Source organism: Myroides odoratimimus, assembly GCF_001485415.1.
GTDB classification, from domain to species: Bacteria; Bacteroidota; Bacteroidia; order Flavobacteriales; family Flavobacteriaceae; genus Flavobacterium; species Flavobacterium odoratimimum.
In genome coordinates, this window is record NZ_BCMQ01000004.1 from 57,672 (window position 1) to 288,357 (window position 230,686).

Annotated in this window: 209 protein-coding genes, 5 tRNA genes and 1 riboswitch (2 of these 215 only partly in view); of the genes, 132 read left to right on the plus strand and 82 right to left on the minus strand. The window is 33.0% G+C overall.

Annotated elements, in window-relative coordinates:
- The 5 genes in view from MODO_RS04985 to MODO_RS05005 are tightly spaced (at most 20 nt apart) and all read left to right on the plus strand, a layout consistent with a single transcriptional unit that may run on beyond the window.
- Positions 1 to 1,039, plus strand: partial view of a SusC/RagA family TonB-linked outer membrane protein gene (locus MODO_RS04985; protein ID WP_059050824.1) — the 3' portion only. The gene continues 2,378 nt to the left of window position 1, outside the view; the window shows 1,039 of its 3,417 coding nt (coding positions 2,379-3,417); the start codon falls outside the window, past its left edge; the stop codon is at positions 1,037 to 1,039.
- 10 nt (positions 1,040 to 1,049) lie between these two features.
- Complete coding sequence (locus tag MODO_RS04990; RefSeq protein WP_059050826.1) at positions 1,050 to 2,726, plus strand: RagB/SusD family nutrient uptake outer membrane protein; 1,677 nt, start codon at positions 1,050 to 1,052, stop codon at positions 2,724 to 2,726.
- Positions 2,727 to 2,746: 20 nt separating this feature from the next.
- A complete protein-coding gene (locus MODO_RS04995) occupies positions 2,747 to 3,985 on the plus strand; it encodes a YdcF family protein (RefSeq protein WP_059050828.1) in 1,239 nt (412 codons plus the stop codon).
- 1 nt (position 3,986) lies between these two features.
- Positions 3,987 to 6,017 (plus strand): glycoside hydrolase domain-containing protein, encoded by a 2,031-nt coding sequence (locus tag MODO_RS05000; protein ID WP_059050829.1) that lies wholly within the window; start codon positions 3,987 to 3,989, stop codon positions 6,015 to 6,017.
- A complete protein-coding gene (locus MODO_RS05005) occupies positions 6,010 to 7,233 on the plus strand; it encodes a Ca2+-dependent phosphoinositide-specific phospholipase C (RefSeq protein ID WP_059050831.1) in 1,224 nt (407 codons plus the stop codon). The genes MODO_RS05000 and MODO_RS05005 overlap by 8 nt, the downstream gene beginning before the upstream one ends.
- A gap of 69 nt (positions 7,234 to 7,302) precedes the next feature.
- Here the strand turns inward: MODO_RS05005 and MODO_RS05010 are convergent, their stop codons facing one another.
- Together MODO_RS05010 and MODO_RS05015 are read right to left on the minus strand one after the other, a co-directional pair.
- On the minus strand, positions 7,303 to 8,484 hold the full coding sequence (locus MODO_RS05010) for a multidrug effflux MFS transporter (RefSeq protein WP_059050834.1): 1,182 nt from the start codon (positions 8,482 to 8,484) through the stop codon (positions 7,303 to 7,305).
- 66 nt (positions 8,485 to 8,550) lie between these two features.
- The gene (locus MODO_RS05015; protein ID WP_059050836.1) at positions 8,551 to 9,390 is read right to left on the minus strand and encodes an AraC family transcriptional regulator; all 840 of its coding nucleotides are present in this window, start codon (positions 9,388 to 9,390) and stop codon (positions 8,551 to 8,553) included.
- Between the two features lie 236 nt (positions 9,391 to 9,626).
- Here MODO_RS05015 and MODO_RS05020 point away from each other — a divergent pair, with 236 nt between their 5' ends.
- Both MODO_RS05020 and MODO_RS05025 read left to right on the plus strand, forming a co-directional pair.
- Complete coding sequence (locus MODO_RS05020) at positions 9,627 to 10,454, plus strand: HipA family kinase (RefSeq protein ID WP_039329733.1); 828 nt, start codon at positions 9,627 to 9,629, stop codon at positions 10,452 to 10,454.
- Positions 10,451 to 11,323 carry a hypothetical protein gene (locus MODO_RS05025; protein WP_059050838.1) on the plus strand — a complete coding sequence of 291 codons (873 nt, stop codon included), beginning with the start codon at positions 10,451 to 10,453 and terminating at the stop codon, positions 11,321 to 11,323. The genes MODO_RS05020 and MODO_RS05025 overlap by 4 nt, the downstream gene beginning before the upstream one ends.
- Before the next feature lie 121 nt (positions 11,324 to 11,444).
- Here the strand turns inward: MODO_RS05025 and MODO_RS05030 are convergent, their stop codons facing one another.
- From MODO_RS05030 to MODO_RS05065, 8 genes are all read right to left on the minus strand, one after another.
- The gene (locus MODO_RS05030; RefSeq protein ID WP_059050839.1) at positions 11,445 to 12,179 is read right to left on the minus strand and encodes an acyl-[acyl-carrier-protein] thioesterase; all 735 of its coding nucleotides are present in this window, start codon (positions 12,177 to 12,179) and stop codon (positions 11,445 to 11,447) included.
- A 444-nt stretch (positions 12,180 to 12,623) separates the two neighbouring features.
- Complete coding sequence (miaA, locus tag MODO_RS05035) at positions 12,624 to 13,544, minus strand: tRNA (adenosine(37)-N6)-dimethylallyltransferase MiaA (protein ID WP_059050842.1); 921 nt, start codon at positions 13,542 to 13,544, stop codon at positions 12,624 to 12,626.
- A complete protein-coding gene (locus tag MODO_RS05040) occupies positions 13,528 to 14,379 on the minus strand; it encodes an ion transporter (RefSeq protein ID WP_006259977.1) in 852 nt (283 codons plus the stop codon). The genes miaA and MODO_RS05040 overlap by 17 nt, the downstream gene beginning before the upstream one ends.
- Before the next feature lie 11 nt (positions 14,380 to 14,390).
- Positions 14,391 to 15,740: an exonuclease domain-containing protein gene (locus MODO_RS05045; protein WP_059050843.1), complete on the minus strand. Its 1,350-nt coding sequence runs from the start codon at positions 15,738 to 15,740 to the stop codon at positions 14,391 to 14,393.
- A gap of 17 nt (positions 15,741 to 15,757) precedes the next feature.
- Positions 15,758 to 16,429: a YggS family pyridoxal phosphate-dependent enzyme gene (locus MODO_RS05050; RefSeq protein WP_059050845.1), complete on the minus strand. Its 672-nt coding sequence runs from the start codon at positions 16,427 to 16,429 to the stop codon at positions 15,758 to 15,760.
- Positions 16,430 to 16,444: 15 nt separating this feature from the next.
- Positions 16,445 to 17,662 carry a DUF1015 domain-containing protein gene (locus MODO_RS05055; protein WP_006259980.1) on the minus strand — a complete coding sequence of 406 codons (1,218 nt, stop codon included), beginning with the start codon at positions 17,660 to 17,662 and terminating at the stop codon, positions 16,445 to 16,447.
- Positions 17,663 to 17,754: 92 nt separating this feature from the next.
- Positions 17,755 to 18,642, minus strand: a complete 888-nt coding sequence (locus tag MODO_RS05060) for a 3-hydroxyacyl-CoA dehydrogenase family protein (RefSeq protein WP_006259981.1) — start codon at positions 18,640 to 18,642, stop codon at positions 17,755 to 17,757.
- Between the two features lie 30 nt (positions 18,643 to 18,672).
- The gene (locus MODO_RS05065) at positions 18,673 to 19,641 is read right to left on the minus strand and encodes a Gfo/Idh/MocA family protein (protein WP_006259982.1); all 969 of its coding nucleotides are present in this window, start codon (positions 19,639 to 19,641) and stop codon (positions 18,673 to 18,675) included.
- Between the two features lie 150 nt (positions 19,642 to 19,791).
- Here MODO_RS05065 and MODO_RS05070 point away from each other — a divergent pair, with 150 nt between their 5' ends.
- Positions 19,792 to 20,433: a protein-L-isoaspartate(D-aspartate) O-methyltransferase gene (locus tag MODO_RS05070; RefSeq protein ID WP_025124812.1), complete on the plus strand. Its 642-nt coding sequence runs from the start codon at positions 19,792 to 19,794 to the stop codon at positions 20,431 to 20,433.
- Positions 20,434 to 20,537: 104 nt separating this feature from the next.
- A complete protein-coding gene (locus tag MODO_RS05075) occupies positions 20,538 to 20,837 on the plus strand; it encodes a hypothetical protein (protein WP_006259984.1) in 300 nt (99 codons plus the stop codon).
- A 790-nt stretch (positions 20,838 to 21,627) separates the two neighbouring features.
- Here the strand turns inward: MODO_RS05075 and smpB are convergent.
- Together smpB and MODO_RS05085 are read right to left on the minus strand one after the other, a co-directional pair.
- Positions 21,628 to 22,080, minus strand: coding sequence for an SsrA-binding protein SmpB (gene smpB / locus MODO_RS05080; protein ID WP_006259985.1), 453 nt, complete (start codon positions 22,078 to 22,080; stop codon positions 21,628 to 21,630).
- A gap of 100 nt (positions 22,081 to 22,180) precedes the next feature.
- The gene (locus MODO_RS05085; protein ID WP_006259986.1) at positions 22,181 to 22,774 is read right to left on the minus strand and encodes a porin family protein; all 594 of its coding nucleotides are present in this window, start codon (positions 22,772 to 22,774) and stop codon (positions 22,181 to 22,183) included.
- A 439-nt stretch (positions 22,775 to 23,213) separates the two neighbouring features.
- On the opposite strand from MODO_RS05085, the gene MODO_RS05090 reads away from it, so the two are divergent.
- A complete protein-coding gene (locus MODO_RS05090) occupies positions 23,214 to 24,068 on the plus strand; it encodes a GNAT family N-acetyltransferase (RefSeq protein ID WP_006261391.1) in 855 nt (284 codons plus the stop codon).
- A gap of 109 nt (positions 24,069 to 24,177) precedes the next feature.
- Here MODO_RS05090 and MODO_RS05095 read toward each other — a convergent pair whose 3' ends face one another.
- Entirely contained in the window at positions 24,178 to 24,810 is a 633-nt protein-coding gene (locus MODO_RS05095) for a porin family protein (protein WP_006261390.1), read from the minus strand.
- A 177-nt stretch (positions 24,811 to 24,987) separates the two neighbouring features.
- Between MODO_RS05095 and MODO_RS05100 the strand changes: the two genes are divergently transcribed.
- The 6 genes from MODO_RS05100 to MODO_RS05125 all read left to right on the plus strand — a co-directional run bounded on the left by MODO_RS05100 (position 24,988) and on the right by MODO_RS05125 (position 30,230).
- Positions 24,988 to 26,772, plus strand: coding sequence for an ABC transporter ATP-binding protein (locus MODO_RS05100; protein WP_059050848.1), 1,785 nt, complete (start codon positions 24,988 to 24,990; stop codon positions 26,770 to 26,772).
- 407 nt (positions 26,773 to 27,179) lie between these two features.
- Positions 27,180 to 27,401, plus strand: a complete 222-nt coding sequence (locus MODO_RS05105) for a DUF2798 domain-containing protein (protein WP_006259990.1) — start codon at positions 27,180 to 27,182, stop codon at positions 27,399 to 27,401.
- A gap of 3 nt (positions 27,402 to 27,404) precedes the next feature.
- Positions 27,405 to 28,061 (plus strand): 3,4-dihydroxy-2-butanone-4-phosphate synthase, encoded by a 657-nt coding sequence (gene ribB / locus MODO_RS05110; protein ID WP_006263747.1) that lies wholly within the window; start codon positions 27,405 to 27,407, stop codon positions 28,059 to 28,061.
- A gap of 6 nt (positions 28,062 to 28,067) precedes the next feature.
- Positions 28,068 to 28,631 (plus strand): Crp/Fnr family transcriptional regulator, encoded by a 564-nt coding sequence (locus MODO_RS05115; RefSeq protein WP_025126173.1) that lies wholly within the window; start codon positions 28,068 to 28,070, stop codon positions 28,629 to 28,631.
- A gap of 283 nt (positions 28,632 to 28,914) precedes the next feature.
- Positions 28,915 to 29,535, plus strand: a complete 621-nt coding sequence (locus tag MODO_RS05120) for a DUF4240 domain-containing protein (RefSeq protein ID WP_006261387.1) — start codon at positions 28,915 to 28,917, stop codon at positions 29,533 to 29,535.
- A gap of 95 nt (positions 29,536 to 29,630) precedes the next feature.
- Positions 29,631 to 30,230: a hypothetical protein gene (locus MODO_RS05125; RefSeq protein ID WP_006259994.1), complete on the plus strand. Its 600-nt coding sequence runs from the start codon at positions 29,631 to 29,633 to the stop codon at positions 30,228 to 30,230.
- Between the two features lie 148 nt (positions 30,231 to 30,378).
- Here MODO_RS05125 and MODO_RS05130 read toward each other — a convergent pair whose 3' ends face one another.
- A complete protein-coding gene (locus MODO_RS05130; RefSeq protein WP_006259995.1) occupies positions 30,379 to 30,627 on the minus strand; it encodes a hypothetical protein in 249 nt (82 codons plus the stop codon).
- A 205-nt stretch (positions 30,628 to 30,832) separates the two neighbouring features.
- Between MODO_RS05130 and MODO_RS05135 the strand changes: the two genes are divergently transcribed.
- A complete protein-coding gene (locus MODO_RS05135) occupies positions 30,833 to 31,321 on the plus strand; it encodes an RNA polymerase sigma factor (RefSeq protein WP_006259996.1) in 489 nt (162 codons plus the stop codon).
- Positions 31,311 to 31,919, plus strand: a complete 609-nt coding sequence (locus MODO_RS05140; protein ID WP_006259997.1) for a hypothetical protein — start codon at positions 31,311 to 31,313, stop codon at positions 31,917 to 31,919. The genes MODO_RS05135 and MODO_RS05140 overlap by 11 nt, the downstream gene beginning before the upstream one ends.
- Positions 31,920 to 31,984: 65 nt before the next feature.
- Here the strand turns inward: MODO_RS05140 and MODO_RS05145 are convergent, their stop codons facing one another.
- Entirely contained in the window at positions 31,985 to 32,482 is a 498-nt protein-coding gene (locus MODO_RS05145) for a hypothetical protein (RefSeq protein WP_006259998.1), read from the minus strand.
- A gap of 359 nt (positions 32,483 to 32,841) precedes the next feature.
- On the opposite strand from MODO_RS05145, the gene MODO_RS05150 reads away from it, so the two are divergent.
- Positions 32,842 to 33,804 carry an NAD(P)H-dependent flavin oxidoreductase gene (locus tag MODO_RS05150; protein WP_059050850.1) on the plus strand — a complete coding sequence of 321 codons (963 nt, stop codon included), beginning with the start codon at positions 32,842 to 32,844 and terminating at the stop codon, positions 33,802 to 33,804.
- Positions 33,805 to 33,898: 94 nt separating this feature from the next.
- On the opposite strand, the gene MODO_RS05155 is transcribed toward MODO_RS05150, so the two are convergent.
- A complete protein-coding gene (locus MODO_RS05155) occupies positions 33,899 to 36,049 on the minus strand; it encodes a TonB-dependent receptor (protein ID WP_006265479.1) in 2,151 nt (716 codons plus the stop codon).
- Between the two features lie 338 nt (positions 36,050 to 36,387).
- A riboswitch (SAM-I-IV-variant riboswitch) is annotated at positions 36,388 to 36,488 on the plus strand.
- Positions 36,489 to 36,549: 61 nt separating this feature from the next.
- On the opposite strand from MODO_RS05155, the gene MODO_RS05160 reads away from it, so the two are divergent.
- The 5 genes from MODO_RS05160 (at position 36,550) to MODO_RS05180 (ending at position 41,247) form a co-directional block, all read left to right on the plus strand.
- Positions 36,550 to 37,851, plus strand: a complete 1,302-nt coding sequence (locus tag MODO_RS05160) for a Na+/H+ antiporter NhaC family protein (protein ID WP_006265478.1) — start codon at positions 36,550 to 36,552, stop codon at positions 37,849 to 37,851.
- Between the two features lie 68 nt (positions 37,852 to 37,919).
- The gene (fabG, locus tag MODO_RS05165) at positions 37,920 to 38,666 is read left to right on the plus strand and encodes a 3-oxoacyl-[acyl-carrier-protein] reductase (RefSeq protein ID WP_059050853.1); all 747 of its coding nucleotides are present in this window, start codon (positions 37,920 to 37,922) and stop codon (positions 38,664 to 38,666) included.
- A gap of 535 nt (positions 38,667 to 39,201) precedes the next feature.
- On the plus strand, positions 39,202 to 39,906 hold the full coding sequence (locus MODO_RS05170) for a hypothetical protein (RefSeq protein WP_006265477.1): 705 nt from the start codon (positions 39,202 to 39,204) through the stop codon (positions 39,904 to 39,906).
- Between the two features lie 106 nt (positions 39,907 to 40,012).
- Positions 40,013 to 40,681, plus strand: a complete 669-nt coding sequence (locus tag MODO_RS05175) for a hypothetical protein (RefSeq protein WP_006261377.1) — start codon at positions 40,013 to 40,015, stop codon at positions 40,679 to 40,681.
- 29 nt (positions 40,682 to 40,710) lie between these two features.
- Positions 40,711 to 41,247, plus strand: coding sequence for a GRAM domain-containing protein (locus MODO_RS05180; RefSeq protein ID WP_006261376.1), 537 nt, complete (start codon positions 40,711 to 40,713; stop codon positions 41,245 to 41,247).
- Between the two features lie 6 nt (positions 41,248 to 41,253).
- Here the strand turns inward: MODO_RS05180 and MODO_RS05185 are convergent, their stop codons facing one another.
- Positions 41,254 to 41,526 carry a hypothetical protein gene (locus MODO_RS05185; RefSeq protein WP_006261374.1) on the minus strand — a complete coding sequence of 91 codons (273 nt, stop codon included), beginning with the start codon at positions 41,524 to 41,526 and terminating at the stop codon, positions 41,254 to 41,256.
- 221 nt (positions 41,527 to 41,747) lie between these two features.
- Here MODO_RS05185 and MODO_RS05190 point away from each other — a divergent pair, with 221 nt between their 5' ends.
- From MODO_RS05190 to MODO_RS05200, 3 genes are read left to right on the plus strand one after another with little or no spacing between them, the layout of a single operon-like run.
- Entirely contained in the window at positions 41,748 to 42,233 is a 486-nt protein-coding gene (locus tag MODO_RS05190; protein ID WP_006260008.1) for a 3'-5' exonuclease, read from the plus strand.
- Positions 42,234 to 42,245: 12 nt separating this feature from the next.
- Positions 42,246 to 43,037, plus strand: a complete 792-nt coding sequence (locus MODO_RS05195; protein ID WP_006261373.1) for a class I SAM-dependent methyltransferase — start codon at positions 42,246 to 42,248, stop codon at positions 43,035 to 43,037.
- A 1-nt stretch (position 43,038) separates the two neighbouring features.
- On the plus strand, positions 43,039 to 43,584 hold the full coding sequence (locus MODO_RS05200; RefSeq protein ID WP_059050855.1) for a putative glycolipid-binding domain-containing protein: 546 nt from the start codon (positions 43,039 to 43,041) through the stop codon (positions 43,582 to 43,584).
- 56 nt (positions 43,585 to 43,640) lie between these two features.
- Here the strand turns inward: MODO_RS05200 and MODO_RS05205 are convergent, their stop codons facing one another.
- Together MODO_RS05205 and MODO_RS05210 are read right to left on the minus strand one after the other, a co-directional pair.
- Positions 43,641 to 44,513: a DUF6048 family protein gene (locus tag MODO_RS05205; protein WP_006261371.1), complete on the minus strand. Its 873-nt coding sequence runs from the start codon at positions 44,511 to 44,513 to the stop codon at positions 43,641 to 43,643.
- Positions 44,467 to 44,985 carry a DUF6452 family protein gene (locus tag MODO_RS05210; RefSeq protein WP_006261370.1) on the minus strand — a complete coding sequence of 173 codons (519 nt, stop codon included), beginning with the start codon at positions 44,983 to 44,985 and terminating at the stop codon, positions 44,467 to 44,469. Before MODO_RS05210 ends, MODO_RS05205 begins: the two co-directional genes overlap by 47 nt.
- Before the next feature lie 253 nt (positions 44,986 to 45,238).
- Here MODO_RS05210 and MODO_RS05215 point away from each other — a divergent pair, with 253 nt between their 5' ends.
- From MODO_RS05215 to MODO_RS05230, 4 genes are read left to right on the plus strand one after another with little or no spacing between them, the layout of a single operon-like run.
- Complete coding sequence (locus tag MODO_RS05215) at positions 45,239 to 46,771, plus strand: L-lactate permease (protein WP_016649298.1); 1,533 nt, start codon at positions 45,239 to 45,241, stop codon at positions 46,769 to 46,771.
- 19 nt (positions 46,772 to 46,790) lie between these two features.
- Positions 46,791 to 47,531, plus strand: a complete 741-nt coding sequence (locus MODO_RS05220; protein WP_006261368.1) for a (Fe-S)-binding protein — start codon at positions 46,791 to 46,793, stop codon at positions 47,529 to 47,531.
- Between the two features lie 2 nt (positions 47,532 to 47,533).
- Positions 47,534 to 48,907: a lactate utilization protein B gene (locus tag MODO_RS05225; RefSeq protein ID WP_006265471.1), complete on the plus strand. Its 1,374-nt coding sequence runs from the start codon at positions 47,534 to 47,536 to the stop codon at positions 48,905 to 48,907.
- A gap of 7 nt (positions 48,908 to 48,914) precedes the next feature.
- Complete coding sequence (locus MODO_RS05230) at positions 48,915 to 49,493, plus strand: LutC/YkgG family protein (protein WP_006261366.1); 579 nt, start codon at positions 48,915 to 48,917, stop codon at positions 49,491 to 49,493.
- 290 nt (positions 49,494 to 49,783) lie between these two features.
- Here the strand turns inward: MODO_RS05230 and MODO_RS05235 are convergent, their stop codons facing one another.
- Positions 49,784 to 50,113, minus strand: a complete 330-nt coding sequence (locus MODO_RS05235; protein ID WP_006265470.1) for a DUF2185 domain-containing protein — start codon at positions 50,111 to 50,113, stop codon at positions 49,784 to 49,786.
- Between the two features lie 65 nt (positions 50,114 to 50,178).
- A complete protein-coding gene (rlmD, locus tag MODO_RS05240; RefSeq protein WP_006260021.1) occupies positions 50,179 to 51,591 on the minus strand; it encodes a 23S rRNA (uracil(1939)-C(5))-methyltransferase RlmD in 1,413 nt (470 codons plus the stop codon).
- A 303-nt stretch (positions 51,592 to 51,894) separates the two neighbouring features.
- On the opposite strand from rlmD, the gene MODO_RS05245 reads away from it, so the two are divergent.
- Positions 51,895 to 53,016 carry a retropepsin-like aspartic protease gene (locus tag MODO_RS05245; RefSeq protein WP_006261364.1) on the plus strand — a complete coding sequence of 374 codons (1,122 nt, stop codon included), beginning with the start codon at positions 51,895 to 51,897 and terminating at the stop codon, positions 53,014 to 53,016.
- Positions 53,017 to 53,328: 312 nt separating this feature from the next.
- Here MODO_RS05245 and MODO_RS05250 read toward each other — a convergent pair.
- From MODO_RS05250 to MODO_RS05275, 6 genes are all read right to left on the minus strand, one after another.
- Positions 53,329 to 53,409: transfer RNA gene (locus MODO_RS05250), tRNA-Tyr, on the minus strand.
- Positions 53,410 to 53,453: 44 nt separating this feature from the next.
- A tRNA-Tyr gene (locus MODO_RS05255) sits at positions 53,454 to 53,534 on the minus strand.
- 51 nt (positions 53,535 to 53,585) lie between these two features.
- A tRNA-Tyr gene (locus MODO_RS05260) sits at positions 53,586 to 53,666 on the minus strand.
- Positions 53,667 to 53,715: 49 nt separating this feature from the next.
- Positions 53,716 to 53,799 (minus strand) — tRNA-Tyr (locus MODO_RS05265).
- 150 nt (positions 53,800 to 53,949) lie between these two features.
- Positions 53,950 to 54,768: a 3-deoxy-8-phosphooctulonate synthase gene (kdsA, locus tag MODO_RS05270; RefSeq protein WP_006261362.1), complete on the minus strand. Its 819-nt coding sequence runs from the start codon at positions 54,766 to 54,768 to the stop codon at positions 53,950 to 53,952.
- Positions 54,769 to 54,777: 9 nt separating this feature from the next.
- On the minus strand, positions 54,778 to 55,332 hold the full coding sequence (locus MODO_RS05275) for a DUF4199 domain-containing protein (RefSeq protein ID WP_006261361.1): 555 nt from the start codon (positions 55,330 to 55,332) through the stop codon (positions 54,778 to 54,780).
- Between the two features lie 170 nt (positions 55,333 to 55,502).
- On the opposite strand from MODO_RS05275, the gene MODO_RS05280 reads away from it, so the two are divergent.
- The 3 genes from MODO_RS05280 to MODO_RS05290 are packed head-to-tail and all read left to right on the plus strand — an operon-like array spanning position 55,503 to position 59,038.
- Positions 55,503 to 55,991 carry a SixA phosphatase family protein gene (locus MODO_RS05280; protein ID WP_006261360.1) on the plus strand — a complete coding sequence of 163 codons (489 nt, stop codon included), beginning with the start codon at positions 55,503 to 55,505 and terminating at the stop codon, positions 55,989 to 55,991.
- Complete coding sequence (ppk1, locus tag MODO_RS05285) at positions 55,991 to 58,102, plus strand: polyphosphate kinase 1 (protein WP_006261359.1); 2,112 nt, start codon at positions 55,991 to 55,993, stop codon at positions 58,100 to 58,102. Before MODO_RS05280 ends, ppk1 begins: the two co-directional genes overlap by 1 nt.
- A 15-nt stretch (positions 58,103 to 58,117) precedes the next feature.
- A complete protein-coding gene (locus tag MODO_RS05290) occupies positions 58,118 to 59,038 on the plus strand; it encodes a Ppx/GppA phosphatase family protein (protein ID WP_006261358.1) in 921 nt (306 codons plus the stop codon).
- Here the strand turns inward: MODO_RS05290 and MODO_RS05295 are convergent.
- Positions 59,035 to 59,793: a TIGR02757 family protein gene (locus tag MODO_RS05295; RefSeq protein ID WP_059050948.1), complete on the minus strand. Its 759-nt coding sequence runs from the start codon at positions 59,791 to 59,793 to the stop codon at positions 59,035 to 59,037. The genes MODO_RS05290 and MODO_RS05295 overlap by 4 nt on opposite strands.
- A complete protein-coding gene (locus tag MODO_RS05300; RefSeq protein WP_006260029.1) occupies positions 59,786 to 60,466 on the minus strand; it encodes an ABC transporter ATP-binding protein in 681 nt (226 codons plus the stop codon). Before MODO_RS05300 ends, MODO_RS05295 begins: the two co-directional genes overlap by 8 nt.
- Positions 60,467 to 60,652: 186 nt before the next feature.
- Between MODO_RS05300 and msrA the strand changes: the two genes are divergently transcribed.
- The 3 genes from msrA to MODO_RS05315 all read left to right on the plus strand — a co-directional run bounded on the left by msrA (position 60,653) and on the right by MODO_RS05315 (position 62,017).
- Positions 60,653 to 61,198 carry a peptide-methionine (S)-S-oxide reductase MsrA gene (msrA, locus tag MODO_RS05305; protein ID WP_006261356.1) on the plus strand — a complete coding sequence of 182 codons (546 nt, stop codon included), beginning with the start codon at positions 60,653 to 60,655 and terminating at the stop codon, positions 61,196 to 61,198.
- Between the two features lie 5 nt (positions 61,199 to 61,203).
- Positions 61,204 to 61,482: a hypothetical protein gene (locus tag MODO_RS05310; RefSeq protein WP_006261355.1), complete on the plus strand. Its 279-nt coding sequence runs from the start codon at positions 61,204 to 61,206 to the stop codon at positions 61,480 to 61,482.
- A 109-nt stretch (positions 61,483 to 61,591) separates the two neighbouring features.
- Positions 61,592 to 62,017 carry a hypothetical protein gene (locus MODO_RS05315; RefSeq protein WP_006261354.1) on the plus strand — a complete coding sequence of 142 codons (426 nt, stop codon included), beginning with the start codon at positions 61,592 to 61,594 and terminating at the stop codon, positions 62,015 to 62,017.
- Between the two features lie 44 nt (positions 62,018 to 62,061).
- Here the strand turns inward: MODO_RS05315 and MODO_RS05320 are convergent, their stop codons facing one another.
- The 3 genes from MODO_RS05320 to MODO_RS05330 form a co-directional block, all read right to left on the minus strand.
- Positions 62,062 to 62,598: a DMP19 family protein gene (locus MODO_RS05320; protein ID WP_006261353.1), complete on the minus strand. Its 537-nt coding sequence runs from the start codon at positions 62,596 to 62,598 to the stop codon at positions 62,062 to 62,064.
- A 68-nt stretch (positions 62,599 to 62,666) separates the two neighbouring features.
- Positions 62,667 to 63,731 carry a nucleoid-associated protein gene (locus tag MODO_RS05325; protein WP_006261352.1) on the minus strand — a complete coding sequence of 355 codons (1,065 nt, stop codon included), beginning with the start codon at positions 63,729 to 63,731 and terminating at the stop codon, positions 62,667 to 62,669.
- Between the two features lie 69 nt (positions 63,732 to 63,800).
- Positions 63,801 to 64,349, minus strand: a complete 549-nt coding sequence (locus tag MODO_RS05330) for an IS1096 element passenger TnpR family protein (RefSeq protein WP_006261351.1) — start codon at positions 64,347 to 64,349, stop codon at positions 63,801 to 63,803.
- A 234-nt stretch (positions 64,350 to 64,583) separates the two neighbouring features.
- Between MODO_RS05330 and MODO_RS19440 the strand changes: the two genes are divergently transcribed.
- The 7 genes from MODO_RS19440 to MODO_RS05360 all read left to right on the plus strand — a co-directional run bounded on the left by MODO_RS19440 (position 64,584) and on the right by MODO_RS05360 (position 71,381).
- Entirely contained in the window at positions 64,584 to 64,742 is a 159-nt protein-coding gene (locus MODO_RS19440) for a hypothetical protein (protein ID WP_006260037.1), read from the plus strand.
- Complete coding sequence (locus MODO_RS05335; RefSeq protein WP_006261350.1) at positions 64,726 to 66,081, plus strand: 2TM domain-containing protein; 1,356 nt, start codon at positions 64,726 to 64,728, stop codon at positions 66,079 to 66,081. The genes MODO_RS19440 and MODO_RS05335 overlap by 17 nt, the downstream gene beginning before the upstream one ends.
- 6 nt (positions 66,082 to 66,087) lie before the next feature.
- Positions 66,088 to 66,450 carry a hypothetical protein gene (locus MODO_RS05340; RefSeq protein WP_006261349.1) on the plus strand — a complete coding sequence of 121 codons (363 nt, stop codon included), beginning with the start codon at positions 66,088 to 66,090 and terminating at the stop codon, positions 66,448 to 66,450.
- Positions 66,443 to 67,204: a LytR/AlgR family response regulator transcription factor gene (locus tag MODO_RS05345; RefSeq protein ID WP_006261348.1), complete on the plus strand. Its 762-nt coding sequence runs from the start codon at positions 66,443 to 66,445 to the stop codon at positions 67,202 to 67,204. The genes MODO_RS05340 and MODO_RS05345 overlap by 8 nt, the downstream gene beginning before the upstream one ends.
- Positions 67,205 to 67,304: 100 nt before the next feature.
- Positions 67,305 to 68,471 carry a TlpA disulfide reductase family protein gene (locus MODO_RS05350; RefSeq protein WP_006261346.1) on the plus strand — a complete coding sequence of 389 codons (1,167 nt, stop codon included), beginning with the start codon at positions 67,305 to 67,307 and terminating at the stop codon, positions 68,469 to 68,471.
- 429 nt (positions 68,472 to 68,900) lie between these two features.
- Positions 68,901 to 70,034 carry a TlpA family protein disulfide reductase gene (locus MODO_RS05355; protein ID WP_016649300.1) on the plus strand — a complete coding sequence of 378 codons (1,134 nt, stop codon included), beginning with the start codon at positions 68,901 to 68,903 and terminating at the stop codon, positions 70,032 to 70,034.
- A gap of 189 nt (positions 70,035 to 70,223) precedes the next feature.
- Complete coding sequence (locus MODO_RS05360; RefSeq protein ID WP_039329672.1) at positions 70,224 to 71,381, plus strand: TlpA disulfide reductase family protein; 1,158 nt, start codon at positions 70,224 to 70,226, stop codon at positions 71,379 to 71,381.
- A 170-nt stretch (positions 71,382 to 71,551) separates the two neighbouring features.
- Here MODO_RS05360 and MODO_RS18985 read toward each other — a convergent pair whose 3' ends face one another.
- From MODO_RS18985 to MODO_RS05390, 6 genes are all read right to left on the minus strand, one after another.
- Complete coding sequence (locus MODO_RS18985; protein ID WP_059050857.1) at positions 71,552 to 71,857, minus strand: hypothetical protein; 306 nt, start codon at positions 71,855 to 71,857, stop codon at positions 71,552 to 71,554.
- Positions 71,858 to 71,860: 3 nt separating this feature from the next.
- Positions 71,861 to 72,457 carry an IS4 family transposase gene (locus MODO_RS18990; protein WP_081316886.1) on the minus strand — a complete coding sequence of 199 codons (597 nt, stop codon included), beginning with the start codon at positions 72,455 to 72,457 and terminating at the stop codon, positions 71,861 to 71,863.
- Positions 72,454 to 72,951, minus strand: coding sequence for a transposase DNA-binding-containing protein (locus MODO_RS18995; RefSeq protein WP_059050862.1), 498 nt, complete (start codon positions 72,949 to 72,951; stop codon positions 72,454 to 72,456). Before MODO_RS18995 ends, MODO_RS18990 begins: the two co-directional genes overlap by 4 nt.
- Before the next feature lie 314 nt (positions 72,952 to 73,265).
- Positions 73,266 to 73,988, minus strand: a complete 723-nt coding sequence (locus tag MODO_RS05380) for an LOG family protein (protein WP_006260044.1) — start codon at positions 73,986 to 73,988, stop codon at positions 73,266 to 73,268.
- Between the two features lie 4 nt (positions 73,989 to 73,992).
- On the minus strand, positions 73,993 to 76,827 hold the full coding sequence (gene uvrA, locus MODO_RS05385) for an excinuclease ABC subunit UvrA (protein ID WP_059050864.1): 2,835 nt from the start codon (positions 76,825 to 76,827) through the stop codon (positions 73,993 to 73,995).
- A 232-nt stretch (positions 76,828 to 77,059) separates the two neighbouring features.
- On the minus strand, positions 77,060 to 77,470 hold the full coding sequence (locus tag MODO_RS05390; RefSeq protein WP_006261341.1) for a four helix bundle protein: 411 nt from the start codon (positions 77,468 to 77,470) through the stop codon (positions 77,060 to 77,062).
- Between the two features lie 421 nt (positions 77,471 to 77,891).
- On the opposite strand from MODO_RS05390, the gene MODO_RS05395 reads away from it, so the two are divergent.
- The 12 genes from MODO_RS05395 (at position 77,892) to MODO_RS05450 (ending at position 90,123) form a co-directional block, all read left to right on the plus strand.
- Positions 77,892 to 78,860, plus strand: a complete 969-nt coding sequence (locus MODO_RS05395) for a quinone oxidoreductase family protein (RefSeq protein ID WP_006265460.1) — start codon at positions 77,892 to 77,894, stop codon at positions 78,858 to 78,860.
- Between the two features lie 471 nt (positions 78,861 to 79,331).
- A complete protein-coding gene (locus tag MODO_RS05400; protein WP_006263702.1) occupies positions 79,332 to 80,186 on the plus strand; it encodes an energy transducer TonB in 855 nt (284 codons plus the stop codon).
- A gap of 83 nt (positions 80,187 to 80,269) precedes the next feature.
- Entirely contained in the window at positions 80,270 to 81,736 is a 1,467-nt protein-coding gene (locus MODO_RS05405; protein ID WP_059050866.1) for a TlpA family protein disulfide reductase, read from the plus strand.
- A 353-nt stretch (positions 81,737 to 82,089) separates the two neighbouring features.
- Complete coding sequence (locus MODO_RS05410; RefSeq protein ID WP_006261336.1) at positions 82,090 to 82,875, plus strand: phage tail-like protein; 786 nt, start codon at positions 82,090 to 82,092, stop codon at positions 82,873 to 82,875.
- An 18-nt stretch (positions 82,876 to 82,893) separates the two neighbouring features.
- On the plus strand, positions 82,894 to 83,688 hold the full coding sequence (locus tag MODO_RS05415; RefSeq protein WP_006261335.1) for a phage tail-like protein: 795 nt from the start codon (positions 82,894 to 82,896) through the stop codon (positions 83,686 to 83,688).
- Between the two features lie 4 nt (positions 83,689 to 83,692).
- Positions 83,693 to 84,541: a phage tail-like protein gene (locus MODO_RS05420; RefSeq protein ID WP_006261334.1), complete on the plus strand. Its 849-nt coding sequence runs from the start codon at positions 83,693 to 83,695 to the stop codon at positions 84,539 to 84,541.
- A 220-nt stretch (positions 84,542 to 84,761) separates the two neighbouring features.
- Positions 84,762 to 85,070, plus strand: coding sequence for a hypothetical protein (locus MODO_RS05425; protein WP_059050868.1), 309 nt, complete (start codon positions 84,762 to 84,764; stop codon positions 85,068 to 85,070).
- Between the two features lie 104 nt (positions 85,071 to 85,174).
- The gene (locus MODO_RS05430; RefSeq protein WP_006261332.1) at positions 85,175 to 86,239 is read left to right on the plus strand and encodes an ankyrin repeat domain-containing protein; all 1,065 of its coding nucleotides are present in this window, start codon (positions 85,175 to 85,177) and stop codon (positions 86,237 to 86,239) included.
- Positions 86,240 to 86,257: 18 nt separating this feature from the next.
- Positions 86,258 to 87,046, plus strand: coding sequence for a GLPGLI family protein (locus tag MODO_RS05435; protein ID WP_006261331.1), 789 nt, complete (start codon positions 86,258 to 86,260; stop codon positions 87,044 to 87,046).
- An 89-nt stretch (positions 87,047 to 87,135) separates the two neighbouring features.
- Positions 87,136 to 88,473: an NCS2 family permease gene (locus MODO_RS05440; protein WP_006261330.1), complete on the plus strand. Its 1,338-nt coding sequence runs from the start codon at positions 87,136 to 87,138 to the stop codon at positions 88,471 to 88,473.
- Between the two features lie 241 nt (positions 88,474 to 88,714).
- Positions 88,715 to 89,671: a ketopantoate reductase family protein gene (locus MODO_RS05445; RefSeq protein WP_006260053.1), complete on the plus strand. Its 957-nt coding sequence runs from the start codon at positions 88,715 to 88,717 to the stop codon at positions 89,669 to 89,671.
- Between the two features lie 50 nt (positions 89,672 to 89,721).
- Positions 89,722 to 90,123, plus strand: a complete 402-nt coding sequence (locus MODO_RS05450) for a hypothetical protein (RefSeq protein WP_006260054.1) — start codon at positions 89,722 to 89,724, stop codon at positions 90,121 to 90,123.
- A 98-nt stretch (positions 90,124 to 90,221) separates the two neighbouring features.
- On the opposite strand, the gene MODO_RS05455 is transcribed toward MODO_RS05450, so the two are convergent.
- Positions 90,222 to 91,718, minus strand: coding sequence for an amino acid permease (locus MODO_RS05455; RefSeq protein ID WP_059050870.1), 1,497 nt, complete (start codon positions 91,716 to 91,718; stop codon positions 90,222 to 90,224).
- A gap of 196 nt (positions 91,719 to 91,914) precedes the next feature.
- Complete coding sequence (locus MODO_RS05460) at positions 91,915 to 92,484, minus strand: Crp/Fnr family transcriptional regulator (RefSeq protein ID WP_006260056.1); 570 nt, start codon at positions 92,482 to 92,484, stop codon at positions 91,915 to 91,917.
- Positions 92,485 to 92,898: 414 nt separating this feature from the next.
- Here MODO_RS05460 and pyrG point away from each other — a divergent pair, with 414 nt between their 5' ends.
- The 3 genes from pyrG to proC all read left to right on the plus strand — a co-directional run bounded on the left by pyrG (position 92,899) and on the right by proC (position 97,341).
- Entirely contained in the window at positions 92,899 to 94,512 is a 1,614-nt protein-coding gene (pyrG, locus tag MODO_RS05465; RefSeq protein ID WP_006260057.1) for a CTP synthase, read from the plus strand.
- Positions 94,513 to 94,574: 62 nt separating this feature from the next.
- Positions 94,575 to 96,482: a membrane protein insertase YidC gene (gene yidC, locus MODO_RS05470; protein ID WP_006265449.1), complete on the plus strand. Its 1,908-nt coding sequence runs from the start codon at positions 94,575 to 94,577 to the stop codon at positions 96,480 to 96,482.
- Positions 96,483 to 96,531: 49 nt separating this feature from the next.
- Positions 96,532 to 97,341 carry a pyrroline-5-carboxylate reductase gene (proC, locus tag MODO_RS05475; RefSeq protein WP_016649312.1) on the plus strand — a complete coding sequence of 270 codons (810 nt, stop codon included), beginning with the start codon at positions 96,532 to 96,534 and terminating at the stop codon, positions 97,339 to 97,341.
- Positions 97,342 to 97,468: 127 nt separating this feature from the next.
- Here the strand turns inward: proC and MODO_RS05480 are convergent, their stop codons facing one another.
- The gene (locus tag MODO_RS05480) at positions 97,469 to 98,221 is read right to left on the minus strand and encodes an SIMPL domain-containing protein (protein ID WP_016649313.1); all 753 of its coding nucleotides are present in this window, start codon (positions 98,219 to 98,221) and stop codon (positions 97,469 to 97,471) included.
- A gap of 329 nt (positions 98,222 to 98,550) precedes the next feature.
- Between MODO_RS05480 and mnmA the strand changes: the two genes are divergently transcribed.
- From mnmA to acs, 3 genes are all read left to right on the plus strand, one after another.
- Positions 98,551 to 99,762: a tRNA 2-thiouridine(34) synthase MnmA gene (mnmA, locus tag MODO_RS05485; protein ID WP_036474025.1), complete on the plus strand. Its 1,212-nt coding sequence runs from the start codon at positions 98,551 to 98,553 to the stop codon at positions 99,760 to 99,762.
- 14 nt (positions 99,763 to 99,776) lie between these two features.
- Complete coding sequence (locus MODO_RS05490) at positions 99,777 to 100,718, plus strand: NAD(P)H-dependent flavin oxidoreductase (protein ID WP_016649315.1); 942 nt, start codon at positions 99,777 to 99,779, stop codon at positions 100,716 to 100,718.
- Positions 100,719 to 100,853: 135 nt separating this feature from the next.
- Positions 100,854 to 102,764, plus strand: a complete 1,911-nt coding sequence (acs, locus tag MODO_RS05495) for an acetate--CoA ligase (RefSeq protein WP_006261323.1) — start codon at positions 100,854 to 100,856, stop codon at positions 102,762 to 102,764.
- 109 nt (positions 102,765 to 102,873) lie between these two features.
- Here acs and MODO_RS05500 read toward each other — a convergent pair whose 3' ends face one another.
- Positions 102,874 to 103,071, minus strand: coding sequence for a hypothetical protein (locus MODO_RS05500; protein ID WP_006263693.1), 198 nt, complete (start codon positions 103,069 to 103,071; stop codon positions 102,874 to 102,876).
- 13 nt (positions 103,072 to 103,084) lie between these two features.
- Positions 103,085 to 104,446: an oxygen-independent coproporphyrinogen III oxidase gene (hemN, locus tag MODO_RS05505; RefSeq protein WP_059050872.1), complete on the minus strand. Its 1,362-nt coding sequence runs from the start codon at positions 104,444 to 104,446 to the stop codon at positions 103,085 to 103,087.
- Positions 104,447 to 104,538: 92 nt separating this feature from the next.
- On the opposite strand from hemN, the gene MODO_RS05510 reads away from it, so the two are divergent.
- From MODO_RS05510 to MODO_RS05525, 4 genes are all read left to right on the plus strand, one after another.
- Positions 104,539 to 104,922, plus strand: a complete 384-nt coding sequence (locus MODO_RS05510; protein WP_059050873.1) for a rhodanese-like domain-containing protein — start codon at positions 104,539 to 104,541, stop codon at positions 104,920 to 104,922.
- 191 nt (positions 104,923 to 105,113) lie between these two features.
- Positions 105,114 to 105,380 carry a DUF4834 family protein gene (locus MODO_RS05515; protein WP_006260067.1) on the plus strand — a complete coding sequence of 89 codons (267 nt, stop codon included), beginning with the start codon at positions 105,114 to 105,116 and terminating at the stop codon, positions 105,378 to 105,380.
- A gap of 133 nt (positions 105,381 to 105,513) precedes the next feature.
- On the plus strand, positions 105,514 to 107,955 hold the full coding sequence (locus tag MODO_RS05520; protein WP_059050875.1) for a YfhO family protein: 2,442 nt from the start codon (positions 105,514 to 105,516) through the stop codon (positions 107,953 to 107,955).
- Between the two features lie 136 nt (positions 107,956 to 108,091).
- Positions 108,092 to 109,387 carry a glycosyltransferase family 4 protein gene (locus tag MODO_RS05525; protein ID WP_006265440.1) on the plus strand — a complete coding sequence of 432 codons (1,296 nt, stop codon included), beginning with the start codon at positions 108,092 to 108,094 and terminating at the stop codon, positions 109,385 to 109,387.
- Between the two features lie 210 nt (positions 109,388 to 109,597).
- On the opposite strand, the gene uvrA (MODO_RS05530) is transcribed toward MODO_RS05525, so the two are convergent.
- Positions 109,598 to 112,411, minus strand: a complete 2,814-nt coding sequence (gene uvrA, locus MODO_RS05530) for an excinuclease ABC subunit UvrA (protein WP_006265438.1) — start codon at positions 112,409 to 112,411, stop codon at positions 109,598 to 109,600.
- Positions 112,412 to 113,138: 727 nt separating this feature from the next.
- Here uvrA (MODO_RS05530) and MODO_RS05535 point away from each other — a divergent pair.
- Positions 113,139 to 113,726, plus strand: coding sequence for a sigma-70 family RNA polymerase sigma factor (locus tag MODO_RS05535; protein ID WP_006260071.1), 588 nt, complete (start codon positions 113,139 to 113,141; stop codon positions 113,724 to 113,726).
- A 295-nt stretch (positions 113,727 to 114,021) separates the two neighbouring features.
- Here the strand turns inward: MODO_RS05535 and MODO_RS05540 are convergent, their stop codons facing one another.
- Positions 114,022 to 114,693: an endonuclease III domain-containing protein gene (locus tag MODO_RS05540; RefSeq protein ID WP_006260072.1), complete on the minus strand. Its 672-nt coding sequence runs from the start codon at positions 114,691 to 114,693 to the stop codon at positions 114,022 to 114,024.
- A 265-nt stretch (positions 114,694 to 114,958) separates the two neighbouring features.
- Here MODO_RS05540 and MODO_RS05545 point away from each other — a divergent pair, with 265 nt between their 5' ends.
- The 3 genes from MODO_RS05545 (at position 114,959) to MODO_RS05555 (ending at position 119,511) form a co-directional block, all read left to right on the plus strand.
- On the plus strand, positions 114,959 to 116,359 hold the full coding sequence (locus MODO_RS05545; RefSeq protein WP_059050877.1) for a serine hydrolase: 1,401 nt from the start codon (positions 114,959 to 114,961) through the stop codon (positions 116,357 to 116,359).
- A 214-nt stretch (positions 116,360 to 116,573) separates the two neighbouring features.
- Positions 116,574 to 116,658, plus strand: a tRNA-Ser gene (locus tag MODO_RS05550).
- A gap of 198 nt (positions 116,659 to 116,856) precedes the next feature.
- Positions 116,857 to 119,511: a DUF4062 domain-containing protein gene (locus MODO_RS05555; RefSeq protein WP_059050880.1), complete on the plus strand. Its 2,655-nt coding sequence runs from the start codon at positions 116,857 to 116,859 to the stop codon at positions 119,509 to 119,511.
- A 541-nt stretch (positions 119,512 to 120,052) separates the two neighbouring features.
- Here the strand turns inward: MODO_RS05555 and MODO_RS05565 are convergent.
- Both MODO_RS05565 and MODO_RS05570 read right to left on the minus strand, forming a co-directional pair.
- On the minus strand, positions 120,053 to 120,523 hold the full coding sequence (locus MODO_RS05565; protein WP_059050884.1) for a JAB domain-containing protein: 471 nt from the start codon (positions 120,521 to 120,523) through the stop codon (positions 120,053 to 120,055).
- Between the two features lie 185 nt (positions 120,524 to 120,708).
- Positions 120,709 to 122,379, minus strand: coding sequence for a hypothetical protein (locus MODO_RS05570; RefSeq protein ID WP_059050887.1), 1,671 nt, complete (start codon positions 122,377 to 122,379; stop codon positions 120,709 to 120,711).
- 143 nt (positions 122,380 to 122,522) lie between these two features.
- Between MODO_RS05570 and MODO_RS05575 the strand changes: the two genes are divergently transcribed.
- From MODO_RS05575 to MODO_RS05585, 3 genes are all read left to right on the plus strand, one after another.
- Positions 122,523 to 123,182 (plus strand): hypothetical protein, encoded by a 660-nt coding sequence (locus MODO_RS05575; RefSeq protein WP_059050889.1) that lies wholly within the window; start codon positions 122,523 to 122,525, stop codon positions 123,180 to 123,182.
- Positions 123,183 to 123,263: 81 nt separating this feature from the next.
- Positions 123,264 to 123,791, plus strand: coding sequence for a hypothetical protein (locus tag MODO_RS05580; RefSeq protein WP_059050891.1), 528 nt, complete (start codon positions 123,264 to 123,266; stop codon positions 123,789 to 123,791).
- A 2-nt stretch (positions 123,792 to 123,793) separates the two neighbouring features.
- Complete coding sequence (locus tag MODO_RS05585; RefSeq protein WP_059050894.1) at positions 123,794 to 124,336, plus strand: hypothetical protein; 543 nt, start codon at positions 123,794 to 123,796, stop codon at positions 124,334 to 124,336.
- Between the two features lie 80 nt (positions 124,337 to 124,416).
- On the opposite strand, the gene MODO_RS05590 is transcribed toward MODO_RS05585, so the two are convergent.
- The 12 genes from MODO_RS05590 to MODO_RS05645 form a co-directional block, all read right to left on the minus strand.
- Positions 124,417 to 124,824, minus strand: a complete 408-nt coding sequence (locus tag MODO_RS05590; RefSeq protein ID WP_059050895.1) for a helix-turn-helix domain-containing protein — start codon at positions 124,822 to 124,824, stop codon at positions 124,417 to 124,419.
- A 108-nt stretch (positions 124,825 to 124,932) separates the two neighbouring features.
- Positions 124,933 to 125,283, minus strand: a complete 351-nt coding sequence (locus MODO_RS05595) for a hypothetical protein (RefSeq protein WP_059050897.1) — start codon at positions 125,281 to 125,283, stop codon at positions 124,933 to 124,935.
- Positions 125,284 to 125,285: 2 nt separating this feature from the next.
- Positions 125,286 to 126,200, minus strand: a complete 915-nt coding sequence (locus tag MODO_RS05600; protein WP_059050899.1) for a relaxase/mobilization nuclease domain-containing protein — start codon at positions 126,198 to 126,200, stop codon at positions 125,286 to 125,288.
- A gap of 1 nt (position 126,201) precedes the next feature.
- The gene (locus MODO_RS05605) at positions 126,202 to 126,501 is read right to left on the minus strand and encodes a plasmid mobilization protein (protein WP_059050901.1); all 300 of its coding nucleotides are present in this window, start codon (positions 126,499 to 126,501) and stop codon (positions 126,202 to 126,204) included.
- 142 nt (positions 126,502 to 126,643) lie between these two features.
- Complete coding sequence (locus MODO_RS05610; protein WP_059050903.1) at positions 126,644 to 126,943, minus strand: DUF3853 family protein; 300 nt, start codon at positions 126,941 to 126,943, stop codon at positions 126,644 to 126,646.
- A gap of 341 nt (positions 126,944 to 127,284) precedes the next feature.
- Positions 127,285 to 129,939, minus strand: a complete 2,655-nt coding sequence (locus MODO_RS05615) for a restriction endonuclease (RefSeq protein WP_059050906.1) — start codon at positions 129,937 to 129,939, stop codon at positions 127,285 to 127,287.
- A complete protein-coding gene (locus MODO_RS05620; RefSeq protein ID WP_059050908.1) occupies positions 129,936 to 130,622 on the minus strand; it encodes a hypothetical protein in 687 nt (228 codons plus the stop codon). Before MODO_RS05620 ends, MODO_RS05615 begins: the two co-directional genes overlap by 4 nt.
- Positions 130,619 to 133,696, minus strand: coding sequence for an Eco57I restriction-modification methylase domain-containing protein (locus tag MODO_RS05625; RefSeq protein ID WP_069190338.1), 3,078 nt, complete (start codon positions 133,694 to 133,696; stop codon positions 130,619 to 130,621). The genes MODO_RS05620 and MODO_RS05625 overlap by 4 nt, the downstream gene beginning before the upstream one ends.
- A gap of 10 nt (positions 133,697 to 133,706) precedes the next feature.
- Positions 133,707 to 135,656 (minus strand): site-specific DNA-methyltransferase, encoded by a 1,950-nt coding sequence (locus tag MODO_RS05630; protein WP_059050912.1) that lies wholly within the window; start codon positions 135,654 to 135,656, stop codon positions 133,707 to 133,709.
- Between the two features lie 3 nt (positions 135,657 to 135,659).
- Entirely contained in the window at positions 135,660 to 135,857 is a 198-nt protein-coding gene (locus MODO_RS05635; protein ID WP_059050950.1) for a helix-turn-helix domain-containing protein, read from the minus strand.
- A 308-nt stretch (positions 135,858 to 136,165) separates the two neighbouring features.
- Positions 136,166 to 137,053: a hypothetical protein gene (locus MODO_RS05640; protein ID WP_059050914.1), complete on the minus strand. Its 888-nt coding sequence runs from the start codon at positions 137,051 to 137,053 to the stop codon at positions 136,166 to 136,168.
- Entirely contained in the window at positions 137,050 to 138,321 is a 1,272-nt protein-coding gene (locus MODO_RS05645; protein WP_059050916.1) for a site-specific integrase, read from the minus strand. The genes MODO_RS05640 and MODO_RS05645 overlap by 4 nt, the downstream gene beginning before the upstream one ends.
- A 252-nt stretch (positions 138,322 to 138,573) precedes the next feature.
- On the opposite strand from MODO_RS05645, the gene MODO_RS19180 reads away from it, so the two are divergent.
- A complete protein-coding gene (locus MODO_RS19180; RefSeq protein ID WP_144964297.1) occupies positions 138,574 to 138,801 on the plus strand; it encodes a hypothetical protein in 228 nt (75 codons plus the stop codon).
- A gap of 34 nt (positions 138,802 to 138,835) precedes the next feature.
- Positions 138,836 to 139,528, plus strand: coding sequence for a CPBP family intramembrane glutamic endopeptidase (locus MODO_RS05650; protein ID WP_016649322.1), 693 nt, complete (start codon positions 138,836 to 138,838; stop codon positions 139,526 to 139,528).
- A 384-nt stretch (positions 139,529 to 139,912) separates the two neighbouring features.
- On the opposite strand, the gene MODO_RS05655 is transcribed toward MODO_RS05650, so the two are convergent.
- On the minus strand, positions 139,913 to 140,710 hold the full coding sequence (locus MODO_RS05655) for an aminoglycoside adenylyltransferase family protein (protein ID WP_059050918.1): 798 nt from the start codon (positions 140,708 to 140,710) through the stop codon (positions 139,913 to 139,915).
- A gap of 755 nt (positions 140,711 to 141,465) precedes the next feature.
- On the opposite strand from MODO_RS05655, the gene MODO_RS05660 reads away from it, so the two are divergent.
- The 5 genes from MODO_RS05660 to MODO_RS05680 all read left to right on the plus strand — a co-directional run bounded on the left by MODO_RS05660 (position 141,466) and on the right by MODO_RS05680 (position 149,429).
- The gene (locus MODO_RS05660) at positions 141,466 to 145,203 is read left to right on the plus strand and encodes an nSTAND3 domain-containing NTPase (RefSeq protein WP_059050920.1); all 3,738 of its coding nucleotides are present in this window, start codon (positions 141,466 to 141,468) and stop codon (positions 145,201 to 145,203) included.
- Positions 145,204 to 145,608: 405 nt separating this feature from the next.
- The gene (locus tag MODO_RS05665; protein ID WP_059050922.1) at positions 145,609 to 147,744 is read left to right on the plus strand and encodes a cbb3-type cytochrome c oxidase subunit I; all 2,136 of its coding nucleotides are present in this window, start codon (positions 145,609 to 145,611) and stop codon (positions 147,742 to 147,744) included.
- Positions 147,745 to 147,749: 5 nt separating this feature from the next.
- On the plus strand, positions 147,750 to 148,763 hold the full coding sequence (locus tag MODO_RS05670; RefSeq protein WP_059050924.1) for a cbb3-type cytochrome c oxidase subunit II: 1,014 nt from the start codon (positions 147,750 to 147,752) through the stop codon (positions 148,761 to 148,763).
- Positions 148,763 to 149,050 carry a hypothetical protein gene (locus MODO_RS05675; protein WP_039329634.1) on the plus strand — a complete coding sequence of 96 codons (288 nt, stop codon included), beginning with the start codon at positions 148,763 to 148,765 and terminating at the stop codon, positions 149,048 to 149,050. The genes MODO_RS05670 and MODO_RS05675 overlap by 1 nt, the downstream gene beginning before the upstream one ends.
- Positions 149,034 to 149,429: a hypothetical protein gene (locus tag MODO_RS05680; RefSeq protein ID WP_006260115.1), complete on the plus strand. Its 396-nt coding sequence runs from the start codon at positions 149,034 to 149,036 to the stop codon at positions 149,427 to 149,429. Before MODO_RS05675 ends, MODO_RS05680 begins: the two co-directional genes overlap by 17 nt.
- Before the next feature lie 265 nt (positions 149,430 to 149,694).
- Here MODO_RS05680 and pdxR read toward each other — a convergent pair whose 3' ends face one another.
- A complete protein-coding gene (pdxR, locus tag MODO_RS05685) occupies positions 149,695 to 151,131 on the minus strand; it encodes a MocR-like pyridoxine biosynthesis transcription factor PdxR (RefSeq protein WP_039329632.1) in 1,437 nt (478 codons plus the stop codon).
- 114 nt (positions 151,132 to 151,245) lie between these two features.
- Positions 151,246 to 152,199 carry an alpha/beta fold hydrolase gene (locus MODO_RS05690; RefSeq protein ID WP_039329630.1) on the minus strand — a complete coding sequence of 318 codons (954 nt, stop codon included), beginning with the start codon at positions 152,197 to 152,199 and terminating at the stop codon, positions 151,246 to 151,248.
- A gap of 272 nt (positions 152,200 to 152,471) precedes the next feature.
- On the opposite strand from MODO_RS05690, the gene glyA reads away from it, so the two are divergent.
- On the plus strand, positions 152,472 to 153,749 hold the full coding sequence (gene glyA / locus MODO_RS05695; protein WP_039329629.1) for a serine hydroxymethyltransferase: 1,278 nt from the start codon (positions 152,472 to 152,474) through the stop codon (positions 153,747 to 153,749).
- 151 nt (positions 153,750 to 153,900) lie between these two features.
- Here the strand turns inward: glyA and MODO_RS05700 are convergent, their stop codons facing one another.
- Positions 153,901 to 155,355, minus strand: coding sequence for an aminotransferase-like domain-containing protein (locus tag MODO_RS05700; RefSeq protein WP_200888296.1), 1,455 nt, complete (start codon positions 155,353 to 155,355; stop codon positions 153,901 to 153,903).
- A 181-nt stretch (positions 155,356 to 155,536) separates the two neighbouring features.
- On the minus strand, positions 155,537 to 156,052 hold the full coding sequence (locus MODO_RS05705; protein WP_039329627.1) for a dihydrofolate reductase family protein: 516 nt from the start codon (positions 156,050 to 156,052) through the stop codon (positions 155,537 to 155,539).
- An 86-nt stretch (positions 156,053 to 156,138) separates the two neighbouring features.
- Here MODO_RS05705 and MODO_RS05710 point away from each other — a divergent pair, with 86 nt between their 5' ends.
- From MODO_RS05710 to MODO_RS05720, 3 genes are all read left to right on the plus strand, one after another.
- Positions 156,139 to 156,489 (plus strand): winged helix-turn-helix transcriptional regulator, encoded by a 351-nt coding sequence (locus MODO_RS05710; protein WP_006260122.1) that lies wholly within the window; start codon positions 156,139 to 156,141, stop codon positions 156,487 to 156,489.
- Between the two features lie 106 nt (positions 156,490 to 156,595).
- Entirely contained in the window at positions 156,596 to 157,471 is an 876-nt protein-coding gene (locus tag MODO_RS05715) for a helix-turn-helix domain-containing protein (RefSeq protein WP_039329625.1), read from the plus strand.
- A gap of 80 nt (positions 157,472 to 157,551) precedes the next feature.
- Positions 157,552 to 158,760, plus strand: coding sequence for a TCR/Tet family MFS transporter (locus MODO_RS05720; RefSeq protein ID WP_039329623.1), 1,209 nt, complete (start codon positions 157,552 to 157,554; stop codon positions 158,758 to 158,760).
- 43 nt (positions 158,761 to 158,803) lie between these two features.
- Here MODO_RS05720 and MODO_RS05725 read toward each other — a convergent pair whose 3' ends face one another.
- Entirely contained in the window at positions 158,804 to 159,520 is a 717-nt protein-coding gene (locus MODO_RS05725; protein ID WP_039329621.1) for a hypothetical protein, read from the minus strand.
- 354 nt (positions 159,521 to 159,874) lie between these two features.
- Between MODO_RS05725 and MODO_RS05730 the strand changes: the two genes are divergently transcribed.
- The gene (locus MODO_RS05730) at positions 159,875 to 162,361 is read left to right on the plus strand and encodes a TonB-dependent receptor (RefSeq protein WP_006263672.1); all 2,487 of its coding nucleotides are present in this window, start codon (positions 159,875 to 159,877) and stop codon (positions 162,359 to 162,361) included.
- A gap of 181 nt (positions 162,362 to 162,542) precedes the next feature.
- Here the strand turns inward: MODO_RS05730 and MODO_RS05735 are convergent, their stop codons facing one another.
- On the minus strand, positions 162,543 to 163,559 hold the full coding sequence (locus tag MODO_RS05735) for a PTS sugar transporter subunit IIC (RefSeq protein WP_039329617.1): 1,017 nt from the start codon (positions 163,557 to 163,559) through the stop codon (positions 162,543 to 162,545).
- Between the two features lie 123 nt (positions 163,560 to 163,682).
- Between MODO_RS05735 and MODO_RS05740 the strand changes: the two genes are divergently transcribed.
- Complete coding sequence (locus tag MODO_RS05740) at positions 163,683 to 165,038, plus strand: hypothetical protein (protein ID WP_039329615.1); 1,356 nt, start codon at positions 163,683 to 163,685, stop codon at positions 165,036 to 165,038.
- Entirely contained in the window at positions 165,035 to 166,834 is a 1,800-nt protein-coding gene (locus MODO_RS05745) for a WG repeat-containing protein (protein ID WP_039329613.1), read from the plus strand. The genes MODO_RS05740 and MODO_RS05745 overlap by 4 nt, the downstream gene beginning before the upstream one ends.
- 88 nt (positions 166,835 to 166,922) lie before the next feature.
- Here the strand turns inward: MODO_RS05745 and MODO_RS05750 are convergent, their stop codons facing one another.
- On the minus strand, positions 166,923 to 167,450 hold the full coding sequence (locus MODO_RS05750) for a hypothetical protein (RefSeq protein WP_039329611.1): 528 nt from the start codon (positions 167,448 to 167,450) through the stop codon (positions 166,923 to 166,925).
- Between the two features lie 451 nt (positions 167,451 to 167,901).
- Between MODO_RS05750 and MODO_RS05755 the strand changes: the two genes are divergently transcribed.
- The 6 genes from MODO_RS05755 to MODO_RS05780 all read left to right on the plus strand — a co-directional run bounded on the left by MODO_RS05755 (position 167,902) and on the right by MODO_RS05780 (position 173,995).
- Complete coding sequence (locus tag MODO_RS05755) at positions 167,902 to 168,264, plus strand: hypothetical protein (protein ID WP_225581577.1); 363 nt, start codon at positions 167,902 to 167,904, stop codon at positions 168,262 to 168,264.
- Positions 168,265 to 168,690: 426 nt separating this feature from the next.
- Complete coding sequence (locus MODO_RS05760; protein ID WP_006265377.1) at positions 168,691 to 169,587, plus strand: hypothetical protein; 897 nt, start codon at positions 168,691 to 168,693, stop codon at positions 169,585 to 169,587.
- A gap of 5 nt (positions 169,588 to 169,592) precedes the next feature.
- Positions 169,593 to 171,581, plus strand: coding sequence for a TonB-dependent receptor domain-containing protein (locus tag MODO_RS05765; RefSeq protein WP_006261307.1), 1,989 nt, complete (start codon positions 169,593 to 169,595; stop codon positions 171,579 to 171,581).
- Between the two features lie 25 nt (positions 171,582 to 171,606).
- Complete coding sequence (locus MODO_RS05770) at positions 171,607 to 172,473, plus strand: MbnP family protein (RefSeq protein ID WP_006260139.1); 867 nt, start codon at positions 171,607 to 171,609, stop codon at positions 172,471 to 172,473.
- A gap of 79 nt (positions 172,474 to 172,552) precedes the next feature.
- Complete coding sequence (locus tag MODO_RS05775) at positions 172,553 to 173,575, plus strand: cytochrome-c peroxidase (RefSeq protein ID WP_006263663.1); 1,023 nt, start codon at positions 172,553 to 172,555, stop codon at positions 173,573 to 173,575.
- A 171-nt stretch (positions 173,576 to 173,746) separates the two neighbouring features.
- Positions 173,747 to 173,995: a hypothetical protein gene (locus MODO_RS05780; RefSeq protein WP_006263662.1), complete on the plus strand. Its 249-nt coding sequence runs from the start codon at positions 173,747 to 173,749 to the stop codon at positions 173,993 to 173,995.
- A gap of 10 nt (positions 173,996 to 174,005) precedes the next feature.
- Here the strand turns inward: MODO_RS05780 and MODO_RS05785 are convergent, their stop codons facing one another.
- Positions 174,006 to 174,374 carry a winged helix-turn-helix transcriptional regulator gene (locus MODO_RS05785; RefSeq protein ID WP_006260142.1) on the minus strand — a complete coding sequence of 123 codons (369 nt, stop codon included), beginning with the start codon at positions 174,372 to 174,374 and terminating at the stop codon, positions 174,006 to 174,008.
- A 102-nt stretch (positions 174,375 to 174,476) separates the two neighbouring features.
- On the opposite strand from MODO_RS05785, the gene MODO_RS05790 reads away from it, so the two are divergent.
- The 5 genes from MODO_RS05790 to MODO_RS05805 all read left to right on the plus strand — a co-directional run bounded on the left by MODO_RS05790 (position 174,477) and on the right by MODO_RS05805 (position 177,969).
- Positions 174,477 to 175,007, plus strand: coding sequence for an NAD(P)H-dependent oxidoreductase (locus MODO_RS05790; RefSeq protein ID WP_006265376.1), 531 nt, complete (start codon positions 174,477 to 174,479; stop codon positions 175,005 to 175,007).
- An 18-nt stretch (positions 175,008 to 175,025) separates the two neighbouring features.
- A complete protein-coding gene (locus MODO_RS05795) occupies positions 175,026 to 175,814 on the plus strand; it encodes a PhzF family phenazine biosynthesis protein (RefSeq protein WP_006261303.1) in 789 nt (262 codons plus the stop codon).
- Between the two features lie 217 nt (positions 175,815 to 176,031).
- A complete protein-coding gene (locus tag MODO_RS05800; protein WP_006260145.1) occupies positions 176,032 to 176,850 on the plus strand; it encodes a GLPGLI family protein in 819 nt (272 codons plus the stop codon).
- 88 nt (positions 176,851 to 176,938) lie between these two features.
- Positions 176,939 to 177,076, plus strand: coding sequence for a hypothetical protein (locus MODO_RS19445; protein WP_006263660.1), 138 nt, complete (start codon positions 176,939 to 176,941; stop codon positions 177,074 to 177,076).
- Between the two features lie 128 nt (positions 177,077 to 177,204).
- Entirely contained in the window at positions 177,205 to 177,969 is a 765-nt protein-coding gene (locus MODO_RS05805) for a hypothetical protein (RefSeq protein ID WP_039329608.1), read from the plus strand.
- 176 nt (positions 177,970 to 178,145) lie between these two features.
- Here the strand turns inward: MODO_RS05805 and MODO_RS05810 are convergent, their stop codons facing one another.
- A complete protein-coding gene (locus tag MODO_RS05810; RefSeq protein ID WP_006265374.1) occupies positions 178,146 to 179,144 on the minus strand; it encodes an OmpA family protein in 999 nt (332 codons plus the stop codon).
- 215 nt (positions 179,145 to 179,359) lie between these two features.
- Here MODO_RS05810 and MODO_RS05815 point away from each other — a divergent pair, with 215 nt between their 5' ends.
- Positions 179,360 to 179,914, plus strand: coding sequence for a lipocalin family protein (locus MODO_RS05815; RefSeq protein ID WP_039329606.1), 555 nt, complete (start codon positions 179,360 to 179,362; stop codon positions 179,912 to 179,914).
- A 180-nt stretch (positions 179,915 to 180,094) separates the two neighbouring features.
- Positions 180,095 to 180,784 (plus strand): hypothetical protein, encoded by a 690-nt coding sequence (locus tag MODO_RS05820; protein WP_039329604.1) that lies wholly within the window; start codon positions 180,095 to 180,097, stop codon positions 180,782 to 180,784.
- Here the strand turns inward: MODO_RS05820 and MODO_RS05825 are convergent.
- Positions 180,774 to 181,457: a CPBP family intramembrane glutamic endopeptidase gene (locus MODO_RS05825; RefSeq protein ID WP_039329602.1), complete on the minus strand. Its 684-nt coding sequence runs from the start codon at positions 181,455 to 181,457 to the stop codon at positions 180,774 to 180,776. The two genes, MODO_RS05820 and MODO_RS05825, sit on opposite strands and share 11 nt — an antisense overlap.
- A 234-nt stretch (positions 181,458 to 181,691) precedes the next feature.
- On the opposite strand from MODO_RS05825, the gene MODO_RS05830 reads away from it, so the two are divergent.
- Together MODO_RS05830 and MODO_RS05835 are read left to right on the plus strand one after the other, a co-directional pair.
- The gene (locus MODO_RS05830) at positions 181,692 to 182,312 is read left to right on the plus strand and encodes a hypothetical protein (RefSeq protein WP_039329600.1); all 621 of its coding nucleotides are present in this window, start codon (positions 181,692 to 181,694) and stop codon (positions 182,310 to 182,312) included.
- Positions 182,313 to 182,332: 20 nt separating this feature from the next.
- Positions 182,333 to 182,938, plus strand: coding sequence for a tetratricopeptide repeat protein (locus MODO_RS05835; RefSeq protein ID WP_039329599.1), 606 nt, complete (start codon positions 182,333 to 182,335; stop codon positions 182,936 to 182,938).
- A gap of 3 nt (positions 182,939 to 182,941) precedes the next feature.
- On the opposite strand, the gene MODO_RS05840 is transcribed toward MODO_RS05835, so the two are convergent.
- Positions 182,942 to 183,490: a GNAT family N-acetyltransferase gene (locus MODO_RS05840; protein WP_006260155.1), complete on the minus strand. Its 549-nt coding sequence runs from the start codon at positions 183,488 to 183,490 to the stop codon at positions 182,942 to 182,944.
- Between the two features lie 85 nt (positions 183,491 to 183,575).
- Between MODO_RS05840 and MODO_RS05845 the strand changes: the two genes are divergently transcribed.
- Entirely contained in the window at positions 183,576 to 183,827 is a 252-nt protein-coding gene (locus MODO_RS05845; protein WP_073144796.1) for an NAD(P)-dependent oxidoreductase, read from the plus strand.
- Between the two features lie 102 nt (positions 183,828 to 183,929).
- Here MODO_RS05845 and pstB read toward each other — a convergent pair whose 3' ends face one another.
- From pstB to MODO_RS05865, 4 genes are read right to left on the minus strand one after another with little or no spacing between them, the layout of a single operon-like run.
- The gene (gene pstB, locus MODO_RS05850) at positions 183,930 to 184,676 is read right to left on the minus strand and encodes a phosphate ABC transporter ATP-binding protein PstB (protein WP_006260157.1); all 747 of its coding nucleotides are present in this window, start codon (positions 184,674 to 184,676) and stop codon (positions 183,930 to 183,932) included.
- The gene (gene pstA / locus MODO_RS05855) at positions 184,666 to 185,523 is read right to left on the minus strand and encodes a phosphate ABC transporter permease PstA (RefSeq protein WP_006265368.1); all 858 of its coding nucleotides are present in this window, start codon (positions 185,521 to 185,523) and stop codon (positions 184,666 to 184,668) included. Before pstA ends, pstB begins: the two co-directional genes overlap by 11 nt.
- Positions 185,513 to 186,403 carry a phosphate ABC transporter permease subunit PstC gene (pstC, locus tag MODO_RS05860; RefSeq protein ID WP_006260159.1) on the minus strand — a complete coding sequence of 297 codons (891 nt, stop codon included), beginning with the start codon at positions 186,401 to 186,403 and terminating at the stop codon, positions 185,513 to 185,515. The genes pstA and pstC overlap by 11 nt, the downstream gene beginning before the upstream one ends.
- 1 nt (position 186,404) lies before the next feature.
- Positions 186,405 to 187,247: a substrate-binding domain-containing protein gene (locus MODO_RS05865; protein ID WP_006260160.1), complete on the minus strand. Its 843-nt coding sequence runs from the start codon at positions 187,245 to 187,247 to the stop codon at positions 186,405 to 186,407.
- A 706-nt stretch (positions 187,248 to 187,953) separates the two neighbouring features.
- Here MODO_RS05865 and MODO_RS05870 point away from each other — a divergent pair.
- Genes MODO_RS05870 through MODO_RS05885 form a run of 4 tightly spaced genes read left to right on the plus strand, consistent with a single transcriptional unit; the run spans position 187,954 to position 194,536 of the window.
- Positions 187,954 to 191,211: a SusC/RagA family TonB-linked outer membrane protein gene (locus MODO_RS05870; protein WP_006260161.1), complete on the plus strand. Its 3,258-nt coding sequence runs from the start codon at positions 187,954 to 187,956 to the stop codon at positions 191,209 to 191,211.
- Between the two features lie 9 nt (positions 191,212 to 191,220).
- Positions 191,221 to 192,957 (plus strand): RagB/SusD family nutrient uptake outer membrane protein, encoded by a 1,737-nt coding sequence (locus MODO_RS05875; protein ID WP_006260162.1) that lies wholly within the window; start codon positions 191,221 to 191,223, stop codon positions 192,955 to 192,957.
- On the plus strand, positions 192,951 to 193,832 hold the full coding sequence (locus MODO_RS05880) for an endonuclease/exonuclease/phosphatase family protein (protein WP_006260163.1): 882 nt from the start codon (positions 192,951 to 192,953) through the stop codon (positions 193,830 to 193,832). Before MODO_RS05875 ends, MODO_RS05880 begins: the two co-directional genes overlap by 7 nt.
- Positions 193,787 to 194,536 (plus strand): endonuclease/exonuclease/phosphatase family protein, encoded by a 750-nt coding sequence (locus tag MODO_RS05885; RefSeq protein ID WP_006260164.1) that lies wholly within the window; start codon positions 193,787 to 193,789, stop codon positions 194,534 to 194,536. Before MODO_RS05880 ends, MODO_RS05885 begins: the two co-directional genes overlap by 46 nt.
- 320 nt (positions 194,537 to 194,856) lie before the next feature.
- Here the strand turns inward: MODO_RS05885 and MODO_RS05890 are convergent, their stop codons facing one another.
- The 3 genes from MODO_RS05890 to MODO_RS05900 all read right to left on the minus strand — a co-directional run bounded on the left by MODO_RS05890 (position 194,857) and on the right by MODO_RS05900 (position 198,063).
- Complete coding sequence (locus MODO_RS05890) at positions 194,857 to 196,044, minus strand: calcium:cation antiporter (protein ID WP_006260165.1); 1,188 nt, start codon at positions 196,042 to 196,044, stop codon at positions 194,857 to 194,859.
- Positions 196,045 to 196,720: 676 nt separating this feature from the next.
- Positions 196,721 to 197,686 carry an LLM class oxidoreductase gene (locus tag MODO_RS05895; RefSeq protein WP_006260166.1) on the minus strand — a complete coding sequence of 322 codons (966 nt, stop codon included), beginning with the start codon at positions 197,684 to 197,686 and terminating at the stop codon, positions 196,721 to 196,723.
- Positions 197,687 to 197,763: 77 nt separating this feature from the next.
- Complete coding sequence (locus MODO_RS05900) at positions 197,764 to 198,063, minus strand: ArsR/SmtB family transcription factor (RefSeq protein WP_006260167.1); 300 nt, start codon at positions 198,061 to 198,063, stop codon at positions 197,764 to 197,766.
- Positions 198,064 to 198,197: 134 nt separating this feature from the next.
- On the opposite strand from MODO_RS05900, the gene MODO_RS05905 reads away from it, so the two are divergent.
- The 4 genes from MODO_RS05905 (at position 198,198) to MODO_RS05920 (ending at position 205,790) form a co-directional block, all read left to right on the plus strand.
- Positions 198,198 to 199,871, plus strand: coding sequence for a tetratricopeptide repeat protein (locus tag MODO_RS05905; protein WP_006260168.1), 1,674 nt, complete (start codon positions 198,198 to 198,200; stop codon positions 199,869 to 199,871).
- 316 nt (positions 199,872 to 200,187) lie between these two features.
- Positions 200,188 to 204,627, plus strand: a complete 4,440-nt coding sequence (locus tag MODO_RS05910; protein ID WP_115283924.1) for an MBG domain-containing protein — start codon at positions 200,188 to 200,190, stop codon at positions 204,625 to 204,627.
- 11 nt (positions 204,628 to 204,638) lie between these two features.
- Positions 204,639 to 205,475: a porin family protein gene (locus MODO_RS05915; RefSeq protein WP_230486190.1), complete on the plus strand. Its 837-nt coding sequence runs from the start codon at positions 204,639 to 204,641 to the stop codon at positions 205,473 to 205,475.
- Positions 205,476 to 205,535: 60 nt separating this feature from the next.
- Positions 205,536 to 205,790 (plus strand): hypothetical protein, encoded by a 255-nt coding sequence (locus MODO_RS05920; protein WP_006260392.1) that lies wholly within the window; start codon positions 205,536 to 205,538, stop codon positions 205,788 to 205,790.
- Between the two features lie 87 nt (positions 205,791 to 205,877).
- Here MODO_RS05920 and MODO_RS05925 read toward each other — a convergent pair whose 3' ends face one another.
- On the minus strand, positions 205,878 to 206,123 hold the full coding sequence (locus MODO_RS05925; protein ID WP_006260391.1) for a VF530 family protein: 246 nt from the start codon (positions 206,121 to 206,123) through the stop codon (positions 205,878 to 205,880).
- Between the two features lie 66 nt (positions 206,124 to 206,189).
- The gene (locus MODO_RS05930) at positions 206,190 to 206,519 is read right to left on the minus strand and encodes a winged helix-turn-helix transcriptional regulator (RefSeq protein ID WP_006260390.1); all 330 of its coding nucleotides are present in this window, start codon (positions 206,517 to 206,519) and stop codon (positions 206,190 to 206,192) included.
- A 114-nt stretch (positions 206,520 to 206,633) separates the two neighbouring features.
- On the opposite strand from MODO_RS05930, the gene MODO_RS05935 reads away from it, so the two are divergent.
- The 14 genes from MODO_RS05935 to MODO_RS06000 all read left to right on the plus strand — a co-directional run bounded on the left by MODO_RS05935 (position 206,634) and on the right by MODO_RS06000 (position 221,221).
- Positions 206,634 to 207,323, plus strand: coding sequence for a hypothetical protein (locus tag MODO_RS05935; RefSeq protein WP_006260389.1), 690 nt, complete (start codon positions 206,634 to 206,636; stop codon positions 207,321 to 207,323).
- 556 nt (positions 207,324 to 207,879) lie between these two features.
- Positions 207,880 to 208,296: an RrF2 family transcriptional regulator gene (locus tag MODO_RS05940; protein WP_073144814.1), complete on the plus strand. Its 417-nt coding sequence runs from the start codon at positions 207,880 to 207,882 to the stop codon at positions 208,294 to 208,296.
- Positions 208,297 to 208,360: 64 nt separating this feature from the next.
- Complete coding sequence (locus MODO_RS05945; RefSeq protein WP_006260387.1) at positions 208,361 to 209,068, plus strand: phosphoadenylyl-sulfate reductase; 708 nt, start codon at positions 208,361 to 208,363, stop codon at positions 209,066 to 209,068.
- Between the two features lie 20 nt (positions 209,069 to 209,088).
- Positions 209,089 to 209,991: a sulfate adenylyltransferase subunit CysD gene (cysD, locus tag MODO_RS05950; protein WP_006260386.1), complete on the plus strand. Its 903-nt coding sequence runs from the start codon at positions 209,089 to 209,091 to the stop codon at positions 209,989 to 209,991.
- A gap of 19 nt (positions 209,992 to 210,010) precedes the next feature.
- Entirely contained in the window at positions 210,011 to 211,246 is a 1,236-nt protein-coding gene (locus MODO_RS05955; protein ID WP_006260385.1) for a sulfate adenylyltransferase subunit 1, read from the plus strand.
- 16 nt (positions 211,247 to 211,262) lie between these two features.
- The gene (locus MODO_RS05960; protein ID WP_006260384.1) at positions 211,263 to 212,045 is read left to right on the plus strand and encodes a serine O-acetyltransferase; all 783 of its coding nucleotides are present in this window, start codon (positions 211,263 to 211,265) and stop codon (positions 212,043 to 212,045) included.
- Between the two features lie 28 nt (positions 212,046 to 212,073).
- Positions 212,074 to 212,985, plus strand: coding sequence for a cysteine synthase A (gene cysK / locus MODO_RS05965; protein ID WP_006260383.1), 912 nt, complete (start codon positions 212,074 to 212,076; stop codon positions 212,983 to 212,985).
- Positions 212,986 to 212,997: 12 nt separating this feature from the next.
- Positions 212,998 to 213,810, plus strand: coding sequence for a uroporphyrinogen-III C-methyltransferase (gene cobA, locus MODO_RS05970; protein WP_006260382.1), 813 nt, complete (start codon positions 212,998 to 213,000; stop codon positions 213,808 to 213,810).
- Positions 213,800 to 215,488, plus strand: coding sequence for a diflavin oxidoreductase (locus MODO_RS05975; RefSeq protein WP_059050928.1), 1,689 nt, complete (start codon positions 213,800 to 213,802; stop codon positions 215,486 to 215,488). The genes cobA and MODO_RS05975 overlap by 11 nt, the downstream gene beginning before the upstream one ends.
- Positions 215,489 to 215,499: 11 nt before the next feature.
- Positions 215,500 to 217,143: an NADPH-dependent assimilatory sulfite reductase hemoprotein subunit gene (locus MODO_RS05980; protein WP_059050930.1), complete on the plus strand. Its 1,644-nt coding sequence runs from the start codon at positions 215,500 to 215,502 to the stop codon at positions 217,141 to 217,143.
- Positions 217,144 to 217,386: 243 nt separating this feature from the next.
- On the plus strand, positions 217,387 to 218,832 hold the full coding sequence (locus MODO_RS05985; protein WP_059050933.1) for a TSUP family transporter: 1,446 nt from the start codon (positions 217,387 to 217,389) through the stop codon (positions 218,830 to 218,832).
- A 95-nt stretch (positions 218,833 to 218,927) separates the two neighbouring features.
- On the plus strand, positions 218,928 to 219,329 hold the full coding sequence (locus MODO_RS05990) for a RidA family protein (RefSeq protein ID WP_059050934.1): 402 nt from the start codon (positions 218,928 to 218,930) through the stop codon (positions 219,327 to 219,329).
- A gap of 164 nt (positions 219,330 to 219,493) precedes the next feature.
- Positions 219,494 to 220,720, plus strand: a complete 1,227-nt coding sequence (locus MODO_RS05995) for an aspartyl protease family protein (RefSeq protein ID WP_081316888.1) — start codon at positions 219,494 to 219,496, stop codon at positions 220,718 to 220,720.
- A gap of 96 nt (positions 220,721 to 220,816) precedes the next feature.
- A complete protein-coding gene (locus MODO_RS06000; RefSeq protein ID WP_006260377.1) occupies positions 220,817 to 221,221 on the plus strand; it encodes a hypothetical protein in 405 nt (134 codons plus the stop codon).
- A gap of 121 nt (positions 221,222 to 221,342) precedes the next feature.
- On the opposite strand, the gene MODO_RS19450 is transcribed toward MODO_RS06000, so the two are convergent.
- Both MODO_RS19450 and MODO_RS06005 read right to left on the minus strand, forming a co-directional pair.
- Positions 221,343 to 221,513, minus strand: coding sequence for a hypothetical protein (locus MODO_RS19450; RefSeq protein ID WP_006260376.1), 171 nt, complete (start codon positions 221,511 to 221,513; stop codon positions 221,343 to 221,345).
- 425 nt (positions 221,514 to 221,938) lie between these two features.
- The gene (locus MODO_RS06005; protein ID WP_006260375.1) at positions 221,939 to 222,415 is read right to left on the minus strand and encodes a GNAT family N-acetyltransferase; all 477 of its coding nucleotides are present in this window, start codon (positions 222,413 to 222,415) and stop codon (positions 221,939 to 221,941) included.
- A gap of 101 nt (positions 222,416 to 222,516) precedes the next feature.
- On the opposite strand from MODO_RS06005, the gene MODO_RS06010 reads away from it, so the two are divergent.
- The 6 genes from MODO_RS06010 to MODO_RS06035 form a co-directional block, all read left to right on the plus strand.
- Positions 222,517 to 223,638: a hypothetical protein gene (locus MODO_RS06010; protein ID WP_006263631.1), complete on the plus strand. Its 1,122-nt coding sequence runs from the start codon at positions 222,517 to 222,519 to the stop codon at positions 223,636 to 223,638.
- A 73-nt stretch (positions 223,639 to 223,711) separates the two neighbouring features.
- Positions 223,712 to 224,512 carry a helix-turn-helix domain-containing protein gene (locus MODO_RS06015; protein WP_059050939.1) on the plus strand — a complete coding sequence of 267 codons (801 nt, stop codon included), beginning with the start codon at positions 223,712 to 223,714 and terminating at the stop codon, positions 224,510 to 224,512.
- A gap of 323 nt (positions 224,513 to 224,835) precedes the next feature.
- Entirely contained in the window at positions 224,836 to 225,684 is an 849-nt protein-coding gene (locus MODO_RS06020) for an aldo/keto reductase (RefSeq protein WP_006263629.1), read from the plus strand.
- A gap of 406 nt (positions 225,685 to 226,090) precedes the next feature.
- A complete protein-coding gene (locus tag MODO_RS06025) occupies positions 226,091 to 228,889 on the plus strand; it encodes a TonB-dependent receptor plug domain-containing protein (protein ID WP_006263628.1) in 2,799 nt (932 codons plus the stop codon).
- Between the two features lie 23 nt (positions 228,890 to 228,912).
- Positions 228,913 to 230,139: a DUF4876 domain-containing protein gene (locus MODO_RS06030; RefSeq protein WP_006263627.1), complete on the plus strand. Its 1,227-nt coding sequence runs from the start codon at positions 228,913 to 228,915 to the stop codon at positions 230,137 to 230,139.
- A gap of 12 nt (positions 230,140 to 230,151) precedes the next feature.
- Positions 230,152 to 230,686, plus strand: partial view of a DUF6850 family outer membrane beta-barrel protein gene (locus MODO_RS06035; protein ID WP_059050940.1) — the beginning only. 998 nt of this gene lie beyond the right edge of the window; only the first 535 of its 1,533 coding nucleotides appear in the window; the start codon lies at positions 230,152 to 230,154; its stop codon lies beyond the right edge, outside the window.

A 230,686-nucleotide genomic window follows, 5' to 3' on the forward strand; every position in this document is an offset into this window, starting at 1 on the left:
TACTACACAGAGCTCTTTAGGAGTTGATTTAGGTTTTTTTAACGATAAACTGAATGTAACAGCAGATATCTATAACAAGAAAACAAAAGATATTTTGGTCTATAAATCGCTGCCTTTGACCTATGGTGGTACTAGTGATGGACAGTGGGTAAATGATGGAGAGATGACCAATAGAGGTTTAGAATTAAATCTATCTTATCAAGATAATATTAAGGATCTTCACTATAATATTAATTTCAATTTTACAACTTATAAAAATGAATTGACAGCATTAAACTCTGTTAATTATCTAGGTATTCCTTCTTCGTCTTTACACAGTGTAAACTTTGGACAAGAAATCTCTAGATCTGCTATAGGCCAACCAATAGGCTCATTCTTTGGTTATGTTAATGATGGGATATTTAAAAGTCAACAGGAGATCGATAAGTATAAATTACAACCTAATGCAAAACCAGGTGATTTAATCTTTAGAGATGTAAATAATGATGGTGTGATAGATGACAATGATAGAACATTTATAGGTTCTCCTCACCCTGATTTTATTCTCGGCTTTAATGTAGATTTAAAATATAAGGGGTTTGATTTAAGTATGTTTTTTAATGGAAGTTTTGGCAATAAGATTTATAACTTAACAAAATATAACTCTCATTTCTTTAATCAATCAGCTTATAATAAGTCTTCTGATGTATTAGGGGCATGGACACCTGACAATCCGAATGCTTCTATACCAAGATTATCCTTAGATGATACTAATAACAATATACGCCCTTCATCTTATTATGTGGAGGATGGCTCATATTTCAAGTTAAATAATTTACAACTAGGTTACTCTTTTGGAGAAAAACTTCATAAACAACTAAAAATGAGAGTTTATCTACAAGCAACAAATGTATTTACGATTACTAACTATAGTGGATTAACTCCAGAAGTGGGACTACAAAGTTATTCTAAGAGTAATAAAAATTTAGATATAGGTATTGATCGTGGGCTTTACCCTCCTGCACGTACTTTCTCTATGGGATTAAGTATTAATTATTAAAATATAAGTAATGAAAAGATATATTTCAAATAAAACATATAAGATACTATTTGCCACAACTATTATGGCAGGAGTAATGAGTTCATGTTCTAAAGACTTTTTAGATGAAACTACTTATGGAGAAGTATCACCAGACAAGATGACAGATCCTAAGAATGTAGAAAGAGTAATTATAGGGGCTTATAAGATGCTGAATGGACAGATGGATAATGCTTCAAATGCAATGAATTCTCCAGCGTCTAATTGGAGTTTTGGAGATGTGACTTCGGATGATGCATATAAAGGAGGTGGAGGTACTGGTGATCAAGGGCAAATCCACAGGATGGAGTTATACCAGACAGATCCTACTGTAATAGATATAGAAAGAAAGTGGAGTGCATTATATGAAGGTATTAAAAGGGTAAATGACGCTCTACGATTATTAAATCAATCAGTAGCATTTGATCCAGAACTAAAGAAGCAGAGACAGGGAGAATTATTCTTTCTTAGAGGACATTACTACTTTGAATTAAAGAAGATTTACAATAGAATTCCCTATATAGATGAAACAATTGTTAACGTAGAGGATTATAATAGATCTAATGTAGAGTTTACTTCTGAGGAGTTATGGCAGAAAATAGTAACAGATTTTGATAATGCATCAAAAGTATTACCTTCTAAGCAAGCACAGATAGGAAGGCCTACTAGCATTGCTGCTAAAGCCTATTTGATGAAGACAATGATATATCAAAAGAAATGGCAAGAGGCTTATACAATCTCAGAAGAGGTGATGTCTAGTCAATATAAGCTTCTGTCTAATTTTGAAGATGTGTTTTTACCAGAAAATGACAATAGCTCAGAAGTAATATTTGCAGTACAACATTCTATTAATGATGGTGATCCTAATAACTATAATGGAAGTATAGGAGATCGTCTTACAGCTCCAGGAGGCCCTTTTTATCCTCAGTATGGTTTTCATAGACCTTCTCAAAATTTAGTTAATGCTTTTAAGACAGATGCTAACGGATTACCTGTAAAAGATAATGTAGATGTAAACAGTCAAGATTTCGTAGATCCAAGATTAGATTATACCATAGGTAGACCAGGTATAACATATAAAGATTTAGGAGTGACGTATGATGCATCTTGGGCAAGGGATGTAGCTACTTATGGAGTATATGCACCAAAGAAACGTATAGTTTCTGCTAAATCATCTTATTATGGCGCGACTTGGCCTTATGTTTCTGCGTTGAACTATTATATTATTCGTTATGCAGAAGTAATGTTATGGAAGGCAGAAGCAGCTGTAGAGTTAGGTAAATTAGAAGAAGCTCGAAGTATCGTAAATGCGATTAGAAAAAGAGCAAAAGAGTCAAAGTATGTGATGGCTTTAGATGGTAAGTCATACGCTGCTAATTATAAAATAGGCTTATATAATGATAGCTGGAGTAATGTAAATAAGGCTAGAGAGGCTGTACAATTAGAGAGTAGATTAGAGTTGGCGATGGAAGGAGAACGATTCTTTAATTTAGTGCGTTGGGGGATAGCAGATAAGGTTATTAATCAAGAGTATCTAGAAGCAGAGAAGCATAAACGTTCATTTTTGACAAATGCTCATTTTACTAAAGGAAAGAATGAATATTTTCCTATTCCACAAAGATATGTAGATGGGGCTACTTCTAAAGTCGAACAAAATCCTAATTATTAATATTAAGTAATATAAAACAAATGAAAAAAATAGTAGTAGGTTTCTTACTCGCTGTATGTACTTTTTCTTTCGGACAAAGTGGTGAGAATAAAAGTGTAACATTGTTAAGAAATAGTAATTTTTATTTTTTAGATCAGCTTTCTAAACAACCTAGTCTTGTTAAGTTGCTCAATGATAATAAGACTTTTACAGAAATAAAACATAATAGACTAGATCTAATCAACAAGTTAGTAAATAGTGAAACTTTCCCTAAGAGTGAAGAATTGGTTCATTCTTATATTTTTACAGACGATCAGATAAAAAGTATCTCTGATGAGTTAGTTGCTTTAAATAATAAAGAGAAGAAAGTAGAAACTTTCTTTGAAGAATTAAAGCAGTCTAAAAAATACATTAATTACAATGAGATGAGTCAGAAAGATTTTATCTCTAATGTAGTGAAGTTAAACTTTAGTGGATTAAATCATACCTTAAAAGTGTATGGATTAGGAGAGAAGCCATTTTATCCAAATATTGATTCAGTATCTTATGATAAGAATTCACGTTATTTTAAAAGAGCTATTTTATTTTGGGCAAAACATTTAGCAAATGAATCAGATTATTCTAAGGCTAGCTTCTTTGAACCAATGTTGGATTATGGACTGTATTTGATGTATATGAACCACAGGGATGAAGGTATTAGATATGAGCCTCTAGCGGCATTGTATAATAAGAGCGCTATAGAATATGCTAAACGCATTGATTTTAAAAAGTATGAATACAATGCATTAATCGTCCTAGGAGATGGACCAGAGAATTATAGAGATCCTTTGGGGGCGTTAGGAAAATTGAATCTAAAATTAGCAGTAGAACAGTATAGACAAGGTAAGGCGCCTTTTATTATTGTTTCAGGTGGACACGTACACCCAAATCGTACAGAGACTTGTGAAGCTATAGAAATGAAAAAAGAATTAATAGGGTTATATAATATTCCGGAAGAGGTAATTATTGTAGAACCTTATGCTAGACATACGACTACTAATCTTAGAAATGCTACTCGTTTAATGATTGAATATGGTTTTGATATTAAACAAAAAAGTATGATTGTCTCTTATGAGTTACATACAAAGTCAATAGCAGATAAGAAGTTTTTAGAACGTTTTATGCGTGAATTAGGTTATTTACCAGGGAAAATAGTTAAGCAGAAAAAAGGGGAGTTATTAGACTTTTACCCATCTGAATTACTACTACAAATAAATCCTTTAGAGCCGTTAGATCCATAAGATGAGGAAGTTTCTTATTTTATTGTTTATAGCAACTCAATGTGGTTATGGACAAAAAAATAAATTAAGTGATAAAGTGAATGTTTTTTTAGGAACTTCAGGGGATTACGGACAGTTGTCTCCTGGAGCTTCTTTTCCATTTAGTATGCTATGTATTTCTCCAGAGACATATCCTTATAATCATACAGGATACGATAATAGAGCAAAACAATTTAAAGGTGTAACTCATACTAGACTTCAGGGAGTGGGATGTAAGGGAAGTGGAGGTAATATTCTGATCAAACCAATTATAGGAAGTAATATTGGAACGGAGTTGATCAAAGAGAAAGAGGAGGGAACACCTGGTTACTATAAGGTGGAATTTACAAATAATATTAAGGCTGACTTTACTGTAGGACATAATTATGGAGCGCATCGATATTCCTTCCCTAATAAAGGGCAACTATTAGTTGATTTGTCAAGTGCTACCGGAGGTGCTTTTGTCAGTGCTGAATATGAAGTGTCTAATCAGACTATTCAGGGAAAGATCAGTTCTAAAACAACTTGTTCTGCTGGGATATATCACTTTTATTTTAATATAGATTTGGGAAATGGAGCCATCTTAAGAAAGGTGGGAGAATATCAATTTATCGTTGATTTCCCTTCTCCTAAAGTCGAATTACAGATTGGTTTTTCATCTGTTTCAGAACACTATGCAAAGAGAAGAATAGCAAAGGGGCAAAGTTTTGATTTAACAAGAACTCTAGTTACAGAGCGATGGAATGAATTATTATCTGTTGCTGAGGTTAGTGATAAGGATGATGAGAGGGTAAAGCTTTTTTATTCTTTGCTTTACAGGACTCTTCAGGCGCCTTATCTAATATCTGAGGCAGATGGGACTTATAGAACCATTAGTGGTGAGGTGAAAAAAGCTGATTTTAATGTATATCATGGTTGGGCGCTATGGGATAATTATAGAGAAGTTATTCCTATGTATTCTATATTATATCCTGAAGTGTATAAAGATGTAGTTCACTCTATTGCTAATATGTATCCATACGGTAAAAAAGACTTCTCTACACTCAATGAACCTGGCCCTACAGTGAGGACAGAGCACGCTTTAGTTGTTTTGGCTGATGCAGTGAATAAAGGATATCAGTTACCTATAGATTCCATTAAGGAGTACCTTGTTAAGGAAGCTGAGCAACTTGATTTTTCTTCTCCTGATAAGGCATTAGAATCATCTTACGATTATTGGGCACTGAGTGAAATATTTAAAAGTGTTCAAGATACTGTATCTGCAAACTATTATTTAGAAAAAGCAAAAGAGTATAAGAAATATTGGCTAAAGGACTTTAAGGATATTCAGATTCACGATGTGGATAAAATGCAAGCAAGAGGATTATATCAAGGAACTATCTGGCAATATAGATGGTTAGTACCTTATGATATAAAAGGCTTAATTAGTCTTATAGGTTCTGAAAAAGAATTTGAAGACCAATTAGATACTTTTTTTGAAGGTCATTATTATAATCACGCCAATCAGCCAGATCTTCAAGCTTCTAGTTTGTATAATGCTACTAGAAGTGCTCATAAGAGTCAGAAATTGATCCATGATTTACTACTAGGAGAGAGTATTCAGTTCTACTTTAATGATAACAGTAAAGGAATTGATCCTTATATCGGAAGGATTTATAAGAATGCGCCTCAAGCTTTTTTACGAACTATGGATGATGATTTAGGGACAATGTCAGCATGGTTTGTTTTAAGGAGTTTAGGATTCAGCGCTGCTAATGTGGGGTCGGATACTTTTTATCTCAATGCTCCTGTTTTTGAAAAGGTTATTATACGAAATAATTTGATTGTTTCTAACAAAGAAGGGAGTTCTTATATACAGGAGGTAGCGTATAATAATAAGGATTATCAGAGGAACTATATTACTTATAAAGAATTTTTGGAGGCATCAAAAATTATATTCAAAACGAGTGATGAACCTAATAAACAATGGCCGTCAGAACCATTGTGGATTTCAAATATAAAAGAAGATGAATAGAAATATAAAGTTAAGTAGTATTCTGTTAGGTATGCTATTACCTATAGTGATGTATGGACAAATAAACACAAAACAAGAAATAAAATTACCTGGTGATTTACGAATTAATCAAATTCAAGTTCTAGGGACACATAATAGCTATGCAGAACCAGTAGACCCTAATCTCCTTGATTATGTATCTAAAATTGTAGATCAGTCAAAAGGGAAGTTATTAGAGGGAATGAGTAAAGAGCAGTTAGACTTTTTTAAAGAGTATCATCCTAATGAAATTAGTTTTAAGGAGAGTTTGTTTTATGAGCACCCAAGCTTTGAGGTTCAGTTAGACAGTGGATTGAGAAGTTTGGAACTGGATGTGTATTATGATTCAACAGGCAATAGATATACAAATCCAGCAGGCTATGAATATTTAGAATCAGTAGGAGTGAATCAGCTAGCAAAGCATAACACAACAGATTTAAATAAGCCTGGATTTAAAGTTTTGCATATGGCAGATGTAGATTTTAGGTCTAAATATCCAACGTTAAAATTAGCATTACAAAGTATCAAGAAATGGTCTGATCAGCATGTAGATCACATCCCTTTATTTATCATGATTGAAGCAAAAGATTCTAATTGGCCTTTGTTTAAGAATCCAACAGAAGTATTGAAATATGATGAATATGCATTTGACCTATTAGATCAAGAGATTGTTGATATTATAGGTAGAGAGAAGTTGATTACACCTGATGATTTAAGAGGAAATTATAAAACGCTTAAAGAGGCTGTGGCTAATCATAACTGGCCACTAGTATCTCAGTCTAAAGGGAAACTGTTGTTTATGTTATTACCTTCTACAGGAGGGGTAAATCAAGGTGAGTCTGCTTATGTACACAATCGTCCAAATTTAGAAGGTAGAATAATGTTTGTACAGTCTAAACCAACGGATACTTATGGTGTGTTTTTACTCTTAGATAATGCTATTGTACGCCAAGAGGATATAAAAGAATACGTCACTAAAGGCTATCTTGTGAGAACTAGATCAGATATAGATACCTATGAAGCGAAAGTCAATGATTATACTCGTGCCAAAGCTGCTTTTTCTAGTGGTGCTCAAGTTATATCAACAGACTTCTTCTCTCAAGATTACAACCCTTATCGATCAGGATATTTTGTAGAGCTGCCAGATAATCTTAAGCAGGTTAGAATTAATCCAGTGAATTATCAAAAAGGTAATTAGTATAATTATTGTTTTAATACAAAAAGCCTTGTAACTTACAGTCACAAGGCTTTTTGTATTAAAATTATATTATTCAGCTTGTTTCTCTTTAATCAGATAACATCCTAGATATAGCAGATGACATGCAAGTAAAGAATAAGCCGTCAAGGTCATGATGTCAGCAGGGATTAAGTTAGTCACGGCTGATATGATAAAGGTAAATAATAGTTGTAAAGTACCTAGTAGAGCTGACGCAGATCCACTATTAGTAGTGAATGGTGCTAAGGCTAATTTAGTAGTTGTAGGGAATAGTACTCCTAGGGTTAGTACAATGAAGAACAACGGAATTAATAAGGCTTCAATAGGTTCTTTTAACACACACATAACTAAGAAGACTACTGTCCAAGCAATACCGAAATACACGGTGTATTTTACGACTTGTTCTACCGTCCACCAGCGAGAGAATACAGAGTTTGCTAGCCATGCACCAAGGATTAAACCGATGGCATTAAAAGCAAATATACCACTAAACATATCTGAAGACATTCCTCCATATTCCATGATAAGGTAAGGAGCATTAGCTAGGTAGATCATTAAAATACTATAGGTTAAACTTCCAATCAATGTATATTTGACAAAAACTTTATTTCGTACTATTTCTTTAAAGTCTGCCATAAGGTTAACATCTTTTTTTTCAGTGACAATGCGCGTTTCTGGCAAGAAAATGATAACAGCTAATAGACAGATGATACCTAATATCACTAAGGTAACGAAAGTAGATTGCCATACAAAGTGACTGATCAGAAAGTTACCAGCGATAGGACCTACGATAGGTGCTACTCCTGCTATGATAGCTAGTAGAGAGAATACATTCATACTCTGGTCAGCAGAGTAGTACTCGTTTACTACAGCACGAGCGATAACTACTCCTGCACATCCTGCAAAAGCTTGAAAGAATCGAGCTGCCCAGAACTGTTCTATGGTTTCTGCATAGATACAAGCTACTGATGCAAGGATAAAGATAATTAAAGAGGCAATAGTCGGAAGTTTACGACCATAGCGATCAGAGATAATTCCCCAAAATAGCTGTCCTGCAGCAAATCCTCCTAAAAAGAAAGAAAGGGATAACTGTACATTTTTTAGATCTGTATTAAAGGTCTGTGAGATTTTTAAAAAACCAGGTAAATACAGATCTATACTAAAAGGTTCGATAGCAGATAGTAATGATAAAATAATCACGACTATAAACTGAGCTTTTGTTAACTTATTCATATTGATATTTTGATGGGGCAAAAGTAAACCTGTTGATTCACTTAGACCTTGGCAAAACAAGTACTCTTATTGGACTTTTTTCACATTTTCTCTAAAAGCTAATGGAGCTAAACCTGTACTTTTTTTAAAGAAGCGATTGAAATAGTTGGCCTCACTAAAACCTAATTCGGCTGAAATCTCTTGGATATTCAAGTCAGAATATCCTATTAGTCTCTTTGCTTCTAGAAGTATTCTGTTGTGAATATGTTGATTAAGTGTGTAGTCAGTAGCCTTTACTACCAGTTCATTCATTCGCTTTACGGATAACGCTATTTTATCAGCATAGAAAGCAGTAGGGTGGTGTACAGTATAGTTTTCTTCCACCAGCTCTAATAATTTTAGTACTCTAGTATCTATAAGTGGATTGTCTTGTGAGAGCTCTTTTAAGCCTTGAATATGGGAAATATAGATATTGAGGTATTTCTCTAGTATATAAGTTCGTTTCTGTGTATCCCATTCTTGTTGGAATAAAAACATGATCGCTTTAAAGACATCTTTTTTATCTTCTGATAATTCAAACCATAAGGGAGGATTAAATCTAAACTTGTGCTCGTTAAATTCTTTGGCGAGAATGCGGTTAAAGAAATCCTTATTGACAGAAATAAAATATCCCTTTACCCCATCGGGATTAATATTGTGCATTTGCCCAGGATAGATGACCCATATCTGATCATCAGAGATAGGGTAGGACTCAAAGTCAACTTTCTGTGTTGTCTCCTTGGTTTGGGTAAACCAGTAGATCTGATAGAAGTTACATTGATAGTGGTAATCAAAGTTGAATAGATGACTATTGTCTTCTAGCATAAAGAATTCAATAGGTACATCTTGATCAAATTGTTTGGCTTTAATTACCTTGTGTGTAGACATTGTAGATTAATTAGGGGGTAAAGGTAGTTTATTTTGCCTAGTTGTAATTTAAAAGTGTTTTAAGAATGTGTTTATATTGTATAAATAGTTGATTGTAAAGAGGCATTCTTTAAAAAATATAATATATACATCTATTTTTTTTGGTAAGTATCTGTTTTATAGGTTAAATTTACATATAAGCGGTGTATTAAGTGTTATAAATAAGGCTAATAAAACGAAATAAATACTGAATGGATATGGAGGTAATTGGCGCTATACAGATTCTCGAGATATTAGAAACGAATAGTATTCCTATTAAAATATTAGGCACTGATGCTGATATCTATTATGCAAAAACTATTTTTAAGATTCATCCTCCATTAGAAGATATTATTAATGAATTGATAGGGAATCAGGTTTATAAGATTTGGGGTATAAAAGTACCAGAAATAAAGATAATAAAAATTGAGAATAGGTTACTTCAAGAATATTTGATCACCAATAATATGATATCTAAATATAGTCAGTTTGATATCGAAGAGCTGTTTGTTATAGGTTCTAAAGAGATTAATAGTCAGACAGAATTAGATTACCACAACTTAGTTCTATCTAATAAGAATGATTTTAATCAATACTTAGATCCTTATAAATTTTTGGATATAGCCTTTTGTGATGTCTGGTTAGCTAATAGAGATCGTAGAATCAATAACCCGAACCTTTTATTAGTTGAGGATCAAGGAAAAATAGACTTTGTTGCTATTGATCATACACAACTTTTTGGTAATCAAACTAACTATAAAGGGTTGAAAATTAATGTAATGGATGTCAGTCTTGTAAATATGTTAATTGCTTCAAAATTCACCAAAAAGATTTGTAATTTTGCTGAGAATGAAGTACTTTCAAAATTCAATAGTAGAATTATTGAAAAAATTAACACAACACTAGTGGTCTTGCCAGAGGTGTTAGATAGCCTTCCGTCAAAAGTAGGACTGAGTAAGGCAGGTAAGCTTAAAATAATAGAGATACTTAGTAATCAAGAACGAAATACTAGAATTTCCAACATATTAAACAAACTATTAAAATGAAATCGTATTACAGTTTAATTAGATACTTTAATAACTCCTTGTCTAGGGAGAATATTGTTATTGGACTAATAGCGGTTTCTTCAACCAATAATGTGTTTTATAAGTTTTCTGAATCAAAGATTAGTTTTATTACTAGATTCTATGACAATAAGAGTAAACTATTAAATTTCAATATAAAGAAGATTAGTGAAGTTTTGGAACTAAATGCTAAGGAAGATTTATTTATTGAAGAGAATACTAATATTTTAAAGAAGTACTTAGATCGTTTAGCAGTTTATAATAACGGAATAATTCAATTTGACAAACCAGTTGAATTAAATATGAATATAGATGCAGCTTTCTTTAGTAAATTCTATGAGAAATATATAGGTGACTTGAGGACAAGTACTAAGAGTAACAAAAAAGATGAGGTGTTTTATAATCGTATTAATAGTCACTTTAGAGAACCTCTAGAAGACATCATAGATATTGATTATAAGATTGAAAAGAAGGTAATTCCTTCCTTGTTTTTTGATTATAAATTAAATGGGATAGGAGGAAATGGATCTATTTATAGTGTAAAGTGTATTGATATTAATTCGAATAGAACAATAGATACTATTCAGAAAGATATATCTGAATTAGAAAGCTTAAACTTTAGATTAAATGATTTTTCTAAGCAATTAGTAGAATATCCTGAACAGAATAAGCATTATCTAGTTATAGATCAGTATAAAGGTATTGATGAGAAGTATCTAGAATTATATGATACATTAAGTAACCAAGAAAATGAACTATATCGATTGATTAATTCAAATCAACTAGAAGAAGTAACTGCTGATATTCTTAGAACAGGAGCATCTAAATTCTCTGAACTGATTTTGCGATAATATTATTAAGAACTAAATAATAAAACAAAGGCTAATACATCGAGATGTATTAGCCTTTGTTATTTATGATAATAAGTCTGTTCCCTGTTCCCAAGCGAAGCGACTCCCTGTTCCCTTTTAACTATTCTATTACACATTGGAAGTTGAGGTCTCCTTCATTAGATTTGATCACAAAGTGGTTGTTATTAGCAACACATTGCTCTATAGAATACTCTTGATTAAAACGAAGTTCTTTATTAAAGTGCATATCAACTACTGAGATGTCATTAGGGGCTGTTTCAGATGCTTTTAAGGCATTAATAACCCATTCTAAGTATTTGATATTAGTCACATGATTAACCATGTCTAGATCAGAGTATCTTACCTTATCTGTGATTAAATGCGTTGTCTCAGGTTTCTTCTGAAAAGTAGTGAACTCACTTTGGATACTTTTCTTGTCCTTGTGTTTAGTAAAGTGGTCGTGAGGGATAGCCATCATCTCAGGACGACGTCTTACTGTATTCATAATCACCCACATCGAGCTAGCACTTGCGACAAGCTCTCCGTTACAGTGTACCTCAAAGTTACGCACAGAACGAATACCATCTAATGTCTCTATCCAAGTAGATACCTCAATGCGGTCTTGCCACTTAGGCATTTTGTCTATTTCTACTCTAAATTTATAGACTACCCATGATTGGTTTGCTTCTTGCAAATCCCAAAAGCTTATCCCTCCTAAGACTGCATGATTAGAAGAAGCCATCTGTATCATCTTACATAAATCTACTGTTTTTAACTGAGCATTGATATCGCAATCAAAGTAATCAATATCAAAGCTCTGTGTAAATATAGATGTAAAGTTGGGTGATATAGGCATGGTTTTTTTGTTTTTTGTGCTGTTGTTTTTTTGTGAAACTGTAAATTTGTGAAACTGTGAATTTGTGAAATCGTTGTTCTCTGTTTTCAGTTCCCCGTTCTCTGTTTCCCGTTCCCCGTTCTCTGTTTCCCGTTCCCCGTTCCCTGTTTTCAGTTCCCCGTTCTCTGTTTTCAGTTCCCCGTTCTCTGTTTCCTGTTTCCAGTTCTCTATTTCCAGTTCCCCGTTCCTCGTTCTCTGTTTTCAGTTCCCTGTTCTCTGTTTTCAGTTCCCCGTTCTCTGTTTCCAGTTCCTCGTTCTCTGTTTCCTGTTTCCAGTTCTCTGTTTCCTGTTTCCAGTTCTCTATTTTCAGTTCCCCGTTCTCTGTCTCCAGTTCCCCGTTCTCTGTTTCCAGTTCCTCGTTCTCTGTTTTCAGTTCCCCGTTCCCTGTTTCCAGTTTTCTGTCTCTTATTCAGCTATAACATTCTCTATAGCCTGAGTAATCTTATCAGCATTCGTAAGGTAGTCAAACCACATAACATCAGGAGTACGTTTAAACCAAGTAATCTGACGCTTAGCAAAGCGGCGTGTATTCTTTTTGATTTCCTCAATAGCAAACTCTAATGTGAATTCGTTGTCAAAGTACGCAAATAATTCTCGATAGCCAACGGTTTGTAACGCATTGTTATCGCGATACGGATATAAATCTTGAGCTTCCTTTAGAAGGCCATTATCTAGCATGATATCCACACGTTTATTAATGCGCTCATACATCTTCTCTCTATCAGCTTCTAGACCTATCACGATAGGAGTGAAGTTGCGAGCGTGTTGTTTTATATTTAAGAAACTAGAGTAGGGTTTACCAGTACCGATACAGATCTCTAATGCTCGAGTTACTCTTTGAGGATTGTCTATCGCTACTTTTTCATAGTGAATAGGATCCAATTCCTTTAGCATATTTTGCAAATAAGGAAGGCCTTTTTCTGCTAAGTCTTGATTTAATTGTTCTCTGACACTTGGTTCTACATCAGGGAAGTCATCAAGCCCGTTGAGGATCGCATTGACAAAGAGTCCTGATCCACCTACCATAACCTGTACAGGATTATCTGTAAAGAGCTCATCTAGTTTAGCCAATGCCTCTCTTTCGAAATCTCCTACAGAGTAAGTATCGTGAATGCTGATATTCTGAATAAAGTGATGTGGAGCAGCAGCTAGTTCTTCCTTAGAAGGTACAGCTGTGCCTATTGCCATTTCCTTATAGAATTGGCGGCTATCACATGATATTATATTGGTATTAAAATGTTGTGCAAGTTTGATTCCTAAAGCTGTTTTTCCAATCGCTGTAGGCCCAATGACAACAATAAGATAATTGTTATTTTTCGTAGACATCTCCTAATTTTTGACCGCAATTATAGCAGTAATTTGCATCATCATCATAGATTGTAGTAGTACATGTAGAGCAGTTTCTTCTTCTCTTCGCATCTAATCTGTTGCGTTTAATATTAGAGAACTCTGCTGTCACGATACCTGTAGGAACGGCGATAATACCGTAACCCATAATCATGATAAAAGATGCTATCATTTGACCTAGTGGGGTCTGTGGAGCGATATCTCCATATCCCACTGTAGTAAGCGTTACGATACACCAATAGATACTTCTAGGTATACTCGTAAAGCCACTTTCTTTACTCTCGATTACATACATTAGCGCACCTAATAAGATCGACATCACAAGCACAAAGTATACGAATACAATAATTTTCGTTCTACTAGACTTAAGAGCTAGCTTTAAGTGTGACTGTTGTCCAATGTATGGAACAAGGTTTAAGATACCAAATAAACGTAGTAAACGCAGTGCTCTTACAACAGTAAGTGCTCTAGAACCAGGAATAAAGAACGATAAATACATCGGTAGGATAGAGATAAGATCTACTATTCCATAAAAACTAAAGATGTACTTAAGCGGTTTTTTATTACAAAGAATCCTAAGGATATACTCTATGGTAAAAAACACAGTGATAATCCACTCACAGACTACTAGACCTGTGTGGTGCTTCATATCATAGCTCTCTATCGATTCAAGCATCACTAGAAGTACACTCATCAGAATAACCGCTAGTAGTGCAATATCAAATAATTTACCTGCAAAAGTATTTGAACCATAAATAATGATGTAAATCTTCTGCTGTAGGATATCCCATTTGTTTTTTAATCTGCGTCTCACAAAAACTGTTTTTAGTAGTGAATTAATTTGTAACCGATCTTCTTATTTAGATAATTAAGAATGATATTTCTGTTGTTTCTATTAAACAAAATTGGCGTTAAATTGGCTGCTATTCGTTCTGGGGCGTTGATTTGGTGGTTTAAGTTATAGAAGCAATATCCGTTTAGCTTCCCTTTTTCTAAAGCGACAGCACTTTTCTCATCTACTTTACGGCCTTTGTCTAAGATTAGAACATGGTCTTTGTCTATATCATAAGGCTTAAATAGTTCAAGTATATTAGCATTGAACTCTTCTCTTGTCGAGGTAAAGTTGATAAAGAAGTTATCAGCTGTTATTTTAGTTGATTTTTTCTCATATATAAACTCTACATAAGGTAACTCTTGTTGACCTTGGAATATCTTATGTAAGAATTTTCTAGCTTCATTAGGCGATGTAAACGCCATTAGATTTCTCTTTCTACCATCTGTCTTTTCGATAGATAGGTATAAGTATTCCTCTAGATTAGTCTTTAAATAAATAGAGTAGGGGAATACACTTTTCTTACTGACCTTGTTGTACTTTGGTTTATTTGTATTGATCTCTTCAGCCTCTTTTAGAAGCGCGATGAGTTCAGTACCTGTTTTTTCGAAAGTGACAGTATAGGTTTCTTGTTGTATTTTCTTGAATATAGTCGAATTACTCGTAAAGTGCTGTAAGACTTTCTTTCTAATATTCTTACTCTTACCGATGAAGATAATATTACCTTCTTTGTCCAAGATATAATAAATACCTACAGTAGAAGGCAAAGTGTCTACGATATCCATAAACTTAGGATTAATCCCAGTCTTGATATCTGACTTAATCATAGAGGTTAAGATAGTCTTTTCTTTATCTTTTGATAGAAGTAATTCGAATAGCTTTTCTGTGGCCATAGCATCTCCATTAGCGCGATGTCTATCTGCGATAGGAATACCAAGTGATCGCACTAGTTTACCTAAGCTATAAGAAGGCATATCAGGAAGTAACTTCTGTGATAATTCTACTGTACACAGTGTATTGCGACTGTATTCATAACCTAGTCTTTTAAACTCGTTGCGCAGTACTCGATAATCAAATTCAGCATTATGAGCTACGATGACGCAGTTGTCCGTTATTTCTATGATGCGCTTAGCTATCTCGTAGAACTTCGGAGCTAGCCGTAGCATAGCATTATTGATTCCCGTAAGTTTCACTACGAAAGGTTGTATTTCCATCTCTGGATTAACTAAACTAATAAACTGATCTACGATCTGATTACCATCAAATCGATATATAGCAATTTCGGTGATTCCTTCTTCATTAAACTGCCCACCAGTTGTTTCTATATCTAAAACTGCGTACAACTTGTCTTTTTAATAAATTAATAATTACGACTACCGAAGATATTACTACCTATTCTAACCATCGTACTTCCACATTCTATCGCTAGTGGATAATCGTTACTCATCCCCATAGAGACAATGTTTAGGTCAAGGTTATCCTTCGTGCCGTATTTCTCTTTACACATTGCAAATATATTACTTAGTTGTGTAAATTCTTTCTTTACTTGCGTTTGATTATCGGTAAAAGTAGCCATACCCATAAGTCCAACTACTTTAATATTCTTAAGTCCAGCAAATTCCTCACTTGAAAGAATTTCTAGTAATTCTGCCTCATCTAAGCCGAACTTTGTATCTTCTTCTGCGATGAACATCTGTAATAAACATTCTATAACACGGTTATTTCGTTTCGCTTGTTTATTTATCTCTTCTAAGAGTCTAAAGCTATCCACTCCGTGAATCAGAGAGACAAAGGGTGCCATATACTTCACTTTATTGCGCTGTACATGTCCAATCATGTGCCACTTAATATCTTTAGGAAGAGCTTCATATTTATCAGTCATTTCCTGAATCTTATTCTCACCGAATACACGTTGTCCTGCCTCATAAGCTTCTACAATATCCTCATTGGGTTTCGTTTTAGAAACAGCAACAAGGGTAACATGAGCAGGTAATGTGTTCTTAACGTGTTTTAAATTCTCTGTAATAGACATAATTTTTATCTTTTTTTAAATTTCGTATATAAAGAGACCATTCATAAACTTAGGCTCTATATATGTGCTTTTTGGAGGCATGATAAGGTCGTTATCTGCCACTTGTTTGATCTCACTTACATTTGTAGGATAAAGCATAAATCCTACTTCGTATTCACCATCATCTACTAGTTCTTTGATTGTAACGATAGATTCATTACCAGGAACATAGTCTATACGAGCATCATTTCTCAAGTCATCTAATCCTAATATAGGATGTAGTACTTCATCGTATAGTATTTGCGCATCTAATTGTTGTAAGATGCAGTCTGTTTGTTTGATGTCTTTTAGCGTTAAGGCATAGAAGTCACCGTCTAAGTACATTCCGAATTCCATCTTCTTAGTAGGTTTCCAAAGTTGTTGTTCTTTATTGACAACGTGAAACTTCTCTTTTAGAAGGTTTAGGAACTCTTCTTTAGTATAATTGTTTAAATCGTGTATAATACGATTAAACTCATAGATTTTAATATTGTTTTCAGCGATTAAATACGTCATCACTGTATTGTTATGAGCAGGAGTTCCGTTAGAATGTTCTGCTTGTAACAGTTCTGCAGAAGCAAAACGGTGATGTCCATCTGCGATATACAGTTCTTTAATATCTGCAAATTGTTCTGTTAACCACTTGATATCGGTATCCTCATCTATCTTCCAGATCGTATGTCTTTCTCTAGTTACAGTACTAAAGTCATACAGGGGTTTCTCATGTTTCTTTGTGATAATCCACTTTTCTATATCCTCCTGATCAGGATACATCATCAGTACAGGTTCAGTATTGAACTTACTGTGATATAAGTATTCCTTAAATAATCTTACGCGAAACTCTAAGGTGTCTTCATGTTTTTTGATCACATTACTTTGGTAGTCATCTATAGAAGTTCCTGCCACTATCCCTGTAAAACTCCAACTTTTTGTGCTGATCTGATACAGATAATAAATCGGTTTATCTTCTGTAATCAGAATACCTTCTTTCTTAAAGTCGTTTAACTTCGCTGCAACCATTTTATAACGTTTATCATACGTTACTTTTGAAGGGTTTACATAAGCAGGGTTTAATACGTGCAAAAAAGAGAAGGGGTTGTAGTCTAAAAGATAAGCAATCTCAACAGCATTGTAGTCTTCGAATGATCTACAGCTTACTAAGCTTACTTTATCTCGGGTAGGGCGCAAGCCTTTAAAAGGAATTATTTTAGCCATTATAAGTATGGTTTCAAAAATATCAAAGACAACCAAAGTTTAGTTTGGTTGTCTTTTATTAGTATTTACTAGTTTACAATAACACTGGAGGGTTAAGCGAACATTTTCGCTACTTTCTCAGCTTTTTTGCTTTCGCTATAGTCGTAGAATCCTTCTCCAGATTTAACTCCTAATTTACCAGCCATTACCATATTTACTAATAGTGGACATGGAGCATATTTAGGGTTTTTAAATCCGTCATACATTACGTTAAGGATAGAAAGACATACATCTAATCCGATAAAGTCAGCTAGTTGTAATGGTCCCATAGGGTGAGCCATACCTAACTTCATCACAGTATCGATTTCTTCTACACCAGCTACACCGTTGTATAATGTTTCGATAGCTTCATTAATCATCGGCATTAAGATACGGTTCGCTACGAATCCAGGGTAGTCATTTACCTCTGTTGGAACTTTATCTAAAGCTTTAGACATATCCATGATTGCTTTAGTCACTTCATCACTCGTGTTGTATCCTCTGATGATTTCTACTAACTTCATGATAGGCACAGGGTTCATAAAGTGCATACCGATTACGCGCTCAGGGTTTTTCACCACAGAAGCGATTTTTGTAATAGAGATAGAAGAAGTATTCGATGCTAAGATTACATTCTCATCACATACTTCGCTCAGTTGTTTAAAGATATTTAGTTTTAACTCTACATTCTCAGTAGCAGCTTCTACTACTAAATCAGCATTCGCTACACCATCTTTAATATCAGTATAGGTAACGATGTTTTCGATAGTTGCTTTTTTGTCCGCTTCAGTGATGCTTCCTTTCGCGATCATACGATCTAAATTCTTAATAATCGTAGTCATTCCTCTTTCGATAGCAGCTTCTGATATATCAATTAAAAGAACTGTAAAACCTTTTTGAGCAAATGTATGTGCAATACCATTTCCCATCGTTCCAGCTCCGATAACAGCAATTTTTTTCATAATGGTTAATTTATATTTTTTGATGTTAATTTATTTTTTCTCCATTGCCTCGATGATTTGGTAAGCTAAGCGCAGTGCTTTAGTACCATCATCTAGCGTCACGATAGGCGTAGTTTTATTCACTATCGCGTCATGGAATGTCTCTAACTCGTCTAAGATAGCATTATTCGCTAATACTTCAGGATTGTCGTAATAAATTTGTTTTTTAACTCCTTCAGCATTTTGAAGGATTAGGTCAAAGTCACCTGGTACTTCAGGAGCTTCTTTCATCTTCACTACTTCACACGTCTTCTCTAAGTAATCCACAGAGATATAAGCATCGCGTTGGAAGAAGCGCGATTTACGCATATTCTTCATAGAGATACGGCTAGCAGTGATATTAGCCACACATCCGTTCTCAAACTCTACACGAGCATTAGAGATATCTGGAGATTCGCTTAGTACAGCTACGCCACTAGCGCTTACATGCTTTACAGGAGATTTAACCACACTTAAGATAGCATCTAGATCGTGGATCATTAAGTCTAATACTACAGGTACATCTGTTCCTCTAGGATTAAACTCAGCTAGGCGGTGAGTCTCGATAAACATAGGGTTTTCTATCTTTGGACGTACTGCGATAAACGCTGGGTTAAAACGCTCTACGTGACCTACTTGTCCTAGTACATTATATTTAGCAGCTAATGCGATGATTGCTTCAGCTTCTTCAATAGTCGTTGTAATCGGTTTTTCTAAGAACACATGCTTACCAGCTTCGATAGCTTGTTTAGCACAGTCAAAGTGAGAAAGGGTAGGAGTAACGATATCTACTACATCTACTGCCTGAATTAATTCCTCTATAGTGTCAAATTTTCTATAGCCAAATTCTGCTGCTACTTTTTCAGCATTCTCTTTAAAAGGATCGTAAAATCCTACTAGTTCATATTTTTCAGATTGGTTAAGCAAGCGTAGGTGAATTTTACCTAGGTGGCCTGCTCCCAATACTCCAACTTTAAGCATAAAACTATATTTTGAAAACAAAAATATAATTTATTTATCTAAACTTTCAATAAACCTGCTTAAAGTTTTGTTCAATTATATTCTCAGGGCTTATACGGATTGCTTTTGTTAGAAAATATTAGTTATTTTGTGGGAAATAATAATTTAATAGTGAAAGATTCTGCAAAACATCAAGGTCTTAGAAACCAGTTGGTTGAAGTACTTAAGCAAAAAGGGATTGTTGATACCAATGTTTTAGATGCTATCAAGAGGGTACCACGTCATTTATTCTTAGATTCAAGTTTCGAGGATTTTGCATACCAAGATAAGGCTTTTCCTATCGGAGCAGGCCAGACTATTTCGCAACCTTATACTGTAGCTTTTCAATCTCAGCTACTTCAAGTCAAAAAAGAAGATAAAATCTTAGAAATCGGTACGGGTAGTGGATATCAGACTGCTGTACTAGTAGCTATGGGAGCTAGAGTGTACAGTATCGAGAGACAAAACGAATTGTATAAGAAGACTTCAGCGTTATTGCCAAAGTTAGGGATCAGACCTAAGCTTACTACTTTTGGTGATGGGTATAAGGGATTACCTAATTATGCTCCTTTTGATTCTATTATTGTGACAGCAGGTGCTCCTTTTATCCCGCAAGCTTTATTAGGACAAATAAAAGTAGGAGGTAGGCTGATCATTCCTATTGGTGAGGAGAAACAAATCATGACAGAGTTGATCCGTATCAACGAAAAACAGTTTGAAAAATACGAACATGGAGACTTTAAGTTCGTACCCATGTTGGAGAATAAGAATTAGGAATTTAGATTGATTTTAGGATACTAACTATATCTTTTATTATGGTAGTTTAATTGTCATATTTTTTTATTATGTTTATATAACCAATTAAAACATAATAAATTATGAAGAAATTATTTTTCGTAGTAATTGCCTTTGCTACATTTTCAGGAAGTGCATTAGCCTCAGATGTTAATGCTTTGTTTACGATAAAGTCTAGTACTCATTTATCGTTAGATCAAGACCCTAATGCAGGACTTGTTTATGCTTATTTAGTTAGACTTGCGGATGGTTGGGAAGTATATGTACAAGGTTATGAATGTGCCGTAGAATTTGCTCAACAACGTGGTGGCACAATTGTAGGAGGAAAATATATGAAGGGGCATCAAGCAATGATGTGTCTTACAGGACCAGAGGAATTATAATTAAAATTAGATAAAAGCTGTTGTCTTTAGATAACAGCTTTTTTTAATAGAAATTAATTCTGGTAAATATCGTTTGTATATAACCAAGACAAAAAATACTTTCTTTTTAATAGTCTCAATTAGAGATTGTTTCACACGAGTTTTAATTGTAAAATAATGTTAATTAGGATTATTTACTTATAGTTAAGTTTTTAACATTTGTAACGTTTTTTACAGTGCTAAATGATATATAAACCCAGTGTTTGTAAGTGTTTACAACGTTTTTTGTTAGCCTTGTTCGGGGATTGTTCGGAGCTTCTTCGGAAAAATAGCGCTTTTTCCGAACAGGTTCCGAACAAATCTAGTCTAAGACCGTATGAATAGAGGGTTTAGATGAAAAAGTATGCGTTAAAATGAATGTTAAAATTTAAAATAAGAATTTTACAGATTGACTTTTTTACTGTAATAATGCTGAAGAGTACAACATTGGATATTGGTTCAATTTGCGAGTTTTAAGAAGATACTCGTAGAACCTATATGGTTGATATAGGCAAATATACATAAAAAAATCTTTACTTTGTTTTTATATAAATCATTCTAGAGACTTTATTAATGGCGTGGTATTGTGGGGATGTTTTGTCAGGATATTCTTCGTAACGTATATACGCAATCTACTAAAGTAAAGATGCAATATTTTGCATGTCACCCAAACCATATCAAGTAATCAAAAGTCAGAAGACTTTGTGGAGGATAAAAAGTAGAATGTAAACAAAAAAGCATCCTTTATAGGATGCTTCGATAAGTGTATGTCTTAATACGATTTTTTAAGTCTATCTAGGTCGCGTTTATTATCGCGATCTTTAATTGTTTCTCTCTTGTCATAGTTCTTTTTACCACGAGCTAGAGCGATATCAAGTTTGGCTCTACCTTTATCGTTTAAGAATAGTCTAAGCGGGATGATAGTCAGACCTTTATTCTGAACATCTTTTAGTAGAGATTTTAATTCTTTTTTGTTTAAAAGAAGTTTTCTCTCTGTTTTTGCTTTGTGATTAAAGTGCTTACTATATGCGTATTCTTCTATCTGACTATTGATAACGAATAATTCGTGTCCTTGAAACTCACAAAAGCTTTCAGCGATATTTGCTTTACCTAAACGTATAGACTTAATTTCAGTTCCAGTTAATACGATACCAGCAGTATACTTATCTAGTATTTCGTATTCGAACTTAGCCCTTTTGTTTAAAATGTTTATTGTCTTTTGCATGGGACAAAAATAACAAATTTTTAAAGTGTTTCTACTTTTATGATATAAAAAAAGAGCTACCTCTAGAGATAGCTCTTAAATAGTATGTTTTATAGACCTACTATAGGAAGAAGTATCCTAATGATACCATCCAAGTATTAGGTCTTGCTCCGATTTCTTTGTTTGTTTTGCTGAAGCTTCCGTCATAAGAAACGTCAACAGTGAATGTCAATACATCAACACCAACACCTAAACGGTATCCGATATTGTTTTTGTCAAAGTTTTTGAATTGTACTGCATCGTTGATTTTGCTTCCTGATAATTTGTCATCAATAGTATTCGTGTACACTCCTCCAGCAAATCCTCTAAGGCTTACCATTGGTAGTTTTAAGAATTTGTGTCCGATAACTACTGGTATTTCAAGTTGTTTAGAAGTACTAGTAGTACTTTCTCCTAAGTTGTTTTCGAACTTAGACTTTTTCTCAGCATATAATAGTTCAGCTTGGATATATGTCTTTTTGATATCAATTCTAGTCATTGCTCCAATACCAAATCCTGTAGATGCTTTACTACTGTAATCTTTTAAGTCAGTAGAAATATTTGTGAAGTTAGCACCAGCTTTAATACCAAAGTGAATTGGAGAAGGTGTTTGTGCAAATGCAGTTGCTCCAACTAACATAAGAGCACAAGTAAGTGATTGCATGATTTTTTTCATTGTCATTTTTTTTATATTGAAAGACAAAATTAAATAAAAAGTTAATTATTTAAAATGTTTTCTTTGTAGATATTGACAGATTTACATAAAGGGCAGTATTTTTATGATAAACGGTTGAGTTGTTTTTCTATAGAAATCAAATTTTCAGTTTATAGCTAATATTATGAGATTGTATTTGCAGTATATTTTTTAATTGATGACTTGATATACAGTTTTTTAAAGATTTTGGTTTTATTTAAGCGGCTAAATGAGCTAGAGTAGTTTATAAGTACCGTATAGGAGGGGGGATGTAATAAATATTTTCTTATTTAGTCTATAAGGGATTGGTTTAGAGGTTTTGAATTTGATTAATAGAGGTTTTATAGTAAATAAACTAGAATAAACGGAATTTTAAAGTCATAAATGTTACATTTGACTATCTTGTAACAATTACTATAAAATGACTATTTCATACAAAAATGCTACAGTAGCAGATTGTGAATTACTAACAGAGACTGCATTAGCTTCCAAGAGATATTGGGGATACAGAGAGGAATATATGTCGATGTGGACAGATGATCTAACAATCACAGATATTAATTTTAGAAAAGGAGAACTTATCAAATGTTTTTATGCAGATGAATATATTGGCTTTTTTGAATTAGAAAATAAAGGTCCTTATTTATGTATAGACCACTTTTGGGTATTGCCTGCACATATTAATAAAGGATATGGGCGAGTGATCATGTCTCAAATTAAAGCGATAGCTAAGTCCAGAGGATATAAGTATATAGAGGTGTATGCAGAGCCTAATGCAAATCTCTTTTATGAGAAAATGGGAGGTGTATGTGTACGTCAGGTGTTAACTAGTGTCCCTGGTCGTATGATGAAGGTGTATCACCTACCTGTTGTGGAAGAGAATTGGATAGATCTAGATACGGCAGGGCTTGTCGTAGTAGAAGAAGGTAAACTATTACTAGCGTATAGCAATAATAAGAAGGCTTGGTATCTACCTGGAGGAAAGATCGATGAAGGAGAGGGGAGTAGAACTGCTCTTATTCGAGAGATAGAAGAGGAGTTAAATCTAGTGCTAGACGTAGATAGGCTGACTTTTTTACATCATATCACTGCTCCTGCCTATGGGGAGAAGCTTAATATCATGATGCAACAAGACTGTTATAGTTATAGCCTAAATGGAGAAACTATAGAAGCTACTAATGAAATAGGAGCTGTGAAGTATTTTAGTTTAGAAGAATATAAGAAAGAAGAAGTACAAGTACCAGGGGTACTGATGGTATTCAATATTTTATCATAAGATAACTAAGACCTAAACAATGCTTAGGTCTTTTTTTGTGGTATTTATAAAAAAATAAGAGGCTCTTATTATCCGATAAGAACCTCCATAGTTATATTAGGTATCTGTATTAGAATTTATATCCTACAGATAGTTGGAATACTCCATTTTTAGAAGCCTCTCCTTCTTTGTTTACTTTAGAAAGACCTACGTTATAACGAGCGTCAAAGAATACTCCCATAGGAAGTTCATATCCAGCTCCGAAGTTTACGCCAAAATCAAAAGATTTAACACTGTCTTTAAAATCTTTATCAATGTCGTCAAACCCTGTTCCTTGTACATTTTGACCAGCAATAATTAAATCATTAATTTTATTCTTAGCCTTAACATTAAATCCAAATTGTGGTCCTACTTGTACGTTTAACCCTTTTACAAGGTAATATTTAGCCATTATAGGAATATTAATGTAACTTAATTGACTTGTTACATCAATTTTATTTTGTACTCCATTGAACGAATCACTTTCCTTTATCTTAAAACCTTGTTCTGAATAAAGTATCTCAGGCTGAATAGAGAATTTTTCATTAATAAAAATCTCTGCTACAGCTCCCACATGAAAGCTCGTACGAGAAGACGCATCAGAATTAGTAAGGTTAGAAACGTTTAAACCAGCTTTAGCTCCGATTTTTACATCTGGAGTCTGTGCATTTGCAGAAAAACCTATTGCTAGGGCTGCAATTAATGATAAAGTAATTTTTCTCATATTTTTAATGTATTGTTAAATTTAACGTAAAACTAGTGCGAATTTTTCATGAAAACAAGGGTTGTGAAGTGGTTATATGACAAAATGAGAATAGGTGATTGTGTAATAGATTGAAAACGAGCGAATTTATTGACTTAAATCAAAGCTTTTTATTTAGAACAATTCTATCTTTGCAACATGAGTTTGATAAAAATACTTAAACAGATAAAGCCTTTTGTAATGCCCTATAAAAGGTTAATCATAGGGACATTGGTATTGACAGCCGTTGGGTCCTTCGCAGTGCAGGTAAATGCACTTATTATTCGCTCCATGGTGGATACGTTAAATGATGTGGTAAGTGGAGTGAAGGATTTGGCTTGGGGGTATAAGATGCTTGTTTTTAGTACTGTTGTTCTTATTGTAAAAGAAATTTTAAATGCTTTTATACAGTTTGGACAGAAGTTTTTTGGAGAGAAACTGCGTATCTATGTTTCTAGAGATATTTCACAGTTAGTGGTTACGAAGATATTAACCTACCGAATGGCTTTCTATACCTCTGATGAGAATGATAGTGGTAAGCTACAGACTCGTATAGATCAGGGAGTAGGGAGTATTACTAGATTGATTCAGAACTTTTTTATCGATATCTTGCCTTTGTTTGCTAATGCTATAGTAGCTTTAGTGTTTATTTATACAGCTAATGTGTATGTAGGTATAGTTAGTACAGCGATGATTCCTTTATACTTCTATGTGAGTCAGCTTCAGGCTAGCAAATTAAAAGGTTTTAGAAGAAAAATGCGTAGCTATAGAGAGAATAAAAACAATGGTATTATCTCTCTGATTAATTCTATTACTGTGATTAAGTCTTTTGTGAGAGAGCCTTTAGAAGCGGAGAAGCATGAAGAGATTCAATATGATATGACAGAGAATCAGTTGCAGACTAGACGTATGAGTTTTGTCTTTGATGCTGTAAAAGGATTTATTGAGCAGTTTGGGCTTGTAGTGATTATTCTGATGACAGCTTACTTTGTTCTCAAAGGAGAGATGACCGTAGGAGCTATTATGTTTCACGTCTTATTATTTAATAATGTTACGGCTCCTATTAGACAGCTTCACCGTATCTATGATGATGTAAATGATGCGATGATATACTCAGAGACTTTCTTTGAGATCATTAATGCTGATCACGAAGTAGAAACAACAGGTACTTATGTTCCTACCGAAATTAAAGGAAAAATAGAGATTAAGGATGTTTCTTTTGATTATCCTAATGGGACAAGCGCTTTAAAAGAAGTGTCTATGACGATAGAACCTAATCAAACTACTGCTCTTGTAGGGCTGAGTGGAGCAGGTAAGAGTACAGTGATTAATTTATTAGATAAGTTCTATGCACCTACTTCTGGGCAAATACTATTAGATGGTGTAGATTTAAGAGAATACGATACTAAAGAACTTCGTAAGCACATAGGCCTTGTACTTCAGAAGAATCACATATTCCAAGGTAGTATAGCAGAGAATATACGTTATGGTAATCCTGATGCAACTATAGAGGAAGTAGAGTTGGCAGCTAAAAAGGCATACATACATGAGCAGATTACAGAGCTTCCTCAAGGATATGAGTCTGATGCTCGCCTGCTATCAGGGGGACAACAACAGCGTATCGCTATAGCGAGGTTGTTCTTAAAAGATCCTGCTATTATTTTCTTAGATGAGCCTACAGCTAGCTTAGATGCTATCGCTACGGAGCAGATCAAGAAGAGTCTTGATGCGATTAAGGAGAATAGAACAGTGATTATCGTATCGCATAGTATCTCTCAGATTATAGATGCTCATGATATCGTAGTGATGGAAAAAGGAAGAGTAGTGGAGAATGGTAAACATGAGGAGCTTTATGAAAATAAGAATACCTATTATGAGATCTTCTCTGCTATGGCAAATAGCTTGAACCTAGAGAAAATATCACAAACGCTACATCAAGATTAAAAGTAAACATTTATAAATTAGGTTGTGTAATAGAGCCATTGCGTCTGCGGTGGCTTTATTTTTAATGGTTTTTATTGACTTATGTCAATGTTTTAGGGTTGTAGACAGTTGATATTTGCTGAACCAAAAGATCAAAAATTATTAGTGTCTCTCAAGAGATAAAGTCGGAAAGGCTAATAATTATAGTTCAAAAAAGATACCGCCAACCTGATATAAGATTATACATATTATGTGATTTAGACTCTCACAAGTATAGGTTGTGTAATAAAGCCACTGCTTAGGCGGTGACTTTATTTTTTTGAGTGTGTACTAAGGTTTTTTGAGTGTGTTTATTTTTTGACTTACGTCAATGTTTTTCGAGGTGAGGAAGAAGAACTTTGTCTTGTCAATAAATAAAAAATAAAAGAATGAAAACGAAGTATTATAAGTATGTAAATACGCTATTTGTGGTTATTCCGATGACCCTTATTATGGCCTTTGTAGGGTTGATTAGAAATTATGGTTTTGGAGATGGGTGGTTCTTTATGTTTTTAAAAGCATGGAGTGTAATGTTGCCAGTGGCTTATGCCTCAGCCTTTCTAATTATTCCTCGAGCGCGCAAATATGCAGAGAGACTAATAAAAGAGTAAAATATGAATACATTAGAAAATGCCCTTAACCAATTTGGTTGGGATAGTCAAGAAAGAGTTAATCAAGCGTTGAGTTTTTTAAAGAGCGGTAAAGGTGTTCTTTTATTAGACGATCAAGATAGAGAGAATGAAGGAGATATCATCTTCTCAGCACATTTAATGTCAGAACAGGATATGGCGATGATGATTCGTTACTGTAGTGGGGTGGTGTGTTTATGTCTAACAAATGATAAAGCAGACGAACTAGAGCTGCCTTATATGGTGACAGAGAATAGTTCTAGATTTCAAACACCTTTCACGGTAACTATAGAAGCTGCAGAAGGGGTAACTACAGGATTATCTGCTGCAGACCGATTAACTACCGTAAGAGCAGCAAGTGATAAGAATGCTAAACCAGCTGATCTAGCACGTCCAGGACATATATTTCCATTAAGAGCAAAAAATGGAGGAGTATTAGAGCGTAATGGACATACTGAAGGAGCGATTGACTTAATGAAGTTAGCTGGTCTACCTCCTCAAGCAGTATTATGTGAATTAATGAATGACGATGGTACAATGGCAAGATTACCAGAGGTAGTGGAGTTTGCAAAAGAGCACAAAATGATGGTGTTAAGTATAGCAGACTTAGTATATTACCGTACTTTTGTCACAGAAAAATAATAAGTAATGAAGCAACTAATAGATTATATACAAGATAGAGTTGAATTAAATGATCAGGAGCTAGATGTAATACTTTCTTTTTTTCACTATGAGAAACTAAAAAAGGGAGAACAGCTTACATCAGCAGGGGCGAGTGCACAGAAGCTTTATTTTGTGTGTAAAGGGTGTTTGCGTATATTTTATATCAATGAGGCAGGGCAAGATGCTACGAGATTCTTTGCTTTTGAAAATCAGTTTGCTACAGCCTTAGTGAGTTTTATCAATAGTTCTACATCATCCGAATATTTACAAGCACTAGAGATAAGCGAAGTATATTCTATTACGCACGCTGATTTTTACAATTTATTAGAGTTAGTCCCGAAGTGGGAGAAGTTCTACAGACAGTATTTAGAATTCGCTTATATTAATAATACCAATAGATTACACGCTATGGTCACCATGGATGCGGCAGAGCGATATAATGAGCTACTCAAATTAAATCCCCTTATCGTACAGCGACTACCCAATAAGATAGTTGCTTCTTACTTAAATATATCTCAGGAAACGCTGAGTAGAATAAAATCTAAATAAGTCGGATTATTTATTTTAACCCAAAATAGGTGATAGACATATAAACAAAAAGTAATTATACAAAATAGGTCTGAATTAGCGATACAAGTATACTGTAGTGTGGTTTTAGAGCTAATGAAAGAGATATAAAGTAGAATTACTTTGTGGTATGTGGCTAACGAATATTTTGGCTTTAACCCTCTTGACAGTGTGTGCTGTTGAGAGGGTTTTTTATTTCATTGATTTAAGCAATATAAGATGAATAAGCTGTATCTTAGTAAGACTGACATAAGCATATAAAACAATGAATATAGATTTAAACGAACAGTTCTTTTGGGAATTAATAGAACAGTCTAATACTAGTGATAGTTGGCAGACTTATGATATAGATGAACATATAGATGAACTAACTGCTCTCTTAACAGAGTTGTCTTCAGATGAGATGATTCTTTTTGAAATGACATTGAGAAAAAAAATTAATGAATTAGATAAAGTAGAGATAGGGGAGTTAGGTATTATTTTAGAAAATAGTTTTCAAGAAGAGGATGGGATTTATAACTTTGATGATTATATCTCTACAGACGGATTTATCTACTTTAGGTGTTGGCTTATTTTACGAGGAAAAGAGTTTTTCTACGATATCATAAAGGATATTAATGCTTTTATTAGCGGCAAGTATTCTTTTGATATAGGAGATACATGGGGCGAAGGCTTATTGTATGTGAGTGATTTAGCCTATGATGCTAAGTATGGGACAGAGGATTCTAGTTTTGTAACAGATGCTGTAAATGAATTGTATCAGGATATAGAACATTATGATGTTATAGACACACAATGGACTCGACCACCTTATACAGGTACAGCGTTACAAACACACTATCCTGCATTAGTGAAAGAAATAGGAGAGCTGAGGAGAGAGGAGTAGTTTGTATAGAGATAAAATATATCATAAAACTAGAATTATAAATTCTAAAACTTATTTTTGTGTATAGAATTACAGGATAGTCTATTTTATTAATAATGAGTTACACAAAATTAACTAAAGAGATAGAGAGGCATTATAAACAACTTGGTCTCCAATATCATTATAATGCTTTAGAGATTACGCTAGAAGAAGAGCATAAAAGATTAACGAGGTATAATGAGGTGCGTGATACTATAATCGCGCAGTGGAAAGAGGCTAAGCGATATAAGGAGCTTATCTCTTGTGCTCATGGAGGCTGGTATAGTTATGAGGAGTTTAATGAACCTCTAGCATTATACTTTGTACAGCAAGAAGAACTTTTAGCGCTTAAGGTATTATGTGAGCGGGGTATTCGTTTCAGAGTGAAGGATGTATTGAGTACGCTAATAAGGGCAGAAGAAGACTTTCCTAATATTACCAAGGAGGAAATGGTCAAGTTTAATCTAGAGCTATATTTAAAGAGTCAGGTATATCATCCTGTAGGAGAAGTAGTAAAATGGCGAAGTAAAGCGCTAACCCTAATTGATCACTTGATTCGATATATAGAACAAACTAGCGAATCAGAATATTTGAGACAATTAAATATACTTAGAGATAAAGTATATTCATTAGAAGTGAAGAAATCAGATTTAAAATATTTTAAGCATAGGTTGTAAGTAATCTATGCTTTTTTATTCATTCTTTAACCCAGAATACGCGATAGACCTATTAACGAGAGTAAATTATACAAAACAGCTCTGAATTTATGAAAAAAGCATACTATAGTATGGTTTTAGAAGAAATGAAAGAGATGTAAAGTAGAATTTATTCGTAGTATTGGGCGAATGCGGAATCTGGGTTTAACTGAGCTAACATTTCGAAGGCATCTACGAATTCTGTTGAATTCTCTATGCGATCAAGTACAATGCTTTGTTGCCATTGAGGGATGTTAGATGATTCTTCTTCTGTTAGATAATCAATAAACAAGTCAACTTCTCTAAGTAAGTTCTCAGGTAAATTCTCAAGTTTATAGTTAACTCTCTTTAGCCTTTCTGATTTGTTATTATTGCCCATTTTGTCAGTTTGTATTTGGTTAACTTGTTGTTAATTAGTGTGGTACTTCAAATTTACACTTTTTTTGTTACCGTTGTATATCTGAATTAAATTTATACAATAGAAGATTTCTTTGTTAAGAACCAATTATAAAATGATTAATACTTAATCCTCTTGTAACATATTCCCATGTAACGTATCTAAACTATAAAACCAATCAAAACACATGAGTAAGTATAAAGAAACATTTGAGTCGCTCTATGAACAATATTGGCAACGAATTTATCGATTGGCTCTAGGGTATGTTAACGATACGGATTGGGCTAAAGATATAGCACAAGAGACTTTCGTTAATGTGTGGAATCAGTTGCCCAAGTTTAGAGCTGATTCAGGCTATGGTACGTGGATATACCGGATCGCTGTAAATATCTGTTTAAGGCAAATAGAACGGAGTAAAAAAGTCATGCCTGATGAAAACAAGATAAGGCAGAGCAAAAGTGTAGAGGAGGAGTACAAAGAAACCAATACTCAAAAACTCTATCAAGCCATTAGTGAACTCACAGAGATTAACAGGATTATTATTTCGCTGACTCTAGAGGGGGTGGATCAAAAACAGATTGCTGATGTGACAGGACTTACACATGCTAATGTACGTACTAGAGTACATCGTATTAAAGAAGAATTATATCAAAAACTCAATAACTATGGAAAGTAATCAAGTAAATTTAGAACAGCTTTGGGCTATTCCGAGAGTAGAACACAGCGATATTAGGGAAGTTTATCAGTCTATAGATACCTATCGTTTAAAGAAAGTAAAGATGAATTGGGCTCTAGCTATAATAGGTGTGTTTACTATAGGATGGATTATCGGGATTAATGTACTATTAAAAGGAACAGTGTTCTATGGATCTATTTGGGTGGTATTAGGAAGTGTAATTTGTGTTATAGCAATCACAATGTTTATGACGAGTTATTATCGCTTAAATGGTTTAATACCAAGCTCTATATTGACACAGACAACAAGTGATTATATTGTGTTGTTGGCAAAAGAAAAGAAACAACAATTACAATTGTCTAAAGTATGGATGAATGTATATATTTTACTTTTTATAGTTGGGATAGCTATATATTCTTATCCATTTATAGACATGGTAGATACTGCAATATCGACAGGATATTATATTGTATTAGCAGGATATTATGCTGTATTAGGGATTTGGGCTGGAGTGAATATGTATTGGAATAAAAAGATAAATTCAAAAAAGATAGTGAAGTTAGAGCAAATGATTAAAGCTCTCCAAGCTATTCAATAAGAAAAGTAAAGCCACCTCATGGGTGGCTTTGTATTTTAAATCGTTTTCAGGTGCAAAAAAAGTAATTAGAATTTGTAACGTACTGCAATACCGAAGTCTGCATAGATACCATCGCGGTAACTGTCATTTAAGTAGATTTCTGGGCGTAAGTCTAAAGCTACTTGTATTGGAAATTCAGGGAAAGTGTATTCTACCCCTACAGTACCTGTGATTAGTCCGAATGCTCCACTGTCAGAGTGTTTTCTTTTTCCTTCGTAGTAGCTAGAGTTCCATGTACCTACTGCAGCACCTACACCAGCATACCAATCAAAGTTTCCTTCAATATTCCAACCCCATTGGTAAATACCTGTAAGTTTTACAGCATCAAAGTCGTTGTTGTTTCTCCAACCAAGATCTAATTCTAAACGGTTGTTTTTAGATAAGTCTCTTTGGTAAGAGATTTCTGTACCTAAACCGTGGTTTCCTCCAAAACGCAAACCTAATGCGTTTTTTGGTCCTTTTTGTGCTTGAGCAGTAAAAGCTACCGCTACAACAAGAGCAGCTGAAAGCAATAATTTTTTCATTGTAATGTTTTGTTTTTTTGCATTTCAAAAGTAGTACAAAATGTGTGTGAATTCAAACTAAATAAGCAGGAGTGCCTTGTTATGGCATTAAATACGGCTACTCAGAAGGCTTAAATGTTTAATAAGAATAAGTTAGTTGTTTTTAAAAAAGAAATAAAAAAATGTAGACTTAACAGATTGTAGTAGAATTATGAGAGGATTAAGCCCTAATTTGTAAAATATTAAAAAAAATGTGATAAGTCTTACAATTGATATTATTCTACGGAGAGAGAGCAAAATTACTTTTCTACAATCAATTATTTGACTTATCTTACGTTAGTACTTTATAATGTCTATTATCTAACTAAATATATTATTATATGACTATACAAGAATTTAAAAATAGCCTAACATTACCGATTGTAGTATCTCCTATGTTTATCGTTTCTGGAACGAAACTAGTAATTGAATGTTGTAAAAATGGTATTGTAGGTACATTCCCTGCTTTGAATGGAAGGAGTTCAGAGGATTTTGAAAAGATGTTAGTTGAGGTAACAACAGAATTAGCAGCCTTTGAGAAAGAAACAGGTATTAAACCTGCTCCATTTGGGGTGAACTTAATCGTGAATAAGACCAACCCAAGAGTGATGCCTGATTTACAATTGTGTGTTAAGTATAAAGTGCCTTTAGTGATTACATCACTGGGAGCAGTGAAGGATCTTGTAGATGCAGTACATAGTTATGGGGGATTAGTATTCCATGATATTGTGAAGAAAAGACATGCTGAGAAAGCAGCAGAAGCGGGTGTAGATGGATTAATATGTGTTGCCGCTGGAGCTGGAGGTCATGCGGGTACTGCGAGCCCTTTTGCCTTATTAGCTGAGGTAAAGAGCTTCTTTAAAGGAGTTGTATTATTAGCAGGAAGTATAGACACAGGAAGTGATGTATTAGCAGCGCAGACTATGGGAGCTGATATGGCCTATATGGGAACTCGTTTTATAGCAACTAATGAATGTTTAGCAGTAGACGAATATAAACAGATGATCGTTGATTCAGGGATAGATGATATTATGTATACAGATGGAGTATCTGGTGTGAATGCTAACTTTTTAAAACCTAGTATAGAAAAGGCTGGAATAGATCTATCTGAGAAGAAAGAAGAGGATTTTTCTAAATTAACAGGAGAGCACGCGAAGGCATGGAAAGATATTTGGTCTGCTGGGCATGGTACAGCGGGTATTGATAGAGTACTCAGCGTTAAAGACCTTGTTAGTCAGTTAAAAGCAGAATATAAAAATGCACTGAATAAGAATGCTGATATTCAGAAGAATATTAAGTTTTAAGACCATATCATTTGATGAATATACAATAAGAACAGCTCCTTTTAGGAGCTGTTCTTATTGTACTAAGTATATAGTTGTATGGCCTTTTTAGAATTTAGTATCTAAATGATAATCCTAGTGTGTAGTATCTACCATTCCCTCTTGCATATTCTGCATCTCTAGCTACTATCATAGAAGAGGATGTATAATACGATTTGTCAAATAGGTTTTCTACTCCTAATGTTAACTGTATAGATTTGTTGTATTGATAGGTAGCATTGAAGTTAAAAAGGTCAATAGGAGATACTTTACCTTCTCCTTCATTATAAACTAATACTCCTAACTTATTAGGTTGAGGTTCGAATCTATCTCGTTTAGAGGTATGTGTATAGTATAAGTTTAACCATAAATGATCAATAGGAGTGACTGTTGTAAATAAGCTCAGTTTAGGCGCAGCAATATTTAAACCACTCATATAAGTATCATAACTACTACTGTTGTTAGATTTCATTTTTCCTTCATAACTCGAAAAACTTCCTCCTATAGTTGCCCAGCTGATAGGTTTACCATCTAGGGCGATCTCAATACCATTGATTCTTTGTGGACTTCTTACTACTTCCCAGAAACCTCCTTCACCTGCCTGAAGATCACTACCTAGTTTAGCGATAGACCAGAAATAAGCTATTCTAAAGTTCCAATTATTTGCTATCTGTGAAGTGAATCCTACTTCATAGTTATTCGTTACTACAGGATCTGTTTCTATTTTAGAGACAACATCACTTTTAGCATCTCTAAGTATACGACCTAAATCATAAATTGATAATCCTTGAGAAAATGAAACATAAGGAGTGAATTCTTCTATTACTTTGTATTGTAATGCAGCATTAAATAGTGCTTTATCATAATCTAAGTTTCCTCCCTTTATCGCTAACCACTGTTGCCCTTTTCTTAAAGGAATTGTTTTATAGTCAGGTACTTTTACGTGAATATTATCATATCTCACCCCAGCTTTAAGAGTTAGGTTTTCATAAAATACAGTACGAGTTTGTAAATATCCAGCACTGTTGTATGCTTTTAATTCAGGAACCCATAATCGCCCATCAACAAGGGGCTGGCTAGTTTTGTCAATTAAGAAATCACCTCCTATAATATAGTTTGTTCTGATATTATCAGTGAAGTTTAGTTTAGAGACAATACTTAATCTAGCCCCTATTTTCTCTGCTTTAATAGTTGCTTGCCCACCTGTTTCTTCCCATCGTGGAGATTTAGGATTGTGTTCTCTGTAGTCAAATAAAGTATATAGTTTTTGCCCAAATACCGAAGCCTCTAAATCAACATTCTCCAAGATATTTTTGCTTGAGAACTTTAGATATCCATTGTGATTGTACTTAGTACCTTCATTTTCTGCTAATGGGTTTTTAGTACCGATAACCCCTTGTTGTGGAGATACGAGATATTTTCCTCCCTTTGCGATTAGATCTGTGTCTTGTAATGCACTGTAGTAGTTATACATTGCTTCTAATCGATTGTTATCATTAAAGTCATAACCTATCTTAGCTAATAGATTTTGTGTTGTTACTTCTCCTAATCCATAGCGAGGAGAGATATAATCTCCTTCACCATCTATCGCTCGTCCAGATTTAATGATGTTGCCATTGATTAAGTAATCGATTTGTTTTAGTCTACCAGAGAACTGTTGGTTTAATTCATACCCATGTGTATTGTTGTTTTTAGTAGAAGTAGCATCAGATAAGGCTATAGAAGTGCTTCCACTAAAAGTTTTGTTTTGATTCGCTTTTTTCGTGATAAAGTTCACAATACCTCCAGCACCTCCATTGCCGTAAAGAGAAGTGGCTCCTTCGATTACCTCAATGCGTTCGATTGCATAAGGGCTTATAGTACGAAGATCTCTGTCTGTGTTGCGCAGTGGAGTACTCTGTGGTACACCATCTATTAAGACTAGTATCTGTCTACCACGGATAGTTTGACTTCTATTACTAGTAGTATTAGAGCTCAACCCTATAGAAGGCACGGCAAGACCTAGTATAACTGACATATCAGGATTTAATTGAGCATAACTTTCTATTTCTTTTTGAGTAATGACAATAACAGAACTTGAGCTATTGCGTTTTATCTCTGGTAATCTTGTAGTAGATACGATAATTTCTTCTAGCTGCTCATCGCTTTTTTTTGTTTCTTGTTCTTGCGCTAGTATTGTAGAACTGGTTAGAAGTAGAGTGAGTAGTGTAGTTTTTTTTACATTCATTTTTTTATGTATTAATTAGAATGTAAAGGTATATATATAGTATTGTTTAGAATTAATCTAAATAGTTTTTTGTAAAATATTGAATAGCTAAGAGGTTATATGTGTGATATTTGCGAATAATCTTTTTGTTTTTTTATGGATGTATTTTTTTTATCCATTTGTAGTGCAAAATATTTAATAGACTCAGTTTATATGAATCAAATATTTAATTTTTAAAGGCTGTAATTTTAAATGAATATTATTATAATTGATAAGATGATTGAGTCTGTAATAGCTGCTTTTAGAGTCGAGTATACTTATCTAATTTGCAATTCTTCAAAAAACGATTATCTTTGTCTTTTAATTATCAAGAATTCTACTTAATAAGTAGAATAGCAACCTGCAACAACAAGCAAGGTGCTGCAATCGATAAGCCAGAAATGGAAAAAATGTTGTTTACTTCCTTAGTAAGTTTTATTTCTACCAATCTGGCAAATTATTTGTAATAACATTATTATTAAATGAAAGCTATGTCAGATAACAAGTTTTACACTTTTATTCCTTTTTTTATTTTTATTGCCATCTTTTTAGGCTCAGGTATACTATTAGGTGATTTTTATAAAATACCATCTCCTATAGCAATATCTGTTGGAGTGATATCTGCATTTTTACTATTTTATAAAACACCGATGCAAGAGAAGGTTATCTCTCTTATCCATGGATGTGGAGATAGTAAGATTATCACGATGTGTATTATCTATTTATTGGCTGGTGCTTTTGCGGCAGTGACTAAAGCTATAGGAGGAGTAGATACGATGGTAAATATTGGACTTAGTGTAGTGCCAATAGAATATCTAGCTATTGGAATCTTTGTAATTGCTTGTTTTTTATCTTTAGCGATTGGTACCTCAGTTGGAACTATTGTAGCCTTAGGACCTATTGTAGTGGGGCTGGCTGAGAAGTCAGGTTCGTCTATGGGGCTATTATGTGGAACGCTATTAGGAGGGGCGATGTTTGGGGATAACCTTTCTATTATATCAGATACAACGATTACAGCTACACAAACGGTGGGATGTGAGATGAAAGATAAGTTTAGAGCTAATTTTAAATTAGCATTACCAGCCGCTTTAATTACGATAGTAGGTTTATTGTTTATGAGTGGAGGGGATACAGATGTAGCCTTAGAACTAGGTGATACAAGTAATTTCTGGGTAATTATCCCTTATATATTAATTATCGTACTAGCCTTATTAGGGGTACAAGTATTCGTAGCTTTATTTATCAGTATTTTGGTAGCGGGAATTATTGGGCTTGTTCAAGCGGATTTTGATGTATTAGGTTTTGCTAATTTGACGTATGAAGGCTTTGTTTCTATGAATGAGATATTCTTATTGTCTATGTTGACAGGAGGATTGGCGAAGATGGTAGAAGATCAGGGGGGGATTCAATGGCTGTTAAAACAAATGAAGAAGCTGATGAAATCTCCTAAAGGGGCTGAGTTCGGTATTGCAGGATTAGTGTCATCGATAGGAGTGTGTTTAGCTAATAATACAGTTTCTATCTTGGTAGCAGGTAATCTAGCTAGGGATATTGCTACAGAGTATGAATTAGAAAGACCACGCGTTGCTTCTATATTAGATATTTTCGCTTGTATTATTCAAGGCATCTTACCTTATGGAGCACAGATACTGATCTTATTAAGTTTTACTAATGGACAGATAGATTATCTAGATTTGATGAAATATTCGTATTACTTTGTTGCTCTGTTGATTATCACGCTAACTTATATGATTTTTTTGAGAAAAAGTACACAAACAGCATAAAAGGGGCGTGAGAAAATACAAATTGTTTATATTTGTCCTCGGTTCAAATACAAAAATTGGATTTACACATGAAATTATTAGAAGGTAAAATCGCTATTATCACTGGTGCTACAAGAGGAATCGGTAGAGGAGTAGCTTTAGCATATGCTCAACAAGGAGCAAGTGTTGCATTCACATATAGTTCTTCTGCTCAGGCAGCTGTAGAATTAGAGCAAGAATTAACAGCTTTAGGTGTTAAAGCAAAAGGATATCAATCAAATGCAGCTGAATATACAGCAGCAGAACAATTGATAGAAGAGATTTTAAAAGAATTCGGAAACATTGATATTTTAGTTAATAATGCTGGTATTACTAAAGATAACTTATTAATGAGAATGTCTGAAGCAGATTTTGATGCTGTAATTGAAGTGAACTTGAAGTCTGTATTTAATATGATGAAAGCTGTTCAACGCACAATGCTTAAAAACAGAAAAGGGTCTATTATCAATATGAGTTCTGTAGTAGGAGTAAAAGGAAACGCTGGACAAGCGAACTATGCTGCTTCTAAAGCTGGAGTTATCGGATTCTCTAAATCTATCGCATTAGAGTTAGGTTCTCGTAATATCCGTTGTAACGTTGTTGCTCCTGGATTTATTGAAACAGAGATGACTGGTAAACTTCCTGAAGATGTAGTAAAAGGATGGAGAGATGCTATTCCATTAAAACGTGGTGGTACTCCAGAAGATATCGCAAATACTTGTGTATTCTTAGGTTCTGATATGTCTGCTTATATCACTGGTCAAGTGATTAATGTAGATGGTGGAATGCTTACTTAAGAGTAAACACATAACCATATATAAAGGCTATCTGAGTAATCAGGTAGCCTTTTTTAGTTTGTGAAGAGTTTTATAGTAGTGTTTTAGGGGATTGCTTTTGAATGTGTCCGTTTTGAGTCCGATGTGAGTCCGTAGTGAGTCCGTTAAATGGTATAAAATAACGGACTGAATACGGATTGACGTCTCAATTACTTATTTATTATACCAAATAAATTATACGCTAAGTATTTATATGACTGCATAAAGGGAGAGTGACTGTTCGTTTTCATAAAATAACTGTCCGATAATGAACATAGGTAAGATAACTTTTTTTGTAAATGGTTGTTGTATTGGTGTTTATGGATAATAGGTTATTTGGTATGTAATTGGTGTTATTGTGTTTAGATATAATCTGATCTATATGAATTAGGCTAAACTACAAGATATTTTATATAAATGCATAGCAGGCTAAGGTAGATTGAAGTATACAAAACTATACAAAGGGTGCAGCAACATTCTAATACTTGTAACGTAACAACCAACTAAATAAAATGATATGAAAGTATTCAAGAACATTCTACTTACTCTACTTATTTTGACCAACTGTAGTCTAAGTATGGCTAATAATACAGAGCCTAAAACTAGAAAAATTGTCGGATTAGTAGTCGATAGTGAGACTTTATTACCTCTGGCTAATGTCAAGATTACAAATGAGAATAAAAAAACATTAGCAACTACAAATGACAAGGGGTATTATGAAGTCACTGTCCATTCTACTAGTAAAGAAGGATTTAAGTTTTCGTTGAATTTAAAGAAAGAAGAGTATTCTACTTTTAGGCAAAATGATAATTGGGGAGAGGACAATGAGAAAAGCCCTGTTATGTACTTTGCTTTACAAAAAAGAAAATCATCTAAAGGAGGGAGTTTTTCTGAATTATACCTTCATAAAGGTGAGGTGACTACTGCTGTTGTAGAGAATTATTTTAATGATAAAGTAAAGGCTGGAAGTATCTTAAATAATAAGATCGCAAAGTTAAGAGCCAATAACAACCAGGTGTTTTTTGAGTTAGATGGAGGGTATTATTTAGTGAATAACTATGCATGGATTAAGCTAAACAGTAAGGATGACAAGGTCTCTATTAATCAAGATAAAGTAGTCAATGCTAGTGAAGTGAATAACTATGTACGACGTAATAACGTACAGAATATGTCATCAATAGATTCGCCACAAGCTTCTTTTAGTATAAAGACATTTAAGTAATATAAACAATACATAAAGGCTATCTGTGTAATCAGGTAGCCTTTTTAGTTTCAAGACGAATTATTTTTTGTCTTTTAGGGAATACTCAGTACTTTTAAATAAAAAAATGAAGAAGGTATTAGATAAAGGAGTAGCAGTAGGAAAACAAGGCCTTAAGTCATTTAGAATCGTGTTTATATGTTTGATTCGATGGCTAGGCATGATGGCGGTAGGTGTATTTTTGTCTCTTTGGATTTTTTTCTATTCGATGAGTAAGATTTATCAGTTGAGAAAAGGAAGTGAGGCACGAGGCTTTTGGGATAACCTTACAGCCTTTTTTAGCGATATAAACTATTCTGTGATTATCATTTTTCTTCTACAAGTTGTGATGATTATTGCTTATTTCTATGTAGCTAATAAATATGCTATTCAGAAGGCAATCTCTTTATTATGGGAGAAGCAAGGAAGTGTATTTATTACCAATTACGTGGCTCAGTTGATGGAGTATCTACATCAGAAAAAGCCTACACTGTTTGGAAGCCAACCTGATAAAGAAGCGATACAGAGAGAGTTAATAGCACTTAATGAAGATAATCATGTAGCGGGTATGGTACAACGAAAAACGACAAACTACGTCCTTTCAAATGCTAAATTAGGTAATGGGCCTTCTACCTTGTTACAACAATTGACAACACTTCGTTTTAATCCTTTAGCGTTACTTCCTGGACTATGGATGTTTTATGCCTTAGTAGGGATACAAATCTTGTTTATATTGTATATTTACTATAGATATTAGATGGTTTAAATAATATAGAAATAAATGTTATGAAAATAGGAAATGATACAATAGGTATAAGTAATAGTGATAAGATAACAATACTAGTTTTTTTCTTTACAGTATATGTGTTGATTATGCTTCTTTTCGATTGGTTATTCGATGGAGCTATTAAAAGTTGGGAAAACTATCTTTTAAAAGGGTTGGTATATAGTATTGTACTTTCTGTATTGATGTATTACGCGATTAAGACCTTGACCAAAAGAGTGGAACTAAAGCTGCAAATACCATTAGCAGAAGGAGAAGAGCTAGAAGTATATGGAGTAGCTAATATGTTCTTAGGGAAAGAAGCCTTAGGGGGTAAATTAGGTATGACTGAAGATACTTTAGTATTCCATTCTCATAAGTTTAATATACAGAAGAGTACTGTCCGCATTCCTTTTGAAGATATTAAATCTATTAAACCCTGTAGAGTGATGTGGTTGCTTAACAATGGAATAGAGGTACAGACGGCTACAGACCGGTGTGTGTTTGTGGTCAATGATAGAAAAACGTGGTTAGAGGTTATTCAGAAAAAGATAAAGTAGCACGAGTTAATCTTTAAGTAAATGTGCTGTTGCTGCATGCGTAAGCTTTTCAAAATCAGCAAAACAAGAAGAGAAGTCTACTTGGTTGCCATGATGATCTCTTAGTTTAAGAGAGGTGTATAGTCCTAAGTCAAAATAATTAATCTCTTTTATAGACGCACTATGTGTGGAAATAAACTGATTAATAAATGTTTGATTCTGAGTCTTTTTGTAAATAGAAAAAATACTTAGACTAATGATACTAAATAGAATTGCATAGGTGATAAAGTGTTTATTCATCGTAGTAAGTGATTTAATAAGAGTAAGATACAATAAATATTTTGATAGAGAACGACTATATACATTATAGTCGTTTTTTTATGCCTATATGTGAACTATAATAGAATAGATTAACCCCAAAAGATTAGCTAAAAAAATTAGCAAAGTGATGTTTTTTGTAAGTAGGCTAATGGATTATCATCAAAAAAGACTACCTTAGCTATTATGATTACAATACTTCGATGAATAAATTTACAGCTATAGATTTTGAGACAGCTCAGCCTCAGCGCAATAGTATTTGCCAAGTTGGCTTAGTTGTATTTGAGAACGGAATTATAGTAGATTCCTTAAACATTCTTGTACAACCTCCTCAGAATGTTTATTGGAGTAAATTTATTGACGTACACGGTATCACACCAGAAGATACACAGTATGCGCCTACATTCGAAGAAGTTTGGCATAAGATATTACCCTTTATACAATTTCAGAATGTAGTAGCACATAATGGCTTTGGCTTTGACTTCCCAGTCTTAGAGAAGACATTAGAGTATTATAACTTGGCTGTGCCTGAATACGAGAAGCATTGTACTTATAGATTGTATAAAAAAGGATTAGCTTCTTTGGCTGAGAAGTATAATCTTGCATTAAATCACCACGATGCTCTTAGTGATGCTAAAGTATGCGGAATATTGTTTGATCAATATTTAAAGCAAGGAGGTCTAATTTAATAATAGCAAATTATGACGAAGAGTAAAGAGTATTTAGAACACAATAAGAAGTCTTGGGATAAACAGGCGTTAGCTAATCAGCAATGGTCTATGCCTGTAAGTGCAGAGACAGTAACAAAAGCTAAGGAAGGTGAATGGGAATTATATGTGTTGCCAACTCCAATAGATAAGAAGTGGTTAGGAGAGGTAAAAGGGAAGCGCGTATTATGTCTAGCATCTGCTGGAGGACAGCAAGCACCTATTTTAGCTGCTATAGGAGGTAAGGTAACTGTGTTAGATTTATCTACAGAGCAACTTAATAAGGATAAACAAGTAGCACTTAGAGATAATTTAGATTTGACAACTGTAGAAGGAGATATGACGAATCTAGAGATGTTCGCGGATAATAGTTTTGACATTATTGTTCATCCCATCTCTAATCACTATGTAAGTGATGTAACGAAGATCTGGAGAGAGTGTTATCGCGTATTAGACAAGGGAGGAAGACTAATCAGTAGTTTCTATAATCCAGTGATATTTATACACGATAGAGATCCTAAGTATGCAGCAGAAGGAGTTGTGAAGCCTATGTATAAGATTCCTTATGCAGACTTGACAGATATGACTCCAGATCAGGTAGAAGAAAAAAGAAATAAAGAGGAGGCTTTCGTCTTTGGACATAGTCTTCAAGATTTGATAGGAGGACAGCTACAAGCAGGTTTTTTAATTAAAGAATATGAAGAGGCATTTCAGCCACATCCTCGCTTTGTAGTAGATCATTATTTACCAACTTTTATAGGTACAGTAGCAATTAAACTTCAATAGTATGGAGAAAAATATAGTCTGGACAGGTGTCGATAATTTATCGATTGAAAAATGTGTCCTGATTGATAAAGGAGAAACCATTCACAGTAAAGGTGAGTTAGTAGGGAATAAGAATAATCAGGTGTATGGTGCCGATTATCAAGTAGTAGTAGATCAGAGATGGGAGACTAGATTCTTTGATATTACTTGTAAAGTGGGGCATAAGCACTATACTATACATGGGTATAAACTAAATAATCAGTGGATTATAGATGAACAAGAGCATCCAGAGTTACACGATTGTTTAGATATAGATATTTCTGTGACACCTTTTACTAATGCATTGCCTATTAATAGACTTAACTTAGCGATAGGAGAGTCTAAGGAAATAGCAGTGTTGTATATTAATCCTATAGAAGAGCGTTTTACTAGAGTAGTACAGCGTTATGAGAGACTATCTGAAACCACTTATCACTATAAAAACTTGTGGAGTGATTTCGAGTCTACGATAGAAGTAGGTGCAGATGGCTTAGTGACTAATTATCCGAAGTTATTCAATAGACTATAAAAAATACAAAGCCCCGATAGAGATCGGGGCTTTTTTATATATTGTTCAGAAGAAGATTACTTCTTTTTCTTTTTATTGTTTTCAATCATTTTTAAATCCTCAGCTTGTTCTATTGCGTTTCCTTCTAAGTCAAACTTAGTTTCTTCTTCAGTAGGGACAACAAACTTATCTTTCTTAGATTTGTATAGTGGGAATAAGTAAGAGATGGTATAATTAAATCCTACTCCTATATTACCACTGTGTTTTTTGTTATAGCCAGGAATATATAGGTTTTCAAAATCATCAGGTTGCGTCTGAGACACTAGCCCATTTAGTCTCATGGTGAATCCCATAAAGACATTGCTAAATACTCTTGTTTTAATACCTGCTACAAATTCTACCCAGTGTGCACTAAGTCCACTTTGTTTTCGATCTACTTCTATTCTTTCTTTAGGGAAATATGGATCTGTAGTATAAGATTGGTACCAATTAAGAGTTTGAGAGAAGGTCGCAAAACCATATCTAAAACCTACGTAGATCATATCTTCTCTATCTAGCCAGTTTTCGTATAGGTTATAGTTACCTCCTATGCGAATGTAGTTACCATTGGTTGTAAAGCCATAACTACTTTCGTCTCTATCCATTTTATCATGACCTATCTCTGCTGCTGCATACCAATTTTTAGTAAGACGATAATCCCCAACTACTTCAAAACCTTGATAAGTATTGTCATAGAATGAACGCGTGATTCTAAATAAATCAACCCCTACACGCAGTCCATATCTCTGTGGGTAGTAATGAGGTGATTCTTCTGCAGCATCAGTAAGTGGAGCAGGAGTCTTTAGTTCTGTAGGATTATTCTCTTGTGCAAATGAAGAGAAAGCTAATAGTAGTAAACCACAATTAATAATAAATCTTGAAGTGTGCTTGTTTGCTATCTTGAATTTCATTTGTTTCAGTTGTATAATATTTAATCCAGTTACCACTCGTTTGTTGAGATTCTCCGTTTAACATAGGAAAAGTACCATCTTGATTTAAGGAGAATGTAGATACATATCCACAGGCTTTATTAAGATACTTGGTATTGATTTTATATTTAAAAGTCAATGTATCATAAAGTGTGTCTGTCTGATTCTGAGTTCTTCTTATTGATTTAAGTATCCATTCAGATTCTTGATTATCTAAGCGAAGCGGTATTAGTAATTTGTTTGCTTTGCTTTTGATAACATCTTTTTCTCTACCCGCAACAAAAGCTTCAACTAAGTCATTCTTAGCGATTCCTTGATCCTCAAAATTGTAGAATTCAATTAGAAAGTTAGGCGTAGTAGGCTCATCCGCACCACAAATATCATCTTTCTCACAAGCGCTAAAAATAAAACTTCCTAAGCTTAGAAATACTGCTGCCAATATTAGTTTTTTCATATAGATTTTTTATCTCTGTATATAAGTTGTCAAAAATACTAAAACTAATTCAGAACTCTTTAAAAAAGTTCGAAGTGAACTTCTATACTTTTAGAGTATAAATGTTTTAGAATAAATGTGGAGAAAATGATTCTTTTTTGCTTTAAAGATTCTAAATAGTGGCGTTTGTTGTATTTTTATGACTGTAATTAACATAGTAATTGTAAATGACGCCTTATATTTAAAGTTCTAAGATAAGTAAAGATTAAGTAAAATGTTAGAAACTGTTTCAGGTTTGCAGGTAATATTAGCAGTTACCCCTGTTATATTGTTAATTGTATTATTAGGTTTTTTAAAGTTACCAGGTGAGAAAAGTGCCAGTATTACTTTAGTTGTTACAGCATTAATAGCGTTATTTGGTTTTAATCTCTCTTTGATAGATACTTCTTTATCAGTAGTATATGGGATAGTGAAAGCTATTTTTCCTATCTTGATTATTATCTTAATGGCTATTTATAGTTATAATGTACAAGTAGAGTCTCAGAAAATAGAGATTATTAAACAACAGTTCTCGGCTATTTCAACAGATAAATCTATTCAAGTATTACTATTGACTTGGGGATTTGGGGGACTGTTAGAAGGAATGGCAGGTTTTGGTACAGCAGTAGCTATTCCTGCAGCTATTTTGATTAGTTTAGGTTTTAAGCCCATGTTCTCAGCCGTTGTTAGTTTGATTGCTAATAGTGTGCCTACAGCCTTTGGAGCAGTTGGTATTCCGGTTATTGTTTTGGCTAGAGAAGTAGAGATGGTAGAGCAGATTACTACGATTAGTGCTCATGTAGTTTGGCAGTTAGCAGTATTGATGTTTTTAGTTCCTTTTTTAATTGTAACATTAGCAGATAAATCTGTAAAAGCTATCCCAAAGAACATTATTTTAAGTCTTCTGGTAGGAGGTGTTACCTTAGCTGTTCAGTATTATGCAGCGGTATATATAGGAGCAGAGACTCCTGCTATTTTAGGAAGTATTGCCTCAGTGATTACTATTATCCTATTTGGAAAAATCACGGCAAAGAAAGAAGATAAAATAGAGAAGCAGAGCTTTAGCCTTCTAAGTATCTTTCAGGCATGGAGTGTATATGGACTGATCTTATTACTCGTTTTATTGACTAGTCCTCTGTTTCCTTTTGCAACGATGATGAAATCTAATTTGGAAATATTCCAAACGAATTTTTCCTTTTCTATCGCAGGAGGTATTCGCAGTGTGGGAATATATTGGTTGACAGATACAGGCGTGTTAATTTTTATAAGCTCATTAGTAGGAGGATTGATTCAAGGAGTTTCTCTAAGTGGCTTGTTTGCTTTATTAGGTAAAACTGCAGTACAATTAAAAAAGACGGTTATTACAGTATGTTGCTTAATCGCTTTGTCTACGTTAATGGACTTCTCAGGTATGATTACAGTTCTAGGATTAGCCTTAGCGACGACTACAGGGACGTTCTATCCTTTCTTTGCTCCAGCGATAGGAGCCTTAGGAACATTCTTAACAGGTAGTGATACATCCTCTAATATTTTATTCGGGAAGTTACAAGCTACAGTTGCAGATAAGATTGGAGCAGATAAAGGTTGGTTGGCAGCAGCGAATACAACAGGTGCTACAGGAGGAAAGATTATTTCTCCACAGAGTATTGCTGTAGCTACAACAGCTTGTGGAGAACAAGGTAAAGAAGGTATTATCCTTAAAAAAGCTGTCGGTTTTGCATTGTTATATATTTTAATAGCAGGCTTGATAGTATATATTGGAAGTTAAGAATTAAATAGATAGATATATGAGAGTTGGGTTGTTTATTCCTTGCTATGTGAACGCAGTTTATCCTGAGGCGGCATTAGCAAGTTATAAAATATTGACACATTTTGGGGTAGAAGTAGATTACCCCGTAGATCAGACTTGTTGCGGTCAACCTATGGCTAACGCAGGTTTCGAGAATAAAGCTTTGCCTTTAGCGAAGCAGTTTAATAATTTATTTGAAGAGTTTGACTATATAGTTGCTCCTTCGGGTAGTTGTGTTGGGTTTGTAAAAGATACTTACCCGAGATTAATGGAGAAGGAAGGCTGTACGAGTAAAGTAAGTGGTAAGGTGTATGATATCTGTGAATTCTTACACGATATCCTGAAGATTGACAAATTGCCAGGTAAGTTTCCTCATAAAGTAAGCCTTCACAACAGTTGCCATGGATTAAGAGAATTAAAGCTAGGAGCAGCTAGTGAATTAAATATAAAACCTTATTCTAAGGTAAAAGCCTTGCTTAGTCTTGTAGAAGGTGTAGAAGTAGTAGAACCTACTCGAGTAGATGAGTGTTGTGGCTTTGGAGGGATGTTTTCTATAGAAGAACCAGCTATTTCTATCCGAATGGGGAATGATAAGGTGAGTTGTCATGTGGCTACTGGTGCAGAGTATATAACAGGACCAGATAGTTCATGTCTAATGCATATGGGAGGGATCATAGATAAGAATAAGATGCCTATCAAGATGATTCATGTTGTAGAAATTCTAGCTTCAGGTTTATAATTATGAGTAGTACAAAACATGCACAGAATGCTGACGCGTTTCAGCAGAATAAAGAGAAAGCTACTTGGCATGATAATGCACTGTGGTTTGTAAGAGAGAAAAGAGATAGAATGTCTAAGACGCTTCCTGAGTGGGAAGACCTTAGAGCAATGGGTGAGAAGATAAAACTACATAGCGTTAGTAATCTAGCGATGTACCTTGAGCAGTTTGAAGCAAATGCTATAGCTAATGGAGTGATAGTACACTGGGCTAAAGATGCAGAAGAGCACAATGCTATCATGGCAGAGATCTTAAATAAGCACAATGCAAAAAAAGTAGTAAAAAGCAAGTCTATGCTGACAGAAGAATGTGATCTTAATCATTACTTAGAGACCAAGGGTATTGATGTTGTAGAAAGTGATTTAGGAGAGCGTATCTTACAGTTAAATGGGACTGCGCCTTCACATATCGTACTTCCTGCTATCCACATGAAGAGAGAAGAAGTAGGAGATTTATTTGCCGAAAAACTAAATACAGAGAAAGGCAATAGTGATCCAACTTATCTTACTCGGGCAGCAAGAGCTTCTTTGCGCAATGATTTTCTTACTGCTGATGCAGCAATTACAGGAGTGAACTTCGGTATAGCAGCCACAGGAGAGATTGTTGTTTGTACCAATGAAGGAAATGCCGATATGGGAACTTCATTGTCTAAACTACACATTGCCTCTATGGGGTTAGAGAAACTAATACCAGATTATGAGAGTTTAAGTGTGTTTACTAGATTATTAGCCCGCTCTGCAACAGGACAACCAACTACTACGTATACTTCTCATTTTAGAAAACCAATCGAAGGAGGGGAGTTTCACATCATCTTAGTCGATAATGGAAGAAGTGAAATATTGAGCAATGAAGAACATATCAAATCTCTTAATTGTATTCGCTGTGGAGCATGTATGAATACTTGCCCTGTGTACAGACGTAGTGGAGGATATTCTTATACTTACTTTATCCCTGGGCCAATAGGAATTAACTTAGGAATGCTTAAGGATCCTGTTAAACACAGTGAGAATCTATCTGCTTGTTCTCTATGTTATTCTTGTAATAATGTATGTCCAGTGAAAATAGACTTAGCTGATCAAATCTATAAATGGCGTCAAGATTTAGATTCTTTAGGCAAGGCTAATTCATCTAAAAAACTAATATCAACAGGAATGCAATTTTTATTTACTCATCCTGCTTTGTTTAGAACGAGTTTGAAGTTTAGTTCATTGGCAAAATATGCACCGCGTTCTCTGACTTTTGGGTTAAAAGAATGGGAAGACGGGCGTAACCTACCGAATTTTGCAAAAGAGTCGTTTACAGAAATGTGGAAAAAAGGAAAAGTAAAGAAACAATAGGGGAGTTATGAGTAGTAGAGATCAAATATTAAATAATATAAGACGCAATACAAAACAGGTCTTTGACAAACCGCAAATGAATCTGTCTGCAATTGAGTTTGACGATAAATTAACTCAATTCATAGAAGTGTCTAAAGCAGTTGGAGGTGATGCTATAATCTTAAAAGAGGGTGAAGATATCAATGAAGTGATTCGCGCTCTTTATCCAGAGGCAAAAGAAATTGCTTCAGTGGTAAAAGGTATTCACTTGACAACTTTAGATCCTGATAGTGTAGAAAGCCCTAATGATTTAAATAATGTGGATTTAGCTATTGTAGAAGGAGCCTTTGGGGTATGTGAGAATGGGTGTATATGGCTTCCACAGCAACTTAAGCACAAAGCTCTATACTTCATCACACAGTATTTAGTTATTGTCTTAGATCGTTCTAAATTAGTGAATAATATGCATGAAGGATATAAACTGATTACACCTAGTGAGAAAGGTTTTGGAGTGTATATATCAGGACCTTCTAAGACTGCAGATATTGAACAAGCTTTAGTAGTAGGAGCACATGGGCCAAAAGGTCTGACTGTGATTCTAAAATAGATAAACGATAAGAGAGAGGCTAGCCTCTCTCTTATCGTTTATAAAAGGATTTTAATCCGAAATATGTATTAGCTAGCTAAACGTTACAAAGCAATTCTACTGCTTCGTTCTTTCATTTGTTCTATAATTATGTTATAGTAGCTGTATCAGTAACTCATCTTTAGCTTGTATAAACCTTTTTGTTTATACCTCTATTGTGTGTTTTGGGGTAAGTTAGTTTTCGATTAGTAGTAAATAAAAAATAACTACCTCATGGAGATAGCTATTTCTGTATACATATTGTATAGAAATTAATCTAACACTTCGAACTCATCTGTTCCTTCTACACGACCTAGTTCACTTCCTACAGGCGCGTTTAGATAAGGGATAATAGCTTTGTCATTATGAGCTACAGCATTCACACTATAGATATCTGTATTGTCAGGATTATCTAAGTATGCTTCATCTTCTGTATTGCTTAAGAATCTCCATCCACTATCAGTATCAGAGTTTGGTTCTTCTCGGTACATATAGTCTACTTTCTCGCCTTCGATCATGATTTTAGCAGACACTAGACAGAAGCCGATATCTCCTACAAGATTCTTTAAAGCTTCGGCAGGAATATTATTATCTTGGTTCATCGTTATCGTTTTATAAGATAAAAGGCAACCAAGATGATTGCCTTTTGTTGTTAGTTTATTATTTGTTATCTCAGTTCTAATAGAACTACGTTTTCTACGTGATGCGTCTGAGGGAACATATCCACAGGACGTACTTTGATCACTTTATATTTGTGATCCATAAGAGCTAAGTCACGTGCTTGTGTAGCAGAGTTACAGCTTACGTATACGATGCGTTTTGCACCTACTTTTAATAGCATTTCTACTACATCTTTATGCATTCCATCACGAGGAGGATCAGTAATGATAACGTCTGGATGTCCATGTGTCGCTATGAACTCATCGTTAAATACATTCTTCATATCTCCTACAAAGAAGTCACAGTTCGTAATATTATTGCGTTCAGCATTCAGTTTAGCATCTTCTATTGCTTCTGGTACAGCTTCAACACCGACTACTTTACCTGCCTTTTTAGAAACGAACTGAGCGATAGTACCTGTACCTGTGTATAAGTCATATACTAATTCGTTACCTGTAAGACCTGCATAGTCTCTTGTGATTTTGTATAGTTCGTATGCTTGCTCAGAATTAGTTTGGTAGAATGACTTAGCATTAATGCTAAATTTAAGTCCTTCCATTTCTTCTAAGATATAATCACGTCCTTTATAAAGCACTACATCTTGATCATAGATAGTATCATTCGCTTTACCATTGACTACATACTGTAATGATGTAATCATAGGGAAGCGCTCTGCTAAGAAGTCTAATAATAACTCGCGCTCTTCTTTGTTGTCATAGAAGAATTGAATCATCACCATTACTTCACCTGTAGAAGCAGTTCTGATCATCAATGTACGCAATAAACCTTCTTGCTCACGTGGGTTAAAGAAAGCTAAATTATGCTCATTAGCGAATCTTCTGATTTCATTTCTGATTTCATTAGAAGGATCTTGTTGTAAGTGACATTTTTTGATGTCTAAGATCTTGTCCCACATTTTAGGGATGTGGAATCCTAATGCATTTTCTTTACCCATTTCTTCTCCACTTGCTACTTCTTCTGGTGTTAACCAGCGAGCATTAGAGAAAGAGAACTCCATCTTGTTTCTGTAGAACAATGTTTCTTCAGACCCTAAGATAGGTTCGAACTCAGGTAATTCAATTTTACCTATGCGCTTTAAGTTATTAAAAACCTCCTGATTTTTATAGAATAACTGTTGTGCATAGTTCATGTTTTGCCATTTACATCCACCACAAGCTCCGAAGTGTTCACATACTGGCTCTATTCTATGTTCAGAAAATTTGTGGAATTTCACAGCTTTCCCTTCATAATACGCTTTGCGTTTTTTGAAAGTCTGCACATCTACCACATCTCCCGGAACTACGTTAGGAATAAAGATTACTTTCCCATCTGGAGCTTTAGCTACCGAAACGCCTTTTGCACCTGCATCAAGGACTTCTACGTTTTCGAATACGATTCTTTCTGTTCTTTTTCTACTCATGCCGCAAAAATAAGTTTAATTTCATTTGATAAGTATAGTTGATGCTTATTCATAATGAGTTTATATAAGATATATTGGTTGTGTAAGTGTTTGAATAAAAGGAAGATGTGTGTGTTGGCGAAATTAGGGTATTGTAGTCATTAGTTTAATTAGGTCAATAGACATCTTAAGGAATAGGAAACTTTTGTGAGTTGTATTTGTATCTAGTTAGCTTTGTTTGTTAAAAAGCATACGCATTAATCATAATTATCGAAAAGGAATTGATAAAATATCTAACTTAGGGTATTAATCAATTTATATTATATGAAAGCTTTAAAACTGATTTTATTCTTCTTTTTAGTGTCTATAGTGGGCTATGCACAGACTATTCGTTTGCCTTATGACGATGAGTCTGGTTGGATGCTCGTAGATTTAAAGGTTAATGATAAGCCGATGAAGTTCTTATTTGACACAGGGTGGGATGGATTGTCTATTAGAAGCAGTTTGCTTTCAGAATTCTATCATGGAGAACATGTAGCAGCAGTCGATGTTAATAATGTTGTACAAGCAGTTCAGACCATATATGTAGATAGTCTAAAGGTAGGAAATCATACTTTTTACCATTTGCCATTTACTGACTTTGAAAGCTTTCCGATGGTTAATGATCCTATCTTTAGTTGTTATAAAATCGATGGTATCCTAGGGAATGTTATCTATAAGGATAAAATATTAGAAATAGATCCTATTAAAAAGGAAATTGTATTACATGATTTGTCACCAGAGCTAGTGAATACTATATTGACTAATGATTTTATTCCTGTTGATGCTTATCCTACGGAGCAAAAAAGTAGAATTATGGTTCCAGTAGAAATGGGTGGTAGTGTGAAAAGACTGTTCTTATTGGATACAGGAGATAATGGATACCTAACTATGACAGCAGATAGAGGTGTGATCGCTTACTTGAGAACCTTAAAGTTTAATTCGTACATCAGTGTAGGGAGTATAGGAGCCTTCGGTATGAATGAAATAGTGAATCGTACACTGATCACGCAAGAAGCTAAGATTAAATTGGGAAAAATAGCCTTAAATAATGAAGAGGTTACATTTAATATGAATGACAATACCTATCAGATGGGAGTGGAGTTTATAAAACAGTTTCATTTGTATTATTTACCTTCTTTAAATCTAGTTTATCTTAAAAAGGTAAAGGAAAGTAATGTAGTCTCTAATTTAGAGAAGATAGGATACGGTATTGCTTATATAGATGGGCAATATATGGTGGCTGCTATTCATGAGCGTGAGAATGTAGTGCGATTAGGAGACGTAGTGCTATCGATAGATGGTATTCCTATGGAGAAGTTATGTCACTATAGAAAGTATCTTCAACAGCACAAAGGGCAACCGAAGTTAGAAGTAATGAGAGAAGGTAAGAAGATTACTTTATAGGTAATTATAGTATAAACAAAAGCGATAATAGGTTGTGTCTCTATTATCGCTTTTTTTATGCCTATAGATTAGAGAATATAGAAAGTGTAATGGGTGTCTCCTATTTAATTATGGAGTGTATAAATAAGATGCTAGAGGAATGCTAGGGGTGTTCTAGCACATTCCTTCGAGAAAACACCTTTCTAGGCTAGGAAACTCCAAGGAAAGTGCAAGTAATCTGCAAGAATCAGCAAGGTACACGATAAAGGAATAAATAGAGTAGGGAAGGTATATAAACAAAAAAAGCGACCTACTGGTCGCTTTTTTAACTAGTGGGGAGAGCAGGATTCGAACCTGCGAAGGTTTCCCAACGGATTTACAGTCCGTCCTCGTTGGCCGCTTGAGTATCTCCCCTCCTAAGAGGTAACCTAGATAATGTATTGTATAAAAAGTCTTCGTGGGGAGAGCAGGATTCGAACCTGCGAAGGTTTCCCAACGGATTTACAGTCCGTCCTCGTTGGCCGCTTGAGTATCTCCCCTCCTAAAAGGTTTGTTAGACTATATTTTTATACAATAGATAAGACTTTTTGTGGGGAGAGCAGGATTCGAACCTGCGAAGGTTTCCCAACGGATTTACAGTCCGTCCTCGTTGGCCGCTTGAGTATCTCCCCTCCTAAAAGGTTTGTTTATCTAGGTAATATTTTTTTGTTAATGAACGTTTGGTGGGGAGAGCAGGATTCGAACCTGCGAAGGTTTCCCAACGGATTTACAGTCCGTCCTCGTTGGCCGCTTGAGTATCTCCCCTAAGCTTTTGCTTATCTTGTTTGTTTAGAACGGTGCAAATATAGGGCTGTTTTCTTAATCTGCAAGACTTGCAAGGCTTTTTTTTCTTCTTTTTTTTACCGAAATTATCTAACTGATTGGTTATAAAAAAAGTAGTGTTGAAAATATTTTTTAAAATTTATTGATTGTTTGTTTAATGTCAACCAATTTCTTCATCAAATCTTCAAAGTAATCTAAGTGTAGCATGTTCGCTCCATCACTTTTTGCATTCGCTGGATCGAAGTGTGTTTCTAAGAATAGTCCATCTACACCTACAGCGATACCTGCTTTAGCAATAGTTCCGATTAGATCAGGACGTCCTCCTGTCACTCCAGACGATTGGTTTGGCTGTTGTAGCGAGTGCGTGATGTCTAATACTGTAGTAGCATACTGTTGCATTGTAGGGATTCCTCTATAATCTACAATCATATCTTGGTATCCGAACATCGTACCTCTATCTGTCACCATTACGCTTTCGTTATTACAGTCTAATACTTTCTGTACAGCGTGCTTCATACTCTCAGGACTCATAAACTGTCCTTTCTTCAGGTTTACCACCTTACCTGTATTCGCGGCAGCTACTACTAGATCTGTCTGTCTTACTAAGAAAGCTGGGATCTGTAAGATGTCTACGTACTCAGCAGCCATAGCAGCGTCAGAGTTCTCATGAATATCTGTTACAGTAGGTACGCCAAACTCTTTTCCTACTTTTTGTAAGATTTTAAGTGCTTTTTCATCACCTATACCTGTGAAGCTATCTATACGTGATCTGTTTGCTTTCTTAAAAGAACCTTTAAATACATAAGGAATCTTTAGTTTGTCAGTTACTGTTACGATATGCTCTGCGATACGCATAGCCATTTCTTCACCTTCGATAGCACAAGGCCCAGCTAATAAAAAGAAGTTATCAGCCTCAAGGTTTTTAATTAGGGGGATATTATTTAAATTCATAAAATTCGATTATTTATTATTTTTTCGTTTGTTGTTCTTCTTTTGCTTGTTATTTTTATTCTCTGTTATCACAGGCTTTGCTATGTTTTTAGACTGTATAAAGTACGAAATAATCGCGATAAATACAACTCCAAAAGACAGATTATTTGTTACACCATTTCTTAAGAAAATATCGAAAGTAGCATTCTTAGTTGCTTCTTCTAAAGACATGCTAGTCTGTGTAGCTAGTGCCTCCTGTAAGGTAGCCATAAAGTTAGGGCTAACTTGGTTAAACGTAATGTACTGTATAATCGGGAAGAAGAATGTAATCATGATACAGATTACTAGTCCAGATAAGAAAGCACGTTGCCAAGAAACAACACCGTTATAGAATTCGCGTTTCTTCTGTCTTATTCCCAACCAATAAAAGATAATCAACACAAGGTTAAAAAGTAGTTCAAAACCGACCTCATATCTAATCTTTTCTAAGTCGTGAAAACCAAGAGATTTGACAATAAACATCCAAAGTAAAGCTGCTAACGTAGCATAAGAAGCCCATTTAAATTCTATAGAGAAATTTCTCATTATTCTATTTTATAATTAAAGAATCAAAAGTAAAGTTTTTATTTTATAGCTTAAAATTTATTTTATATTGATATTTTTTATTAGATTTAGATATGTTTGTATAATTCTTGGCAAGGATTGTGACGCATAAATTTAAAAAATACAATAAACCACCCGTAAATAAAACTATTATGAAAAAACTAATCCTTATTAGACATGCAAAATCATGCTGGAACGCTATAACAGATGATTTGTCACGCCCAATATCGACCAAAGGAGTTGCTGATGCTCACTTAGTATCGCATACTTTAATGGGGCATTTACCTGCTAAAGTTATTGTATGGAGTAGCCCTGCAAAAAGAGCTAGTGAGACGGCTAAAATATTCTGTCAGAATATGGATATTAACTTAGACTATATTATTTATAATCCCGAAGTATATACTTTCGAACGGTCAGGATTAATAAAAGCGATAAAAAAATGTAAAAATGAGCATGATACCCTAATTCTTTTCGGGCATAATGAGGCAATAACAAAATTTGTTAATAAATTTGGTAGCGAAACCTATGAAAATGTACCCACATCAGGCGTTGTAATCATTAACTTTGATACCAATGACTGGGGAGAGATAGAAAAGGGGACAACTGAATTAACTATTTTCCCAAGAGACTTAAAGAAATAATGAATAATAATAACACAACAAAATACAAGTATATCGACCGCGAGAAAAGCTGGTTGTCATTTAATGAAAGAGTACTTCAAGAAGCTGGTGATGAAACAGTCCCTTTATTAGAAAGACTGAGATTCATCGGTATATTCTCAAATAATTTGGATGAGTTTTTCAGAGTTCGTTATGCCACTATACGTAGAATGACATTGACAGGGGAGAGTAATCGAAGACTGGGAAGTGGAGTTATTGTAAAAGATCTATTGGCTCAAATTACAGAGAGAGTTATTCAACTTCAAAAAGAAAGTGTACGTATCTTACATGATGTAGAGCGCAAACTAGAAGATGAAGGAATCTTTATGGTCAATGAGAAAGAGATCAGTGAGAAACAACAAGCCTTTGTCAAAGACTTTTTCTTGCATCAAGTATCTCCTGACTTAGTGACTATTATCCTAAGTGATTTGGCTGAGTTCCCTCTTCTAAGGGATACGCATGGGTACTTAGTTGTGAAGTTAGAAGTAGACGAAAAGCTGGTAGAGAAGCACTGTACTAATAAACAAAGACGTGATAATAGCTCGGTTCGCTATGCTATTATCGAGATTCCGAATATTATTAATCGATTCGTAGAAGTACCTTCTGAGGATCCAGGCAAGAAATATATCATGATGTTAGACGATATCATCAGATATAACCTAGATTCTATCTTTAATATCTTTGATCTAAAAGCAGAATCTGCTTATATGATTAAAGTAACACGTGATGCGGAGCTAGATTTCGATACAGATTTACACAAATCTTTTGTAGAGAAGATTTCCAGTGGAGTACGCGATAGAAAGCAAGGGGCTATTGTGCGTTTCGTTTACGATCAGGAGATGGATGATGAGCTGTTAGATTTCTTATTAGAGAACGTAGAGATTGAGCTTAACGATAGTATTATTCCCTCTGGAAGATATCATAATAGACGTGATTATATGGGCTTCCCGACTACAGGGAGAGTGGATCTTACCTATCCAAAACAGATACCAGTAGCTGTTAAGGGATTAAGCCTTGAGGATAGTATTATTCAGCAGATACAGAAGCGTGATTATATGATCTACACTCCTTATCAGTCTTATTCATATTTAGTTAAGTTCTTGCGTGAAGCGGCTTTAGATCCACAAGTATTGTCTATTAAGATAACTCTGTATCGACTAGCTAAAAATTCACAGATTATTAGCTCTCTTATTAATGCTGTAAAGAATGGTAAGAAGGTAATCGCTCAAGTGGAATTGCAAGCGCGTTTCGACGAAGCGAGTAATATTTATTACTCTGAATTAATGCAGGCAGAAGGAGTTCAGTTAATATTCGGAGTGAAAGGACTGAAAGTACACAGCAAAATCTGTGTAGTAGAGCGTCTGGAAAATAAAAAGGTAAAACGTTACGGATTTGTCTCAACAGGTAACTTTAATGAGAGTACAGCTAAGGTATATACAGATGTGACTGTATTTACTAGCCATAATTCGCTAATGAAGGATGTGTCTAAGGTATTTGAGTTTCTTCAAGTGAACTATCGTGTACATCGTTACAAGCATTTATTAGTATCTCCACACTATACGCGTAAAGGGTTTTATAAGTTGATAGAAAGAGAGATTAAGAATGCTAAGAATGGATTGCCTGCTTATATTCGCTTAAAGATGAATAGCTTATCAGATCTGAAGATGATCGATAAACTATATGAAGCGAGTAATGCAGGAGTTAAAATACAGTTGATCATTAGAGGAATCTGTTCGCTTATACCTGGAGTACCTGGTATGAGTGAGAATATAGAAGCGATCAGTATTGTAGACCGTTTCTTAGAGCACTCTAGAGTTTATATTTTTGGGAATAATGACAACCCTGAGGTGTTTATCTCTTCAGCGGACTTTATGACTCGAAATTTAGATGAAAGGGTAGAGGTGACTTGTCCTATCTATGATGATTTAGTAAAACAAGAGTTGATCGATACATTCGATATCGGGTGGAAAGGAAACTATAAGACGAGATATCAGACAGCAGACTTGTCTAATAAGTATAGAGGATATACGGCTGAAAATATGTTTCATGCTCAGCAAGAAATGTATAAGTATTATCAAAATAAGTTAAAGTAAAAGAAGAAATTATATATGCTAAAAATAAAGAAGTATGCTGCTATAGATATAGGTTCTAACGCCATGAGACTGTTGATTATGAATATCATCGAGGAGGAGGAGGGAAGAGAGACTATATTTAGTAAGAGTTCATTAATACGTGTGCCTATTCGATTAGGACAAGATGTTTTCACTACAGGAAAGGTATCTCCTGAGGCGGAAGACCGTATGGTGGATGCAATGAAGGCGTTCTTTTTATTAATGAAGGTAAATAAGGTAGATCGATTTATGGCATGTGCTACTAGTGCCATGCGAGAAGCTACTAATGCTACATCTATCGTGGATAGAGTGTATAAAGAATCTGGAATAAAGATCAGTATCATAGATGGTAAAAAAGAGGCTATGATTATCGCTTCTTCTGATCTAAAACATTTTATTAATAGCAGTAATAGTATTCTGTATATAGATGTGGGGGGAGGTAGTACAGAGTTTACGTTGTTCTCTAACGGAAAACAATTGAACTCTAGATCGTTTAAAAATGGTACTGTACGTCTATTAAACAATATGGTAGAACCTCAGGTATGGACAGATATAGAGCAGTGGATCAAGGAAGAGACTAAGGAGTTAAAAGACTTAATCGTCATCGGTAGTGGTGGGAATATCAATAAGATCTTTAAAATGTCTGGTAAGACGCAAGATAAGCCTCTTACTTACTTCTATCTACACAAACAATTACTACGACTAAGTAAGATGTCTTATGAGGATAGAATCTCTTTGTTAGGATTGAACCCAGATCGTGCTGACGTTATTATACCTGCTATAAACATCTATAATAACGCCATGAAATGGAGTGGTGCTAAATACATCTATGTTCCTAAAATAGGGGTGTCTGATGGTATCGTAAAAGCACTTTATTACAATAAAGTAAAACTTGATTATCAAGTCATAGAGTATTAAAACTTCTCAATTGCTCCTAGTCCAAATAGGGCAAAGTCATATTTGACAGGGTCTATAGGATCGAAACGACGCAAAGCCACATCTAGTTCAGCTAGTGCCTTTGCGTCATTTTGTTTTCGCTTTAGGATACCTAGCTTTCTAGCCATATTACCAGAGTGTACGTCTAATGGACAAGATAAATCAGCTGTACTGATTTGTTTCCATATTCCTAGATCTACTCCTTTATGATCATCCCTGACCATCCAGCGCAGGTACATATTGATTCGTTTCGCAGCAGATCCTTTGAGCGGGTCAGAGATATGCTTCTGTGTACGCGACTGATGTTCTGTCTCGAAGAATAGTTTTTTGAAGTTAGAAATTCTCTCTTGCATATTCATTTGTTGATTTGCAAAGACATTTTCTAGTCCATTGTGGTTGCTATAAATATGTTTAAGCCCTTTTATAAAAGTTGCAAAATCTACACCATTGAAAGTTCTGTGCACAAAGCTGTCTAAACTCTCTAAGTGGTCATCATGATGCTCCATCACGAAGTCATAAGGAGAATTTCCCATGAGCTCCATCATGCGATGTGCATTCTTAATAATCATCTTTCTATTTCCCCATGCAATAGTAGCACTTAAGAACCCTGCTATTTCTATATCTTCTTTTAGTGTATATAGATGAGGGATTTGTATAGGATCGTCCTGAATAAAAGTAGGGTTGTTATAAAGAATTACCTTTTCATCAAGGAACTCCTTAAGTTCTGCTTTAGTCATGTAAGTTTTGTTTTTGTTTAATTTGACCATCTACCATGGTTAATTTGCGATCAGCCATATTCGCTAGTTCTTCATTATGCGTAACAATGACGAATGTCTGTCCTAATTCATCTCTTAGTTTAAAGAATAACTTATGTAAGTTTTCTGCCGAGTGTGTGTCTAGGTTACCTGATGGCTCATCAGCAAAAATAACAAGAGGTTTATTGATTAGCGCTCTAGCTACAGCTACACGTTGCTGTTCTCCTCCTGATAGTTCAGATGGGAAGTGATGTATACGGTGAGATAGTCCTAAGTATTCTAATAAACGAATAGCTTCCTTCTCTGTCTCCTGTTTGTTTTTATTAGCAATAAAAGCTGGGATACACACATTCTCTAAAGCCGTAAACTCAGGTAGTAACTGGTGAAACTGAAAGATAAAGCCAAGGTGTAAGTTTCTAAATTTAGATATTTCTTTGTCTTTAAGACCTAGAATATCTTGACCGTTTATAGAAAGAGTGGTTTGACTTTCTATAGAGGGCTTGTCTAATGTTCCTAGTATCTGAAGTAAGGTTGTCTTACCAGCTCCAGATGCTCCTACAATAGAAACAATCTCTCCTTTTTTTATATGTAGATCTACTCCTTTTAAAACCTCAAGTTTATCGTAGTATTTATGAATATTAGTCGCTCTGATCATTTACTTAATTTTAGAAATACAAAGTAACGCTTTTTACCTATTTTAAAAACCTAAAAATGATTAAAAGACGAGTAATATATTTTTAAAATAAAAAAGTATCTTTATACAGACGATGTATATAAGTCTAATATGACTTATGACTAGCTAGATAAAACAATTAACGAATAGAAAATAGAAAGTAAGACAATGGAAAATAATAAATTAGAAACGGCAATATTCGGAGCAGGATGTTTTTGGTGTATTGAAGCTATCTATAAAAGCTTAAAAGGGGTAGAAGAGGTGCTTCCAGGATATATCGGAGGAAAAAAAGAAAACCCTACCTATGAAGAGGTGTGTACAGGAGAAACTGGCCATGCAGAGGTAGTAAAGCTAGTGTATAATCCCGCAGCGATTAATTATAACGAATTATTAGAGGTGTTCTTTACGAGTCATAATCCAACTACTTTAAATAGACAAGGAGAAGATGTAGGGACACAGTATAGAAGTGAGATATTCTACACGACAGAAGCTCAGAAAGCTGCCGCTAAAGAGTATTTAGATATCTTGAATAGTGAAAAAGTATATGATGATCCTATCGTAACTAAAATATCAGAAGCGACGAAATTCTATGTGGCAGAGGATTATCACAAGAATTATTTTGAGAAGAGTGGAGATAAGAACCCTTATTGTCAGTTAGTGGTAAAGCCTAAATTAGACAAGTTTAAAGCAAAGTACAATACGAAGCTTAAATAATATAAATGATTACGAATAATAAAATTAAATATAGACAGCTTTTTATAGGGATATTTATGGACCTTATAGGGTACTTATCCTATGCTATACCTGGAATAGGAGAGATAGCTGATCTGGTGTGGGCACCAGTGTCAGCCTACATTCTAGCTAAGATGTATCCTGGTAAAGTAGGTAAGGTAGCAGCTGTGGTTAACTTCATCGAAGAGCTGTCTCCTGGACTTGATTTTATACCCACATATACTATAACTTGGTTTTATACATATTTTGGTAAAAAACAAGAATAGTTAATTCTTTGCAGGTAATTTGTGTAAATCATTATTATTTATTAAATTTATGTAAAATAAAAAGATCAGGAGAGTTTTAGAATTTAACAATTAATTAAAAGTATTTCTTATGAGAAAAGTTTTTACACTATTATTCGCAGCGTTAGTTTTTATGTCTTGTACCAATGCAAAAAAAAGTAGAGAATTGGGGGATCAACAAGCTGGTGAGAAAGTTATAGGATGGTATTATTACAACGTTAAACAAGGGTTATACGATTCTATTCCCAACTTAGTAGATGATGACTTCTTCAATAGCGACCAAAAAGCAAAACTTGTAGAAGACTTAAAAGCTAAAAAAGAGAAGTTTGGTAAGTTAGATAGCTTTACAATGGATAAATGGGAGATGACTGATAGAGATAAAAAAGCGAAGACTAAAGATTTCTATTTTGAGTACAAAGTAAAATATGAAAATGAACCACAAACAATTACAGAGAAGATTTACCTAAGTCAAGAAGGTAATGATCTTAAGATTTCAAAGTTCGAATTCAGTAAATAATACAAAAAGAAAGCTCCTCACATTGAGGAGCTTTTTTATGCTTACTATTCTGAATCTGAATCAAGAAAGTCTGTAATAATGCTTTGCATTTCTTCTAAGCTTACAACTTTTAGATCAGGGTGTGTTTTTAGCCACGAAGAGTTAAGTGCTCTTAAATCTTCTGTAATTTCTTTAAACGAGTTGTCTTCTAGTAGAGAAGTTGTTTCTTTCTCTTTACCTAATTCTGAGTCAAAGAATTTCTTTAGCTTGATATTGCTAAATGCTTTTACTCTTCGCATTTGTTTTTCGAAGTAGTCTAAGTGTTCTTTTGCTTCCATAGCGGTAAGCCCAGCATGGATAATCTCTACTAGGTCTAGATCCCATTTACTTTTCCAAATAAAAGCAGCTAGTCCTTCTGTCTCTAATATGTTTAGATAATAATCTACACAGTAACTAGCAAAAGCATCAGGATGCAATTCGTCATCACCTACTTCGGAGTTACGTAAGTAATTTACTACAGAGATATTAGAGTTGATAATGTCTAACGGATTCTCACTGCTAAATGTGTTCTCTGATATTAAGATATAGTTGAATTCTCTCATATTATAAGGTATTAGGTATAAAAAAAAGCGATTCCAAATCAGTGTGGAATCGCCTTAATTATCTTTAATTAAGATTTTTGCTCTTTGTTAAAGTAAACTAAGTAGTAATACATTTGTTTCTCCTCGTCCCATCCTTTTTCTACGAATTTATCAGCGCTATCAGGGTTGATAAAATCAAGTTTAATCTGGATGTTAGTATCAAGGTTGATTACATTCTTCAGTTTCTTTCTAGCATCAGACACTGCATTATTTGCAATAGGGAAAGATGTAGTATCCTCTATACTGTATTTTTCTCCTTTGTCCACTTTGTAGTTTTTAAACTCAGCAGCTAAATCAGGATTGTCTATTACTTCGTTTAAGAAATTCGTTTCTTCAAATTCGTCATTTTTAGCAAAGTAATTCACAGAGCGGTTCATGAACATCACCTCTTCTTTTTTATCTTCAGCAGGAAGCACTACATCTTTAGCGAAGTCTTGACAGAACTTAAGGTATTTCTTCGTCATAAATGCTTCATCTTGGAAGATATCTACATTTAAGAAATGCTCTAACCAATAGCGTGCATCATATTTATTACTGTCAATCGTTAAGATTTTATACCCTTCTTCTTTTTTATAGTTGAAGATAATACATCCTTTATCTAATTTGTTTAAGTTGATTCCTTGTAGAAGAAGCATTTCTAGATTAGAATCTTTTTCTTGTAATTGTAAGAAATCAGTTTTAAGCTCACTCTTAAAGATACCAATCGCATCTACAACATTATTATCAATAGATAAGTTTGTTAAGTAAGTAACATAAACTTCTCCATTCTTAATATGTGGATGGTTAGATTGCTCATATAGGTGACGTGTGATTTTTTTAGCAACTTCTTGTACGTTATCTGCTGAAGGAGCATTAAAAATCTCATTGGCAAAGTTGTACATTTCGTTGAATTCTAAATCAACATCATGAGCGAATTGGTAATAACTTTCTTCTTTTTCGCGGAACGGTTTAAAGAAATACTCTTTTAATAAAGGAGCTATTTCATCGTTTAAATTATAAGGTTCTGCAGATAAGAAGATAGCTTCATTTCTACTTTTATTCCCAACTCTATGGATAGATAGAGTTTCAATGTGCGTATTAAATAAGTTGATCATAATGGCAATAATATATTAAGCAGTAGTATACCACTTAAATTATAAATTAAAAAATGAAATTAATAGTTATTAGTTCCAAGTGTCTTCGTAGCCGAAGTCTTCAAAACTATCATCTCCGTCGAACATATCGTAGTCTTCGTCATCGAAGTCATCGTCAAATTCTCCGAAAATATCTTCATTCGATACAGGGTTGGCTGTGAATGATTTGCCCGGCATACTATCTGGTAAGATACCATGAGAGAAAAGTAATTCTGGGTAGGCTGCACCAGGCTCTTCTTCTTCGATAGCTCCTAATTCAACGAAGAAAGTCCACATATTTAAAAAGTCATATACATATATGATTTTTGTGTTTTCTTCATCTAAGATAGAACTGATAGTAGTAGAGCTCATTGTTTTGTGTTCTCCAGGGGTATCTCCCATATCGAACAACGAAATTTCCTCTTCTAGTTGAGTCCATTGGTCATCACACGCATAAAAAGAAGCTGCCTCCATTCCGTCAAAACCAAAAGCATTAACGATAGCATTGTGTAAATCTTCTAATGAGTCATCTTCTAAAATAGCAATGTCTCTAAATATATCTTCCTCAGTATCAAGGATTACTCTGAACTTATAAACCATAACTTTTTTGTGGATTAGAAACGCAAATTTAAACTTATTATTCATTATTGAGGAATAAAACCCAGTCTTTTTACCTACATTTTAACGAAATAGCTACACCTAGTTGAGAGCCAGTTTTTTACTGTAAAACCAGGCTTTTTACAGTTCATCCCTTAAACTTGACAATTCGGTAGTCTTCTTTTTTTTAGTTGTAGGTTCTATTACATCTTTGCTTCAACAAAAAACACCAGAGATATGAAAATTATTATTGCCATTACCTTATTTTTGATAACATTCTTCTTATCTATGTTTGGAATAAACAGAACAGGAGATTCAAAAAGTGTTTTTCAAGAAAAACAACAGTTAATAAATGTAAAGACTAATCTTGTTTTAAAAGATGAAGCAAAAAAATAATATTGTAAAGATAGGAGCTGTATTACTGATAACATTTTTAATGTTTAGAAGGGTACTTAATCTTCATTACTTGGATATCTATTTATTTATATTCTACTTCAGTATACTTGTTTCGGCAGTACTGGGAGTTAATTATTATTTAAAGAAGAGCTATTTTGGTAGACTGAATATGTATCTAAGAGAGAATGAACGAAACATCGGATGGGCTACAGCGATTACTACGGCTATCAACTTTGTAGTAATACTCTGTGTTGCTATTCTTCTAAAGATGATTAATAGTTTCTTTGTAGAGGGAGGGCATATCGCTACTGTGTTTATGCATGGGGGCTTTAGGTCTGTTTTAAACTTCACTGTGTTTTATTCTATTCTATTAGCGATCTATTTTCATATTACTTTTTCTTCTTTAGTTAAAGACCAACAAATAGAAGAACAGAAAGTAATAACGGGTAATGTATCTGCTCAATTTGAAAGCCTTAAGAACCAGTTAGACCCTCACTTTTTGTTTAATAGCTTAAATGTATTAGGGGCATTAATAGAAGAGGATCAGGAGAAAGCAGTAGAGTTTAACCATTCCCTATCTAAGACCTACCGCTATATCTTAGATCAGAAGAATAAAGAATTAGTTCCTTTAGAAGAAGAGTTAGCCTTTGCGAAGACTTATATTGAGCTGTTACAGATGCGATTTGAAGATAGTCTAATATTTGAATTGCCTGAAAGGGTAAAACAAGAAGGTGCTAAAGTAGTTCCGTTGTCTTTACAGTTGTTATTAGAAAACGTGATTAAACACAATAAATCTTCTTCACAAAAGCCAATACATATTCTAATCAAAGAAAGTCCTGATGGGTATTTAATAATTCAAAATACATTGAATAAAAAACAGACTTTCGAAAGTAGAAAAGGAATCGGGTTAGAAAATATAGCCAGTAGATATGCGCTACTAACTTCTAAACCAGTATTTATAGAAGAATCAGAAGAATATTTTACAGTAAGAATACCAATACTAACTAAAATTATAGAACAGATGAGAATCATAGATGTACCTGAGAACGAACAAGAAATCTTAGTAGAAGCTAAGAAAAATGTAGAAAAAATAAAGAAGTTTTATGCTCATTTAACTACATTCATCATGGTCAATATTTTTTTAATGGTGATCAATATGATTACTAATCCAACTTTCCCATGGGCATTGATTCCTTTATTTGGATGGGGAATAGGCTTAGCTGCTGATGCGATGAGAACATTTAATTACAGTCTGTTTTTAGGTAGAGATTGGGAGGATAAGAAGATTAGGGAGTATATGGATAAGCATAATAATGGAGGTACACAAAAATGGAACTAACAGTATATGAAAGAGTCAACCATATCACCAGAAGCTTTAAGGAGCTATCAAAGACTTCAGAGAAAGCGTTATAACAGTTTAGTTTGTATTGGGATAGAGATTATTGTTTATATGGCAATTATTGCCTTTGTATTCTTTGCTAATTATTATCATTTTAGACGTGTACGAATACAAGTAGGGAATGATAACCCAATGAATGCATATTTACTTTTTTCTCTATTAATTCTATGCGCATTGGTCAGAGTTATTATTCTATACCTAGATAAGATACCTGTGTTATCTAAGCTGCAAGAGAGAATGGAGAAGAGAGAATTCGAAAGATTAAAAAAAACATATCAATACCAAGTAAGATTAAATCATCATGATTAGTATAGTTATTATTGAAGATGAAAAGCCTGCAGCGCGCTCGCTAGAGAGGAAGTTAGATAAGTTAGGTTATAGTTCTATGATAAACCTTTCTAGTGTCGAGGAGGCAGTACTGTGGTTTGGTTCTAATAAAGAGCCAGACCTCATCTTTTTAGATATTCAGTTGTCTGATGGTCTGTCTTTCGAGATATTCGAACAGGTAAAGATTAATAGTTCTATTATTTTTACAACGGCCTATGATGAGTATGCTTTAAGGGCATTTAAGTTGAATAGTATAGATTATTTACTTAAACCGATTGAAGAGAAAGAATTAAAACAAGCCATTGAAAAGTTTGAGAATAATCGATCTGTATTCTTTGGGTTTAATCAACAGTTAGATCTCTTTAAGCAATTTATGAATTCTAGTAATACAGTGGAGTATAAAGAGCGCTTTGTTGTAAAAGTTGGAACACAGATAAAAATAGTGATGCGCTCTGAGGTTGTCTGTTTCTATAGTGAGAATAAAGCCTCTTATGTACAGACGACAGAAGGACGTAATTATATTATCGATTACAGCCTTGAGGAATTAGAAAAGATGGTAGACCCAACAGATTTCTTTAGAATGAATAGGAAGTTTATTGTATCTATTAACAGTATTAAAGATATCTATGCCTATTCTAATTCTAGGTTAAAGCTAAATCTAATTAATCTAGAATCAGAAGAGTTAATCGTGAGTAGAGAGAAGGTAAATGATTTCAAAAAATGGATTGAGAAGTAAGAGTAACTTTTAAAAAACAAAGAAGACTAATAATAATCAAATTATAATTAGTAGATATAATATAATAATTATTACTTTAGTTTTAATTAAAAAATTAATTATGAAGAAGTTAAGTGTTTTGTTCGCGTTGGTTTTATTGATGGTCTCTTGCCAGAAGAAGAATACAATCGAAATAATAACAGAGAATCTACCAGATAACACTAAAGTAGAAGTCTATATAAGAAGCTTAGATTTTAATGAACCAGAAGTTGTAGCTACTGGAGATATAGTAGGAGGTAAGGTAGTATTAGATAATCCATTTACAGAGGGAGAATGGGCTTATCTTTCGATAAAAGAGTCAGAAGATGTGAATCATATCGTTCTTTTTATTGGTGAACCAGGTGCAATTACCATTCGATTTGATAAGAATAATCCTGATAAAAGTACTGTTGAAGGAACGGCCAATAATAAGAAAGTACAGCAGTTTATGGAAGATACGCGCCCTATATCAAAAAAATTGAATGTTTTCGTCGAAAAGAATATGGCAAGAATGCAAGAATTAGCTGATTCAACAATAAGTGATGATGGTCAAGAAGAATTAAAGAGGTTAAAAGAAGAGTACTCTGGTTTTGCAAATGAGTTCGATTCAACAATCAAGAAGTATGAAGCAGCAAATAGAGATAACGTATTTGGATTGATCATGTTTGTAGAATTGATGAATATGCAAGAGAAATCATTAGTGGAGTATAAAGCTGATTTTGACAAATATCCAGAAGCATTGAGAACATCTAAATTCGGTAAGCGAGTAGAAGCACGTATCAATGATTTAGTAGAAAATGAAGGGAAAGAGGTTATTACATTTAAAATAGGGGATAAATTACCAGAGTTTAAAGGATTTACTCCTGAGGATAAAGAATTAACGCTATCCTCTTTTTTAGAAGGGAAGAAACTAGTGCTTGTAGATGTGTGGGCTTCATGGTGTGGTCCTTGTCGTCAAGAGAACCCAAATGTTGTCAAAACGTATGAAGACTATCATAAGCTTGGTTTTGACATTATAGGATATTCTTTAGATAAGGATAAAGTAGCTTGGGTTAAGGCTATTGCAGCAGATAAGTTAACTTGGGCACAAGTTTCTAATCTACAGTTCTGGAAAGACCCGATTGTTGCAGATTATGGTATACAAGGGATTCCTGCGAATTACTTAATTGATGGTAATGGTGTTATTGTAGCAATGGATTTGAGAGGAAATGAATTAGGAGAAAAAATAAAAGAGCTGTTAGTAAAATAATTGATACAGTAAGTATATCTTAGAACTGCTATGACTTTAGGTTATAGCAGTTTTTTTTTGAAACTAGAATATGCTCTTTAACCCAAATTACGCATTAGCCAAATACTACAAAGCAATTCTACTTCATAGTTCTTTCATTAGCTCTAAAACCATACTATAGTATGCTTTAATCACTAATTCAGACCTATTTTGTTTAATTACTTTTCGTTTATATGTCTATTGCATAATTCGGGTTTTAGACACTTATTGCTAAGGTAGAAGGTGGAATAGATTTGTTGTGATTCAAGTTTTTAGCAGAATAATACAAGTTTTTAGCCAAATTTGTTAATATACTGATGCGAAAGGTTAATTGTGATTAAAAGTCAACAAAAGTATGGGGATTACTCCTTTATAATATCTATTTTTAACCTGTAAATAAAAAATATCCAAATGAAGAAGTTAAGTATATTGCTTTTTGGCGCATTGGTATTTGTATCGTGCCAAGATAAAAATGTAATTGAAATTACGACGAAGAATATTCCAGATAATGCAAAAGTAGAAATACTGTCTAAAGAGATTGGTCAAGATACGCCGTTTGCGGTAGCAGAAGGAGTTATTGTGGATGGTAAGGTGAGCCTTAAGAATCCGTTTACAGAAATAGATGAAGCTTTTCTTTCTATCCAAGAGGAGGGACAGGTAGGGCATAGCATTTTCTTTATGGGAGAACCTGGTAAAATTACCATTGAATATGACCAACATCATCCTGATCGCCCTATCATTGGTGGAACTGAGAATAATATAAAGTTACAACAGTTCTTAAATGAGATGAAGCCTTATTCTGATAAACTGACACAGTTTCTAACTGAGAATGGGGCGGTACTTAATAATGCATCTGGTGATAACGATCCCGCAGTCATAGAAAAACTGAAACAACAATATAATGTATTGACAGAAGAGACTTCTAAATTAGTAGATAAATTTGAGATAGAGAACAATAGAACTGCTTTAGGGCTATTAATGATTTCTCAAAAGATAGGCTCGAAAGAGAAGTCATTAGACGAACTAAAAGAAGAGTTTAGTAAATACCCTGCACAGTTAAAAAAGACAAAATTAGGTAAGAAGGTACAGTCGCTATTAACAGGAGCAGAAGGAGACTTAGCTATTGGAGGTAAGTTACCTGACTTTAAGGGACTGACACCAGAAGGCGAAGAATTAACCCTAACGGATTTCTTAAAAGGTAAAAAGTTAGTCTTAGTAGATCTATGGGCTTCGTGGTGTGGACCATGCCGTCAAGAGAATCCTAATCTAGTGAAAGCGTATGAAGCATATCACGATAAAGGTTTTGATATTATAGGGTATTCACTAGATAAAGAAGAAGTAGCTTGGAAAAAAGCTATTCAAGTAGATAAGTTAACTTGGACTCAGGTTTCTAATTTGATGTATTGGGATGATCCTATTGTACCGATTTATGGAATAGAGGGAATTCCTGCAAGTTACTTAATAGATGGGAATGGTACTATTCTAGCAATGAACTTGAGAGGAGAAGAACTTAGTAAGAAGATAGAAGAAATCTTAGCTAAGTAATTAGAAAATATAAAGCTATCATGAGTATGTTCATGCTAGCTTTTTTTATTACAATTATAGAACTGTATAAGGCATTTATAGGGTAAGCATAATAGTATTTAGTTAATCATTTTAAAAAGTATGTAAAAATAAGGGGGTTCGTTTAAAATAATGTCTATTTTTAAGGATTAAAATAAAAAACATATTTAAATGAAAAAATTAGGAGTTTTTCTTATCGCCGCATTAGTATTTGCATCGTGTGAGAAAAAAAGTGTTATTGAAGTGACTGCTAGTAACTTCCCTGATAATACTGAAGTAGAAATATTAGCTGTAGAGGTAGGTAAAGATGTGCCTACAGAGGTAGCTAAAGGAACTATCGTAGGTGGGAAGGTATCTATCGAACATAAGTTTACAGAGTTAGACGAAGCTTTTTTAAGTATTAAAAGTGAAGGAGAGCAAGGGTTTAATGCCTTTTTCTTAGGTGAACCAGGAACGATTACAATCAAGATTGATAAAGAAACACCAGAGAAGACTGTTGTTGGTGGAACTGAGAACAATGAGAAACTTCAGAAGTTTCAAAATGAAATCAATCCTTATGCAGAGAAGATTATGAAGTTCTCTGATGAGAATGGAATGCAAATGATGATGATGGCTCAGAGTGGTCAAACAGATTCTGAAGAGTTTAAAAAATTACAAGCTCAGTACGAAGAATTGTTAGTAGCTCCTAAAACTATTTTAGACAAATACGCTAAAGAGAATGAGGGGAATGCTTTCGGAATGTTTTTACTAAATCAAATGATTCCTGCGGGAGAAAAAACGCCAGCAGAATTTAAAGCAGAGTACGATAAATATTCTAAAGGACTAAAAGAATCTAAGATAGGTAAGAGAGTGGCTGAGCGTTTAAGTCAATTAGTAGACGAAGGTGAAGAAGCAGAAGGATTATCAGTAGGAGAAAAATTACCAGAGTTTAAAGCACTTACTCCAGAAGGAAAAGAATTAACTCTATCCTCTTTTTTACAAGGAAAGAAGCTAGTGTTGGTAGATGTTTGGGCAGCATGGTGTGGACCTTGCCGTCAAGAGAATCCTAATGTTGTAAAAGCTTATGAAGCTTATCACGCAAAAGGGTTTGATATTATCGGATACTCTATCGATAAAGAAGACGCTGCATGGAAGAAAGCGATTGCAACAGATAAATTAACTTGGACTCAAGTGTCTAACTTAAAGTTCTGGGAAGATCCTATCGTTGCAGATTATGGTATCGAAGGGATCCCTGCTAACTATCTTGTAGATGGTAACGGAACTATCCTTGCGATGAACTTAAGAGGTGAGGAGCTAAGTAAAAAAGTAGAAGAATTATTAGCTAAATAATCTTCAGTTAAAATATACAAAAAGGGCTGTTATGACAATGTCGTAACAGCCCTTTTTGTGAATTAAAAATGGCTGCCCTTCGGGGAATTACGAATTAAAAATTACGAATTAGGAATGTTTGCCTACGGCAGTAGGATAACCAGCCCGCCTTTCAGGCACCCCTCCACAGGCTACTCTTTATACACATCTCTAAGCAATTCAAAAACCTGATATTTTGCATTAAAACATTGTATTCCATCTCTAATAGTAATGTAGCCTGGAGGACCTTGACTTTTATAGCCTGACCACCCAGCTAATCGAGCAATAATCCATGATGTCCATGCAAGAGTATCTTTATCAAAAGGATTCTTTTGTTTTTCAGTTTTTCCTTCAACTGTTTTTAAAAGAATCTGTAGAAATTCTATTTGTGGATCCGTAAAAACCCGTTTTGCAGGAACAGAAATATCGCTCTTATCATAAGAAAGTTTAACCATCATGATTTACCAAGCTCCTAACAATGCGAATATTATAAGTTTTTTTAGAGCCGCTCCTGATTCTAACTGAGTACTTTCGATTTTTAAACCTTCACTTTTGATTAAGCGAAAGACTTCTTCTATATACCACCTTTGTTTATACCATTCTACGCAAAGCATAGCTATTTCATTACTTTCTACTTCATGAGTAGTTAATAAACGCCATTCAATTGGTGATTCACCTTTTGGAACAGTTTCAGAATTTTCAACAACATAAACACATGAAACAGTTAGTGATTTCGGCTGATCTGCTTTTAAATTATGAGGACATTTAATTTCTACAGAGTCATAACGCAACTCCATTTTAGCTTCCCTATTCTTGCGTTTATGATTCCCTTGTACCTTGATATTATAAATATGTTTAATCGGCAATGAACACATTTTTTCATGTAGACGCATTTCCTCTGTTTCTAAAATTCTATTTGCTGATGAACGAATCAATACATCACATCTATCATTAGGAACTGTTGCTAAAAACTCATAAATATCAGATTCTCTATCTGCTATCACTGTAATTTTTGTGCTTTCAGTTATGTTTTGTTTACTTAGTTCAGCAGACTCTATCCATCGATAAGAATCTTTAAAATCTTATAATTGCGTTCGTTTTTATCCTCCTTATCTCTTTGTCGATTCCACAATTTAATCGATGAGAAACCTAATGGAATACCACTGTGAGCATCTACAACAAGGGTTGGGTGGCAAAAAACACCTGTATCTTTATTGTTTCCAACTATTCCCCATTCAGAATCATCTGTATTAATTCGCCCTTCTTTACCTGAATAATTAATCTCTGAAGTATCTTCAATACACAGAACATGATCTGTACTAATTTGTTCAGCACATTTTTTATAAACTTGATCTTTTATATCAGTCTCGTTTGCTCGTTCGTTATTTAACATTCTATATCCTCCTATTTTTTCGCTAAAAGTACTACATGCTTTGTTAATAACTACACTACTGTTTTCAACAATACTACTAAGTAATTTATTTGCTCGTTTATCTATCCTTTTATCTTTAAATGCTCCTTTAAAAAAGGAATCTATCTCACTAATATTCATGTATAAAGATACAAAAAACAAACAAATAACAAAATTAATCAACTGGCAATCAATATATTAGTTTTATTAAATCACACTTTTCAACAACATACTCTGCTTAATAATTTATGTATAAAGAGTAGCTCCTTAGGAGGGGTGCCCGTAGGGCGGGGTGGTTCCTTCGTTTAATTACGAATTTCAAATTAGGAATTACGAATGTTTGCCTACGGCATTAGGTACGTACATCACGTCCAACCAGTTCGCGCGGATTTACATACAAAAAAAGACCGTTATATCACTATAACAGTCTTTTCTATCAGGATCTAAAACACTTTTTAGAAATTTGGTTTCAAATTGTATTTTTTGTAGAAAGCATCAATTACTTCTACAACTTCGTCAGCTGAATCGACGATCTTGATTAAGTTCATATCTTCAGGAGAGATATTGTGATATTTATCTAAAAGAACATCTTTTACCCAATCAATTAATCCACCCCAGAAAGCGCTACCTACTAATACAATAGGGAATTTAGCAATCTTTTTTGTTTGGATCAATGTGATCGCTTCGAATAATTCATCTAGCGTACCGAATCCTCCAGGCATAACTACAAACCCTTGAGAATATTTAACGAACATTACCTTACGTACGAAGAAATAATCGAACTGTAAGTTCTTATCGCTATCAATATATGGGTTGAAGTGTTGCTCGAAAGGTAGCTCTATGTTTAGACCTACAGATACTCCCTTACCTAAGTGAGCTCCTTTATTACCAGCTTCCATGATACCAGGACCACCACCAGTAATAATACCGTAACCTGCTTTACTTACTTTAAAAGCAATTTCTTCTGCTAATTTATAGTAAGGATCATCTGTCTTCGTTCTAGCAGAACCAAAGATAGACACACATGGCCCGATACGACCTATTTTCTCATACCCATTAACGAATTCAGACATGATTTTAAAGATTCCCCATGAATCATTAGTCTTAATCTCATTCCAAGATCTTTGTTTGAACTTGTCTTGGATCTTAGCCTCTTCGCTTTCAAATGCTTCTTTCATATTCTTAATTTTTTAATTCCATTTTTAAAAACTTAGCTGTATAGCTTTTCTCATTTTTACATATTTCTTCAGGTGTTCCTTTAGCAACTATCTGACCACCTTGACTACCTCCTTCATAACCTACATCGATGATATAATCTGCTGTTTTGATAACATCTAGATTGTGTTCGATAATTAAGATAGAATTCCCTTTATCCACTAATCTATTGATTACCTCCATCAGCACTCGTATATCTTCGAAGTGCAGACCTGTTGTAGGTTCGTCTAAGATATAAAACGTATTACCTGTGTCTTTCTTAGATAACTCACTCGCTAGTTTGATACGTTGAGCCTCTCCTCCAGATAGAGTAGTACTCTGTTGACCTAGGGTGATGTATCCAAGTCCTACTTCGTTTATCGTTTTAATCTTTCTATATATCTTCGGAATATTCTCAAAGAATCCTACAGCTTCTGCTACAGTCATATCTAGTATATCTGATATAGACTTTCCTTTATAGCGAATCTCTAGTGTTTCTCTATTGAATCGTTTTCCTTGACATGTTTCACATTCTACATAGACATCAGGTAAGAACCCCATCTCTATGGTACGCACTCCAGACCCCTCACACGTATCACATCGCCCTCCTTTTACATTAAAGCTAAAACGACCAGGTTTATACCCTCGTATAGCCGCTTCTGGTACTTGTGCAAATAAGTTTCTTATATCAGAGAATACATCTGTATAAGTAGCAGGGTTAGATCTAGGTGTACGTCCTATCGGACTTTGATCGATAGAAATCACCTTGTCAATATGTTCTAAACCTACTATTTTTTTATAAGGTTGTGGTTTTGCTACTGCATGGAAGAAGTGTGTGTTTAAGATCGGGTATAATGTACCGTTGATTAACGTAGATTTACCAGACCCAGATACTCCTGTCACACAAGTAAGTGCCCCTAGAGGAATCTCTATGGTCACATCCTTTAAATTATTTCCTGTTGCGCCTTCTAACTTTAATGTTTTACCATTTCCTTTTCTGCGTTTTTTAGGAACTTCTATTTTAAGCTTACCATTTAGGTAATTAGCTGTTAATGTATCTTCTTTTAATAATTGAGCAGGTGTACCTTCACTTATTATCTTTCCTCCATTCTTACCTGCTTTAGGACCGATATCGATAACGTAATCTGCGCGTTCGATCATATCCTTATCATGTTCTACTACTAAGACAGAGTTACCGATGTCTCTTAGTGACTCTAGTGACTTGATCAACCTTTCATTGTCTCGTTGATGTAATCCGATACTTGGTTCATCCAAGATATATAATACACCTACTAACTGAGAACCTATCTGAGTCGCTAATCTGATTCGCTGCGCTTCTCCACCTGATAAAGTACGAGAGCTTCTATTCAAAGATAAGTAAGTTAATCCAACATCTTGCAAGAAAGATAGACGAGTAGTGATTTCTTTTAATACTTCAGACCCAATACTCTTTTGTTTCTCTGATAATTTGTTTGGTAATTCTTTAAACCAATTGATTAGTGTCTCCACATCCATCTGTATAAGCTCACCGATATTCTGATCGCCTATTTTGAAATAGAGTGCTTCTTTTTTAAGACGAGTACCATTACATTCAGGACAGTCGATTTCATCCATAAACTCTTTCGCCCATCTTTTAATAGTCGCACTATCACTTTCTTCAAATTGGTTTTTGATGAAATTGACGATACCTTCGAAGTCTATCTTATAGTTCTTAGTGATACCCGCTACTTTAGATACTACAGCGAAACTCTCTTGTCCACCATTTAGAATAATATCCATGGCTTCTGCTGGAATCTTTTCTATAGGATCATTTAGAGAGAAATTGTATTTCTCAGCGATAATCTCTAATTGTTTGAACATCCAAGATTTCTTCTCCGTTCCTAGAGGAATAAGTCCTCCACCTTTAATAGAAATCTTAGGGTCTGGGATGATCTTGAGTTGATTTATCTCATTGATCGTACCTAATCCGTTACAGCATGGACACGCTCCCTTAGGAGAGTTAAAAGAGAAATTATTAGGTTCTGGTTTAGAATAAGAGATACCTGTGGTAGGACACATCAGGTGACGGCTAAAGAAACGAGCTGTCTCTCCTTCATGCTCTAATACCATGATGATATCATCTCCATAGTGCATGGCTACTTTGATACTTTCTGTAAGGCGTTGCTTAGTCTGTTCTGTATCGTCTATAGCTATTCTATCGATTACTGTTTCGATATCATGCGTCTTATATCTATCCACACGCATACCTGAAGTGATGTCTTTAATCTCTCCATCTATGCGCACTTTTAAGAATCCTTGTTTCGCTATTTGTTCAAATAGCTCTCTATAATGTCCCTTTCTAGCGCGTACTACAGGGGCTAGTATATTGATGCGTTTACCTTGATATTCACTGATGATCAGGTCTAGAATCTGCTCGTCAGAGTAACTCACCATTTTCTCGCCCGTATTATAACTATACGCTTCACCCGCTCTAGCGTATAGCAAACGCATAAAGTCATATATCTCAGTGATCGTACCTACAGTAGATCTTGGGCTTTTATTGGTTGTCTTCTGCTCGATAGCAATCACAGGAGACAGACCGTCTATCTTATCCACATCAGGTCTTTCTAGTCCTCCTAAGAATTGTCTAGCATAAGCAGAGAAAGTCTCTATATATCGGCGTTGGCCTTCTGCATAAATAGTATCAAAGGCTAGAGATGATTTTCCCGAACCGGATAAACCTGTGATAACCACCAGTTTTTCGCGAGGGATAGACACATCTATATTTTTAAGATTGTGAACTCTAGCTCCTAGTACTTCTATTGTTTCTTCTGTTTTAGACATATTTTTTGGCAAAGGAACAAATATACAATTTTATCTCACCAATGAGAAGGACATCTGTCATTCTGCGATAGAGATTAGCAATTTTTTATTTCGTTGTTTTGTGAGTTTGTTGTTTTGTGAGTTTGTTATTTTGTGAGTTTGCTTTCTTACCTCTTCACAAATAGCATCTTCACAAAAAAACACCTTCACACCTTCACCTCTTCACAAATAGCACCTCCACAAAATAGCACCTTCACGATTCACCAATTTTTTTGCTTAAAGCATATATCTGATTAGTAATATGTCCTATTTTCTCGCGTGTGTAGTTGTATTCCTCTATAGTTAAGAACTCAAGATCTAAACTAAGTATTAAGAAATTAATAACTTCCATAGCGGAAGAATAGGCGATATTTAAGAACCTTAACTTTTCTTTATTGCTGTTTCTTGACATTCCTTCTGCTATATTAGCTGGTATACTATAAGTTGCACGTCTTAATTGAGATACTAAACCAAATAATTCTTCTTTTGGAAATCTATTAGTAAGAATATGTATGTCCTTGCTTAAACTTCTGGCGTTCTTCCATACTTCTAAGCGTTCAAAGTAGTATATAAACATGAATGTCTTTTTTGTGTTCAATAAATGATTAATCAATAAATATTCCATGATCATGGATTGTTTATTATGAAATTGTTATTTCGTTGTTTTGTGAGTTTGTGATTTTGTGAGTTTGTGATTTTGTGAGTTTGTGATTTTGTGAGTTTGTTGTTTCGTTGTTTTGTGAGTTTGTGAGTTTGTGATTTTGTGATTTTGTGATTTTGTGATTTTGTGATTTTGTGATTTTGCGAGTTTGTTATTTTGTGAGTTTGTTGTTTTGTTATTTTGCTTTCTCACACCTCTACACAAAAACACCCTCACATCTTCACAAATAACACCTTCACACCTTCACAAATAACACCCTCACATCTTCACAAATAACACCTTCACACCTTCACAAATAACACCTTCACATCTTCACAAAAAAACACCTTCACAAAAAAAGACAAAAAAAATAAGTACTTTTAGAGCTAAATTATAACACACAACAATGAAAGCGGCAATATTATATAAATCGGGTAGCACACCCAAATGTGGAGAGATAGACTCCATACTCACTGTGGAAGAGGGGCATAGGATCATTAAGGTCAAAGCTTCTGCGGTAAAGAATCTAGATAAATCTAGAGTAAGCGGAAAACACTATGCAAGTTATAAAGAGTTCCCTACTGTAGTGGGGACAGATGGAGTAGGAGAATTAGAAGATGGGACTAGAGTTTATGGTTTTGGTATCACAGGGATGTTAGCAGAGCAAGCCATAATCGGAGATAATTATACCCCTATTCCTCATACATTAGATAATGTGACAGCTGCAGCATTACCTAATGCCGTACTAGGATCAGCTATGCCACTGCTGATTAGAGCGAAGTTAGAAGCAGGACAGACAGTCTTGTTTAATGGAGCTACGGGATTCACAGGTCAAGTAGCAGTACAGATAGCAAAACACTATGGCGCTAAACATATCATAGTCACAGGGAGAAATGAAAAACTCCTAGAAGAATTAAAATCTTATGGAGCTAGTCATACGATCAATCTAAAAGATACAGACGAAAATATAAAACAACAATTAAGTGCGATTCACAAAGAGACTCCTATCGATATTGTAATTGACTATTTATGGGGCAAACCTATTTCGCTTATCATGGAGGTATTAAAGGGAGAGTCTATGACTCACCTTGCCCATACTACTAAGATCGTTACAGCAGGTGATATGGCAGGTAAAGAAATTGCGCTATCATCAGCCATACTTAGAAGCTCGGCTATTGAGATTTTAGGTTCTGGTTTTGGAAGTCTTTCACCAGAAGAGCTCATTGTATTTAATAAAGTTATACTACCAGAGATGTTTTTATTAGCATCGAATAATAAACTGCACATCCAGACCGAAGCACATGCGATAGAAGATATCGAGCATGTATGGAATAAGCAAGTCCCTTCGGGTACTAGATTGGTGATCACTATTTGATATATAAAACCTAAAAATTTAAAGAGCTACTTTATCCGAAGTAGCTCTTTTTTTGTGTTTTCACTCGTTAGTATGATTAGTTATAACTGTATCGTTATAGTAGGACGAGACACTTTTTCTTTTGAATGAGTCCGTAGTGAGTCCGTTATGAGTCCGTAGTAAGTCCGTTAATTAGCACAAAATAACGGAGGGAGTAGGGACTTACTTCTCAAGTATAAAAGTATTGTCTGAAAGAATAGCAATACGAACTATGAACTAGGCTAGAAACAACTTCTGTTAATGTTTATTTAAGAAAAATAAATCCTTAAAATAATAAATGTGTATTATTTTCGTTTATAATTTGTATATTAGTCATATACTTTAGTTTAATATTAATTTTTTAATACAGTATGAGAGCAGCTGTAGATTGATTTAGCTGTTGGTATTCGAATAATCCAACAGCCTATTGTTTAACATTTAAAATAAATAATTATGGCAAAGAATGATTTGTTTAGAAAAGATTGGTTGGATATCGTCTTTGAGCACCGCAATAAGGCGTATGGAGCGTATAATTTGCGCAAAAACAGTTCGCGTACCACCGTTTTATCCTTAGTAGCAGGAATGTTTCTCTTTAGTGCCGTATTTATTGTTCCTACAGTGATCTCTAATTTATTTGCAAGTAATGATCCAGGTTCGGTTGTAGTGATTATTGATGAAGTTATTAAACCTACAGCAGTAGAAGAAGAAATCTTTACGCCTAAGGAGGAGCCAATCGTAGAACTCCCTGCCAACAAGGTAGAAACAGTATTAAGCAAGACTAAAGAAGTAGAGTTTCGCGAGTTCGAGGCAGCAGATGCGAATGAGGTTACTACAGTAGCCCCTACAGTAGATGAGTTTATAGATGCTAATCCAGGCGCACATAATCTAGATGCAGATCCAGATGGGGTAATTGCTATTGATGAAGCTAGAACAGATAATCCGGATGAAGTGGTGGATTCTAGTGACGCTACAGCAGGAGAAGCGCTAGAAGATACGACAGTGTATATAGGAGTATCTACTAAAGCAGAACCTTATGAGACAATGGCTAAATTTAGCAGCCGATTTGTGGGTTCATTTAGAACACCAGATTTGGATGCTAGTGTGAAGGAAGTAAAAGTTATTATGTCTTTTATAGTAGAGAAAGACGGTAGTCTAACAGATATCAAAGTGATGAGAGATCCTGGATATGGAGTAGGACAAGAGGCTATTAGAGTCTTAAAGAGAATGCCAAAATGGAAACCTGCCCTGAATAAAGGAAAGGCAGTTCGTTCTCAGTTTACGCTACCTGTTACGATTAGAGTTCAGTAAATTGTTTAGACTTTTCTATATTAAGCAGTATTCAGAGATGGATGCTGCTTTTTTTATTAAATTTAGTTTTTACTTAGTTGATTATGAAGACAAACATTGTGCAGTACTTATTTTTAGTAACCCTAGTGCTTATTGGAGGGATTATGACAGGCTGTTTAGATAAGAACAGGAATATTAAATCTTCTGTTGCAGAAGCCAAACAAATTGTGTTTGTATTTGAGCCTCAAGAGATAGACTGGAGTAGTAATCGTTTAAAGAGTAATGCAATTATATATTTTGATAAAGATAGCTTGCAAGTAAAGAACTATGCGGTAAACAACTATTTAAAAGGAGATACGATTGTGATTACTGTTAAGGATCAAGAAGTGTATTTTAACTATTACCTATCTAATGGTAAGGGTATTAAACAGAATTTATTTTATAATTTTCAACGAGGGGATACTATAGATGTCAGATATGTTGATAATCTACCTTTAGTTGATATTCGACATAGAAAAGAAAATCTTGAGGAGATAAATATTCAGCAATACTTATATAGTAAACAACCTTTAGAACAAATCTTGTTTAGAAATAGATATGGCAGGAATCGCTCTACTGAGGATGAAAAGAGATATCTAGTAGAAGAAGATAACTATTATCATGATGTATATTCAACTCTAGATTCTCTTAAACAAGTAAATCAGTTATCACAACGAATGTATGATGTACTATTTTATAGTAATTACTATTATAGAATCAATACTTATAAAGATACCTATGATTTTAATAGCATAGGTACAGAGGATTTGAGACGTGATGATTTATTAGTGTCAGGAGCTTATCGCTTTTTCTTAGAGAACTATGTACAATATTATTACGATATAAAAGTTCCTGATCCTCAGGTTCCTTTTGTAATTGATTACGAAGATGCTTTTAATAAAATAATAATAAGTACTGAGTTTAGCAAAGTGGTCAAGGAGTATCTACTTCTGTATTATTTCGAACAAATAGTAAATAATGGAATTTTAAAGAAAGAATTAGAACTTCTATATGAGAAGCTGAAGGTTAATGTAAAAAATGACAAAGCATTGTCTGTAATACAGCAGAAGTATGGTGGTAGGTTGAATAGTGTATCGGATGATAAAAGTGTTCTGCTGCTGGATTCTAATAACAATACAATTTCATTAACAGACATAGTAAAAGAGAGTAAAGGTCAAGTTATTGTAATTGATTTTTGGGCTTCGTGGTGTGGTCCTTGTCTTCAGATGATGCCCTATTCCAAAGTTTTAAAAGAGGTGTTAGAACAAGAACCAGTGGTATTTGTTTACATTTCGATTGATAGTGATAAGAGAGCTTGGGCTACTGCTTATAATAAAATAGGATTACCTATTGGTAGGCATAATGTTTTGGCTATGAACTACCCTGAGCATTCTTTCTATGAAGAATTAAATTTGACAGAAATACCACGTTATATCCTATATAATAAGGAAGGAAAATTAGTGAATTCTAAAGCTGCATATCCTAATAGTGATGTGCTTAGAGAAGAGATTTTATCTTTGGTGAAAGAGTAATACGGTTTTATTTTACTGTCTAGAGCATTATTACAGAAGTTAGAGCAATTGCCAAAATAAATCATTTCAGTGTATACAATTTTTGCTTTTTAAAAAAGTGAATGCTAGTAATAGATTAAAGGTACCTTTAACTACTTATTTTAATAGTTAATTTAGTATTTGATTAAAAAGATGTTTAGAAGCAATTATGTTTTTATAAAATCTTTTTTTTGTTAAAATATTATTGATTATCCTAATATATTGTGTTTTTTAAAATTTATTTCTCTATATGTTTATTTGACGTGTTTTGTATTTGTTTTTTTGTTAAATTTGTATTTAATATTTGTTTTTTAACATAATTACAAAGTACTGCTATGAGAATATTATTAATTACTTTTTTATTAATCAGCACATCTGTATTCAGTCAATCGAGTATAGGTGTTAAATTACCTAATCAAAATACAGATTTAACATTAGGGTCAGAGAATAAGGGGATGCTTCCTAATAGGGTGCAATTACAAGATGTATTATCTGCGGCTCCTCTAAAAAAGGAAAACATGGTTGCAGGTACATTAGTGTATAACACTACTGTAGACCCAACTAAAAACCTAGTAGAGGGATACTATTTTTGGCACTCTAGTAACGGCTGGTCTCGTTTATACATTAAGTATGTTCCTACGCGAGATATGAACTTCCTTGCGTTTAAGAAAACAACTAAGGAATATCTCTTACCAGATTACGAGATTAAGGTACCAATAGACGAGTTGAATTATGTATATAAGGCTGAAGAGAATGGTACACTTTTTTTAGATCTAAGTATATATAGTACTATGGCAGGAGGATCTGTAGTTATTGCGGGTAATACCTATTTGTTTACTAATATAGTAGATGAGACAGGGGCTGAGGTCTTTAACGGTGTTACTACAATGTCTCCTTTTGTTGCTACTGTAAATGAACCAGGCAAAATAACTGTAGGGATTTCTAACTTTTCTATCCCTGTAGTGAAAGGAAAAACATATAATATAAGTCATATAGGCGAAGAGTATTGGGCTGGGAATTTTTACAATGTTGCAAAACCTACGTTAGGCACACTTAGTATTGGAGGTAAAAAAGTATATTCATCTATGAAGGTTACTTTCTTATCAGAATTAAGTTTATAATATAAAAAGAGAATTGATATGAGATTTTATAAATATATATTGTTTTATTGTTTTATGAGTGTTTCTCTCTTTGCACAGCAGGGGATAAACACTACTTTACCTAACCCTAATGCGGAGTTAACTTTAGGCTCTACAGATAAAGGGATGTTGTTTAATCGAGTGAAACTAGTTAGTTTGAATTCGCCTAAACCGTTATCAGATACTAGTCTAGATGTAGGTGTAACGGTGTATAATACTAATGTGACAGGTGATCTTACAGAAGGGGTTTATTTTTGGTCTAGTGAAAAAAAGTGGACTAAAATTTATTCTAAAAAGACACCTACACGTCTTACTAACTTAGTAGGATACTTTAGGACAAAATCAAGTATAGAAGTTCCATATCAGCAAAGTGTGCAAATGAAGGATCTAGATTTTGAATATACTGCTTTAGAAGATGGAGTTTTGTTTTTAGAATATTTAATGGTAGCCTATGTTACTTATCAACCAGGTAATGCTACTTTACAAGGGGCTACAGATGCACTCTTCGAGACTATAATCACTGACTCTACTAAAAAAGAGATTTCTAGAGAGTATTGTGCTATTTCTCCTTATATGGTTGTGCCTGGTGATGGAAACAAAGCTGTGACTGCCGTAGGTATATATTATGTTAATGTAAAGAGAGGGGAGAAATATACGGTTAATACTTTTGCTAGTAATGTTTATGCTGGACCAAATGCTAATAAATTTAAGAATATGGTAGGTAACCTTGTTGGTCCAAATAGTAATTATCAATCGTCTTTAAAGGTTACGTTTTTGTCAGAACTTACGAATTAAAATTATGAAAAAGGAAATAGTAAAAAGGATTTGTCATGTCCTAACAGTAATGATTACATTATTCAATGTTTGTATGACTAATGCACAAGTAGGGTTGGGTAATGCTGTACTACCTATTAAAGAGGCGGATCTGACCTTAGAGTCTGACAATAAAGGATTATTAATAAATAGAGTGAAGCTAGTAAGTATGACCTCTGCTGCACCATTAGATCCTGCACATATGGAGGCTGGGATGATAGTTTATAATACAGTTGATACAGGAGATTTAAGAGAGGGGTTTCACTACTGGACAAGTGAGAATAGATGGATGCGTATGTATGTAAAAACCTCACCTAGTAGAGATATGCAATTTGTAACTTTTAAACTGACTAATAAGCAATATGATTTACAAAGTAAAACTACCACTCCTACAGTAGTGAATATGACAGAATTTGATTATGACTATGTAGCAGATAGAGATGGATTGTTATTTTTAGAGTTCGTTATTTATGGTGATATGAGTAGTAGTGAGAGAGCAGCTGCAAATATAATATGTACAACTGAAGTTACTGATAATACTGGAACTGTTGTTTTTACGGGTAATACTGTGCACTCACCATTATTAGTTACAGATTCGGGATTTAACTCTAGTGTAGGTATTTCTAATTTTAGTATAGAGGTTAAAAAAGGCAAAACATATAAGATTCGAACGAAAGCTACGGAGACGAATTATCCTGGTAAACAATATCATTATACTCTGAATAATGATGATAAATGGCTCTACTTTGAACCTAGGGTAGGAGATTTTGATTGGGCTCCGATTATGGCTCACTCTTCTATGAAGGTCACCTTTATGACTGAACCAATTTTGTAAGTATTGGTTTCTTATTAACTAATATAATTGTTTTGTATATTAATAGAGAAACGTCTAAATAAAAACTAAACCGAGTCTGTAGAGTCTCGGTTTTTTTGTGACTTTAGTCTTTAGGAGGTAAAATCTTAGATGTTTTCTTAATGAAGCCATCTTGACTTCATGTCTTATAGCTTGGTATGCTTTAATTTGTAACTGGTTGATATTTAACCATTTTTTTATTGTGTTTATTTGGGGTTTTGATAGAGGGAGAGAGCCACTAAATGTAGAAGAAGTTAGCTACGAAAAAGTTAGCTACGAAAAAGTTAGCTACGAAAAAGTAGAAGCTATAGTTGAAGAGGAAGAAGTAATTAGCGAAGATAATGTAGAAGAATTGGTATTAGAAGAAGAGGATAATGGTGATGGAAAAAGGGGATATGTTTATCGCAAACTAGTTAAAGAAAGAAGCTATTTTTTATTAGATATGTTTAGGATAAAGAGTTCTTATGGTTTATATACAATACCTTTTGATTTGAAGAAGCATTGCAGATAGTTTTGATTTTGGTGCTTAGTTTTAATAAATATTATTTATAGTTTAAATTATATTGCATTATTCTTTGTATATTCGGGTTGAAAAAAGAAAAAGAAAAGTTGTAAATGGCAAAGAAGAAGAAAACCCTACCCAAGGACTTTCAAGAATTAGTAGATGCTAAGGATATGAAAGCGTTAAAGAAAGTATTTGACACTTGTGAGATAGATGCACGCGGTGGTTATAGTAAGCATACTGCCTTGAGTTTTTATCATGTCAAGGATGAGTTTGTCCGTTGGATGGTGGAGAATGGAGCTGATCTGGAAGCTGTAGATACATATAAGCGAACAGCGCTACATGAACACGCTAGTAGACGCAATGGAAGTATAGCTGTTTTCTTAGAATTAGGAGCTAATATACATGCTGTGGATACCTATGGCACTACGCCATTACACTTTGCTGCAGGGTATGGACTTAATAAGGACGCTGTAAAGAGATTGATAGAAGTAGGAGCTAATATTCATGTTTTAGACTCTTATAAAGAAACACCTTTAAAATGCGCATTGAGACGTGCTAGTAATATTGACTTACCTGCTTTAGTAGAAATCACTAAGTTACTTTTACCATTTACAAAAGAGATTACGTTAGGATTAAAAGATGATGTTACTCGTATAGGAGAACGCTTTGAATTTCATAGAGAAAATTTTAATAAAGAGTTTGTAGTAGATAGCGATAAAGCTTTGACTGCTTTATATGAACTATTCGATGTCACGCCTGTTAAAAGACGTATTATGCACGATGGAGTATCTAAAATAGAAGTAGCAGGTACTACGTGGGAAGAACAGTTTGAGGAACTTTGGGACTACTTAATTCCTTCTAAGGGTAAAGCCAAGACTGTGCAAGGAGAAGTAGTGCGTATAGCAGGGAAGGTTCGCGATGAAATTTATAGAAATGGAGGGGGCAATTGGGATGCTGATTTTAAAAAGATGTTAGATGCTTTCTTAGTGTATGTATCTTCTTCGAATGCATTGTCTCAAAAGGAGCTAGAAGACATCACTGCGTTAGTAAAGGAAATTCGAAAAAGTGGTGATGGTGAAACGAGAGAGCTTAATTATCTATGTGAATCGGCGAATAATTGGGTACTTAAGAATAGCAATCCAATAAAATTAGGTGAAGTGAAGTATAAGAGATAATCTTTAATGATAATTGATATGAAGTATTTGTATTTATTACTGTTTTCTAGTTGTATTCTATCTGCTCAAGAGTTTAAGGAAGTAGAAGTGATGAGATATTATTATGAAAGCAAGGTCTTAACTGATAAATCTGTAGGTAAAATTAAGGATGGGACAGCTGTTGTTGATGTGCTAGAGGATCAATCTCGATTTATGGATTATGCATCTTATGAGAGAGAGAGATGGCGACTAACCAAATCAGAGAATACTTCTAAAGAAGAGATTATGCAAAAAGTAGTGTCTTATGTACCTGTTTTTAATTGGTTTGTAATGACAGATAAGGATACCAATACCTTTTATGATAAGATAGGGCGATTACATAACTACTATAAAGAAGATAGAAATGAAATCAAGTGGGATATCAAAGCAAGTAAACTAAAGTGGTATGATTATGACGTGCAAGAGGCAACTGCTACGTATGGAGGAAGGGAGTGGACAGTATGGTTTACACAAGGTATTGCAGGGCAAGTAGGTCCTTATAAGTTCAATAATTTACCAGGATTCGTAGTAAAGGCTTGGGATACCGAAGGACAGTATTCTTTTGAATTTTTAAATAGTCAAAAGATTAAAGTGATTTGGGATGTAAATGAAATAGGGACTTATACAGAATCTTCTAAAGAGAAGACAAAGAAGGCCATGAGTATCAATGCTAATAAGACCTTTTTAAGTGATTTAGAGGGAACTGGTATAACTATAGGTGAAAAAGGGCAAGAGAGTTTAAATGTAAAGAAGGCAAATTATATAAATCCTATAGAACGCGATTATTAGATATAAAGGCCGATATAATTCTTTATTTTAATTAGAATTGGTTAAATCTTCTTATTTTTGTATGCTTTAAAAAGCAACAACACAACACAATGAAGAATTTTCTTGAGCGCTACTTTCAGTTGAGTAGCAATGGTACTACTATTAAACGAGAGTTTATAGCAGGTATCATCACGTTTCTGACCATGTCTTATATCTTGGTTGTGAATCCAAATATCTTAGCAGATGCAGGGATGGATAGAGAAGCGTTATTTACCACAACTGCCTTAGCTACAATCGTAGCAACCTTATTAATGGGTTTTTATGCAAAGTTACCCATAGCGCAGGCACCAGGAATGGGACTGAATAGTTTCTTTGCTTATTCAGTAGTTTTGACCTTGGGATATACTTGGCAGTTCGCTTTAACGGCTGTATTTATAGAAGGAATTATTTTCTTGTTATTGACGTTTTTTAATGTACGAGAACTTATTGTTAGAAGTATACCGAAAGTTTTAAAAGAAGCAATACCCGCAGGTATTGGGTTATTCATTACTCTTATAGGACTGAAGAGCGCAGGTGTAGTTGTATCTGATCCTAATACCTTAGTGAGATTAGGAGATTTTGGTCAGCATACTGTATGGATGACTTTCATTGGACTTATCGTGACGAGTATTTTATTAATCCGAAATGTGAATGGAGCTATTCTATTTGGTATTTTGAGTGCTACTGTTTTTGGGTTGATATTAGGGGATGTAGCATTGCCGACTAGTATTGTCGCGTTGCCACCTTCTATAGAGCCTATCTTTGGAGAGGCGATTAAACCTATGTTTACAGCAGAGGGATGGAATCAGATACTGTCTATTGATATGGTGGTAGTGGTGTTTACATTCTTATTCGTAAATCTATTCGATACTGTAGGGACGTTAATCGGAGTTATTTCTAAGACTAATTTGGCCGATAAGAATGGTAACTTTCCGCAGATGAAAAAAGCCTTATTTACTGATGCGATGGGGACTACAGTAGGATCTATCTTAGGAACGAGTTCTGTTACTTCTTATGTAGAGAGTGCATCAGGAGTAGCTTCTGGTGGGCGTACAGGATTAACTGCAGTAAGTGTGGCTGTTATGTTTGCGTTAGCTTTATTCTTAGGGCCTATCTTTTTGATTATTCCAGCTGCTGCAACAGCTCCGGCTTTAATCATAGTGGGGTTATTCATGATTTCGTCTGTGACTAGAATCAACTTTGAGAAACTATCAGACGGATTGCCTGCATTCTTAACGATCGTTTTTATGCCTTTTACTTACAGTATTGCTGAAGGGATTGTATTCGGTATGTTGAGTTATACCATACTAAAAATAGGAGCAAAAGAGCACAAGGATATTACGCCAACTGTCTATGTATTATCGATACTTTTCTTAGTAAAGATTGTGTTGGATGTGGTGACAAAATAAGTTTTTTTGTGATGTTGTTTTTCTGTTTTTTCGTTTAAGAGAACTATCTTTTACAAGTAAATAGAATTACAGCATAACATATCTGTTTACGGTTTGCGGTGAACAGTTTACAGTATTGCCCTACGGGCATAATGTACTTAGATGACAGAATAGGCTAATAGTTGGTATGATAAACTTAACTAGATCACGATTTCACGACATCACAAAAAAACGATTTCACAAAAAAACAAAAAACAAAATAATGAAAGATAAAAAGAGAATAACAATAGTAGGACTTGGTGGTGTAGGAGGGTTTTATGGAGGATTATTAGCTCATCAATATCAAGATAGTACAGATGTAGAGATATGCTTTATCGCAAGAGGGAAGCACCTTGAAGTAATAAAGGAAAAGGGATTAACTATTTTGTCAAAAGATAGTGAAGTGGTGGGGTACCCTAGTATCGCTACTTCTCAGTGGAGTGATATTGAGCATACAGATTATATTATCCTTGCGACTAAGGGATATGATTTGTCTCAAACGATAGAGGATATGAAATCAGCAGTAGGTGAACATACTGTGATTATTCCGTTGTTAAATGGAGTAGAGGCTTATGAGCAACTGAGAGCTGTATTTGGCGCTTCTAGAGTATGGCAAGGGTGTACGTATATGGTTTCTCGTCTAAAAGAAGCAGGGGTAATTGATAATCCGAGTGGTAGACAACGCATTCTGTTTGGCCTAGATGGTCAAATATCTCAAGAGATGAAAGACTTGGAAACAATTCTAAAAACTGCTGGTGTACATGCTGAAGCGACTTCTTCTATATCTAAGGAGGTGTGGGAGAAGTATATTTTAGTCTCTTCTTCTGCTATGGCTACTGCTTATTATGATAGTAGTTTTGGTGGTGTGATGGAGCATCATCCAGAAGAAATGAGACAATTAATCACAGAGGCTTCTGCTATCGGTAAGAAGAAAGGAGTTGCTCTTGGTGAAGATGTAGTTGAGGTTATTATAGAGCGTTTAAAGGCAATTCCGTATGAGTCAACAACATCTATGCACAGTGATTTTGCTGCTTTTAAAGAGCACAATGAACTTGGTATAATGGGAGGTTATATGGTGAAGCAAGGTGTTGCACAGGGAGTGGAGACCCCAATGTATAAGAAGATGTGTAACTATCTAGTAGTGCACTCTGGAGAGAAATATGTAGGAATAGGAAACTAAATAGTAAGATAAAATAAGTACTAGAGTTAGGTTATAAATTAAGAGAGGGTATGAGAAAAATTGGGGTATTGTTAATTTTGTGTTTAGCAAGTAATATCTATGCACAAGAAAAAGGAAGAAAAGAAAGAGTATCTATAAAATTAGACGTGGAAGATGCGACAATGTTAAATAAAGAGAATGCAATTGACTTACAGGAGTATATCGAAAGTGTTTATTTGAGCTCTACAAAGTTCTTTAATCAAGGGGCATTACCATTAGTAGAAAAAGGTGAATATGCTGTTGTATTAGTAGATTCTGAAGGGAATAATGAACTAAAAAAATCTTCTGATTTTAAAGGTATAGCTGTAGATAAGATAGAGAGTTTTGAATACAAAAAGGTTCCTGGGAAAGATTTTATCAATGGAACTTTTGCTACAAGCTTCGGAATAATAAGTATTAAAATTAAGAGTTAATGCATTACTTTATAATTACTAAAAAAAGCGTGAGTTAGATAATAACTCACGCTTTTTTATTTTGATTGTTGTTTCCTGTTATTCGTTTTCAGTAAATATTATCTATCTAAATCCACTTCTTTAAGAGGAATAAGCTTTGTTTTGAATTTTAGCTTATGGTATAAGTAGAAGGCTAAGAAGAATGGAATCCCCATATAAGTGATTAGCATTCCTCTCCAGTCAAATATTCCCTCCATAATTAGTTTAGAATCTTGTCCTATGATTACTAATATACATAAGAATAAGGCAAATAATGGACCAAAAGGGAACCATTTTGCTTTATAGACTAGTTGGTCTAGACTTTTGTTTTGAGCGTGGAATGCTCTTCTAAATCTATAATGACTAATCGCTATTCCTAACCAAGCTATAAAACCTGTCAGTCCTGATGCAGCTAGAATAAAGTCTACAGCATTAGGATGTGTAGATTGTACTGTGAATATTAATAGTACTACAACTCCAGTAGCAATTAGGGCGATCATCGGTACACCGTGTTTGTTCGTTCCACCAAAAGCCTTGTGTGCCATTCCATCTTTCCCCATCGCATATAGCATACGAGTAGAGGCATAAAGGCCAGAATTACCTGCTGATAGAATAGAAGTAAGAATAACAGCATTCATCACAGCTGCTGCAAAGGCTAAATGTGCTTTTTCGAATACTAATGTGAAAGGTGATTTTGCAATCTCAGAAATATCTGCTCCTAATAGAGAAGGACTTGTATAAGGGATGATTAATCCAATAACGAATATGGCTAAGATATAGAATACTAAGATTCTCCAGAATACTTGTTTAATGGCTTTAGGTATATTCTTTTCAGGGTTTTCTGATTCACCTGCAGTAATACCGATTAACTCAGTTCCTTGAAATGAGAAACCTGCAATTAGGAATACGCCTAATACACTTAAGAATTTACCTGAGAATCCGCCTCCTAAAATAGGAGCATCACCTAACGTAAAGTTTTTGAACCCGATGTATTCACCACCTAGTATTCCGAAAATAGTCAATAATCCAATTCCTAAGAATAAAACAACAGTCACTACTTTAATAATAGCAAACCAATATTCTGATTCTCCATAAGCTTTAACAGATAACATATTTAATCCAAAGATGACTAAGAAGAAGAGCAGGCTCCAACCCCAAGTAGGTAAGAATCCTAGAGGCTCCCAATACGAAATAACCACTGCTGCAATAGAGACATCTACTGCTACTGTAATAACCCAATTAAACCAATAGTTCCAACCTAAAGCAAAACCTAGTGAAGGATCAACAAATCTAGCGGCATAAGTACTAAACGAACCTGATACGGGTAAGTAAGTAGCCATCTCTCCTAATGAGGTCATTAAGAAATACACCATAAGACCAATCATGGCATAGGCTAATAGAGCACCACCTGGACCTGCCTGATGTATGGCTTCTCCACTTGCCATAAATAAACCTGTTCCGATACATCCTCCAATTGCAATCATGGAAAGGTGTCTAGCCTTTAATCCACGAACTACTTCTTGATTTTTATTTTGATTTTCCATTGTTACTATTTGTTGCAAAAGTATAAAACACATTAGGTTAATTCTAATGAAATTGCTTATTAATTTGAATTAAAGATAATAAAATAAGCGAAATATTGTGTCTTAAATATAATTTTAAGCTAAATAAAATGTAATAATCAGAATATAATTTATGTCAAAACAAAGGCGAGCAAATATTATTCTATGAAAAAGGGATTGCTTCGAATATTATTAGATTGATAAAAAAGGGTTATTTTTTTAAGAATTCACTGCGAATTCTACTCAAACTTACTTGAGTTACTCCTAAAAATGAAGCAATATACTTCAGCGGAACTCTATTTAAGAGTGAAGCATCTCGTTCTAAAAGGTCAATATAACGTTCTTTAGCTGATTTAATTTGTCTCAGAATAGAACGTTCTTCTGTCTTTAGAAGTTCTATCTCAGCAAACTTTCTTCCCCAGTTCGCAATCTCAATATCTGTTGAGTAGAGCTGTTCTAATTGACTTATTTTAGTGAAATAGAATGTACTATCTTCTATTAAGTCAATCGTTTCATAACTAGGTTTGTTTAGAATATAATTATACATCGATAGGGCTGGATCTCCATCTTTTCCAAACCAAAAGGTCAATTCTCTATCTTCTTGAATAGCATAAGCTCTAACTAATCCATTTTTGATAAAATAGAAATAGTTTTCATGTTTTTCATATTCAGATAATAGGTAATTTTTAGGGAAAGAGATTTCTGTAAAAACAGCAGTTAATTTCTCTTTAGCAGATTTTGAAAGAGGATATATATTATCGATAATTTGTTCTATGATCATTTAGCTTGATTTATTGTTTTCTATTGTTTTTGAGTTTATCTCAAAAAAATATTTACTATATCGTTTTTTGTTGTATTACTTCCTTTTTAGGAATGCATAAGTGTTAAAATTCTTATAATACAATGGTGATGAAATAATCTGTTTTAAAATTTAACAATTGAGTCTTCTGTCATTAGAATAGGCAATGTTGTATTTATAAGCAATTAATATACAAAAGTATATACTAATGAGATATAATGCATGATTTTTTTATGCAGTTGTGAATAATCTTGTTAGAAGTATAATATTGATGATTTGGAGAGGATAAGTTAGTTGTTGATATTTTTTTAGCTAATCTAAAATTAGAAGAATAGCTCGGAATGTTGTATTTTTGCCAAGTTTTATTGTTAACAACACAGCTAATACACACACTAAATGAAACAAACTAAGTATATTTTCGTTACAGGAGGAGTTACATCTTCTTTAGGAAAAGGAATCATAGCAGCTTCTTTGGCTAAGCTATTACAAGCGCGCGGATATTCAGCCACTATCCAGAAATTTGATCCGTATATTAATGTGGATCCAGGAACACTTAACCCTTATGAACACGGGGAGTGTTTTGTAACAAATGATGGCGCAGAGACTGATCTTGATTTAGGTCACTATGAGAGATTCTTAAATGTACCTACTTCTCAAGCGAATAATGTTACTACAGGACGCGTTTATCTTTCTGTAATAGAGAAAGAGAGAAGAGGAGAGTTTTTAGGAAAGACGGTACAGGTAGTTCCTCATATCACGAATGAGATTAAAGAACGTATGCAGCTTCTAGGTAAATCAGGTGACTATGACATCGTGATTACTGAGATAGGTGGTACAGTAGGGGATATTGAGTCTTTACCTTATATTGAGTCTGTACGTCAGTTATTATGGGAGTTAGGAGATAATAACGCTATCGTAGTCCACTTGACTTTAGTACCTTATCTAGCAGCAGCAGGAGAGCTTAAAACTAAGCCAACTCAACACTCTGTGAAAACTTTAATGGAGAGCGGTATTAAGGCAGATATTTTGGTTTGTCGTACAGAGCATAACTTAAGTACTGAGATACGTCAGAAGTTAGCACAGTTCTGTAATGTAAAACCAGAAGCTGTTATTCAGTCTATCGATGCTGATACTATCTATGATGTGCCAAACTTAATGCTACAAGAAGGTTTAGATAGAGTAGCTCTTAAGAAATTAGATTTACCAGAGAAGACATCTCCAGATTTAGTGAAATGGAATGAGTTTATCCATAAACTTAAAAATCCATTGCATGTAGTAAATGTAGGGCTAGTAGGTAAATATGTAGAATTACAAGATTCTTATAAATCTATTTTAGAAGCATTAGTACACGGTGGTGCTGAAAATCAAATAAAAGTAAATATCGTTTCTATTCAATCTGATAATATCAATGCTAATAATGTAGCAGAGAAATTAAAGAACTTAGATGCTGTGTTAGTAGCACCAGGTTTTGGCTCTCGTGGTATTGAAGGAAAAATAGAGACTGTAAAATATGTAAGAGAGAACAAGATACCATTCTTAGGTATTTGTTTAGGTATGCAGATGGCTGTAATCGAATACGCAAGAAATGTATTGGGGTATGCTTCTGCTAATACTACTGAGGTGAATGAAAGTACTCAATATCCTGTAATTACTTTTATGGAAGATCAAAAGAATATTACAGATAAAGGAGGTACAATGCGTCTAGGTGGATGGGATTGTAAATTAAAAGAAGGTTCTAAAGCTTTTGAAATTTATGGAGAAAGTCTAATCAATGAGCGTCACCGTCATAGATATGAATTTAATAATCAATATTTAGAAGATTTTGAAAAAGCTGGTTTAATAGCTTCTGGATGGAATCCTGATACAGGACTAGTAGAAGTGGTAGAGTTAGATACTCATCCATTCTTCGTAGCTGTGCAGTTCCACCCTGAATATAAAAGTACAGTGGCAAAACCACATCCACTTTTTGTAAGCTTGGTTAAGGCAGCAATTGATAATAGAACAAAATAAGTTCTAAAGGTAATAAGCAAGTATTATTACAGCGAAAAATTTGATAAACTACAAATTAAGTAATGGAAGGAAAAAAATTAGATCGTAACAGTATTGTCGGCTTTGTTATTATAGCCGGGTTGCTAATTTGGATGATGTTGAATAATATCAACAAAGAAAAAGAAGCTATCGCTCAGGACAAAGAGGTAGCCAAAAAAGAGATAGTTAAAGAAGCTGAGTCTGAGAAAATTTCAAGTGCTATAAGTAATCATGTAGAGGTGGATTCTGTTCAGAATACTGCTTTACAAGCTGCTTTAGGCCCATTTGCTTATAGTGCAACATTACCATCTGCTCAAGGAGGTAAAACAGAACTTAAGAATGAATTACTGACTTTAGTTGTTGAAAATAAAGGAGGTAGTTTATCAAATGTTGTAATCAATAACAATGCTCGTTTTAATAAAAACTCTAAAGAACTAGTAGAGTTAATTAAAGATAATAACGCTGAGTTTAATTTAGAGTTATATACGAAGGACAACAAAAAGTTTAATACAAGAGACTTGTTCTTTGAACCTGAATTAACAAAAGAAGGGGAGAATCAAGTGTTATCTATGCGTTTAAAAGTATCAGCTACTGAGTTTTTAGAGTATAGATATGTATTAAAGCCAGATGACTATATGTTAGACTTTACTATTCGTACACAAGGATTAAGTAGAGTTATTAATACAGCAGAGACACCAGCATTAGACTGGAGCTTAAAAGCATATAGTAATGAGAAGAGTATTACTTATGAGAACCAATATACTCGTGTATACTATGAGTATGAAGGAGGAAAAGATAACAGTCTAAGTAATACAAGTAAAGATGACAGTACTGAAGCTAAAAATGTAAGTTTCGTTGCATTTAAACAACACTTCTTCGCTTCTGTTTTAATTACAGATAAAGCTTTTGATACAGCTAGTTTAAAATCAGCTAACTTGGTTCATGATGAGGCAGTAGATACTGTTTACACTAAACAGTTTAATGCAAAAATGCCTTTAGCTTATACAGGTGGAGAGTTAAACTATGATATGAAGTGGTTCTTCGGACCAGCTGATTATAAATTATTAAAGTCTTATGATCAAGGACTAGATAAGATTGTTCCTTTAGGATGGGGGATCTTTGGATGGTTAAACCGTTTCTTATTTATTCCAGTATTCGGAGTATTGAGTTCATTCTTACCTTATGGTATTGCTATTATTGCATTAACTGTACTTGTGAGATTATTAATTTCTCCATTGACTTATAAGTCTTATGTTTCTCAAGCAAAAATGAAAGCAATTCGTCCAGAAGTGAATGAGTTGAACGAAAAATATAAGAATGATCCAATGAAGAAGCAACAAGAGACAATGAATTTGTACTCTAAAGCAGGAGTTAACCCAATGGCAGGATGTATTCCAGCATTGTTACAGATTCCTATCTTCTATTCATTGTTCCAATTCTTCCCATCAGCATTTGATTTGAGACAAAAATCATTCTTATGGGCAGATGACTTATCATCTTATGACCAGATTTTAGAATTGCCTTTCCGTATTCCATTCTATGGTAACCACGTGAGTTTATTCCCTATTTTAGCTTCTGTTGCAATCTTTATATATATGAAGATGACTACAGGAGACCAACAAATGGCGGCACCAGCTCAAGAAGGAATGCCTGATATGAGTAAAATCATGAAGGTGATGATCTATATCTCTCCATTGATGATGTTATTCTTCTTTAATAACTACGCATCAGGATTGAGTTTGTACTACTTTATTTCTAACTTGATTACAATTGGTATTATGTATGTTATTAAAAACCATATTGTAAAAGAAGATAAGATTAAAGCTATCATTGAAGACAATAAAACGAAAGAACGTCCTAAAGGTAAGTTCCAACGTAAAATGCAAGAAATGATGCAACAAGCACAAGAGCAACAAAAATTACAAGAAGAAAGAAAGAAGAAAAATAAATAATTCTTTTATATTTAACACCTCTGATCAAATTCAGAGGTGTTTTTTTTTTATGAAGATTGCAATTATAGGAATGGGAAACATGGGGAGCACGTTTGCCAATGGGTTTATTAACTCTAGGTTTATTAACCCATCAGATGTATTGATATACACGCGTTCACAGAAGGCTACAGAAGATAGTCGTAATATTCATCAGTTGTCTTATCGCTATCAATTAGATGGTGATATAGGATCATGTGACATTGTTATCGTTGCAGTGAAACCCCAGGACTTTTCTATACTAGTTGCAGATCTAAAGAAATATGTAAATAAAGATCAGATAGTCGTTTCTGTGATGGCAGGTATCTCTATAGATCGTTTAAAAGAAGATTTAGGAATCGAAAAAATAGTTCGTTCCATGCCTAATCTGCCTACTCAGATAGGTAGAGGTATGACTGTTTTTACTGCTTCAGAAGAATTAGATCGAAAAGAGTTGTTCATTATTCAGAACTTAATTAATACCACAGGTAAGTCTGTATATGTGTCTGAAGAGAATAAAATAGATGCAGCTACTGCGGTATCAGGTAGTGGACCTGCTTATGTGTTTTATTTTATGGAAGCCATGATACAGGCAGCAATATCTTATGGCTTTGAACCGTCACAAGCAGAATTGTTAGTGAAGCAAACCATATCAGGTGCTCTTGGCCTATACGAAGCTAATTCGTTATCTACACAAGATTGGATAGCGAAAGTTTCTTCTAAGGGTGGTACTACTGAGCAAGCGATTAAGTATTTCAATGAAGAAGAAGTATTACAAAAATTAGTGGAAGGAATTCATAGAGCAAAAGCCCAATCTGAGTTACTGGGTAAGAAATTAGGGTAGGATGCTATTGAGTTAGATTATAGATAATATTTTGGTTTCTGAATAAAAAAAGCCTCTATGTTTAAATATATTTAAACATAGAGGCTTTTTTAGGTAAGGAAAAAGTAAGTTCTTTTTAGAATAGTTGTTATTCTAGAAAGAAAACAATAGTGCTTACTACTCTCGCTTTTTGAGTATAAGGTTCTTTATTTGCATTATTCATTTCTTCTTCATCAAAATAATATCTTCCAGCAATAGTGATTTGTCCTTGTGAGGCTGTTTTTATTTTGCCTAATTTTGCTTGTGAATCGTTAGCAAACTGCTCACCAGCGATGCGTGCATTCTTTGTGCTTTCAGCTATTAGTTGTGGTTTAATCGAATTTAATTCAGGGAAAGAATAAATAGAATTTATATTTGAAGTCAAATCTTTACTAATTAAATCTAACTTAATTTGTGAAGCTTTGTTTTCTGTCTCTTTTATATCAGTCATTTCAAGGTTTAGTTGCTGCGTAATAGAATATCTATCTATTTTTACTGACACTTGTCGTCCATTTTCCCGACGGAATTCGTAATATTTTTCTTTATCATTTACTTCTATATTATCGATTTTAATATTTTCTTTTTGATAACCAAGATTAGTTAGATGAGTAATAATTGCCTCTTTTTTCTGTTCTGTTTGTTTCATTATTTGTTGTAAATCATCACCAGAAATAGAAAAATCAATAATAATGGTAGCAGAGGTTGCCATCACATTCATTTCTGCTAATCCTTTTACAGTGACTATACGATCTTTATCACTAAATGTTTTTAACCCTTTGAAAATAAAAAGGCCTAATAAAGTAAAGCTCAATAATAGAGAAGAGCCTAAGACAAGTGATTTAGCTAAAGTTTTGTTTTGCATGATAATTGAATATTACTGTGTCTTTATAATAAATTTATTTTATGTGATTCAAATTACATAAAAAATACCAATAATGTAGTGTTATTAAATATGAATTAACTTAATTTTTTTACATATAATGTGTTTTTGTGTTATTTGTTTAATCTAGTGTAGAGGAAGGTACTTTAGAAAGGGATAGTATTAAGAAGAATTAGAGTATTAAATTCTAAAGCATTACCTCAGATAGTATAGTTTTTATCTATGCTAAAGTCATAATTAAAAGATAAGATAAATTCAAAAGCTTTTTGTATTGCGGCATTTCTCGTAAATTTGCCACAATATTTTTTATTATGAAGAAAAGAGTAGTAGTAGGTCTTTCGGGAGGTGTAGACTCAAGTGTCGCAGCTTATTTACTGAAAGAACAAGGGTATGAAGTTATTGGACTCTTCATGAAAAACTGGCACGATGATTCTGTGACAATTTCTAATGAATGTCCATGGCTAGAAGATAGCAACGATGCTTTAATGGTCGCTGAGAAGCTTGGGATTCCATTCCAAACAGTTGACTTAAGTGAACAATATAAAGAGAAGATTGTAGACTATATGTTTAAGGAGTATGAGAATGGTCGTACCCCTAATCCAGACGTATTGTGTAATCGCGAGATTAAGTTTGATGTATTTATGAAAATAGCATTGACTTTAGGAGCAGATTATGTCGCTACAGGGCATTATTGTCGCAAAGATGAAGAGGTCATTACCAAAGAAGATGGAACACAGGAGACAGTATATAGACTGTTGGCTGGTGTAGATCCTAATAAAGATCAGTCTTACTTCTTATGTCAGTTATCTCAAGAGCAATTAGCGAAGGCACTATTTCCAGTTGGAGAGTTGTTGAAACCACAAGTACGTGAGATAGCAGCTAAGATGAACTTAATCACAGCAGACAAAAAAGATTCTCAAGGATTGTGTTTTATTGGTAAGGTGAGATTGCCAGAATTCTTACAACAGCAGTTGAAAAGAAAAGATGGGCTTATCTACGAAATACCAAAAGATTCGTCTATCTATACGAAAGAGGAAGAGACATTCTCTACATTAGAGGATGCTTTATACAGTGAAGCTAAATCAATTGTATATACACCTGAAATGGGTAAAAAGGTAGGTGAGCACTTTGGAGCACACTTCTTTACTATTGGTCAACGCAAGGGACTAAATGTGGGAGGTACTGCTGAGCCATTGTTTATTATAGGTACTGATGTAAAGGAGAATATTATTTACACAGGTCAAGGAAGTGATCACCCAGGATTGTTTCACAAAGCATTATTTGTAAAAGAATCAGAAATTCATTGGATTAGAGAAGATTTAGCATTGCAAGAAGGAGAAACAATGTCTATATTAGCACGTATAAGATATCGCCAACCTTTGCAAAAAGCTACTTTACACAAGATGAAAGAAGGTATGTACGTTCGTTTTGACGAACCGCAATCCGCTATCACAGAAGGACAATTTGTATCTTGGCATATCGAAGACGAACTAATTGGTTCGGGTGTTATTTCGAAACTATAAACAACCAAAATACAATGAAAAATAAGTTAGTAGATCTTTTTAAAATTCAGTATCCTATCGTACAAGGAGGAATGATTTGGAACAGTGGTTATAAGTTAGCTAGTGCAGTGAGTAATGCTGGTGGATTAGGGCTTATTGGGGCTGGTTCAATGTATCCTGAGGTACTAAGAGAACATATCCAGAAGTGTAAGAAAGCAACTGACAAACCATTTGGAGTAAATGTCCCTATGTTATATCCTAATATAGAGGAGATCATGAATATCATTGTAGAAGAAGGAGTGAAAATTGTCTTTACTTCTGCAGGTAATCCTAAAACATGGACTCCATTTTTAAAACAACATGGGATAACAGTAGTGCATGTAGTTAGTTCTTCTAAATTTGCATTAAAAGCCGAAGAAGCAGGTGTTGATGCGATAGTAGCAGAAGGGTTTGAAGCTGGAGGACATAATGGAAGAGAAGAAACTACTACGCTTACTTTGATTCCTATGGTTCGTGAGAAGATCACGGTTCCTTTAATTGCGGCTGGAGGTATCGCTACAGGAAGAGGAATGCTTGCGGCTATGGTACTTGGTGCAGATGGAGTACAAATGGGAACGCGATTTATCGCTTCTAAAGAGAGTTCTGCTCATGATAACTTTAAGAATCTTCTATTAGATGTACAAGAAGGGGATACTGTTCTTACTTTAAAAGAACTTGCGCCCGTACGTTTAATTAAGAATGAGTTTTACACAGGACTTCAAGCCTTGTATGCTAAGAATCCATCAGTAGAAGAATTAAAAGAATATTTGGGTAGGGCTCGAGCTAAAAAAGGAATGTTTGAAGGAGATTTAGTAGAAGGTGAACTAGAAGTAGGGCAAATATCAGGTCTGATACATAAAATAGAACCAGTAGGAGATATTATTAAAAATATCATTGCAGAGTTTGATCAAGCAAAGAGAGATATAGCTCAGTTATAGGGTTTATTTAAATAACGAAAGTCATACAATATTTTTTAATCTTAAAAATATTGTATGACTTTTTGCTATTTATTACTAAAATCATATATTTAAGAGCTAAAAAAAATATTACATAAAAAAAATCACAACTAAAATATGAGTTATTATAAAATAGAAAATCTAGAACAATACTTTAAACACTATAAAAAATCCGTTAGAGAGCCTCGTAAGTTCTGGGGAAAGATAGCAGAGGAAAACTTCGTTTGGTATCAAGTGTGGGATAAAGTATTCGAGTTTGATATGGAGGAATCTAAATTCCAGTGGTTTGTTAATGCTAAATTGAATATCGTAAAGAACTGTATTGATCGTCATCTTGCAAAAAGAGGAGAGAAAGCAGCTATTATATTTGAACCTAATAATCCAGAAGAGCAAGCAGAAACTATTACCTATAATGACTTATACAATAGAGTGTGTAAGATGGCTAATGTGCTAAAAGAGCAAGGGGTTAAAAAAGGAGATCGAGTATGTATCTACCTCCCTATGATACCTGAGTTAGCGGTTAGTATGTTGGCATGTGCTAGATTAGGAGCGATACACAGTGTTATATTCGCTGGTTTTTCTTCATCTGCTGTGACGAAGCGTATTAATGATTCTGAATGTAAATTTGTTATAACATCCGATGGGAGCTTTAGAGGAAATAAGACTATTCCATTAAAACCAATTATCGATGAAGCATTAGACTCTTGTCCTGGCGTAGAGAAAGTACTTGTAGTGAAGAGAACAGGTGCTGAAGTCGCTTTTAAAGAAGGAAGAGATATGTGGTTAGCACCTTTATTAGAAGAAGCGTCTAATAATCATGTAGCTCAAGTAATGGATGCAGAAGATCCTTTATTTATTTTGTATACTTCTGGTTCTACAGGTGCTCCAAAAGGAATGGTGCATACTACAGCAGGGTATATGGTGCAAACGGCTTATTCTTTTAAAAACATTTTTGACTATAAAGAAGAGGATATCTTCTGGTGTACTGCTGATTGTGGTTGGATTACGGGGCATTCATATATTATTTATGGACCTCTATTAAATGGTGCGACTACAGTGATGTTTGAAGGAGTACCATCTTATCCAACGCCTAGTAGATTCTGGGATATCATTGATAAGTATAAAGTAACTCAATTCTATACAGCTCCTACAGCTATTCGTTCGTTGATGACAGAAGATTACAGTTATGTGAATTCACATGATTTGTCTAGTTTAAGAGTTATTGGTTCGGTAGGAGAGCCTATTAATGAGGAAGCTTGGCACTGGTATAATGACCATGTAGGAAAGAAGAGATGTCCTATAGTGGATACTTGGTGGCAGACAGAAACAGGAAGTATCTTAGTTTCTCCACTGCCATTTATTACACCTACTAAGCCTACTTATGCGACTTTACCATTACCTGGTATACAAGCCGTATTAATGGATGAGAAGAGAAATGAGATAGAAGATAATCAGGTAGACGGATCATTGTGTATTAAATTCCCTTGGCCTTCCATGGCTCGTACTATTTGGGGAGATCATGAGCGTTATAAAGAGACTTACTTTGGTCAGTTTCCAGGTAAATACTTTACAGGAGATGGAGCTTTAAGAGATGAAGTAGGATATTATAGAATTACAGGACGTGCAGATGATGTTGTTATTGTCTCAGGACATAATCTAGGAACTGCACCTATAGAAGATGCGATTAATGAGCATCCAGCTGTAGCAGAAAGTGCTGTAGTAGGATATAAACACGATATCAAAGGAAACGCTTTGTATGGATTTATTACCTTGAAAGTGGAAGGGGAGACTCGTGATAGAGAAAATCTTAAACGCGAGATTAACCAGTATATATCAAGTCATATTGGGCCAATCGCTAAGTTAGATAAGATTCAGTTTGTGGATAGTTTGCCTAAAACAAGATCTGGTAAAATTATGAGAAGAATACTTCGTTCTATTTCTAATGGAGAAACAAAAGAGTTCGGTGATGTATCAACACTTATTAACCCAGAGGTGATAGAAGTGATTATGAACAATAAAGTTGAGTAATCAATAGCCTATAAATAATAAAAAGTCCTTAATCGTAAGATTAAGGACTTTTTTTATACTATCGTTTACCTGAGAGTAAACAATAAACAAATGACAATTCGAATGATGGTTACAGGTTCTTTTGATCCTGTATTTTAGCTGCTTTTTTTACAGAGTAAACTAAATAAGCTATAAAAATAATAAAACCTATATAAGACAGCCAGTTGTGTTGGATAGACCATAAGTTATCCATATCTAGATTATATATTCCAGAAACTAATCCTAGTAATACCAGGAAGGTAATTATCTTCTCAATATTTTTATTCATTTTACTTATTTTATTAGATAGTCATTGAGAACAACTGCCTTTGAGGTTTATTCTTTTGTAATCTTAAATCAAAAGCCATACATACATTTCTAACAAATGCACGCCCTTTAGTTGTTATCTTAATGTTATATCCTTTAATTTCAATTAATTCATCTCTTTCTAGTTCCTTAAGTTCTTCTAATATAGGATTGAAATCAATGCTATCAATATCCATAGTTAGATCTGTATTTAAAGAACACATTAAATTTAAGATATGTTTTCTAATAATCAAATCTTCTTTGTTTAATATATGCCCTTTTGTAACAGGAATAATATGTTGATCTAATAGTTGATAATAAGTATCAATGTCTTTTTCATTTTGAGCAAAAGCATACCAGCTGTCACTGATAGAAGATACACCTAAGCCTATCATTACTTGAGTTTTAGAAGAGGTGTACCCCATAAAGTTTCTATGGATATGCCCTGTATTCATAGATTTATAAAGAGAATCTGATTTTAAAGAAAAATGATCCATTCCTATTTCAACATACCCGTTTTTAAGAAGAAGCTCTTTTCCTTTTTCATACAGTTGACGCTTCTCAGTATCCTTAGGCACATCTTCATCATTAAATCCACGTTGACCATTTCCTTTTATCCATGGCACATGTGCATAACTATAAAATGCTAAACGATCTGGAGAAAGAGACTTTGTCTTCTCAATAGTGTCGATCACATGCTCTAATTTTTGGAAAGGAAGTCCATAAATAATATCATGTGAAATAGAAGTATAACCAAGCTCCTTAGCCCATAGTGTTACTTTTGCAACATTGTGAAAGCTTTGTTCTCTATGAATTGCTTTCTGAACTTCAGGATTGTAATCTTGTACACCAAAACTCACTCTTCTAAAACCTAGATTGTATAGAGTAGATAAGTGTTCTTTAGTTGTATTATTTGGATGTCCTTCAAAACTAAATTCATATTCTTTAGCAATATTAGCTTTCGCTTTAATACCTTCAATTAGCTTAGTCAAATGTTGTGGCGAAAAGAATGTAGGAGTCCCTCCCCCTAAGTGGATTTCTTTGATAATAGGTTTTTCATCAAATAATGCACAATATAAATCCCATTCCTTAAGAAGAGCATCTATATATGGACTTTCTACTTCATGTCTTTTGGTAATTCTCTTGTGGCAGCCACAAAACGTACATAAGCTTTCGCAAAATGGCAGATGGATATAGATACTTATTCCTTCTTTTTGATTGGACTCAATGAATGATCTCTTTAAAGAATCAATCCATTTATCTGCAGAAAAAGAGGTCTCATCCCAGTAAGGAACAGTGGGATAACTAGTGTATCTAGGACCAGGTACATTATACTTTTGTATAAGAGAAACTGACATATTTATTTTATATTTGTAACAAATGTATAGTAATGTTAAATCGCATACTATGATATTTGTCATTTTTGTTAAACTATAAACTAACCTATATTATGAAAAAATATAACGCTTTTTGGCTTTCATTTATTGCTACTATTTTAATTACAGTAAGTGGTTATAGCCAAGAAAAGGCAGCTCATTTATTGAGCAATGAGAATTTTAAAAAAGCGATTGAAGCGACAGAAGTTCAGTTACTTGATGTTAGAACGGATAAAGAGTTCAGCGAAGGAACTATAGAGTATGCAAAAAATATCAATGTGCTAGAGGAGGACTTTATTGATAAAACTAAAACGCTATCTAAAGAAGAACCAGTATATATTTTCTGTAAATCAGGAAAGAGAAGTGAGAAGGCTAGAAATATTCTTTTAGAACAAGGTTTTAAAACAGTATATGAGTTAGACGGAGGATATACTAAGTGGGAAGAAGCAAAGAAATAATACAGATTCCCATATAATAGGGAGATCAATATAAGCAGATGAAGTCATTGATTTACTTGTTTATAATGAAATCAATAAAGTAGGGTTACAAATAAAATAAAGGAAGGAGTAAGGATATTTATCAATAATTTAAGAATCATCATTGCTATTATGCGGTTATAATTACTATTTTTGGTAAAAAGAAGGAAATTATGGGATTTATTAAAACACTTATTATTATTGTTCTGATATACTACGCATTTAAAATAGCGATGCGTTATTTGTTTCCTGTATTAATATACAAGGCTGCAAAAAAAGCAGAACAGAATTTTCAACAGAGACAACAACAGTACAATCCATATAACAACAATCAAGAAACAGAAACGTATACTAATACTGCAAGTCAGCATAATAAAGTACCACGTTCGACAAAAGTTGTTGGAGAGTATGTAGACTTCGAAGAAGTAGATTCGAAGTAATTCATAGATATAGTATAAAGCCCTCAAGAGCAGTGCCTCTTGAGGGCTTTTTTATATATATAATAAAACTATAGGCTTCCCTTTAAAGCCATTTGAAATTTACTTATTTTAGCATACTTAAATAGTAGTATAAATGTCATCAGAAACAACGAATACGTTTAAAAGAATTTATCCACATCTATTAGTGGTTTTAGGTTTTATAGTAGTAGCACTACTTTATTTTTCACCTGTTTTATCTAATAAGGTAATTTACCAATCCGATATTGTACAATATACTGGAATGGCAAAAGAGCAAATAGATTTTAGAGAACAAGTTAAAGAAGAGCCTTATTGGACAAATAGTGCTTTTGGAGGAATGCCAACCTATCAATTAGGAGCTAAATTTCCTCATAATTATGTGAAAGATTTAGATAGCATAATTCGTTTTTTACCTAGACCTGCAGATTATTTATTTATCTATTTTATCGGATTCTATATTCTATTGGCTTCTCTAGGAATGAAGCCTTTGAGATCATTTATAGGAGCACTAGCTTTTGGTTTTTCTACCTATCTGATTATTATTTTAGGAGTAGGGCATAATGCTAAAGCTCACGCTATTGCTTATATGCCGATGGTATTGGCAGGAGTGCTTTTAGTGTTTAGGAAGCATTATATAAAAGGGGGATTGCTAACTCTATTTGCAGCCGCTTTAGAAATTAGTGCAAACCACTTCCAGATGACCTATTATTTACTATTATTACTTATCGTAGTGGGAGTATTTTATATGGTCAAATATATAAGAGAAAAAGATTATAAAGCGATAGGTACATCAATAGCTGTATTAGTAGGAGCCGCTATTCTAAGTATAGGAGCGAATGCTACTAATCTGATGGCTACTTCAGAATATACTAAGTTTAGTACGCGTAGTAATAGTGAGCTAACGTATCAACCTGATGGTTCTGTAAAGGAATCGTCTAATGCGATGAGCTATGATTATATCACGGAGTATAGCTACGGTATTTTTGAAAGTTTAAACTTGATAGCACCTCGTTTGACAGGAGGGGCGAATAATGAGCATTTAGACATAGATTCTAATGTATATAAATTGTTTAAGTCAGTAGGCGCTAGTGATCAACAAGCAAAAGAAATGGCAAGTAGTTCACCTACTTATTGGGGAGATCAACCTATTGTTGCAGCACCAGCTTATATAGGAGCTGTTGTATTCTTTTTGTTCTTAATCGGAATTTTTGCAGAGAAGAGAAGTATTAAGTATGTTTTCATAATAGGGGCAGTCTTTTCTTTATTGTTATCATGGGGTAAGAACTTCTCTATTCTGACAGACTTCTTTATTAACTATTTCCCATTGTATAATAAGTTTAGAGCAGTGTCTTCTATTCAAGTAATACTTGAATTATGTGTACCTGCCTTAGCTATTATTGGGCTATATGCTTATAGTAAGTTAGCAAAAGAAGAGCAGTTGTCGGTTTTAAAGAAATCAGGTATCGTAGCTGGATCTATCCTAATATTGTTGTTTTTAGTAAAAGGGTCTTTAAGCTTTGCAGGCTTAAATGACGGTTATTATAGAGGAGCTTATGGTGAGATAGGACCAGGATTTATTAGTGCTTTAATAGAAGATAGAAAAGCAATGTATACGGCAGACCTTATTAGAAGTTTTGTTTTAATTGCTTTAGCTGCAGGGGCTTTGTTCTTATCAACTAAAGAAAAGATTAAGCCAGTTGTTGCAGTAATTATTATTGGTGTATTGATGGTAGGAGATTTAGTATTAGTGGATCGTAAGTATGTAAATGACTCAAACTTTGTACTAGCTTCTCAAATGTCTCAACCTTTCCAGGCGACACCGGCTGATAAGGTGATACTAAATGATACAGAGCATTTTAGAGTGTATGAGTTAAATGGAGGCTTTAATAGTGCGAGAAGTTCATTCTTCCATCATTCTTTAGGTGGATATCATGCGGCGAAACCTCGTAGAATGCAAGAGCTAGCAGATTATCAATTGAATCAACATTCTAATATGGAAGTGTTGAATATGATGAATGTGAAGTATATCATTCAGAAGGATGAAGAGGGACGTGATGTTCCATTATTAAATGATAATGCGAATGGGAATGCGTGGTTTGTATCTAGTATTCAAAAAGTGCAAGATGCAAATGAAGAAATGAAAGCATTGGATAAGTTGAAAACAAAAAATCAGGCTGTATTGAATACAACGATGTTTAAAGATGTACAGTTAAAAGATACATATGCTGTGGATTCTTTAGCTCGTATTGAGTTAAAAAGTTATGCTCCGAATAAGATAGTTTATGAGTCAACTAACAGTGCTGATGGAGTAGCAGTATTCTCTGAAATCTATTACCCACAAGGTTGGATTGCTAAAGTAGATAATACAGAGGTGCCAATCTTTGCTGTAGATTATGTATTAAGAGGAATAGAGTTATCAAAGGGGAAACACACTATCGAATTTACTTTTGAACCACAAGTAATCAAAACAGGTAGTAGAATAGCCCTAGGATCGAGTATTCTTATTTTCTTGATTACAGTAGGAGGAGCATATCTTTTAGTTAAGAAGAAGGAATAGATTTACAGTTGACGGTTTACAGTTTACGGTTTACGGTTTACAGTTTACAGTTTCACGATTTCACAGAAAAGCGGTTTCACAAAAAAACGATTTCACGGTTTCACAGAAAAACGATTTCAAAAAAACAAAATGTAGTATGAATATGCCAAAGAAAAAAGTTTTAATCATAAGTTATTATTGGCCTCCAGCAGGAGGACCAGGAGTACAACGTTGGTTAAAGTTTGTCAAATATTTACCAAGCTTTGATATTGAACCTATAGTATATATACCTGAGAATCCAAGTTATCCATTATTAGATTCTAGTAATGAGCAGGAGGTAAGCTCTGAAATAACGATTCTTAGACAGCCTATTAGTGAACCTTATAGCAAGGCTAAATTAGTAAGTGGTAAGAATACAGATACTTTAAGTGCGGGAATTATTCCAGATAAGAAGAAACAATCATTCACGGATAAACTATTGCTTTGGGTGAGAGGGAACTTTTTTATTCCTGATGCTAGAGTGAGCTGGGTGAAACCTTCTGTGGCTTATTTATCTAAGTATTTAAAGGAAAACAAGGATATAGAGACCATTATTACGACAGGGCCTCCTCATAGTATGCATTTGATAGGAATGGCTCTTAAAGAGCAATTAAACATCCAATGGATAGCTGATTTTAGAGATCCATGGACGACTATAGGGTATCATAAAGAATTAAAACTAAATCAGTCTAGTGCAGCTAAGCATTTAGAATTAGAGAAAGAAGTTCTAAATAAAGCAGATCAAATTATCGTCACTAGTAAAACAACTAAAAAGGAGTTCCAGACTAAAACGGATAAACCTATAACAGTGATTACAAACGGTTATGATATTACGAACCTTGGAAAAGTACCTCTAGATGAGAAATTTACTTTAGCACATATTGGCTCGTTTTTATCTGATAGAAATCCTAGAATTTTATGGAAAGCTATCTCAGAATTGCGAAAAGAGAACAAGGCATTTAAAGATGCTTTTCAACTAAAACTAGTAGGGAAAGTAAGTAGTGAAGTATTAGATACCATAAAAGAGTTTAGACTAGAGGATTGTGTTGTTAATCACGGTTATGTAGATAATGTAGAGGCATTGAGACAAATGCGTGCTTCACAAGTACTGTTATTAGTAGAAATAGATTCAGAAGATACTAAAGCGATTATTCCTGGTAAGTTATTTGAGTATATGGCGTCAGAACGCCCAATATTAGGGATAGGGCCTGAGGATTCTGATTTCTTCGATATTATCAAAGAAACGAATACTGGAAAAGTAGTGTTGTATTCTGAAAAAGATAAGGTGAGAGATATTCTATTAGAATACTTCGAACAATATCAACAGAATCAATTAAAAGTATTCGCTATGGGACTGCAGTATTTCAGTAGAAAAAGATTGACTGAGAAACTAGTTAAAGTAATTAAGAATTAAAAAATAGGAGTGATTAACCTTCAATATGAGGGGCTTATATCACATGATATTATAATTATGACAAAGGTAATCTTGAAACTCAAGATTACCTTTTTTATTGCACTTTGTTAGCGGAACCTGAGCTGAAACAATTAAAAAAGGCTGTATCATTATTTGATACAGCCTTTTTCTTATGAGGTATATAGTCGTAATTCGTAATTATCCAATGGATTACTTAAGTTTTTCTTTTAGGTACTTTCCTGTTAGTGAAGCTTTGTTTTTTACAATTTCTTCAGGTGTTCCAAAAGCAACTAATTGCCCTCCATTTTCTCCTCCTTCAGGCCCGATATCTATGATGTAATCAGCACATTTGATTAAATCAAGGTTGTGCTCAATCACAATAATAGAATGCCCTTTTTCAATTAAAGCTTCAAATGACTTTAGTAACTTTTGAATATCGTGGAAGTGCAATCCTGTTGTAGGCTCATCAAAAACAAATAATACCTTATCTCTAGTTGTACCAGCTAATAAGAAAGAAGCAAGCTTGATTCGCTGTGCTTCTCCACCTGATAGAGTAGAAGAAGATTGTCCTAACTGCACATAGCCTAGTCCTACATCGTGTAGAGGTTGTAGTTTTTGTGCTATCTTAGTTTGCTTATGTTGATCGAAGAACATTAAGGCATCATCTATCGTCATGGTCAGTAAGTCATCGATATTCTTCCCTTCAAAATTAACTTCCAGTATTTCTTTTTTAAAGCGCTTGCCATGACAAGTTTCACATTCTAAGTGAACGTCTGCCATAAACTGCATCTCTACTGTTACAGTTCCTTCTCCTTTACAAGTTTCACATCGACCACCATCTACGTTAAACGAGAAATGCTTAGGTTGATAACCTCTTAGCTTTGATAACTGTTGTTTAGAGTATAAATCTCTAATATCATCGTAGGCTTTGATATAGGTCACAGGGTTAGATCTAGAACTTCTTCCGATCGGATTCTGATCTACATATTCTATTGATTTAATACCACCAAATTCCCCTTTCATCTCTGTAAACTGACCAGGTTTATCACTAAGTCCTGTTAGTTTTTTCTGTAGTGCAGGGAATAATATTTTTTTGACTAAGGTACTCTTACCACTACCAGATACTCCTGTGATCACTGTTAGACAGTCTAGTGGAAATGTAACGTCTATATTTTTTAGATTGTTTTCTCTAGCGCCTACTATTTCGATAAAGTGTTTGTACCCTCTGCGTTTTTTAGGAACAGCTATTTCAAGAGCACCACTAAGGTATTTCCCTGTTAGAGAGTTTGCTTTTAAAATAGTATTGTAATCTCCTTGAGCTACCAGTTGTCCTCCATAGCTACCAGCCTCAGGACCGATGTCTATAATCTGATCAGCTGATTTCATGATGTCTTCATCGTGTTCTACCACGATAACTGTATTCCCTAGTTGTTTTAGGTTATTCAGTACATCGATTAACTTTTCTGTATCCTTAGGGTGTAATCCTATACTTGGTTCGTCTAAGATATACATTGACCCCACTAAACTACTTCCTAATGAAGTGGCTAAGTTAATACGCTGAGATTCTCCTCCAGATAGCGTAGCAGAATTTCTATTTAATGTTAGGTAGTCAAGCCCTACATTACTTAGAAAGCCAAGTCTGTTATTGATCTCGATTAATAAGCGTTGTGCTACTTTGGCTTCGTATTCATTTAGTTTTAAATCTTTAAAGAAGGTAATCAAATGCTTGATAGGTAAGTCTACCAGCTCGCTTACTGTTCTGTTACCTACTTTTACATAGCTCGCTTCTTTGCGCAGTCTTTTTCCTTTACATGTAGGACATTTTGTTTTTCCTCTATAACGAGATAAAAGGACGCGATTCTGGATTTTATAGTTTTTTTCTTCTAATTCTTTAAAGAAGTCATTTAGTCCTGTAAAGAACGAGTTTCCTTCCCATACCAATGCTTTTTGCTCTTCTGTTAGCTCAAAGTAAGGTTTGTGAATAGGGAAGTCAAATTTATAAGCATTGTTAACCAGTTGATCTCTATACCAGCTCATCGACTCTCCTCTCCAAGGGAAGACCGCATTCTCATATATAGAAAGCCCTGTATTAGGAATGACTAGTTCTTCGTCAATACCGATGATATTACCATATCCATCACAGGATGGACAAGCTCCATAAGGATTGTTAAAACTAAATAAGTGTACATTAGGTTCAAGAAAAACTTCCCCATCTAAGGCAAAGTTGTTGCTGAATTCTTTGCGTTTTTTATCTTTAAGATCCTCTATATAGCAGTATCCTTTTCCTTCGAAGAAAGCTGTTTCTACAGAGTCTCCTAGGCGGTTAAAGAAATCTTCATCATCACTGACTACGATACGGTCTACAACTAGATAAACCTGAGTGGCATCTACTTGATTAACGATATCTTCTGTATTGTCATTTATATATTGATCTAAACGCAAAGTCTCTCCATGCACTAATATTCTAGCATATCCCTGCTGAAGAAGGACATTAAGGTGCTCATAAAGCTCTCTGTCTTCTCCTAAATCAATAGGGGCTAGCAATAATAATTTGGCTCCAATAGCTAAGCTCTTAACATAGTCTAATACATCACTTACAGTATCCTTCTTTACTTCCTCTCCTGAGATAGGCGAGAAGGTCTTTCCGATACGTGCGTACAGTAATTTGATGTAATCATATACCTCAGTAGAGGTACCTACTGTAGAACGAGCATTGCTAGTGTTTACTTTTTGTTCAATCGCAATCGCAGGAGCAATTCCTTTTATGTATTCTACTTTAGGTTTGTTAATACGTCCTAAGAATTGTCTAGCATAAGAAGATAAGCTCTCTACATAACGTCTTTGTCCTTCTGCATATAAGGTGTCAAAAGCTAAACTGGACTTACCAGAACCAGACAATCCTGTTATAACAACAAGATTATTACGAGGGATGACAACGTCTAAATCTTTTAGATTGTGTAGCTGAGCGCCCTTGATGATAATATTCTTTTTTGGATCTATATTGGAGAAATCTATTTTTTTCATGTAGCCTATAAAGGTTTAATAAACAAAGATAATGCTTTCTTTAATTCCACTAAAACTCTGCAAGGTATAATCTTGTGCAAAATGCTGAATCTGCTATAATATTTCGCATTATCACCTTGTATAAAGAGTAGGATGGAAGAACGATATGAGGTTTAAATATAGAAAGAACTAGAAAGTGGATGTAATAGAAAGTCAAAAAGTGGAGTAAATAGGAGTAATTGGGGGTAGAAGGGAGTAGTTGTTTTAAAGAGAAAGCTAGTGTTGATCTAGGCTGTATCTTGATTGGACGCTGTGGTTATCCTATTTTGTTTTCGAGTTGTTCCCAAAAAGTCGCTTCTAGGGTATCTCTTGGGAACACGATACAAACGAGATTAAGAGCTGACAGGAATAAGGATGAAATACCACATGGGAGCAAAAGGGAGACCGTATTATAAAAATGTAAAGGTTCGGTACATAAATATAATTGTGTTTTCTACATCTATTCCAGCCTAATATTGTGATTATTTCATTTAGATAAATTTAAGAGATGTGAATTTTATTGTTTTCCGGCTAAATGATGAGATATGATAACGTTTGTTGATTGAGGTTCTAAAAAAAACTTTTATTTTTTATTTATTTTAACAAATATAATTTTATATATTTGTCTCGTTAAACGATAAAAATCAAAGCCTATAATACAAAATTACTTTATAAAAATCTATTTACAGTTTTAAAAAAGAAATTTGGTATGGTATATATAAATATGCCTGATGCAACCCTTGTAACATTATATATTGCAGGTGGTGAAGAGGCGTTAGAGGTTTTGATCAAAAGACACCAGTCTAAGATCTATGGTTTTATCTTTTCTAAAGTATCAGATGCTGAGTTAGCAAATGACATTTTCCAAGATACATTCATAAAAGTAATTAATACCCTTAAATCGGGTCGATATAATGAAGAAGGTAAGTTTCTACCTTGGGTTATCCGTATTGCTCATAATTTAGTAATGGATCATTACCGAAGAGAGAAGCGTGTACAGTTTCAATATGATTCTGAGGAATTGCCTATCTTTTCATTTCTAAAAGATGATTCTAATACAGTAGAAGGAGATATCATCCAACAACAGATAGAGTCAGATCTACATTTATTGTTAAAAGAATTACCAGAAGATCAACGTCAAGTGATCACGATGCGTATGTATCAAGACTTGAGCTTCAAGGAGATAGCAGAGTTGACAGATGTAAGTATTAATACTGCTCTGGGAAGAATGCGATATGCACTGCTTAATTTAAGAAAATTAATTGACGAAAAAAATATTATTTTGACAGAGATATAATATGTAAAGCGTTTTGTCGTTATTATTGTATAAACAACAAAACGCGCCACATATGAAGAAAAATTACACAACGAAAACTAGTTCATTTAGTTTACCCAAAGAAGAAACCATTAAATTCCTTTTGAGTTACTCTAAAGGATTGAGCCTAGTTAGGCTAAACGGGTTAATCAATAATCTATCGCTTTACTCGAAAGAGAATTAAAAAAAAGAGGTTAAGTCATTATACTTAACCTCTTTTTTTGCTTTTTGATACCTCTCTATACTATCTTACACTGATGTGCTAGGATAAGAAGTGTTATTTCTTTTCTTTTTTTTCTTTCTTTTTATAGTATTCATTGATAACCGTTTTTCTACCTATCACACTCGTTATAATATCTAGTTCTAGATTCCAGCCACGTGCAGGAGAGTATTGTCTTCCATACCATACGAGTTGTAAATGAAGTAGATTCCATTTGTCCTCTGGAAATAAACGTTTAGCATCTCTTTCTGTTTGTTCTACACTTTTTCCATTAGAGAAATTCCAACGATACATTAATCTATGAATATGGGTATCTACTGGAAAAGCAGGTACTCCAAATGCCTGAGACATGACAACACTAGCCGTCTTATGACCGACAGCAGGCAATTCTTCTAATGCAGCCATATCTTGAGGAACTTCTCCATTATACTTATCAATTAAGATATGTGATAGTCCATAAATACCTTTAGACTTCATAGGAGATAATCCACAAGGCCTGATGATATCTTGTATTTCTTCTACCGTCATTTTGACCATATCATACGGATTATCAGCCTTAGCAAATAGTAGAGGAGTAATCTTATTTACGCGTTCGTCTGTACACTGTGCTGATAGAAGTACAGCGATCAGTAGAGTATATGGGTCTTTATGATCTAATGGAATAGGAACTTCTGGATAAAGAGCGTCTAAGGTCTCCATAGCGAATTTTACTTTTTCACTTTTGGTCATAGTCTTTCTGTTTTTATTTAGGGCGAATATACTTAAAAAAAAGATAGGCTATTTTCTATTCAGATAGAGTTTCTTTATCTGAGAATAGGTAATTAGGGGTATTGTATTTTTTGAAGGAGGGCTGTGATTTGATGCTTTATATTGAGGTTGTTATCTTATACTTAAAAGAAGTAAGAAATTCTTTATTTTTCTTTTATTCTTGTTAAAGGGAGATATTTATCGGATAATAACTGATATATTTATCCTTGCAAAATAAAATTAAGAAATGAAGAGATTAAGTATTTCCATAGCGATGTGTTTATTGATGAGTTTTGGTTCTTTCGCTCAAGAGAAAGAGTTTAAACCCTTAATAGATACTTTTGTAAAGGATTACAACACCAATGATTACGATGATATTTACAGTCACTTCGCACCATCTTTAAAAGAAGAGTTGCCTAGTGCTAAGGCTAAGTTATTCTTTGTAGAGATGAAAGAGAAACTTGGTAATATTATGAGTATGGAGTTCTACGGCTTAGACAATAATCAATTAGCGTTGTTTAAAACTGAGTTTGAGAATAATGAAGTTGCTTTACTTAATCTAGCGATGAATGATACTGGGGAGGTAGTAGGATTTAGATTATTAGACATGCCTAAGCCTGTAGATGATTCATTCAAGAAGTTTAGTGTAGAAGAAATTATCGCAAACGAAACGGTTAACCTACCTGATAAAGGACAGTATGCTATTGCTATTATTGATGATGATAAGGTAGAATATCACGGCTTTAAGAAAGTAGGGGATGGAGTGAAAGTAGAGAACAATACAGATAGTAAGTTTTCTATGGCTAATGTAATGACGATATTTACTTCTACTGTATTAGCGGATGCTGTACTAGAGCAAGGTGTGGATATGACTACGGATATAAATAAGTATTATGATTTTAGCTTTAACAAGAATATTAAGCTTCCCTTCATTGCTTTAGCTAATCATTCTTCGTTAGTACCTATGCTACCTGAGATAAAGTCTAATGATCCAAAGGTAGAAGATGATTATTTGACTAATCTGACGAGTGCACAGCTAGAAGACTATTTGCAACATAATCTAGAGACAGATACGATAAGCCCAGATAAGAGACAGAGTTTTTCTTTCTTAGGATATGCTATACTAGGTAATACCTTGAGTAAGGTGTATAACAAGCCCTTTCATCAATTAATCGAAGAGAAAATATTCGCAAGATATGGTATGCATAACTCTACTGTATACATGCCTAAAAAGAAGCGTGAGGTAGTAAAAGGGATTAATGTCAATCTAAAGGAAGTATATCCAGTCAAAGTAGGTGCTTTATTACCATCTAGTGGGGGGATCTCTACAGCTGCAGATTTGACGAAGTTCATTCAAGCGCAATTTAATAGTGAAGATAAGGTACTACAGCTAACACAGAAGCCTACTCTTATTGTAAGTCCTAATTACTGGGTTAGTTTAGGATGGAAGATAGGGTATCCTTTTGGTTCTGGAGAGCCTCTTTACTTCACAAGAGGTATAGATGCTGGATATTCTAACTATGTGGCTTTTGACCCAGTAAGAAAGAAAGGTCTAATCGTTCTTTCTAATAGCTCTTCTGAAGGAGCTCTTAATGGATTAGATTCTTTAAGTTATAAATTAGTCGTTAAGCTTTTTGAAGATAAATAATACTAAAACTCCTTATTAGGAGTTTTTTTTGTTTTTAGAAGACAACGAATCGGTTAGGGGAGTATAAGTCTGATACTTAGTTTTTTATTCTACAGCTATGCTATGAAGTAGGAGCTTCACTGAAAAAACTTTCAATTATTTTATCTCGAAAGTTTGGAGGTTTGGATATTTGTGTTATATTTGCACTCGCAATACGGAAGTAATGCAGACCACTGGAGAAATGGCAGAGTGGTCGAATGCGGCGGTCTTGAAAACCGTTGACTGTAACAGGTCCGGGGGTTCGAATCCCTCTTTCTCCGCAATAAACGCTGACTATCAATCAGTTAAAGCATAAACACCCAATTTTACACCCAAAAATGTAAAGTTGGGTTTTTTTATATCTTTTATTTAAGTATTTTAGCTAAATATTAACTAAAGAAATTTATATAGATGTTTTTTGTATGAAACTTACATGCTTTATGAAAAACAGATATATGACTATGAATATTTAAAAAAAAATGGATGTAAAAATTTATAAAGCATTTATTGCTTCACCAAGTGATACTAATTCAGAAAGAGAAATTTGTGACAAAATTTTTGAAGAGATTAATGCAGGTCTCGGTAATATCTTCAATTTTAGGATTGAATCTTTGAAATGGGAAAAAGATGTAAGACCAACAATTAAAGATACTGATGGTCAAACTGAAATATTTAATCAAATTGGTGATGACTTTGAAATATTCATAGGTATTATGAATAAAAAATTTGGTTCACCAACACCAAGAGCTGGTTCGGGAACAGAAGAAGAATTTAACGCTGCATTTAATCGATATCAAATAAAGCAAGATATAGAAGTTATATTTTATTTCAATGATGAACCTCCCATATCTATGTCAGATTTAAATCTAACTGAATTAGGTAAAATAGCTGAATTTAAGAAAAAAATACAACCAATAGGTATTTATGGAATATATAATGGGGTTTCAGATTTTGAAGAAAAATTAAGAAAAAATCTCTCTAAGTTTTTCTCAGAACAGTATAAAAAAAAAAGTAATGAGTCTTTTAATGCAGAACAAATAATTAATAAAGAAGCCTTAAAAAAAGTCTTTAAAAAACGTTTTAATGATTCTTTAAGAGGTTTTGATGATCAACCTCAAGTTTGGATAGAACCAGTATTAAGTAGAAGTAATGCTATCTCTCAGAATCCTGATGAAAATTTTAGTCAAAGAGTTTTAATAGAAGAAATATTGTTATCTGAAAAATCTTATATTATTAATGCTCCTTCACAATTTGGACTAACTACATTAGCACATCATTTGGTTTTAGAAGCTTGGGATAACGATGAACTTTGGATTTATATTGATAATTCATCTTGTAAGCCTCATCATATTCCCAATGCTGTGAAGAATGAAGTTAGTTCACTTGAACAAAATATTGAAGATGTAAAGTGTGTTATTTTTGACTCCTTTAATTCGAAAGATAGAGTTTCTTTTAAAAAATTAAAAAGACTTATTGAAGTTCATCCTGACTACAAATTTATAGTACTTAATACTGCAGATGAAAGTTTATATTTGGTTCAAGAAGATGACGAGTTAAGTGATGATGAGAATTTAGATATTGACAAAGTATTTGAACAATTGCATTTAATTGCACTTCCACGCACACAAATAAGAAAACTTGTTTGTCAATATAATAGTGAAAAAAAAATCACAGATAATGATAAACTTTTAAATAAAGTCACAACTGATTTAGAATGTCTGAATTTACACAGAACCCCCTACAACGTAATAACACTTTTAAAAGTTTCAGAAAAATATTTTGATGATAGTCCGATTAATAGAACGAGGGTAATTGAAATGATATTATTCGTACTATTTGATTTAGGAGAAATACCAAAATATAAAACTAAACCTGATTTAAAAGACACAGAATATGTTTTAGGTAAATACTGTGAAATTATGCTAAAAAAACAACAATATAATTTCAGAAAAGATGACTTTATAAGTAATTTAAAAGTATTCTGTGAGGAAAAATTAATTGAATTAGATATTGAGGTTGTATTTGAAATCTTAACTAATAACAATATAATTGTTCCTTTCTTTGATAAATATAGATTCAAGTCATCTTTTTGGATTTATTATTTTGGTGCGAAAAGGATGCATGTTGATAAATCATTTAGGGACTATATATTTGAATCAAAGAAATACTCAGCATTTCCTGAAATTATTGAATTTTATACAGGTATCGATAGAAATAGAGATGATGCTTTAGAAATACTATTAAGAGACATCAGAGAAACTAAGACTCAAGTTGAAGAAAAACTGGGGATAAAGGGAGAGATAAATCCTTTAAATAATGCAAAGTGGAAACCTAAAGAAAATGAAATAGAAAAACTTCAAGAAGAAATTGGAGAAAATGTTTTAACATCTAAGCTTCCAGATACAATTAAAGACCAATATATAGACAAAGAATACAATCAAATAAGACCATATAACCAATCTATTCAAAAATTTTTCGAAGAATATTCTTTACATAATCTTATTCAACAAATTAGAGCTGCTTCAACGGCTTTGAGAAATAGTGATTATGCCGATTCTCAATTAAAGAAAGATTTGATAGATGAAATTTATGGTTCTTGGAATCAACTTGCGAAAGTGTTGTTTGCAATTTCTCCTATAATGGCAACAAATGGACATGCTTCATTTGAAGGAGCAGGGTTTCAGCTCTCAGGAGACTTTGGAAATACATTTGAAGAAAAATTGACTTCGATTTTACAAGTATTACCAACTAATGTAGTCGGTTATTTTCAAGATGAGTTGTATTCTCCGAAAATAGCCCCTTTGTTGTATGATTCATTTAATAAAGAGTCTAACGAATTGTTAAAGCATCAACAAGCTTTATTGTTAATATTTAAAAGACCAAATGGATGGAAATCTCATATAGAAAAATATATTACATCTATACATAAAAATTCTTATTATTTATTTGATACTGTTAATTCCTTAAGAACGAAGTATAGATATGATTTTGCTTCAAAAGAAGAACTACAAGATATAAAATATTTAATAAAATTAGGGTTAGCAAAACACGAATTTGGAGGAAGTAAACCAGGGTTGCATCAAATAATTAAAATCACAGATAGTTGTATACCGAAACGAGAGTTTGAAGAGTAATTTAATTATCAAAGCTATTACTATAAAAATTTATCGTAATAGCTTTGATTTGCTTTCGTTTTTTTAATCTATAAAAAATCTAGCAAATTTTGGATTTTCATTAAAAACTGATTTACTAACTCAATTTAATTTAGCAACTAATTTTTTATTCATTAATTGCTCATATTTCGATTTATCAATAGTATTCTTAACAGCTATATACATAGAAAACCCTGTTGTTAAAAGTAGAAAAGTGTTCAGCACTATCAAGTACAACAACCTTTTAGTACTAACTGCCTTATGAACCTTTAAAAGCTCCTCATTATTTTTTGTTATCTCTCGATGAAACTCTTCAAAGTCATTTTGGAATCGTTGTCGTTGTTCTTTTTCTATCTTTCGGAGTTCAGAAACGTTTATTGTTACTTTGATATTTATTTGGATACATCTATACCTAGACATATATTATATCAAGTTGTAGATTCATATTTATATAAGTACTTTAAAAAATTGTAAAACTGTAACAGCACATTTACAGTTTTACATCTTAAAAAACAAAGGCACCTTATAGGGTGCCTTCATCTGCAAAAGAGTAGTAACTCTCTGCTGTTATAATTAAATGATCTAAAAGAGTAATATCAAGTATCTTACTTGCTTCTTTAATCTTTCTTGTAATTTGTCTATCAGCATCACTTGGAGCTAATTTTCCTGACGGATGATTGTGTATAATCAAAAATGCTGTCGCATGCGCTTTTAAAAGAGCGGAGAAAATGATTCTTAAATCTACTATTGTACCTGTTATTCCTCCTGAGGAAACTTCTAATACTCCAAGTACTTTATTGTTGTTTGAAAGCATAAGTACTTTAAACTGTTCTAATAATTCAATCTTGTTATTATCCCAAGCTTTTAATGCTATTTGATAGGCACTGTAAGAAGATGTAATCTGAGGTCTCTGTGAAGCCTTTACTTTTGATTTGTAAATCAATTCTACTTCCGAAGCGATGAGCCATTCTGTGTTTAAAACTGTAGTTTCCATAATATTAAATTTTTTAAATTAATTATGGAGCCACAATTGGTAATGGCTTAGCGAGCGCAAGAAGCAACGCAATAAAGCGAAGACTTTAGTCAAGCATTTATGGGGGAATTTCTTGTTAGCGAACCGCAAGGCATTACCTAACTTTGTGCAATTTTTAATAAAAATAAAACTATATTAAATGTGTCTTAATCTTTAGTCTGATAACACTCTTTAGCAAATTCATAAAGCTTACTAATGAAATAATAAACTCTGTTCCACTGTTCTTCTGTGTATTTAACCGTAGGATATTTGATATTAGGATAATTTCTAAGACATGTATAATTCTCAAATAACATTTCTTTTATCTCCTTATTACAGTCAATTACAAGACCTAATTCAGGAGCATACCATTGAATTAAACGCCATAAATAACTTGTAGTGTGAACTTGTGGCATATAATCCATTTTAGCAAAGAGTATAGCCATTGAAAGTTGTTGTAAGGTATACTTATAGAAAATTACATCTGCATCGCTCTGACAGCCTTCTATTTGATAACTGAGTCTTTTCACAATAGGTTTAAGCATTGATTTGCACTCTGCCCAAAACTTTAATTTAAGTTCACTTAGTGGAAACGTTTCTAAATCTGGATTCTCAGCTATTAATGGCTTTCCAATCCAAAGTTTCTCCTTTGTGAGATTTTGTTTAAAGAAGGTATCATAAACAGGTATATGCAAATACCAATTTGATTTTTTAATCAGGATTACGGTTACATCAACTAAATCCTCAGTATGAAAAGAAACGTATTGTCTTATATTACCCTCTTCATTAATGTGCAACGTCTCAATACTTGCTAGTAATAGTAAATGTAGCTTATGAGAAGTAGAATCATCAGAGTTTAAGAGTACCTGATTGTTAGTTCGTCTTTTTATTAGATAAAATGACTCTACTTTCTTATACTTCAAAAGTATTTTTCTTGTCCGCTCTTCAAGTTCCTCTTGTATTTCTGTTATCTGTTTGGGATTATTTAAAGAGAGTAGCTTTTGCTTGTTTACCATGAGCTTATATTTAGTGAGGATTCTATGTGGTATTTCTACGTACATCGCTTCTAAAAAATCCTGAGCTATGATAAATAAATATCCAACTAATGGTTGTTTTTTAGATTCTATCTGCTCAGCAATTTTCTTTGGTTTTAACTCTTCTCTAAATAATGAAACCATATCTCTTGTATAAAAGTCAAAGTCTTGTTTAAAAACATCTTGAACAGTAGAGCAATGGTTAAATACGAAATTTAGAAAAGAAGCAGTGCTACACTGAATGCTCCCTGATAATATAGGTTGAACTCTTTCTTTAGTATCTTGTATTACTTGCTTTATACCAAGCATAGCAGATTGTTCATCTATGTGATTAGCTTTCAGCTCCTTTTTTAAAGACTTTAAAAACTTAGTGTTTCTTTTGTAATGCTTAGCAAACCATTTAGAAACAAAGCTTTCAAAATCATTTTCTTTCTGTTTAGATTGGTGCAAACTAAATAATGGTTCACTATCGTGTAAAGAACCATAAACGAGATTTTCTTTTTGGCAATTTAATGTTGAATACATTATATTCTGAAAAGAGTCAGATTGATAAAAGTCCTTGATACATAAACAGTAAATATTTACTTGGTAGTGATTAATCCCCTTAGTGATCCATTTGCTTCTACGTATATTATTTAGTTCATCAGCATCATAAAAACAAAGAGTAATAATAGGATGATTGAGCAAGTTCTTCTGCGAATAAAAAATAAACCCTACTAATTTTTTTTCGATTAACTCTTCAAGTTCGTGTCTTAGTTCGCTTGATATTTTCAAGTTTGAAAGGTTGTTAATGATTGATTTCATAATTACAGTATTTAAGGTTAACTACTGCAAGTTCTTACCTTGATTTACGGTAATCTATTCGAATAAAGGATATTATAGTTCCTAAACGAATAGTTTATCCTCTGTAAAGAGATCAAATTTATGAACCTAAAAATTATATTATTATGACTAATAAAGAGAAAATTAAAAGACTTATAATCAATCGAGAGCAAGTGGTTAATGTGCTGACTATTATAAGTGAAGATGAAATGGTTTTATTGCAAATGATAGATAATATCTTACTTGCATTAAATAATCCAATCGTAATGGAGCATTACAATAACTACCCAAAATATATTGAAGAATATGGGATTGAAAAACTTTTTAAACGAGAAGTTGAATTCGAAGATACAGGTAAGTTTGAGTTTGAAGTTGCAAATACATTAATGGCTTTACAATTACTTATATGTTGTGCTTTTGAACTAATCAAAGAGGGTAAGTTAATTGATTATAAAAAACATGAAAAAGAGGTATTGGAGAAAAATAGTTTTAGAATATATGCCATAGAAAAGATTATAAACATAATGGGCTTCGAGTATTTTATGGCTCACATTTACAATCTTGTTATTCTTGTAGTAGGCAAAGAGAATTACAAGACAATAACTGACTTGTTTTCCAGTCAAGATATATCTGTGTTAGAAAAGGAGAATGTACTTGACGATAATCCTATTATACAATATAATAAAGAAGTTATTATTTGGTTTGGGATGATACGCATATTTATTGATTTAATGACTTGTATCGTTGAATTAAATAGTGACCAAGATTATACTCAGGTTGATTAAATGCATATTTTATCCCTGATATAGAATAGTTTACCAATACAAGGGAAGGTACTTTTATATAAACCTTAAAAGACCTGAATTATGAATGCAAACCAAATTCCTTTAGAATCACATTTATGGACAAGAGAGGGGATTCTCTGTCCATATAGAATTATTAAAGAAATGTTTTCTGTCTATCGCTTAGAAGACTACAAGAATTCATTAAACGAATATTCATACTATGTATTAGAAATAAAAAAACGGTATGAGGGAACTGCTGGAGATATGGTATATAGATTTTTCATTCTCCATTCTGTATTTAGAGCATGTCATACTATTTTCAAAAATCCTAAAGAGTTTGAAAAACGGAATCTAACTATCAAGAAAACTGATAATATTGATGATTTCTACTTAGGTTCTCTCACATTAGAAGAATACTTAAATCCGTATATGACCTTCATGAATATCTTTACAATGGTTACTGTAGAAGACTTAGATTATCTATCAGCTGATTATGTACAAGATGCTTTAAAGGAAAAACAAATTTTTGAAGTGCACTACCAAATTCCTCCAATCTATTTATATAAGCTACTAGATGCTTGTTGGTTAATTTATAAAAGACTACAATAATTATGAAAACATACGATTTTACTTTAGAATCTCACTTATGGACAAAAGAAGATATCGAGTGTCCTTATGAGCTATTAGCGTGGTTAACTGATCTTGCACACATAGATTATTTTCAAGAACAGATTCGCAATTACTGTTGGTATCTACTTAGTGATAAAATGTATGATAAGGCTAAGGCATCAGAAGTTATTTTTGATTTAACCGTTTTACAATCCTTGTTTAAAGCGAGCTACCGAATCTTTTTAAACCCCAATGATTTTAAAGCCAAAAAGCTTACTGCTTTAGATGTGTCCGAAGAAGACTTACAAGAAATGAAATACATAAATGAACAAGAGTTTAAAAATCCATACTTAGTATTCAAAAGCATCTATGAGCAATTCGCATTAGATAGTATAACTAACTCTTTTTTCAATTTAGTTTTAGCTACAATGGCTAATACTGCATCCAACAAGGAATACGACAGCAATGTATCAATGCTTGTCTATCATAGATTATTAGAAGCTTGTCTGTTGATACAAATACGTGATACAGCTAATTACCGATAAATCTTTATCTAAAACGAAAAAGGTAGAATACCCTTCATAGTAGTTCTACCTTTTTTATTATATACGATATAATCTAATATCTATTTACTTTGAATAAGCTTTTCTAAACGATTCATCATTTCTTCTTTCTCTTTAAGCATACGCTCATACAAAGCAATCTTTTCTTCGTGAAGCTTCACAATTGCATCAATAGGACTATTATTGAAAATAGGATTTTGATTAACTGCAACAGAACCATTATCAAACGTATTTGAAATAATATTAATCGCCTGCTGTTCATCAAAATTTTCAATTGCTTCAACAGGTATCTTAAGTACCTTAGAAATCTGTTGTAACAGTGAATTATCAATTACTTCTTTTTGTTCTAAAACAGAGATTTTCTTTTGATTCCAATCTTCACCCAAATCAAAGGCAAGAACTTCTTGTTTGATTCCAAGCATTTCTCTAAAACGCTTTACATTTCTTCCTTGATGTATTTTATGTTCCATAATTAATAGCTTAGTTTAAGACGGCTCAAAAGAAAGCCAATGATAAAAAAAGATTGAAAGGTAAAGTTACACAAAAAACTAATATTTGAAATACTTCAATCAACAATGTTACTTCCATATTTTATACATACAAAAGCAAGTAACCAAGAAAAAGAAGATATTAAGTAATACTAGGTATAGAATCTTTTTTGAGTTGATAGACTTATTTACCTTGTAATGCTGTTCATTAATAGCTTGTAATCTAACGCAAAAATGATTCAGATAAGAATGAATTCGTTCTGTTTGTTCTTCTTCTACTTTTCTAAGCTCAGACACGTTTACTTTCACTTCAATATTCTTTATCTTTTTAGAAAGCTCCGTTTGTTGAGCGATATTTCGTTTCATTGTTTCTTGCAAGTAAACTACTTGTTGAAAGAGTAGCTCAGTGAGCTCTGTAAGTGTTGGTTGTTGCTTTGCCATAATTATCGTCTTATCGTTCGTCTTTTCTTTTTAGTGATATCAGGAGCATAGTCCTCATAGTAATTTCCGTAGGAGTTTAGAAAACTAAACATACTTACAGTATTTGTATTCCAATCCTCAAATGAAATTTGTTTGTCTTGATCTTTGAACAGAACAGTGTGAAATAAATCATCACTACGTTTGGGCGTGTTATTCTCAAACAGTTCATTTAGTTTTAGATTACGGTCAACTTCACTTGCTTTTAGATTTGTGTTAGTGGGTAAGTGAATAAACCGATACCCTTGAATATTTCCTTGTTTGTTTACACTTGGTTTCACTTCTATTTGATGCATACTCATCATATCAATATACTGTTGTAAACTTTTAGGGAGCTCCTTTAAAACAAGGTAGTGTGCTTTTTTAATCTCTTGTGCTACTTGATTTTGATTAGCTTTTACTTGTTCTTTTTTGTTTTCGTTCTCTTGTCTTATAGATATCCAACCATATTTTAAAGCTATTTCATGAGCGATGCTTTGTGCTTGAAATCCGATGTAATTATCCTTTAATGCTTTTCCTTTCTCATCAATGCGGTTAGCCAATATGTGAATGTGCTTGTGCTCTTTTTCAGTATGAACAAAAGCAATGTATTGCGCATGTTTAGGGTCTAACTTTAAACCAATTAAAAAATCATGGACAAGATTGTTTAAATCTTGATCTGTCATCTTCTTACTATCTTCAATAGTAGGTGAGATAACAACGGAGATTGTATTGTTCTTACAGCGTGAGTTTTGATTTTGCAATATCTGCATAGTTTGAAACATATCTTTCGGAGTTTCCCCCGAAAGATTGTTTCTAACAAGTTCATAGCCTTTGTTTGGATTAATCACATAATTAAAAAGAGCTGTTCCTCCAATACACGTTTTTGCTTTAGCTATCATATTACTTTAGTTTTTGAAGATGATCTCTAAGTAAGTTTGCAGTTTCAATGGTAGCTTCTTTTACACCTGTTGTATCACCAAGTTTAAACAGGTTACCAATTCTTCTAAAGTTATCAGCAAACTTGTTTAGGAGTTTGTAAATCTCAATTTCATCTTGTGTTAATTTATAGCTAAGTGCGTACCCAAGTGCAGTACTACGCAGGTACTCAGAAACGCTACAACCAATTTTATCAGCTTTGTTTTTTATAAGCAGAGATTCTGTTAGGGTAACTCTAAATTCTATCTTGTGTTCTCTTTTCATCGTCTTACCAATTTTGCGACCTTCGGGAGAAAAACGAGTGGTCTTTGTTCCGATTCAAATTTTCAATTTGTAAGGACAAAGACACATCTCGATAATTCTAACGTTAAATCATAGTGGTTAATAATTCATTTATATAAGAAGTTTACTTCTTTGAAAAGAGTTCTAATGCTAGTTCAGCATCTACAATTATCTTTCTACCATACTGCAATATTGCGTTTTTGATTTTACCTTCTTTTTTGATTTTGTTGGCAGTAGATATACTGCAACCAAATAATTCGGCTATACCTCGTATTCCATAAACGTAACGTTTACTAAGAGTGTCTTTTGATAGATTAGTAAAAGAATTAGGTGATTCATTTACAGTTATTTCTTTTAATAAGTTTAATAGCTCTTGTCCAGTCATTTGCCAAACAGGCTTCTCTTTTAATTCATTTAAATACATGTCATAAAGTTTTTTAGGTTGTACAATTGTTGTGTTCGAACATTGTAAAACTACCTATCAAACTCTGTGATAGTATGTGATATTTTATAATAAAATAAAATATAATTAATTGTAATTCAAATAATTATACTTATATATGGATTTTAATGTATGATATAAAATTTGTTCAAATTTCTTATTTAACAGGGAGGAACTATATTCTAATGAAAGTAGAACTGCTGTTAATTAATTACCTAAAATGATCTACTCTATAAACGATTATTCTTAAAAAATAAAAAATCTTAAGTTAAGGTTCTCCTTAACTTAAGATTTTTAATACTTATTACAATTGTATTAATTTATTAATTTATTAATTGTCCGACTTTATTTACTACCTTATACTCTAAATCTTCAAATTCTTCAAAATGCGCTTTTCCGCATTTAATTTTCATTTGTTCGTCTTCGCTTAGTTTTGACAAGTCAACTTGTGTTGTTCCTGTATCTTTTGTTTCCGCTACAAAATAAATTTTTTGCTCGTCTTCAAATATCAATGCCCAATCAGGATTGTAGTTCCCTATGGGGGTTGGTATTTTAAACCAATTTGGTAATTTAAAATAGAATTTTATTTGCTCACTCGTTTCACAATCTTTGGCAAATTTGCTTTCTATTCCTGAGTCTAAAGGCACGAATTCTTCATAAATAGTTTTGGATGAATCTGAAACTTTAAACGAAAAGTCATTCAAATATACTTCCAACTCTTGGGCTTCAAACAAAGTCATTTCATACTCTTTGCCACCTATCTTTTGATATTTGATTCCGTCAATCATTAAATCATATAACGTTCTCTTTATAGCTTGCGTAGCCAAGTCTAAAAAGAGTTGAGGGTTGATAATAACATCTTCAATTCTTCCTGATTGACTTAATATTGCTTCAATTGTAGAACGTGTTAATTCTGTTTTACTTTGAATATAGCCTAACACGTCAGGGATTTTCCAAGAATAACCTCCGTAAGATTCTATCTTCTCTCCAACATAATTTGTACCTACACCTTCAGTCGTCATAGTGATTCCAATTTTTGTGGAGCGAATAGAAGGTGATTTAATTTCAGGCAAATCTTTAATTGCTTTTGCAGTCAAGGTTATTAATTCGTCTGTTTTGTAATCTACTCTATAAGTAGTTTTCTTTTTCAGTTTCCCCCAAATTTCTAAGAATTTAGGGTCAGCTTCAAAACCTTTGCGGTATTTAATTGCAGTTCTTGTTTGTTTATTTTTGATTCTACCTTTAAATGATAATCCGCAATCTTCTTCTATTTCATTTTGAAGTGCTTTTGCAAAATCATCATAAGCTTCATTAGCTATAATAGTCAAACGGTTTATGTTTTGATCGTATGTTCGTTTACCATTTTGGTCAACAGCTAGACGTAAACCTCTACCAATCTCCTGACGTTTTTTAACATCTGATTTAGTTTCATTCAAGGTACAAATTTGAAATACATTTGGATTGTCCCAACCTTCACGAAGGGCAGAATGAGTGAAGATGAAACGCAAAGAGTTGCTTAATCCCAACAACTTTTCTTTGTCTTTCATTATCAAACTATAGGTGTCATCATCTGCTTTTGTTTCGCCGGAAGTGTCTTTAAAAGCCCCTTTTTTGTCTTGCGAAAAATAGCCGTTATGGGTTTCATCAACGGAGAATTTATCCAACTCTTTAAAAGCTGGTTTTGAGATATATTCTTGATAAATTTCTTCAAACCATTTTGCAAATTTTCCTTTTACAGGGTTTCCGTTAGTATCATAACTACGGTAATTTGCAACTTTGTCAATAAAGAATAATGATAAAACTTTAATACCTAATTTGTTCAGCCTTTTTTCTTTCTTTAAATGCTCTTCAATCGTTTTTCGGATTTGAAACTTCATTACTTCATCCGTTAAATCACCTTGACTATCACCTTTGTATAACAAACTTCCATTGGAAACTGAAATACATTGGTTTACGGCATCAATTTCTTCAATAATATAACCATCTGCATAAATTTCTCTTTCATTAGAAAGCTTGTATAAATCATCCCCGACTTTAACAGTAATTGTTTTCTTTCGTACACCATTTTTTTCGTTACTGTTTATGGTAATTCTTGCTGTTACTTTGGTTTTTGTAGCAGTTATGGATTCCACAAAAACAAAAGCATCATTGTATGCATTTTCTTCAACGATAGAATCAACCTCAATTTGTTTGACTAATCCTAAATCATAGGCTTTTATAGGATTTAAACTGTATGTTTTATTGTACTCATTTTTATGAGTTGCCGAATAACGAAGTGAACACAAAGCTTTTAAGTTATCTATGGCTTTAATACGCTTTTCTGTTTCCATATTTTGCGGTTCATCCACAATTACAATAGGATTTGTTGCTTGAATAAACTCAACTGGCTTCTGTCCGTTTAACTTGTCATTAGGTTTATTTATGATATTTTCATCTTTGGCAAAAGAATCAATATTGATTACCAAAATTTCAATGTTGTTGGTAGTTGTAAATCCTCTTAAAGTAGAAACTTTTGTGCTGTCATAAACCTGAAAGTTTACGGGAACATTATCATAAAGTGTTTGAAAATGTTCATGTGTAATTTCTAGATTCTTCAAAATGCCCTCACGAATAGCTATCGAAGGAACAACAATGACAAATTTTTTGAAATTGTACAATTTATTAAGCTCATAAATGGTACGCAAATAAACATAAGTTTTTCCAGTTCCTGTTTCCATTTCAATAGAAAAGTGCATACCATCTAACTTATCCGAAACCTCTATTTCATTACTTTCCTGTATACCTTGTAAATTTGAAAGAATTTGGTTTTCTGATAAAATCAGATTATTGCTGATACCATTTATCAAGTTTAAAACACCTTTCTCTTTTAGATCAAATTCCAAAATAGAATCTTCTAAGGGTTGCCCTTCAAATAAATCTGTGATTGATTTTATAGCTTCTCGCTGATAAGCTAAATTGGATTCAAAACTTAACTTCATTGAATTTCTGTTGAAAAATTAAACATTAAGTGATACAAGGTTACTTCATTTTGGGTACTGAGTTTATGCTTAGATTTATAACTATAGTCAAATTCATTACTTAGTTTAATCGATATCATTTCTTGGCTCAGCTTTGCATTTACAGTTTCTTTTCTATCATTAATTAAATCTTGAATTAATAATGAGTTTAAATTGTATATATTTTTATCAATACACATATCATCGACAACAAATCCAATCATTCCATTTGTACTAAAATATGAGGAATAATAGTCTGTTACAAATCGACAAACTCCATTTTTTACATATTCTGCATTTAGTCCAGTTGTTCCATTTAAATTTTGATTGCGCAGTCTTTTACATTCAATTATGTAATAAGCATGATCGTCTAAATAAGGATTTATTGGTAAGATACGAATATCAGCTCTACCTTTATTCTCAATAGTTTCATAGTCAAAATGGTAATTTGATAAATTAAAATTAGCTTTTTTGAATGAATTGTTTTTAAGATAATTTCTCAATATCACATTTCGAATCTCATTTTCATCATTAGGTAATGTAATATTAGATGAACAAATATTATTATAGCATACAATAATTCCTCTCAAAATATCTTCAAATTCATTTTGATAGAAGGTAATATTATGTTCATAACCAGCGGCATTTAGTTCTGTAAATATCATATCCTTGTCTTTCCTGATTTAAGAATGGCATCAGCAAATTCATTTACATCTAAATGACCAATAGCTTTGTGCCAAAGTCGCTTTTCATTCGGTTTAAAAATATAGAAATAGTCCTTTTCAAATCCTCTTATATCTTTCTGTACAAAGAGTTTATCTGTAACTTTTTCAGAACTAATCTTTGTTAGGAGCGATATCATTTCCCAATCATTATCTTGTTTATTTATCCAAACTATATCCTTTTTAAAAGAAGTAGAAGGAACAAGCTTAAAAAACATACCTACTATTTGATTAGTATGCCAAATTTCTACAACAAATTTTTTGTCTTCTTTTTCTAATTTCGATTTAAAACGATTGAGGAATAATTGAGCATAGCTTTCTAAGGCTTCATCTTTTTCCTTAATAGAAAAAAACATTTTCTCATAATTTTCATGTCTCATTATCATAGGAATGATCACTTGATTTGTATATTCAAGTAAATCGACTTCTTCATTAATTATTGAAAATGAGTCAAAAATACATTTATTTAACTCAATTTTTTTATTTCTAATTGATTTTTCTAAATCTAGATTCACTAGTACTTTTTCATTGTTGTATTGATCTAATAAAAGCTTTTCTAAAGATTCTACAGCAAGTGATATTTTTTCATCTTCTATTAATGGAATGTTGAGTTTTTCTTCATCATGTGATTCTTCTCGTTCTATCCCCGAAGAACTGAATGTCATTAGATTAAAATATGAAAAGAAAGTCGAATTTAGAATACCCGCTATTTGCTTTAATATTTTTATTGTATTTTCAGTTTCCCCTTTAATCCCTGTTAAAGAACTTTTATAGACCGAATCATGATAACAAATTGCAGAAACAGAATTCAAATAATTATTTACACCTCCTGATATTAACAAAATGGGACTTTTATAAAGCTCTTTATTTCTTATTCTATGAACAATATCAAATTCCCATTTTTTTGTATTATCTGGATTAATCCAATATTGTCTAATATCTGTTCTTGTATCTATAAATGACTTACCAACTAACTCAGAAGCATCATTTTTATCTCCGCCACCAACCATAATACCTTGTCCAATAATCAAGTCATTATTGTTTTCTATTCTCTCTTTTAACGTTACAAAATCAGTCTTTAACCTCTTAATTAAATTAAAATCAAGGTACGAACCATAAACTAATACTTTCCAAAGCCAATCAAATTCTTTCAATTTTTTTTGCTGAACTTTTTTGAAGTCTGATCGGTTAATTGTAAATATTTTGAAGAGTGAAAAAAATCTACTTGGCTTTAATGCAATATGCTCAATGATATTATCATCAGTTGCTTTATTATTTGCATAATTAAAAAACAAGACACAAGCTGGAGCAATAGCTTTATCATTAGATTTATCAAAAACTTCACGTCGAACTGGGGCTAATTCAAAAACCCTTTCTATGAAATAGTTATGTAAAAAGTATTCTCTAAAAGACTTACTTTGTAAATTATACAGAACCTTACTAGTAACGATTAATGCACATTTAGTTATTGATTTTGAAAAATCGCTACTCCTTAATAAAAATGCTTGTGCAATTTCTTTATTACCTATTTTAATTTTTGGAGTATCAAACCCAACTTCTTTCTTTTGTCTTTTTTCAATATATTCAATATACAAAGGTTTTTGTTTTTCTCCTTTACCTCTCATCCAAGGAGGGTTTCCTAAAATAAAATCAAACTCAATATTTTTTAATTCACTGTTAAATATAGCATTTATATCAAAAAAATCTGCTTCAAAGAAATTTGTATTAAAAAGAAGCGGAAACTTAAAAGTTTCTATTGCAGGAGGCTCTAAATAATCTAATAAAGTAAGGTAAATCGAAAATACAGCAACTTGAACTGCACTTAAATCCTTATCAATACCATAGATATTTTCTTTTGCTAATTTTTTTATAGCAGTTTTGAATTTTTCATCCTTAACCTTTATATCAGTATCCTCAATATACTTTTCAATAATTTTTCTAAGTGTTTCCACAAGGAAAATTCCAGATCCACAAGCCGGATCAAGCACTTTGCAATAAGAATAATTGCTAGATTCATTGGATAAAATGGCATTAATTCTAACATCTAACTTACTAGTGCTTGACAAATGTTTTTCTACAGTTTCCTTCAGAATGTAATCTACCAAAAAAAGCGGTGTATAGTATGCTCCTTCTTCTTTTTGATTATCCTTGCCTATAAACATTTCATAGACATTACTAATAAACTCAATAGGTATGATTGAAAAATCATACAGTTCAAAAAGTGACGGTTGGTTTTTAGTAATATTCTCTCCGAGTAATAATCTTTTTAATACTTGATAATCACTTGTATCAACTTGCATATACTCACTTGATGATAAAGGAAATAAATCACCATTAAATCCCTTGTCTTTATCTTCTATGTATTCAAAAAAAGCTTGGATTCTTTCAGGATTATCTAATAATTCACAAAACTCTATATTAGACCAAGTACGTGATTTACCATCAAATTTCATTTTAACTTTTCGATCAATTAAATATCGAACGAAAATGATTTTCCCTAAGAGGGAATTAACAAGTTTAGCTCTATTTTCATTACCTTCAACAAGAATCTCACGAGTAGCTTTGATATTTTGAAGCAAATGATAATCTACACGATTTTTATAGTCTAAGTTTTTTTTATACTGCTCCCAAACTCTTCCTGTTACTAATTCAAAGTAAGTAAAGTTCGTAAGGTTGTTAGTACTTCCAAGCTTTTCTAATGATTTATTCTCTTTTAAATAATTGAATCCATTGAAAATACTGACAGTTCCATTCTCTATAAAAATAGCAATTGGACATTCATTGAAATTCCAAATAGCTTCGTGAAGGTCAGACTTATTTTCCTTGTTTTCAAAAAACAATATCATAGGTTTATTATCAAATACGAAAATAGCATCTGGTTCAATTTTGCGTTCAATTAATCTTTTCACCCTATTAGGAAACGAGGTTTCAGTTTTCCATTTATTCTCTTTTGTAAGGAAAAGACCGTTTTCCTTACTTAAACCAAGCTTCGAAAATATTTCATTTAATTTTTCCATTTGCTTTTTGTTATATTGTTTTAAACTCAATTCCGGCATCTTTCATTTGAAGTACAGTATTGGTTTTCAATTGATCATTACCTTTAAAAAGTTTATCTAAGGCTATGACTTTAATCGGTTTTTCTACAATGACAGAATCAATAATTTCTTGGGTAGCTTTTTCTAATAGTAAAACCAATTCATTGTCGTTGATTTTGTGAAAATTATTCTTCTTTTCAATATAGCTATTGAGGTCTTTTCCACTTTTTAATAAAAGCTCATACACCATATTTTCAATGGTGGCAGATTCAGAAATGGGGTCAATAAACAGCTTTATTTGCTCGGCAAGAGCTTGTGTATCTTTACCTTCAATTTGTTGCCATTGTTTAAAATTGCTATCTTCTAATTGTAACACTTTGAATCCTAAATCTTGAGCTTTTGATTGTTCTATTTTGGCTTTTAGATTTTCAATTTCTGTTTTGTTTTCATTTGTTGGTAATTCACCTTGCAATTTTTTGATTTGAGTATTTAACTTGTCAATTTCAACTTTAATCTCTGTTTGGATTTTCTTCCCTACTCTACGAAGACGTTCTTTTGAAATGTCTGCTATGGTTTTATATCCTACTTTAAAGGCTTCACTTTTTTCATCGCATAATTCAGCAAGTTGAACACAAATATATTTTCTGTTGCCTCCATCTTCCTTGTTTAAATCCATAATTGCTTCTGAAAGTGGAGATGTACCACTGAAAAAATCTAAGCACAATTGATCTTTTGTTTGGGATAATTGAAGTATTCGTTTAATAAGTGAGGCAGGCTTTGGGGTTTCAAAAACTGCAATTCCATCAAATAATTTAGTTAGCTCTCTTTTGGCAGTATCATTTGTTCCCACATCTTTCGCCCACCAAATTGTTTCAGGTGTGAGCCCTTGTTGTCCTTCATTTAAAAACTTTTTTATCCGAGGAACGCCATTGCCATCATTACCAAACCATATTCTATTATCAGAAATAGCTTCATTCATCTTGGACTGAGTATATCGCCAACATGAACCAGAAGGAGGGTCAACTTCTCGACCAGATGGAGTTTTTAAAGTATAGAATTGTGATTTTGTACCATGTCCAGCTTGTGCAATTGCAGGAACAGAAGTCCAGTCGCCTCTGGGGTCGTTATCTGGATTTTTATACCTTGAAATAGCCTCATCATCCATTGGTAATAATCCTAATATTCTTTCTGCATCAATCGTACTTTTGGAATAACATATTATATAGTCGTGTCTTGTTGAAACAACCTTTCTGTTCTCCCTAGTAATTCTTTTTTCCCAAATAAACTGTGTTACAAAATTCTCTTCTCCAAAAATCTCATTCATCAATAGCCTTAAATTATGTACCTCATTATCATCAATAGAAACAAAAATCACTCCATCTTTTTTTAATAAGTTTTTAGCCAAATATAATCTTGGCATCATCATATTAAGCCAATTACTGTGGTATTGACCATTTTCTTTGCTGTTCTTTTTGAACATACCATCTTTGGTCATATAGCCTTCTTCATCTTTGTCACCCACACGCTTTTCATAGTCGGCTTTAGTTTCAGAGAATTTATCAGGATATATAAAAGAATCACTTCCAGTGTTGTATGGTGGGTCAATATAAATCATTTTCACCATACCAAAGTAACTTTTTTGTAGTACTTTCAGCACTTCTAAGTTCTCACCTTCAATAAAAATATTTTTAGTTTTATCAAAATCTACACTTTGTTCTTTGGCAGGGATTAAGGTTTTGGTTGTTGGAGTCTGTAGTATTTTAAAAGCATTACCTTTTCCTGCCCAATTCAAAACATATCGTTCATTAGAGAAATTGATATTTTCTCCAAGCGTGATCTTTAATTTTTCCCAATCGATTTTTCCTTCGGTAAATATTTCAGGTAGCACCTGTCTCAATGAGTTTATTTTTTCTTGTTCTGGTGTAAGACTTTTTCCGTCCATATTTTAGTATGCTTTACTTTCAATTAATAATGTTGCTACTTCAACGTCAAGGATTTTAGCAATTTTGTATAGGTCTTCTATACTTGGTTGTCGCCTATTTTGAGCATATGAGTTTACCATATTATAGCTCTTACCCAATTGCTCAGCCAACCATTTTTGTTTAATCCCTTTTTGTTCTAAAACATCTTTTATTCGATTCATTATTGAACTTGTTTTATCGTTTTCAAAAATATGAATAAACATTTAATATCTCACAAAATAGGGATTTAAATTATCATCTTGTTGTGTATGAAAGCATAGAATCTAACTTTCTTTACTTATTGACTTATTAGTTAATATAATACAATAGGTATTTTATAATCTTTGTATGTCTACAAGATGGAGTACTTCAAATTTAGTTCAAGTTTTAAGTAATAAGATAATAGAAGCTGTACCTTAAATATGACTTATTTATAGTGGTTTTCTACAAAATAAATAATAGAATTTAATAGATTACAATCACTTTAATTCTAATCTTCTTTCGTTTTATGTCCATAAGACTTAATCGTATTCAGATTTAAACTAAGCTCAGTACAGACAAATTCTCTCCATTGATCTTTAATTTGTTTATCAACCTTATCTGTATATGGCTTTAACTCTTTAGCAAACTTGGTCACTTGCTTGAAAGATTGCGTAAAGGGAACTTTAGGTTTTCTTCTATTTAAAATTAGATAGAAATCTTCAAAACTCAAATCATTAGTCGTAAAGCATTGCATCAAGATACACTCTTCATAAAGAAGGTTAACTTGCATACTTGTAAAAATATCATCATCTAAGTTTAGTCGTTCCTCTGGAAAGTATGTTATAATCCAACCTTTAGCTTTACTGATATGACTTTTAAACAAACTATAATAGTCAGTTAGCAGATGAATATTCTCTTTTTTAAATAGAAGCTTTTCATTTCTAATTTTCTCTAGTTCATTTTTAAAGTATTCAATATCTACTTCGTTAAGATTCTTAGGCGCTTCTAAAGGAATTTCCCTCTCTTGTACATGTCTTAAATCTTCAATAGCGAGTTTAATCTTGTCATCAAAGAGATGTGATATATAAACCTTGTAATATAGTTTATATAAGTCTAAGCTTTGTATTTGAGTATTATATTCTTCGAACAATAAATTAAGCTTATCTATAATTGAAACGATGTTATATAAAGTTTCTTTTGAGAAGTTGTTATTTCTAAGCTCAATAAGTAAAACTTCAAAATCTATTGAATCAAGATCTTTATAAACGATAGTATAAGATTCTTGCTTATAACATTGCCAAATATCATTAGTGAACTTATCTGTTTCTAGCTCATTTAAAAGCCTATCTAATGATTTAGAGTACTTGCTTAGCTTAATAGAAGTTGTATCGCTCATATCGTATCAAATTTAGTCATTGCATTAGCTTTGATTGTATCGGCTACATCAATATACGGTTTCATAGATTTATAATCAGAATGTCCTGTCCATTTCATTACTACTTGTACAGGTATTCCCAAAGATAAAGCAGTACATATAAAGGTTCTTCTTCCTACGTGAGTACTAAGATGCTCATGTTTAGGTTTTACTTCATCAATTCGTTTATTTCCCTGATAATATGTTTCTCTAATAGGTTCATCTATCCCAACTTCTTGACCAAGTGTCTTAACATAGTCGTTCATCTTTTGATTAGAGATCACAGGTAGTGCTTTATCATCTTCAAAAGGTACATCTTTATATTTATCTAAAATAGCTCGACTGTGTTTATTTAGTTCCACTCGTAGAAGATCGTTTGTTTTCTTGGTTACAAACTCAATCACATCATTGTTGATGTCTTGTTTGGTAAGATTATAAGCATCTGAATATCTAAGCCCTGTATAACAACAAAAGAGAAGGACATCACGCACCCTGTCTAAATAAGGTTTGTCAGTTAAATCTTTTGCCTTGATTTTCTCTAGTTCTTCTTGAGTCAAGAAAATGATACGCTTAGAGGTTTCCTTAAGCTTGGGTTTAAAGCTTTCAAAGTTATAAGCGATAGTATAGTTGTTACTTCTACACCATTTTAAAAACCACTTTAAAAAGCTAATCTGCTTGTCAATGGTGCTGTTTCTCATTAGCTTCTTTTCTCTAAGAAAAGTAACATAATCAAGGAGTACTTTCTCATTGATATCAGAGAACTGAAAATTACTCTTAAAGTTACCTAGATGTGAACGAACGGTGTTAAACTTAGTATAGGTAGCATCAGTCCAATCGTTGCGCTTACCACTACTTTTTACAAACTCATCAAAAGCAGTAAAGAGATTCTTTTCTGTAGCAGATATTGTTTGTTTATCTGAGTATCGTTTTACTTCATCTTTAAAGATTTCAAAAGAAGGCATCTCATTCTTTAGCTCAAACTCTTTAAAGATTCTATCAATGATTGTAGATAGTTCACTAATTGCTGTGTTGATTTCTGATGAACTTTGTTTAAGTTTGTTGGTACAACCATTACGGACTCTTTCTTTATGTTCATCCCATTTGGATGCATCAATTCGATAGCCCGTAAAGAGCTCAACTCGTCCGCCGTTATACACAACACGAGCTCTGATAGGAACATTCTCAACTACAAGAATATTGTCCTTTTTTCTTTTTTCAATAGCGAAAGTTACTTTTCTTTTTATAGTCATGATGATAGGTGTTAACACCCAAATATACACCCAATTTTTATACTATCATATACTATTCAATCACATTTTATAAAACATGCTTTATTTTAACTTATTGATTTTTAGTTAAATAACGCCTTAAAAAACTCTATGATTATATAGGTTATAATCCCTCTTTCTCCGCTGAAAAGCCCGATAACACTCGTTATCGGGCTTTTTTTATGTGCTTGTGCACCGAAAGTGCACCTTCCATAAATAGGTTACCTGATAACTTTGTGCAAGACAATACTAACACATAGATATGGATATGTATTAAATAATCCGTTACTTTATGCAGGTCCAAATGGAGAGGTTATTTCTGTTTTAATTGGTATAAGTGTTGGAGTTGTAATCAATGGAATTATGAATTCTATTAATAGATTTCCATTCTCTTATGGTGCTGAAAAGCTTTACCATGAAAGATTATATCTGAGTATAGTTATTCTGCAGAAGTGGCAGTAGGACTTATAAAATATCATTATAAAAACCTTTAAATATGAATATGAAATTTGAAACTAAGTATAACCGTATACTATTATTGATAATCTATACTATTTTGTTTTTTGTTATAGCTATTTATGGTGCAGGTTTTGTTTTTAAAGTTATAGATGTTTTTACAATTAGTATTCTTACTCTATTTATATTTAAGTATAAGGATTATAATAGCTTTTTAAAAATAAGGTGCTCTTTATTGAATTGTACTTTACTTATAGTAACGGCAATCTCTTTGGCTTTTTTAGGTAATGCTATTTATGCTAGAGGAGATGAATTTAATTATGTAATGCAACAACGTTATGAATATTCTGCATTTAGTTTGTTTGGTTTATTTGTACTAAGTCCCGTTATTGAAGAACTTTTGTATAGAAAATATTGGTTTAGATTTTTGACAGAGAAACATAAGAGAGTTGTTTCTATTATTCTCATTTCTCTTGTGTTTAGTTTAACACATATTTTTGGTGAAATACCTTTAATTATACCATTTATCTCAAGTATATTTTTATTCTGGATATATAATAAAACTCAAAACATAAGTTTATGTGTTTTATGGCACATGGTTTTTAATATTACATCATTTTATTCACCTGCTTTCTTTACAATAGATAATATAGGAAATCTGAAAATGCTTAGTTTAGTAGTTAGTTTATTATCTTTATTACTACTTTTCTTCTCTTTTAAAAGAAATGAATAATACTCCATACAGAAGTGGTTTTTAGTATATTATTATTTCTCGTAGGTATAGAAAAATTAGAAGAACTCTTTCTAAGCTGTACGCAGCACACCATTGAAATAGCTCTAAATACAACAAGCTCATTACAACTTTATAAATAGGTAAACGAAGTACAAGTTTTGAATTTAGAAGAACCCTCGCTACTTTGTAAAGCTCTTGTTACTGGCTCGCGTTCTTGTCAGTTCGTTTATTCTGTTCATTTTTTCGCAGTGTTGGGTTCTACGCTTGTCACTAGCGTGTCTGGGCTTTGCTCTAATTGAATAAAATTAAGAATAAAAGTCAATATAGTTAGCTTTAGAGGAATAGAAAAAGTTAACCTTAATTCACCATTAGATCAATCCCATGTTAATACCAGGTGTTTTGTGATTTGATTTCATTTTTTGTTTTTATTAATGTTGTCATAAAAGCACTAAACTGATGTAATAAATCTACATCTGTATCTTGAAGATTATTGCTTTCTCCTAAATAAACAGCTTTAGCATTAAGGAGTAAAGGTTTAAACTCATCAGGTGCAATAGGCAGTAAATAATCTATTGCTTTGTCTTTTGAGATTACTTCCCCAGTTTGAACAGAATAATACATTCTACAAAGTGTAAGAATCACATTTATTTCATCATCTTCTATTTCTTTTATTAAATTAGGTAATGAGGATAAAATAGCCTTATTAAATACCGTATCGGAGATAGTAGGTATTACTTCGGTGGCTTCTTTTCCATATAGAGTTAAGCTATTTAGTCTTACTTTTCTAAGTAAGATAGTAAGGTCTTCATCCTTTACAGTCTCAGGAATGTATCCTTTTGTGTATTCTTCTCTTAGCCACTCACCATACTGAAATTCCCTATATAGAGGAAATTCTAAACTACTTAGTTCTGATTGGTTTATAATGGTTACTTCTAAATATCGTTTACCTTGGTTATTGTCAATTTCTCCTGATAGTACAAGTAATTGTTCTATGAGTACTTTCTTTATTTCTAGAGATAAAGTTTGATTAACAAGGACAAAAAGATCAATATCACTTTTATGCTGTAATCCTCCCATTACATAAGAACCATAAAGGTAAATCCCTTGAAGAGTTTCCCCTAAAGTATCGATAAGAAACTCTGTGGCTTGGGTAACTTGAAGAGGTAAAGATGGGGTATTCATTTTTAGATTAAAAAATTCTTGAGATAATGTATTTACTTAACAACAGACTTGTCATTAAGTAAAAGTAAGAAAAAATGTAATAAGTCCTTTTAATCAATTGTTTATTGCATAAAAGCCATCTACAACTCCAAACTTCTACAGCACCTCATTCAGTCTATTTTCCAAAGACATTTACCAAAGTATCGGCAATTATCTTCATAAACATAAGAGAGAGTGATAAAGACAGACAAAAAGCAGCCTGTCAATATAGTGAAATGTAATGATGGAACAAGGATAGTAGTTTGATAGCATACTGTTCGCATCAAAAAGGCGCAAAATTATGCGACCAGTATGCGACCAGTATGCGATAATTATGCGACCACTGCTAATAACGTTTGATAATCAATAGATTAATTAGTTGTGTCATAGCAATAAAAGTATAGAATTTTTAGGCACTTGAAGTTACATTCGTACCATCAAAATTACTTGCTCTTGCAGAGGGTAGGAAAACTACTCCGAAGTCATTAACTTTTTTGTTGAAATAGTAGATAGACTCAAAATATTGAGGGGTTTACGGATTTCCGTAATAGGATTAAAGAAAGTTTTAATATGTTTGAATCTGAAATATCACTATAGATCTTTTCATAAAATAGATAGTTGTATTTCATGAGAAAAGATGTTAGCCGCCAAAACAACATATTTTTTTCCCAACACAAAAGCTAACTCAAAAAAACAAAAGAGATGTTTTTTACCAAAGTTCGAAATAAATAATTAATATGAGTAGACTGCAAACAATAGAAAATCGACTGAAAGAAATTAACGGAACTGTCTTTCAAGAACTTTGCGATAGTTATTTAACTATTAGAAATAATAATTACTTAGCTATTTCTAGGACAGGCAGTCAAATAGGGAAACAAAAGACAACAAAAGGAACCCCTGATACATTCTTCCAATTACCTAACGGAAATTTTTTGTACTCTGAAATAACAACTGATACAAGTACAAAAAACAAGCTTGCCAATGATATAGAAGCTTGTTTTGATCCAATCAAGACAAAAATTCCTGTTGAAAAAATTCAAGAAATCATTCTTTGTTTCAATTGGAACATAGACCAAAATCAAATAACTGAATTAAATACACTTGCTCAGGCCTATAAAGCTGATATTAAAATTCGTTATTTGATGCTACAAGAACTAGCTTTAGAACTTCACTTGAATCATAGAGATTTAGCTCATCATTATTTAGGACTACCTTTAGATACTGGTCAAATAGTTTCAATAGAAAACTTCATCAAGGAGTATGATAGAGCTTCAAAAGGTATTGCAACGCCATTAAACAACACATTTTTACATAGAGAAACAGAACTCGAAGAATTAAATAATGCAATAGATAGTCACGACTTTATAATTCTTACAGGATCGCCAGGAGTTGGAAAAACAAAGTTAGCACTTGAAGCTATAAATAATTATTTATCAAAAAACGATCCTTTTCAGGCTTACTGTGTTTCTTACAAAAGTCATACTCTACTTGACGATTTGTACCAATATTTTGACGTAGACAAGAATTATATACTTTTTGTGGATGATGCAAACAGAATTGATGCATTTGAACAAATAACAGGTTTTTTCAAAGCCAATAGAAAGGGAAAACTTAAGATAATAATTACAGTTAGGGATTATGCGTTTCAAGAAATTGGTAGAAAATGTCAAGAATTTTCAACTCAACGAATAGACTTGTATAAACTATCAGATGAACAAATTATTGACATAATAAAAGCTGAACCATTTGAAATATTAAACCCTGATTACCACAAAGAAATAGTTAGAATTTCTGATGGAAATCCAAGATTAGCTATAATGACATCATTTTTAGCTAAACAAGAACAAAATTTATATGCCCTTCATAATGTATCTGATTTATTTGAAAAGTATTTTTCAACTTTCATCAAAGATGATGGCGAGTTTGAAAACCCATTAAACATAAAATGTCTTGGACTAATTGCTTTTTTTTATACCATTCCATATAAAAATAGAGAAGTAACGGAATTAATTTTAAAAGAGTTCGATGTTTCATATAATGATTTTATTGATATAATTGATACTCTCGACAAATTAGAGTTGGTGGAAATTCAATTTGAGCACGTGAAAGTGCCAGAGCAAAATCTTGCGACTTTTTTCTTTTATAAGGCATTTATCAAAGATAATTTACTTTCATTCAGTAATCTCTTAAACAACTACTTTGAGAATTATAAACATAGATTTACAGATACTATAATTCCTGCCAATAATACTTTCGGCCCACAAAATGTAATGGACAAAATTAAACCTGACTTGGTAAATTATTGGCAACACATTAGTTCTGATAGCAATAAATCTTTTGATTTTCTCAATTCATTTTGGTTTTATTTACAAGACCAAACTTTAGAGTTTACATATCAGCAAATAGAAACATTTCCAAAAGCAGAAGAAACTATATATGATACTTTTTATAAAACAAATCAGTTCAATTATAACAAAGATGAAATCATTGAATTACTAGGGAATTTTTTTCGTCTTAATAGTAAGAATTTAAAGGATTCAATTGAATTGTTATTTGAGTATGTATCACGTAAATCAGATAAATTACCCGAATTAATACATAAAATTAGAGAATTGTTGATTTTTGATAGAGATGATGAATACACCAACTTTTATAGACAAAGAACTCTTTTTGACATTCTAATAAAAGGTGTTGAAAATAATGATGAGTTACTTTCTATATCCTTTTACGAACTTGCTAAGACTTTTCTTTCTCATGAATTTCAGCAATTTAAGGGAGGAAGAAATAATAGTTTTGTTCACTATCAATATCCCATTCCAAACAATAAGACTATTCAGGAATTCCGAACTAAAATTTGGAATACTTTAGAAAGTAGTTTTGACTCTCGACCAGGTTTGGCTTTTAGTCTTTTAAAAAATTATTCAAGAATTCATCCAGATGTTAATAAAGAGATTATGTTATTCGATATTCCATTTGTAGTTAATATAATTGATAAACATTTAATTAATGAAAATTTTGAACATTGTAAATATGTTCAAAACCAAATAAGATGGTTTAGAAGAAACGATTTAGATTTACCTGAATTTTCAAATTTAACAAACAAATTTGTTAATGGAACATATTTAGCTTTTTTGAAAATTGATTGGGGCAGATTTAGAGATAAGGAAATGTATGAATTTGAAGATTTTCGTGAATATGACCGATTAAAAGAGGCGGACATAAGAAGTTCATTCATTTTATCCTGCGAGGACGAAATCAACGATTTTTATAATACTTTCATTTTACTTAAGAATTCAACAGAAAATAATTGGAGTTATAATAATGCACTAGATTTTGTTATTGATGAAAATTGCTCAAAAGACCTAAAAATAGGCCTATTTTTGTTAAAAAAAGTAATTGAAAATGATAATCAAGTTAACTATGTTCCAAGAGTTACCTTTAGAAATCATTTGAAAGTTAAAGATTCTGTAAATCAAATTTGGGAACTTATTCAGAAATCACAATTTGAAAATAAAGAGCTTTGGGAATTATCATTTTATGATTATATAGATGATCCTTTAATTACTAATGAACTAGCCGATTCATTAATTAATACAATTTCAAAAATGAATAAACCCAATACAATTCATTTTGACAGTCTTGTTCGATTTTTAAAAGTTAGACCAAACCTATTTCAGTTAATTTTAAAATTAATTACTGAAAAGAACGAGAGGGAAGGTTCAAGATTACAAGTTTGGATGGATTTGTTCAGTAAACATTTTGAAAATCTTGGAGAAGATTTTGAATTGATTAAAAAGGCTTATATCCAACAAAATCTTATTCAACATCATTTTGATTATCAAGGACAAGGATTTTTGCAAATATTAAGAGTTGATAAAAATTTCTTAATTGAGTTTGTTGAAAGCCTATATTCTTCCACTGAAAGACATAGCCTCAGTGGCGACCATAGTAATATGAGTTATGTATGGAATATAGATAATATAGAAGATACGCTTATCCAAGTATTTGACTTAGTTATTGAGAAAGATTTATACTTTGGTATTTTGGAGCATTACTGCAATGTTTTCTTTACAAATCTTAAAGAAGAACATACATTGAGAGCAGATAATTTCATTAGACAATATGTAATCAATAATAATAACAATTACAAAAAGATGCAAATTGTTGTTGATCTAATCAGACACACAAGAAAAGAATTGTTTGAAGAAATTTTTCTATTATTCATATCATTAAATCAAGATAAAGGAACTTTTAGCAGGTTAATGTGGAGAGGAAATGGCGGAATTTATTCTGGAGATGTAATTATTGGAGACATTCAAGCTTCAGAATGGAGAAACTTATTGGAAATCACAAATAAATCAGATGTGGGAATAAAGTTGATTCCTATAAAAACCTATATAAATGAACAAATTGAATCGTGCTTAAGAAGTGGAGATAGGGAAAGACAAAGAAAGTTTTTGAGCAATAATTATTAAAATGGTATTGCAGAAAAGCTATATGTATTTCCAATTTATAACGCCTGACAAACTATTAAAAAAGTGAGCATCCTTATTTATAAAACATATGGTATAAAGAGGCTAACCCTCTTTCTCCGCTGAAAAGCCCGATAACACTCGTTATCGGGCTTTTTTTATGTGCTGGTGTACCTCTTTCTTTTAAAAAAGCTCATAAAGAATTATATCGTTTAAAGCACCAATAGAGTAGTTGTTTTTCTCCTCAATCTCTTTACTTGGTCTATGTTATTATCTCTAATCTGTACCATCTCTTTCATGAGGGAGCACAATACCTTTGGCTTTAGATAATAAATACTAAACACATGGTATGCCAACACGATTATCTATAAACTAGGTGTATGGTTTACTTACTTAATAATACTCATAATGAAAATACTGTCTTTTGCTCCGTGGTCTATTTTTATAAGTTTTTTACTTTTTATCCATCCAACAGCGATTTGGGCTAACAATATGGAGCCTTTAAAATTTAGGGTTAATAACCAAGATATCTTTATTGTTATCGTTTTGATTCTAATAGTGCTACTGGGTGCTTTTTTTAGATCATTATATTTAAAGGCATCTTATCTTGATAAGTTGTATAACTTAAACAAAGAATTAGATTCAAATTTAGTAAAGATATCTATCACAAGCCTTACAAAACGTCAAATCCGTGTTTTATTAAAAAGTACAAAGTTAAAATACCTGATCGGGTTTATTTTCTTTATTTCTGCATCAAATCTTTTTGCACAGAGTAATATCAAAACAACAGAACCATCTCTTTTAACAGAGCCAGGGATTATCATTATTTTGATTCTAATCTCAATTCCTATTCTATTAGGTGTAGTAATTATGCTTATTAAAATTTCCAATATTATTAGTGTGCAAAAAAATAAGCTAGAGGATCAGCATACAAAACAATTTAAAGAGTATTTAGAGCATTTGTCTGAAGAGGAGTCAGACTCTTTAAAAAAACGAGAGATTGCCCTAGGGTTTTCATTGTCCAATAAAGAACTCTCAGGAGAAAGTTTAATTCAAGATCAAAAGGGGTTGATTTCGTTGTCAAAGACTGAACTAGCACCCGTTGTTGCTAATAAGAAAAGAAACTCTGTCAAGGTAGATATAGACCCAGGGTTGGCTAAACTTATTTTATGGTTTTTAGGAACAGCTAGCTTTTGGTTAATTGTAGGTACCACTATTGGGGAGTATTTAGGGATTAAATTTATAGCACCAGATATAGATCATAGTAGTTGGCTTAGCTTTGGAAGACTAAGACCCGTGCATACTAATGCTGTATTCTGGGGATGGGCTTCTTTAGGGATGATTGGATTGGGGTATTATATCGTACCTAGAGTTAGTAATACAAACTTGGTCAATATTAAATGGGGATGGTATTCACTTGTTTTAATTAATGCTTCCGTTTTTATCGGGTCTATTAGTTTAATGGCTGGTGTAAACAATGGAGGAGGAGAGTATAGAGAGTATATATGGCCTATTATGTTATTGTTTGCTTTAGGGTTGTACTTTACGCTTAGATGCTATTTAAAGACTATAGCCAATAGAACGGATAAGGATATTTATATTTCTAATTGGTATATCGTTGCTGCCGTTATCTTTATTACTATAGTAGCTGTTGTTGGATATTTACCTTTTTGGCAAGATGGTCTAGGAGAGACAATCGTGCAGGGGTATTATATGCATCAAGCAGTAGGGATGTGGTTTATGCTTTTTACTCTAGGAATAGTATATTACTTTCTGCCACAACAACTTAATAAACCAATATATTCATACAGTTTAGGAATATTAGCTTTTTGGAGCCAGATATTGTTTTATACATTAATTGGAACCCATCACTTTGTTTTTAGTGCTATACCATGGTGGTTACAGACTGTTGCTATTGTAGCTAGTGTTGGAATGGTTATTCCTGTAGTAGCGGGTACAACTAATTTTTTCTTAACCTTTAAAGGAGTTTGGTATAAAATCAAGGATAGTTATACCATTCCGTTTTTTGTAATAGGTATTATGTTCTATTTTACGGGTTCTTTGCAAGGTACAGCAGAATCCTTTCGATTTACAAATCTGCTTTGGCACTTTACAGACTTTACAGTGGCTCACTCTCATCTGACGATGTATGGAATTATCACTTTTCTCTTATGGGGATCTATATATGCATTAGTACCACAAATAACGGGTAAAGAAGCGCCACAGATTACAATCGGAGCTCATTTTTGGTTAGCCTTAATAGGATTGTTGTTTTATTCAATCCCTTTAATGTACGGGGGAACATTAAGAGGCTTAATGTGGATGGAAGACTCTGCCTTTATAGAGAGTGTCAAGTTTATGATGCCTTATTGGCTATGGAGAGCTATTGGAGGAAGTCTAATGTGGTTATCTCATTTATTCTTTGTCTATAATTTTTATAAGATGATTCAAAAAGACGAATCCGGTTCTTTAGATAGGGTAGACTTAACCTTTGAGAAACTAGCTGATGATAGCGTAGATAATGACAAAATATTTAATAATTAGTAGATATGGATATATTTAGCAACCATAAAAAACTTTATGTAATAGCAACTATTTTATTTTTGATTCTAACACTATTTGTAGCTATTCTACCAGCCCTAGATAATCAGTCTAAAATACATCCTTTACCTGATGCGATCCCTCTAACACAATCAGAGAAAAGAGGAAAAGATATATTTATAGCTAATGGATGTGTAGCTTGTCATAGTCAGCAAGTTAGAAATGTAGAAATGGATAGAAAATGGGGGAGTAGACCTTCTATATCTGCAGATTATGCGAGTAATAAAAGAGTTGATTTTTGGACGAATACTGCTACGCTGATGGGAACAGAAAGAACAGGTCCTGATCTTATAGATATAGGTACACGCCAACCTAGTCTAGATTGGCATTTAGTTCATCTTTATAATCCTCGTATTGTCGTTAAAGAATCCATTATGCCTTCGTATTCTTTTCTGTTTACATCTAAAGAGTCTCCTGATAAAGAGGATGTTGTAGTCAGTGTACCAGAGACATTCTTAAGGGATAAGAAATTAAAGATTGTAGCTACTCAAGACGCTTTAGATTTAGTTGCATATCTGCAAGCTTTAAAGCAGACTCCATTGCCTGGAACGATTATGACTCCTGAGTTTTTATATCCTAAAGAACAAGATGTTACACAAGGAGTAACTACAGGGCAGACTAAAACGGCTTTGGATGGTAAAAACCTTTATATGAATAATTGTGCAGCCTGTCATCAGGCCAATGGAGAAGGACTCTCTGGTGCGTTTCCTCCTTTAAAAAACAGTGCTATTGTTACTGGAGATAACCTCCAACTATTTGTCGATATTATAATGAATGGATATGATGCTAGAGAGGAGTATGGGGTAATGCCTGCGGTAGGTACTAATGCGAATTGGACGGAGGAAGAAGTTACTGCAATAGTTAACTACGAGCGCAATAATTGGGGAAATAAAGCTCCCTTGGTAACAGTAGAAGAAGTAAAACAGATCATGGATTATATCAACCAAATAAAGGATAAATAATGAAAGTAAATTGTAAAAGGATTCTTACTATAATAGGACTATTACTTGCCAATGTAATTTATGCTTGTCCTGTTTGTGAACGCAATCAACCTAAATTACTAAAAGGAGTTGTACATGGTGTAGGACCTGATAGTAAATGGGATTACACTATTATAGTGGTGATTGCTATTCTGGTTTTAGCTACGTTAATCTTCTCTATTAAATGGTTAGTAAAACCAGGAGAAGAATCTAGAGAACACATTAAAAGAACTGTATTAAACGACCTATTAGATGGAGCAAAGAAGTAGAGTATTCATTTTTATTGATGATGAACATCAACCTATTGCAGAGCTCGAAACACCTGTAAATTTCGAACTCGATACGCATAAATTAGTGGATGGGGATCATACCTTAAAAATTGTAAGTAAAGATCATACGGGAAAAGAGGGGATTAGAATTATTCCGTTTACAGTAAAGAATGGCCCGGCTATAGATATAGAAGGAATAAAGGAAAAGGCTGTGGTAGATGGTTTATTGTCTATACGCATTAATGCTTATGGAAAAGGTGATCAAAAGACTTTTTTAGTTGTAGGTAGTGAAACTCCTCAGAGTATTCCCTTTTGGGTATGGACAACCATTATTGTAATCTTTGCTTGGGGGATGTATTATCTTGTGCGTTATTTATAAAGTGTAAGCCACAATAAGCGTCATTAGGAACTGGATCACCTATCATAGGTAGAGACAATATTAAAAGAAGGAATAAAAATGCTGAATTAGAAAAACACAATAGAGTTAGGAATGTAGCTCTTGATTTTAACCCAGATTAAGCGATAGACATATAAACGAAAAGTAATTATACAAAATAGCTCTGAATTCAAGAAAAAAGCATACTGTAGTATGGTTTTAGAAGAAATGAAAGAGATATGAAGTAGAATTGCTTTGCAGTATTTGGCTAATGCTTAATCTGGGTTAAACATTCTGCAATGATTTTTATTCCTTTTTCTAAATCTTCTTTAGTTAATCTACCGAAGCTAATTCTTAATCCGTTACTAGAGTGGTCTAGATAATACTCATTAGGGTTTACTATATCAACGCCTTTACTGGTTAATAGAGCACAGAAATTCTTAAAATCTATAGTCCTATTGAGTTTAATCCAAAAAGCAAGACCTCCTTCTGGCAAGGTGAAATGGGTGGATTGGTCTAAATAATGCTTTAATAAGCTATAGGTGTAATCTCTTTTCTCTTTGTAATGAATTGTTGCTTTTTTGATATGTTTTTTAATAATTCCTTCTTTGATTAACTCTAGTATAGCTAGCTCCATTATTCTATCACCTTGAATATCAATTATCTTTCTTAGTTTACTTACTTTCTTTATTAAAGAGGTCTTACTAGTCACTAAGTAACCTATTCTAAGAGAAGGAGCGACTACCTTACTTAAAGTTCCTATGTATATATAATTTTCTAGGTTAATATGGCTACAAAGGGGTAAAATGGGTCTTGTATTATAATGAAATTCATTATCATAGTCATCTTCAATGACAGTAAAACCGTATTGGTTAGAAAGTTCGATTATTTCTAATCTTCTTTTAAGACTAAGGGTGACTGTTGTTGGAAATTGATGATGAGGGGTTAGGTAAATTGCTTTAATTCTTTTATTCGTTTTTAGCTGTTCTATAATCTCACTAGTCACTATTCCTTGGTCATCTACATGAATAGGAATAAGATTAGCCCCAGCATGTTTAAAAGCTTCCCAAGCAGAATTGTACCCAGGGTTTTCGACTAGTATATAGTCTCCTTTAGTTAATAGGGAATGAGCGATCATAAAGATAGCCATCTGCCCTCCACGTGTAATACAAATATTTTTTTCGGCTACATTCATCCCTCTTTGATGATTGAGCATATTAGCAATATGAGTAATGAATTTAGAATCGCCTAGTTCGCTTCCATATCCCATCATTTGCCATTTAGCACTTCTATTAAAAATTTGTCTATAAGCGCGTGCCAGTTCTGCTATTGGAACTATTTTACTATCAGGATAGCCATTGTCAAAGACAATATTATTGTTCAGTAATAGGTCTGTTTCTTGTCTTTCTAATAAAGGCTCCAATGTTTTTACAGGACTATCTTGCGAAATAGTATGTGCTACAAAAATTCCTTTTCTTTCTACTGATACCAGCCATTGTTCGGTAATTAAGATAGTCAGTGCGCGTACTACGGTGTTTCTATTGACATTTAGTAGAGTAGAGAGTGTACGCGTACTAGGTAGTAAATCTCCTTTTTTTAGCCTTCCTTTCTTGATGTCATCAATGATGGCGTCAGCTATTTGTAAATACAAAGCCTTATTAGATGTATTCTCTAATCTAATTTCTAATTTCCATAATCTCTTCATCTGGATTACTTGATATAGTTAACTCTTATAAAATGCAATACTCCAAATGTAGTAAATTAAACTTTATAAAGAGTTGTAAAAACAGCTTTAAGCTAGAGAACTCTGATTATATTATTACAATTGATTTAAGTGTGTAGTAATCATATGAGCAGTTTGTTTGGGGTGAGAAATAAGTCCTCCATGACCTGCGCCTTGAATAGTCTGTAATTCTATTGAATTAACTTTCTGTTTTATTGTTTTTGCAACAGCTGTATATACTAAGATAGAATCTGATCCTGTAATAAGTGTTATTTTACCATTAAATTGATTAAGGTTTTCTGGTTTTATATTTAACCTTTCAGGATCATTAGCTTGATCAAGCCAAGTAGTGTAACTAGCTGTCATTGTATTTCTGGCTCTTTGATCAAAAACAGAATACCAACTACCTTTTCCAAAGGCTACTTTTTCAATAAAATTAAAGGTTCCCTGTTCAATGTGTCCTTGTTCAAGTAAAGTTTTACTTTTTTGCATTTCATTCTGTACCTCTGATAGAATTTGTTTGTATTCAGTTTGTCCTTTAAGCATCCCAAAAATAGGAGGTTCATATAAAACAATACTCTCAACTCTATCAGCGTGATTATTGGCTAGTTCAATTGTGATATTTGCTCCATAAGAATGTCCTATAAAATGAGCTTTCTTAATCTGTAAAGCATCGAGTAGGGAAACGGCATCTTGGACATCCATTGATATTGTACCTTGTTCTTTATCTGGAGAAGAAGCACTATGTCCTCTTCTATCATATAAAATGATGGGATTAGTAGTAGTTTTAATTAACTCTTCTGCCACTGGTAACCAAGAATTATGATCATCCCATGAACCGTGTATAAATACAATAGGTATACCTTGCCCTTTTTTATAGCGTATAGCTAAATCAATATCATTAGTATTGATAATATAAAGAGGGGTATTTTCAATTGTAAAATATTCTAGTTCTATTTTTGAAGGTGTTTGTGCAAATACTTCAATTAAAGATAATTGAAATAGTAATAAGAATATTATCCCTATTTTTTTATATGAAAACTGTTTCATGTCTATTTAGTTTAATAAGGTTAAATGTACTTAAAATGATTTGAGATAAAAAAACATAACTAAGTAATGGCACTGTTTTTAGGAATAAAAAATATTAAACTCTTTAATTGTTAAAAGGATCAATCTGGATGCCTAAGAATAAAAAATCTGTCCCCAACTTACTACGCTACTAACTGCTACTTTTGCTTTTTATATATAATAAGACACTAGTTTATAGGCTTTTTAATCTAGATTATAAACTAGTAATCATAGCTAAACTAATTTATACAACTATGCACAACAACAACAACATTTTATTTGAATTAATCAAACGAGAAGAAAGAAGACAAAGGGAGGGCTTAGAATTAATTGCTTCAGAGAACTTTGTTAGCGAGGATGTTTTAAGAGCCAATGGATCTATATTAACTAATAAGTATGCAGAAGGATATCCTGATAAACGATATTATGGAGGGTGTGAATATGTTGACTTTGTAGAGAATATGGCTATTGCATCTTTAAAAGAGATTTATGGTGCAGAATATGCTAATGTTCAACCACATTCTGGATCACAAGCTAATGTTGCTGTTTTTTCAGTTTGCTTAAAACCTGGAGATAAAATATTAGGATTTGACCTAACGCATGGAGGGCACTTGACTCATGGTTCTTCTGTGAATTTTTCAGGCAGATTATATGTTCCTTCATTCTATGGAGTAGATCAAGAAACAGGGGTACTTAATTATGATAAAATTGAAGAGATAGCTATCAAAGAAAAGCCTAAGATGATTATAGCTGGTGGAAGTGCATATTCTAGAGATATTAATTATAGTCGTTTTAGGGAAATAGCAGATAAGGTAGGAGCTATATTATTAGCAGATATGGCACATCCTGCAGGGTTAATAGCCAAAGGATTATTAAGTAATCCTATACCGCATTGTCACATTGTTACAACAACAACACATAAAACATTGCGAGGTCCACGAGGAGGAGTTATTTTAATGGGAAAAGATTTTGAAAATCCCTTTGGATATAAGACCTTAAAAGGAGAGCTAAGAATGATGTCTAGTCTTCTAGATGCATCTGTATTTCCTGGTAATCAAGGTGGTCCACTAATGCATACTATTGCAGCCAAAGCGGTGGCTTTTAATGAAGTATTGACAGATGATTTTAAGGTATATGCTAATCAGATTCAAAAAAACATGAAAGTAATGGCAGATGCTTTTTTGTTGCGCGGATATAATATTGTCTCTGGAGGAACGGATAACCATTTAGTATTAATTGATTTAAGAAATAAAGATATATCTGGTAAGGAGGCTGAAAGTATTTTAGAACACGCTGGGATTACAGTGAATAAGAATATGGTTCCTTATGATGATAAATCGAACTTCATTACTTCTGGTATTAGGGTAGGAGCTGCGGCAGTAACAACCAGAGGGTTAAAAGAAGCAGATATGAAAAAAATAGTGCACTTTATTGATGAAGTATTAATATATAAAGATAATGCTACGAAACACAAACAGATAAAGCAAGAAATTCAAAATATGATGAAAGATTATCCTATGTTTTCTAGGTAATCTTAGATATAATAGCAGTAATTGTTTCTAAATATAGAATCACTAATTCTAGAGACCGTGTGTTGTGAGTAGAAAATGTAGTCTCTATATTTAACTTTAACTATGCTATAAATGGAATACCTCGTGTGCAACTTCTCACGAGGTATTGCATTTATTGATGTTTGATAAAATGATCTTTCAGAATATGAATAGCTTGAAGGATTTCTTTCTCGTTTAAAGAAGCAAATCCAAATCTAAAAGCATTCTCTTCTTTACTAATATGTTTAATCCTTAATTTGGATAGGTTTTGTATTGCTGATATTGGATATTGTTTATCTACTTTTATCCATACTGCCATCCCTCCTGTAGGCAAAGTGTAAGAAATATACTTGTTCAGTTCCTTTTTTAATAGTTGATCTAATAACTCTAGTCTTTCCTGATAAAACTTTTTAGCTTTTTTAAAATACCTTGTAAATTCTCCTTCTTTAATCAAGCTAGCTAAAGAGTTTTGCATATAGGCATCATTTCCTACATCAATTGTTTTTCTTAGTTCAACACATTGTTGAATGAAGTTTTTTGGAGCGACCATAAAACCTATACGAATGGATGGTCCTAATATTTTAGAAAATGAACCGATGTAAATAACATTACCATTATGCCCGCCACTAGCTAATGGAAGGTATGGAGGAGTTGTATAGTGATAATCAAAGTCATAATCATCTTCTATGATAGCGAAGTGATATTGCTTAGAAAGTTCTAAGAGGTGCACACGTCTGTCAACACTTAAAGTGACAGTAGTAGGGTAGTGATGATGAGAAATAACATAAACAGCTGTTATTGTTGTTGTTTTACAAAGTGACTCCAGTTCGTCTGTTTTTAGTCCTTTTTCATCTATTCCTATTTCTAACACTTTCGCTCCAGTATTGCTGAATGTTTGACTAGCTTTTGGGTAATTAGGTTTAGCTACAACAATTTTTGCCTTTTTATTGAGTAATAATTGTGCTGATAGATAAATACTCATTTGGGCTCCATGAGTAATAAGAATATTCTCTTTAGAGAAAATAAGCCCTCTAGTTTCGGATAGGTAATTGACAAGTTGTTCTCTTAGGGCGAGGGTTCCCTGTGGGTTTTCAAGATTAGCATTTTTAATTGAATAGGTTCTTGTAACATAAGAGCGATAGGTCTTTAATAATGCACTTATTGGTGAAAGCCTAATATCTGGAAAACCGTCATCGATAATAATATCTGGAATAACTGTGTTTTCTTCTACAGAGTGATCTACATCATGGTATTGATTAAATGGTAAATTAAAGTCAATATCATAGGAGTTTATACTAGAGAATTCTTCCCACTTTGATGCTTTGAGATTAGGAATGGACTCTGATATAGTTGCTCTTTTTCGAGGTGACATAGAAATCCAGTCTTGTGTATACAGTTCTTCGTAAGCTGCAATTATAGTTTTTCTGTGAAGGTTTAAAGAATTTGCTAAATCTCTACTTCCTGGGAGTTGATCTCCTGCTTTTAGGTATCCATTTTTTATTGCATTGATAATTGATATAGCAATTTGTCTATAGATAGGCATTTTACTTTTTTTATCGATACGAATGATATGTTCTATTGGGTACATATGAACTATAAGTTGATTTATAACGGATACATAAATATAGAGTAAATAACGAGAAAGAATTGTTGTTTTTGTTGAATAATCGGTAAGGGAAAAAATGTCTTTTTCTTACCGATTATTCAACTCTAATGTTGGCCAATAAGACAACTTATTATTTTTATATCAATTAGTGTCTAATGTAATTTTAGCTTTTGGACTTAGTTAGATGTAATTGAAGAAAACCACTTCTTACTTTATGAGTTACAATATCAAATTTAGTGTTTAGTTTATCATACAATCCTAAAAGATCACCATTCCCTATAATGATTGGGTTGATATTAAAGTAAATATCAGTTACGAGTTCTTTCTCTATAAAGGCGTTGTAAGTACCCGTTCCACCACCAATAGCTAGTTCTGTAATTCCTTTTGTAGCCATATAGGTTATCGCTTCTTCAGGGCTATTAATAAAGGTGTAACCTTCTATAAGGGGATGTGTATTATTAGAGAGTACAATTATTTCTATCCCCTTAAAAAGATCTTTAACCTTTTGAGGTGACTTTTGAAAGTTTTGAAAAGTCTTCATGCCAATAACTAAGTTCCCAATCTGATGTGCAAGTTCAAGGTAGAAACTTAAGGCCTCTGGTGTCAATTGGTAAGCAGGGTTGTCTGATAGAAATATTCTTCCATTGATAGAAATATTTGCGATTAAGGATACTTTCATTTGATTGTTTTTTAGAATTTCAACAAATCTAAGATGTGCTTCCTTTATATTTGCTATGACTTACCTCAAGGATAGTAACTAAAACAATGGCAACAAGAAAAAACGATACAGTATCTAAACAAACAATTTTAGCACTAAGAGATGCTATTGAATTACTTAGTGGCAAGTGGAAATTTTGTATTCTTAATCATCTACGTACTAATGGAGTAATGCGATTTAAAGACTTGCAAGAACACGCAAAGGGAATTTCTCCTAAGGTATTGTCTAAAGAACTGCAGGAGTTGGAGGATAATTTACTAATTACTAGAACGGTTAACTCAACCAAACCAATCACAGTATCTTATAGTCTTACTGAGCACGCTCTAGAGAGTTATCCTGTCTTAGAATCTTTAATAGAGTTTGGCCAAAAGCATAGAGATAAAATTAAAGATAAATAGTGTAAGTAATGTGATTAACGATACATTAAATAGTGAAGGATAAAGGTACTTGTCATCAAAAGGAGGGAGGTACTTCTTTTTTGAAGATTTAAAAATATGTGTGAATATGGCTGTATTTATAACCCTTGATAATGTTTATAAACTATATGATCTTGATGCGGCAAGGAAGATAGATGGTATTGTTGTTTTTCATCAATACAGTAAGACAAATCAAAACTATAAGAAACATAGTCGTCTATTTGAAGGACTGTTGTTAGGTGTTGTATTAAAAGGATCAATGAAAGCTCAGATACACTTTTCTGAGTATGAAGTCAAAGAGGGAGATGTCGCTGTTATACCTCCACAGGTTATGATAGAGACAAAGTCTTTAAGTGAAGATGCAGAAATAGTAACTATTGGTCTTTCATTGGATTTTATTTCAACCTTTCCCATATTAAGAGAATTTGTAATGAATGATCAGATTCGTTGGCAACCGATTATAAGATTAGATCCCGAAGAGCTTCTCTTACAACAGGAGTTAATCAGGCTTATTGAAAAAGTATACAATAAGAAGCAAAGTTCTAATAAAATAGAAATGCTCAAACATCTTGTTATGGCATTGATTAATTTGATTATCGAAAAATATCAAGATGTGCCTAATACTAAAAACCAAACGAAGAATCGAACACACGAAATCATCGATAACTTTTACTCTTTGGTATCTACATATGCTCACAAGCAACGAAATGTACAGTTTTATGCAGATAAACTACATTTAAGTACACAGTACCTCTCGTCGTTTCTAAAACAGAATACGGGTAAATCTACTTTGAAATGGATTGATCATGTATTAGTATTGCATGCTAAAACATTGCTTAAATCATCAAGTTTATCAATAAAAGAGATTAGCAATGAATTAGAGTTCACAGACACTAGCGTGTTCTGTAGATACTTTAAACGAAATACAGGAATGTCTCCTAAGTTATATCGAGAGGAAGAGTAATATCAAGAGGCTTAGAAATAGTACCTAAAACCTCTTAAATCGTCAATACCCTGTTTTGTCACTCTGTTTACTTTTACCACATGAAAAAAACAGATAAAAAAGCAGCAGTAGGGTTTATATTTATTACCCTATTGCTAGATATAACAGGATGGGGTATCATACTTCCTGTCGTTCCGAAACTGATTGGTGAATTTATTCAAGGTGATATTAGTGAAGCCGCTAAGTACGGTGGATGGCTTGGTTTCGCCTATGCATTTACACAGTTTGTGTTTTCTCCCTTAGTAGGTAATCTTAGTGATAAGTATGGTAGACGACCTATTTTACTGATTTCTCTTTTTGGCTTTTCGATAGATTATATCTTATTAGCTCTCGCACCTTCTATAGGATGGTTATTTGTAGGTCGTATTATAGCAGGACTGACAGGAGCTAGTATTTCTACAGCAAGTGCATACATTGCTGATATATCTACTGATGAGAACAGAACAAAGAACTTCGGGGTAATAGGAGCTGCTTTTGGTTTAGGGTTTATAATAGGGCCTGTTTTAGGAGGTTTATTAGGACATTATGGAGCGCGAGTGCCTTTTTATGTAGCAGCTGTATTATGTCTTCTGAATTTCCTTTACGGGTATTTTATGCTTCCTGAGAGTCTAGATAAGAGTAAGAGAAGGTCATTTGAGTGGAAACGTGCTAATCCGATTGGTTCTTTTCAGTTTTTATTTAAACATCCTAAAATCTCCAATCTAGTATTTGCTTTAGTGTTCGTCTATATTGGACTACATGCAGTTCAGAGTAATTGGCATTTCTTTACGATGTATAAGTTTAGTTGGACAGAAAGGCTAGTGGGTATCTCATTAGGGATATTAGGATTGTTAATTGGATTGGTACAAGGAGTATTGATTAGATGGAGTGCGCCTAAATTAGGAGAGCAAAAAAGTATCTATTTAGGGCTTTTATTTTATGCATTAGGACTATTATTGTTTGCTTTTGCAAATCAAGGATGGATGATGTTAGTCTTTTTAATACCGTATTCTTTAGGGGGAATTTGTGGCCCTTCTCTTCAAGCCTTAATTAGTAAAAGTGTACCTTCTGATCAACAAGGTGAGTTACAAGGAGCCTTAACAAGTTTAGTGAGTGTTACTTCTATAATAGGTCCACCTGTTATGACTAACTTATTCTATTATTTCACTCACGAGAGTGCACCTTTTGAGTTTTCAGGAGCTCCATTTTTATTAGCGTCGCTATTGATGTTTATCAGTGCAGTGTTTATCTATTATAGTTTTAAAAAATAAGCGTGGGGTATTGTGAAAAATATTTTAGATAGTAATCATGATTTTAAGACAATTTAATAATAAGCAGCCCAAGCAATACACTGACTACGAGGATGCCACTTATGATAAGTACTCCTTGTCCTATATGCTTCATATATCTTTTTCCATCAAAGGTGAAGTCTTGAGGATGAATACTAAACTCTTTAAATATAGAAGGGTCTATTTTTAAATCAGGTCTAAAGCGAACAATACCTTCTATAAACTTTGCTCTTAACGCTCTTGCATTTTTGATTTGATATACGCTCCCAACATCTGCGCCGTCAAATACAACTTCAGTTTGAACGCCGTCTATTCCTACAGCTAGCCTCCATGTCTTATTTACAGGTACTAAGTATACGTCATAGTACTCTGAACGGTAAGAATGCCCTAATTGATCATAAAGAATTTCAGCAGTACTTCCATCTTTTTTAGAAAAGTGGATACCTTGATCATCTATTTTTATATTTCTTATGGCTACAGCCATTTTACTTTTTATATAACGATAAAAGCGATATAATACTATAGCCCATATAGGATAGTAGAATAGACCTATAATGACCAATGTCTTGATCTGCGTTGATACCAATAAGGGCAACAAAGCCAGTAAGATAAATAAGCTCACTAGCAGCGCACCTCCAGAAATATTGAAGATCCAAGTAAGTAGTACATTATCCTTAGAGTATAGTGGTAAAAAATCTTTTTGACAATTCTTTTGCATTCGTCGAATATACAAAAAAAGCATAAAAGGAGACTTTTTGAAGTGTTTTTTGTTGAATAATTTAAGTGGTCAGTAGTAATAACTATTGGATAAATTCCTCGGATTATTTCAGTGATAACTATTCCTAAGTATATAAGAGAGAAGAATTACTTTTTGTTAGATAAAATCTCTTTTGATTGTATACAAGAATATAATAACGAGAGGATAGTTATTTTAATAATGATAAAATTATGCTAATAAAAAAGTTGTATATATTTGATGTTTAAATGTTTTATATTTATTTGATTAAATAAGTGTGTTTATTTCTTATTTTATAAGAATTTTGTATTTAAAAATAGGTGCAATAAAAAAGAGTGGGTGATTAGAAAAAAAGAACTAATGAATAAGCTAGGTTTAGAAGAAAAACGAAATATTAGACAAGAAAGAAACTTTTCAGAATCCTATAGGTATAGGATTGAAGAAGTAAATATGGTTCAAAAAATCTACTCTGATATGAGAGGTCGTAAAATGATTTTGAAAAGCACATTATTGTTCTTTCTTTTTTTATCACCTTTCTTTTTGTTTTCACAAACTAAAATAAAAGGACAAGTTCTTACTACAGACAGTAATTCTATTGAATTTGCAACAGTATTATTACTAACTAAAGAGGGGAAGCTATTAAAATCCGATATTTCTGATGAGAATGGATTCTTTCAAATAGAAGAAGAACAAGGGGAATACCTATTTAAAATAGCCTATTTAGGAAATGAACTTTTTGAAAAAGAAATTAACATAAAAGAGAATGTTGATTTAGGAGTGATTAGAATCGACTATGGAACTGAATTGAAAGAAATAATGATAGAGTCGAAGCTTAAAATGAAAAAGAACTTCGATAAATATGAAGTGACTAATATTTCCAATTCAATATTAGCCAAAAATAAATCAACACTAGAGTTTCTAAATACTGTTCCTATTGTAAATGTTGCTCCAGATGGTAAATCGGTTAAGATTAAAAATAGCAAGAGTGTATCGATTCTGATCAATGGTAGAAATGTAGGAGGGAATGATGTTGCATTGAGTATGTTACAGTCTATCCCTGCAGTAGATATAAAGAAAATTGAAGTGATAGAGAATCCTGGGAGTAGTTATAGGGCTGGTGATAATGGAATCATCAATGTGATTGTAAACAAAACAAAGGAACAGCCTTTTAAAGTAGTTTTAAATGCTAAGTCTACACAATCATTCTATAATACACAAGACGGTTCAGCATACCTTGCTTTCTCTAAAGATAAATGGGCAGTCACTTCTGGAGTCAAATTAGAAAATTCTAAAAATAAAGCATATAGATATGATTCTTATATTGACTTTAAAAGTAATGACGAAACTCAAATAGAAAATAATGCTATTACAAAAGGAACAAATTATACTCCTTATGTAAATATTGATTACACTCTTAGCAAAAATCAGACTATAGGTATGAGTTTTAGCTCTAGGTTCAGTAATAACGAAACCAATAGAGACATTGTTAGTTCTTATTACAATGTAACAAACAACCAATTAGATTCCTTGAATATTGCAAAAAATAAAGATAAAATAAGTAATTACCATGTAGTATATTATAATTTGAATCATAAGATTGTATTAGATACTTTAGATAGTAATATAAGTTCAGATTTTAACTATTATAATTCTAGGAATAATAGAGATATGTTTAATACGTTCTCTTACGCGAATGACATAGAAAAGAGGTTTCTACAAAATCCTGACAATACTACTGAGTTAATAGAGTTTAAGACAGATTATGAGAAAAACTTCAAAGATAGTAGTAAGCTGACTACGGGGATTAATTATTCTAAGAGTAATATTCAAAGTGACAATTTTTTTGGGAATTACAATGGTGTTGAATATGTATCTGATGATAGGCAAACTAATGTGTTTAAATATAAAGAAGACTACTTTGCTTTATTCGCGAATTACCGTAAGTTGTTTTCAGAATCTTTTGGTTTGCTTATTGGTTTGCGTTATGAATATTTATCAGCAAAAGGTACTTTAAAATCAGATTCTGAAACTGTAAAAATAAGTAATTCAAACTTGTTTCCATCTTTAGCCCTTTTGTATGGAATAAATGACGAGCACCAATTGACTCTAAATTTTGCTAGTTCTATAACTCGTACTCCTTATAGCAATCTTAATCCGTTTATATATATAAACTCACCGAATTCAATTAGGGTGAATAACCCTTACCTTAAAAATACTAAAAAATCATTTGTAGGCTTGACTTATACCTTTTTTGATGATTATAATTTAGAATTAGGTTATGCGAAGACCCATAATCTATTTAATAATTTTGATGCTGTAATTGATAATGTCATTGTGAATACGATAGATAATTTTGGAAACGGAGACGGGTATGGAGGTAATTTCTATTTTAATAAGAATCTCTTTAAGAACCATTGGAGTTTTTCGTTTAGTATGTCTTTAGAGATGTATAAAGTTAGAGGAGAGTATAATAATATTCCAGTAAAAATTGACAATACAAACTTTTATTTCAACATTAAAAACAACCTGTTTTTTGACAAGAAAAAGAACACTGTTTTAACCTTAACTTACGGTTATGACAATGGCTTCGAGGATATATTCGGTAAAGTGAATGCTCAACACTCTCTTAACCTTGATTTAGGAAGATCGTTTAATGATTTTTACGTAAGTATCGGAGCGTATGACTTATTGAAGCCAGATACTAATATGAGGTTTAGTAATTCTGCTTATAGCTTTAATAAAAAGCAAGAATATTTTAAGAGCTATTTTATAAGTATGAGATATACATTAGGAAATAAGAGAATAAAGAATGTAATTTCAAAAGAACAAAATGAACGATTAAATTAATAATAGAAGATAGTCTAGGTATTGATTAATTTATATTGAGACTTGAGATAATATGATATTTATACGAAAGAAGCTGCTTCAATAGATCTATTGAAGCAGCTTCTTTATATATTTACTTTCCTACACAAAATAGAGTAGAGGTAGATGGTATTCTCCTTGTGTATAGTACATTATTCTTAGATTAAAATATTTTCATATCACCATCTTTTATCCACTGTTTCTTTTTCATGATATAGTAGATTAGGTATGACAAAATCATAGGTAATATAATCTGTAAACCTAGTATAGCCAATATAATGTAGGAAGTAGAGTAGGCCTCTTTCATGGCATTAAAGGTTCCTATCTGACCGACTAATCCACAGCTTCCCATACCTGATTCTAATGCCGTATTTTGCATATCAAAGAACAAAATAGCTATTGGACCTAAAATAGCAGAGGCTAAGGTTGGTGGAATCCATATCTTCCAATTCTTATAAATATTAGGGACTTGTAACATACTAGTACCGATACCCTGTGCTAGTACTCCCTTTAGCCCATTATCTTTATAACTGATAGTCGCAAAACCTATCATTTGAGTACAGCAACCTATGGTCGCTGCTCCTGCTGCCAGCCCATCTAGTTGTAACATCAGGCATAAAGCTGCTGAAGAGATCGGTAAGGTTAGAACCATACCCACTACCACAGCGATAACCATACCCATGATTAGAGGATTAGCCTCTGTAGAAAAGATGATAACCTGTCCAATCCATTGCATCAACTGATTAACACTAGGGCCAATCCATTGTGCTAAAGCTACTCCTACTAAAACCGTGACTATTGGAGTTATCACTATATCTATCCTTGTTTCACCTGCTACGGCTTTCCCGATTTCTACAGCAATAATAGTTGCGATAAACACACCTAATGGACCACCTAATTGATACGCTGCTACACCTACCACTGCAGATGAGAATAACACTAGTTGTGGCGCTCTTAAGCTATAGGCAATGGCTAATGCGATTACAGGGCCTGTCGCCTGGTTCGCAAATGGCCAAACGACCTCCTTTAAAAACGAAATACCAAATTCTTCTCCTATCGTCTTTAGAATAGTTCCTACTAGTAGAGTAGCGAATAACCCGTAGGCCATAGCCCCCATAGCATCGATAAAGTATCGTTTGCTTGAAATCTGTATATCTTTTCTTTGAAGAAATTGTTTCATTAAGTCTTTAATTTAATAAAGCACCTATTATAAGGTACTATAATCGATGCGAAAGTATTAATAATTATAGTAGTAATGTTAATTTTATTCTTAAATTAGCATCTTTATTAACATATTTTATAAATGAATATTTTTCATATATTTATTAAGACTATTAATTCAATAGTCTTAATATTCATCTTGTTACTTCCTTCTTCTATAATGGCTCAGTCACCCGTTATACTAGATAAGATTACAACATTGGATAGTTATAAGAAACTGTATGAAACGAATACTTTTGATCATAATAACAGTTACTTTAAGTCTAATGATAAAGGGCAGTGGAATAATATACCTATTAAGGAGGTATATTTTTATAAAGATTACTTTATGTGTTCTATTGATACTTCAGTTAAAAATACAACTACTAAATTAATTGACTATTTAGAAAAAGTATATCCAAATAACTTAACAGTTGAGGAAATGTATTATGAGCTTATTTATAAGGTTGCTACTCGTAACTTTACTATTGAGCTTACAGTAAAAGCAAAAACGAAAGAAGAAATAACGGAGGATACCAAGGGAAGAATGCAAATCACTTTCTCAAGAGTAGTTGATAACCCTATTGCTAATTTATCAGATGAATTAATGATAAATAAAGAGGGGCTTATTTGTCAGTTGTATGTAAACTGTAATAATGTTGTACCTAGTGTTTTAGTAAATGGTATCCCTATATTGTCAAAAAACGAGAAAGATAAGTATTCGTGTTATGAAACTATTGTACTTAACCCATATATCCTAAATCCAGAGACACCTATTGACTTGTCCTTTGCCTTCACACCTGGTATTGATGATAAAGGTAATATCATGACGCATATTCCTAAAAAATCAAATGCTAGTGTAGCTATCGAATATGTCAATAGAAAAGGTGATATTATAGAAACTATAGATCTGTTTAACAATCAAGTTTATCTAATAGATACCATTGTAGAAAATCGCCAAATACAATACCATCATTATTATGGTACAAATGATTATACAAAGAAAGATATTAGATTTAATCATCAACTAAAACCTTTAGTGGATTATAAAGTTACAGGATGGTCTAAGGGAAAAAACCTTCGCAAAGAAAAGAATCTCGAAAAGCGAATCAAACAGTTCTATGCAGAGTACGCAGCCCTGATATTAGATAAAAATCTTAATCAGATTACCCAACTACTATATGATTCGTTCTTAGAAAAATATACGTATAACTATAATAGTACTGAACAAAAATCATATCATGACTATGACAATATGGAATATATGCTAGAACAATCTTTGAAGGTTGTAACCGCACAACAAACCAAACTGCATATCAGTAATGATGGAAAATTAGCTTACTTAGAAGCGCTAGATAAAACTTCATATTTAAAAGCAGTTGGTCTAAGTTATATAGAGAATATATCCTTTATGTTTTACATAGATCAGAATACAGACGAATTAAAAATTATCCGATGAAAACATACCTAAATATATGTATACTTTTTTTAATCACGCAGGTAGCAACAGCACAAGTTGATATAAAAAAGTATAAGGCTACTGCTACCAATCAAGAGTATATTGATTTACTTAAAAGTGATTTAGAAGACCTTAATCGGTTTGTAAGATTATTTAGCAAAAGCAATGATAAACCAAGTAAACCTACTGTAGTCGCTCCCTTAAAACTAGCTTTTAATCAACAGGAGTATGATGCTAATATCGATCTATTAATCCAAGCTAATATTCAGTTTATAGATTTTATAGCAGGAGACGCTGTGACAATACAACTTATAAAAGACCCTGCCATCTATAAGTCTCTAGATGATATTAAGGCTCCTGTCTATGTAGAAAAGGTGTATTATTACGATGGTACAACACAGAATATGGAGGTGAAGAAGGATGTGAATACACATTTCACTACTGAGCTAGGACTTACTAAGGCTGTAGATAAGATAGATATTAGGATTCCTTTTTCTACCATGAAAAAACTAGATAGTATCGTACTTCCTGCTACAGTTCATCAAAAAGTGAAATATGATGGAGTAGATATAGAGGTAGTGGAAGTATCAGATAAAAGTGTACTGCTTAAGACTTCCTCTAATCAATTAGAGTTTGATGATATTCAAGCAATCTTAAAAGATAAAAGACGTGTAAAGAGCTATAGATTTCAACGATCTGGTATACATCCAGATCAGTTTGATCTTTTTTTACAGCTTTGTATAAAGAAAATTGGAGAGATTCTAGCACTTTCTGAAGAGAATATCAATATGGAACATTCTCAATTCAAAAAGGATATAGGAGCTAAAATGGACGCATTAGAGAAGCAATTATCAACTGATTATAAAAAATCGGAGCAGGTTACTTATCTATATTATGAGTTTGGAGAGCCTATAGATAAAATAGTTCTTTATAAGGGGAGTGAAACTTATCAAAGAGATATAACCATGACATTGAGTAATAGTATGCCTAGTACTCGCTTTATTGACTATAAAGATGATAAAACATTGATATACAATAAAGATCTAAAATTAGTAAAAGAGTTTGCAGGCACTTATACTTTTATTAATGATTGTTATTTTAGAACAAACAGACAATACTTTTATTTGAATGATAAATTAGAGATGCAACCCCTTACTTATTATAAAGTGGATAATCTAGTCAATAATTTTATAGTCATAAAAGAGGATGATGAATCTCCATGGGAATTAGTAGATCCAACGAATAAAAAAATCATGAAGGTAGATAACTATGAGATGAATAATAAGTATAATTTCACTTTAATCGAATCGAATGCTTCATATTATCTACTAAATAAGAACACCCTAGCACCACAGAAAATCGCTAATGTAGATAAAGTTCGAACTGCTGAAAAAGGATATTTCGTTGTAGAGAAGAATAATAAATTTGGCTTTATGAATACAGAAGGAAAGATTGTTGTACCTATTCAGTATGATGATGTAAAGGCTTTTGACGATATGACTGATTTATTGCCAAGCGATTTATTATTTGCTGTCAAGCAGAATGAGAAGTGGGGCTTTGTAGATATACATAATAAGACTGTTATTCCATTTATGTATGATGACGTTAAAGGACCTTTTTCTTATGGGATAGCGCCTGTATATTTAAATGATGCTTTAGGTTTAATTAATTTAAAAAATGAGAAAGTATCTAAGTTTGTGAATAGAAGTTACTCTTCATCAAGTAATTTTGGAAAGAGAACGATGGGCTTAAGTGACGGTACTTATAATCATAAAGGAGAGAAAGAAAAGAAATAAGGGACAATATATACCTCCATAAGTTATTATAGACACCCCTCCATAGATTTCTATCAATGGAGGGGTGTCTGTTTAGTGTAATGTGGTTTTATATATTATCTCTTAATTTTCGCCATTCTTTCCATAATGCTAAGTAAGTATCTTTTTCTAGATCATTAGTTGGAAGCTTTTTAGGACTACTGTTTTTATAGAAGTTTTCGATTTCATCTACGAAAGTATAGACTATCTTTTGGTATTCATTTTTATCTATTATAGCTTCCGTTCCATTTTCAGATATATGCCTTACTTTATGATGTGGTAGATGTTCTATAGTCCAATCTATTCCAGTAGGACATCCCCCTATAACAAGGCGTTCCTGTTCATCAAAATACATTAAAAAACCACAGCATGGTATCAGCTGGCTATCATGATTAGACTCATTTAGGTCTTCGGTTAGACTTCTTAATAGATAAAGAGCAGTAGCAGAGACAGTAACCCCTTGGGTAAGGTCGTTAGATATTACTTCATCTCCAATCTTAAGGAATACATCTCCATGTGCACATAGATCAGACTCATCATCTATATTGTTTAACCAATGAAGGTTAGAGACTTTTATGCTAAATGGTGTGTCTATCATATTTATAATGTATTAAATAAGGTAATATAGTTTAGTGATAAGTTAGTACTAATATTAAAAGGTTTTCTATTGCTTTGCTTGAGGATTGCTAGGGGTATTCTTGCAGGTTTCTTCGACAAAACAGCCTTCTAGGCAAGGAAACCCCAAGGAAACTGCAAGCAAACTCCTAGAAAGTGCAAGGAAAATAGATTATTAACCTCCTATAGCTATAGTAGACTAAATTATCACAAGAACCTATTTAACTTCAAATATATCTAATTATATTCTTTTTTAATTAGAATAGAGGTGGTATTCAGTTCATTTATATTTTGAATATCTATCGAGTAGGTGAAATAGGATCATACCTTATTCCTCCGAAAACAGGGGACTTCTATTTACATTTTTAGGCTATTGATTTATATAAACAATCCTAGATTTTGTAGATTGAAAAAATAGTCAGAATTTTGTACTCGTGAAATTTGCAATCGTCATATTATCCCTATTCATGTTATTCAAACCAGTACTTCCGGTTGTTGAATATGTGGTGCTATATGATTATATCAAGGATGAACTTTGTGTGAACAGAGATAAGCCAGAGCTAGAATGTAATGGAATGTGTCATCTATCTAAAGAGATGGCTAATGCTTCTGATACAGGTAAAGATAAAAGTAAAAGCAATTTTGCTTCGGCAGAAATACAGCTGGTTTATTTTCAAGATATTGTAAATAACACATCTATTCATTTATTTAAGAATTATACGTTTAAGGCGTTCTTTAGCCTTGATAGTGTATATACTTATACTTTCAACGATTTCCTTTTTAGACCTCCTGTCTAATAAACTATTGACTTTTAGTAGATTATTTGTTTCTATATCTAACGTGATTGTTGGTCTAGATAGTAAGTAATCATATCCCGTTTCATGTATAGTGGATCATATATTGGTATAGTACATTGATCTGTATACGCCAGTATAATCAGTTGTATCTTTTGTAGTATGTACTGCATGGTGCTAAGTGATTTTATAGGAGAGTTTCTATATCTACTTAGAAATACGATGTCTATATCTCTATGATGGCAAGCATCTACTGTATGCTTTTGGGGTAAAATAAGTAAAATAGTTTAACCGATGATATTGTCAATATACTTGATGATGTCCTTAATGCTGTACACTGATTTTGGGTTAAAAGATCAGGTGTATGATTTGATCTATAAAAAAGAATCATACAGATTCGCCTAGTCATGTACACACTTTTATGTAACAATGAGAATCTTAACGTGGATAGTAGTACTGTTTCTGTTTACTACAGCTTGTACTATTGATAAAACAGATTATGAATCAGAAAGTAATATTACGAATCCTGAGCATAATGAATTTAAGGAAGTAGTCTCAATCCAAAAAGACAACTATACAATAAGCCTAGAAGCCCTTAATGGACATCTGTACAAAGGGTATAATGAAGTAAGATTAAAAATCACTGATGCAACTACAAAGCAAGTCGTAGAGAATGCAAAAGTGACATTCTTACCTATCTATACTACTGCAGAAGGGAAGATAGAGTCATGCCCTAATCTATATGATCTGGTGTATGATAAAGGAGAGAAAGTCTATAAAGGTTTTTCTGTTTTTACGCAAGAGAATACTCAAGGTGACTGGAAAGTGGAGATTGCATTTAAGGACAAAAATCAAAGTATAAAAGCGAGTCAGCTTGTTTTCGTTGAAAAGCAAAACAATAAGAATCTTAATATGACTTCTTTTAGAGGGATTGACAAGGAGGATTATATTATAGCATTAGTAGCACCTATAAAACCAAAGGTAGCAGAAAACGAACTTGTAGCCGGAATATATAAACTTAATGCTGGAAACAGTAGTTTAAAAGATGCTTATACGGTAGTTGATAATTATACCTTATTACTAGATCCTAGAATGCCTGAACCTTCGATGGGGAATCACTCTTCTCCTAATAATAAAGATCTAGTACAACGTGAGGATAAGTTCTATTATGGTGTAGTGAACTATACAATGACAGGTAACTGGACATTGAATTTTATTATGCTAAACCAACATGGTCGTATTCTAAAGGGAACTACTGTACCTAGTGACTTTACACCAGGTGTAGAAGGAAAGAAAAGTGAACTACATATAGATACTTTATTTTAATTATTATGAAACCTTTTATTACCATATTAATCTTAGGGGTTACAACAGCGAGTGTAGCACAAGATAATAAAGGCCTACAAGATAGTATACCAACTGTATTAGACGAAATCTCTATGCTAGTTCAAGCGAAGAAGAGAATAGAGACAGAGATGAAAATGGCTGTGTCTGTCGATGAGTTTTTGGCTTCTTCAGAACAAATAAGTTTTATCAAAAGAGGGGCTTATGCATGGGAGCCTATGCTGAATAATATGAGTACAGAACGCTCTACCTTGACTATTGATGGGATGCATATTTTTGGTGCATGTACAGATAAGATGGACCCTGTTACTTCTTATGTAGAGAGTAATAATCTATCTACTATAGATATTAAATCTGGGCAAGAAGGAGGAATGCATGGAGCTACTGTGGCTGGGAGTATTGATCTTAAACGAAAAACTACAGCCTTTGGGATAGGGCAGGTATGGACTGGAGCCTATCAAAGTGGGTTCGAGTTTAATAATAAACAGTTCTTTAATCTTGGTAATGTTTCGTTCTCAAGTGAAAAACTAGCTGGTGACGCTAGTATTGCTTATCGGGAAGCTAGTAATTATAAAGATGGAAATAACGATGAGGTAAAGCACTCACAGTACAAAAAATTTAATACAGCTTTAGGATTGGCTTATAAGACAGGTGGTTTATCTTCATTGCGAGCAGATGTTATTTTTGACGTTGCTAAAGATGTTGGTTTCCCTGCTTTACCAATGGACTTATGGCTTTCTCGTGCATTGATTACTTCTGTATCCTATAAACAGCTATTTGAGGACAAATTTATACGTGTTTGGGATACCAAGGCTTATTTTAATGCGATAGAGCATTATATGGATGATACTACACGTCCAGAGAATTTGGTGCATATGGATATGCCAGGCTGGAGTACTACTTACGGGTTACTGTCTAAAGCAAACTTTAAAAGTGGAAAGTATTCTTCTGAATTACAATTGAACGCTTATAATAATCTCTCGATTGCAGAAATGCGTATGTACCCACAGGATCGCTCTAAACAAACAATGTTTGCGTATAGTTGGCCATGGGTAACGACGACTTATGCAGGGGTATCATTGAATAATACGATAGAGTTCTCTGATGATCATAGACTGAATTTCGGAGGGTCAGCAGGAATAAACTATAATTACTCAAAGTATATAGAGTTTAACTGGATTTTTCATCCAGGTAGCCCACAAGAGAAGACAAGGTTCTTACCAAGTCTACACACTAGCTATGAAATGGATATTAATCGATTTAATTTCTCTGTTGGTGTAGGATATGGGCATAGAGCGCCTTCTGTGTCGGAAGCTTATGGATATTATATCTACAATAGTTATGATCGCTATGACTACATCGGAAATCCTAATTTAAAAAATGAGATTTCTAATGAGTTAAATGCAAGTGTTGGGTATAAAGGAGATAAATTTTCACTACAAGCTAAGGTGAATTACTTCTATATCAAGAATTATGTTATCGGAAGAATATTGAGCTTAGGTAGTCCGATGAATTATCAGTCAGTTGGTGTAAAAGGATATACCTCTTTAGACTACGCTACGCTATTTAACTTCGCTCTTAATGCAGACTATCACATCATGGATGATTTGCATTGGAAAGGTGGTGTGACGTATGCTAGAGGTCAAGATAACGAGAAGGGAAACTTGCCTTTCATTAGACCATTTAGTTATCAGACGTCTTTACACTATCTATTCAGAGATTTTAGTATACAGACTTCTATCAATGGTGATGCGAAACAACGAGATTTTAGTCCAGAATACGGAGAGAGTTTGACTCCATCATACACGATTTGGAATGCTTCAGTTGATTACACTTTTTATATCAAAAACTTTAAAACAGTGTTTCAAGTAGGAGCAGAGAATTTACTTAATGAGTACTATAGTACTTATGCAGATTGGGGTAATATCCCTAGGATGGGACGTAATGTATTCACGTCTCTAAAAATAAACTTTTAAAAATAAAACCTAATAAATAAGACAAATGAAAAATTTAACAAAGAGCTTTTTACTATTTGCAGCTTCATTAGCTGTTGTTTCTTGTTCTAATGATGATAGTAACGCTGTTGCTAATAATGTGACTTTAGAGTTTACAAATACATTCAAGGATAAAGTAATTGTTCTAGGTGATGCTAGTTCTTCTTCTGCTACTGTTAATAAATCTGCAGAGGGGCAAGAACATCAATTTTCTGAATTAAAATATGTGATTAGTAATATTCGTCTAATTAAAAATGATGGAAAAGAGATTCCTTATCATGTGAATGATTTAGATAAAGGAGCAACTGTTGTTAACCAAGCGAAGACAGAGACATTAAATTACTTATTAACTAATATCCCTAGAGGAGAGTATAAACAAATCAAATTTGGTCTAGGTGTACGCAGTGATCTAAATGTTCTTGATCAAATTAAGTTTCCTGTTTTTTATGCTAACGCTGGAGCTAATGATACTGAGATGATGTGGGAATGGGGAACAGGATATCGTTTTACTAAGATAGAAGGATTCTATGATGCTGATAAAAAGCAGATGTCTATACACACAGGAAGTACTCTAGATGATGGAGATAATGGTGAACTAATACAAGGTGTAGATGCGTATAGAGAGGTAGTCTTAAACTTACCAACGCATGCAGTGGTGGGAAGTTCTGCGCCAACGATTAAGATTAAAGCTGACTTTGATAAACTATTAACAGGGAAATCGAATACAATTAAATTAAGTACAGGTAAAGGGCCAAATGATAATGCTACACCTAATATTCATACAGCAGTACAGATGGTGAAGTTTGTAGATAATTTAGGAGGAAATGGAACGAGTGATGTTACTGGAATGTTCTCTATTATCAGTGTAAAATAAGAAGTACAAGTATAGAAGAGCTGTTATCTACATAACAGCTCTTTGTCTTCTAAAGGGTTTTATATAATTGCTATTACAAATGAAAACAACAACAAAAATAAGTGTACTATTACTTCTACTGTGCTTAATCTCTTGTAATAAGGATGAGTATGAAGATATTGTGATTGACAATCCAGAGATAGAGTTAGGAATTCCTACTAGTTTTCCAGAGTGGAACTCCGCTGCTTTAAAAAATAAACCTACAAAGTATGGAGTTGAATTAGGAGAAAAACTGTTTACAGATCCAAGGTTGAGCAAGGATAATACAATCTCCTGTTCTAGCTGTCATATACAAGAATCTGCTTATGCAGATCATCACGCTCAAGCGATAGGTATAGAAGGAAGGGTAGGGCTTCGCAATGCGCCTCCTATTCAGAACTTACTCTTTATGAAATATTACAATTGGGATGGTAGTAAACTTCAATTAGAGAATCAACCTATCGTGCCTATTATTACACATGAAGAAATGAACTCTTCTATCGTAGAAGTACTAGATAAAATAGGAACTGATATAGAGTATAAAAAGCTGTTTAAAAAAGCTTATGGAGATGAGTCTATGACTCCAGAGAGAATATATAAGAGTATCGCTCAGTATGAGTATACGCTGATCTCTGCTGATAGTAAGTACGATCGTGTTCAGTTAGGACAAGAGAAATTTACTAGTCAAGAGGCTTATGGGTACAAGGTGTTTACTCAGAAGTGCAGTAGCTGCCATAGTGGAGCACTTTTTACAGATCAAAGTTTTAGAAATATTGGTTTTCCTATCAATCTCGATAGTAATGAAGCAGGGAGAGCTAGGGTAACGGGTGATTTAAAAGACTATATGAGCTTTAGGGTACCTTCTCTTCGAAATATTGAATATACTGCACCTTATGGAAGCTTTGGGCAGTTTAGCTCTTTAAAAGAGGTGTTGGATTACTTTGATAGAGGAGTATTAGATGCAGATAACTTAGACCCTATTTTCAAAGAGGCAAACAATCGTATCGCACTTAGTGAAGCAGAGAAAGAAGCTTTAATTGCTTTTATGTCTACTTTAAGTGATTCTAAGTTTATTGGTAAGTAATGTGTTAGTTATTGATATGGTGTGTTTTATTGGTTGTTATGTAAAGTGTTTGTTTGTAGTTAGGATATTCTTTTATAGATAGTTATTTTAATTGAATACTTTAAAAAGAGTGTAACAAATTATTATATTGAACTACTTATTAGCTAGATAAGATATTAAATACTAAAAAAGATGAATAAGGCAGATTACACAAATTACACTACTGAAGAATTAAAACAAAAAGAAAAACAGTCAAAAGTATTAGCTGGTTTATTGGTAGGGATGCTTCTTGTTCTCTTGGTGTTCTTGGGATATAGAGCTTTGACAAAAGGCTTCAATGCTTTAATAGCTGTTCCTTTTGCACTTTTGCCAATTGTGATAAACTTATTCACTACTGCTAAAAATATTAGAAAAGAGATAGAATCTAGACAAGAGAAATAACTTGCTATGTTTATTTAGTTTCTTCTTCAAGGTTTTTATGCTCAGCTCCCCATTTGCCTAGAGCTTTAATAATGGGAGCTAGTTTTAGACCTATAGGTGTAAGTTCGTATTCTACTCGTGGCGGAACTTCTGGATATATAGTGCGGATAATAACCTTATTCTCTTCTAATTTGCGTAGTTGAAGAGTAAGCACTCTTTCTGTAATATTTGGTAATACCTTTTTAATCTCTCCAAAACGCATCTTCCCTTCAAGTAAATAACAACAAATAGCCATCGTCCATTGCCCTCCAATTATACTTGTGGCATATACCTCATTACATTCATTTTCAAGGGCTTTTTTGTTTTCGAAGTGAGTAGAAGTCTCCTTAATTTTGGTCATACTTACTTTTTTGATAGTATCTAACAATTGGGCGCTAAGGTACAAAAAGCTGTTTGAACTCCCTATTTTTGCAGTAGTAATAACGATTAATGCTAAGAAATGATGCGTACATTAGTGATCTTAATCCATCCTAATTTTGGAGAATCTATTGTAAATAAGTTATGGTTAAAGGAGTTAGAACAATCTCCTGAACGATACTTTATTCATAATTTACACAGTGAATATCCTGACGGAATACTTGATATTCAAAAAGAACAGGAATTGATAGAATCCTATGATCATATTGTATTTCAATTTCCCTTTTACTGGTTTAATTGTCCTCCTTTGTTTAAAACGTGGTTAGATGAAGTACTGACTTATGGTTGGGCTTATGGTAGTCAGAGTGGTTATAAGATGAGTAATAAGAAAATAGGATTAGCTATAACAGCTGGGATTGATGAGCAGGAATATAGTGCAGATGGAAAGTATAAATATACTCTAGAACAACTGTTAGCCCCTTTTGAAGTAACCTTTAATTACATTAAGGCTGACTATCAAGGATTCTATGCATACTATGGTATAGAGCAGGATAGCTCAGTAGAAACCATCAAAAACAGTGTAATTCCTTACGTACAATTTATAGAAACAATATAATATTTTAAAAAGTAGATAATGACATTAGAATTATATCAAATAGATGCCTTTACAGAACATATTTTTCATGGAAACCCAGCTTGTGTTGTACCCTTAAAAAGTTGGTTACCTGACGAGGTATTATTTAAAATAACAAGAGAGAATGCGGTTGCAGAGACAGCATTCTTTATTGATAACGGAGATAGTATTCATTTGAGATGGTTTACTCCTGAGATAGAAATGGACTTATGTGGTCATGCTACATTGGCTACAGCACACTGTCTATCTAGTATATTAAACTATCCAAAGGACAGAATTGTATTTGACACCAAAAGTGGTGAGCTAATCGTAGAGGTTAAGGACGGAATGTACTATATGGATTTTCCTTCAAGAATGCCAGAGGCTTCATCATTACCTGATGTTATTGCTAAATCACTTAATATACAGCCTAAAGAAGTTTTTAAATCTAGAGATTATATCTTAGTCTATGAGTCAGAGGAAGAGATAAAGAATATTAAAGTGAATCAATCTGTATTAGATTTAATCAACCTAGACCCAGGGGGTGTGGTGGTAACATCAACAGGGGTAGAGAGTGATTTTGTTTCTAGATATTTCACACCTCAGTCTACTATTCTTGAGGATCCCGTAACTGGATCAGCACATTGTTCTCTTATTCCATTCTGGTCATCACGATTAGGCAAGCATATACTTTTTGCAAAGCAAATATCAGAAAGAGGTGGTGAGTTATACTGTGAAAATAAAGCCGAAAGGGTAATCGTAGCTGGTAAAGCAAGAGTTTATTCTAAGGGACAGTTTGGGATAGAATAATATAACTCAAAAGAGGATAAGTAAAGCTTATCCTCTTTTGTATTTTAGGGGGAGTTTACTGATTATTAACAGTCTATTTCTTAATGACAGATGGAGATTAGTTCTAGATTGTTATCAAGGCAATAAAATCAATATTAAATATTTAGGAGGTAATTAGAAGTTTTTTTATATGTTTACTAGTCTAGTAACAAACACTTAAAAAAACTAAATATTTATCATGAAAAAACTTTGTCTTATTTTAACCTTAGCATTGGTAGGTAACACTTTTGCACAAGAGTCTAATGATTCTATTGCTGTCAGTAGATTCTTTTATAGCACAAAAATCTTAAAGGATCCTCAAAAAACAGATCAGATAACGGAAGGGGTAGCTATTCTAGATATTAATCAAAGTAACTCTCGTTTTACTGATTATGGAAGCCTACAGCGAAGTGAGTTTATGACAATCTCGAAGACAGATAAATCATTGTCTAGAATGGATATAATGAATAAACTAAGGCAGTTTAAATCTGGTTTTGCTTGGTCTATATATAGTAATGCTGATGAAAATAAGTTTTATCTTGAACAAAATAGACAAAAGTATTATTATAAAGAGGATAAAAATAGTATCAAATGGACAATTGCTCCTGAAGTAACTCAATGGGAGGGATATAAGGTACAAGAGGCTACAACAAGCTACGGTGGACGTGTGTGGTATGCTTTATTTACAACAGACATTCCTGCCTTAAATGGCCCTTATAAGTTTAATAATCTACCGGGGTTTGTAGTTAAGGCATGGGATGCGGCAGGAGAGTACGCTTTTGAATTTACCAACAGCCAAAATATAAAATTAGCTAAGGATGCTTTAGATGGATTAGCTAATTATGAAGAGGTGTCTAAAAAACAAGCTAAGAAAGCAGATAAGGTTTTTTATAATAAAACAGCTGTAGATTTACTGATAGAGTTAAATCCTGGAAATGCAAAAAATATAGATCAATATCCAGCAGGGATGAAACAGAAACTGATCTTAAGTAGTAATCCTATAGAAAAAGATTTTTAATTAAATCATATTTATTACTGATGGAAGTAATGCTGATTGATAGGAGTATGATAACTTTGCACTAAAGTATATAGTAATACAGATAACAATGGGAAGAAATACACCTGCCAATAGAAAGGCTGTCAAGGATAAAATAGACAAAAAGAAGAAGAAAGAACAGGAAGCAGCTGTTAAGCGAAAAACACTTCTAAAAGAAATAGTGAACCAAATGGCTAATAAGAAGTAGTTTTTGGACATAAAATATAAAGCCTATATCAAAGGGATTACTATTGATATAGGCTTTTTTATGCTTACTAGCTATAATTTTTATAAGAATAGATTATCTTAGATAAGGTATTAATAAAGAGTAATAATATGAAACAAGTTTTAACCTTACTTATCGCTTTGTTTAGCATGATGTCTGTTTATGCAAAATATGGATCGTTTGGCTTAAGTACTTTCCCTAATGGATCGACCATTAATCAGAACGCTATCTTTATGATAGAGGGCTATGCTGACAGTCAATCAATCATTAAAGCGCTTAATAAGGAATATCCCATATATCTTAAAAGTGGGGATAAGATAGTGCCTTTAATTGTGACAGAGACTTACGTAGGTAGTTTTAATTTGACACAAGCTATCTTAAAGCCTGAGAACGAGTTAGAGGCAGGCCTTGAATATACCTTAGTAATTGATAATCTACCTCAACATGACAAATTAGAAAGACGTAATACAGAGTCGGGTGAATATGAAGCCATAAAGTATAAGGTATTGCCTACTGTAGATACTGATAAACCTGTGGTTGCTTCTAAGCCTAAGATAGAAAAGAAAGAAAACGTTATGTATGGATGTGGTCCTTCTTCTAATGTGATATTTTCTAATCCTGCCAAAGATGATTCAGAGTTCTTAGTAAAGACTACAATGAAAAATGTAAAGACAAAAGAAGAAACTACTTATTATTTAGTTGCTTATAAAGATACTATTAGTGTAGGGCATGGTATGTGTTCAGGGGCTTTTAGTTTTAAAAGAGATAATGATTATGAAATAGAGTTTGCCTTTATGGATAGTTCTGGTAATATAACAGAATGGGAAGGAAAGCGAATTAAGTTTAGTCCTCCTACGTTTAAGGGAATATTTTAATGTATTAGAAATAGGTAATTACATATTATATTCTGTTAGGACACATGATACAAATATATAATATGATTTTAATACGATATTCAGATAGAACGACCTGCAGCATATGCATTAAGACATGCCCCAAAAGTGTCTAACTTATTGGAGCATGTTTAAAGGAGGGCACTATTGATATAGTCTTATTTTACTCGAATTAATTCGACTCTTCTGTTCTTAGCCTTATTGCTGTCCGAGTCATTAGCAACTAATGGATTCTCTGCACCCAAACCTTTAGCGGATAGTTTCTCTTTAGCGATGCCTTGTTTTATTAAAGCATTCATTACTGCATTAGCTCTATCGGTAGATAGTTTTTTGTTGTGAGATGCTTCTCCTGTATTGTCTGTATGTCCTTCAATTGAAATCTTTAAAGAAGGATCTTTCTTTAAGGCAACTGCTATTTCATCAACTGTTTTTTCTCCATCTTGAGTAAGTGTAGACTTATCGATATCAAAGTTGATATATAAGATAGATTTACCTTTCTCTGTTAGGTCTTTTACTATTTCGTCTGCTGTAATTTTAGTAATTGTCTGCTGTAGGGCTTCTTCTTGTAAGATATTAAGCTTACCACCTGCATTATTAGCAGTGTATTGGATATAAACGTTTCCTTGATTATGTGTACGGATAATATAAAGTTTAATTAATTCTCCAGTATATCCGATATCTCCTTCATCTCCTTTATTCGGATCTTGTTTATTATAACGTTCATATTCTTCCCCTGTGATTTCTCCTTCAAAAACTTTTACTGCTCCTATAGAATTTAAATAATCCTCTAAGCTTTTTTCAAAGTAGCGTTGAGAAAACTCTTCCCCTGCTACAGCAGTTACATTAGTTTTATACAGTTTTCCTTCAATAGGAATCATTACTCCATCAATAGGGAAGTAACATACATCAAAGTTTTTCTGAAATGGTTTGTTCATTTCTTTTAATCCTTTAGGTAAGGTAAAGAATGGGAAAGTACCTATATCTGCTTTGCTATAAGCTATATCTTCAATATTAAATCCAGCTTTAGGTGTGTCTATTTCTTCAACATTTGTTGAGGTTTGTTCAGTTGTTATTTCGGGGTTATTTTCTTCTTTGTTCTTTTGGTTACAAGACATAACGATTAATGCCATTGCTAATAAAAGTGTGGTTTTTTTCATGATCTGAGCTTTTGATTCGATTATTGTTGTTTTTTGACAATTCAAAAATCGGTAAAAAAATGATAGATAGGATATTAAATTTTAAAAAGGAATGAAAACTTAATATAGATAGACCTTTTTATTCAATAATAAATATTGTTTAAAATAATTCTAAATAATATAGTTGTATTAAAAGTAGTTTTTTTATTTTTGATAAAACTCAAAATGTACTAATTATGAATTACTTTATCCGTTTCAGTTTATTATTCTTTTGTGCAACCTTCTTAATATCGTGTAATAATAGTGATATTCCAGAGAAAGCTATGCCAGTTACTAATTTTGATGTTGACCGTTATTTGGGAACGTGGTATGAGATAGCGCGTTTTGACTTTCGATTTGAAAAAGATTTGAATAATACTTCAGCTCAGTACAGTCTAGATAAAGATGGGAATGTAGAGGTTCTTAATAGTGGATATAATTACGTAGGGAAGGAGTGGTCTGTAGCAAAAGGAGTAGCAAAGTTTAGAAAAGATAAAGGAACAGCAGCTTTAAAAGTTAGTTTCTTTGGGCCTTTCTATTCTGGTTATAATGTCATTGCTTTAGATGAAGATTATCGATATGCTTTAATAGCAGGGAAGAATCTTGATTATTTATGGATTCTATCTAGAGAAAAAACTTTGCCTGAAGATGTGAAAGTAAAGTATTTAGAAATTGCTAAAGAAGTTGGATATGATACTAGCAAGCTTATATGGGTAGAGCATGATAAGAACAATAATCCCTATTTAAAATAATAAGAAGAGTATTCTCTAAAGAGACTTTATAGATATAGCTTAGGAATATGTAAGTTACGTTTATTATTAACACAGTTGTGATTATCTAACCATTATTTACTGTAGGATATGTTTTTTTAAATATATATCGTTATATTACAAGTAGGGTACAAATGATAATGTAATAAAACGTTTAAATCTATGACTATATATAGTTATCACTTAGTGAAAGTATCTTTATGGATGAGACTAAAATTGCTATTTAATTCACATAGATTAAAGAGACAAAAGGGTTTATTACACATAGAAGTAATGTCTAGCATGGTGTTAGGTTCTCCTATTTTTTCCCTATCCAGATTAAAATTTAGGCATGTAGTTATATTTGCCCAATGGGAAGATGAGTGTGTATTAGATTATTTTTTAATCCATAATAAGGTTGGTAGAACACTTGCAAAAGGAGAGTATTTCAAGTTAAAATTAATTAGACAATGGGGCAATGTCTCAGGGTTTGTACCAGAGGAGCTAGAGAGTATTAGTGAAGACCAATCTGCTTCAGTTGTAGCAGTTACAGTGGCTAGGATGAAGTTCTTACAAATACCAAGGTTTATTAAATGGGGAAGACCAGTAGAGATGTTGGTACGGGATCACCCAGGAGTACTATTTGCTACAGCATCTATTGGTTTTCCACATACAGTCTCTACTTTCTCTCTATGGAATACACAGAAAGATATGTTAGACATGGTCAAGGGACATGGCAAAGTAGATGAACCTAACCGTCATATAGATGCGATGAAAGAAAGAGAGCGAAAGGACTTTCATTATGAGTTTACGACTCTTAGGTTTAGTGTTATTTCAGCATCTGAGAAGTGGGGTAGTAAGGTTAAAGAATAAAGGAGATATAAAAGCACTGTACAGCTACATGGATATAGTTCAAGAATATATGGATTATAGTACAATATAAGATGTTACGATTAGTAATCTTAGAGATATACCCAAAGAAAAGGGACACAACGAATACTTGTACAAAAGCTAGTATGGCATTAGGTAACAGCATAATATAAAAGAAGCCTAAGTGTGCAATAGTCATTAGTACAGCCGTGATGATGTTACCTGGACTGATACTTTTAGTAGAAGGTTTGATGTATTTATCAATGTAGTTTTGGATTAGCCCTCTGTATAAAACCTCTTCTCCTAAAGCTTTTATTGGAAAACATATCAGGATAAAGAACCAAATCTGATCTAAGTATTCATGATGTATATCTGATGAATCTGATAAGAATATCTGTAGACTATTAACTACTAAAAAAATAACAGCAAACAGACTAGTGTATTTGATTAGGTTTTTCTTAGACTTGCTGTCTATGTTTAGTTTTAAAGAAACGCGAATAGGTAATGTATGTTTCTTGATAAAAAGGATACTTAGAATAATTAAAGGAACAGAGGCTAGTACTGATTGATACTCTGTATTGTCAATAAAGCTTAAAGACAAATAGGTAGCTGTAATAACAGTATATAATAAAAAATATAATAGAATCGGATAGATAAGTTTATTCTGTATCTTCATAATAATTGTTTAGTTAGTAGTGTTTTTCATTATCTTTACTAAGATAGAGATAGTTTTTTCTGTAAAGTAATGTAAAAGAAAGAATTGTATAGTGTTTTTTAATATGAGAGTTTGTTTTTTATTTTTCTGTCTATTATTTAGTAGTATAGATAGCTTTGGACAATATAGTACTAATGATCAATTAACGATGAATGGACAAATCGTATAAAATATTATACAATAAATAGGTTCAAAATGAATTATACTTATCTTTTATATGGTGTAGTAGTATGGTTGGTTATAAGTGTCGTGATTAGAACGATAAGTAGGACCTCTAATAAGGTAGTAGCCCCATCCATTAAACCTTCTCCCTTTGGAATCGAGTTAATAGAGAATGGTTTTCTTCAATATGCAAATCCTGAGTTAATCAATTCCTTGGAGTTAGATATTATCGAGTCATTCTATATTCACGATGATGAGACCTATAAGTTCGCTCATATTGATGCAGAGGAAATGGCAGAGTTTAACTTTGATTTCTTTCTTCCTCAATTAAATGCAATACTTGGAAAAAGGGCTTTTGAACTAGAGGTAAAAGTAGCAGATGATTATGAATATACTCATGATATTATTATTAACGATAAAAGAATTAACTTATATACACAGTATGATTTAGATAATGACTTGATCTGGGATACTTCAGTAAGAAATTTCTTTAAGGAAGTAAATGCTATACTAAAGTTTAACTTTATAAAAGAGAGATTTTACTTGATATCAGGAGGACACGACTTATCAACGTTGTTACTGACGGATAAAGAGTTTCTAATTATTATGGAATACTTTAAAGATAATCCTAATGAAATTCCTTATAGACCATAATAGAATAAAAACTACTTATTATGAAAGTAAGAGAGTTACATATTGATTCAGAAGTAAAAGTATTTGTTGTAGTTAATAAAGACAATGAAGATGTGCTTGAGTGGGAGGTTGAAGCTACTCAATATGCTGTATTACCAGATGAAGAAGGGAATTTTTTTGTCAAAGGATTAGAGATTTCGAATAGTGGTATAGCTGAAGTATATGTAGGAATGATACTTCCTGAACGAATAAGTGAAATAGCCCTTAAAAATAATGTATTAGGTCAATTGACAGTATTAGAATGTATTGAGACGAGTAGTAGTCAGTATCTTCCTTCGGTAGCTAGTGAGTGCTATGGAGATTATGAGTTGTATTATGTTAGATCAAATCCAAAAATAGGAATAGAGGTATTAGAAGAAGGTCTTAAGCAATCTGATAATTATGGAGCTATTGCTGAAGATTTAGGATATATTTATCGAGATGAACAATGTATTCATGAAGCTATAGAAGCTTTTAAGATTAGCGAGGAGATAGGAGTGTCCTCTTGCTATATTTATAAAGAGTTAGCGGATTTATATGACGTGCTTGGTAATACTCCAATGAAAGAAGAGTATAACCTTAAGTATATTGAAAATGGAGGTCTATAGTATCTACCTCAACGCTATCCACATACTCATATTATCATAGTACCTATCATTGTCCTTAATAAAGTTAGGTATAATACTTAATTCTTTAAACCCTTGTTTTCGGTATAATGCTATTCCTGCCATATTCTCCGTATATACCTCTAATGTGAGTATCTCAAGTGTATTATTTCTTTTAGCCCATTCTACAGCACTACTTAATAATGCTGTTCCTAATCCTGTGTTTCTCCATTCTAGTAATATTCCCATTCCTAATACAGCCGTATGCTGTAGTGTCTTTCTATGCTGCCCTGTAAGATCTAAATTTCCTATTAGTTGCCCATTGTGTTCTGCCACTAACATTATAGAATTATCAGTACTATTTAGTTTCTCAATCCAAGCTTCTATTTCTGCTACAGTCTTATTAAAATCACTACTAGTAATAGGAATATACTCTGAGGTGTCTAAGTATTGTTTGATAAGATCTAATAATGCACTAGCATCATTTGAGCTTGCAAGGCGAATAGTTACTTGTTTATTGTTCTTTAAAGAAGTCGTTATAGGGGTAAATAGCATACTTAAGTCAGTTAGAATAGAGGTGACAATATAGGAATAAGTAGAATAAGACACAACGTTAAGATATTCTAATGGAGCAAAATTAATCGAACGCGGAGCATTGTTTAATGTGCTTCAGAGTAGGCAGAAGCTATTAGTCGGAGTAGATGTCTATGAGCAAGAGCCTATCTATGATACTAATTATGAGTTACTACATTTTGATAATGTTGTATGCACACCTCATATAGGGTATGTGGAAGAGTCTAGTTATGAATTATATTTCGGAACAGCTTTCGAGAATGTGGTCAGTTATATTAAGGGTACACCACTTTATATTGCTAATCCAGAAGTCTTGTAAATAAAAAAAACGGATACCCTTATAAGGTATCCGTTTTTACTCTAATAAGTCAGACTTATTGATGACGAAGTAGGTAAGTGGTCTACTTGGCATTTTTATTTTTTATCCGAAAACACCGTTGATATAATTCTTAGTCATTTCGTGTTTAGGATTCTCAAAGATATCTTGTGTCAAACCGCTTTCTTTTACTTCACCTAGATACATAAAGTAAGTTTGATCAGCGATACGCTGTGCTTGTTGCATATTATGTGTTACAATAGCGATTGTATATTTCTCTTTTAAATGAAGAATAAGTTCCTCTATTTTAATTGTACTTACAGGGTCAAGTGCAGAACACGGTTCATCCATTAAGATTACTTCCGGACGAAGTGCTACAGCTCTTGCTATACACAGACGTTGTTGTTGTCCTCCTGATAAGCGATGAGCTGGCATCTTTAAATCATCTTTTACTTCATCCCATAAGAAGGCTTCCGTTAATGCTTTTTCGATTACACTTTTATCATGAGGTAGATTATTAATCTTTAGACCATAAGCAATATTGTCATAGATGCTTTTCGGAAAGGGATTCGCTTTTTGGAATACCATCCCGATGCGCTTTCTAATCTCTGTTACAGGTATAGTCTTAGAATAGATATCCATATCTTCTAACTTGATAGTTCCATTTATTTTAGCATATGGAACTAAGTCGTGCATACGGTTAAAGCTTCTTAGTAAAGTACTCTTACCACAACCAGAAGGTCCGATAAGGGCAGTTATTTTATTTTCTTCGAATTCTACACTTACATTTTTTAAAACTTGTTTGCTTCCAAAGCTAATATTTAAGTTCTCAGCAGATAATTTAGTTTTCATTTTTTCTGAATTTATAACGGATATAAAATGCGCTTAAGTTTAATAGGAACACTACGATAATCAACACTAATGCTGTTCCATAAGCGATAGGTCTTACTTCTTCTATTGACTGATGTTGCGTCGATAGCATATATAAGTGATAAGGCAGAGCCATAAACTCCTGGTTTAGGTATCCATTCGTATCACTGATATAAAACGCAGCTCCTGTGAATAAGATGGGAGCTGTCTCTCCTGCTGCTCTTGATAGGGTTAATACTACACCTGTTAGAATACCTGGTACTGCAGAAGGAATCACTACATCTTTAATAGTCTCAAATTTAGTAGCTCCGACTGCTAGTGCTGCTTCTCTTGTACTATTTGGTATTTGCATTAATGCCTCTTCTGTAGTTGTGATAATATATGGAAGTGATAATAGTCCTAATGTTAATCCAGCAGCTAGTAAAGAAGTTCCTAGAGATAATGTTTGAACAAATAAGGCTAATCCGAATAGTCCATAGATAATAGAAGGAACACCTGATAAATTACGTATAGCTGCTCTAATCGTTCTAGTCAGCCAGTTGTTTTCTGCATATTCATTTAAGTAGATCGCACAGAATACACCGAATGGAATACTGAATAAAGCCGTGATAAGGGTAATAAGCACTGTACCTATAATCGGTGTAAGAATACCTCCTTTAGTCATTCCTTCTTTAGGAATAGTAGAGATAAACTCCCAAGACAAACTTCCTATTCCCTTTGTCACAATCTCTAGGATGATTACAACAAGGAAAAAGCACACGATAAGAGTAGTTCCTACTAATGTTCCCCATTCTACGATAGAGGATAGTTTTAGTTTATTATGCTGCATGGTATTTTCTTAATCTATTTATAAAATATTCTCCTACTAGGTTTGCGATAAGTGTCATGAAGAACAAGACTGTCGCTAGAGCGTATAACCCATAGTAGTGTGTAGTTTGATAAGGAACTTCTCCCATTTCGATAGCGATAGTCGCCGTCATTGTTTTTACAGAATCAAAGAATCCAGTAGGTATTAACGCCGCATTACCTGTTGCCATTAGTACAGTCATGGTCTCTCCGATGGCTCTACCTACTCCTAACATGACTGCCGAGATAATACCTGGAGCTGCTGCGGGAAGGATTACTTTGCGAAGAGTCTGCCATTTAGTAGCGCCTACACCATAGCTTGCTTCTTTATATGTTTTTGGTACTGCATGTATAGCATCTTCTGCAATCGTAATAATAGTAGGTAGTGCCATTATCGCTAGTAAGATAGCTCCATTTAGGGCATTAAGACCATTAGGTAAACCTGCCATATCAGCTAAGCCAGGGCTTACCACTACAATTCCTAAGAAACCAATAACTACTGAAGGAACTGCAGCTAACATTTCTATAGCTGGTTTTAAAATATTCTTTAGTCGTGTACCAGCGTATTCAGATATAAATGCAGCTGTACCAATTCCTAGAGGAATAGCGATAAGCATCGCTCCTAAGGTTACTATGGTAGTACTTAGTATAAGAGGGAGCATTCCATATACAGGGTTCTTTGCTGTAGGATTCCATTCCATCCCTGTGATAAAATCAAGGGGCTTTACATCCATAAAGAAGGAAATAGAATTGTATATTAACATGGCTAATATTCCTCCTAATAAACAAAGCACTAAAAGACCAGTCGCTTTAAAGATGTATTTAAAAGTAACATCTAATCCTATTCTAACGTTATATTTCATATTATGGTCGTTCTATTATATAATAACCGTGTTCTTTGATCAGTTGTTTTCCGATCTCACCGTTTTCAAAGTCAATGAATGGTTTTACCTTTTCCCACGAATCTTCTAAGATGAACTGATACAGTGGTCTCTGGAAGAAGTATAGACTGTTATTGATTGCATTGGAGTCTATAGGAGAATAAGCTTGTGAAGTAGGAGTTTCTTTAATACTCAATATCTTTACAGTAGGATTAGTAGCTGTCTCGTGAGAGATATAACCTGCACCTACATAGCCTATCCCAGATTTGTCCGTTTTAATACCTTCTAAGATTTGAGCATTTCCTGTCATTTCTTTAGCTGCATTAGAAAACTCTATCTTTAGCTTCTTCTTAATAAAGGAGTGTGTACCTGAGCTACTCTGACGTCCATAGATATTAATAGGTAAGTCTACAGAAGTAAGTTCTTTCCAATTGGTGATTTCTCCTTTCATTATTTTAGCTAAAGTTTCAAGATCTATTTCTTCTATAGGTAGATCCTTATGTACTACAAAGGCAGTAGCATCTTCAGCAAATATGACAGTACGAAGCTTTATATTCTTGTTTTCGAACTGTGCAATCTCTTTGTCTGATAAAGGGCGAGAAGAATTAGCGATGTCAGCTTGACCATTTAGTAAAGAGGTAATACCAATACCAGAACCACCACCAGAAATAGCAATACTAAAGTCAGAATCTATTAGAGTGTATTTCTCTGCTAGGTTTACTGCTAAATTTACCTCTGTGTCAGAACCTTTCATCTTGATAGAATGATCCTTGTCTCCACAGGAAAGTAATAATAAAGAAGAAAAAATAACTAGACTTTTTCTCATAGATAAATAGTGTTTTTTCATTGAGACAAAGTACCTCTGTGATTGTGACCTATAGGTTACTGGTATGTTATCAAAGGGTTAAGGAGGGTTATTTATTAATAATATAACAGATGTGACAAAAAATCAGTTATCTCTTATTAATGATAGGGGTAAATATTGAAAGTTAATAATTTTTTAGGGACTTTCTCATTTTGCGCAATGAAATTGCAGTATTGATTAAACTTTTTAATGTTACTATAAGGTTAATATTTAAGGAAGGTTAAACATAGGTAAATAGAATCCCACTTTATTCCTTTACAAATCCTACACTATTACTTAAGAAAGCATCTTCAATAAAATAGAAGTAAAGTTCTAATTCTCTTTCATGACATAAGGTTTATCTATTTACTTAAAATGAGAACCATCTTTAACACAATAATTTACTTTATAAATACACTGATTTAATTAGTGAAAATACAACTATTTGTTAAAGTATAATGCTCTATTTGAATGTTATGTTTTTAAAGAGTTTAAAAGAAATAATCCTAAGGTGATATTTGATTTATTTAAGTTTATAGGCATTTTACTATTGTTATCTTATTGTTTTAAATAGATTAAGGGATTGTTGTTTTGTAGTAATTACTTAATGTTTATTTAATTCTTTACAATGCAAGCTAAAGAATGATTGGCAGTACGTTTAGAACATAAAAACTAAACATTTGTAATTATGAAGAAATTTAAGGTCTGTTGCTACATAGCATTCCTATTTTATTCAGGTTTTCTTGTCGCTCAAGAAAGTAAACCACCAGTAAGTTCTCCTCTTATTTCTATTGTCATAGAACAGGATGAGACTTTAGGAAAAGTAGTAACAGAATTAGCGAGCAAAGTTGCTGCTAAGGTGAACATTGAGGATTCTACTTTAAAAGAGACTCCTTTAATCGCCTATGAAGGCAAGGCTGCTAGACTTCAGGATATACTAGAAGTAATCGCTATGCAGACGGGGTATACAGTGAATTATGCCAATGGGGTAATTACAGTAAAGAATGACCAATTCAACACACATTTAGAAGACATCACTCTTGTGGCTATTGGTTATGGAGACAAAAAGAAGCAGAATATTACTACCTCTGTAACAGAAGTAGATACTAGAGCTTTAAAAAACAGGCCTCTTTCTAACGCTGTGTCTGCTTTACAAGGAACTACTCCAGGTTTAAACATTACCAATTCAAGTGGTAAAGAAGATGCTGAAGCGAATATTAATATTAGGGGATTTAACTCTGTTAATGGAGGTGGACCGTTAGTATTAATTGATGGAGTAGAAGGAAGCCTTTCTAATATTAATCCAGATGATATCGAAAGCATAAGTGTATTAAAGGATGCTGGTGCCGCTGCAGTATATGGTGCTAGAGGTGCCTTTGGGGTAGTGCTTGTTAAAACAAAGAACCCAGGTGTAGGAGAAATAAAGGTAAGTGTTAACTCTACGATGAATATACTTTCTCAAACGCAAAATACGGACTTTGTAACTGATCCTTATTTAGCGGCTAAGATTGTTGACCAAGCTTTTATTACAGGTAGTGGGCGAAGTTATACAGGGTATAACGAATACGATTATGAACAATTAAAAGCAGTCTCAGAGAATCCTGCATTAGCTCGTGTTGAAATCCAAAATAGAAATGGCCGTGATCAATATGTACATTATGGTAGTACAGATTGGTGGAATTACTTCTGGAAGGATACGAGATATTCTTATATCAATGATATCAGTATTTCTGGAGGAAGCGAAAAGGTCAAAGGTTATTTTTCGTATAGAAACTATTCTGCGGATGGATTATTGAAAGTACAGGATGATAAGTATAAGAAAAATAACTTAAGAGCTAAATTTGATATTAAAATTAATGATTGGATTAGTTTTAGTACGAACAATCAGTATTTTAAATCTTCTGACTTAGTACATGGTGGAACACAGTATGGATGGAGAGATCCATGGACAAGTGAAATGTTGGTACACGCTTTACCTTCTTATGTTCCAGTGAATCCTGATGGAGGAGCGCTATGGCGTACTGAGTTAAATAATTACACTATCGGAGATGGATATTTTGCGTCTTTACTACATGGTAAATCAAATAGAACTGCTGTAAGAGATGAGTTTTCGACGATTAATGCATTTCATTTTAAACCACTCAAAAACTTAGACGTTCACGCTAGTTATGCTTACAAGAAAAATACTAGAGATATTAACGAACGTTCTACTTTAATTCCATATTCTATTCTTCCGAATCAGATTCAATACTTTGGAGAGAATAAATTGAATGTAAATGAGACCATAGAGGATTACAATGCTCTAAATATTTATGGACAATATCGTTTAGACTTTGGAGATCATAATTTTGATTTCATGGCAGGATATAACCAAGAATATTTTAAAAATGATAATAGAATCATGAGTATTCAGAACCTAATCTCTGATGATTTAGATAATCTAGGTTTAGGATCTTCTAATCCTACTGTAGTTGGTAGTGCTTATGAATGGGCTTTAAGAGGGTATTTTTATCGATTCTCTTATGATTATGCAGGGAAGTATCTTTTAGAGCTTAATGGTCGATATGATGCGACGTCTAAATTCCCTAGTGAACAGAGATGGCAATTCTTTCCCTCTGTTTCTTTGGGATGGAATGTTGCGAATGAACCTTTCTTTAAACGCACATTCGGTTTTTGGAACCAATTTAAGATACGTGCTTCTTATGGAGAGTTAGGTAACCAAGCTATAGGTGCTTATGCTTATATTCCAACATTGAATAAAGCTATTGATAAGGGGTATGCATTAGATGGAGCATTGTTAGAGTATATGCAAGCACCTTCTTTAAACCCGAGAGACATTACTTGGGAGACAGTAGCTACTTCAGATATCGGTTTTGATCTAGGTTTTTTCCAAAATAAACTGAATGTTAGTTTTGATTATTTTCAAAAGGACATAGATGGGATGTTAACCAAAGGTAGAACACTACCAGGTGTATTAGGAACAGAATCTCCACGCGAAAATGCCGCTGATCTAAGAACTAAAGGATTTGAAGTCTCTTTGGGATATAATGATTCGTTTAAATTAGCAGGTAGTGATTTTAATTATTCTGTATCAGCAGGTTTATCTGATTCTAAGACCAAGATTACGCGCTTTGATAACCCTACAGGGTTACTGACAGATTATTATGTAGGTATGGAATTAGGAGAGATTTGGGGATATTCAGTAGAAGGATTGTTCTCTAGTCCAGAGCAAATCGCTAATCATGCAGATCAATCTCGTGTATCTGCTCATATCATAGCTAATGGAGGACTACAACCTGGAGATGTTATGTTTAAGGATTTAAATGGAGATGGTATAGTAAGTGAAGGAGCAAATACTTTAGAAAATCATGGAGATATGCGTAAGATCGGAAATACAGCTCCTAGGTATCAGTATAATTTCCGTTTAGCATTTGATTGGAAAGGAATTGATTTTTCTGCATTCTTCCAAGGAGTAGGAAAACAAGATTGGTATCCTGATACGGATAGTAGAATGTTCTGGGGACCTTATAACAGACCTTATAATTCATTTATTCGTCAAGATTTAGCGAATGATATTTGGACTCCAGAGAATACAGATGCCTATTTTCCACGTCTAGTAGGATATACATCATTAGGAAGTAATAGACAGTTAGGTGTACAGAATGATCGTTACTTACAAGATATTTCTTATTTACGTCTAAAGAATATTACATTAGGATATTCTCTTCCACAGGATCTAGTAAAGAGAGTAAAGATGGATAAAGTAAGAATTTATGTGAGTGGAGAGAACCTGTTTACATTTACTAATTTAACGGATTATATCGATCCTGAAGCAGCTAGTAATTCTTTTGACTTTAATAGTCCAAACTCTGCTCGTAAGCGCACTAATGCACAAAGTTTTCCATTCTCCAAAATTATCTCTTTTGGGGTACAACTTAATTTCTAAACAATTAATATGAAAAGATATAAAATACTTGCCATACTCTTGGCAGCAGGATTTTTGGGTTCTTGTAGTGAAGATTTCTTAGAGAGAGATCCGATATCGTCTGTGACAAGTGAGAACTTCTTTAAAAAAGAAAGTGACTTAATTCTTTTTACTAATTCTTTTTACAGAATGTTTCCAACTACCTCTATATATAATGGTGATTATAGAACCGATAATATTATTCAAAATATTTTATCTGATGAAATGAGAGGAGGGAGAGTCGTACCTCCATCTGGAGGCGGATGGTCATGGAATAATTTGAGAGATATTAACTATTTCCTAGTCAATTTTGAAAAGGTAGGAGACGAGGCTCTTATTAAACATTATGGAGGAGTAGCGAGATTCTTTAGAGCTTATTTTTACTTCGAAAAAGTGACGCGTTTTGGAGATGTGCCATGGTATGATTATTTATTAACGGCAGAGGATGAGGCCGCTTTACAAAAGCCACGTGATCCACGTAAGCTAGTGGTAGATAATATGTTGAAAGATTTGGATTACGCAATCGAGAATATGCGTTCTACTAAAGATGTATATAGAGTATCTAAATGGACTGCTCTTGCCTTAAAAGCGCGTATAGGCTTATATGAAGGAACCTATATGAAGTATAGAGGCTTACCTGGATATGAGACTTATTTAGAACAAGCTTATCAAGCAGCAGAAGTATTAATAAAAGAATCTGGTTATAAAGTTTTCTCTACAGGAAATCCAGATAAAGATTATCAGAATTTATTTGCTTCTCATAAGGCTATTGGTGATGAGATTATTCTTGCTAGAGAGTTTTCTACAGAACTGAATGTTCGTCATAATGTGAATTACTATACAGTAGCAGCTTCGTATGGTAGACCATCTATGCCAAAAGATTTGATTAATAGTTACTTAATGAAAGATGGTAGCCGTTTTACAGATCGTTCAGATTATAATAAGATGTTATTCCAAGAAGAAGTAAAAGATAGAGACTTGAGATTGAGTCAGACTATACGTACTCCTGGTTATACCAGAATTGGAAGCACTATTCAGCTAACACCTGATTTTTCTGCAGCTACTACAGGTTATCAGTTAATTAAATATGTCGCAGAAGCACAGTACGATACGAATAATGCATCTATTGTTGATTTGCCACTATTTAGATTTGCAGAGGTTTTATTAGTATATGCGGAAGCAAAAGCAGAATTAGGAATTATTGATCAGAGTGATTTAGATCTATCTATAAATATGCTTAGAAAGCGTGTCGGAATGCCTGATATGGTAATGGCAGAAGCAAATGCAAAACCGGATGCTTATTTAGCTAAACAATATGTAAATGTAAACGGAGCTAATAAAGGATTACTATTAGAATTAAGACGAGAGAGACGTATAGAGTTATTTATGGAAGATCATAGATGGGATGATATTGTACGTTGGAAAGAAGGACAAAAGTTAGTTCAGAATATTGAAGGAATGTATTTTAATGGCCCAGGTAAATATGATTTGGACAACAATGGTAAGACAGATATTTACCTATACGAAGGCTCTAGACCAACAGAAAACGTACAAGGAGTCTATTATGCTAAACTAGGATCTGATATTCATTTAAATCAAAATAATAGTATAGATCCATTTCCTAATAATAAGAATAGAACATGGAATGAGAATAAAGACTATTTATACCCTCTACCTATACAAGAACTTCAGTTAAATACGAATTTAAAACAAAATCCAGGATGGTAAGATCTATATTACTAAGCGTCCTATTTATAGGGACTAGTATTTTTGCTCAAGAGAAAGAGCCTCAGACTTTAAAGGCAATGACTTTTAACATTAGGATGGATACTCCTAATGATGGTATAAATCAATGGAGCAATCGAAAAGAATGGGTTGCAGAAGTTGTCTTTTTTAATGATGTGGATATTGTTGGTATGCAAGAAGTACTTCATAACCAGTTAGTCGATTTAGAAAATTTACTTCCACAATATGACTATGTAGGAGAAGGAAGAGAAGGGGAAACGAAAGGAGAGTACAGTCCTATCTTTTACCTAAAGGATAGGTTTAAAGTTTTAGAAAGTGGAACATTTTGGTTATCAGAAACACCTTATGAAAAGGGAGTTAAGTCTTGGGATTCTTCTTTACCTCGTATAGCTACATGGGCTCGTTTTGAAGATAAAAAGTCAGGAAAAACATTTATCCATCTAAACACCCATTTTGATCATAGGGGTAAAGAGGCTCGTCAACGAAGTGTTGAAGTTATTAATCAGGAATTAGCTAAAATCACTAAAGGAGAAACAGTGGTATTCACAGGTGATTTTAATTTACCTCCAACAGACTTACCTTATCAGAAGATAATAGAATCAAAGTTTGTCGATACTAGAGATGCAGCAATGTATCGTTCAGAATTAGGTTATACGCATAATGCTTGGAAAATAGAAGCTCCTAAATCAAGTAGAATTGATTATATTTTCTTGAGAGGGTTTGACTTAGCTCCTATTAAGTATAGAGAGCTAGATATTCAGCGAGGACCTTTATTTGCCTCTGACCATTATCCAGTCTTCACAGAGTTTAGATGGGTAGAATCAACTACCAAAGCATCAAAAAAAAAAGTGAAGTAAGAGTTCTTAATTACAATGTACATCATTTTGCAGCAGCTTATGATAGCTATCATAAGATAGATCTTAATTCATTAGCTGCTGTAATCTTAAGAGACGAAGTAGATATCGTTACTTTACAAGAAGTAGATGTACATACTATGCGCTCAGGTCAATATTTAAATCAAGTAAAAGTTTTAGCAGAAAAAACAGGAATGTTTTATGCTTTTGGTAAGACAATAGATTATGAAGGGGGCGATTACGGCATTGCTATCCTGTCTAAATTTCCTATTGTAGAACAACATTTCTATAAGTTACCTTTTGTGGATAACAAGGAAGAAAAACGAAGTTTATTAGTATGTAAAATAGATGTAGGTGAGGCACAAATGATAAATATAGGAACAACTCATCTGTCTAGCTCTAATGAACAAAGTCGTGTATTACAAACGAAACGCATAGCAGAATTACAAAGAGAGTCTGCTTTTGATTTTCTGACAGGGGATCTTAATGCAGAAATAAATTCTAAATCAGTAGAACAACTTAAAACGACTTTTGATTTAGAGACCCGATTTATGAATCAGATGACTATTCCAGCTTATAAAAGCGATAAGAAAATAGATTTTATGATTAGATCAATTAATAGTACAATAAAAATCATTCGTCAAGATACTTATCAGATGAATGCATTATCAGATCATAATTTAATGATTAGTGATATTACCTTATAAAGTACTTTAGTATAGTCACAAACAAAAACACTCCTTATAAGCATAAGGAGTGTTTTTTTATTAAATTAAGGTTGCTTAAATAAGTAATAACTTTGCTCGAACCAATTAGCTTAGCTTCCTTAATTTAGTCCAGAATCTGTAAGTAAACTTATCAGCAAAAAGTAAGTATACACAATAGGTCTGAATTAGTGATAAAAACATACTAGAGTATTGTCTGTGAACTAATGCAGAAGTGATTATATAGAATCTCCTTGTAGAGTAAGCTACTGTAGGATCTAGATTAGTCTTTCCACCAATGATTTTTGACAAGAAATACGTTATTATGGATAGAAAATAAGCAGTGTAAATACAGCAAATAATACTAAGTGCATAATACCCATGATAGGAGTAGTACGTTTGCCTAAGAAAGTCATTAGGCTTAATAATAGGGTGATCACGAATAGAATAGTTTCTGTACTATTCATCCCAAACAATACTGTTTTGCCTGTAATTAACCCAATGATTAGTACAGAAGGCACAGTTAATCCTACTGTAGAAACGAAGGCACCATGGCACAGGTTGATAGCGCGTTGAAACTCATTGTTTAATGCTGCTTTTACTGCCGTCATTGACTCTGGGGTGAACACGATGATGGCAACTAACACACCTCCTAATAGAGTAGGGAGGTTAGCGGCTTTAATCCCGTAGTCTACTACTACAGCCATATTATGAGAAAGAAGCACGATAGGTAATATCATCCCGATTAGGATAATAGAACGTATCCATATCTCTCCTTTATTCCCTGCAGAAGTTTGGTGCTCATCTGTAGATTGAATATCTGCAATGCCTCTATCTTTATATGGAATTTCCATTGACCCTTTTTGAGGTTGTACATAGAGATGTCTATATCCTTTCATCTGAAAGAACAAGAATACAGCATAGAGAATAATAATAAATACAGCCAAGACAATAGCCTGTGTATCACTAAACATCCCTCCACCAGCACCTTGAATGAAGTTAGGTAACATTAACCCGATACCTCCTAGCATAATGATCATTGCTAAGTAAGACATTGTTCCCTGTGCATTATATTCTTGTTCACCATACTTTAGTCCACCTAATAGAATACACAGCCCTATTACTAGATTCATAATGATCATCATTACAGAGAAGATCGAATCCTTTCCAATAGTTGGGTTTTCTCCAGGGCCTAACATTACGGCAGAAATTAAAATTACCTCTATTGATACAATCGAAAGAGTAAGAATCAATGTTCCGAAAGGTTCACCTAATTTATGAGCGAGTTCATCCGCTTCTTTTACTACACCAAAAGCAGCTCCTACTATCGTAAATAGTAAGATCAAGAAAATACTAGTAGCTAATAGAGGGGATAGACTATCTCCAGTAATAGAACTTCCGAATAACATAAATAAGATGACAATCAACCATACCACAGCTAATCGAATTCTTGTTTTCGTTGGAAAAATACTCGCAAAGGATAACCCTTTGTTTACATTGTCTTGTGTCATAATCAATCTCGTTTTTTAACAGGTCAAAATTACCATCTCTATAAATTTAATAATTTATCATTTGATAAAAAAAAGTAGTTGATATGTTAAACCCAGATTCCGCATTAGCCAAATACTACAAAGCAATTCTACTTCACATCTCTTTCATTAGTTCTAAAACCATACTGTAGTATGCTTTACTCACTAATTCAGAGCTATTTTGTATAATTACTTTTCGTCTATATGTCTATCGCGGAATTTGGGTTAAAAGTGAAGTGCTTTTAGAGTGTAAGGGTACTTCTTTTTTTGCTATGATGATATAGGTGTGGCTTCTTATAAAGCTTGTATGCTATATTAGTTAGTATCTATCAAATTTTGAAAATACTTTACTACTCATTGCAGATGAATGTTTGTTTACTAAAGGGTAAGTTCATAATCAGTCCGTTATTTTGTGCAAAAAAACGGACTCACTACGGACTCATAACGGACTCACTACGGACTCAAACCGATTCGTTAAAGTAATTTATTGAAAGAAATGGTTATAGTAAATAGGCTAGAAGAAGATAAATAATTTATATAAAACGATCTTATTATTTATGAAATAGATCGAATTATAAAGTAGTTACGAGAAGGTAGCTACTTTATAATTTCTATGCTTAGTACACATTATAAAAGGTAAATGGTGTTAATTACGATACTAGTAGTTAAAATAAGGTAGTACTTCCTTAGCCAATTCATCAAGAGTTTCTCCTATATCTCGTTTTCCAAACTGTATACCTATAGCAGCATGATTTACACCTATTTCTTGCCATTTATGTAAAAGCTCTATAAGTCCTAATCTACCTGTTTTAAGAACAAAACCTCCTCTTAATGGGGTTCTAGGATAGTGAGGATCTTCATCTAACTCTATCCATTCATTTGTCATATGCGGTTTAAATGTTCCATTAGGAATTAAATCTCTAAAAGCTTTTATTTTTTGTTCTAAGTGTAAGGTATCCTCATTCGTAGTAGTAGGTCCTGGATAAGTAATCCAACCATCAGCATGAGTAGCAATCCAATCTAATGACTGTTGACTAGCACCTGTTACTAATGTAGGAATATGCTTATGCAGAGGTTTAGGGACTAAGTCTAGGTTTTGCATTTGCGTAATACTAGAGTTTATTTTAGGAGAGTCTGTAGTATGTAAGGTTTGCATATCCTGAAGAACTTCTCGGAATAATTCTCCTCTTCTTTCAAAAGATTTATTAAAAGCAGGAAACTCAGCATAGCGATCACCAGATCCAACACCTAGCAATAAGCGACCATTAGAAAACTGATCTATAGATGCTGTCGTCTTTGCCAATGAAATAGGGTGGTGTAAGGGCAATACTATACTCGCTGTACCAAGGGCAATATTTGTAGTCTGACCTGCTATATATGCTAGATAAGAAAGAGGATCATATACTTGTCCTACATCTCTAAAACTGGGGTCATACACAGGTATGTCTCTAACCCATAAAGCTGCGAAACCGCTAGTGTCTATCTGCTGTATATACTTTAGGTGTTGATTAAAAATGGCGATATTATTATTATATACCTGTAAAGGTAAAAATATACCCAAGGATAGTTTTCCTGGTGTGAAGACCTTATTGAAAGTCTTGTGGTTTTTAAAAATATTATTCATTGTTATAGGTATTTAGATATCTAGAATTATAGATATGTTGTAATATAATACTTTAATGATTGAATTGTATAGTATTGTTATAGAGTGTTTTGAATATAATTGGCTAACTCAGCAATTTTATCTTCATTGCGTTTATAGTAAGTCCATTGTCCATTTCTAGTAGAAGTAAGTAGTCCAATATTTACCATATTCGTTAAATAAGCTGAGGTGGTAGATTGAGAAAGACCTGCTTTTTTTTGGATAACACTCATGCATACCCCAAACTCGTGTACTTCAGGTTCGATGTCTTCTAGTTCAAAGAAATCGTGTGGAGTCTTAAGCCATTTTAGGATTTGTACTCTGTGTTCGTTTGATAAAGCTTTAAATAGTTCAGTCATTTCTATATATCGAGAATTTACGATACAAAGGAAATGAAAATATTTGAATTAATAAAGTATTTGTTTGCACTATATCTTAATGAATTGATTTGTATTGTGATAAATAGGATTATTTTTGTACAAAATGAGATGTAATGACCACCAAACTATTTACTTTCTTTCTATTTCTATTTATAGTTGCTTGTACAGACACTAAGCATTTAGATAATCAGCAATACGACATTTTAATCAATGAGTACTATAAGACAGGTACTGTTGAGGTAGACGATATTGGAAATATTGCAGAGCGCAAGGTGATTGGAAATATTCTTAAGGGATTATCCCATTTAGAGGTAACTGATAGTATTAATGATATTACTACTTCACTTTTTTTAGAAAGTGTATCTATGGTAGAAAAGTCTTCTAATGTAGCATTGAAGGAATGGGTGTATAGTGAGGTTGGGTTCTATTATTATTCTTATAACTATTATTACGAAGCTTCTCCCTATTTTATCAAGATTGCTAAAACTTTAGAGAATAAAGGTGTTGTATTAGATGTACAAGCAAAAAATATTTTGTTGCGTACAGCTTATTTCTTTGAGACCATGAATATGAATGAGAGCGCTATCATTTATTACAGAAAAGCTTTGGAAGAAGGGGAAAAGGAGCAGCTAAATAACAGTGCTATTTTATGGGGCTTAGGAGCAGTATATGCTAAAGTAGATAGTCTAGAGCAATCCATGCATTACTATGAATTGGCAAAAGAAACGTCCTTATCGTATAAGGACACCCTTAGATACGCCAAAAGTTTAGGAGGTATAGCATCAGTTTATCAAAAACAAGGAGATATAGAGAAAGCAGAGTTATACCTGAAAGAGGATATAGCAATTAGCCAACAATTAGGTGAGGAGAGGAATCTAATGTATAGTCAGATACAATTGGGGAAATTATACATAGATCGCAAGCAATATGATCTTGCAGAAGAAGTTTTAAAAAACTCTTATGAGATTACTAAAACTAAAAGCTACTTAGCAGGCTTTGAAAGAGAAATTATATCTTATTTACTCGATATCGCTAAGGCTCGTAGGATAGACACAGAAGAGCTCTTTTATAGAAGGGAGTTAGATCAAATAGACAGTGTGATAGAAGCTAGGGAAGGTGAAGAGGTCATTAATAAAATTAATTGGAATACTAATCTTGAGAGAGTAAACTGGGAGCTAGAGGCGGAAAAAAGCTTCTCAGAAAGAGTGAGATATCAACGACTACTCTTGCTGAGTACTACTGTTCTTCTGACGCTTATCTTGTGTATGGTGTACTTCTTTTCTAAACGAATTCTAAAGCTTCAAAAATATGCTTATGAAGGGAAGCTATTGGATTTTCAGTTATCTAAAATAAATTCAGAGAATAAGTTAAAAGAGACGAAATCATCATTAGCATCTTATCAAGTATATCTAAGTGAAAAAACCGCACAAATAGCAAAATTAGAACATGAGTTAAATAAGGCTTCTCACTCTTCTAAGGAGATCTTCAAGGAAAAGCGTCCTGCTATAGAAGAATTACTTCGTTCTCATCTGATGACAGAGGAGAATTGGGTTTTATTTAAAGAAACCTTTAGAGAAGAACAAGCAGTCTATTTTAATGAAATTATTACTCAGTTTCCTGACTTGACCGAGTCTAATCTACGCATTGTGTTGTTGCAAAAAATGGAATTGACTAATCAAGAAACTGCAAATATTTTAGGTGTAACTATTGATGCAGTTAAAAAAGCAAAACAGCGATTAAAGAAAAAATATGAAGATGATTACTCTGCTTTATTTAGTAAAGAGTAGTCTAACCGAAGTAAATAAAATACAATTTTTAAAAGCATTATCTGTATAGGTAATGCTTTTTTTTTATGTGTTAAAGGCTTCATTTTAAGGATGGTTATTTTTTGTCCACCCTATTGTCCACCCCCTTTAAACACTAGAATTTACCTACTTATAATACTTTTACCTACTGAAGCTAATTTCTGAATTTCACCACACTCAACGAATAGCATATTGTAGAGATTTTAATTTCTCTAGTCGCCTTAATAAATTGTATTTGTCTTCAATTTGTTATTGCTAAGTGTGGTTGGAATATCGTATAATTCTAACACACCACATTATGAAGAAATTTCTACTCTTATTCTTTCTAATTTTTAGCCCGATGCTCTTCGCGCAGACGAGTACCGAAGCTTTTGAAACAGAGTCAGCTGGTTCCACTAGTTTTACTGATAATGGGGTAACTTTTAATATTATTTCACATACTAGTACTTTTAATATAGTTAACTATCCGGCGACAGGCTGGAGTGGAACAGTTAATGATAATCAGTACATAGACAATTCAAATAGTGTAGGTCCTAGTAGCCCTTCTTTTTCTATAAAGACCACATCTAATTTATTTAAAGTAAATCGCTTTTGGGTATATGTAGCGGATAAGTTTACTAATCTAAATGCAACAGGATCATTGACTATCACTGGTAAGTTAAGTGGTGCAACTAAATTTACTCAAACTAAGACCAATAATTTTGTTACTTCATTAGGAAGTACTAATGGCTATACATTAATAGATTTGACTAATCTGAATGGTCAGAACTATAGTAATATAGTCATTGATGAGTTACAACTAACTTTAGGAGGTAATTATTACTATCTAGGCCTTGATGCATTTACGTGGGTGAAGGATTCTAATATAGTTACTACAGACTCTCAATCATTTATCACTACTTGGGAAGTGCCTAATGATAACGGTAGTATTAAACTCTATACAGATACTAATAAGTATAAGTATAATTATAATGTGAGTTGGGAGAATATAGATGACTCCGATAAGAAAAGTAAACCTCTACCTAACTTCAAAGGTGATTGTGTCATATCTAATCTACCTAAAGGGAAATATAGGGTAATGATAACAGGTGATTTTCCATATTTTAACGTAGCTAAGGATTTCGAAGATCCAAATGCAAAGCAGTTACTTACTGTAGAGCAATGGGGGACGCAACTTTGGAAAAGTATGCATAAAACTTTTCAGTCTGCTTCTAATCTTATTCATATAGGTAAAGATATTCCTAATCTTACTCAGGTGACAGATATGTCAAGGATGTTTGATTTTGCAATCTCTTTTAATGGAGATTTGAGTAAATGGGATGTATCGAAGGTGACTGACATGCAGTATATATTTTCCGGAGCAAGTTCTTTTAATGGTGATCTAAGCAAATGGAATGTATCTAGTTTAAAAAATATGCAGAGTATGTTTCATGCCGCAGTTGCTTTTGATGGTGATTTGAGTCAGTGGAATGTATCTAGTGCTACTAATATGATTCAAGTATTTGCTTACGCAATGAGTTTTAATAGAGATTTGAGTAGATGGAATGTCTCTAATGTGACAGATATGCAGTCGATGTTTTTAGGAGCGAGTTCCTTTAATAGGGATTTGAGTAAATGGAACGTTTCTAGGGTTATAGGTCCGTATGGTATGTTGAGTATGTTGGAATATTCAGGCATGTCTGTATATAATTATGATGCTACATTAAAAGGATGGGCTAATTTATCTACAATAAATAGTAATATGATTTTAGGAGCTACTGGATTAAAATACTGTACAGCGAATACTGAACGAGATAAGTTAATAAAAGAAAAAGGATGGAAGATAAATGGAGATATTAAATTAGGTAGTGAATATATTTTAAAAGATAAAAGTGTAGTGTATGATGGGAAGGCACATAAACTAGAATTAGAGTTACCTCATAGTTTTAGAGGTACTTATGAAATAGTAGATTCTTCAAATAATGTAGTATCTGATGCTATCAATGCTGGTATTTATACAGTACGTGCAATTAGTGAATGTGATCAAAGTGTACTTCATACTGCAACTTTAACAATTACTCCTGCTGTCTTAACAGTAACAGCTACTCCTCAGTCTAAAGTATATGGAGCAGTTGATCCTAAGCTTGATTACACAATATCAGGATTAGTAAATAATGATAAAGAGACTGATGTATTATCAGGTAGTTTATCTCGTGAGGTAGGAGAGAACGTTGGTAATTATGCTATAACTCAGGGTGACTTAAAAGCGAATGGTAATTATACATTAGTCTTTAAAGGAGCTGATTTGACAATTGGAAAAGCCCCATTAACAGTAACAGCTAATCCTCAGTCTAAAGTATATGGTTCAGTTGATCCTAAGTTTGATTATACAGTATCAGGATTACAGTTTATAGATAAAGAGACTGCTGTATTATCAGGTAGTTTATCTCGTGCAGTAGGAGAAGATGTTGGTACTTATGCTATAGCTCAAGGTGATTTAAAAGCGAATGGTAATTACGCTTTAAGTTTTACAGGAGCTGATTTGGTTATTACTCCAGCTGTATTAATTGTAAGTGCTACTGCTCAGTCTAAGATATATGGAGCAGTTGATCCTAAACTTGATTATGCGGTATCAGGATTACAGTTTATAGATAAAGAGACTGCTGTATTATCTGGTAGCTTAAATCGTATAGCAGGAGAGGATGTTGGCACTTATGCTATAACTCAAGGAACGTTAATAGCTAATAGTAATTATGTTTTAAGTTTTACAGGGGCTGATTTGGTTATTACTCCAGCACTATTAACTGTAAGTGCTACTGCTCAGTCTAAAGTATATGGAGATGTTGATCCTGCGCTTGATTATACAGTATCAGGATTAGTAAATAACGATAAAGAGATTGATGTCTTATCAGGTAGTATATCTCGCGCAGTAGGAGAAGATGTTGGTACTTATGCTATTACTCAAGGAACGCTAATAGCTAATAGTAATTACTCTTTAAGTTTTACAGGGGCTGATTTGAATATTATTCCTGTTGTCTTGACAGTAACAGTTAATCCTCAGTCTAAGGTATATGGAGCAGTTGATCCTAGTCTAAGTTATACCGTATCAGGATTAGTAAATAATGATAAAGAGACTGCTGTATTATCAGGCAGTTTATCTCGTGCAGTAGGAGAAGATGTTGGTACTTATGCTATTACTCAAGGTGATTTAAAAGCGAATGGTAATTATGCTTTAAGTTTTACAGGGGCTGATTTGAATATTATTCCTGTTGTCTTGACAGTAACAGTTAATCCTCAGTCTAAGGTATATGGAGCAGTTGATCCTAGTCTAAGTTATACCGTATCAGGATTAGTAAATAATGATAAAGAGACTGCTGTATTATCAGGCAGTTTATCTCGTGCAGTAGGAGAAGATGTTGGTACTTATGCTATAGCTCAAGGTGATTTAAAAGCGAATGGTAATTATACAGTTGATTTTATAGGAGCTAATTTGACTATTGAAAAAGCACCTATCATAGGAATGGTATTAAAAGGAGGTACTTATGTTTATGACACTAAAGAGAAATCAGTTTTACTTAGTAGTACGCTACCTATTGGGACGAAAGTAACCTATAAGAATAATAAGCAAACAGAGGCAGGTGAATACGAAGTAACTGCTTTAATAGAAGGTGATAATTATATACCATTACTTCTAAAAACAAAACTAATTATCAATAAGGCTCCCCAACATATAGAGTTTAATGCTTTATCACCTGTGTTATATGATAATTTATTACAGCTTCAATTGATAGCAAACAGTAGTGTAGACTTGCCAATAAATTATACCTATATGAATGTTGGAACTACTGTAGTAGCGACAGTGACTTCCACTGGTTTAGTCAAAGTATTGCATCCAGGTAGCGTTGTTATAACTGCTCATCAAGATGGGAATAATAATTATGAACCTGCTCAGAGTGTGAGCCAAATCTTAATAATTAAAAGTGATAAAGCTGAGATAAATAGCTTGATTATTAACGGTAGAGAAATAGGTGAATTATCTTCTAATAAATTATTTATGCTTCATTGTGACGAGATAGATAAACAAGTAGAAGTAGAGTTGGTTACTAGTGAGGGCGCTTCAGTGAATATCGGAAATCATTTCTTTATTGATACCCCTAAAGCAGGTATTTATAACAGAGAGATAGTTGTAAAGTCTCATAGTGGAACAATAACGAATAGATACATTTTATCTATAGAAAGACCTTTTAATTTTGAGGATATAGTTATACAGAAATTCGATAATACTTTATTAGTAAACAACAATCCATTGACTAATGGTGGGTATCGTTTTATGGGGTATAAATGGTTTAAAAATGGCAAGTTGATAGGTACAGAACAAGTGTACTCAGTAGGAAATCATAGAGATGATTTATTAGATATAGATGCTTTATACAGTCTAGAGTTGACTACTGATAAGGGAGAGATAATACACAGCTGTCCAGCTATGATAAAATACACACATACTAATAGTATTAAACTCTATCCAAACCCTGTAGTGAAAAATGGGGTAATGGAAATAGCACTAGATTATCCAGAGTCAAGTTTGAAAAATATTATAGGTTCTGTATATAGTTTGACAGGACAGTTTTTATTCAAAGTATCACTTGAAAATAAGATTTCAGAAGTGATATTACCAAATACTTTGGTAGAAGGTGTTTATCTTATGATTATTAAGATAGAAGGACAGAATAAAGTATTCAGATTTATGGTTAAACCTTAATTAAAAGTAAAGTGAAAAGAAAAAATATATATGGATTTATGCTTGTTGTACTAAGTTGTACAACAAGCTTTGCACAAGAGGTAGACTTTTCTATAGGAGGATACTTTACAAATAGTTTAAAAACAGACAACGATTATGATACAAATACATCATTAGGGTATCAAATAGGAGTAGGGTATCGCTATTATTTAAATTCACAGTGGAGCTTGGGAGCAGAAATAAACTATAAGTATAGTAAACTTGATTTTATACAGCGAAACGTTAAAGAGAATTGGTCTGTTATAGATATAGAAAATCATGATTATGAATTTAGATACAATAGTAAATATAGAAAAGAAAGCGTGTCTTTTAATACCTTTCAAATCCCATTAACCATACAATATGAAACTAAAGGGATAGTGAAGTGGTATATACGTTCTGGAGTAAGTATAGGTATTATAACAGGGGATAGTAAGAGTAAAATAACAATGAATGATTTGCATACATCAGGGTATTATAAAGATTGGGATGCAGAACTTCACGGACCACATTATATGGGGTTTGGAGCATTTGGGAATCAGACTCAAAAGAGAAATTTAGACCTTTCTACAAGGTATTCGTGGCTGTTAGAAACAGGAGTGAAGCAAGAACTAGGAAATAAACAAAACTTATATGTAGGTGTCTTTCTAGATTTAGGATTAACTAATTTAGTTAAAGATAATAAGAGAATAGATACACCAATTAGCCATGTAAGCAATTATGATAATCCACTAGAATATCACAGTATATGGACACAAGAAAAGTATAAAGACATAAACTTAAAAGACTATTATATCGGTATTAAGTTAAGATATTCATTTAGTCTATAATATAAGAGATTTATAAAAAAATCTCTTATCTCATTTCACCTTATCCTCACAATTTAAAATATGAATAAACCAATTACCCCAGAAACACTAAAAGAAATTGCTTTTAATGTTACATTAGAACAATACAATGATATTATTGAGAAATTGCACCATAGCGCTAGTAAAGGTCAGAAATCATTGCTGATAGATAATCTTTCTGATACTGTTCAGAGTCGATTAATAGAAGAAGGTTATAAAATAAAGCCTTATGTTAAATATCAATACGATTATCTTCTGCGTAAAAAGAGAAAAAAATACTACGTAATTAGTTTTTAGATACTTTTAAATATCAAAGGTTAGCTCTTACAAGCTAACCTTTGGTATTTAATTAAACTATATTGAAAAACAGAAATAAAATAGGATTTATTCTTCAGATTTTTGTTGTTTTGCTTTTTGACGTAGAACATATAAGTAAAGGCTTTCGACTTTATCTCTTGCCCAAGGTGTTTTTCGTAAGAATTTTAAAGAAGAGTTAATGCTAGGGTCATGAGTGAAGCATCTGATATTAATCTGATTGCCTAATTCCTCGAATCCGTTATAGTATTCTACTAATTCTTCTAGAATATCGACTAGTTTCTTTCCGTGTAATGGGTCTTTTGATACTTGCATATATCGTATATTTTAAACAAAGATAATTGATTCTATATTGATGTTATTAAGGAGGTTATTTTGTGCTTATTTATCAATAAACTCTTCTCCCCATTTTAAGAATGCTCGTAGAATAGGTTCTAGCATTTGTCCCTTATGTGTCAAGGTATAATTTACCGTAGGAGGAACAGTAGGGAGAGCATCTCTAGTGATGATATTTGTCTGTTGTAATTTTTTTAGTTCCTTGACTAACATTCGTGTATTAATATTGGGAATTTCTCTTTCTAATTCACTAAATCGTTTAGTCCCATCAAAGAGTGTAAATATGATAGGAATAGACCATTTTCCCCCAACTATTTCTAAAACATCGTGTAGGGTACATTTGTGTTCAACTTTTTCTATTTTATTTTTCGTCATAAGTGATTGGCTATGAGTAATACAGTAATTTATGGTATTACTATACAAAAGTGTTACTACTTGCAAAAGTAAAGTATTGAGCTTAGGTTTACAACTAAATTTTAAATCAAAAACATGAGATTCCGATCTATTTGTAAGATGTTGCTTATCTTAAGTAGTTTGTTTTACAGTGTTTCAATTGTTGCTCAACAACAAGATGAAGTGGTTAATAAAGACAGTGTAGTAGTTAACCCGCCTATTAATGTAGAGACATTAATAGGAAGTAGAGGAGTTACCTTTAATATGCTCCTTAACAAGAAGTTTCAGAGTTTACCTAAAGTAGGTTTCTTTAGTGTCGTAAATTATGTAGGAGAGTGGGGAGAGCCAGATGTAAAGGATAGGATGATTCAAGGACAGTTAACCTATACCGTAATGAAAGGATTAGATATAACTGCTGGGTTTCACTATGATCCAGAGTTTGGAGTTAAACCTGCAGCTGGATTATTATATAGTTGGGTTAAAAAGGATTGGGCTATTGTTCTTAATGGAAGAGTAGATATTATGTCAAAGCCTGCTTATGAAGGAATGGCCTTAGTAGAATATACTCCTAAGCTTAATGATACTTTTAAACTTTATACAAGAGCACAGGGATTATATGGATATGCAACAGAGTGGAAAGGACATTCTCGAAGTTATATCCAAGGGCGAGTAGGTCTGAGCTATAAAGAGTTTAGTTTTGGAGCTGCTGCTAATATAGATTTCTATGGTCCTTTAAAAGTAAATGAAAATAGTTTTGGAGGCTTTGTAACAATGTTATTATTCTAACTTTTCCTGATTAAAGTAAGATGTCTTCGTGATATCAGTTATTAGTCTTCTAGAAAATCCCAATTGTAATAATTGGGATTTTTGCTTTATTTATTATCTAATTTAAAAGAGTGCAAGTTATAAATTTGATGATTATTTCTATTTATTCACATTTTGTAGCTTGTTTAGTATTGCTCTAAACAAGAAAATTAAAGGTTATCATCAATAATCATAATTAGTATTTATAATTATTACAATTTTATTATTTTAAGTTATAAATGTTGGTACTTAGTCTGTTAGGTCTTATGTTTGAAGTTTTTATTCAAATCAAAGAGAGATATTATTCAGCTATTATTTAAAAAATTATAAAAAAATGTTTGCGCATTAAAATATAATCCTTTCATTTGTACAAGAATAAAAAATCAAAAAATGAGAATAAATAATTTAAATATGGTAATGTGTATGTGTAAATGCTTTTCAAAAGAGGAGTAGTCTATTCGTACGTTGTATTTAAATTAAATCAATATATAGAAGCTCCTTATTTAACGATAAGGGGCTTTTTTTATGCATTTATACTATGTTATCAAAACGATGTAAGTATGCCTTAAAAGCAATGGTGTGTCTAGCAAGAGTATATCAAAATGGGCACTTAACTATAGCTACTATAGCAGAAAAAGAAAATATACCGAAGAAGTTTCTAGAGCAAATATTACTAGAGCTTAAGAGAGTAAAGTTAGTAAATAGTAAAAAAGGACTAGCTGGAGGGTATTATTTAATTAAAGATCCTAAGGAGGTATCAGTAGCTGATTTGTATAGAATATTTGATGGGCCTATTGCATTGACACCATGTGTATCTATAAACTACTATGAACCATGTGATGACTGTGAAGATGAAGTAAGTTGTTATCTGAGAAAACAGTTTATGGAGATTAGAGATAAGACAAGAAAGAGCATGTCAGAAGCTACGCTTCAACGCTTTATAGACGGAGATTAAAAAAATTTACACCTAAAGACTACTAAAATGATAGAGATTATAGTTTATTGAAAAAAAGAATAATATGAGTTTAAAAAATCAATATGAAAAACTGCTTGAGGGTGGGTTAGAAGCCTTGTCCTTTAAAGAACAGATGAAGTATTTAAAAGAACATTTTGAATCAATAACGTTTTCAACAAGTTTCAGTTATGAAGACCAAGTTATCACCCATCTTTTAAAAGATGAAAAAGAGGTTTCTTTTTTTACACTAGATACAGGGAGACTCTTCGATCAGACTTACGATACATGGAGTCTCACTTTAGCAAAGTATAAAATTAATATTACAGCCTATTTTCCAGAGAGTAGTCTTATAGCAGAGTTTGTCAATAAGAATGGACCAGATAGTTTCTACAAATCTGTAGAATTGAGAAAAGAGTGTTGTACTATTCGAAAGGTATTACCTCTGCAGAAAGCCTTAAAGAATCAAGAAATATGGATTACAGGTTTAAGAGCAGAACATTCTCCTAATAGACAAAGCTTGACTCCTTTTGAATGGGATGAACACAATCAAATTATCAAGTTTCATCCTCTGCTATCTTGGTCTACAGAGGAAGTAACAGCGTTTATAGAGCAAAATCAGATTCCCTATAATCCACTACATAAGCAAGGTTATATCAGTATTGGTTGTAGCCCATGTACAAGAGCGATAAGAGAAGGAGAAGATTTTAGGGCAGGAAGATGGTGGTGGGAAGATGCTTCAAAAAAAGAATGTGGATTACACTTAAAACAATAGAATAAATAGTATTAACAGATATGATAGAAAACAATTATTTAGAAACTTTAGAACAAGAGGCAATTTATATTTTGAGAGAAACAGCTGCTCAATTTGAGAAACCAGCCTTGTTGTTCTCTGGAGGAAAAGACTCTATTGTCTTGGTTCACCTGGCACTAAAAGCATTTAGACCAGGTAAATTTCCTTTTCCATTAGTCCATATTGATACAGGACATAATTTTCCTGAGGCTATTGCATTTAGGGATAAGTTAGTGGACCAAATAGGAGAAAAACTAATAGTAGGAAGTGTAGAAGATAGTATTAGAAAGTACAAATTAAAGGAAACACAAGGTCGTTTTCCTTCTAGAAACTCACTACAAGCTTATACTTTATTAGATACTATTCAAGAGCATGAATTTGATGCATGCATAGGTGGGGCAAGAAGAGATGAGGAAAAAGCTAGGGCAAAAGAAAGGATATTTTCTCTAAGAGACGATTTTGGTCAATGGGATCCTAAGCTCCAAAGACCTGAGCTTTGGGATATTGTCAATGGGAATATGCAGACAGGGCATAATACCAGAGTATTTCCTATTAGTAATTGGACAGAGCTAGATATCTGGAATTATATTAAAGCAAATGATATTGAATTGCCAGGATTGTACTTTGCTCATGAACGTGAATGTATTGAGTACAATGATAAATTAATAGCTCTTTCTAGTTTTACTCCAGCTGTTGAAGGAGAAAAAGTAGTCAAATCATCTGTGCGTTATCGCACTGTAGGAGATATGACTTGTACAGCAGCAATAGCTTCTAATGCTATAACAGTAGACGATATTATTGAGGATATAAAAAACTCAAGAATAAGCGAGAGAGGACAGACTAGATTAGATGATTTATTATCTGAATCAGCTATGGAAGACAGAAAGAAGAAAGGATATTTTTAATTGTAGTAAATAAAGTAAAATGGAAACATTAAAATTTATAACAGCAGGGAATGTAGATGATGGGAAAAGTACTTTAATTGGTAGATTACTGTATGATTCTAATAGTATCTCAACAGATCATTTAGGCGTTTTAGCAAGTAAATCAGATATAGGAGAAGAAACGATTGACCTAGCTTTAATTACTGATGGATTAAGAGCAGAACGTGAACAAGGTATTACAATAGATGTAGCATATAAATACTTTTCTACAGTTAATAGAAAGTTTATTATAGCAGATTCTCCTGGACATCAGCAGTATACTAAAAATATGATTACTGCGGCATCTGTATCCGATTTGATTATCCTATTAATTGATATCAGAAAAGGAATTACAGAACAGACCAAACGTCATGCTTCAATCGCTTCTCTGATGGGAATTAAAAAAGTCGTTGTAGCAATCAATAAAATTGATTTAGTAGACTATAACGAAGGTATTTATGAGGAGATTAAGTCAGACTTTGAAGTATTAAGAAGTCAATTAACCTTTACAGAAGTTGTTTATATCCCTATTAGTGCTCTACAAGGAGATAATATTGTAAAGTCTTCATCACTAACTCCTTGGTATACGGGTAAAACCTTGTTAGAGGTCTTAGAGACCATTCATATAGAAAGCCAATTGAGAAATGAAGCTCGTTTTCAAGTACAATTTATTATTAGACCTCAGACGAAGGAGTATTTAGATTATAGAGGGTATGCAGGCTTAGTATTAAGTGGTCAATATAAAGTAGGAGATAGGGTAAGAATACTTCCAAGTAATATTTCTACAACTATCACAAAGTTAGAGAAGAATCTTAGAGATGTATCTAATGTTATAGCAGGTGATAATGTTGTAATGCATTTTGATGCAGATCTGGATATTAGCAGGGGAGATACAATTTATTTAGAAGAACAAAAAGCACCTTTAGCAACGAATAAGCTTACTTCTTGGATAAGTTGGTTAGATACAGAAGATCTGCAATTAGGTAAAACGTATATTTTACAACATCGTTTTCACAGTGTTCGAGTTAAAATCAAATCGATAGATAGAAAGTGGGATATAAATACTCTTGAGTTTAACATAGGTGAAGAGGTGAGCTTAAACGATATCGCACAAGTTAGCCTACAAACCAATCAAGCATTAAACTATGATCCTTTTGTAGAAAATTCTAAAACAGGGAATGCTATTCTAGTAGACGAGACCTCTTATAATACTGTAGGGGCTTTAATGTTCTTGTAAACTACTTTTTACAAGTATGAGGGACTACATATATAACAAGACAATAAAGAATAGAGTACCTAATAAAGAGCTATTTGAAACTTGGTTAGATCGATTCTATAATTGGTTGTTTACCAATTATAACTATGAATCGTTTGCTTGTTTTTTAGCTGAAGAACAGACTTTGTGTCTTGAACTGGAAGTGGTATTACAAAGAGTTATTACTAAAGATAAAGCAGGTCTTAAAGCACAACTGTTTTTTAATCAAGTAGAAACGTTGTATAAATTATTAGAGTCTGATTTAGAGGGATATATGAGTTATGATAAGTCTGTTCAGTCTAAATCAGAAATAATAGCTTTTAACTCAGGTTTTTTAGCGATGTATCTCTATAGGGTCTCACAGGTATTTATTGATCTAGGGATAACTGTTTTGCCTCAGATAGCTAATCGATATGGATACCGTCTTACGGGAATAGATATTAGTCCATTTGCAAAAATAGGTAAACAATTAATACTTATCAATGGTTTAGGAGTTGTGATAGGGAGTACAGTAGTTATAGGAAATAATGTAAGAATACACCAAGGAGTAATCTTAGGAGAACATAGACAGATATTAGATTTGTGTTTAAAGGAATCTATTGTGATTGAAGATAATGTTGTAATACGAGAAAGAGTTTCTATTACAGGAAAAGCCATAACGATTGGTAAAGGATCAAGGATAGGACCAAATCTTCATATACCAAGCTCTATTGAAGCTAATTCCAATGTAGAATTAGATAGTCAATATCGCATAAGAATAAATGAAATAATAATAAAGTAACCAAATTAAAAACCAAAGAGAATATAAAATGAAAGTAGAAAGTATTTTAGGAACAATTGGAAATACTCCAATTATAGGATTAAATAGATTCTTTCCAGGATCAAAACAAACTTGGATAAAGCTTGAAAAAACAAATCCAGGAGGAAGTATTAAAGATCGTATTGCCTTGGCAATGATAGAAGATGCTGAGAAGCAAGGTTTGTTAAAACCAGGAAGTGTTATTATAGAACCAACATCTGGAAATACAGGAATAGGACTTGCTCTGGTAGGAGCTGTTAAGGGATATGATGTTATTTTAGTTATGCCCGAGTCAATGAGTGTAGAGCGAAGAAAATTGATGGAGATATATGGAGCTAAATTTGAATTAACTCCACGAGAAAAAGGAATGAAAGGAGCTATTGAAAAAGCAACCGAATTAGTTCAAGAAATTCCTAATGCATGGTCACCAAGACAATTTAATAACCCTGTGAACGTAGATATTCACAGTAGAACAACTGCATTAGAAATTATTCAAGATTTTCCTGAAGGATTAGATTATTTAGTGACAGGAGTCGGAACAGGAGGGCATATTACTGGGGTTTCTAAAGTATTAAAAGAGAAATATCCCAATCTGAAAGTGATTGCTGTAGAACCTGATACTTCTGCTGTATTAAGTGGAGAACCTTCTGGACCACATACTATACAGGGGATTGGGGCAGGCTTTATTCCAGAAATATTAGATTTTAATTTAATAGATAAGGTTGTAAAGATTTCAAAAGAAGAAGCATTTGAAGTAGTAAAAGAAGTTGCTAAAAAAGAAGGTTTACTAGTAGGAATCTCTACAGGAGCATCATTGGCAGCTATTACAAAATTATTGCCTTCTATAGAAGATGGTGCTAAGATATTGACATTTAACTATGATAATGGAGAACGCTACTTATCAGTAGAGGGGCTATTTTAATTCTTGATTGTGATGAATAGTGGAAAAGTTATACTAGCAGGTGCTGGTCCAGGAGATCCTGAGTTAATAAGTCTGAAGGCACTTCGGTATTTAAAAACGGCAGATATAATTCTGATAGATCGTTTAGTCTCGCCTGAGCTTATCGAACTGTATGTCAATAAGACGACAAAGGTTATTTACGTAGGTAAACAGTGTTCTAAAGGGATACATACACCACAGCAAGAGATTAATGAGTTAATGGTTTCGTATGCTAAATTAGGAATGACTGTACTTAGATTAAAGGGAGGAGATGTTTCTATATTTTCTAATATTCTTGATGAATTGCGAGTATTAAAAGAAAATAGAATAAAATATGAGATTATCCCAGGCATTTCTGCAGCATTAGGTGCAGCAGCTTATAGTGCTATTCCTTTGACTAGTAGAGGATATAGTCGTGCAGTTCGTTTCTTGACTTTATTTGATACGATTAGTATAGAACAAGATACTTGGAGAGATTGGGCAAAGACAGAGGATACACTAGTATTCTATATGAGTGGGCAAAAGCTGAAGTATTTAGTACAAGCCTTGCTATCACAAGGGATAGCGTCAGAGAAAGGAATTGCTATTATTCAACAGGCAAGTACTATCTATCAGAAGACAACTGTATATTCTTTTAGAGATATTATGGAAAAAGAGCTGATTGCCTTTGAGTATGTACCAACTTTATTTATTGTGGGTAAAGTAGTTGAATTACATGAGCAATTTGCTTGGAAAGAAGAAATAAAAGAAGGAGAATACTATTCTTATTTTGATAATCATATAAAAGAGTTTCAATATGCAATTTGATCAAAAAATAACAAGTTTACAGAAGCAGGTTGAAAACTATTCGCGAGAAGAACTAATCTGGTTTAATGGTTACCTCTCAGGCTTGTTAGCCCAAAATGAGATACAGCCAAGTAATCCAATTGCTGTTAATCAAAGTTCAAAAGTATCAGTGAAGCCTCTTATTCTTTATGGAAGTGAAACAGGAAATAGTAAGAAAGTAGCACTAGAACTTCTAAAGCTTTGCAAACAGAATAAGTTACAAGCTAAGAGTTTAGACTTAGCTACATATAAAGTTGAAGATTTGAGTAAAGAAGATTTTATCATTCTTATTTGTAGTACACAAGGTGAAGGAGAACCACCTCTTTCTGCTCAGAAATTCTTCGATTCCTTATCTAAAGTAAAACTTGAATTGAGTGGCGTAAGATATTGTTTATTAGCATTAGGAGATTCTTCTTATCCTCTTTTCTGTAAAGCAGGAGAAGATCTAGATAAATTATTACTTCAACAAGGAGCGCAATCTATTTTACCTCTAAAAAAGTTAGATGTAGATTATAAAGAATATACTGCTACGTGGTTTAAAACAGTCTTAGATACTATAGAGAAATCTAGAGGGAGTATTGTAGAAGAAGGAAATCATAAAGACATTAATGTACAGATTACAGTAGAAAAACTTAATGTAAAAAAGGAGTATCAAGGGGTAGTTAGTCACTGTGTATTATTGAACGATAGAGAGTCTAATAAACAAACCTATCACCTCGAAATTCGCAGTGATATAACTATAGACTATCAGCCAGGAGATGCCATAGGGGTTTACCCTCCCAATAAGCTAGGTACAATGATAAGTATAGCTAAGTTATTGGGTGAAGAGAGTAGATATGAAGAGTTAGAGGGATTGAGCATTACAGGGCTTACAAAAGGTGTAATAAATAAATTATCAACTTATTTAGGAGTAGATATTATTGAAGATAAGATTGACTTATTGGATCTTTTAGAAACCTATAGTAATAGAAAACCAATAGAACTAGATGGGATAAAAGCGATTCTACAGCCAATTGCACCAAGGCTTTATTCTATTTCGTCTTCTAATTTAGCTCATGAGGATGAAGTACATTTAACTGTTGCCTTAGATCAGTTCTTGGTAGGAGAAGAAAAGAAACAAGGATTGTGTTCTTCTTATTTTTCTGAATTAGAGGTTGGACAGGAACTCTCATTCTATATTCATAGGAATAGTGAGTTTTATTTACCTGATTCTGATAAGGATATTATTATGATAGGACCAGGAACAGGTATTGCACCATTTAGAGGTTTTATTGAACATAGAGATACAAGTGAAGCAGAAGGACGCAATTGGTTATTCTTTGGAGAACAGCACTTTGTATGTGATTTTTATTATCAGACAGAAATACAACAATGGTTAGAAAGTGGTGTTTTAACAAACCTAGATACTGCTTTCTCTAGAGATCAAAAGCATAAAATATATGTTCAGGATAGGCTAAGAGAAAGAGCTAGTGAAGTGTGGAACTGGATAGAATCAGGAGCTATAATTTATGTTTGTGGGCAGAAGTCTCCTATGAGTGAAGATGTTGAACGTGTACTTGTTGAAATCATTATGGAGCAACAAAACACTTCTTTTAAAGCGGCTGAAGAGTATTTAGAAGAAATGTTTTTAAGTGGACAATATAGAAAAGATGTATATTAAAAAAAGACGAAATGAATCAAGATAAACTATCTCCTATAGAAGGGATAAAAGAAAAAAGCGACGGTTTACGAGGTACGTTAGCACAGAGCTTAAAAGATAATTATACAGGGAATGTAAGGCCTGATGATGAAGCTTTAATTAAGTTTCATGGGATGTATGTCCAAGACGATAGAGATAGACGACAAGAGAGAGCAGAAAAGAAATTAGATAAGTTGTATTCTTTCATGATTAGACTTCGTATACCTGGAGGAGTGATCTCTGCGAAGCAATGGCTGGCTATACACGAAATATCAGAACTATATGGTACAGGTGTATTAAAGATAACAACTAGACAAACTATACAGTTACATGGATTATTAAAGCACCAATTAAGTGATACAATACAAGGTTTTCTTCTTGCTAAACTAGATGCTATTGCTGCATGTGGTGATGTCAATAGAAATGTAATCTGTAGTTCTCATCCACAAGTTTCACCTGTTTTTGAGCAAATTCATAATTATGCAGATAAGATATCTAAAATGCTTTTACCTAAGACACAGTCTTATTATGAAGTATGGATAGATAACGAAAAGATTTATGATCGATCTATTGAAGCTGATCCTTTATATCAGGACAAGTACCTTCCAAGGAAATTTAAAATAGCCATTGCAATTCCACCAACGAATGATGTAGATGTATTTGCTAATGATATTGGGCTTATTGCTATCGTAGAAGAAGATAAACTGATCGGATTTAACATTGCTATAGGAGGTGGATTATCTACAACACATGGCAATGAGCAAACCTATTCAAGACTTGCTACTGTTATAGGCTTTTCCGACAATGAAGAAGATACGATGAAGTTGATTTATGAAGTATTGACTATACAACGAGATTATGGAAATCGTTCAGACAGAAAGCTTGCTCGTCTAAAATATACTCTTGACAGATTAGGAGTAGAGAACTTTGTTAAAGAACTAGAACATAGAGCAGGAGTACAGCTTCAACCAGCTAGAGCGTATGAATTTACAGAGCGAAATGATAGATATGGATGGCAGCAAGCTCATGATGGTAAATGGTATTACACCTTATTTGTTGAAAATGGTGTAGTACAAACTTATCAAAAGGAGTTCTTGTACAATTTATCTAAACTAGCCGTATCTGATTTTAAATTTACTTGTAATCAGAATTTAATACTTGGAGAAATTGAAGAAGAAGACAAATGGTTAGTAGAGAAGTTATTGGTGGAACACGCAATAGAATTGAGAAATTCAAAACTAAGAGAGAGTTCTATGTCATGTGTGGCATTGCCAACTTGTCCATTAGCTTTAGCTGAGGCACAGCGTTATTTACCTGAGTTAATCTCTAAAGTAGAACCATTACTAGCTAAACATAATCTAGGTGAAGAAGAGATTAGTATTCGAATGACAGGATGTCCTAATGGTTGTGGTCGTTCATATTTAGCTGAGATAGGCTTTGTAGGTACTGGTCCACAGGAGTATAACCTTATGCTAGGAGGTGACCGATATGGTACTAGATTAAACCAACTATATAAGAAAAAGATAAAAGAAGAAAAGATCTTATCGCATTTAGATAATTTATTCAGCCAATACAAAGAAGAAGCTTTAGCTAAAGAAACTTTTGGGGACTTTATGTATAGAAAATTCTTTGCTTAAAAAATAAACTAAAACTACCACCACAAAACAATTATTCAATGAAAGTCTGTTGCATTTTTATTACTTCTTTCCTGTTCTAAGGAACTATAAGAACTACTTTATCTCAGAGTAGTTTAATCACTATTAAACATTGTAAAACAAATTGTAGATCAATCTGCCAGATTGGTCCTGAGGGACTTATATCTCTTTTTTTATTCTTTAAGTATATGATTTTATAGTTAAAGGGTTGTAATATAATAGATTATGAAAAATACATTATTCCCAATATTTCTAAAAACGACTCATTCCAATTTTTTAATTGTAGGAGGAGGTAATGTTGGTTTAGAGAAAACAAAAACATTGCTAAAACAAAATGAACTAACTCATATTACGGTTGTTTCTATTGATTTTAAACCTGAATTCTTTGAATTAAAAACCACCCATGCTAATCTAATATTGAAGCATAGAAGCTTTCTAATAGAAGATTTGTATCAAATGGACTTAGTAGTAATAGCGACGAATAATACTGCCTTAAATCAAGAAATAAAAGCTTTAGCCAATAGTAAGGGATTATTGGTCAATGCGGCTGATCAGCCAGACTTATGTGATTTTTATCTTGGGTCTATCGTAACCAAAGGACAACTGAAAATAGCAATATCTACTAATGGTCAATCACCGGTATTGGCTCGTAGAATGAGAGAGTATTTAGAAGAAGAAGTACCTGATAATGTAAGCGATAGTATAGAGCATTTAAATCAGTATAGAGCACGTCACAAAGGAAATCTAAGAGAAAAGCTCAATAGTTTAAATCGAGTAACATCTGTTATGACCAATCGTAATTATGAGAGGAAACAACTTTTTTCTAAAATCTTTAGACTCACTACTCTTGTGTTAGTTTTTGTAATGGGATATGCTTTATCTAATGTAATTACCTTTCATGATATTCAAGCTGGCTTAGCGAGTATGCCTTCAGAGTTTTACTATGTTTTCATTATTGGGTTTTTAGCACAGATGGTTGATGGTGCATTAGGATTGGGATATGGAATGACTTCAGCCTCAGCTATGATGGCTATGGGGCTAAGTCTTCCCACTATATCAGGGAGCATTCATACTGCAGAGATGTTTTCTAGTGCAGTATCTGGATATACACACTACAAGTTTAAAAATGTAAATAAAAAACTACTGCTTTGGCTGAGTATTCCTGGAGTAGTAGGGGCTATTTTAGGGTCGTTGTTTGTGATCTATATTGGTAGTGAGTATGAGTATATCGCTTATCCATTTGTAGCATTATACTTAATGATTATTGCTATTAGGTTAATTAGTTTAGCGCTAAGAAACTCAGTAATCAGAAAGAAAGTCAAATACGTTGGTTTTCTAGGTTTTTCAGGAGGTTTCTTTGATGCTTTTGGAGGAGGAGGTTGGGGGCCTATAGTTACTTCTACGCTTCTAACTAAAGGAAGACCTACTAGATATGTCGTAGGGACAGTATCCTTAGCAGAGTTCTTTGTAACTTTTGCTGCTTCTATGGTTTTCTTTTCGAAGTTGGGATTTGGTTATTGGTATATCTTCTTAGGCTTAGCTTTAGGAGGGGTATTTGCAGCTCCTTTAGCAGCAAGGTTAGCTGGTAGAATGCCTAAACGCATCTCTTATATCTGTGTAGGATTATTGGTTTTTATAGCTAGTTTAAGAATAGTCATTAAGTTTATATAGGATTAGTAAGAAAGAAAAATAGACTTGTCGGTTTTATACAATTTTACTTGTAACTCCTAATCTAGTTTTGCACTAGAATATTAAATAATAAAACTATGCAAGACATTCAAAAAGTAGTTAGAATTACTCCAACAACGTTATCAAGACCAGTAGGGAATTATTCACATATAACTATTGTGCCTAAGAATGCGACTATTTATACTTTCTCTGGACAGATAGGTACTGACAGTAATGGTGTGATACCAATCGACTTTAATCAACAAGTAGACAATACGTTTAGCAATATTGCTGCCTTATTAGAAAGCCAAGAATTAGCAGAAGATAATATTATTAAAGTCAATATTTGGGCAACTAAAGAGATTGACTGGGATTATTTTGATAGTGTATGGAAGGAGTTCTTTAAAAGTGGAAATCCTTCTATGACTGTGGCTTATATCTCAGCTTTAGGACTTCCAGAGATTGATTTGGAGATTGAGATTTGGGCAGCTAAGGTATAATGCAAAGTCCCTTAGGAATACTTTTCTTAAGGGACTTTTGTTAAATATATTTTCCCTATTAATTCATTTTAAAAGAGATATCTGTGTATAGTATACAATTTAAAGACCAAGGATACCGTTTGTTTAGTACTTATTAATATCAAATTGTATTATTTACCTTTATTATGAAATTTCATATTAGAATCATTTCTTTTTGTGTTGTACTATTTTTATTAGGGATGTACTTTTCTTATGGACAAAGTATTACACGATTAATGAATAGTACTGTACTTCAAGAAAGTAATTTTAAAACAACTATTAAATTCGAAACAATAGGAAAACATATTATAGTTAAACCTATTATAGACGGAGAGGAGTATACAATGCTATTCGATACAGGAGCTGTTACTGCGTTTATTCCTTCTGTAGCTCAAAAGCTTAATTTAAAAAGTATTAATAAAGTCAAGGTATTAGATATTGATATCAATTCACAAGAGTTAGAGTATGTCAAATTAGATACATTGACTTTAGGTGGAATTAATTTTATGAATATAGGAGCTGTAATTCTAGATCATAATAAAGTTGTAGACTTTAAATGTATGAAGTTTGACGGTTTTTTAGGAGCGAATGTATTTAGAAAGGCTATCTGGGAGATTGATTATCAAAAAAAAGAAATAACATTCACTGACAATATTACAAACTTAGATATCCCAAAGAATACAGCTAAGTCTAAAATGTATATTGGCTATGGAGGAGTACCCAGTGTTACGTCATTTATAGGGAAAATAAAAGTATATAATAACACTATTGATTACGGTTATGGTGGAAGTATCTCATTAGATTATTCCTTATTTAATAAGATTATAGAAAAAGATCCAGATGTAAAGTATGCTTATGGTAGTGGGATGTCTACAGTAGGGATTTATGGTGATGTAATGATTCCTCATTTTTATAATATTCCAATAGAAAGCTTTAGAATAGGAAATTTAGAGATTCAAAATAATGTCATTGACTTTGGATTGAGGACTAGAGCTATTGGTGTTGGTAAATTATCCGAATATAAAGTAATTATGGATTGGAAAGGAAAAAGTATATACTTTATCCCTCAAAAGGAAGACAAAAAAACTTCTGATTTTGAAGGTCATGGTTATGGTATAATGCTAAAAGAGAATAAAGTATATATTAGTAGTTTGTACAAAAATAGTCCTGCAGATAGAGCAGGTCTTCAGAAAGGGGATAGAATACTTAAAATAAACGATAGAGATTATACATTCATTACTGATGATCAATGGTGTGAAATATCAACAGTACCTAGAGTAAAAAAGCAAGAAATATCTATAATAAGAGATAATGGAACTATTATAGAGGTGATTATAGAAAGAGAATCATTATTAACTAATACAAAGAAATAGTAAATAAACAAAGTACTTCGAATAATCCATCTCTTTCTTTTGAATGTCCATTTTTCATTTGACCATAAAAGGAGTCCTTTACAAAAAATAAATTTTATGAGTCAATTAGATGCAAAGCAATTCCCTATAGTAAAAGTAATTATTCAATCTGTCAATGAAGGACATGATCAAGATCAGTATTTTAATGACTACGAAGCATTACTAAAAACAGGTAAAAAATTTGTTATGATTAATGAGGTGAGCGCACCTGATGTAAAGGATACTAAGAGTAACAAGGATCACATGAAGAAGATGAACCTGTGGATGAAAAAGAATAGAGAGCAACTACGCAATAATGTATTAGCCATGATACAAGTAGAACCTAATGAAGAAAAACGCCAAGTAGCAATAGACTTTAAAGAGATTTTCTTTAAGTATTGGGGGCATGAACTTTTTGTAGTCTCTACTGCAGAAGAGGCATTAGTATTAGCAAATGAAAAATTACTAATAGTAAATAAGTAACCATTAGATTTAATATCTAATAAGTCACTTGAGGTTGTTTTTATAGTCCATAAAAAATCCTACAGACAATAGCGTTTGTAGGATTTTTTGGTTTATAAAAGTGACAATAACCTTTAAAAGGTTATTTAAAACTAGTTTCAAAAGTACTTTTAAAAACTTGAATTTCTTTCTTCGTAGTTACAGAAATAAGCTTGTATAAGTCCTCAGGTATAAACTTATTTTTCTCTATAATATCTTTGATAATGTACTCTTCATTGGTTTCTATATCGACTACTTTGTCTTTAACTTTCATGTGTTCTCTTTTAGTTTGAAAGCAAAATTAAGAAGAAAAGAAGAGTATTGCTCTTCTTTTTTTAGCTAAATAGACAATAAAAATCACCTTTAAAAGAAAGAAATAAACTATAAATTACTTTTTAAGGCGACTAGTGTTCTAAATTAAATTTAAAAGAAATAATTTACTTTTTAGTATTCAATAAAGGGATAATGGCTAGCTTATTAATTAAACAAGTTAGCTCTTTTTTAGTTATCCTATAGCTTATGTACTTCTGATTGGATCTAATTGTAAATAGGTTTATACTCTGTCAGCATTAAGTCTGTAATGACTCCGTTAAAATAGCATATTTAACGGAGTGAGTACGGACTCATAACGGACTCACTACGGACTCACTGCTATGAAAAGTTGTCTCGACCTACTAGAACTGTATAGTTTTTAAAAGGCTATATACTTTTAGTCATACAGTGTTGAGGGCCTTTAATGCCTTGATACGTTCTTCCAGAATCTTCATAACCCGTTTTTAAGTATAGATTATAAGCGAGAGCGTTCTCATAGTTAACCCCAAAGACTATTTCATTTACAGTAGGATAATATTCTCTTACTAAGTCAGGTAATAGAAGCATAGTAACTTTAGCTATTCCTTTGCCCTGTTGATTAGGCATGATAGATAATGCGCGTAGTAAAATAGAATCTTTATTCTCTGTATATATCAAACGATCATCAGATAGGTCTAAAGAGAATAGGCCTACTGGGGTATCATCAGATAAGATACAATATTGAGTACGCATTGTATTCTCCATAATATCAGGATTAGTCAGCATATACTTTGGCACAAGAGCAAACGTAGCTTGTTGCTCGTCTAATTCATAAGAAGTTAGTTCATCAAAGTATTTAGGATCATAAGGTTGTATCGTTATCATATTCTTGTCAATTTAAGCCAAGCAATTTAGAATAATATTTTTGTTTTTTTATTGTTAGTTTAAGAGGAAAACGTTTTCTTTATGAGTATATAAGAATATAAATGAGAAAGTATTTATTTATAGTAGTCTGCTTTTTTTTGACTAATGCTATTTTTAGCCAAGAACAATTAATGGATAGTATTATATTAAAGAACTATTCAACTTTTAATATAGAAGCTGAGAAAGAGTCTTTTAAAGGACAAGGTTGGCATGCTTTAGTAACGGAAATGAGCAAAGCTAATTCTGTATTGATTGGGGAAACTCACTTTACAAATGAGGTACCTTATTTTGTCAATGCTGTAATTGATGCAGTTAAATTTGATATCTACTTTCAGGAGATAGATCCTTATTCAAATGGTATTATCGAAAATAAGATTAAGACATTATCTCAAAAGAAACTTGAGCAATTTATTAAGGAGTACAGTTCTACTTTTTCATTTTTAGAGAGAAAAAAGGACTTCTATCTCTATAAAAAAATTGTTGAAAAAGGGATAAGAACATATGGTTTAGAACAAGTTTATTTAGATGCTGATAGGTTGATTATCTCTTATTTAAAAGAGCAGACAAAGAATAAAGAGACTGCTAAAGTTCTTTCTCACATGTTAGATACATCAAATAAATTAGCTTTAGAAGAGGATACCTATCTATTTTCAGAAGATTTTATAGAAAAGAGTAATCTATTACTTAATACTAAACTATCTTCAAAGGAGCAAGAGCACCTAGAAGCAATAAAGTTAAGTAGAGAGATTTATTTAGGAGGTAAACATCACTTAAGAATACAAGTAATGAAGCATCAATTACTAGAAGCACTTCCACATTGGTCAAGTAAGAAAAACCTTTTTAAGTTTGGAGCAGTTCATACCCCTAAAGGAGAAAGTTTAATGGAGATATATGATATAGGTAATCTAGTATTTAATATAGAAGACGCTAACTTTAGAACATCTCTACACATAATACTGATAGGAAAGACTGCAGCTGAAACTATGGATGATCTTAAATTATACAGTTCTTTCTTAGGTGTTGTGACTACTAATGATTGGTATTGTTTTGATCTTAAGCCTTTGCAAAAAGCAATTTCTCAAGGCAAACTAAAAATAGGAGATCAGACTTTACTAAGAATTGTAAAAGGGAATGATTTTTTAATCTATATTCCTGAGTTGACGGAGAGTGAAAAATTCTTATAAATTACTTTGATATAAAAGAAGAAATTAAAGGTCTAAAAATATAGTATCTTTGATGTAATAATAAGATTTAGTTATGCACTATCAAGAGATCCTCCCAATATTGCCCTTACGAGATTATGTCCGTTATTTTTGGGTATTAGAGAACTCAAATGATAAGGCAGAAAAACAAACTTTTAAGATACTTCCTGATGGTATACCCACTTTAATCTATCAAGATAGGCCTAACTTATTTTTAGATCAATATCATCAAGTAGCTCCACAACTCTATGTCTATGGACAGTTTAGTCAGTTTACAGATCAGAGTGTAGAGGGGAGTTTCAGGATAATCGGAGCATATCTAGAACCTACAGCTTTAAAGGCGTTATTTAAATATGATGCTATTGAGTTTAGTAATAAGAATATAGCCTTAGAAGACATTGTCCCTAATACGCTTTTAGAACAACTAGTACACGCAGATACTATTGAGGAGAAGGTAGGTTTATTATCTTCTTTTCTATTGGAGCAGATTCAGTATAATAGGTTTGAGAATAAAAAGGTAGATTATATCTCTCTATTATTACAAAAGGGAAAGTCATTAAAAGAAATACAAGATGAAATAAATACTTCTGAGAGAACATTAGAACGACTTGTAAAACAACATATAGGGATGTCTCCTAAGTTGTTTACAAGAATTATGCGATTTCAGTCTAGCCTTGATTTGTTAAGAGAGAGTAGGTTTAAGAACTTAACGACACTTTCTTATCAGAGTGATTATTATGATCAATCTCATTATATAAGGGAGTTTAAAGAGTTTACAGGGGTTAGCCCAAAGGAATTTATAAAATCTTCTGATGAACAATTGATTAACTTCCCTCTATTTAAATCAGAGGAATAAACTTGTATTCGTCTTAGCATTAGATGTGGTGGAGTATTTTGTAATAATCCATTAAATTCTGTTTAATATCCATTTTATAATTGGTTAAAAATACAGTACTTTACTTTTACATAATTCCAATTTTTAAAACTACCTAGAGATATAAATTGAAGTAATTTATAGTGAATATTCACAGCGTCATTTATAAGAATGGCACCTTATAATTGACCTATAAAGATATACCTATCTTACTTCTAAAGTTAATTTCTGTTTTTCCGAAAAAAGACTTTTTATATTATCTTTAGAGGAGTTCACTTGGAATAATTTATTTAAAAGAAAACATGATGAATAAAATAAAACTTAATGATGGGAATCTAATTCCGTCAATCGGATTTGGAACTTACAAAGCAACTAAAACAGAAGGGGTTTTAGCAGTAAAAAATGCTTTAGATAAAGGATATCGCTTACTAGATACAGCTGCTATATATCAGAATGAAGAAGAAGTAGGGCAAGGTATAAAAGAGAGTGGTGTTCCTAGAGAAGATATCTTTGTGACTACAAAAGTATGGAGAGAGAATATGGGATATGAAGAGACTAAAAAGGCACTTGATATTTCGTTAGAGAAACTAGGTCTTGATTATATCGATCTTTATTTAATTCACTGGCCAGCTAATTATAAAAACTTCGGTGATGATTGGAAAAAAGTGAATGCAGATACTTGGCGTGCTATGGAAGAATTACAAGCTGCAGGTAAAATAAAATCAATAGGAGTAAGTAACTTTTGGGAAGAGCACTTAGAGGCTTTATTAGAAACGGCTAAAGTTATCCCTGCTATTAATCAGTTAGAATTTCATCCAGGGTATTGGCAGCCAGAATTAAAAGCATATTGCGAAAAGAAAAATATTGTCATAGAAGCCTGGTCACCATTAGCTAGAGGTAAAGTGTTTAATAATGAGGTGTTAATCAGTATTGCAAAGAAACATAATAAGTCAATCTCTCAGGTATGTTTAAGATGGTGTTTACAACATAATACAATAGCAATACCGAAGTCTAATACTCTAGAAAGAATTATTGATAATATGAATATTTTTGATTTTGAGTTAAGTGATCAAGATATGGATCAAATAAATAATTTACCTAAAATGGGATTCAGTGGTGAAGTGCCTAATGAATGGCCTGACTATGTAGTTTAATATCAAAACGAATCAAGTATTTTAAACAAAGCCTATAAGCACAGAGTGTGTTTATAGGCTTTGTTTGTTCTACATGAAGGGGAAAGGAATAAATAAATTAAGTTTCATATATATAAGTTAAAAATATAAAATAGTAGAAACCTTAATTTTTAAATTAGTTTTATGAGAAGAAAATAGTTTTAATTTAAGAATTAAAAGGTATTGAATTTGATCCAATATAGTCATTTTTTGTCTGTAATGGATGCTGTTATTTAGAATATCTTTAAATAAATAATCTAAATAATTTACTGATTATTAATTATGTACGAATATTTCGGTGTTGTAGTTATCTTTATTTAGATTTATTAAATTGTTTTGTATTCTAAAATGAAATACTTTTGCCTCGAAAGTTTTTAAAGTTTTTTGGATGCACAGGGGGGCAAATAATCGTTTTAAATTAACACTTGTTTTAAGTTGTTTAATTATATTTTTAGTTACTAATCTTAGTTACGCTCAAGATAAAAAAGTAGAAGTAGAATTTAAGATTACCGATATTGAAGGAAGTAAAATTTCAGATGTTGCTATATCACTACAATCGTTATCACATTCTTATTTCGGAATGACGGATGACAAAGGATATTTAAAATTAAGTGTAGTAGCGGATGATTATTTGATATCGTTCTTTCATTTGTCTTATACTGCATTAGAAAGTAATGTAAATATTACTAAAGCCATTCTTATTAGAAAAGAATTAAAAACTTCTTATAACCAACTTCAAGAGGTTATTATTACAGCAGAAGAGGGAAAAGGATTGTCTTCAAAATCTGTTATCAATCGAAAAGCGATGGAACATTTACAACCTTCTAGCTTTGCAGATATTATGGAACTATTACCAGGAGGTCTATCAAAAGACCCTAATCTTAACTCAGCTAATCGCGTATTAATTCGGGAATTTGGCAATAAAGAGAGTAGTAAGTATAATACTAGTTCTTTAGGCGTACAATTCGTTATGGATGGTAATGTGATGAACTCTAATGTAGACTTACAAAATGCTATCTATAATGATCAGAGAGTATCTGGTAGCGGATTCGTTAATGCGGGTAGAGAGACATCTAGTATAGGTGTAGATATGCGTACTATTCCGACTAATGATATTGAGAGTATAGAGATTGTACGAGGTATTCCAGGTGTTTCTTACGGAGATTTAACATCAGGACTGATTCTTATCAATCGTAAATCTGGTGCTACAGGATTACAAGGACGTATAAAAGCAGATGGATTTAGTAAGTCTATTTATGTTGGTAAGGGATTGAGTCTTACACCAAGTTGGGACTTGAATCTAAGTGTAGACTATTTAAATGCTAAAACAGATCCACGTAATATATATGATAATTATAATCGCTTTGCATTTTCTGCTCGTTCAACTAAAACTTTTAAGTTTGGAGTAGATGAATTGGTATGGAAATCTTTTGTTGATTTTAATCTAAATATTGATGAGAGTAAAGTAGATCCTGATAGTGGATATGCTTTAGTAGACTCATATAAAAACGATAAGAAACTTTTGGCTCTATCTAATAATTTTGAGTATAAATTTAGGAGTTCTTCATTCTTTAACAAGGTAAAATTAACCACAGGAATTAGAAAAGGATTTGATAATCTGAGTCAACGTGTATTTGTTCAATACAGTGGACCAAGGGCAGTTTCTCTTGCAACAGAGCAAGGGGTAAATGATGGGTACTTCCCAGAAATAAGCTTTATATCAGATGCGAAGACAGAAGGAAGACCGATTGACATCAATACTAAACTAGAAGCAAATGCTGAATTTAATGCCTTAAAGTCAAAACATAGTCTAGAGTTTGGTATGGATTATAAATATGCAAAAAATAATGGTAGAGGACAAATCTATGACTTACTAAAACCACCTTCTGCATCATTAACTACTCGCCCTAGAGCTTATAGTGATATACCTGCTTATCAGAACCTAGCTTTCTTTATAGGAGATAAAATGTTATGGAATATAGATGAGCATCAAATCAGTTTTTATGCTGGTATCCGTGCATCAACTAGAATAGGAATGGATAAATCTTATTCATTAAGTGATAAGTTATATATAGAACCAAGGTTCATAGGACAATGGAAATTACCTCGTTTTGACATTATTAATATACCTATAGGAGTAGATGTAACAGTGGGGTATGGAGAACTGTATAAGCAACCAACACAAGGAATGCTATATCCTAATCTAAGCTATAAGGACCACCAACAACTAAACTTTAGACCTGATAACTCAGCATTGCACTATGTAAACTTTATGACCTATGTTGAAGATGTAACAAATAGGAGTCTAGTCGCAGCAAAGAATACAAAAAAAGAGATTCGTTTAGATCTAAGTGTTGGTAAGCATGAACTATTTTTCACTGTTTTTGATGAGGCAATGCCTACAGGATTTAGAAGTGATGGTCAGTATCAAGTACAAACTTATAATAGGTATAATACATCTGGTCTAAATCTAGAAGAAATGACAGAAAAGCCAAATATCAATGATTTACCTTATACAAAGAAAACAACATTTACTAGCTTAAGTTATAACACTAATGGGAGTAGTACTGCTAAAAGGGGAATAGAGTTTGGATATACAACCCCTCGCTTTAAAGGAATCAATACGAAGTTTACTTTAAGTGGGGCTTATTTCAAAACTATTTATCAAAACAATGATATGATACAAGAGAGACCTAATAAGTCTATAAATGGTCAAGGGATACCTTATGTGGGGATATATAATAGTGATTATGGATATGTGTATTCAGGAATGAATTATAACTTAATAATAGATACTTATTTACCTGCTTTAGATATGAATATTTCGGGTTCTTTTCAAGGAACTATTTTTAAAGATGAGGCTAGGCAACATAGAGAAGCTGCACCTCTATATTATTTTGGATTAGATCAAGTCGTTCACGACTTTACAAAAGAAGATAGAAAAGATATGTACAAACAGTGGTTAGTACGTGATGTTAGTATTACTGATAATATTGCTTCTCATTACAATTTTGATATTCGTATGAATCTAAAAGTAACAAAGAAAATTTTTAAAGATTTTAAAATGTCTCTGTTTGTAAATAGGTTGTTTTCTTATTACTCTCCTTATACTTTTAATGGATTGAAGGTATATCGTAAGAATAGCTCAGAACCTTATTTTGGGATGGAACTTACGTATAAATTTTAATTAAACATAAATAATAACATAAAATGAAAAAAAACTTACTTACCCTAGTATTAGCCTTAGGACTTCTGACAACAACTACTATATCGTGTAGTAGTGATGATAATTCTACAGAAATTATATCTAGTAAAAGTAGTATCGTTAAGATTCAATTAAAAGCTGATAATATTAAATCTTATGACAATGTAGTAGTAGAATTGGTTGAAATAAACACTGGAGTAACAACAACAAAATTAGTAGATAAAGGAAATTTAGAGTTTCCTATTGACAAAGGATCTTATAAAGCTACAGTGAATGGTAAAGTAACACTAGTAACAGGAGAGCAAATGGAGATCGGAGGTAATTCTTCTTTTGATTTAACACAAGAACAACATGATTTATCTATTGATTTACATATCAAAATCTTTGGTAATGATTTTATTATTGAAGAGATTTTCTTCACTGGTGTTCGTACTTTAGAAGGAAAACTATATACAGGAGGGAGATACTTCAAACTGACTAACAATACGGATAAAGTATTAAAAACAGGAGGGTTACTTATCTGTCAATCAGAATTTTTCACAACATTAAATCACAATGTTACCCCAGATATATTAGGTGAAGCATTCCCTGTACAAGCTGTGTTAATGATTCCACAAGAACATTCTAAAGATGTAGAACCAGGTGACTTTATAGTTATCGCTGATATGGCTACTAATCACAAAAAAGCCAATATTCCAGCTTTTGATTTAAGCAAGGCTGATTATGAATACCCAAATTTAGACAATCCAAAATTAGGACAGGTGGATAATCCAGCAGTTCCAAATGCTAACGTAATTTTTACTCAGATGGCATTCAATATGTTCTTTTTAAATGACCGTGGATCAGAGAGTTATGCTATTGCTAGATTTCCAGAAGGAGTGACAGTAAAACAATGGTTAACAGACTATACATATGAATATAGTTATATAAATAAAGCGGGTAAAGTAACTAATAAGAAAACGTATAAAATACCAAATGAATGGATATTTGACGGTGTTAATTCAGCATCAGTTGAAGGGTGGGTTCACAATGTAATAGGAGTATCTATAGATTCTGGATGGACAGGATGTGGAACTATAGATTCTGATCCAGCAAGGTATGGTAAAACAATTCGCCGTAAAGTAATTGGAAAAATGAGTAATGGAAAGAATATGTATAAAGATACTAATAATTCAACAGTAGATTTTACAAGAGATTCTGATTCAAGTTTAAAAAATGGAATTGTTCATTAATAAATAAACATATTGAAAACGTATGTATTCGCTCTATCTGTCATTGTAGCTTTATCCATTCAAGATGTAGTAGGACAAGAAGCTTCTTCTATGTTTGACTTGATGAAGAGATATGATCAAAACGAGCAAAATTATAAACAGTTATATTACTATAATCCTTCAAATATGGGGGATTATAGTTCTTTTACCATATCTGATTTTTCTTTGAATTATGACAAAGAGAAAAGAGATACCTATTTACTTCAGAAAGGTAGTGAATTAGAAGAGCTTCGTCTAAATGTAAACTCTTATAAAAAACTAAAGAATAATAGAACAATCTGGGGAAGTGCTTCTTATAAAAATCAATTGAACAAGGATATTGTTTGGAATAATAATGTAGACCTTGATAAAATAGGTCCTTTTATTATGGGGGATTCTGTAGCTAATAATCTTAAGGCTGAGATCTATGAGTTTAAAGGTGGTTATGTAAAGGAAATAGATAGATGGAGCATTGGTGTAGAATTAGGCTATATAGCTAATATGGCCTATAAAAAGAGAGACCCTAGAC

Coding starts and splice junctions, on each gene's coding strand:
- pstC (WP_006260159.1), bottom strand. CDS start 186,403: ATGAAATATAACGTTAGAATAGGATTAGATGTTACTTTTAAATACATC.
- MODO_RS05010 (WP_059050834.1), bottom strand. CDS start 8,484: ATGAATAAGTTAACAAAAGCTCAGTTTATAGTCGTGATTATTTTATCA.
- MODO_RS05895 (WP_006260166.1), bottom strand. CDS start 197,686: ATGAATAATATTTTTAAAAACCACAAGACTTTCAATAAGGTCTTCACA.
- MODO_RS05940 (WP_073144814.1), top strand. CDS start 207,880: ATGTTATCAAAACGATGTAAGTATGCCTTAAAAGCAATGGTGTGTCTA.
- MODO_RS05710 (WP_006260122.1), top strand. CDS start 156,139: ATGGCAACAAGAAAAAACGATACAGTATCTAAACAAACAATTTTAGCA.
- MODO_RS05750 (WP_039329611.1), bottom strand. CDS start 167,450: ATGATAGACACACCATTTAGCATAAAAGTCTCTAACCTTCATTGGTTA.
- MODO_RS05050 (WP_059050845.1), bottom strand. CDS start 16,429: ATGTCTATTACAGAGAATTTAAAACACGTTAAGAACACATTACCTGCT.
- MODO_RS05795 (WP_006261303.1), top strand. CDS start 175,026: ATGACATTAGAATTATATCAAATAGATGCCTTTACAGAACATATTTTT.
- MODO_RS05890 (WP_006260165.1), bottom strand. CDS start 196,044: ATGACACAAGACAATGTAAACAAAGGGTTATCCTTTGCGAGTATTTTT.
- MODO_RS05400 (WP_006263702.1), top strand. CDS start 79,332: ATGGCAAAGAATGATTTGTTTAGAAAAGATTGGTTGGATATCGTCTTT.
- MODO_RS05610 (WP_059050903.1), bottom strand. CDS start 126,943: ATGTATTTAAATGAATTAAAAGAGAAGCCTGTTTGGCAAATGACTGGA.
- MODO_RS05170 (WP_006265477.1), top strand. CDS start 39,202: ATGAAAGTATTCAAGAACATTCTACTTACTCTACTTATTTTGACCAAC.
- MODO_RS05360 (WP_039329672.1), top strand. CDS start 70,224: ATGAAAAAATTAGGAGTTTTTCTTATCGCCGCATTAGTATTTGCATCG.
- MODO_RS06015 (WP_059050939.1), top strand. CDS start 223,712: ATGCACTATCAAGAGATCCTCCCAATATTGCCCTTACGAGATTATGTC.
- MODO_RS05205 (WP_006261371.1), bottom strand. CDS start 44,513: ATGAAATTCAAGATAGCAAACAAGCACACTTCAAGATTTATTATTAAT.
- MODO_RS05060 (WP_006259981.1), bottom strand. CDS start 18,642: ATGAAAAAAATTGCTGTTATCGGAGCTGGAACGATGGGAAATGGTATT.
- MODO_RS05760 (WP_006265377.1), top strand. CDS start 168,691: ATGAGAATCTTAACGTGGATAGTAGTACTGTTTCTGTTTACTACAGCT.
- MODO_RS05450 (WP_006260054.1), top strand. CDS start 89,722: ATGAGAAAAATTGGGGTATTGTTAATTTTGTGTTTAGCAAGTAATATC.
- miaA (WP_059050842.1), bottom strand. CDS start 13,544: ATGTCTACGAAAAATAACAATTATCTTATTGTTGTCATTGGGCCTACA.
- MODO_RS05195 (WP_006261373.1), top strand. CDS start 42,246: ATGACGAAGAGTAAAGAGTATTTAGAACACAATAAGAAGTCTTGGGAT.
- MODO_RS05000 (WP_059050829.1), top strand. CDS start 3,987: ATGAGGAAGTTTCTTATTTTATTGTTTATAGCAACTCAATGTGGTTAT.
- MODO_RS05665 (WP_059050922.1), top strand. CDS start 145,609: ATGAAAATACTGTCTTTTGCTCCGTGGTCTATTTTTATAAGTTTTTTA.
- MODO_RS05885 (WP_006260164.1), top strand. CDS start 193,787: ATGGGTAGAATCAACTACCAAAGCATCAAAAAAAAAAGTGAAGTAAGA.
- MODO_RS05160 (WP_006265478.1), top strand. CDS start 36,550: ATGAAAGCTATGTCAGATAACAAGTTTTACACTTTTATTCCTTTTTTT.
- MODO_RS05900 (WP_006260167.1), bottom strand. CDS start 198,063: ATGACTGAACTATTTAAAGCTTTATCAAACGAACACAGAGTACAAATC.
- MODO_RS05590 (WP_059050895.1), bottom strand. CDS start 124,824: ATGGAACATAAAATACATCAAGGAAGAAATGTAAAGCGTTTTAGAGAA.
- MODO_RS05960 (WP_006260384.1), top strand. CDS start 211,263: ATGAGGGACTACATATATAACAAGACAATAAAGAATAGAGTACCTAAT.
- MODO_RS05440 (WP_006261330.1), top strand. CDS start 87,136: ATGAAGAATTTTCTTGAGCGCTACTTTCAGTTGAGTAGCAATGGTACT.
- MODO_RS05275 (WP_006261361.1), bottom strand. CDS start 55,332: ATGAGAAATTTCTCTATAGAATTTAAATGGGCTTCTTATGCTACGTTA.
- MODO_RS05730 (WP_006263672.1), top strand. CDS start 159,875: ATGAATAAGCTAGGTTTAGAAGAAAAACGAAATATTAGACAAGAAAGA.
- MODO_RS05150 (WP_059050850.1), top strand. CDS start 32,842: ATGACTATACAAGAATTTAAAAATAGCCTAACATTACCGATTGTAGTA.
- MODO_RS06010 (WP_006263631.1), top strand. CDS start 222,517: ATGAGAAAGTATTTATTTATAGTAGTCTGCTTTTTTTTGACTAATGCT.
- MODO_RS05215 (WP_016649298.1), top strand. CDS start 45,239: ATGTTAGAAACTGTTTCAGGTTTGCAGGTAATATTAGCAGTTACCCCT.
- MODO_RS05875 (WP_006260162.1), top strand. CDS start 191,221: ATGAAAAGATATAAAATACTTGCCATACTCTTGGCAGCAGGATTTTTG.
- MODO_RS05355 (WP_016649300.1), top strand. CDS start 68,901: ATGAAGAAGTTAAGTATATTGCTTTTTGGCGCATTGGTATTTGTATCG.
- MODO_RS05540 (WP_006260072.1), bottom strand. CDS start 114,693: ATGACCAAAAGTGAAAAAGTAAAATTCGCTATGGAGACCTTAGACGCT.
- MODO_RS19440 (WP_006260037.1), top strand. CDS start 64,584: ATGAAAATTATTATTGCCATTACCTTATTTTTGATAACATTCTTCTTA.
- pstA (WP_006265368.1), bottom strand. CDS start 185,523: ATGCAGCATAATAAACTAAAACTATCCTCTATCGTAGAATGGGGAACA.
- MODO_RS05520 (WP_059050875.1), top strand. CDS start 105,514: ATGTCATCAGAAACAACGAATACGTTTAAAAGAATTTATCCACATCTA.
- MODO_RS05235 (WP_006265470.1), bottom strand. CDS start 50,113: ATGAACCAAGATAATAATATTCCTGCCGAAGCTTTAAAGAATCTTGTA.
- MODO_RS05500 (WP_006263693.1), bottom strand. CDS start 103,071: ATGAATAAAAATATTGAGAAGATAATTACCTTCCTGGTATTACTAGGA.
- MODO_RS05290 (WP_006261358.1), top strand. CDS start 58,118: ATGCTAAAAATAAAGAAGTATGCTGCTATAGATATAGGTTCTAACGCC.
- MODO_RS05655 (WP_059050918.1), bottom strand. CDS start 140,710: ATGAATACCCCATCTTTACCTCTTCAAGTTACCCAAGCCACAGAGTTT.
- MODO_RS05830 (WP_039329600.1), top strand. CDS start 181,692: ATGAATTATACTTATCTTTTATATGGTGTAGTAGTATGGTTGGTTATA.
- MODO_RS05225 (WP_006265471.1), top strand. CDS start 47,534: ATGAGTAGTACAAAACATGCACAGAATGCTGACGCGTTTCAGCAGAAT.
- cysK (WP_006260383.1), top strand. CDS start 212,074: ATGAAAGTAGAAAGTATTTTAGGAACAATTGGAAATACTCCAATTATA.
- MODO_RS05990 (WP_059050934.1), top strand. CDS start 218,928: ATGCAAGACATTCAAAAAGTAGTTAGAATTACTCCAACAACGTTATCA.
- fabG (WP_059050853.1), top strand. CDS start 37,920: ATGAAATTATTAGAAGGTAAAATCGCTATTATCACTGGTGCTACAAGA.
- MODO_RS05870 (WP_006260161.1), top strand. CDS start 187,954: ATGAAGAAATTTAAGGTCTGTTGCTACATAGCATTCCTATTTTATTCA.
- hemN (WP_059050872.1), bottom strand. CDS start 104,446: ATGTCAGTTTCTCTTATACAAAAGTATAATGTACCTGGTCCTAGATAC.
- MODO_RS05800 (WP_006260145.1), top strand. CDS start 176,032: ATGAAAAAACTTTGTCTTATTTTAACCTTAGCATTGGTAGGTAACACT.
- MODO_RS05390 (WP_006261341.1), bottom strand. CDS start 77,470: ATGGAATATTTATTGATTAATCATTTATTGAACACAAAAAAGACATTC.
- MODO_RS05625 (WP_069190338.1), bottom strand. CDS start 133,696: ATGGAAAAATTAAATGAAATATTTTCGAAGCTTGGTTTAAGTAAGGAA.
- MODO_RS05865 (WP_006260160.1), bottom strand. CDS start 187,247: ATGAGAAAAAGTCTAGTTATTTTTTCTTCTTTATTATTACTTTCCTGT.
- MODO_RS05310 (WP_006261355.1), top strand. CDS start 61,204: ATGATTACGAATAATAAAATTAAATATAGACAGCTTTTTATAGGGATA.
- MODO_RS05230 (WP_006261366.1), top strand. CDS start 48,915: ATGAGTAGTAGAGATCAAATATTAAATAATATAAGACGCAATACAAAA.
- MODO_RS05705 (WP_039329627.1), bottom strand. CDS start 156,052: ATGAAAGTATCCTTAATCGCAAATATTTCTATCAATGGAAGAATATTT.
- MODO_RS05905 (WP_006260168.1), top strand. CDS start 198,198: ATGACCACCAAACTATTTACTTTCTTTCTATTTCTATTTATAGTTGCT.
- MODO_RS05030 (WP_059050839.1), bottom strand. CDS start 12,179: ATGCCTATATCACCCAACTTTACATCTATATTTACACAGAGCTTTGAT.
- MODO_RS06020 (WP_006263629.1), top strand. CDS start 224,836: ATGAATAAAATAAAACTTAATGATGGGAATCTAATTCCGTCAATCGGA.
- MODO_RS05380 (WP_006260044.1), bottom strand. CDS start 73,988: ATGAAAGAAGCATTTGAAAGCGAAGAGGCTAAGATCCAAGACAAGTTC.
- MODO_RS05715 (WP_039329625.1), top strand. CDS start 156,596: ATGGCTGTATTTATAACCCTTGATAATGTTTATAAACTATATGATCTT.
- kdsA (WP_006261362.1), bottom strand. CDS start 54,768: ATGAATTTAAATAATATCCCCCTAATTAAAAACCTTGAGGCTGATAAC.
- MODO_RS05930 (WP_006260390.1), bottom strand. CDS start 206,519: ATGACGAAAAATAAAATAGAAAAAGTTGAACACAAATGTACCCTACAC.
- MODO_RS06005 (WP_006260375.1), bottom strand. CDS start 222,415: ATGATAACGATACAACCTTATGATCCTAAATACTTTGATGAACTAACT.
- MODO_RS05780 (WP_006263662.1), top strand. CDS start 173,747: ATGAATAAGGCAGATTACACAAATTACACTACTGAAGAATTAAAACAA.
- MODO_RS05130 (WP_006259995.1), bottom strand. CDS start 30,627: ATGGGCAATAATAACAAATCAGAAAGGCTAAAGAGAGTTAACTATAAA.
- MODO_RS18995 (WP_059050862.1), bottom strand. CDS start 72,951: ATGAATATTAGTGAGATAGATTCCTTTTTTAAAGGAGCATTTAAAGAT.
- MODO_RS18985 (WP_059050857.1), bottom strand. CDS start 71,857: ATGATGGTTAAACTTTCTTATGATAAGAGCGATATTTCTGTTCCTGCA.
- MODO_RS05725 (WP_039329621.1), bottom strand. CDS start 159,520: ATGCTTTTTTTGTATATTCGACGAATGCAAAAGAATTGTCAAAAAGAT.
- MODO_RS05350 (WP_006261346.1), top strand. CDS start 67,305: ATGAAGAAGTTAAGTGTTTTGTTCGCGTTGGTTTTATTGATGGTCTCT.
- MODO_RS05615 (WP_059050906.1), bottom strand. CDS start 129,939: ATGAAGTTAAGTTTTGAATCCAATTTAGCTTATCAGCGAGAAGCTATA.
- MODO_RS05805 (WP_039329608.1), top strand. CDS start 177,205: ATGAAACAAGTTTTAACCTTACTTATCGCTTTGTTTAGCATGATGTCT.
- MODO_RS05565 (WP_059050884.1), bottom strand. CDS start 120,523: ATGGAAACTACAGTTTTAAACACAGAATGGCTCATCGCTTCGGAAGTA.
- MODO_RS05220 (WP_006261368.1), top strand. CDS start 46,791: ATGAGAGTTGGGTTGTTTATTCCTTGCTATGTGAACGCAGTTTATCCT.
- MODO_RS05720 (WP_039329623.1), top strand. CDS start 157,552: ATGAAAAAAACAGATAAAAAAGCAGCAGTAGGGTTTATATTTATTACC.
- MODO_RS05295 (WP_059050948.1), bottom strand. CDS start 59,793: ATGACTAAAGCAGAACTTAAGGAGTTCCTTGATGAAAAGGTAATTCTT.
- MODO_RS05935 (WP_006260389.1), top strand. CDS start 206,634: ATGAGATTCCGATCTATTTGTAAGATGTTGCTTATCTTAAGTAGTTTG.
- MODO_RS05280 (WP_006261360.1), top strand. CDS start 55,503: ATGAAAAAACTAATCCTTATTAGACATGCAAAATCATGCTGGAACGCT.
- MODO_RS05085 (WP_006259986.1), bottom strand. CDS start 22,774: ATGAAAAAAATCATGCAATCACTTACTTGTGCTCTTATGTTAGTTGGA.
- ribB (WP_006263747.1), top strand. CDS start 27,405: ATGAATACATTAGAAAATGCCCTTAACCAATTTGGTTGGGATAGTCAA.
- MODO_RS05650 (WP_016649322.1), top strand. CDS start 138,836: ATGAATATGAAATTTGAAACTAAGTATAACCGTATACTATTATTGATA.
- MODO_RS05445 (WP_006260053.1), top strand. CDS start 88,715: ATGAAAGATAAAAAGAGAATAACAATAGTAGGACTTGGTGGTGTAGGA.
- MODO_RS05410 (WP_006261336.1), top strand. CDS start 82,090: ATGAGAATATTATTAATTACTTTTTTATTAATCAGCACATCTGTATTC.
- MODO_RS05955 (WP_006260385.1), top strand. CDS start 210,011: ATGGAAACATTAAAATTTATAACAGCAGGGAATGTAGATGATGGGAAA.
- mnmA (WP_036474025.1), top strand. CDS start 98,551: ATGAAGAAAAGAGTAGTAGTAGGTCTTTCGGGAGGTGTAGACTCAAGT.
- MODO_RS05580 (WP_059050891.1), top strand. CDS start 123,264: ATGAATGCAAACCAAATTCCTTTAGAATCACATTTATGGACAAGAGAG.
- pstB (WP_006260157.1), bottom strand. CDS start 184,676: ATGAAAACTAAATTATCTGCTGAGAACTTAAATATTAGCTTTGGAAGC.
- MODO_RS05510 (WP_059050873.1), top strand. CDS start 104,539: ATGAAAAAATATAACGCTTTTTGGCTTTCATTTATTGCTACTATTTTA.
- MODO_RS05600 (WP_059050899.1), bottom strand. CDS start 126,200: ATGATAGCTAAAGCAAAAACGTGTATTGGAGGAACAGCTCTTTTTAAT.
- MODO_RS05775 (WP_006263663.1), top strand. CDS start 172,553: ATGAAAACAACAACAAAAATAAGTGTACTATTACTTCTACTGTGCTTA.
- MODO_RS05675 (WP_039329634.1), top strand. CDS start 148,763: ATGAAAGTAAATTGTAAAAGGATTCTTACTATAATAGGACTATTACTT.
- ppk1 (WP_006261359.1), top strand. CDS start 55,991: ATGAATAATAATAACACAACAAAATACAAGTATATCGACCGCGAGAAA.
- MODO_RS06030 (WP_006263627.1), top strand. CDS start 228,913: ATGAAAAAAAACTTACTTACCCTAGTATTAGCCTTAGGACTTCTGACA.
- MODO_RS06025 (WP_006263628.1), top strand. CDS start 226,091: ATGCACAGGGGGGCAAATAATCGTTTTAAATTAACACTTGTTTTAAGT.
- MODO_RS05515 (WP_006260067.1), top strand. CDS start 105,114: ATGGGATTTATTAAAACACTTATTATTATTGTTCTGATATACTACGCA.
- MODO_RS05670 (WP_059050924.1), top strand. CDS start 147,750: ATGGATATATTTAGCAACCATAAAAAACTTTATGTAATAGCAACTATT.
- MODO_RS05185 (WP_006261374.1), bottom strand. CDS start 41,526: ATGAATAAACACTTTATCACCTATGCAATTCTATTTAGTATCATTAGT.
- MODO_RS05075 (WP_006259984.1), top strand. CDS start 20,538: ATGAAGAAATTATTTTTCGTAGTAATTGCCTTTGCTACATTTTCAGGA.
- MODO_RS05820 (WP_039329604.1), top strand. CDS start 180,095: ATGACTATATATAGTTATCACTTAGTGAAAGTATCTTTATGGATGAGA.
- MODO_RS05005 (WP_059050831.1), top strand. CDS start 6,010: ATGAATAGAAATATAAAGTTAAGTAGTATTCTGTTAGGTATGCTATTA.
- MODO_RS05535 (WP_006260071.1), top strand. CDS start 113,139: ATGGTATATATAAATATGCCTGATGCAACCCTTGTAACATTATATATT.
- MODO_RS19450 (WP_006260376.1), bottom strand. CDS start 221,513: ATGAAAGTTAAAGACAAAGTAGTCGATATAGAAACCAATGAAGAGTAC.
- MODO_RS05480 (WP_016649313.1), bottom strand. CDS start 98,221: ATGCAAAACAAAACTTTAGCTAAATCACTTGTCTTAGGCTCTTCTCTA.
- MODO_RS05605 (WP_059050901.1), bottom strand. CDS start 126,501: ATGAAAAGAGAACACAAGATAGAATTTAGAGTTACCCTAACAGAATCT.
- MODO_RS19445 (WP_006263660.1), top strand. CDS start 176,939: ATGGGAAGAAATACACCTGCCAATAGAAAGGCTGTCAAGGATAAAATA.
- MODO_RS05910 (WP_115283924.1), top strand. CDS start 200,188: ATGAAGAAATTTCTACTCTTATTCTTTCTAATTTTTAGCCCGATGCTC.
- MODO_RS05810 (WP_006265374.1), bottom strand. CDS start 179,144: ATGAAAAAAACCACACTTTTATTAGCAATGGCATTAATCGTTATGTCT.
- MODO_RS05210 (WP_006261370.1), bottom strand. CDS start 44,985: ATGAAAAAACTAATATTGGCAGCAGTATTTCTAAGCTTAGGAAGTTTT.
- MODO_RS05640 (WP_059050914.1), bottom strand. CDS start 137,053: ATGAGCGATACAACTTCTATTAAGCTAAGCAAGTACTCTAAATCATTA.
- MODO_RS05025 (WP_059050838.1), top strand. CDS start 10,451: ATGAAATCGTATTACAGTTTAATTAGATACTTTAATAACTCCTTGTCT.
- MODO_RS05090 (WP_006261391.1), top strand. CDS start 23,214: ATGACTATTTCATACAAAAATGCTACAGTAGCAGATTGTGAATTACTA.
- MODO_RS05635 (WP_059050950.1), bottom strand. CDS start 135,857: ATGAATCGAATAAAAGATGTTTTAGAACAAAAAGGGATTAAACAAAAA.
- glyA (WP_039329629.1), top strand. CDS start 152,472: ATGCACAACAACAACAACATTTTATTTGAATTAATCAAACGAGAAGAA.
- MODO_RS05435 (WP_006261331.1), top strand. CDS start 86,258: ATGAAGTATTTGTATTTATTACTGTTTTCTAGTTGTATTCTATCTGCT.
- MODO_RS04995 (WP_059050828.1), top strand. CDS start 2,747: ATGAAAAAAATAGTAGTAGGTTTCTTACTCGCTGTATGTACTTTTTCT.
- MODO_RS05815 (WP_039329606.1), top strand. CDS start 179,360: ATGAATTACTTTATCCGTTTCAGTTTATTATTCTTTTGTGCAACCTTC.
- MODO_RS05015 (WP_059050836.1), bottom strand. CDS start 9,390: ATGTCTACACACAAGGTAATTAAAGCCAAACAATTTGATCAAGATGTA.
- MODO_RS05330 (WP_006261351.1), bottom strand. CDS start 64,349: ATGGTTTATAAGTTCAGAGTAATCCTTGATACTGAGGAAGATATATTT.
- MODO_RS05585 (WP_059050894.1), top strand. CDS start 123,794: ATGAAAACATACGATTTTACTTTAGAATCTCACTTATGGACAAAAGAA.
- MODO_RS05680 (WP_006260115.1), top strand. CDS start 149,034: ATGGAGCAAAGAAGTAGAGTATTCATTTTTATTGATGATGAACATCAA.
- MODO_RS05145 (WP_006259998.1), bottom strand. CDS start 32,482: ATGAAAAAATTATTGCTTTCAGCTGCTCTTGTTGTAGCGGTAGCTTTT.
- MODO_RS05245 (WP_006261364.1), top strand. CDS start 51,895: ATGAAAGCTTTAAAACTGATTTTATTCTTCTTTTTAGTGTCTATAGTG.
- MODO_RS05700 (WP_200888296.1), bottom strand. CDS start 155,355: ATGTACCCAATAGAACATATCATTCGTATCGATAAAAAAAGTAAAATG.
- MODO_RS05630 (WP_059050912.1), bottom strand. CDS start 135,656: ATGGACGGAAAAAGTCTTACACCAGAACAAGAAAAAATAAACTCATTG.
- msrA (WP_006261356.1), top strand. CDS start 60,653: ATGGAAAATAATAAATTAGAAACGGCAATATTCGGAGCAGGATGTTTT.
- MODO_RS05455 (WP_059050870.1), bottom strand. CDS start 91,718: ATGTGTTTTATACTTTTGCAACAAATAGTAACAATGGAAAATCAAAAT.
- yidC (WP_006265449.1), top strand. CDS start 94,575: ATGGAAGGAAAAAAATTAGATCGTAACAGTATTGTCGGCTTTGTTATT.
- pyrG (WP_006260057.1), top strand. CDS start 92,899: ATGAAACAAACTAAGTATATTTTCGTTACAGGAGGAGTTACATCTTCT.
- MODO_RS05785 (WP_006260142.1), bottom strand. CDS start 174,374: ATGACCAAAATTAAGGAGACTTCTACTCACTTCGAAAACAAAAAAGCC.
- MODO_RS05055 (WP_006259980.1), bottom strand. CDS start 17,662: ATGGCTAAAATAATTCCTTTTAAAGGCTTGCGCCCTACCCGAGATAAA.
- uvrA (WP_059050864.1), bottom strand. CDS start 76,827: ATGTCTAAAACAGAAGAAACAATAGAAGTACTAGGAGCTAGAGTTCAC.
- MODO_RS05570 (WP_059050887.1), bottom strand. CDS start 122,379: ATGAAATCAATCATTAACAACCTTTCAAACTTGAAAATATCAAGCGAA.
- MODO_RS05985 (WP_059050933.1), top strand. CDS start 217,387: ATGAAAAATACATTATTCCCAATATTTCTAAAAACGACTCATTCCAAT.
- acs (WP_006261323.1), top strand. CDS start 100,854: ATGAGTTATTATAAAATAGAAAATCTAGAACAATACTTTAAACACTAT.
- MODO_RS05460 (WP_006260056.1), bottom strand. CDS start 92,484: ATGATCATAGAACAAATTATCGATAATATATATCCTCTTTCAAAATCT.
- MODO_RS05835 (WP_039329599.1), top strand. CDS start 182,333: ATGAAAGTAAGAGAGTTACATATTGATTCAGAAGTAAAAGTATTTGTT.
- MODO_RS05155 (WP_006265479.1), bottom strand. CDS start 36,049: ATGAATGTAAAAAAAACTACACTACTCACTCTACTTCTAACCAGTTCT.
- MODO_RS05945 (WP_006260387.1), top strand. CDS start 208,361: ATGAGTTTAAAAAATCAATATGAAAAACTGCTTGAGGGTGGGTTAGAA.
- MODO_RS05880 (WP_006260163.1), top strand. CDS start 192,951: ATGGTAAGATCTATATTACTAAGCGTCCTATTTATAGGGACTAGTATT.
- MODO_RS05345 (WP_006261348.1), top strand. CDS start 66,443: ATGATTAGTATAGTTATTATTGAAGATGAAAAGCCTGCAGCGCGCTCG.
- MODO_RS05975 (WP_059050928.1), top strand. CDS start 213,800: ATGCAATTTGATCAAAAAATAACAAGTTTACAGAAGCAGGTTGAAAAC.
- MODO_RS05325 (WP_006261352.1), bottom strand. CDS start 63,731: ATGATCAACTTATTTAATACGCACATTGAAACTCTATCTATCCATAGA.
- MODO_RS05690 (WP_039329630.1), bottom strand. CDS start 152,199: ATGAAACAGTTTTCATATAAAAAAATAGGGATAATATTCTTATTACTA.
- uvrA (WP_006265438.1), bottom strand. CDS start 112,411: ATGAAAAAAATAGATTTCTCCAATATAGATCCAAAAAAGAATATTATC.
- MODO_RS05095 (WP_006261390.1), bottom strand. CDS start 24,810: ATGAGAAAAATTACTTTATCATTAATTGCAGCCCTAGCAATAGGTTTT.
- MODO_RS05765 (WP_006261307.1), top strand. CDS start 169,593: ATGAAACCTTTTATTACCATATTAATCTTAGGGGTTACAACAGCGAGT.
- MODO_RS05020 (WP_039329733.1), top strand. CDS start 9,627: ATGGAGGTAATTGGCGCTATACAGATTCTCGAGATATTAGAAACGAAT.
- pdxR (WP_039329632.1), bottom strand. CDS start 151,131: ATGAAGAGATTATGGAAATTAGAAATTAGATTAGAGAATACATCTAAT.
- MODO_RS05745 (WP_039329613.1), top strand. CDS start 165,035: ATGAAAACATACCTAAATATATGTATACTTTTTTTAATCACGCAGGTA.
- MODO_RS05545 (WP_059050877.1), top strand. CDS start 114,959: ATGAAGAGATTAAGTATTTCCATAGCGATGTGTTTATTGATGAGTTTT.
- MODO_RS05320 (WP_006261353.1), bottom strand. CDS start 62,598: ATGAGAGAATTCAACTATATCTTAATATCAGAGAACACATTTAGCAGT.
- MODO_RS05575 (WP_059050889.1), top strand. CDS start 122,523: ATGACTAATAAAGAGAAAATTAAAAGACTTATAATCAATCGAGAGCAA.
- MODO_RS05405 (WP_059050866.1), top strand. CDS start 80,270: ATGAAGACAAACATTGTGCAGTACTTATTTTTAGTAACCCTAGTGCTT.
- MODO_RS05140 (WP_006259997.1), top strand. CDS start 31,311: ATGGAAAGTAATCAAGTAAATTTAGAACAGCTTTGGGCTATTCCGAGA.
- MODO_RS05340 (WP_006261349.1), top strand. CDS start 66,088: ATGAAAGAGTCAACCATATCACCAGAAGCTTTAAGGAGCTATCAAAGA.
- MODO_RS05620 (WP_059050908.1), bottom strand. CDS start 130,622: ATGATATTTACAGAACTAAATGCCGCTGGTTATGAACATAATATTACC.
- MODO_RS05190 (WP_006260008.1), top strand. CDS start 41,748: ATGAATAAATTTACAGCTATAGATTTTGAGACAGCTCAGCCTCAGCGC.
- MODO_RS05790 (WP_006265376.1), top strand. CDS start 174,477: ATGCGTACATTAGTGATCTTAATCCATCCTAATTTTGGAGAATCTATT.
- MODO_RS05120 (WP_006261387.1), top strand. CDS start 28,915: ATGAATATAGATTTAAACGAACAGTTCTTTTGGGAATTAATAGAACAG.
- MODO_RS05995 (WP_081316888.1), top strand. CDS start 219,494: ATGAAATTTCATATTAGAATCATTTCTTTTTGTGTTGTACTATTTTTA.
- MODO_RS05770 (WP_006260139.1), top strand. CDS start 171,607: ATGAAAAATTTAACAAAGAGCTTTTTACTATTTGCAGCTTCATTAGCT.
- MODO_RS05100 (WP_059050848.1), top strand. CDS start 24,988: ATGAGTTTGATAAAAATACTTAAACAGATAAAGCCTTTTGTAATGCCC.
- MODO_RS04990 (WP_059050826.1), top strand. CDS start 1,050: ATGAAAAGATATATTTCAAATAAAACATATAAGATACTATTTGCCACA.
- MODO_RS05125 (WP_006259994.1), top strand. CDS start 29,631: ATGAGTTACACAAAATTAACTAAAGAGATAGAGAGGCATTATAAACAA.
- smpB (WP_006259985.1), bottom strand. CDS start 22,080: ATGCAAAAGACAATAAACATTTTAAACAAAAGGGCTAAGTTCGAATAC.
- MODO_RS05135 (WP_006259996.1), top strand. CDS start 30,833: ATGAGTAAGTATAAAGAAACATTTGAGTCGCTCTATGAACAATATTGG.
- MODO_RS05175 (WP_006261377.1), top strand. CDS start 40,013: ATGAAGAAGGTATTAGATAAAGGAGTAGCAGTAGGAAAACAAGGCCTT.
- MODO_RS06000 (WP_006260377.1), top strand. CDS start 220,817: ATGAGTCAATTAGATGCAAAGCAATTCCCTATAGTAAAAGTAATTATT.
- MODO_RS05920 (WP_006260392.1), top strand. CDS start 205,536: ATGAATAAACCAATTACCCCAGAAACACTAAAAGAAATTGCTTTTAAT.
- MODO_RS05105 (WP_006259990.1), top strand. CDS start 27,180: ATGAAAACGAAGTATTATAAGTATGTAAATACGCTATTTGTGGTTATT.
- MODO_RS05180 (WP_006261376.1), top strand. CDS start 40,711: ATGAAAATAGGAAATGATACAATAGGTATAAGTAATAGTGATAAGATA.
- MODO_RS05825 (WP_039329602.1), bottom strand. CDS start 181,457: ATGAAGATACAGAATAAACTTATCTATCCGATTCTATTATATTTTTTA.
- cobA (WP_006260382.1), top strand. CDS start 212,998: ATGAATAGTGGAAAAGTTATACTAGCAGGTGCTGGTCCAGGAGATCCT.
- MODO_RS05980 (WP_059050930.1), top strand. CDS start 215,500: ATGAATCAAGATAAACTATCTCCTATAGAAGGGATAAAAGAAAAAAGC.
- MODO_RS05065 (WP_006259982.1), bottom strand. CDS start 19,641: ATGCTTAAAGTTGGAGTATTGGGAGCAGGCCACCTAGGTAAAATTCAC.
- MODO_RS05115 (WP_025126173.1), top strand. CDS start 28,068: ATGAAGCAACTAATAGATTATATACAAGATAGAGTTGAATTAAATGAT.
- MODO_RS05395 (WP_006265460.1), top strand. CDS start 77,892: ATGAAAGCGGCAATATTATATAAATCGGGTAGCACACCCAAATGTGGA.
- MODO_RS05315 (WP_006261354.1), top strand. CDS start 61,592: ATGAGAAAAGTTTTTACACTATTATTCGCAGCGTTAGTTTTTATGTCT.
- rlmD (WP_006260021.1), bottom strand. CDS start 51,591: ATGAGTAGAAAAAGAACAGAAAGAATCGTATTCGAAAACGTAGAAGTC.
- MODO_RS05645 (WP_059050916.1), bottom strand. CDS start 138,321: ATGACTATAAAAAGAAAAGTAACTTTCGCTATTGAAAAAAGAAAAAAG.
- MODO_RS05415 (WP_006261335.1), top strand. CDS start 82,894: ATGAGATTTTATAAATATATATTGTTTTATTGTTTTATGAGTGTTTCT.
- MODO_RS05430 (WP_006261332.1), top strand. CDS start 85,175: ATGGCAAAGAAGAAGAAAACCCTACCCAAGGACTTTCAAGAATTAGTA.
- MODO_RS05555 (WP_059050880.1), top strand. CDS start 116,857: ATGGATGTAAAAATTTATAAAGCATTTATTGCTTCACCAAGTGATACT.
- MODO_RS05200 (WP_059050855.1), top strand. CDS start 43,039: ATGGAGAAAAATATAGTCTGGACAGGTGTCGATAATTTATCGATTGAA.
- MODO_RS05735 (WP_039329617.1), bottom strand. CDS start 163,559: ATGAAACAATTTCTTCAAAGAAAAGATATACAGATTTCAAGCAAACGA.
- MODO_RS05660 (WP_059050920.1), top strand. CDS start 141,466: ATGAGTAGACTGCAAACAATAGAAAATCGACTGAAAGAAATTAACGGA.
- proC (WP_016649312.1), top strand. CDS start 96,532: ATGAAGATTGCAATTATAGGAATGGGAAACATGGGGAGCACGTTTGCC.
- MODO_RS05335 (WP_006261350.1), top strand. CDS start 64,726: ATGAAGCAAAAAAATAATATTGTAAAGATAGGAGCTGTATTACTGATA.
- MODO_RS05490 (WP_016649315.1), top strand. CDS start 99,777: ATGAAAAATAAGTTAGTAGATCTTTTTAAAATTCAGTATCCTATCGTA.
- MODO_RS05840 (WP_006260155.1), bottom strand. CDS start 183,490: ATGCTATTTACCCCTATAACGACTTCTTTAAAGAACAATAAACAAGTA.
- MODO_RS05420 (WP_006261334.1), top strand. CDS start 83,693: ATGAAAAAGGAAATAGTAAAAAGGATTTGTCATGTCCTAACAGTAATG.
- MODO_RS05525 (WP_006265440.1), top strand. CDS start 108,092: ATGAATATGCCAAAGAAAAAAGTTTTAATCATAAGTTATTATTGGCCT.
- MODO_RS05925 (WP_006260391.1), bottom strand. CDS start 206,123: ATGCAAGTATCAAAAGACCCATTACACGGAAAGAAACTAGTCGATATT.
- MODO_RS05740 (WP_039329615.1), top strand. CDS start 163,683: ATGAATATTTTTCATATATTTATTAAGACTATTAATTCAATAGTCTTA.
- MODO_RS05595 (WP_059050897.1), bottom strand. CDS start 125,283: ATGGCAAAGCAACAACCAACACTTACAGAGCTCACTGAGCTACTCTTT.
- MODO_RS05300 (WP_006260029.1), bottom strand. CDS start 60,466: ATGATCAGAGCGACTAATATTCATAAATACTACGATAAACTTGAGGTT.
- cysD (WP_006260386.1), top strand. CDS start 209,089: ATGATAGAAAACAATTATTTAGAAACTTTAGAACAAGAGGCAATTTAT.